We start from the raw sequence: 230686 nt of genomic DNA on the forward strand, positions 1-230686 counted from the left end.
GCCTTATCAGCGGCTATATCCTCGGCAGTTGTTCCAAGCGATATTCACAAGCTTTTGGTCGAGCATGCCTCAGCCTACGAGATTAGTCGTAGGGATTCGGCGGCCGCTCGTGGGCCGACGCTGAACACTACCCGGTCCGATCCGCGGTGTCAACCCGCTCGTCCCGTCCTGGTCTCCGGGGCTTGCGGCCCCGGTGTGACCCGGTGTTCCTGGCGACTTGGAGAACTTTACATGCCCCGAAACCGGTCCCGACAGGGGGGTCACTTAACGGTATCGGCGCAGGTCAGAGTGCTTACGAAGAGCTACGACGGCCAAGTCGGCAGATAGCGCGGCGGGACACGGGCCGGCGCGGCCCGTGCGAAGTCCGCCGCGAGCGCCAGCATCCGGCCGTCGGACCACCGCGCACCCATGAACGAGATACCCACCGGGAGCGGTCCGGCAAACCCCGCCGGCACGGTCACGTCCGGATAGCCCGCGACGGCGGCCGGGGTCGAGGACGGGATCACGTCGTCGTCCCCCGTCGCGCAGTCGGTCTTCCACGCCGGCGGGTTGGTCGGCGAGACGATCGCGTCCAGGTGGTACTTCGCCAGCGTCTCGTCCAGTGACCGGCGCGCGAGGTCCGACAGCTCGGCGCGCCCGGCCAGGTACCCCGGATCGGTCGGCGGCGGCGCGGCCAGCGCCTGCTCGAACAGCTCCTGGCCGGCGAAGCAGGTCTGCTCCAGCGGGTCGGCGCGGTTGTAGGCGATCAGCTCGGCCAGGTTCCGCGGCCCCTGCGGGCGGGTCGCCAGGTAGGCGTCGATGTCCCGGTGGAACCCCGTGAGCAGCGCCGGGACCCCCGCCCCGCCGAGCCGGTCCTGGTCCGGCGGGGTCACCCCGACGACCGTCGCCCCCGCCTTGACCAGGGAGTTCCGGGCGGACGTCATGACCGCGTCCGTCGAGGGGCCGAGCACCGGCAGCCGCCACAGGCCGATCCGGGCACCGCGCAGCACGCCCGGCCGGAGCAGCTTCGCGTAGTCCGTCGGCTGGGTCCGCGGATAGGTCAGGGTCGCGGGATCCGACGGGTCGCGGCCTTGGAGGACCGACAGCGTGAGGGCGACGTCGACGACGTTGCGGGCGATCGGGCCGGCGGTGTCCTGCTCGGCGGAGATCGGCACGACGCCGGTGCGGCTGACCAGGCCGAGGCTCGGTTTGTGGCCGACGGTGGCGGTCATCCCGGCCGGGCAGACGATCGAGCCGTCGGTCTCGCTGCCGATCGCGACCTGGGCCAGCGACGCGGCGACGCCGGCCGCGGAGCCGGCGGACGACCCGCACGGGTTGCGGTCCAGCACGTACGGGTTGTTCGTCTGGCCGCCGACGCCCGACCAGCCCGACGTCGGCTTCGCGGCGCGGAAGTTCGCCCACTCGGACAGGTTCGCCTTGCCGAGGATGACCGCCCCCGCGTTCCGGAGCCGGGTGATCAGCGTGGCGTCCTTCGCCGGGTAGCTGCGCAGGGCCCGCGACCCGGCCGTCGTGTGCTGGTCGCGCGTGTCGACGTTGTCCTTGACCAGCACGGGGATGCCGTCGAGCGGCCCGCGCAGGCGGTGCGCGCGACGTCGGGCGTCACTCTCGAGAGCCTGCCCGAGCGCCGCGGGGTTCAGCGCGAGCACGGCGTTGACCTTGCCGTCGACCTGGTGGATCCGGTCGAGGTAGAGCCGGGTCAGCCCGGCCGCGCTGAGCCGGCCGGACGCCATCCGCGCCTGCAGCGCCGGGATGTCAGCCGAATCCAGGTCAAACCGCGAAGAGGACGCGGACGCCGCGGGCGCGGCAGGGACGAGTACGAGTGCGGCGGCCAGGATCGCGAGGAACACCGGCCGCCGCCCCATCAGAGCACCGGCAACAGGGTGCGGAGTTCGTACGGGGTGACGGCGCTCCGGTAGTTGTCCCACTCGGAGCGCTTGTTCCGGAGGAAGAAGTCGTAGACGTGCTCACCGAGTGCTTCCGGCAGGAGCTCGGACTTCTCCATCTCGGCCAGGGCTTCCCCCAGGTTCTGGGGCAACTGCGCGTAACCGGCGGCGCGCCGCTCGGAGTCCGACAGCTGCCAGATGTTGTCCTCGGCAGGTGGCGGCAGCTCGTACCCCTTCTCGATCCCCTTCAGCCCGGCGGCCAGGATCACCGAGTACGCGAGGTACGGGTTGCACGCGGAGTCCAGCGTACGGATTTCCACCCGTCGGGATGACGCCTTTCCGGGTGAATACATCGGCACCCGGACGAGCGCCGAGCGGTTCGCCCGGCCCCACGAAACCGTCGTCGGCGCCTCGCTTCCGCTGATCAGGCGCTTGTAGGAGTTCACCCACTGGTTGGTGACGGCGGAGATCTCCTTGGCGTGGTGCAGCAGCCCGGCGACGAACGCCTTGCCGGTCTCCGACAGCTCGTGCGGGTCCTCGGCGTCGTAGAAGGCGTTGCGATCACCCTCGAAGAGGCTGATGTGGGTGTGCATCCCGGAGCCGGGCTGGTCCGTGAACGGCTTGGGCATGAACGTCGCGCGCACGCCCTGCGTCAGCGCGACCTCCTTGACGACGTAACGGAACGTCATCACGTTGTCGGCCATGGTCAGGGCGTCGGCGTAGCGGAGGTCGATCTCCTGCTGGCCGGGCGCGCCCTCGTGGTGGCTGAACTCGACGGAGATGCCCATCGCCTCGAGGGTCTCGATGGCGTGGCGCCGGAAGTGCGTCGCCGTGGCGTGGCTGGCCTGGTCGAAGTACCCGCCGTTGTCCGCGGGCTCCGGCTCGCTGCCGTCGTCCGGCAGGTTCGCGAGGAGGAAGAACTCGATCTCCGGGTGCACGTAGCAGGTGAAACCCGCTTCGGCGGCCTTCGAGAGCTGGCGGCGCAGCACGTGGCGCGGGTCGGCCCACGACGGCGAGCCGTCCGGCATCGCGATGTCGCAGAACATCCGGGCCGAGTACGGGCTGCCGTCCGGGGTCTCCCAGGGCAGCACCTGGAAGGTGGCCGGGTCCGGCTTGGCGACCATGTCGGATTCGTAGACGCGCGCGAACCCTTCGATGGCCGAGCCGTCGAAGCCGATCCCCTCGGTGAAAGCGCCCTCGAGCTCGGCCGGCGCGACCGCGACGGACTTGAGGAACCCCAGCACATCGGTGAACCAGAGACGGACGAAACGGATGTCGCGCTCCTCGAGCGTGCGGAGCACGAATTCCTGCTGGCGATCCATGGCCGCACCCTAACGACAGCGTGTTAACGGGATGTTTCACGACGCGCCGAGGGTGACGAAGGTCAGTTCGCCGGCACCGGAACGGGCTTCTTCGCGCGCTTGATGGCCACCGAAGCGACGGACGCGATCACCGCCAGGACGGCCGCGGAGTACCAGGCCAGGGTGTAGTTCCCGAGCTGGTCGCGGACCAGGCCGGCGGCCGACGCGGCGAACGCGGCCCCCAGCTGGTGGCAGGCGAAGACCCAGCCGAACACGATCGGGCCAGCTTCCCCGAAGGCGCGGACACACAGCGCGACGGTCGGCGGGACCGTGGCCACCCAGTCGAGACCGTAGAACAGGATGAACGCCCACATGCTCGGCTGCACGGAGTCGGTGAACAGCTGCGGGAGCAGGGCGAGCGAGAGCCCGCGCAGCGCGTAGTAGACGCCGAGCAGGATCCGCGGGTCGACGCGGTCGGTGAGCCAGCCGGAGAAGATCGTGCCGACGACGTCGAAGACGCCGACCAGGGCCAGCAGGCCGGCCGCGGTCGTCTGCGGCATGCCGTGGTCGTGGGCGGCCGGGACGAAGTGGGTGCCGACCAGGCCGTTCGTCGTCGCGCCGCAGATCGCGAAGCCGACCGCGAGCAGCCAGAACGTCCGGGTGCGGGCCGCCGTCTTGAGGACGGACAGGGCGCGGCGGGCGGAGCCGGTCTTCGGGGCGGGGCGGGCGACCTCGGCGTCGGCGGGCGCGCCGTAGGCCGTGGTGCCGACGTCGGCGGGGTGGTCGCGGATGAGCAGCAGGACCACCGGGACGACGGCGAGCGCCGCGATCGCGATCACCAGCGACGCGGTGCGCCAGCCGGAGCCGACCGCCAGGTGCGCGATCAGCGGCAGGAAGATCAGCTGGCCGGTGGCACCGGCTGCGGTCAGGACGCCGGTGACGACACCGCGGCTGCGGACGAACCACCGGGCCGCGACGGTCGCCGCGAAGCTCATCGCCATCGAGCCGGTGCCCGCGCCGATCAGCACGCCCCAGCAGAGGATCAGCTGCCAGCTCGCGGTCATGAAGACCGTGCCGGCCGCGCCGACGGCGATGACGAACAACGCCGTCGCCGAAACCCGGCGGATGCCGAACCGCTCCATCAGGGCGGCCGCGAACGGTGCGAAGAGGCCGTAAAGGACGAGGTTGACCGAGACGGCGGAGCTGATCGTGGCCGTCGACCAGCCGAACTCCTCGTGCAGCGGGTCGATGAGGACACCGGGGGCCGACCGGAAGCCGGCGGAGGCGAGCAGCGCGACGAACGCGGCACCGGCTATCAGCCAGGCGCGGTGCAGCTTCGGGGCGGGGCGGCTCTCGACAGTCACCCCAGCAGTCTCATCGCGCGCGCGGCCCGGCGGAAGTGGCCTGAAGGACATCCGCCGCAAGGATCAGGCCACCGCTAGGCTTTGACGATGTCCCGCATCACCCTGCTGCTGGTGGTCCTCCTGACGGCCGGGTGCGCCGGTTCACCCGACACGCGCGGGCCGTTCCCCGCGGGCGCCGAGCTGGTCCGCGACGCGGCGGCGTCGTTCGCCGCGGTCCGGACCGTGCACTTCGCGGCCGGGGTCAACGGCGTGCTGCCGGACTTCCCGCTCCGGCAGATCGAGGGCGACGCGACCCTCGACGACGGCGGGTCTGCGACCGGCACGGCCGACATCCAGGACGGCGACGGGCACGTCAAAGCCCCCTTCGACGTACAGGGCGAGCAGGTCAAGGGGCAGGGATCGCTGCCCGAGGCGTACGCGGTCGCCGCGTTCTTAGGGCCGAAAGCCGGGCTGAAGCGGCTGCTCGACGGCGTCACCGACGCGAAGACCGAGGGCAAGGAGAACGTCGACGGCGTGGCCGCGCTGCGCGTCGGCGGCCGGGTGCCGGCGGCGGTCGCCCACAGCGTGCTGCCGCAGGTGACCGCCGACGTCGTCGTCAAGGTGTGGGTCTCGGCCGACGGTCCCCGGCGCTTCGTCCGGCTGTGGACGCAGATCCCGCCGGCCGGCGACCACCTCAGCCCGGTGATGATCGAGCTGTCCCTGACGCCCCAGGCGTGATCACTGCCCCGTGCAGCGGGTGCCCTCCGCCGGGATCGTGCCGTCCACCAGGTAGGCCGTGCCCGCCTGGTCCACGCAGGAAATGCCCTGCAGGAAGACGGTGTGCTGGGTGCCCTCGAAGGTGAGCAGCGCGCCCTTCAGGCCCTTCGCGAGGTTGACGCCGGCCTGGTACGGCGTGGCCGGGTCGTTCGTCGTCGAGATGACCAGCGTCTTCGCCAGGCCTTCGACGTTCGGCACGTGCGGCTGCGAGGTGTTCGGGACCGGCCAGAACGCGCAGGCGTCGCGAGCCGCGCTCGCCGGGCGGCCGTCGTCGAGGAACGGCGCGACCTGCACGTACTCCTCCTGCGCCTTGAGGATGACGGCCGGGTCGGTGACGCGCGGGTCGTCGACGCAGCGGATCGCGGTGAAGGCGTCCTGGGTGGTGCCGTACTTGCCGTTGGAGTCACGCTCGTTGTAGATGTCGGCGAGCTTCTCGAGCGTCGCGCCGCGCTGCTGCTTCAGCTCGTTGAGGCCGGTGTTCAGCGCGTCCCAGAGACTCTCCTGGTAGAGCGCCTGGATGACGCCCGTGGTCGCGTCCTCGTAGGAGAGCTTGCGGCCGTCGCCGACCGGCACCGGGAAGTCGATCAGCGGCCGGACGAGGTCCTGGAACACCTTGACCGCGGCGGCGGGGTCCTGGCCGAGGGCGCAGTCCTGCTGGGCGGTGCACGACTTCGCGAACTGCGTGAACGCCGTCCCGAAGCCCTGGCCCTGGGCGACCAGCGACTCGACGGCGTCCTGCTCCGGGTCGACCGCGCCGTCGAGGATCATCGCGCGGACGTTCTTCGGGAACGCCTCGGCGTAGGTCGACCCGATCCGGGTGCCGTAGGAGTAGCCGAGGTAGGTCAGCTTCTCGTCGCCGAGGACCGAGCGCAGGACGTCGAGGTCCTTCACGACGTCGCGGGTGCCGACGTTGGCGAGCAGCCCGGTGCCGTCGTCGGTGCGCTGGGCGCACTTCGCGGCGAAGTCCTTTTCCTGCGCTTCCTGCTTCAGCACCCCCTGCGGCGAGCCGTCGGTCTCGCTGTCGTCGGCGCGGTCGGCGTCGCGCTCGGAGTCGGTCAGGCAGCGGATGATCGGCTGGCTCGCGCCGATCCCCCGCGGGTCGAAGCCGACCAGGTCGAAGCGCTTGCCGAGGTCCGTGTTCGCCGTCGGCTTGATCAGCCCGGCGGCGGCCACCATGCCGGAGGCGCCCGGTCCGCCCGGGTTGACCACCAGCGACCCGATCCGGTCGCCGCCGGTCGCCTTGTGCCGCAGCAGGCCGAGCGTGATGGTCGTTCCGTCCGGTTTGGTGTAGTCCAGTGGCACGGTCAGCCGCGCGCACTGGATGTCCTTCGCCTGGAACGCCGACCTCGCGTCCTCCGACGTCGCGTAAGGTGCGCAGTCGGCCCAGGTCAGGCTCTGGCCGTAGAACCGCTCCAGCCCCGCGGGCACCGGCCCGGACGGCGGGTGCGACTCGGTCGTCGGCGACGGCGGCGTGGTCTTGCCGGTGGACGTGCAGGCGGTCAGCGAGGCCGCGAGCAGCACGGAAGCCGCGATCGCGGTGATCGTGCGACTACAGGACCTGGCGCTGGGATGAAGGAACACGGTTGGATCGTCCCATCCGGCCGCGGAACTCGAACGCACCACCGCCACGTTGGGTGGGGCAGGCCGGTCGAGCGAGAGAGAACGGGAGACCAGGGGTGGCAGCACTGATCAGCCGGGTGGGCAAACGGCTCCGCCGGATCATCCAGCGGCCGGGCAGCGTCGAGCTGACCCGCTACGAAGCACTGCTGCCCGCAGTCGAGAAGCTCGAACCCGAGCTCGAGAAGCTCTCCGACGAGGAGCTGACCGAGCGGGCCGGGAAGCTTCGCGAGACGCTGACGGACACCGCGTTCGGCGACAATCACCTGATCGAGGTGTGCGCGCTCGGTCGTGAGGCCGCTCGGCGGGCACTGGGCGAGCGCGCGTTCGACGTCCAGGTCCTCGGCACGATGGGCCTGCTCAGCAAGCACGTCGTGCAGATGGAGACCGGTGAGGGCAAGACGCTCGCCGGCGCGCTGGCCGCGGCCGGGTACGCGCTGCGCGGCAAGCGCGCGCACGTCGTCACGGTCAACGACTACCTGGCGCGACGCGACGCCGAGTGGATGGGCCCGGTGTACGCGCTGCTCGGCGTGTCGGTCGGCTGGGTCGAGCCGTCGCACTCCCAGGCGGAGCGCAAGGAGGCCTACGCCAAGGACGTCACGTACGGCGCCGTCGCCGAAATCGGCTTCGACGTGCTGCGCGACCGCCTGGTCACGAACGTCGACGACCTGGTCCAGCCGGCCCCCGAGGTCGCGATCGTCGACGAGGCGGACTCCGTGCTGGTCGACGAGGCCCGCGTCCCGCTGGTGATGGCCGGCTCGATCGACCACACCGACGCCGACGAAGAGGTCGCGAAGGTCGTCCGGCGGCTGCGGCTCAACCTGCACTACGAGACCGACAGCGAAGGCCGCAACGCCTGGCTGACCGACGCCGGCGCGTCCGTCGTCGCGAAGTCGCTCGGCCTGGAGGTCGACGACCTCTACGGCGACACGGCTTCGGACCGGCTCCCCGCGGTGAACGTCGCGCTGCACGCGCACGCGCTGCTCACCCGGGACGTCGACTACCTCGTCCGCGACGGCAAGGTCCAGCTGATCAACGCCGCCCGCGGCCGCGTCGCCGAGCTGCAGCGCTGGCCGGACGGCCTCCAGGCCGCCGTCGAAGCGAAGGAGCAGGTCACCGCGACCGACCGCGGCGAGATCCTGGACTCGATCACCGTCCAGGCGCTGCTGGCGCGCTACCCCGAGGTCGCGGGCATGACCGGTACCGCGGTCGCGGTCGCCGAGCAGCTGCGCGAGTTCTACGAGCTCGAGGTCGCGGTCATCCCGCCGAACACCCCGAACGTCCGCGAGGACCTGGAGGACCGGGTCTTCGCGTCGCCGTCGCAGAAGCTGCGGGCGATCGAGGAGGAGATCCGCACGGTCCACGAGACCGGGCGGCCGATCCTCGTCGGCACCCAGGACGTCGCCGAGTCGGAGGAGCTGGCCGAGAAGCTGGCGAAGGTCGACCTCGAGTGCGTCGTGCTCAACGCGCGCAACGACGCCGAAGAGGCGTCGATCATCGCCGAGGCCGGCAAGAAGGGCGCGGTCACCGTGTCCACCCAGATGGCCGGTCGCGGTACCGACATCCGGCTGGGCGGCACCGACGGCGCGACCCGTGAAGAGGTCGTCGAGCTGGGCGGGCTGCACGTGATCGGCACCGCGCGGTACCCGTCGAGCCGGCTCGACGGCCAGCTGCGCGGCCGCTCCGGCCGCCAGGGTGACCCGGGCAGTGCGATCTTCTTCGCGAGCCTGAACGACGAGCTCGTGCTGTCGAACGCGCCGGACGTGCCCGAGGGCATCACCGACGACGAAGAGACCGGCGAGATCACCGACAACGCGGCGCTGCGGCAGCTCAACCACGCCCAGCGCGTCGCCGAGGGTGTCGACCTGGAGATCCACCGCAACACCTGGCGCTACACGCGGCTGATCGAGCGGCAGCGGCGCGACCTGCTGACCCACCGCGACAAGGTGCTTCGCGAGGCGTACGCGGCGGAGAAGCTGGAGAAGGCGCACCCGGAGAAGTTCGGCGAGCTGAAGGAGAAGCTGGGCGACGACCAGGAGAAGCTGGAGCAGCTGTGCCGTGAAGTGCTGCTGTTCCACGTCGACCAGCTCTGGTCGGACCACCTCGCGTACCTGACCGACGTCCGCGAGAGCATCCACCTGCGGGCGCTGGCGCGCGAGACGCCGCTCGACGAGTTCCACCGCGCGGCGATCCCGGAGTTCCACAAGATCATCGCCGAGGCGGACTCGCGCGCGGCGAAGACGCTCGAAGAGGCCGAGCTGACCGACGACGGCATCGACCTCGGCGACGCGGGCGTCCGGCGGGCGAACACGACGTGGACCTACCTGGTGCACGACAACCCGTTCGACTCCGACTTCGAGCAGACCATCAAGAAGGTCCGGAGCATGATCAAGCGGAAGTAGCGTTCGGCAGACGAAGAAAACCCCCGCCCGGTTCGGCCGAGCGGGGGTTTTTTCGGTTGCCGCAAGCGGCAGAATCGGCGCCATGCGCAAGATCCCGACGCTGTTCCGTCGCGACCCCGAAGACCTTCGCCGCGTCACCCGCGAAGTGCACCCCGAGTGCCAGTGGGTGCTCGACGGCGAGGGCATACCCACCCGCAAGTACGACGGCACCTGCGTCCGGCTCGACGAGTCCGGCGTGTGGTGGGCGCGGCGCGAGGTGAAGGCGGGGAAGAGCGCGCCTGCCGGGTTCGAGGCCGTGCAGACCGACCCGGAGACGGGGAAGACCGTCGGCTGGGAACCGGTCGAGCAGTCTTCGTTCGCGACGTTCTTCGAGGAAGCGCACGAGCGGCTTCTCGGTGCGGCGCCCGGCACGTACGAGCTGTGCGGCCCGAAGATCAACGGCGACCCGGAGAAGCTCGGCACGCACCGGCTGGTCCCGCACGCGACCGCGCAGGAGTTCGCCGGCGTCCCGCGCGACTTCGACGGGCTGATGGCGTGGCTGCTCGCGCACCCGGAGTTCGAGGGCGTCGTGTGGCACCGCCGGGACGGGCGGATGGCGAAGCTCAAGCACCGGGACGCCGTCGCGTCGACCTAGGGTGGCATTTCGCCCACATTCGCTCGGCTGGGCGGGTGGCGGTGCGCCAGAATGGCGGCATGCCGCAACTGCGCATCGCGCTCGCCCAGGTCAACCCCACCGTCGGTGACCTCGACGGCAACGCCGACCTGCACGTCGCCTGGACGCGCCGGGCCGCCGAAGCCGGCGCCCACGTCGTCGTCTTCCCCGAGATGTCCCTGACCGGCTACCCGGTCGAGGACCTCTCCCTGCGCCGCACCTTCGCCGAGGCCTCCCGGTTGGGCGTCGAGGCGCTGGCGCGCCGGCTGGACGACGCCGGCTGCGGCGAAGTGCTGACCTACATCGGGTACCTCGACCTCGACGAGGCCGGCCCGCGCGACGCGGCGGCGGCGCTCTACCGCGGCGAGGTCGTCGCGCGGCAGTTCAAGCACCACCTCCCCAACTACGGCGTGTTCGACGAGCACCGCTGGTTCAAGCCGGGCACCACGCTCGACGTCGTCCGGTTCCACGGGCTCGACATCGGCATGGTCATCTGCGAGGACATCTGGCAGGACGGCGGGCCGATCTCGGCGCTGGGCCGGGCCGGGGTCGACCTCGTCGTGGCGCCGAACGCGTCGCCGTACGAGCGGTCCAAGGACGAGCAGCGGCTGCCGCTCGTCGCCCGCCGCGCCGCCGAAGCCGGCGCGCCGCTGATCTACACCAACCAGGTCGGCGGCCAGGACGACCTCGTCTTCGACGGCGACTCGCTCGTCGTCGGCGCGGACGGCTCGGTGGTGGCGCGGGCGCCGCAGTTCGTCGAGCACCTGCTCGTGCTCGACATGGACCTCACCGCGGGCGGCCACGCCGGCGACGGTGACCTCGAGGGCCTGCACGTCCGGCGGCGGGTGCTGAGCTCGGAACCGCTGCCGTCCTACGAGCCGACGGCGTCACCGGTGATCAGTGAACCGCTCGCGGACGAGGCCGAAGTGTGGTCGGCGCTGGTCGTCGGGCTGCGGGACTACGTGCACAAGAACGGCTTCACGTCGGTGACGTTCGGCTTCTCCGGCGGCATCGACTCGGCGGTGTGCGCGGCGCTGGCCGCGGACGCGCTCGGCGGCGACAACGTCTACGGCGTCTCGATGCCGTCGAAGTACTCCTCGGGCCACTCGAAGGACGACGCGGCCGACCTCGCGCAGCGGATCGGCGCGCACTACCGAGTGGAGCCGGTCGAGGACATGGTCCGCGTCTACGTCGACCAGCTCTCCCTGACGGGCCTGGCCGAGGAGAACATCCAGGCGCGCACCCGCGGCATGCTCCTGATGGCACTGTCCAACCTGGACGGTCACCTGGTCCTCGCCACCGGCAACAAGACCGAGCTGGCCGTCGGGTACTCGACGATCTACGGCGACGCGGTCGGCGCGTTCGCCCCGATCAAGGACGTCTTCAAGACGCACGTCTGGCAGCTGGCGCGCTGGCGCAACGAATCGGCGGTCGAGCGGGGCGAGACGCCGCCGATCCCGGAGAACTCCATTTCCAAGCCGCCGTCGGCCGAGCTGCGGCCGGGGCAGATGGACTCCGACTCGCTGCCGGACTACGCGCTGCTCGACGACATCCTCGACGACTACGTCGAGGGCGACCGCGGGTACGCCGACCTCGTCGAGGCCGGCTTCGCGCCGGAGACGATCGACCGCGTGGTGCGGATGGTCGACAAGGCCGAGTACAAGCGGCGCCAGTACCCGCCGGGCACGAAGATCACGCTCAAGGCGTTCGGCCGCGACCGGCGGCTGCCGATGACCAACGCGTGGCGTGAGGGCAAGGCTTAGCTCAGCGCTACCTGGCGTCCTTCCGGGGTGCGGAGGGCGGCGGTCAGGCCCGCGCGGTCGGCGCGTCGGACCAGGAGCTCCAGGCCCAGCGCGTCCGTCACGGCGAGGACCGAGTCCGGGTCGGGGTGGGTGCCCGTCACCATGAGCAGGGGCAGGGACGGCAGGCCGCGGGTCGTCGGGTGCGGCGTGCTGCCCCAGTCGATGAGGAACGGCGTGAGGGTGCCCGGGAGGCTCGTCGGGGTCAGCCGCCAGCGCAGCAGCTCGCCCTGGGCGGTCTCGCGGGACATCTCGACGGCGTCACCCGGGTCGAAACCGTGGGCGCGGGCGTTCTTGATCGTGGCGTCGATGTCCGTCGTGCGCACCGCCCAGGCCACCAGAGCCGGCCCGGTCAGGTCGTCGATGCCGAACGGCCTCTTCTGCGCGGGTTCCGGCTGGGCCGGGTCGGGGCCGATCACCTCCAGGTAGGCACCGGCGCCGAGGTCGGCGAGGTGGTTGGCCGTGCCCACGCCGACGTGACTGCCGCCGGGCGCGGGGGTGACCCCGGTGAGTTCCTTGACGCGCGCGACGGCCTCGGCGAGGTCCGGTCCGGCGTAGACGAGGTGGTCCAGCACCGGCCCATCATCCCGTGGCCGGGCCGCGCCCGTCAGCCTCCCTTCGGTTCTAGGCTGGTCGCATGACAGTGGGGTTCACGGTCTTCGACACGGCGATCGGGGCGTGCGGGCTCGCGTGGCGGGACGACGTCGTGATCGGGACGTCGCTGCCGGAGGGCAGTGCCGCGCGCACCCGCGCCTGGCTGGCTCAGCGGTTCCCGGACGCCGTCGAAGGTCCGCCGCCTGCCCTTGTACAGGCGGCGGTCGACGGGATCGTCGCGCTGCTGGCCGGCGAGCGTCGCGACCTGGCCGAGGTCGAGCTGGACCTGGCCGCGGTGCCCGAGTTCAACCGGCGCGCGTACGAGGTCGCGCGCACCATCCCGCCGGGCAAGACCCTGACCTACGGCGACATCGCGCACCGTCTCGGGATGCCCGGGTCGGCGCAGGCCGTCGGGCAGGCGATGGGGCACAACCCGTTCCCGATCGTGGTGCCGTGCCACCGGGTCCTGGCGGCCGGTGGTCGCGACGGCGGGTTCTCGGCGCGTGGCGGGGTCGCGACGAAACGCCGGATGCTCGTGATCGAGGGCGCGCTGGCGGACGAGCCGACGTTGTTCTGAGGCTCGCCCGCCGCCGTGCCGCACCGTTCCGTGTGTGGCGCGCCGACACGCGTGATCAGAACGCCGACACGTGATTGCCGAGCCGACACGCGTGATTGAAGGGTCGACACACGTACTCCGGCGGCCGACTCGCGTACCCAGGCAGACGACACGCGTACCTGAGGGGCCGGCTGGCGTACCTGTGCGGACGACACGCGTACTCAGGTGGACGACTCGCGTACCTGGACGGACGACACGCGTACCCAGGTGGACGACACGCGACCTGGAGGTCGGCTCGCGTACCTGAGTGTGGACGACACGCGGTCTGGGGGGGGACGACTCGCCTGGCCGGGTGGGCGGCTTGCCTGGGTGGAGGGGGTCAGGCTGGGTGGGGGGTGGGTTTCCAGGGTTTCATCCAGGGGGTTTCCGGCCAGTTCTCGGCCGCGGCCATCAGCGGGAAAGCGGTGGCGCCGTCGACGTGCTCGCGGATGATGTCCGCGTGGCCGGCGTGGCGGGCCGTCTCCTCGATCAGGTGCAGCAGGACCCAGCGGATCGACCAGGCCTCGACGTCGTCGGGGTACCAGGGGACGCCCTTCGGCACCGGGACCGGGCGGCCCAGGTCGTCGATCCGGCCGATCACCTCCGCCGTGCGGGCGGCGACCTCGTCGTAGCGCTCCAGGACGCTCTGCAGCGTCTCCTCCGGGCCCAGCCGGTACGCCTCTTCGTAATCCTGCCTCGCCTCCCCGAACGGCTTCTGGGGCAGCTGCAGGGCGGTGTCGATCCAGCCGTCCTCGGTGAAGGCGACGTGCTTGATCAAGCCGCCCACCGACAAGCTGCTCTTCGTCGGCGCGTAGCGCGCCTGCTCGTCCGTCAGGCCGTGTGCGGCCAGCTTGAGCACGTAACGCTGTTGCTCGAGGAAGCGCAGCAGGCCCTCACGCTCGTCGGCCACCGGGGGCACGTTTCCCGCCATGTCGGTCTCTCCTCCGGGAGTCGGGAACCAGATACTCCCATCCGGCACCGACAATTTCGAAAGAGAAACTAGACCCGGGGAGCGTGCCGCGGCGCCGGCTTGACGAACGCGTACACGCCGCCCGCGCCGAACAGCACCGCGCGCACCACCAGCTGGAGCCGGCTGAACACGCCTTCGAACTCGCCCAGCTGCCGGGCGAGCACCACCGCCAGCCAGGTCGCCATCACCACCACGAGACCGGCGACGGCCAGCCGGCGCCAGCCCGGCGGCCACCACAGGGCCAAGCTGATGACCCCGACGAGAAGCACCGTGCTCAGCAGGGACGAGATCGCGCCACTGCGCTCCGGGTAGGCGGCCTGGACCACGACGACGGCCCCGAACACGCTCACCGAGATCGAGCTCAGCCGCGCCTGCCACTGGACCGGGCCGAGCCGGTGCAGCGGCGGCCCGGCGAGCAGGAACGCGACGCCCGAGATCGCGAGCAGGATCCGGAACACGGGCGGGCCGGCGAGCAGCGCCTCGGCCGGGTCCCGCACCGGCGACACCCCCGTCGGCACGAAGAACTCGAGCAGCCAACCCGAATAGGCGAGCACGGCCATCCCCATGAGGAGAGCCGAGGCGATTCGAGCCGTGCGCACGTGGCACACATTAAGGGAACGCCTGCCATCGCGCGGGTCCGGCGTGACCGGGGCGACCCAGTCGTTATGCCTGCGGACGGACGAACGGGAACAGCACCGTCTGGCGGATCGACGCTCCCGTCAACATCATGAGCAGGCGGTCCACGCCCAGGCCGAGGCCTCCGGTCGGCGGCATTCCGTGTTCCAGGGCCAGCAAAAAGTCCTCGTCGAGCTCCATCGCTTCGACGTCACCACTGGCCGCGCGCAAGGACTGCGCCTCCAGCCGGCGCCGCTGCTCGATCGGGTCCGTCAGCTCGGTGTAGGCCGTGCCGACCTCCGAACCGAACGCGATCAGGTCCCACCGTTCGGCCAGCAACGGGTCGGTCCGGTGCTGGCGGGTGAGCGGCGAGACGTCCGTCGGGTAGTCCGTGTAGAACGTCGGCAGCACGGTCGAACCCTCGACGAGGTGCTCGTGGGCCTTCAGCACGAGATCGCCGTGGCTCGGGTCCTCCCCGACCGGCACGCCGGCCGCGAGGCAGAACCGGCGCAGGTCCGCCACGGACGTGCCCGAGTCGACGTGCTCCCCCAGTGCCGCCGAGACGGCCTCGTGGACCGGGATCACCGGCCAGTCACCGGAGATGTCGAACTCGACGAGCTTGCCGTTCGCGTCGGGCCGCCGCACGACCTGAGCGCCGTACGCGGCTTCGGCCGCGTGCTGGATGAGGCCGGTGACCAGGTTGCGCATGGTGTCGTAGTCCGCGTACGCCTGGTACGCCTCGAGCATCGTGAACTCGGGGTTGTGGGTCGCGTCGACGCCCTCGTTGCGGAAGTTGCGGTTGAGCTCGAAGACGCGCTCGACGCCGGCCACGCACAGCCGCTTGAGGTACAGCTCGGGCGCGATCCGCAGGTACATCCGCATGTCGTAGGCGTTGATGTGGGTGACGAACGGCCGGGCGTTGGCGCCGCCGTGGACCGTCTGCAGCATCGGCGTCTCGACCTCGAGGTAGTCGGCCTGGTGCAGCCGCTCCCGCACCGCGCGGACCACTGTGGACCGCAGCCGGAGCATGTTCGTCGAGTCCGGGTTGACCGCCAGGTCGAGGTAGCGCTGCCGCACCCGCGTCTCCGGGTCGGTCAGGCCCTTCCGCTTGTCCGGCAGGGGGTGCAGGCACTTCGCGGTGACCGTCCACTCGTCGACGAGCACCGAGAGCTCGCCGCGCTTCGACGTGACGACCTGGCCGCTGACGCCGACGTGGTCACCGAGGTCGACGCCGGTCCGCCAGCCCGTGAGGTCCAGCTCGGCCGCGTCCAGCATCAGCTGGATCTCGCCGCTGAAGTCCTTGACGCGCGCGAAGCACAGGCCGCCGAGGGTGCGCATGGCCAGCACGCGCCCGGCGATCCGGACCCGGTGCCCGGTGGCGCTGTCCGGTTCGAGCGCGCCGAACTTCGCCACGACGTCGCCGATGTGGTCGTCCCGGCGGAAGCCGACCGGGTACGGGTCGATCCCGGCTTCGCGCAGCTTGCCGAGCTTCGCGACGCGGACGCGCACCTGCTCGGGCCGCCGCACGACCTTCGTCGCCGGCACGGCGGCCGACTCCTCGATCTCCTTGACGCGGGCGACGAAACCGTCGGTGACCGTCTCCAGCCGCAGCGAGCGCGACCGTCCGGTCGGGACGAACCCTTCGAGCGCGCCCGCGACGATGCCGACCCGCGGCAGCCGCCGGGCCGAGGAGTAGCAGAGGAACCGCGGCTCCCACTCCGGGCCGTACTTGGCGTTGGACCGGTACAGCGACTCCAGCTGGAAGAACCGCGACGCCACGCTCAGGACCCCGCGCCAGGCGCGCAGCACCGGGCCCGCGCCGATCCGCTCCCCCTCGGAGAAGACCGCGCGGAACATGGCGAAGTTGAGCGAGATCCGCTGCGCGCCCAGGACCTGCCCGGCCGCGACGACCTCGGCGATCATGTACTCGTTGAGGCCGTTTTCGGCGTCGCGGTCGCGGCGCATGAGGTCCAGCGAGAGCCCCCGGCGTCCCCACGGGACGAACGACAGCAGCCCGCGCAGCTCGCCGGCGGCGTCGTAGGCCTCGACCATCACGCTGCGGCCGTCGCTCGGGTCACCGAGGCGCCCCAGCGCCATCGAGAACCCGCGTTCGGTCTCGGCGCCGCGCCAGGCCTGCGCCCGGGCCAGGAGCTCGACCATCTCGTCGTCGGGGATTTCGCCGTGGCGGCGCACGCGCGAGGTGTAGCCCGCGCGCTCGATGCGCTTGACGGCCTGGCGGACCGACCGCCGCTCCGGCCCGGCGAGGCTGAACTCGCGGACGTCGAGCACCGCCTCGTCGCCGATCTCCAGCGCCCGCATGCCCGCGCCCGTGTAGGCCTTGGCGCCGCGTTCGCTGGCCCCGAGCACGCCCGGCGTCCAGCCGTAGGTGCGGGTCTCGTCGAGCCACGCGCGCACCGCGTCCGGCCACGCCTCGGGGTCGCCGATCGGGTCCGCGCTGGCGACGCTGGTGCCGCCGAGGACGCGGTAGGTCACCGCGGCCCGGCCGTTCGGCGCGAAGACCACGCTCTTGTCGCGCCGGGTGGCGAAGTAGCCGAGGGAGTCGTCCTCGCCGTGCTCGGCGAGCAGCTCCCGCACGCGCAGTTCCTCCTGGTCGGTGCGCAGCCGGCGGCTGCGGACCCCGCGGAAGAGCATGTACAGCGCGGCCGTGGCGACGAGGGTCGCGCTCAGGTCGAGGAAGACGTCCAGCCAGGCCGGCCCCTCGCCGACGCCGATCTTGCGCAGCTGCAGGTTCTCACCGGTGGCGTGGTTGACGACCCAGGCGAAGCGCTCCCACGAGTCGCCGAGGTGGCCGGGGAACGCCTCGGTCAGCAGCCAGCCGACCAGGATGACCACGGCGAACCCGCCGAACAGCATGGTCAGGCCGTCACGCCAGGCGCTCGGCGCGAGCCGGGCCGGGAAGGCCGGGCGCAGCGCGAGCAGGAACACGATCAGCCCGATCGAGAGCACGTCGGCCGCGGTGAGGACCCACAGCTGCGCCGGGATGTGCCGGATCTGCTTCGGCCCGAGCGTCAGCAGGTCGGGTGACCAGAACAGGGTCGCCTGCAGGGCCAGGGTGAGCAGCAGGCCGCCGACCTGGAACAACACGAGCGTGTACAGCGCCGCCTTCTTGCGGCGGCGCAGCGCCCCGCCCAGCACGACCAGCAGCAGCACCATCACCAGGCTCGCGCTGGTGGGCACGCTCAGGGCCGAAAAGCCCATGTCGAGGCCGTTCATCAGGCGCCCGCTCGGGCCGCCGGTCAGCAGCAGGAGCACCGAGAACACCGCGGCCAGCTGCACCACGGTGGCGACGATGCCGCCGCTCTTCGCCTTCCAGGCGGGGATGCGCGTGCGCGCGGTGGTGCCCATCGTCGCCGTTGTCGCCTTTCGCGGCCGTTCGGTCGCCATGCTCTTCATGACCTCTTCTTGACGTCAGTGAACACAGGTTGGTTGTCCCCCGACATCAACCTGAAGGCTGACGCCGTCTCGTTCCGCCGCACGACGGTGTGAAGCTGGTCGCACGGAGTCGAGGTCGGTGCGGGTGCGTGTCACGCTTTGAGACGCCTGTTGAGACGCATCTGCTCCACGACCCGGGGACCTCACCCAGGCCCCGAGGGAAGGACGGTCGACGACGATGTCAGCCACCGGAAAGACCCCCTCCGACGAGGTGGCCGCGCCCTACGGCACCGGATCCGCCGCCCCCGCGGCGCCGAGTCCGGGCCGGAAGGTCCGCGTGCACCACCTGCGTGAGCTCAAGGAACGCGGCGAGCCGTGGCCCATGCTCACCGCGTACGACATGTACACCGCCGCGCTGTTCGACGAGGCCGGGATCCCGGTGCTGCTCGTCGGCGACTCCGCGGCCAACAACGTCTTCGGCTACGACACCTCGCTGCCGGTGACCGTCGACGAGCTGCTGCCGCTGGTGCGGGCGGTGACGAGGTCGGTCAAGCGCGCCCTCGTGGTCGCCGACCTGCCGTTCGGCTCCTACCAGCTCTCGCCGCAGCAGGCGCTCGAGACGTCGGTGCGGTTCATGAAGGAGGGCCGCGCGCACGCCGTCAAGCTGGAGGGCGGGCGCCGGTTCGCCGCGCACGTCGAGGCGCTGACGTCGGCGGGCGTGCCGGTCATGGGTCACATCGGGTTCACCCCGCAGAGTGAACACAACCTCGGTGGTTACCGGGTGCAGGGGCGCGGCGAAGCGGCGGACGTGCTGCTCGCCGACGCGCTGGCGCTGCAGGAGGCCGGGGCGTTCGCGGTGGTGATGGAGATGGTGCCCGCCGAAGCCGCCAAGCGCGTCACGGCGGAGCTGCAGATCCCCACCGTCGGCATCGGCGCCGGGCCGGACTGCGACGCGCAGGTGCTCGTCTGGCAGGACATGGCCGGGCTGCGGCGCGGCAAGGCACCGCGGTTCGTCAAGCGGTACGCCGACGTTGCGACGGTGCTGCAGGACGCGGCGACGGCGTTCGCCGAGGACGTCCGCCGCGGTGAGTTCCCGGCGCCCGAGCACGAGTTCCACGACTAACCCCGGCCCCTGAACCGCTCGGCGAGAGCCGGGTCGTTCTCCCACCAGAGCCCCGACGTCGATGCGGCGCCCGAGGCGGCTTCCTCGTCCAGCTGGACGTCGATCTGCTTCGCGCGCCGCTCGTCGTCGCGGGCCCAGCGGACGAACAGCGCGACGACGAACGGCAGCCCGGCGACGTCACCGCCGATCCACAGCACGCCGGCGCCGACGATCTGGTCGGTGCGCGGGTCCGGGCCCCGGCCGGGGTGCGCGGCCGCGTAGTGCGCCGGGGCGAGCAGCGGGCCGAGCCACAGGACCAGGCCGAGCGCGCCGTCGAAGACGACCTCGGTGAAGGCGATCCACACCGACACCAGGTGCGGGTCGGTGCGCGGGGTCGGGTCGAGCCCCAGGCGCGTCCAGAAGTAGACGAACCCGGACAGGACGAGCGCCGCCCGGGCCAGCCCGTCGACCACCGGTTCCCGGAGCGTGAGGTCGAAGAGCGGGGTCAGGTAGAGCGCCAGGACCGGCACGACCAGGGCGAGCGTGATCACCGGCGGGAAGGTCAGCGCCCGGGCCACCGGGCCGCGGCCGTGCCGCCGGAGCCAGCGGGCCGGGGTGACGTCGAGCAGCAACCGGATCGGGGCGCCCAGGGCCAGCAGCAGCGGCGTGATCATCAGCAGCGTGACGGTCTGGACCGCGCGGACCCAGAAGAACGTCCGGTCGTAGACGGCCAGCGGCGAGCAGGTGACGACGAGGATGGTCGCGAGCCCGGTCAGGAACGCCGTCGTGCGGCCCGGCGGCCACCGGCGGTGGCGCGTCGCCCGGAGGTAGAGCCCGCCGAGCACGAGCACCACGAGCACCGCGGGAACGTCGAAGGTCAAGGGCATGTCAGACCGCGAAGAAGATCAGGCTGGCGATTCCGGCGACCACGCAGTAAATCGCGAACGGGGTCAGCGTGCGCGTTTCGAAGTAGCCCGTGAGGAAACGGACGGAAATGTACGAAGCGACCCCGGCGATGACGCTGCCGACGAGCGCCGGGCCGAGCGAAGCGTGGTTCTCGGGGGCGAACAGCGTCGGCATCTTGAGCACGCCGGCGGCCAGGATCACCGGTGTGGCAAGGAGGAACGCGAACCGCGCGGCGTCCTCGTGACCCAGCCCGCGGCGCAGGCCGGCGACCATCGTGATGCCGGAACGGCTGATGCCGGGCAGCAACGCGAAGATCTGCGCCGCACCGATCAGGACGGCTTCACCGACGCGCAGTTTCGCCAATCGGACGTCGGTCGCCTCCTCGACGGTGACGGCCCGCATCACGAGCGTTTCTTCGGCCGAGAAGTCCACTGTGTCGTCGTTCTCTTCGGGACGCCGGTGCGAGAACTTCTCGGCGGCGTAGAGGACACCGCCGTTGAGCGCCAGGAAGATCGCCGCCGGCACCGGCTTGCCGAGGACGTCACGCAGCAGTCCTTCGAAGAGCAGGCCGGCCAGCCCGACCGGGATCGTGGCGAGCACGAGCAGCCACGCGAGCCGCTGGTCCGGCGTGCGGACCTCGCGGTCGCGGACCGACGTCCAGAGGCCGCGGATGATCCGCACCCAGTCCTTGCGGAAGAACAGGACCAGCGCGAGCGCAGTCGCCACGTGCATGGCCACGAGCACCGCGAGGTAGGGCGAACCCTTGCCGATGCTCAGGTCCTGCTGCCACTGGCCGCCGAGCCAGGCGGGCAACAGGATGCTGTGGCCGAGACTGGACACCGGAAACAATTCCGACACCCCTTGCAAGGCGCCGACGACAATCGCCTCGACATAGGTCACCGCGGACATTCCGTGCCTTTCCGTACAGCGATTCCTCGACCCCGACACCGGAACGTACCGGCACTTTCGTTAACGGCGGGCAAGGGGACCCCCGGCGCTCAGCGTGCTCTCAGCGGGTGTTCACGTACATGAACACTAATCATGTCCTTGACTGGTGTTCGGATCGTGGCTTACCGTTTAGCCCGTCGCCGCCACGACGGAGTTCGAACCCTCGACGAGGAGGATGGGAATGCGTGAGCGGGAACCGACTTCCACCACCGCACTCCGCCGCCCTCCAGGGTTCGCGTCAGCGACGAGCTGACGCGTCAGAGACTGGGGGCCCGCTCAGCCCGGCGGCGGGGGCGGGCCCCCACTTTTCTTGGTCGCTGTCCCGTTCAGGGAACAACCCGGGTACCGGGACAGCGGCCAGGTTCCGTCCGGCAAAGTGTCGGGCATGGACGAGCTGTACCCGCCACTGCCCGCGCGGGCCGAAGGATTCCTCGACGTCGGCGACGGGCACCGGATCCGGTGCCAGGAAGCCGGGAACCCGGACGGGAAGCCGGTCGTGGTGCTCCACGGCGGGCCGGGCAGCGGGATCGCGCCGATGGCGCGGCGGCACTTCGATCCCGAGGCTTACCGGATCGTCCTGTTCGACCAGCGCGGGGCCGGGCAGTCCACGCCGGGCGCCGGCGATCTTGCCGCCAACACGTTGTGGCACCTGGTTTCCGACATGGAGGCCCTGCGCGAGCGGCTCGGCATCAACCGGTGGCAGGTCTTCGGCGGCTCGTGGGGCGCGACGCTGGCCCTCGCCTACGCCGAGACGCACCCTTCGCGGGTCAGCGAAATCATCCTGCGCGGCGTCTTCACCGTGCGGCAGAGCGAGCTGGACTGGATCTACCGCGGCGGCGCGGCCAACCTGTTCCCGCGCGAATGGGAGGCCTTCCTGGCCCCCATCCCGGCGGACCGGCGCGACGACCCCCTGTCCGCCTACGCCGAGCTGCTCGCCGACGCCCGGGTCCGCGACGCCGCGGCGGTCGCGTGGAGCAGGTGGGAAGGCGCGACGGTTTCCCTGTACCCGCAGGAATCCTTCGTTCAGCAGTACGCCGAACCGGCGTTCGCCCTGACCTTCGCCCGGCTCGCGGTGCACTACTTCACCCACGGCGCCTGGCTGGAGGACGGCCAGCTGATCCGCGACGCGGGCAAGCTGGCCGGGATCCCGGGCGTGATCGTGCAGGGCCGGTACGACGCGGTGTGCCCGCCGACGACGGCGTACGAGCTGCACCAGGCGTGGCCGGGCTCAGAGCTGAAGCTGATCGAGGGCGCCGGGCACGCGGTGACCGACCCGGGCGTCCTGGCCGCGCTGCGGGCCGCGACGGACGCGTTCCGGCCCTGACTCCGGGGACCGGTCCCCGGGGTCACGGCGGATCATCCCGGAGGTGCGGACGGTGCGGCTCCTCCTGGCGACCCTCGGGGTGATCGGCCTGCTCGCGCTGTTCGTCGCCGGCGGCACGGGCGTGGTGCTCGGGATCGTCGAGCAGGCGGAAGCCGGCAACGTCTACGACGTCGGCTTCGCCAAGGACGGCGACAGCTGTTCCGGCAGCGGCGTCTACTTCGCCGAGTTCGACGGCGCGCCGCTGGCCTGCGGACCCGTCGCCGGGCGGCCGCTGTCCGTGCACCCGGTGTTCCCCGGTTTCAGCCCCGAACAGAACACGGCCGTCGAGGACCTCGCCCACGAGCTCGGCGGGGACGGCCCGGGCCTGACGGCCGACGACGAGCAGCGGATCCAGGACGAGGTCGACCGGATCGCCGCGAGCCTGCCCGAAGGCAGCCGTCCCCGGCACGGCCGGGCGGTCCTCTTCGACTCGTGGTGGGGCGCCGACCTCGCCTGGAGCTCGGGTGCCGTCGGACTGGCGGCGGGAGCCGGGTTCTTCCTGGTCATCCGCCGGTTGTGGCTAGAGCCGCCCGCCTGAGGCGGTGTCGCCCGACAGGCGCTGGGCCAGGTACACCGGCACCGTCGACGCCACGATCAAGACCGCGGCCACCACGTTCACGATCGGGGCCTGGTTGGGGCGGAACAGGTTGTTGTAGATCCAGATCGGCAGCGTCTCCATGCCCGTGCCCAGGGTGAACGTCGTCACGATGATCTCGTCGAACGACAGCGCGAACGCCAGCAGGCCGCCCGCCAGCAGGGCCGAGCGCAGCATCGGGAACGTCACCAGCCGGAACGTCGTGAAGCCCGTCGCGCCCAGGTCCATCGACGCTTCCTCCAGGCTGCCGCCCATCCGCCGCAGCCGCGCGACGACGTTGTTGAACACCACCACGATGCAGAACGTCGCGTGCGCGATGATCGCCGTCAGCAGGCCGAGGTTGATGCCGAGGATCGTCCGGAACGCGTTGTTCAGCGCGATGCCCGTGACGATCCCCGGCAGCGCGATCGGCAGGATGATCAGCAGCGACACGGGGTTGCGGCCGAAGAACCGGTAGCGCTGCAACGCGAACGCCGCCATCGTGCCGAGGACCAGGGCGATCGCCGTCGCCGCCAGGCCCGCCTGGACGCTCGTCCACAGCGCGTTCAGCGCACCTTCGTTCGAGACCGCGCGGCTCCACCATTCGAGGGTGAAGCTCGACGGCGGCCAGCCGAACGTCGTGTCCGCGTTGAACGAGTTCAACAGCACCACCAGCAGCGGGAAGTAGATCACCGCCAAGCCGAGGCCCAGCGCCGTCCACAAGAGCACCCGAGACGTCCGCACGCAGGCTCCTAGAGGTTGTCCAGCGCGCCGGTGCGGCGCACCGCGGCCAGGTAGACGAGCATGATCACCACGGGCACGGTCGCCACCGTCGCCGCGAACGGCAGGTTGTTCGCCGCGCCGATGTTGTCGTAGACGACGTTGCCGAGCATCTGCGACGTGCCGCCGACGATCTTCACCGCGATGTAGTCGCCCAGCGACAGCGAGAACGTGAAGATCGAGCCCGCCACGATCGCCGGGAACGTCAGCGGCAGGATCACCGACCGGAACGTCCGGAACGAGCGCGCGCCGAGGTCGCCCGAAGCGTCCACAAGGGAGTCCGGCAGCCGCTCGAGGCCCGCGTAGATCGGCAGGATCATGTACGGCAGCCACAGGTACGACAGCGTGATGATCGTCGCGGTGACGCCGTAACCGGGCGAAAGCCAGCTCAGGGCGCCGTTGCCCGACAGCATCGACCGCCACGCGTACGCCTTCACCAGGTAGCTCGCCCACAACGGCGTCATCACCGCGATCACCAGGATCCGCTGCGCCCGCGGGGACGCCAGCTTGGCCATCGCGAACGCCATCGGGAACGCGACGACGGCGTCGATCACGGTGACGAGCGCCGCGATCCCGACCGTGCGGAAGGTGATCGTGCGGTAGACCGCGTCGCTGAACAACGTCGTGAAGTTGTCCAGCGACCACTCGATGACGACCTGGCCGGTGAACGCGTCGGTGTGCCAGAACGCCGTCACGAACAGCGCGGCGAGCGCGCCCAGGTAGGCCAGGCCGAGCCAGAGCAGCGGGGCCGAGAGCAGGAAACCCAAGCGCAGCCTGGGCTTCCTGTAGAAGAAGGCCGAGAGCGCGGTCATGTCAGCCCTTGATCTCGGTCCAGGCCTTGGTCCACTCGCCGTAGTCCTTGCACTTGACGTCCGTGCGGCCGTCGAGGCACTGCGGGATCGGCGTGGTCCAGTACGCGATCTTCGAGGCGTACGTCGAATCGCTGGCGTGGTAGGTGTCGCAGAGCGTCTTGTCCGTCATCTCCGCGCACGCCTTGGTGTTCGCCGGCGCCTCGCCGAAGTACTCGGCGACCTGGGCGTTCACCTTCGGGCTGACGATGTAGTCGAGCCACTTGTACGCGCACGTCTTGTGCGCCGACTTCGCGGCGACCATCCAGGTGTCCGACCAGCCCGTCGCGCCTTCGCTCGGCACGGCCGACTCCAGCGGCGCGCCCTCGCCCTTGGTCAGGTTGACCGTGACCTGCCAGGCGGTGCCGACGACGGCGTCGCCGTTCTTCAGCGCCTGCGACTCCTTGAGGTAGTCCGACCAGTACTCCGACACCAGCGGACGCTGCTGCTTCAGCAGGTTGACCGCGGCGGTGAACTGCTTGTCGTCCAGCGCGTACGGGTTCTTGATGCCCAGGTCCGGCTGGTGCGCCTGCAGGTACAGGGCGGCGTCGGCGATGTAGATCGGCGAGTCGTAGGCGATGACCTTGCCCTTGTACGGCGAGTTCGCGTCGAACATCACCGACCACGACGCCGGCGCAGGCGTCACCTTGTCGGTGCGCCAGGTCAGCAGGTTCGCGCCCCAGCCGTGCGGGATGCCGTACGAGACCCCGCCGACGCTGTTCCAGGACTTGTCCTTGAGGAACGGCTGGACGTCGGCGTAGTTCGGCACGAGCGCGGTGTTCACCGGCTCGACGTCACCCGAGGCCACCAGCCGCAGCGACGCGTCCCCGGACGCCGAGACGACGTCGTACTGGCCGGTCTTCATCAGCGTGACGGCCTCGTCGGACGTCCCGAACGGCTTGACGTTGACCTTGCACCCGGTCTGCTGCTCGAACGGCGTGACCCAGTTGACCTTCGGGTCGTTGGAGCCGTTCTCGGCGTACCCGGGCCAGGCCAGCACGTTCAGCTGGCCCTCCGGCTGCCCGAGCGCCTTCAGCGCCTCCAGCTTCGGCGGGGTGAACCCCTGCGCGCCGGGCGGCGCGGACGAATTCGTGCCCGACGTGCCACATGCAGCCAACAGCAGGCTGGCGCCGAGGAGCCCGGCAAGCCGCGTTTTCCTGTTCTTCATGGCAAACCCTTCACTGACCTGGGACCTGGAAGCTGTGTTCGTGGCGCCAGCTGAGCCGGACTCGGCCAGCCGCCAGGGCGCCGTCGGTGTTCTGCCGGACGACCGAAAGCTGGCCGCCGGCGTCGAGCGCGACGGCGTAGCGCACGGTCGCGCCCGCGTAGACGACGTCGGTGACCGTGCCGGTCGCGCTGGTCTCCCCCGCCGCCGCGGGCTCGGACAGCTCGTCGTCGATGCGGATCTTCTCCGGCCGGATGCTGAACAGCCCGGGACGGCCGATCACCGACTCGGCGCCGCGGCCGCCCAGCAGGTTCGACGTCCCGACGAAACCGGCGACGAACGCGCTCGCGGGCCGTTCGTAGATCTCTTCGGGCGGGCCGACCTGCTCGATCTTGCCGTCGTTGAAGACCGCGATCCGGTCGCTCATGGTGAGCGCCTCGTCCTGGTCGTGGGTGACGAAGACGAACGTGATGCCGACGTCGCGCTGGATCTGCTTGAGCTCCAGCTGCATCGCCAGCCGCAGCTTGAGGTCGAGCGCGCCGAGCGGCTCGTCGAGCAGCAGCACCTTGGGCCGGTTGACCAGGGCGCGGGCGAGCGCGACGCGCTGGCGCTGCCCGCCGGAGAGCTGCGACGGCTTGCGGGAGCCGTAGTCGTCCAGCCGCACGGTCTTGAGGGCCTCGAGCGCGCGCTCACGGCGTTGCTGCTTCGGGACGCGCTTCACGCGCAGGCCGTACTCAACGTTCTGCTGCACGCTCATGTGCGGGAACAGCGCGTAGTCCTGGAACACCGTGTTGACGTCCCGCTCGAAGGGCGCCAGCCTGCTCACGTCGCGGCCGTCCAGCTCGATCGTGCCCTCGGTGGGCAGCTCGAACCCGGCGATCAGGCGCAGCACGGTCGTCTTGCCGGAGCCGGACGGGCCGAGCATCGAGAAGAACTCGCCGGGCGGGATGTCGAGGTCGACGCCGTCGACCGCGTGGACGTCGCCGAAGTGCTTGCGCAGCCCGGAAAGCCGGACGGCGGGGCGGTCGTCGTCGCTGACCGCCGCGGGTTCCGCGGGGGCTTCGGAAGGGGCTTGGTTGGGTGCTTGGTTGGGCATCGCCAGCCTCACAGAGCGCTCATGACGTGCTTGATCCGGGTGTAGTCCTCGAGGCCGTACAGCGAGAGGTCCTTGCCGTAGCCGGACTTCTTGAACCCGCCGTGCGGCATCTCGGCCACCAGCGGGATGTGCGTGTTGATCCAGACGCAGCCGAAGTCGAGCTTCGCGGCCAGGCGCATCGCGCGCTGGTGGTCGCGGGTCCAGACCGACGACGCGAGCGCGTACTGGACGCCGTTCGCGGCCTTCAGCGCCTCGGCCTCGTCGGCGAACCGCTGGACGGTGATGACCGGGCCGAAGATCTCGTTCTGGCTGATTTCGTCGTCCTGCTTGACGCCGGAGACGACCGTGGCCTCGTAGAAGTAGCCCTCGTCGCCGGCTCTGCGTCCTCCACAGTGGACAGTCGCGTGCTCCGGCAGCCGGTCGATGAACCCGGACACCTTCTCCAGCTGGGCCGCGTTGTTGAGCGGCCCGTACGCGACGTCTTCGTCGTCCGGCTTGCCGGTCTTCGTGGCCTCGGCCTGCCGGGCCAGCGCGCCGACGAACTCGTCGTGCACCTCGTCGGCGACCAGCACCCGGGTGGCGGCCGTGCAGTCCTGGCCGGCGTTGAAGTAGCCCGCCACGGCGATGGCCTCGGCGGCGGCTTCGAGGTCGGCGTCACCGAAGACGATGACCGGCGCCTTGCCACCCAGCTCCAGGTGCACGCGCTTGACATCGGCGGACGCGCTGCGAGCGACCTCGATGCCGGCGCGGACCGAGCCGGTGATCGACACCATGGCCGGGATGTCGTGCTCGACCAGCGCGCGGCCGGTGTCGCGGTCGCCGCACACGACGTTGAACACGCCCGGCGGCAGGAACTCCCCGGCGATCTCGGCGAGCAGCAGCGTCGACGCCGGGGTGGTGTCGGACGGCTTGAGCACGACCGTGTTGCCCGCGGCCAGCGCCGGCGCGATCTTCCAGATCGCCATCAGCAGCGGGTAGTTCCACGGCGTGACCTGGGCGCAGACGCCGACGGGCTCGCGCCGGACGAACGACGTGTGGCCTTCCATGTACTCGCCCGCTGAACGCCCTTCGAGCACGCGCGCGGCCCCGGCGAAGAACCGGACCTGGTCCAAGACCATCGGGATCTCTTCGGCCAGGGTCAGCGCGATCGGCTTGCCGGTGTTCGCGGACTCGACGCGCACGACCTCGTCGGCGCGGGCTTCGAGCGCGTCGGCGATCTTCAGCAGCGCGAGCTGGCGCTGGGCGGGGGTCGTCGCGCGCCAGGTCTCGAACGCGGCGGCCGCGACCTGCAGCGCGTTGTCGACGTCCTCGGGTCCGGCGATCGGCGCGGTGCAGTAGGGGCGCCCGGTGACCGGGTCGGTGATCTCCGCCGTCCGGCCCGACTTGGACTCGACGTACGCGCCGCCGACGTAGTGCTTCAGCTCTTGCACGATGACTCCCTCGGAGGTTCGCGGAGCTAAAACATATAAGTCCATATGTAATAGGACAAGTGGATCAGGCAAGATTGGTGCGAACGGGTTCTCCGACGGCGAAGGGTCACGATGCGCAAGGGCATGTCGCACAGCGCGCGGTCCGCCATGTTCGCCCCGCTCGGCCAGGTCGGGCGGGCGGAAGCGGTGGCGGCGCGGCTCGTCGACGCCATCACCCTCGGCCTGCTCGCCGACGAGGAGCAGCTGCCCAGCGAGGCCGACCTGGCCGCGCAGTTCGGCGTCTCCACCGTGACGGTCCGGGAAGCGCTCGTGGCGCTGCGGCAGCAGGGCCTGGTCGAGACGCGGCGCGGGCGCAGCGGCGGCAGCTTCGTCCGCACGCCGGCCAACCCGCCCTCGGACGTCTGGCGCGAACGGCTGCGGGAGGTGTCGCTGTCCGACCTGCGCGACGTCGGCGACCACTACCTCGCGATCGCCGGGGCCGCCGCCAAGCTCGCCGCCGAGCGCAGCTCCCCCGAGGACGTCGAACGGCTACGGCTGGCCACCGAGGACCTCCGCACGGCGCGCGGCATCGACTTCACGCGAGCGGAGCGGCAGTTCCACCTGGAGATCGCGGCGGCCGCCCAGTCGCCGCGGCTGACGCACGAAGAGGTCCACCTGCAGGCCGAGCTGGGCGGGCTGCTGTGGCTGCCGCTCGGCACCCATCCGTACGAGGAGCACACGGCGATCACCGCGGCGATCGCGTCCGCCGACGGCGACCTGGCCCGCAAGCTCACCGAGGAGCACCTGCTGGGCGCGCTCGACCGGCTCGCGGACGTGCACCTCGACCTGCTCGCCCCCTAAACTCGGCATACTCCGCGCATCGAGGTGAGCACCGTGAACGACACCCGCACGCTGGCCGGCGACGAGGTCGTCGAGCACGTTTCCGCGTTGGTGGAAGAGGTTTTCGACCGGCTGAAGCCGCTGCTCGCGGCCGCCGAGTCGGTGCTGGCCGACACCCCGTCCGCCGCGGCGCTGCACCGCATCCGCCCGGCCGTCACCGAGGCCCTCGGCGGCTTGATCGTCGGCGCGGGGTTCGTCAGCGCGCCGCGGGTGCTCGAGGACTCGGAATTCGGCTTCGAGTGGTGGACCGCCGGTTCGCCGCCCGCGCAGCTGTTCATCAGCCTCGACCCGGGCAGCGAGAACTTCCTCGACTACACGCGCCAATCGTGGTTCACGGTCCCGCGCGACACCGGGCGCCGGCACATCAACGGCCCGTACGTCGATTACCTGTGCACCGACGAGTACACGCTGACGTTCACGATCCCGGTGTTTTCCTCCGGCGCCTTCGCGGGCGTGGTCGGAGCGGACGTGTACGTGCGCGAGTTCGAGCGCGCGGTGCGGCCGCGGTTGCGTTCGCTGGGCCGCGGCGCGGCATTGCTGAACGCGCAGGGGCGGGTGATCGTGTCCAACAGCGTCCGGCAGGCGACGGGGTCCCTGGTGCGCGAGGTGGACGTCCCGGCTTGGTGGTCCTCGGGCGCGGAGCCGGGTCCAGTGCTGCGGCGGTGCGGGGACTCGCCGATCGTGCTGGTGCGCTAGGCCTGGAGCGCGACCCAGAGTTCGGCTCGCACTCCCGGTGAGTCGAAGTCGCGGCCGAGCAGTTCCTCCGCCTTGCGGATGCGATTGCGCAGCGTGTGGCGGTGTACGCCGAGGCGGGCGGCCGCGGTGTCCCAGTGGCCGTGGTGCTCCAGCCAGCAGCGCAACGACGTCTCCAGGTCGCCGCGGCCGGTCTCGTCGTGCGACCGCAGCGGGGCCAGCAGGCCGTGGGCAAACGCTTGCGCCACCACCGGATCGATGAGGGAGAGCAGGCCGCGGCCGGTGTGCTCGGCCGCCGACAGCAGGATCTTGTCCTCGGCTTCCGCCGCCCGGGCCGCCAGCTCCGCCTGTTCCAGGCCGGCCGCGAAGTCCGCCGCGGCCACCGGCCCGGCGACACCACCGTGCAGGCCGCCGATCCGCAGCGCCGCCTCGGCCACCACGTCGACCGCCGTGCCCGCACCGAAGGCGACCACCAGCGAGTCCCAGCGAGCCGCGAACAGCGGCTCGCCTTCCAGCGCTTCCAGGAGTTTGCGCCGCGACGCGGCCGCCCCGGCGAACACCAGCACCGACCACGGCGCCACCGGCGGCTCGGCGCCCGTCGTGGCCAGCACCCGCAACGCCAGCTCGTCCTGCCCGCCGGCGAGCAGCTCCAGCAACCCCGACCGCAGCGCCTGCCGCGCCGAGGCCTGCGCGCGATCCTGTTCCAGCGCAAGGGAAAGCACCGACACCGCGGTGTTCACGATGTGCCGCCCGGCCGTGTCGAGCGAGGCCGGAGTACCGACGGCGAGTACCCGGCGCACGCTGGTGTCGAGCGTCTGGAGCACGACCTCGTCCTCCCCCACCGACACCACGCGCGTTCCCGCGCGAAGGCGCTCCAGCTCTTCGCGCAGTGAAGCGCCGTACGCCCGCGCGCTCGCCGGAGCGGCTTCGGTGACGGTGGTGCGGTCGAAGAGCAGGACCCAGCCGTCGACCAGCTTGGCCAGTTTGCGCAGCACCCCCGCCGGGCCGCCCTTGCCGACGGCCGTGCGGGTCAGTTCCTGCTGGGCCTGGCCGATGCGGACCGTCGTGGCGTACTCGTCGGCCGCCACCGCCCGCGACACCGCGCGGGTGATCGCGATGAACGGCGTCTCGCGCGGCACCTCCAGCACCGGCAGCCCCACTTCGGCGGCCGTGGCGACCAGCGTGGCCGGCACCTCGTCGTGGCTCAGCCCGACGCCGAACCCGAGCCCCGCCACCCCGGCGTCCACCAGGCGATGCACATAACCCGGGGAGGTCTCCTCGTCCAAGGCCAAGCCCGTCGTGAGCAGCAACTCGCCGCCTTCGAGGAATGCCTGCGGGTCGGTCAGCTCCGTCGGGTGCACCCAGCCGATCGGGCGATCCAGCGACGCGTCGCCGGTCAGCACGCGCAGGCCGAGCGGGCGGTCGGCGGCCAGTCCTCGCAGCGTGAGTGCCATAACGGCCAATTCTACGCCTTGAAATTGCCAGAACGGCCAGCTGACTCCAGCTGCGCCGCAGCTCATCCTGAGGACGTCCACCCACCTCCGGAGGAGCACGCCGTGACCGCAAGCACCACCGCCGAGCCGCAGGCCCCGGCACCCCGGCAGCGCCGGCTGCGCACCGAGATCCCCGGCCCGCTCTCGCGCGAGCTGCAGGAGCGGCGCGCCAACGCGGTCGCCGCCGGGGTCAGCTCGGTGCTGCCCGTCTACGTCACCTCCGCCAGTGGCGGCCTGGTCACCGACGCCGACGGCAACGTCCTGATCGACTTCGGCTCCGGCATCGCGGTGACCAGCGTCGGGCACTCCGCGCCGGCCGTCGTCGACCGCGTCCGCACGCAGGCCGAGCTGTTCACCCACACGTGCTTCATGGTGACGCCGTACGAGGGTTACGTCGAGGTGTGCGAAGCCCTGGCCGAGCTGACGCCCGGTGACCACGCGAAGAAGTCGGTGCTGTTCAACTCCGGTGCGGAAGCCGTCGAGAACGCCGTGAAGATCGCGCGCGTGGCGACCGGGCGCCAGGCCGTCGTCGTGTTCGACCACGCTTACCACGGCCGCACCAACCTCACCATGGGCATGACCGCGAAGTCGGTGCCCTACAAGCACGGCTTCGGCCCGTTCGCGCCCGAGGTCTACCGCGTGCCGGGCTCGTACCCGTACCGAGACGGGCTTTCCGGCTCCGACGCGGCCGCGCTGGCCATCGACCGGATCGAGAAGCAGATCGGCGGCGACCAGGTGGCGGCCGTGGTGCTCGAGCCGATCCAGGGCGAGGGCGGGTTCATCGAGCCCGCGCGCGGGTTCCTGCCCGCGCTTTCGGCCTGGTGCCGCGAGAACGGCGTCGTGTTCGTCGCCGACGAGGTGCAGACCGGCTTCTGCCGCACCGGTTCCTGGTTCGCGTCGAGCGACGAGGACGTCGTCCCGGACCTGGTCGCGACGGCCAAGGGCATCGCGGGCGGCCTCCCCCTCGCGGCGGTCACCGGCCGCGCCGAGCTGCTCGACGCCGTCCCGCCCGGCGGCCTCGGCGGCACGTACGGCGGCAACCCGATCGCCTGCGCCGCCGCGCTCGGCTCGATCGAGACGATGAAGGCCGAGAACCTGGCGGCGTCGGCGAAGCGCATCGAAGGGGTCGTCCTGCCGCGGCTGCGCGCGCTGGCCGACGAGACCGGCGTGATCGGCGACGTCCGCGGCCGCGGCGCGATGCTGGCCGCCGAGTTCGTGCGACCGGGCACGACCGAACCGGACGCCGACCTCACCAAGCGCGTCGCGGCGGCCTGTCACCGGGCCGGCGTCATCGTGCTGACCTGCGGCACCTACGGCAACGTCGTCCGCCTGCTGCCGCCGCTGTCCCTGTCCACCGACCTGCTCGACGAGGGCCTCGCGGTCCTCGAGCACGCTGTCCGCACGGAGGCTCGCTCGTGACTTTCCCCTTCTGGGTCGCCGGAAAGCCGGTGACCGGCGGCGCCACGGCTGACGTCCGCCACTCGTTCGACGGCTCTCTCGCCGGTGCGCACTTCGTACCGTCCACTTCGGACGTCGAGGCCGCGGTCCAGGCCGCGCACGACGTCCGCGACGAGTTCGCGACGCTGCCCGCGCACGTCCGTGCGGGGGCGCTGGACCACGTGTCCCGGGCGTTGGGTGAGCGGTCCGAGGAGATCGCGCAGCTGATCACGGCCGAGTCCGGCAAGCCGCTGAAGTGGGCGCGCGGCGAGGTCGGGCGCGCGGTTTCGACGTTCCGCTGGGCCGCCGAGGAGGCCCGCCGCTTCTCGGGCGAGCTGCAGCGCCTCGACACCGACCCGGGCGGCACCGGTCGCTTGGCGCTGGTCCGGCGCGTGCCGCGCGGACCGGTGCTGGGCATCACGCCGTTCAACTTCCCGCTGAACCTGGTGGCGCACAAGGTGGCCCCGGCGATCGCGGTGGGCGCGCCGATCGTGCTGAAGCCCGCGCCCGCGACGCCGCTGACGGCGTTGCTGCTGGGCGAGATCCTGGCCGAGACGGATCTTCCGGCGGGCTCGTGGTCGATCCTGCCGGTGGACAACGAGACGTCGTCGAGGCTGGTCCAGGACCCGCGGCTGCCGGTGGTGTCGTTCACCGGCTCGGTCCCGGTCGGCTGGAGCATCCGCGACAGCGTGCCGCGCAAGCACGTCGCGCTGGAGCTGGGCGGCAACGGCGCGGTCCTCGTCTGTCCCGATTGGACGGACCTCGACTTCGCGGCGCAGCGCATCGCGACGTTCGCGATGTACCAGGCCGGGCAGTCGTGCATCTCGGTGCAGCGGGTGTACGCGCACGACTCCGTGTTCGATGCGTTGGTCGAGAAGGTCCTTTCCCAGGTCAGCGCTCTGCGCACGGGCGACCCGCGCGCGGAGGGCGTGGACGTCGGCCCGATGATCAACGAGGACGCGGCCGCGCGGGTTTCCTCGTGGGTCTCCTCGGCGGTTTCCGCTGGTGGACAGCTTTTGACCGGCGGCGGCCGGTCGGGCGCGACCTTCGAGCCGACGGTGCTGGCGGACGTCCCGGAGGACGCGTCGGTGATGGCCGACGAGGTCTTCGGCCCGGTGGTCTCCCTGATCCGCGTTTCGTCGGTGGAGGAGGGGGTGGCGCGGATCAACGCGTCCCGCTTCGGGCTGCAGGCGGGGGTGTTCACGCGAGACCTCCCGACGGCGTTCTCGGTGTCTGCTTCACTCCAGGTCGGCGGGGTTCTGGTGGGCGACGTCCCGAGCTTCCGCGCGGACCAGATGCCGTACGGCGGGGTGAAGGATTCGGGCGTGGGCCGCGAGGGCCCGGCGTCGGCGATGGCGGACTTCACCGAGGAGCGGGTAACGGTCCTGACCGGCCTGACGCTGTAAGCAGGTGTGAGACCGCTGATCCTGCTCGACGTGGACGGCCCGCTGAGCCCGTGGGCCGCACCGCGCCACGCGAAGCCCGCCGGCTACGTCGAGCACCAGCTGAAGGTGTCCCGCTGGGGCCGCCGCAAGCTGAAGATGTGGCTCAACCCCGGCCACGGCCCCGCGCTGCTCGCCCTGGCCGGTTCCGCGGACGCGGAACTGGTCTGGGCGACCACGTGGGAGCACCAGGCGAACACCCTGATGGGCCCGGCGATCGGCTTGCCGCGCCTGCGGGTGGTGGAGTTCCCGGGCGAACCGGCGGAGTGGAAGTTCCCCGCGGTGGCCCGCTTCGCCGCGGGCCGCCCACTGGCCTGGTTTGACGACGACTTCGACACGTTCCCCCAGGCCCGCCGAGGGTTCGTCGCCCGCCGCGGCGACCTGTCGACCGAGCTGATCGCCGTCAACCCGCGTACGGGCCTCACCACCGAGCACTTCGACGCGCTCGAGTCCTGGTTGCGCGGGCTGAAAACCGATCGTCCCGATGTAGGTTCGCCGGAATCATGACTTTGACGCGCAAGGGTTCGCGGCCCATCACGGTCGGCGGTGTCGAGTACCGGTGGGCCATCCGCCCGAAGCCCACCTACTCGCAGGGGCTCGGCGCGACGATGACCTACGCCATCGAACTCGCTGAGCGGCCCGGGCCCGTGCTCGTCGTGGACACCGGGCGGCCGCGCCCGGACAACTGGCTGGACCAGACCACCGAACCGGTGACCCCGGCCGAAGTCGCCGACGGCATTCGCGCCGCGCTGGCCCGGGGCTTCGACTTCACATAGCTGACAGAGCGTCCGTCAGGGCGGCGTGCGCGTCCACGAGCGAAGGGCCGTACCAGGTGATGTGCCGCCCCGAGACCAGGACGTACCGCTCGTCCGGGAAGTGCTCCGGGCCGTCCTCCTCGGTGAACAGGTACGGCTCGTCCGGCAGCACCAGCAGGTCCGCGTCCGCCGCGAAGTGGGCCCGCAGCTCCTCGACGTCCGGCCTCGGGTAGCGCTCCTCCGAAGCCGCGTAGACGTTCGCGACGCCGACCCGGCGCAGGACGTCACCAGCGAACGTCTCGCGACCCAGCACGATCCACGGCTTGCGCCACACGGGAACCACCGCGTGGAACCGCACCGGACGGACCTCGCGCCAGATCTCCTCGGCCTCGACCAGCCAGTCCGGCTCCGGCAGCTCGTACGCCTGGGTCAGGATCCGCCGCAGGGAACCCAGCGCGGCCGGGACCGAAGCCGACGCCGCCATCACCCACACCGGGATTCCGTTGGCGCGCAACCGTTCGACGTCCTCCGGGCGGTTTTCCTCCGAGTTGGCCAGCACCAGGTCCGGCGCCAGCTCCAGGATCCGGTCCACCTTCGGGTACTTCGAACCGCCCACCCGCGGGACGTCCAGCGCGGCCGGGTGGGTGCAGTAGTCGGTCGCGCCGGCCAGCCGTCCGGGCGCGCTGACCTCGACGGCTTCGGTCAGCGACGGCACGAGCGACACCACCCGGGACACGGAACCGTCCAAGGGCACCGGCTCACCGAGATCGTCGACGAGGTGCGTCATGCGCGTTCGAACGACACCTTCCGCTTCTCGACGTCCACCGCGGTCAGCCGGACGCCGATCCGCTCCCCCGCGGTGAGCTTCTCCCCCGAGCACTTCGCCATCACCGTCGGGTCCTCGACGAGGATCTCCGCCTTGTTCTCGTCCGCGCGCAGCACCACCGCGCTGAACTCGCCGCCGACGTGCTCGGCCAGCACCCACGCCTCGACCTGGTCGATGCACGCCCGCTCGACCTTCGCCGCGAGGGTGTCCGACGCCGTCATCCGCTCCGGGACGTCCGCCAGCGCCGCCCGCACCCACGCCGGGACGTCGCGATCGGCCGACACCGCGAGGCAGATCTCCGTCGCGAACCGGTCGACCAGCCGCCGGATCGGCGCCGTCACGTGCGCGTACGCGCCGCCGATACCCGCGTGCGTGGTCAACGCGGGCAGGCCGCCGTCGAACGCCGTGTAACCGGCGCCGCGCAGCAAGCGCGTCGTGTCGGCGTAGATCGCCATCGCCGCGGGCTGCCGGGGATCCAGCCGGGACAGGAACTCCGAGACGGTGTCGGCCGCCGGCCAGGCGATGCCGACCGCTTCGGCGGAGCGGCGCAGCCAGTCGACGGCCTCGGGCTCCGGGTCGGGCAGCGTGCGCAGGACGCCGATCTTCGCGTCGATCATGATCTGCGCTGCGGCCATGCCGGTGAGCAGCGAAATCTCGGCGTTCCAGGCGTCGACGGCGGTACGCGGGCGGCGCGCCAGCACCCAGCCGCCGTCCGGGTCGCCGCTGATCTCCTGCTCGGGCAGCTGCAGCTCGACGGCGCCGCGGCGGACGGCCAGCTCGCGCCGCCGCCGTCCCAGCTCGGGCAACGCGGCCACCGACGGGTGCGGGTCACCGGCTTCGAGAGCGGCCTGGACCGTCTCGTAGTCGAACTGCTCGGTGGACCGGACCAGCGCGCGGCGCACGCGGGTCGCCGTCGGCTCGCCCGCTTCGTCGGTCTCGATGGTCCAGAGCACCGCGGGCCGGATCTCGCCGGGCAGCAGGCTCGCCGCGCCCTCGGACAGCACCGGCGGGTGCAGCGGGACGTTGCCGTCGGGCAGGTAGAGCGTCTGCCCGCGGCGCCGGGATTCGCGGTCGAGCGCGCCGTCGGGCGGGACGAACGCGGCCAGGTCGGCGATCGCGTAGTGCACCCGGAAGCCGTGCGCGGTCCGCTCGACGACCATCGCCTGGTCCAGGTCCTTGGAGCCAGGCGGGTCGATCGTGACGAACGGCAGGTCCGTCGCGTCCTCCCGGGTCCCGGCCGCGGCCAGGGGATCCAGGACCGCGGCTTCCGCCTCGGCGAGCACCTCGGGCCCGAAGGACTCCGGCAGCGAAAACTCGGCACGCAGGGGGCCGAAGTCCCCGCCCGCCGTATGTGTCCTGATCACGAGGGGAGGCACCCCCCAACCCTAACCCGCGAACGGCCCGGGAAACGGCACTGTGATCGCCCGATCGGGCTTGGGCCGGTCGGGTGTACGTTGACTCCGCAATAATGAAAACCGTCTTCATTCCCAAGAAGGGATCCGACCGTGAAGATCGCGTTCGTCGGCAAGGGCGGCAGCGGCAAGACCACGCTGTCGTCGCTGTTCGTCGCGTACCTCGCCGGCGCCGGCCGCCCGGTGCTGGCCATCGACGCCGACATCAACCAGCACCTCGCGGTGGCGCTCGGCGCGACCGAGGAGGAGGCACTCGCCTGGCCGACGCTCGGCGACAACATGGCCCTGATCAAGGACCACCTGCGCGGCGACAACCCGCGGATCCCGGACGCGGCGTCGATGATCAAGACGACGCCGCCGGGCCGGGGTTCGCGGCTGGTCCGGCCGTTCGAGGACAACCCGATCTTCGCCGCCTGCTTCCGGCAGCTGGGCGGGGTCCGGCTGGGCGTCACCGGCCAGTTCGACGAGGACGACCTCGGCGTCAAGTGCTACCACTCGAAGGTCGGCGCGGCGGAGCTGCTGCTGAACCACATGGTCGACGTCGACGGCGAATACGTCGTGATGGACATGACCGCGGGCGCCGACGCGTTCGCGTCGGGGCTGTTCACGCGGTTCGACGTGACGTTCCTGGTGTGCGAGCCGACGGTGCGCAGCGTGGGCGTGTACCGCCAGTACGCGGACTACGCGCGCGACTTCGGCGTGCGGCTCGTGGTCGTCGGCAACAAGGTCACCGACGACGAGGACGTCGAGTTCCTGCGGGAGCAGGTCGGCGAGGCGCTGCTGGGGTGGATGTCGGCGTCGCGGCACGTCCGTGCGGCCGAGCGCGGCGCGGCCCGGCCGATCTCCGAGCTGGAGCCGGCCAACCTTTCGACGCTGCGAGCGATGCACGCGGCGGTCGACGCCGAGCAGCGCGACTGGGCGCGCTACCAGCGTCAAGCCGTCGAATTCCACCTGCGCAACGCCCAGGCGTGGGCCGGCGCCGAGCTGGCCTCCCAGGTGGACCCGGAGTTCGTGCTGGGTCCGCAGGTGGTGGTCTAGTCGTCTTCGGCGTCGGCCTGCCGGGTCCGTTCCTTGGCGATGTCAAGGGCGCGACGGGCCGTGGCCTCGTCGGGGTACGGCCCGAGCAGATCGATGCCGCGGGCGCGTTCGAGGTGCTCGACCTGGTTGGTGCGGGTGTTGTAGTACCACCCCGGGTCCGGATTCGCGTCTTTCGCCATACCCCAAGCCTGGCATCCCCGGACGAGTCTGTCAGCGCTTGTACCGGTAGGGGATCTCGGTCGGCTGCCCGGTGGGCCCGAACTCCTGCGGCTCCTCGGGTTCGGCGGGCTGATCGGTGAACTCGTCGAACCACCCACGCGAGGGCATGGCGATGCCTCGTGGAGGGGTATCGGCGTCCTCGTTGGCGGACTGCCCGCTGGGTTGCGGGAGCGGTTCCCGCCCAGGGAAAACGGGCGGCACAGCCGGATTCGGCGACTGGGGCGCGGAGTTCGGCCCGGGGAAAACGGGCCGGACGGGCGCGGCGTGCCTGGTTGGGAAGGACTGGGGGGTCGACTCAGGGCCGGGGAAGACGGGTTTGGGGGGTTGGGTGCGGGCTGGGCCGTTGGCTGGGTTGCTGGTGGGGGCCCAGTGCTGGGGCGGCTGACCGGGCTGACCGGGCTGACCTGCCTGGCTGGGTTGGCCTGACTGGCTGGGTTGGCCTGGCTGCTGCGGGGTTGGGCCGGTATATGGCGCAGCTGGGCTGGGCTGCTGGCCGACCTGCGGCGTGACTGAGCCGCGCTGCGGCATGGCCTGGCCGGTCTGTGCCGCGGCTGGGCCAGACTGCTGGCCGGATTGCGGCGTGATCTGGCCTGCCTGCGGCGCGGTTGGGCCGGACTGTGGCACGGCCGGGCTGAACTGTGGCGCAGTTGGGCCGGTCTGCTGGCCGGGCTGCGGTGCTGCCGCACCTGGCTGCTGCCCGAACTGCGGCACAGCCGGGCCGGACTGCGGTGCGGTCGCGCCGGGCTGCTGGCCGACCTGCGGCATAGCTGAGCTTGGCTGCTGGCCAGTCTGAGACGCAGCCGAACCTGGTAACTGCCCGGGCTGCGGCGCAATTGGACCGGAATGCTGGCTGGGCTGCGGCATGATCGGACCAGGCTGTTGGCCGATCTGCGGCGTGACTGAACTTGGCTGCCGGTCAGGTTCCGCTGCTGCCGCGGCTGGCTGCTGGCCGAACTGCGGCGCAGCCGGGCCTGGCTGTGGCGCGATCGGGCCCGGTTGTGGCGTGGTCAGGCTTGGCTGCTGCACGACCTGCGATTCCGGCGGCGTCACGGGCGAGCCGGACTGACCGGCCCCCGGCGGCGCGACCGGGCCTGGCTGGGTTTGACCAGCCGACGGTCCCGAAGGCGGCGCAACAGTGCCCGGTTGCGAGAGAGGCCCCGGCTGAGACGGCTCAGACGATGCCGCGACGGGCGACATGGGGTGCTGGCCAGGCGGCACCGAAGGCTCGCCCGGACCGTCCTGCGCCATGGCGGGCCGACCAGGCTGCGATCCAGCCGGATCAGCGGGCGTATGCGAAGCAGGCGGCGCACCGGAGTGCGAGGCGTCCTCTTCCTCAGAATCGACCTCAGCCGGCTCGTGGGAAGGCGAACCACCCTCGACGGCAGGTGCTGGCTCGGCCGACTCGCTGTTGGGCGAACCGCCTTCCGCGGCGGGCACCGTTCCAGCCGACTCGTCCGCGTGCGGCGCAGGCGCCGACTCGTCGGTCGGCGAACCGCCTTCGGCGACTGGTGCCGTCTCCTCAGGCTCGCTGGAGGGCGAGGCAGGCGTACCGCCCTGCCCGGCAGATACCGGCTCGGAGTGCGAGTCGCCCTCCGCGGTAGGCCGTGCCTCGTGGGCGTGTGAGGTGGCTGACTCGCCATCCTTGTCGGGCGCTGAATTGTCAGCCAAGTCGTTCTCTGCGAGTTCGCTGGAGTTCTCGGGCACGGAATCGTCGTGCTGCGGACCAGTCTCAGTGGCGTCGGGCTCCAGCTCTGCGGACTGATCACCCTGGTCGGACAGCTCGATCGGCGACTCGGTAGCAGGCCGTGGGTTGGACCACTCCGCCGAAAGCGGCGACTCTTCAGGGGCCGCCGGGGGTGCGTGTCGCGGGATGCTCGCTGATGCCTCGGCTGCGGGGGCCGTCGTCTCCGGCGCCGCGTGGCGGGCCGACTGCTGTGGTGCCTTGACCGGGCCTGGGAGGTCCGCCTCGGCGGCCACCGACCACTCCGGCTCCGGGGCGCGGTGTTCCCAGCTGGGCGGCGGTTCCGGACGGTGCTGGTTCGGCGCCGCCTCCTCCGGGCGGCTCCACGCCAGGCCACCGGCGGGCGCTCCCGGCCGCGAATCGACGGCCGCTGCGGGCGGCTCGACCTCAGCCGGCGCCTCCGAGCGGGAATCGACAAAATCGCCCGACGGCTCGGCCTCGGCAGCGCCTAGGCGCGACGGCTCTCCCCCAGACTCCGAGTCGACGAACCCACCAGTCGGCTCGACCTCAGGCCTCGACTCCGCAAATCCAACCGGCGACTCAGCCCCGGGCCGCACGCCGGCAAATCCACCAGCAGACTCAGCCCCGGGCCGCACGTCGACAAATCCACCAGCGGGCTCGGCCGCAGGCCGCGACTCAACGAACCCACCAGCGGGCTCCGCCCCAGGCCGCGCATCCACGAATCCACCTGACGCTTCAGGTCCAGGCCGCGACTCCGCGAACCCACCCGGCGACCCAGCCCCGGGCCGCCCATCAGCGAATCCACCAGCAGACTCCGCCTCAGGCCGCGGATCAGCAAAACCACCAGCAGGAGCAGCCGTAGACCGCGACTCAACGAACCCACCAGCGGGCTCAGCCGCAGGGTGCGCATCCACGAATCCGCCTGGCGGTTCACTTCCGGGCCGCGAGTCGGCGAACCCACCTGGCGACTCAGCCCCGGGCCGCACGCCAGCAAATCCACCGGCAGGCTCAACAAACCCACCCGCGGGCTCAGCCCCAGGCCGCGACTCAACAAACCCGTCAGCAGACTCCGCCACAGGCCGCGACTCGACAAACGCTGCGAACGGCTCGCCCCCACCCGAAACCCCCGGAGCCACGGACGAGGCCGGCGGAGGCCCGCCCTGAACAGGCTGCGCCGGAGGCGGCGCATGCGGCACCGTCCGCCAGACCGGTGCCGGGCCGATGTTCATCGGGGCCGGCGCCTGGCCCGGGGGTGGGGGTGCTCCCGGCGGCGGGGCCTGGGGGCGTGCCGCCGGTTTCGGGATCGGGTCGAGGCTTGATACCAGGACCGTCGTGTTCGCCGGGTCGTCCACCTTGCGGCCGCTGCGCTCGCGGTAGACCATCTCGCCGTCGGCGTCCATCTCCACCAGGTAGCCCGCCTCCGCGAGCTGCTCCTCGTCGAGATCCTCCAGACGCTCGTAGCGGGACGGCACCACGCGGTAGATCGGCCACGCCAGCCTCGCGTTCTCGGCGTGGAACTGGGCCAGCAGCGCCGCCATCTGCTGCTGCCACGGCAGGGACATCCCCTCGGCCAGCGACCTGGGCAACACCACGTAACCGGCGTCGACGCCGGGGTAACCGACGCTCAGCTGGTCGGCCAGGGGCGTGCTGGACGCGGGGCGAGCCGACTGCCTCGGGGGCTGGGGCGCGCCGAACAGCGCCGCCGGATCCTGGGGACCGCCGGGCTTGCCTCGCTTGCCGAATTTCCGTCCCACGTGCTCATCCTCTGCCAGTACGCGGCCGCCTGCTCGTGGAAGCTCCGCGACGTCGGGTGAATCGGTTCCGTTGTCGGCCAATCCGCCGGCCCGCTCGTGTCAAGGGGGCTTTAACCCATGCTAAACGCCGGGCCGGACCGCCTGCGGCACCACTTCGGCCTCATCGAACGAGAACGCCCGTGTGTGCACCGGAACACCGGTCTGCTGCGCCTCGACGACCTTCCCGTCCCCCAGGTACATCATCACGTGGTGGATGGTCTCCGGGTTCGACGGGTCGGTGGCGAGGAACAGCAGGTCACCCGGCTGCGCCTCCCGCACCGGCAGCATCGCGCCCGCGTGGTACTGGTCCTGTGAGACGCGCGGCAGGATGATGCCGGCCGACTCGTAGGCCCGCAGCATCAGGCCCGAGCAGTCGTACGAGTCGGGCCCTGTGGCGCCCCACACATACGGCTTCCCCTGCTCGCCGAGCGCGAAACTGATCGCCTTCGCGGCGGCCTGGCTCGGCGGCAGCAGCTGGCCCAGCCCGGTGCCGCAGGCGACGACGTCGACGACCTGGCCGACGTTCTCCACCAGCGTCGCCGCCATCGGCTCCCACTTGTGGTAGCGGTCCGGGAACCCCGAACGCTCGACGGCCTGCGCGGCGTCGCCCGGGCGCTTGTTCTCCCAGTCCGGCACCGCCAGCAGCACGTCGTAGAACTTGTTGACCTCGTACGTCGGGTCCGTGACCTGCGCGTACGTGCCCCAGCCCATCGACGGGCGCATCTGGAAGATGCCGAGGGAGTCGCGGTCGCCGTAGGTCAGGTTGTGCAGCCCCGACTCGGTCATGCCGGCCTGGATCGCGACCTGCCAGGCGCGCGGTGCGAGCGTCCGCTGCTTGCCGATCGAGATGATCAGCGCGACGATCCCCTTCTGCTCGTCGTCCAGCTTCGACGCGTCGACCGTGCCGCGCTCGCCCTCGCCGGGCTGGGTCGGCCCGACCGAGGCGTCGCAGCTCCTCAGCGACACGCCGCGGGCCTGGGCCTGCTGGTTGTCGACGACGACCTTGGCGGCGATGGCGGTGATGATCAGGGCGCCGATCGCGACGAACACGATCAGCCCCAGCCACAACCCCAGCCGCCGCATGCGTCAGCTCGCCTGGTCGTAGTCGGCGACCCGCCAGCCGGCGTTGGTGCTCACCACCGTGATGCTGAGCTTCGGGCCGTCGGTGGGGATCGTCAGCTGCACCGAGCTGGTGTAGGACGTGCCGACCGTCGGCTCACCGGTCACCTTCGTGGCGGGGACGTTCGCCGGGTCGACCGACGACATCACCGGCAGGTACTCCTCCGTCGTGTACGGCTTCAGCTTCTCCAGCCACTGCGCGGACGTGATGCCCTGCGGGTGGTCCACCCACGCCGCGGCCCACTCCTTCGCGACGCGGATGGCGTCACCGTTCGGCGCCGCCGTGGTCGGGGTGGCCAGCGGTGTGGAAAGCCTCGTCGGCAGGTTCGACGTCGGCACCGGCGCGGCGACCCCTGACGGCGTCGGCGCGGTGACCGAGGTGGTCGTGGTCCCGGTCGCCGGCGACGCCTTGGCCTGCTGCTTGCCCATCACCTTCGGCAGGACGATGCCGAGCGCGGTGACCAGGATGGCCAGGAACACCAGCGTCCCGACCAGGTGCCGCGGCGAGCGCAGCGGCCAGCCCCACAGGCGGCGGTAGACCGCGGCGCGGCCGCGGTTGGTCCGGATCGGCATCGGTCACCGCCCCATGACGCTGTCGGTGTCCCGCGGTTCCTCGCGGACTTCGATGCCCCGCGACGGCCGGTACAGGACGAAGACCGGCTTGCCGGCGACGACTTCGGGGTCGACGCGGCGCGGCTGCGCCCGCACGCCCGGCGTCCGCGGCGCGTCCGGCGGGACGTAGTCACTGAACCCGGTCTCCGGCGTGCGGAGGTCGGACGGCACGACGACCGGTTCGGGCTCGTCGCTCCAGCGCCGGTCGGCCACCGGGGAGGTGTCGACGCGCCGGCTCTCCTGGCCCCGCACCGTCGGGTGACCACCGGCGCCGACGACGACGTACTCGCCGGGGTCACCGCCGGCCGGGTTGTACTGGCCGAACACCGGAGCGCCGGGACGTCCGCCCGCGGGCAGCGCGCCGGCCCGGCCGCCGTTGACGGCCCCCGGCCAGGCACCCGACCACGCGGCGGCCGGACGGGACGCGCCCGAGCCGTTGTCGAGGCGCTGGGCGTTGGCGAAGATCGTCGCCTCCGGCCGGAACCGGCCACCGCCGACGGTCGCGCCCATCGGGCCACGCTGCTCGCCGTCGACGACGTCGTCGGTGTCGCGCACGTTCTGCCAGAACTCGTCCTGCGGGGTGGGGCCGCTGCGGTTGCGCCGGAAGCGGGAGAAGACCCCGCCGCCGGGCGACGGCACCGCGGCGCCGACCATGCTGACCGACATCTCGACCATCTGCCACAGCCGCCGCACCGGACGCCCGACCATGAACAGCAGCACGGTGATCAGCCCGGCGAGCACCATCTGCGTGAGCATGTTGAGCGAGTTCGAGGCGTCGAAGATCGCCTGCAGCAGCAGCGCGTGCACGCCGGCGAGCACCGAGAGCACCACGAGGTTGAACGCGACCCCGCCGGCGACCTTCAGCACGCGGCGCAGGATGTCCTGGTGCAGCAGCGCGACGAGCCCGATCAGCGGCGCGGTGAGCGCGAAGAGCCGGATCAGGACCTGCGCGAGCAGCACGGACGCCTTGGCGAGCAGCTGGAAGAGCGAGTAGACGATGGCCTGGCCGAGGGACAGGAACCCGGCCCCGGTGCGGCCGCCGGCCTCACCGGTGAAGTACCCGGTGGCCGGGCCGAGCTTGGTGGAGATGTCCTTGTAGGAGTTCTTCTTGCCGTCGATGACACCCTGGTTGCCGTCGTCGCCGTTGCGCAGCTGGCCCCACGTGAACGCCTGCGCGTCCAGCAGCGGGCGGCCGAACTGGTCGGCCTGCGGCGCGGTCGGTGAGCCGAACTCCCCGCGCAGCCAGTTCTTGTAGACGATCTCGTTGTGCAGGTTCGTCGGCAGCACGTGCCGGATGACCCGGTTGTCGGAGTCGTCGACGAACCCCGCCTGGATGTTCGTGGTCGTCTGCACGATCGCTTTGTCGATCGGGTCGAAGTACCGCAGCATCGCCAGCGACGACGCGGCCAGCCAGATCCCGGCCATCGCGTACAACGCGCGCTTGCTGACCGCGGCGAGGTCGCCGCGCCAGATGTTGCGGAACATCATGATCGACAGGATCAGCGCGACCAGGCCGAACAACTGGGCGTAGATGTTGTTGTAGACCTTCTCCGCGCCCGACTTCACCGCGCTGTACAAGGGATTGAGCAGGCCGCCCTCGAGCACGGTGTAGTGCAGCGAGTTCGTCGCGCCGACGATGTTCTTGCCCAGGTTGAACAGCTGGTTGCCGCCCCAGGTGTCGAGCGTCGAGCCGGCCGGGGTGATGCTCAGCCCGGAGCAGTTCGTCTCGAAGGTGTTCCAGACTAACCCGGCGTAGCTGTAGTCGACGTACGGGCTGCCCGCCTCGCCGTGGCCTTCGGCCGGGTCGATGGCGCCGACCATGCCCGCGCCGGGACGTTCGGGGTTCGGTGCCTCACCGCACGCGGCCGCGCTCGCCGCCGGCGCGGTCGCGATGGCCTGCAGGCCGAGGACCAGCATGACGGCGAACATCGTCGCCTTGCGGCTCGGGGTGCGCCTGCCGGGTCGTCGCGGACCGTCCTTGATCCGGCGCTTGAGGGCGTTCCATCCGGCTGCCAACGTCAGCAGCACCGCCAGCGTCAGCAAGGTACTCATGCGGCGTCCCGGCCGGTGCCGCCCTTCCCGCCCGTGCGGGCGTGCTGCTGCCCGCCGTGGCCGTTCTGGCCTGGTCCCGTTCCGTTCGGGGGTTGCTGGACGTCTCCTTGGACCTCGCCGGTCTCCGACGCCAAGGGGTCCGGGGCGCCCAGGAGGTTTTCGTCGGCCAGGCCGACCTCCAGCTCGGCCGCCAGCTCGAAGTCCTGCTCCAGCTCGATGTCGTCCTCCGGCGGGGATGCGACGAACGGCTTCTCCTCCGAAGGGTTCTTCGGCAGGGCCAGCTCCGTGCCCGGGCGCGGCTTGGCCGCGTCCTTCGAGCCCGGGGTCGTGTCCATCACCCGGCGCAGGTGGTCCAGGTGCGGGCCGGAGAAGTCGACGCGGATGCGCTCCACGCCGCCGGCGCCGTCGCCGAAGATGAACTGGCGAGGCTCGATGTCGCGCTCCAGGCCGCGCTGGGCGGCGCCCGGGCGGCGGCCCAGGGCCGCGACCACCTGCTCGTAACCGACGCCCACCGGCACCTTCAGCAGGCGCAGCGCGTCGGCCTGGGCGTCGTCGTCGTCGAGGCGGCCGACGAACACCGAGTCCAGCAGGGTCACGAAACCCTGGATCTTCAGGAAGTCCGCCGGGATCTGCGAGGACAGCAGCACGCGGACGTTCCACTTGCGCGAGTCACGCGCGAAGCGGTTCATCAGCACGCGCCCGGTCGGCACCTCGGACAGGAAGAACGCCTCGTCGATCCAGACGCCCTTGCGCATCTCCTTCGGCTTCTCGTACACCGATCGCTGGGTCAGCCACGCCGCCAGGTTCAGCATCTCGACGCCGAGGGACTCCGCGTCCGTCCAGTACTCGCGCGGGACGCCGTCCTTCGGCAGGGTCAGGCCCGCCATGGTCAGCACGGTCAGCCGGTCGTCACGGGTTTCGGCGTACGGGTCGGCGTCGGACTCCGGGATGAGCAGCGCCATCCGCTCGCGCATCTCGTCGAGGAAGTCCGCGACGACGCCCGCGTGCTCGTGGTGCTCGCTGGAATCGCGCCGCAGGGCGTCGATCACCTGGCCGGGGTCGGCGTCGAAGCGACCGCCGACGGTCCGGACCGCGCGCAGCAGCACGATCCGGGTCTGCGCCATCCGCGACACCTCGTACGGCAGCACGCCGGTGAGGACGTCCAGCACGAGACGCCGTCGGGTAGCGCCGGCCAGGGCCTTCTCCCGGCGCCAGGAGCGCTCGGGGTCGTCCTCGTCCATGAAGTGCTCGATCAGCGGCTCGGCGACCACCCGGTACGGGTTGAGGATGCCGGGCTGGGCGTTGAGCAGGTTGATCGGCCGCGCGTACGGCCGCAGCTCCGGCAGGTCGCACAGGCGTGACAGCGGGCCCGACGGGTCCAGCAGCGTCCAGCTCGCCCCGGCCCGCAGCGTCTTGTAGACGATGCCGCCGCCGAGGAACGACTTGCCGGCACCCAGGCCGGCGACCATCGCGGTCAGGCCGGAGCCGTCGCGGATCTCCTGGGCCATCCACGGGTCCCAGGCCACCGGGCGCCGGGTCGCCGTGCAGGTCTCGCCGAGCAGGATGCCGCGCCGGTCGCCGACCTCCGCGGTCGCCGTCGGCACCGCCGAGGCGCCCCAGACGACCGAGCCGCGGCGCATGTACGCGGCCGACGCCAGCGGCTCACCCGGGATGAACTCCCGCGCGAGCGCGTACTGGGCCTCCGGGTGCTCGATGGCGATCTTCGGCTTGTACAGGTCGAGCAGCTGCTGGGCCAGGCGCAGCGCGTCGCGCTCGGTCGGGCCGGACACCGCCAGCCGCCACCAGCTGCGCACGCGGGTGGCGAGCGCGGTGAAGCCCGACGTCATCTCGTCGTCGATCTCCAGCACCCGCCCGGCCTGGCGCGACAGCGACTGCGGCGGCTCCAGCTCGTGCTCGTCGGTGTAGTGCTTGACCTGCGAACGCACCTTGTTCATCTGGCGCTGCAGCTCGCTGGCGACCTCTTCGGGACGCCGGACGTAGATCCGCGCCGACACCTCGACCGCCGCGGGCAGCCGGTCGGCGTGCTGGATCCACGGGTCGTCGACCTCGGGGATCTGCAGGCCGTGCATCTGCCCCACCGTCAAGATCGCCAGGTGCCGCGAGACGCCGGCGTTGGAGCCGGTGCGGCCGCGGACGGTCACGGTCGGCGCGTACGGGTCGGCGTAGTAGTCGGCGGCGTCGGTGAAGCTGGCCAGGTCCTCGGGCTCCCAGGCCGCACCGGGCACCGCGGGCATGTTCCGCGGCGCGGGCAGGCCGAGCGAGCACGAGCGGTGCATCAGCCAGGACATCTCCTCGGCGTGCACCGGACGGCCTTCGAGCCCGGCGCTGCCGATGACCTGGTCGAGGTGCTCGACCTCGGAGTCCAGCGCGGCCAGCTCGGCGTCGACGGCCTCGGGCAGGATCTTGCGCAGCACCGGCGCGGCCCGCTCGACCGCGCGGTCGACCATCCGGCGGGTCTGCACCTGGACACCCAGGTAGACCTCTTTTTCGGCCATCGAGCGGCCCATCAGCTGCTGCTGCTCGCCGATCAGGTAGTCGTCGAAGGACAGCGCGCCCGGGACGTCGTTGGGGCGGCCGTGGGCGTTGTAGACGTGCGCCTCGGCCCACATCCGGATCGGGTACGGCCGGTTCGTCACACGCAGGTGCAGCCAGCGGCCCTGCAGCTCGGCGTACTGCCCGGCGATGGCCGCGACGAGGTCGCGGCGCTGCGAGTCGGAGCGGAACGACCAGCGCTGCGGCGCCAGCCGGTACCAGGCGTAGACCTCGTACCCGGTGCGGACCAGGTGCCCGTCGATGCTGCGCACCGCGATCGACGGGGTGTACGCGGGGATCGCCTGCTCACCGGGCAGGCGACGGCCCTTGGTGCTGCCACCGCCCGAACCGTTCCGCGCCGCGCGGACCTGCTCGGGCGGTTGCCACGCGCCAGAGTGAGCGTCCCGACCTTTACCTCGGCTACCGCCGCGACCGAACAACGACTACCTCCCGGCCCGGGCCGCACTGCGGCTCGGGCGCGCTCGTGGTGCTCCCTGGACGACGGCACCCGGCGCTGAGCCGTGGTGCCGGTACTGCCGTCTCCGACGGTGCTTCGGCAACGGGCGCTCCGCCCGTACCCGGACGCGACTGGCGCTGACGGCGCCACCCGTGCCCGTGGTCAGCTCCCTCGGCGTGTTGAGCTCGCGCCCGGCCATCGCGACCACGGTGCCGAGCGGCCGCTCGTGGCTGATCTTGGCCGTCAGCAGCCGGGTCACCACGATGGTCGCGATGAACGCCCACGCCGTCGAGAAGAACCCGAAGCTCCACCCGGCCCAGCGTTCGACGCCGAGCACCAGGAAGAACACCGGGATGCCGATGAGCCACGCGACGTAGCGGGCCCTCCAGGGAAAAGTCGCTTTCGGCGGGCCGAGCCAGACGGCGTCGACCCGGTAGACCTCGTCATCAGTCCTGATCCGCACGTGGACCCCGTCTCAGCCGGTGAACAGGCCGGCGATCCACTGGCCCACGTTGACGCCGGCGCCGCTGACCGCGAGCCCGATGATGGCGAGCGCGATGACCACGCCCGCCAGCCGGCGCATGACGCCGGCGTTGTCGCCCTTGCCGCCGCCGAGCCACAGGAGCAGGAGTGCGACGGCCAGCAGCACCAGGGGGATGACGTTGTCGAGCAGCCACTGGCGCACGTTTCCGGTGCCCAGCTCGCCGGCGGCCAGCGTGTCGAGGGTGGTCAAGGTCATCATCGCGTTACTCCCGGTGCGCGGTGGGGGCCGCGCGGTTCTGGCTCAGGCAGTGCTTCGAACAACATCATGGCGGCTACGAGGGGTAGCGGTCAAAGCGCGCTGAGTAGGTACCGGCTCGCTGCTCAACCGGGACGGCGCGCTTGTTACCCGAAATCTCCACGCCCACCATCATCGCGGCAAGGGTCCTCCGGTCAAAGCCCGGCCGCCCATCGTTTTCGTCGCAGTGCCGAACTCACTCTCTTGGCAGAGAATTGCTCACTTTGCGTACCCGGCTTGTGACCATCGCCGGGCCGGAAACAGTGTGACACGACCCGAACGGCGGCCTTGCGGGAGTCCACACTGTGACGCCCAGTGGACCGTTCGGCCGAGTACCCGATCTTCACGAACGCGAACGTCCGTCACTAGGTGTTCAAGACCTCACACAAGTTTCACTACATAGCGTGATCTTGCTCCATTCAGACGCGTACCCGCCTGACGCATCCGGCCGCAGTAGGCACGACGGCCGGACGCAGGACGAGCTTCACCGGCGGACGGGACTCGGAACTCCGGCGATCAGGCCGGCCGGCCTTCCCGGTCGAGCGTCACTCCGGGTGCCCACCGAAAGTCGGCGCAGCATCCTCAGGCGCGCCGCCGGGCGAACACTCCGTCCGGGAAGGCACCCGCCGCGACGGCCTGCCGCGTGAGGTCGCGGCACAGCGCTTCGAGCCGGGCCGTCTTCTCCGGGCCGAGGTGGTCCCACGGGCCGGTCGCGGCGGCCTCCGTGGCGACTTCGATCCGGTCGCGCAGCGCGACGCCCGCCTCGGTCAGCTCGCCTTCGGCGTCGAGGATGCCGCGGTCCGCCAGGCCGGCCTTCGCGGCGGCCCACTGCTCGTCGCTCCAGCCGCGGGTGAGCTTGGCCGCGTCGGTCGTGAAGCCGTGGCCGGTGGCGACGTGCGTGACGACGGCCTCGACGCCGCTGAGGCCGTTGAGCACGAGCGCGGCGACGTGGCCGTCACCGCGGTACTCGCGCACCAGTGTGAGGGCGTGCCAGAGGGCCAGGTGCGGCTGCTCGGGCCAGGGCAGCGCGGTGTGCGCGGCGTAGAGCGGGCGGCCTTCGGCGGTGCACCCGGCGGAGGCCTCACGGGCGAGTTCGGCGGCCTCGGCGACCTCTTCGCCCTTGAGGGTGTCGTCGCCGAGGAGCCGGGTGAGCACCTTGTCGACGCCGTCGAGGCGGGCTTCGAGGACCTGTTCGGGCGTGGCCAGCGTCCAGGCCCGCGGGATCACCCGCGCGACGACCTCGGGGTTGAAGTTGTAGAACGTGGCCGCGACGACCTCGGGGCCGACCGGGCCCATGGCGGCGGAGCGGCCGGCGAAGTAGGGCATCCGCCCCGGTCGCAGCCCGATCCCGGTGAGGGCGGCGTCGACTTCGGGGGCGAAGTAGGCCAGCGCGTGCAAGGAGTCGAAAGCCGACTTGAACTGCTTCTCGTTTCCCGCCATGCGGGCACCCTACCCCCGGGTAACCACTTGGCACGAGCCTCGAAGGTGCGGACGAGCTGGCATGTAAGCCGGATCCTGTTCCCCGGTCGCCTTGCGGCTCCGGGGCGGCGGCCATCCATCTCGGCCTGCCGTCGCCGGCAGGCTCCAGCGGCCTACCCGCAGACTCGGACGGGCCGTCCTCGAACGCCTGCGCAGGAGCTCGTGAGCTCCCTCTTGGCCTTGCTCCGGGTGGGGTTTACCTAGCCGTCCCGGTCGCCCGGGACGCTGGTGGTCTCTTACACCACCGTTTCACCCTTACCCCGGTCCACATGAAGCACGGACCGGGGCGGTCTGTTTTCTGTGGCACTTTCCCGCGAGTCACCCCGGGTTGCCGTTAGCAACCACCCAGCCCTGTGGAGTCCGGACTTTCCTCGAGCCGGGTCGCCCCGGCCCGCGACCGCCCTGCCAGCTCGTCCGCGCGGAGAAGCGTACCCGCGCGGCTCTCACCACCCCGCGACGGCACTGCGGTGGTCGTACGCGCCACCGTGACGCGGGCGGACGATCTCGGGCGCGGGACGGGGTTCGGCCCCGTGCGCCTGCTGCCGGGCGAGCTCGGCCGTCCAGTGCACGACGGCGGCGGGGCTGTCGAGGCCGATCAGCCCGACGAGCACGCCGTCCCGGACGAACCCGGTGATCGGGCGGGTGCCGGGGGCCGGGGACTCCAGCAGCACGGTGTCGGTGCCGAGCATCGGGCGGCCGGCGACCTGGATCCGGACGCCGTGCTGCTCGGACCAGTAGCGCGGCACCGGCGTGAAGGCCGGCGAGCCCTGCGGCCCGGCGAGCAGGTTCGCGGCGGCCGCGCGGCTCATCTCGACCGCGTTGAGCCAGTGCTGGTCGCGCTGCGGCACCGGGCCGAAGCGCAGGTTGGGCCAGCGGGCGACGTCCCCGGCGGCGACGATCGTGCTCGAGCCGACGACGTGGCACGTCGGCCCGCAGACGACGCCGTCGTCGAGCGGGAGCTTGGCGCCGCGCAGCCAGGACACCGCCGGGACGCTGCCGACGGCGACCACGACGGCGGCGACGTCGATGGCCCGGCCGTCGGCGAACTCGATGCCGACGCCGGCGGGCGCCGGACGCCAGCGCCGGATCGTCGTGCCGAGCTCGAGGCGGACGCCGCGGGCGGTGTGCAGCGCGGTGAGCCACTCGCCGATGTCGGGGCCGAGGACGTCAGCCAGCAGCGCGCGGGGCCGTCCGAACAGGACGACGTCGCGGCCCATCTCCCGGAGGCTGGACGCGACTTCGCAGCCGATGAGGCCGTCGCCGACGACGGCGACCGGGCCGGGGCTGGTGAGCAGGGCGCGCTGCAGCGCGATCGTGTCGGACAGGGTCCGGACGACGACGACCCGCGGGTGGCCGTGCGGCGCGCCCGGCAGGCGGCGGGGTTCGACGCCGGTGGCGATGACCAGCCCGTCGTAGCGGAGCTCCTCGTCGGCGAGGTGGACGACCTGGCGGTTCGGCGACAGGCCCGTGACGGCGGTGGCGAACCGCCACTCGGCGTCCACCTCCAGCGGGTCGGCCAGCAGCGTGTCGGCGCGGCTGACGGCGCCGGTGAGCAGGCTCTTGGACAGCGCCGGGCGGTGGTAGGCGATGTCGGGCTCGGCGCCGATGACGACGACCTCGCCGTCGAACCCGAGTTCGCGCACCCGCTCCGCGGCACGCAAGCCGGCGAGGCCGGCTCCGGCGATGACGATCCGTTCGGTCATCGGGTGGCTCCCAACAGGTGGATGGCTCGCATGGGACAGGCGCGTGCGGCGGCCCGGACGTGGGGTGTCAGCCGGGCCTCCGGCCGTTTCTCGTACTCCAGCTGCCCGTCGTGGCCGAGCCGGAAGACCTGGGGTGCCTCCGACTGGCAGACGCCGTAGGCGTGGCAGCGGTGGCTGTCGACGGTGATCCGCATGACGGCGTCGTCGTCCACGTCCACGTCGGAGGGCGTCGGCGCGATCAGCCCGGCGCGGACGAGCGCCGCCGCGGGCAGCACGCGCAGCATCGACAGCACGACCGGCGGGACGCTCGCGGTGATCCCCGCGAGCCAGACGATCGCGAGGTGCCCGCTGGAGACCGCGCCGAGCCAGGCGTGCACCGCGAGCAGGCCGATCGCCAGGTAGCCGAACTGGTGGAAGCGCAGCCACCGGCCCTCACGCGCGCCACGGCGCAGCCCGGCCGTCACCGAGACCGCGACGACCAGCTCGAAGCCGGCGATGCCGAGCGCGTGCCGCGTGGTGCCGTCGTAGAACGGCAGGAGCAGGTCGGCGAAGCCGAACGCGTCGTCGTCGAGGAAGAGGAACGTCAGCCCGTGCAGGGTGCCGGTGGCGAGGGTGAACGCGGCGAGCACGACGTGGCCGGAGCGCACGGCGTCCTGGCCGCTGAACCGGCGTACCCAGCCCGCGGCGGCCAGGACGCCCCAGCACAGGGTGAGGCACATGCAGAGGTAGGTGAGGCGGCCGGACAACGCGGCGGCCTCGGCGATCCCGGCGTCGTGCGGCGACGACGCGGTGTTCAGCGCGGCTGACAAGGACATGGAGCGGCTTACCTCCGGGGGCGCGGCGGGGTCGTGGCGGGAGATCCGAGGAGGCGGAGCAGGCCGAAGGTGCCCACGGTGGCGAGGGCGACGAGCACCGCGCCGAGCGCGAGGTCGCCGCCGCCGAGCGTGTCGTCCTCGGTGGCGGGGACGAGCAGGGACGTCGTCTCGGCGAGCCCGGTGCTCTCGAGCAGCGTCAGGTGCCCGAGCGTGGTGTCGACGGCGGTCTGGGCGAACGCGCGGACGTCGTCGTCGCGGGTGCCGGCGCGGACGTCGGAGGCGAGGGCGAAGAGGTCGCCGTACTCGGCGCGCAGGCGGTTGACGTAGGCGCGGTCGAACTCGTCGCCGGAGTCCGCGGCGATCTCGTCCGCCCACGCGCGCTCCTGGTCCGTCGGCTCGGCGGGCAGGGTCACGGCGACCCGGTCCGCAGCCGCGCGGAGGGCAACGTCGAGGCGGGCCTGGTCGTCGGCGATGAGGCCGGCGACGTCGCGCACCCGGCGGTTGCCGGCACGCTCGGCGGCCAGCGTGCTGGCCGGCCCGGCCCACAGCGAGTGCTGCTTGAGCCGGGTCATCAGGGTGCGGTCGGTCTGCTGCAGCTCCCCCGCGGCGGCCGGCAGCGCGGCGCCGAGCACCAGCGCGGCCGTGGCCGCGAACAGCGCCACGAATCGGAGCGGCATTCCGTGTCCCTTCGCGAAGAGGTCCTTACCGGGAGCTACGCGCAAAAGGCGTTGCGTGGTTCTCCTCGTCACCTTTTAGAGACTGTGACGTGCATCACAAGACAGTTTTTGAACCGGCCGCGAGCACTCGCCGTAGCGACCGGGATCCAATTAGACGGGGAAACTGATGCATATGGCCTATTAAGTGCTTGTGCGCTACGCTCTGCTGGCGCATAAGTCCGCCAGTCAGGTGAGGTTGCGAAGATTCATGGAAGCACTGGGCAGAACCACCGTGGCCGACCCAACGGAAGATCTGATCCCGTTGCTGTACAAGAACTTCCGCACGACCCTGTTCAGCCAGGTGTTGTCCCTCACCAACTACGACCGGCAGTGGACCGAGGATGTGGTGCAGGAGACCATGATCCGCGCCTGGCAGCACTCCGACACCCTCGAACGCGAGCCCGGAATGCTGCGAGGCTGGCTGCTCACGGTGGCCCGCCGGATCGTCATCGACGGCTGGCGAAATCGCCGGGTCCGCCCGCAGGAGGTCGCTCTGGAGATCCCGGACAACACCGAATCAGCCGACCGCGCCGACAGTTCGTTAGCTGCACTAACGATTTCACGGGCCATGTCGGAACTGGACGAGAAATATCGCTCGGTGATCACCGAGACATACCTCGCCGGAAACACCGTTCGCCAGGCGGCGACAATTCTCGGAATTCCGGAGGGAACCGTGAAATCGCGGTTGTACACGGCGATGCGGCAATTGCGGAAGGCGCTCGGGGAAGTGACGGTGCGATGAAGGAGGGGAACGAGCTGCACGAGGACGCCGCGGCCTACGGGCTCGGCGTCCTCGACGATCCGGGGGAGTTCGAGGCGCACCTGAGCGGCTGTGCCCGCTGCCGGGTCCGCGTCGCCGAGTTCCGCTCGGTGACCGGCGCGCTGGCGCAGGCGGTCCGGCTCGGCTACCTGCCGCCGGGCGACGGCACGGCCCCGCGCCGGAAGTCGTGCCTGTTCGGCGGGCGGCGGCCCGGCTCGGCGACCGGCACGCTGCTACTGGTGGCGCTGGCCATCGGCGTCACGGCGCTGTGCGCGCCGGGCCCGGCCTGCGGGAAGGACCGGTCCGCAACCGCTGCGTCCATGGTCTCCCCTGCTCAGGTCGTGGCCGGCACCGGCGCCCACCTGCGGGATCTCCCGAGGTCGGCCGGTTTCCAGTAGTCTGCCCGAACCCAACATGAAAGTCCTTACGGTGGATACCGAAGTAAATCCCGAGAACCCCGTCAGCGGGGCTTCGGTACCGAAGCGTCCCGCCCCGCGGCTCCCCGGCCGCGAGCCCGAGCTCAGCCGCCTGACCAGGCTTTTCCCGGTCGCCCTCGGCGGCACGGCGGCCAGCGCGGTGCTGGTCGGCGAGTTCGGCATGGGCAAGAGCGCCACGCTCCGCACCGCCGCGGCCCTGGCCGCGGACGCCGGCTTCGCCGTCGCGATCGCCACCGGGTCGCGGCTCGAGAGCCACCTGCCCGGCGGGCTGGCCCGGCAGCTGGCCGACGCGCTGGACGACCTCACCGCCGACCCGGCGTCACCCCGCCCGCGAACCGCGCACCCGGCCGAGCAGTGCGGACCGGCCGGCGAGAGCGAAGCCCTCGAGCGCTTCTTCCACCTCGTGCGCCGCGCGGCCGAGCAGGGCCCGCTGTTCCTCGGCATCGACAACGTGCACCTGTCCGACGCCTGGTCGATGCGCTGCCTCGCCTACATCCGGCACCGCATGCTCGACCTGCCGGTGTTGATCATACTCACCGCCCTCATCGGCCACCCGCCGCACCGCGAGGTGGCGATGCTGGAGATGGCGGGCTGCACCCCGGCCACGATCACCCTGAACGGCCTCGGCGACGCCGCCGCGGCGGAGATCCTGGGCCTCGCCCCCGGCGAGCTGGCGTCCACCTGCCGCGAGGCCACCGGCGGCAACCCGTACCTGCTGCACGCGCTGCGGCCGCGGCTGCTGCCCGGCGCGGACCCGCACGCGCTCGGCTCGTCACTGATCGGCCAGGTGCTCCACACCCGGATGCACGAGTTCCCGCACGCCCCGGCAATCCTGCAGGCCGCCGCCATCCTCGGCCAGGACGCGGGCTTCGACCTGCTGGCCCAGCTCGCCGGCATCGACGAGCTCGACGCGCTGCAGGCGATCGACACCATGGTCCGGCTGCACGTGCTCGACAACAGCAACCAGCCGTCGCTGTCCTACCCGTTCGTCCGCAACTCCGTGCTCAAGGACATGCCGCAGACGACCCGGGCGGTCAGCCACGCCCGGGCCGCGAAGCTGCTGGCGGAGACCGGCGCGCCGATCGAGCGCGTCGCCGCGCACCTGCTGGACGCCACCGCGGTCCGGATCCCCTGGGGCGTCGACGTGCTGCGCCTCGGCGCGCGCAACGCCCTGTTCGCCGGCGAGGCCGACCTGGCCGCGCGGTACCTGCGGCGGGCCCTCGACGAGCGGCTGAGCTCCGGGCGGCGGGTGGCCGTGCTGCTGCAGCTGGCGCACGCCGAGTTCCAGCTCGACCCGCCGGCCGCCGCCGTGCGGGTGCGCGAGGCCGTCGACAACATCGGCCGCCGGGAAACCGCCGCGTTCATCGCCACCGCGATGCTGCTGTCGCTCTGCGGCGGCCAGGACGCCCGGCTGGCGATCAGCGCGGCCGGCCAGATCGCGGCGCGGCTCGACGCCGGCGGCCCGGACGCCGTCTGGCCGCTGCTGTGCATGACCTACCTGGCCGAGGCCGGCAGCAGGCTCGGCCCGCCGCCGGAGTTCCGCGACTTCGAGGAGCAGTGGGCGCCGCTGACCGACCCGGCCGCGCGCCGGAGCCGCTCGGCACTGCTGGCGCTCGACGCGGTCCGCAGCGGCGAGTCGGCCCAGGACGCCGTCACGCACTTCGCCGACGCGCTGAGCCACGTCTCGGCCCCGGCCGAAGACGGCACGCCCCAGAGGCTGGGCGGCGGTGACGGCGACCTGTTCGAGCAGCACTACTTCTTCACGCTGGCGACCGCGGTGCTCGCGGACGAGCCGGTGCACGTCGACCGGCTGTGCCGGGTCCTCGACGTCGAGCGCGAGCCGTGGGACGTGCACATCCCGCAGGGCGCGCTGCCGACCCTGGCCCGCGGGATCGCGCTGCAGGCCAGCGGCGACCTGCAGCGGGCGAGCGTCCACTTCGAGTCGCTGCTGCGCCGGTTCGACGAGCGCGGCGCGACGACGACCTGCCCGGTCGGCGTGCTGTGCGCGGCGAAGCTCGTCGAATGCTGGGTCGACCTGGGCCGGTTCGAGGCGGCGACGTCGCTGCTGGACCGGATGGACTTCGTCGCCAGCCAGGGCCTGTTCACCCACACCTACCTGCTGTACGCGCGCGGCCGCCTGCGCGTCGCCACCGGCTACACCCGGTTCGGCTTCGAGGACCTGCTCAGCTGCGGACGACGGCTCGCGCACCACGGCATGCGGTTCCCCGGGTTCGTCCCGTGGCGCGCGCACGCGGCCCGCGCGGCCCTCGCCCTCGGCCAGGCCGACGACGCGGCCCGGCTGGCGGAAGAGGACATGTCCGCGTCGACCCGCTGGGGCGCGGCGCGGCCGCTCGGCACGGCCCTCACGACCTTGGGCCTCGTCCGCGAGGACGACGAATCCGAGCGGGCGCTGACCAAGGCGATCACCGCGCTGCGCTCGTCGCCGGCCCGGCTGCAGCTGGCGACGGCGCTGACCGAGCTGGGCGCGCTCCAGTCGCGGCACGGTCAGTCCGAAAAGGCCATCGAGACGCTGCGCGAAGCGGTCGAGCTGAGCGAACACTGCGGCGCGCGCCCGCTGGCCCGCCGCGCGGCGGAGGAGCTGCGGTCGTCGCGGCGCGCGCTGACGCCGGCCAAGGACAACGAGCACGGCCTCACGCGGCAGGAGAACCGCATCGCGGTGATGGCCGCGCAGGGGCTGACCAACCGCGAGATCGCGACGGCGCTGCACCTCACCCGCCGCACGGTCGAGCTGCACCTGTCCGGTGCGTACCGCAAGCTCGGCATCCCCGGCCGGGCGGAACTCGGTGGTGCGCTGGCGAAGTCCCAGCGCGTGGACACGCGTTGACCCCCTGCGACGTCGTTGCTCTACTCGGGCCATGGCTTCGCTCGAAGAACCCCTGAAATTCGCCTACTGGGTCCCGAACGTGAGCGGTGGGCTCGTCACGAGCGACATCGAGCAGCGCACCGACTGGGGCTACGAATACAACCGCGAACTGGCCGTGCTCGCCGAGGACAACGGGGTTCGAGTACGCCCTCTCCCAGGTCCGCTACACGGCCAGCTACGGCGCGTCCTACCAGCACGAGTCCACCGGGTTCAGCCTGGCGCTGCTGCTCGCGACGCAGCGGCTGAAGGTGATCGCGGCCGTGCACCCCGGCCTGTGGCACCCCGGTGTGCTGGCGAAGTTCATCGCCAGCGCCGACGTCATCTCCGGCGGCCGTGCCGCGGTGAACGTCGTCAGCGGCTGGTTCAAGGACGAGTTCACCGGGCTCGGCGAAGCCTGGCTGGAGCACGACGAGCGCTACCGGCGTTCGGAGGAGTTCATCCGCGTGCTGCGGGAGCTCTGGACGAACGACCACGCCGAGTTCCGCGGCGACTTCTACCGGATCCACGACTTCGACATCAAGCCGAAGCCGGTCGCCGCGCCGCACCCGGAGATCTTCCAGGGCGGCAACTCCACGGCGGCGCGCAAGCTCGCCGGGCGCGTCTCGGACTGGTACTTCAGCAACGGCAAGGACTTCGACGGCTTCAGCGAGCAGGTCGCCGAAGTGAACGGCTACGCGGCCGAGAACGACCACACCGTCCGATTCGGACTGAACGGCTTCCTCATCGCCCGGGAGACCGAGAGCGAGGCGAAGGCCGTGCTGCGCGAGATCGTCGAGAAGGCCAACAAGGACGCCGTCGAGGGCTTCCGCAACGCCGTCAAGCAGGCCGGGAAGTCCACTTCGGACAGCAAGGGCATGTGGGCGGACTCGGAGTTCGAGGACCTCGTGCAGTACAACGACGGCTTCCGCACCCGGCTGATCGGCACGCCGGAGCAGATCGCCGACCGCGCCATCGAGTACAAGCGGCGCGGGGCGAACCTGCTGCTGCTCGGCTTCCTGCACTACCTGGAGGACGTCGAGCACTTCGGGAAGCACGTGCTGCCGGTGATCCGGGAGAAGGAACGCGAGCTCGCCCGGGGTGCCGCGACCCCGGAACCCCTGGGCGTCTGAACGTCCCGAAGGAGGCTCCGGCTAGCGTGAGCCGGTGAACTTCTGGGCGGGTGCCGCGAGCCTCGTGCTCCTGATCGGGGTGCTGGTCTTCGCGATCGTCCGCCCGCGCGGCTGGCCGGAGGCCGTCGCCGCGGTGCCGGCGGCGGGGCTGGCGCTGCTGCTCGGGCTCGTGCGCCCGGCCGCGGCCGGGCACCGGGCCGTCGAGATCCTGCCGACGCTCGGCTTCCTGGCCGCGATCCTCCTGCTGTCCTTTTTGGCCAGTGTGGACGGCGTGTTCGACTGGCTCGGCAACCGCCTGGCCGAGGCCTGCCACGGCAAGCCGAAGCGGCTGCTGGTGCTGACGTTCGCCGCGGCGGCGGGCGTCACGGCCGTGCTCAGCCTGGACGCCACGGTCGTGCTGCTCACCCCGGTGGTGCTCGCGACGGCGTCGAGCCTGAAGATGCCCGCGCGGCCGCACGCCTACGCCTGCGTGCACCTGGCGAACTCGGCCTCGACGCTGCTGCCGGTGTCCAATTTGACCAATCTGCTGGCCTTCGCCGCGTCCGGGCTGACGTTCGCCGGGTTCACGGCGTTGATGGCGCTGCCGTGGCTGGTCACGATCGGCATCGAACTGCTCGTCTTCCTGCGGTTCTTCGCCACTGATCTCCGGCCGCAGGAGACGGCGGAGCCGCGGCAGCACCTGGAGACGCCGACGTTCGCGCTGGTCGTCCTGGCGGCCACGCTGGCCGGGTTCGGGCTGGGCCCGCTGGCCCACGTCGAGCCGGTCTGGATCGCCGCGGCCGCGGCCCTGGTCCTGGGCGTGCGGGCGCTGGTCCAGGGCAAGATCAAGCCGTGGCAGCTGGTCAGCGAGGCGGCGCCGCAGCTGTGCCTGTTCGTGCTGGGCCTGGCGGTCGTGGTCGAGGCGGTCTCGGAGCACCTGCTCGGCGGCCTGCTGCGTGACCTGCTCCCGACGTCGACGGGCCTGGTGGACCTCCTGCTGGCGGCCGGCGTGGCGGCCCTGCTGGCCAACCTGGTCAACAACCTCCCGGCGACGCTGATCCTGCTGTCGGTCCTGGGCACCCACCCGGCGCCGGGCGTGCTGCTGGCGGTGCTGCTGGGCGTCAACATCGGCCCGAACGCGAGCTACCTGGGCTCGCTGGCGACCCTGCTGTGGCGCCGAGCCCTCCCGCGGCACCCGTCGGCGCGCACGTTCCACACGCTGGGGGCGCTGACGACCCCGCTGTGCCTGGCCGCGGCGACGGTGGCCCTGTGGCTGGGCCTCACCGTCGCCAGCTGACCCGTCATTGGCGCGAGACGTCGCGCCAGTCCTGACGATCCAGGACATCCCGGTACTGCCTCAGGATGCGGTCGCGTTGGCCGGGGGTACAACCGTTCCGCTCGGGCGCCCGCGCCTCCAAGCAGCCGGCGATGATCTCGGCGGTGCGGTACCTGTCCGCTGCCGGGCTCTGCCGCGCGAGGTGTGCCGCGTGTGCGGTTAGCACAGCGGACGCCGGCGGATAGGTCTCCAGGCTCATGCCCATGCCTTCGCAATCGGCCATGGTCCTCAGCAGCAGACCGGTGTGGTCGACCAGGTCGTCGTCCGGGTCACCGGCGGCTTCGTGCAGGTGAGCCGCAGTGGCGACCTCTCCTGCGAAGTAGCCGTTGAGGAAGTCACCGTCACAAGCATGGCGAAGCAGCCAGGGACGGGAAACGGAGGTCACTCGCCGGCAGAGAGCTTGCACGACGTAGACCCGTCCCCAGCCGCCGACGCGCTGGGCCAGCCAGAGCAGGGCCTCCTCACCGCCGCTACGACGCCTGAGCGCGTCGGCGGCCAGCGACCCGAACCGGTCCGACAGCAACCCGATGGTCTGGATCAACGGGATGTCCTGCTCGACCGGGTCGGTGGCCAGCAGGGCCAGTCCGATCGTGGCCGAGCAGCGGTCGGTGCTGTGCCGCACCAGCCATCGGCCGGTGTGCCGAACTCGCTGCCGGTCCGCCCGCAGGGCGGCCGCGGCGATGTGCTCGTTGCGGTGGATCGGGACGTCGACGGCGTGGAACGCGTCGACGAGATCACTGGGCGGGGCGGCGGGGTCGCCGAAGTACCGGTCGAGGACACGTGCGGCTTCGGCACCTTGAAGGCGCCGATCCCGCACGGCCGGTGGACGGTGCCGCCGGTGGGGACCGTCGTCCGGATACGGCTCGCCGTCCCACGGCAAGGGCGCGTCGGGCGCCGCCTGGTGCAGCCGCAGAGCGTGCCGGAACAACGTGGTTCGCGGCGCGCTCACCGGCGGGCGGAGGGCTCGATTCTCTCGGTCATGACCACCATGATCACCGGCCGGAGCCCGTCCGGGCAAGCAGGTTACGGGCTAGTTGCCCGGCATCCGCAGGGTCTGTCCCGGCTTCATCGTGGCGCCGCAGTCGTCCAGCGGGCCGCCGAAGCGGTCCGCGGCCACGGCCGGGATCGTCACCTTCGCGTAGTCCTGCGCGGCCTTCAGCTTGGCCGGGTCGGTCACGGCGTCCTTGCGGACCCAGTCGCCGTTGCGCAGGCCTTCGATCGGCGACGAGTAGATCAGCACGTAGTCGCGGTCCAGGCGGGGGTCCAGCGCGATGCCGTTGCCCGCGGCCCACGGGCCCCACGAGTGGATGAACGTCGGCTTGACCGTGTCGAAGACGTAGTTGCGCAGGCCGGCCAGGTCGTTGTCGTGGACCAGGTCGGCGATCGGCTTGTTGACCAGGCCGGCCATGTCCACCAGCTCGAGCCGGCTGGTCATCGACGAGCCGCCGAGGTCCGGCAGCAGCAGCGACGCCTTCTGCAGGCCCAGGATGTCGGCGTAGGTGTTGAACCCGCGGCCGAAGCGGTCCGCGACCAGGCACGCCGTGATGTTCGGGTTCTTCGCGAACTTGTCCGCGGCCTGCGCGAAGCCGACGGCCGACGGGACGAACGCCCCCACCAGCACCACGACGATCCCGATCCGCAGCAGCGCCCGGCGGTGCTTGAGCAGCTCACCGGCCGAGAGCGTGCCGGCGATGACCGCCAGCGGCCAGATCGGGCTGGCGAACCGGTGCTGGTACATCCAGTCGGCGACCATCACGCCGTACGCGACGATCCCCAGCCCCAGCGGCACCAGGAGCGCAACCAGCGAACGCCGCCACGGCGCCTTGACCAGCGCGAACACGATCACGAGCAGCAGCAGGACCACACCGGCCCAGCCCGCGTACCCGGCCAGCTCGAAGGGCCGCTTCAGAGCGTCGAAGCCCGGCAGGCCCTGCTGCTTGGCGACCGACGGGTTGGCCAGCAGCCGCCCGAACTCGGAGTGCCGCCAGACGACGTACGCGCCGAACGGGACGGCGAACGCCGCCACCGACAGCAGCGCCAGCCGGAAGCTCTTCCAGAACAGGCCCGAGCGCAGCAGGAACAGCGCGGCCAGCGGGTACGCGCCCGCGTAGATCAGCCCTTCGGGCCGGGTCAGCGCGGCGAACGCGACCATGACGCCCGCCCAGAGCGCGACCTTCGGCGTCAGCAGCTTGTCGCGCTTGACCGCGACGAACAGCGTCACGCCCAGCGTGACCACGGCGAACGCGAACAGCGAGTTCTCCAGGCCGGACACGACCCAGATGACGAACGACGGGATCGTCGCCAGCGTCAGGCCGGCGACCAGGGTGACCAGCCACGCGAAGCGCGTGAAGATCTGCTTCGCGGCGATGTAGCACGCCGTCAGGATGCCGCCGGTGAACAGCAGGCCCAGCAGCTTCGGGAACAGCACGTAGTCGGGCAGGCCGAACAGCTGGCCGTGGTCGAAGAGGCCGACGAGCTTGCCGACGCCGAGCAGCACCATCCACGTCGGGTCGGAGAAGCCCTCGACCGGCGGGGCGCCCGGCTGCAGCACCGGGCCGAGGCCGTCGGCGAAGCTGCGGGCGTAGGAGAACGTGATGGCGGCGTCGTCGACGATCCAGTGGCCGTAGCGGGTGGCGTGCGCCGCGACGGCGGCCACCCCGGCGAGCACGGCCAGCACCGGCGCCAGCCGCGCACCCCAGCTCCGGCTGGTGGTGGCGGGCGCGGGGTCCTCGGGGACGTCGCTCTGGGAGGTCTCGCTGAGTGCGCTAGCCGTCATTTCCTCGTCACTGTTCCGCCCGCAGGCCTCTGCCGGTGGGATACGCACGAGCTGGCGCCCCATGAAGCGCGCCCGAGGCCGGACCCGCCACCGCGGCGTCGCGGTCGAGACACTGTAGCCAATACCCCATCGGGGGTCGGCCACGCGTCGCCGTTGAGCGTGATCCACCCCACATTTGTCCGGCCTCAGCTCAGGTGCGACGTGTCGTTCACCAGCCGGACCGACGCGTTGCCGTCCGGGTAGAACTCCACGATCGACAGCGACGCCAGGTCCAGGTGCAGCCGGAACAGCAGCGACGGCCCGGCGTCCAGGCCCATCCGCAGCAGCGTCTTGATCGGCGTCACGTGGCTGACCAGCACCAGCGTCCGGCCGCCGTGCTCGGCGATCAGCTCGTCGCGGGCCTTGCGGACGCGCCGGTGGACGACGTCGAAGCTCTCGCCGTCAGGCGGCGGGACCGAGCTGTCGCCCAGCCAGGAGCGGTGCAGTTCGGGGTCGCGGTCGGCCGCCTCGGCGAACGTCAGCCCCTCCCAGTCGCCGAAGTCGGTCTCGATGAGGCCGGGGTGGGTCTCGACGCGGCCGCCGAGCGCGTCGGCGACGGCCTGCGCGGTCTGCTTCGTGCGCGTCAGCGGCGAGGAGATGATCGGGACGGCCTCGCCGTCGACGATCAGACCGTCGGTCGTCGCCAAGCGCTTCGCCGCCGCGGCGGCCTGCGATCGGCCCAGCTCCGTCAGCGGAACGTCGCCGCGACCGGAGTAGCGGCGCAGCGCCGACATCTCCGTCTGGCCGTGGCGCAGCAGGAGCAGCCGGGTCGGCGTGCCGCGCGCGCCGGTCCAGGCCACCGTCGCGCGGTCGGGCTTCCGGGTCGGCAGCTTCGGCGCGGGCTTTCCCGCGGCAGGCTTGCCGGTGGCCGTGTCCATGGCCTCGTTGGCCAGCCGGTCCGCGTGGGAGTTCTCCGCGCGCGGGATCCACTGGTAGCTGACGCGCGAGAAGCCCGCGGCCAGCTGCTTGGCCTGCTCGGCGAGCGGCTGCATGTCCGGGTGCTTGATCTTCCAGCGCCCGGACATCTGCTCCACCACGAGCTTCGAGTCCATTCGTACGTCCACAATGGACGCTCCGAGCTCGGCCGCGGCGGCCAGCCCGGCGATCAGGCCGCGGTACTCGGCGACGTTGTTGGTGACGACGCCGAGGCCTTCCTTGCGCTCGGCCAGCACCTCGTCGGTCGCGGCGTCCTTGACGACCGCGCCGTACCCGGCGGGCCCGGGGTTGCCCCGGGAACCGCCGTCGGCCTCGATGACGACGTGCTCGGTCACAGGCCGGACTCCACGGTCCTGACCAGGATCGCGCCGCAGTTCTCGCACTGCACGACGTCGTCCTCGGGGCCGCCCTTGATCTCGTTGACGGTGTTGCGGTCCAGCTCCAGCTGGCAGGCACCGCACCGGCGGGCGCGCAGCAGCGCGGCGCCGATGCCCTTGTGCTCGCGGACGCGCTCGTACAGCTTGAGCAGCGGCTCCGGGAACCGCGGCAGCAGCTTCGCGCGGTCTTCCTCGCGGCGGGCGAGGGTGGTGTCGAGGTCCTTGAACGCTTCGTCGCGGCGGATGACCGCGGCCGCGACCTCGGCGTCGGCCTTGTCGACCTCGGCGCCGGTGCGCTGGGCGTCGAGCCCCAGTGCCTCGCGCTGCTCCATCAGCTCCAGCAGGTCGTCCTCCAGCGCGCTCTGCCGGCGCTGCAGCGTCTGCAGCTCGTGCTCGATGTCGGTCATCTGCTTGGAGTTCACGGAACCCGACGCCAGGAGCTTGCGGTCGCGGTCCTCGCGAGCGCGCACCGACTCGATCTCCTTCTCCTGGCGGGCGACCTCGCGGTCCAGGTCGGACGCGGCGGTCTCCACGGACACGAGGGCGTCGCGGCGGTCGCGGGCCGTCTTCTCGCCGGCGTCGATCTCGGCCAGTTCGGGCAGGGTGCGGCGGCGGTGCGCGGTGCGCGAGAGCTCGGCGTCCACCTTGGCGAGCTCGAGCAACTGGCGCTGCACGGCGGGTTCGGCCTTCACGGTGCTCCTCTTAATTCGATGTGCGCTCGGCGCGGACGTTCCACGGGTCGGTGCACCGCGTGGAGACGCAGATGTCGACGTTACCCGCAAACGCTCGCGCCACGACCGCCGAGGCTTGCCCGCACCAGGGCCATTCGCTGGCCCAGTGGGTCAGCCCGACCAGCGCGGGCGCCGTGCCCGGGCGGGCCAGGTGCTCACCCGCGGGGTGATGCCGCAGGTCGGCGGTGACGTAGGCGTCGACACCGGCTTCCGTGGCCCGCTCGAGGTAGGAGTCGCCGGCCCCGCCGGAGACGGCGACGGTGCGGATCGGGCGGTCGGCGTCACCCGCGCCGAGCACACCCGGGACGGTCGCGGGCAGGGCGTCGGCGACGCGCTGGACGAAGGCACCGAAGGGTTCCGGCTCCGGCAGCTCGCCGATCCGGCCAATCCCCGTGACGCCGTCCGGCTTCGGGTCGAGGGGCCCGGTGACGCGGAGGCCGATCGCCTCGGCGAGCGCGTCCGAGACGCCGGGGTCGGCGGAGTCGGCGTTGGTGTGCGCGCAGTAGAGCGCGATGCCCGCGCGGATCATCCGGTGCACCAACGCGCCCTTCGCCGTGTCGGCGGGGACGCCGTGCACACCGCGCAGCAGCAACGGGTGGTGCGCGACGATCAGCTGCGCACCGACCTCGACGGCTTCGTCGAGCGTTTCGGTGCCGGGGTCGACGCAGAAGAGCACGCGCGTCACGGACTCGGCCGGATCGCCGCAGACGAGACCGACGGCGTCCCACGACTCGGCGAGCGCCGGTGGGTACGCCTGCTCCAGCACGGTGATGACTTCGGAGAGGGCGGGCATCCGGGGATCTTCGCACGGAGCGTTTCCGGCCGTGAAACGTCGGCCCTGGCTCGTCACGGTGGTCCTCTTGGCCTCCGCGGCGGTGCTGGCCGCGCCGTGTGCGCGGCTCGCGGACCAGATCTACGACCATCGCGGCGCGGGCCCCGGGGCTCGGCCTCAACCAGGCGGACGCGGTGCGGTTCCGCGCCCAGGTCGAGGCGAGCAAGGTGGTCCAGCGCGGCGGTACGCCCGCCGGGCCGCGCTGGGCGACGCGGTCTCGGCGGACCTGCCTGTCGCGTGAGGGGCGCCCCGGCGGCGGGTCAACGCCGCCGCGGGCGCCGTACGGGGGTCAGTTGCAGTTGCCGCAGCAGCCGCAGCCCTGCCCGGTGCACTTCGAGCAACACCCGTGCATGATCGCTCTCCTTCCGGTTCGCGTCCTCGCGCGATCGACGCTAGGTGCCTGGTGAGGGCCGGTGGTACCGCCGAGCGGTGAGCAGACCAGGTGAACCCGCACCGCCGGTGGTTACGCTCGCCGCATGCTTCAGATCGTCGTTGTCTGCTCCGGCAACATCTGCCGCTCCCCCATGGCCGAGCTCGTCCTGCGGAAGGAGCTCGACGACGCCGGGCTCGACGGGGCCGTCCGGCTGTCCAGTGCCGGGACCGGCGGCTGGCACGAAGGGGAACCCGCCGACAAGCGCGCCCGGGCGACGCTCAAGGCCCACGGTTACCCCACCCAGCACGTCGCCTCCGAGGTGACCGAAGACGACCTCGAGGCCGATCTCCTCCTGGCCGCCGACCAGGGGCACGCCGAGTTCCTGCGGGCCCGCGTCGACGATCCGGCGAAGGTGCGGCTGCTGCGGTCGTTCGACCCGTCGGCTCCGGACGGCGCCGAGGTGCCGGACCCGTACTACGGCGGCGACGACGGTTTCGAGGACGTCCTCGGCATGATCGAACGCGCCGTGCCCGGTTTGCTGGATTGGGTGCGTTCGCACCCCTGACACGTCACATTCGGCGAGGTCGGCGGGCGGGCCGGACCGGGCACGGCCTACCGTGGAGGGGTGCGGTTGCGGTTCCTGCTCCGGCCCGGGTGGCTGGCTCTGACGGTGGTGGTCTTCGCCTTCGCCGTCTGCTGCTTCACGCTCCTTTCGCCGTGGCAGTTCGGCCGCAACACCGAGCGCGAGCAGCAGAACTCCTCGCTCGAGACGTCGTTCACGGCCGCGCCGGTGCCACTCTCGCAGCTGCTGCCGCCGGGCTCCGTGCCCGACCAGCACACCGAGTGGCACCTCGTGTCGATCACCGGCCGGTACCTCCCGGACAAGGAGGTCGTCGCGCGGCTGCGGACCGTGCAGGGTGAGGGCGCCTTCGAGGTGCTGACGCCGCTGCGGACGACCGACGGCACGGTCGTGCTGATCGACCGCGGGTTCGTCAAGCTCGACAGCAAGTCCGGCGTGCTGCCGTTCGCGACGGCGCCGGGCGGAACCGTGCAGCTCACCGCGCGGGTGCGCAGCGACGAGACCGACCCGAAGAACCGCGACGCGTTCGCCGACGCGTCGACCGGCGGGCGGCTGCAGAGCTACGTCGTCGACTCGCGGGTCGTAGCGCGGGCGGGCCGGATCGACATCCGGCCCGGGTACTTCCAGCTCGACACCGATCAGCCCGGCGTGCTGGGCGCGCTGCCGCTGCCGCAGACCGACTCGGGGCCGTTCTTCTCCTACGCGCTGCAGTGGATCGCGTTCGGCGCGATGGCGGTGCTCGGCTGGTTGTACTTCACCGTGCGCGAGCTGAAGCCGGGCGGCGCGCTGACCGAGTCGAAGCAGCCGGGCGAGCGGACGCGGCGGAAGTCCGTCTCGGAGATCCTGGCCGAGGACGAGGCCGAGTACGCCGAAAGTGGCCCTTCGAAGTAAGCCGGAAATGGACCTGTGGTGAGGCCACTTGTGGTCTTCATACTGGGTTCATGCTGATCCACCCCTGGGACGCCGCGAAGGACGACGCCGAGTGGCGGGACTGGCTGGCCGGCCACGACTTCGGCCAGCTCATCGCCGGCGGCACCGGCCGCGACCTGCCGATGGTCACGCCCGCGCACTTCGCCTACGACGGCGACCGCACGATCGTCACGCACCTGGCCCGCCCCAACCCGATCTGGCCGCTGCTGGAGGAGCACCCGCGCGCGCTGCTGACGGTGGTCGACGACTACACGTACATCCGCGCGGACTGGAACACGGCGCCCGGCGCGGATCCGGCCCGCGGCGTGCCGACGTCGTACTACGCGACGGTCCAGCTGGAGGGCGACGTCCGCCTGGTCGACGACCCGGCGGAGAAGGCAGCGCTGCTGGACAAGCAGTTGCGGCACTTCGAGACGGACGGCGCCCGTGCCGAGGTGAGCGCGACGGACGCCCCCGACCGGCGGCTGCTGCCAGGCATCCGCGGGATCGAGTTCACGATCACGGGCGTCCGCGCGAAGTTCAAGTTCGGCGGCAACCGGACGGAAGAGGAGCGGGAGCGCATCGGCACCCAGTTGGCAGAGCGCGACGGGCGGCTTGACGCGGAGGCCTTGGCCCAGCTGCGGCGCCGCGGCTGAGTCAGCGCGAGCGGCGCCAGAAACCCGCGACCACCGCGAGCAGCACCGACGTCACCCCGGCCAGCCAGCCGACCACACGGGACAGTTCCACCGCGCGTGTCACGTGGCCCGCGTCCGGGTTGCGGCCGACGCCCAGCACCGGCAGTTCCTCGACCCCGTGCGGGTACACCGTCCGGCCGCCGACGCGGATTTCCAGCGCTCCCGCGAACGCCGCCTCCACGCGGCCCGCGTTCGGGCTCGGGTGGGCGATCGTGTCGCGGCGCCACGCGCGCCACGCGCCGCCCGCCGAGCCGCCGACCACCGGGGCCGCCAGCACCGTCAGGCCCGCCGCGACGCGGGTCGGGACCAGGTGGACGAGCTCGTCGAGCCGGTCGATCGCCCAGTGACCGGGGCGGCCGCGGCGCGTGCGGCGCAGCAGGCTGACCGCCCGCGCGCCCAGCAAGCCCGGCACACCCGCCACCGCGCCCCACACCAGCGGCGCGACGACGGCGTCGGAAGTGTTCTCCGCCAACGTTTCCACCGACGCCCGCGACAGCGCGACCGGGCCCAGCCCATCGGCGACACGGGGGTCCAATTCGGACAGTGTCGAGCGCGCCGGCTCGAAGCGGCACTCCTCGAGGTCGCGCGCGAGCTCGGTGCCCTGCAGCGCCAGCCCGGCCGCGCCGAGCACGGCCCAGGTCGTCACGGCGGTCGCGGTCGCCTGCACCACCGGACGCCCCCGTCCGGCACGTTCGAGCAGCAGGCCACCCAGCACCGCGACCCCGGCAACGGCGGCTCCCGGAGCGGGCCCGAACCGGCGGAAAGCCGTCACCGGCGGACGCCGCCGCGGATCGCCGAGGGCGCCGTCGGCCGCCACGCCCAACACCAGTCCGATCGCGCGCGCCGCGCTCACCCGTGCCCCCCCGGCATAAGAAAAGTCCACTTCGGGGAGAGGCTACTCGCCCCTGCCAGGCCGTCGTGCGGCCTACTCCACCGGGGCCCGCGACCGCTCAGCCGCAGATCGAGCCGGGCCACGACGCCGACGCACACCAGCCCACTCCACCAGCGCAGCGGCCGCCCTGATCGACCCCGGTTCGCGTCCCTGGCCGGTCCAACGACGCCGGGCCAACGCCGACGCACCCCGACCTACCCCACCGGCGCTGCAACCGCCCTCGCCCAATCGACCCTGACTCACGCCCCGGGCTAGTCCACCGACGCCGACATATCCGGGCCCACTCCGCCAGCGCAGCGACCGCCCTCGCCCGACGACCCCAACTCGCGCCCGGGCCCATCCACCGACGCCAGGCCACGACGCCGACGCACCCCGGCCTACCCCACCGGCGCCGCAACGGCCCTCGCCCGACCGACCACAATTCGCATCCCGGGCCCATCCATCGGCGCCGGGCCACGAAGCCGACGCAAACTGGCCTACCCAACCAGCGCCGCGGCCGCCGTCGCCCAATCGACCCCAACTCGCATCCCGGGCCCATCCACCGACACCGGGCCACGGGCCGACCCACCCCGGCCTACCCCACCAGCGCCGCAACCGCCTTCACCCGCCCGGCCCGCGCCCCTGGCCAGTCCACCGACGCCAGGCCACGACGCCAACGCAACCCGGCCCGTCGCGGACCGCCTGACCGACCGGCTCGCGTCTTGGGCTACTCCACCAGGGCCGCGATCTCCTCCCGCGCCTGGATGACGATGTCCCGCATCGCGCGCTCAGCCCTATCCGCGTCGGCCGCTGCGACCGCGGCTGCCACCTCCAGGTGCAGGGCCACCGCCTCCGGCTGGGGCTCCGGGGGCATCAGCCCGTGGCCCGTGCGGCCGGTCAGTACCTCCGCGACGACCTCGGACAGCTGCGCGAACATCGGGTTGCCGGACGCGCTCAGCAGCAGGTCGTGGAACGCGATGTCGAACTCGAGGAACGTCGGGAGGTCGCGCGCTCGGGCCGTCCGCGCCAGGCGCTCGCCCAGGGCGCCGAGGCGGCCGCGCTCCTCCGGCGTCGCTCGCAGGGCGGCGTAGCGCGCCGCGCACGGCTCGATCGCCGAGCGCAGCTCGTTCAGGATGGCCAGGGCCGCCGGGCGGGCCGGGCCGTCGAGCTGCCAGCGGATGAGCTTCGGGTCGTAGTGGTTCCACTCCCCCGGCTCCCGCACCGTCACCCCGACGCGCCGCTTGCTGCTGGTCAGGCGCATCGTCTCGAGCACTCGGACCACTTCACGCGCTACCGTCCGCGAAGCGCCGAAACGCTCCTGCAGCTCTTCGGACCGCAACACCGTCCCCGGCGGCAGCGAACCGTTCGCGATCGCCGCGCCGAGCGCGTCCAGGACCTGGTCGTGCCTGTCGTTCCCCACTCAGCCAACCTAGCGAACTGACTCGATTAAGTAGCACTTAATCTTGAATAAGTAGTACTTTTGAGCTTCACAACGAAGTGGGAGGTGACGATGACCGTCATCGTGGTGATGGGCGTGTCGGGCTCCGGGAAGACGACGGTCGGCACGGAACTCGCGGACGCGCTGGGCGTCGAGTACGCCGAGGCGGACACGTTCCACCCGCAGGCCAACATCGACAAGATGACCGCGGGGATCGCGCTGACCGACGCGGACCGCGCCCCCTGGCTCGAGGCCATCGCCGGCTGGATCCGCGCGCACCAGGAGTCCGGCGGCGTCGTGACGTCGTCCGCGCTGAAACGCCGGTACCGCGACGTCCTGCGCACCGGCGGCAAGGTCTGGTTCGCCCACCTGCACGGCGATCGCGAGGTGCTCGCCGAGCGCATGAAGACGCGCAAGGGCCACTTCATGCCGGTCTCCCTGCTGGACTCGCAGCTCGCCGACCTGGAACCCCTCGAACCGGACGAGCCCGGCGCGATCTTCGACATCCGCGAAACCCCCGACGAAATCACCGAAGCTGCCCTGACCGCCGTCCGGGAGCGCGCATGAACTTCGTCCTCGCGGCCGCCTGGACCGGCCACGACACCCGCCTGATCGCCGCGACGGTCGTCGCCATCGCGGTGATCGTCGTGCTGATCACCAAGGTGAAGCTGCACCCGTTCCTGGCGCTGGTGCTGGGCTCGATCACGCTCGGCCTGACCGCCGGCATGCCCGTCGACAAGCTGCTCAAGAGCTTCTCGAGCGGCGTCGGCAGCACGGTCGCCTCGGTCGGCATCCTGATCGCGCTCGGCGCGATGCTCGGCAAGCTGCTCGCGGACTCGGGTGGCGCCGACCAGATCGTCGACACCGTGCTCGGCAAGGCGCGCGGGGCCGCCCTGCCGTGGGCGATGGCCCTGGTCGCGGCGCTGATCGGGCTGCCGATGTTCTTCGAGATCGGGCTCGTCATGCTGATCCCGGTGGTGCTGCTGGCGGCCAAGCGCACCGGGAAACCGTTGATGCTGCTGGGCATTCCCGCCGTCGCCGGGCTGTCGGTGCTGCACGGCCTGGTCCCGCCGCACCCCGGCCCGCTCGCCGCGGCGGGCGCGCTGAACGCGAACGTCGGGATCACGCTGGCGTTCGGGCTGCTGGTCGGCATCCCAACGCTGGTGATCGCGGGCCCGCTGTTCGGCAAGCTCGCCGCCCGGCTGGTCCCGGACGCCGCGCCGCCCGAGCGGCTGATCCCGGAGCGGGCGGACCCGGACAAGCCGCGGCCGAGTTTCGCGGCGACGCTCACGACGGTCCTGCTGCCGGTCGTCCTCATGCTCGCGAAGGCGCTGTCGGACATCTTGCTGGGCAAGGAAAACCAGGCGCGACGCGTGCTGGACTTCATCGGCGACCCGCTGATCGCGCTGCTCGCGGCGGTGCTGGTGGGCATGGTCCTGCTGGGCCGCCCGGCCGGGCTGGACCGCGCTCGGCTGTCCACTGTGGTCGGTGAGTCGCTGGGACCGATCGCGGGCATCATGCTGATCGTCGGCGCCGGCGGCGGCTTCAAGCAGACCCTGGTCGACGCCGGGGTCGGCGACGTCATCACGGGCCTGGCGAAGGACGCGAACCTGTCGCCGCTGCTGCTGGGCTGGCTGGTCGCGGTGGCGATCCGCCTGGCGACGGGCTCGGCGACGGTGGCCACGGTCTCGGCGGCGGGCATCGTCGCCCCGCTGGCCGCGACGATGGACCCGTCGCACAGCGCCCTGCTGGTCCTGGCGATCGGCGCCGGGTCGCTGTTCTTCTCGCACGTGAACGACGCCGGGTTCTGGCTGGTCAAGGAGTACTTCGGGCTGTCGGTCGGCCAGACGCTGAAGACCTGGTCGGTGATGGAGACGCTGATCTCGGTGGTGGCGATCGCGCTGATCCTGCCGCTCTCGCTGGTGGTGTAGCTCGCGCTTCGGAAGGCCGCCATCCCGCGCCGGGGTGGCGGCCTTCGGCGTTCGCGGGGGTTGGGCGCGAACGGCCCGTCGGCACCACCATCGGCACCAACGGGCCACTCGCGACGCCCGCGGCCGGGGCGCGAACGGACCACTCGCGCCGCGATCGACACGAGCGGACCGTTCGCGCCGCCCGCCGTCCTGCACCCCGCACCCCGCGCCCGATGGACCGACAGCGCCGCCAGGCCCACCGTTGACACGTGACCTTTTGGTCACCTATTCTTCCCGGGTGCCCGACGACGACCTGGTGTTCAAGGCGCTGGCGGATCCGACCCGCCGGTTCCTGCTCGACCTGCTCTTCGAACGCGACGGGCGCACGCTCACCGAACTCGAGACGCAGGTCGACATGAGCCGCTTCGGCGTCATGAAGCACCTGAAACTGCTGGAAGAGGCCGGATTGGTCGTCGCGCGCAAGGAAGGGCGGGAGAAGCTGCACTTCCTGAACCCCGTGCCGATCCGGCAGATCCACGACCGGTGGATCGACAAGTACACCGAGCGCCACGTGACCGCGCTGCTCGACCTCAAGAACGAACTGGAAGGCGACGAGCCATGACGAACACCGTGCAGGTCAACCGCATCTACATCAAGGCGACCCCGGAGCGGATCTGGGAAGCCATCACCAAACCCGAGTGGACGCAGAAGTACGGCTACACCGGCCTCGTCGACTTCGACCTGAAGCCGGGGGGAAAACACCGCACCCACCCGACGCAGGAGTACATCGACGGGGGCTACACCGGGGACCTGATCGACGGCGAGGTCCTCGAAGCCGACCCGCCGCGCAAGCTCGTCATCACCTGGAAGCTGCTGATGGACCCGGCCATGGCCGACGAGCCGTACACGACCGTCACCTACGACATCGAGGCGACGCAGACCGCCGGCACCCGGCTCACCGTCACCCACGACGTCACCGGCGCGCCGCTCACCGGGGCGATGGTCGGCGGGGAGCACGAGGACATCAACGCCGAACCCGGCGAGAGCGCGGGCGGGGGTTGGGCGTGGATCCTGTCGGACCTCAAGTCCCTGCTGGAGACCGGCGACGTCATCGTTTCGGCCTGAGAAGGTCCGGCGGGCCCGGCTCGCGCCGCTTCGGGCCGGGCCCGCCGGGGTCTACGCGCGCTGGGTCGCGGCCTTCAGCGCAGCCTTGGCGGACGCCGGGGCGTCCAGGGTGTCCAGCCCGAACAGGGCCGCCCCGACCACGGGGTTGACGTCGACGACGCGGACCACCGCGCGCGGGGCGACCTTCAGGCACCGCTTCTCGATCTCGGCGATCACGGCGGCACCGATGCCCGTCAGCACGCCGCCGCCGAGGACGATCTCCGGCGCTTCCTCGGTCAGGTCGAGGTTCCGCAGGATCACCGCCGCGAACACGCTGACCTCCTCGACGAACCGGGTGACGATGTCCGCCGCCACCTCGTCGCCGGTCGCCGCGACCTCGAACAGCAGCGGGCAGAGCCCGTGGATCGAGGCGGCGGGGATCTCTTCGAAGTGCAGCCCCTGGACGACGTCCAGCAGCGTCGGCCGGTCGAAGAAGCCGGCCACGGCCGCCTGCAGCGCGGTGCGCGGGCCGCGGCCGTCCTCGGCGCGCACCGCCCACCACAGGGCTTCCTCGCCGAGGCGGTAACCGCCGCCCCAGTCGCCGGAGATCTTGCCCAGCGCGGGAAAGCGGTGCACGCGGCCGTCCGGGCCGACGCCGGCGCCGTTGATCCCGGCGCCGCACACCACCGCCACGCCGACCCCCGCGCTGCCCGCCCGGAGCAGCGCGAGGGTGTCGTTGCCGACGGTCAGCGTGTCGCTCCAGCCGCGGGCCGCCAGCGCCGCGTGCAGCGCCTCCTCCTCACGCGGGAAGTCGAGCCCGGCGAGGTAGGCCGACGTGTGCACCGCGAACGGCTTCTCCCCGTAGTCCGGGAAAGCCTCCAGCACCAAGGCTTCCAGCGCCGCGACGCAGGCCGCGACGCCGACGTTCTGCGGCGAGGCTCCCGGCCCGCGCGACTTCCCGAGCACGACGCCCTCGTGCGACACCACGAGGACCTCGGTCTTGCTGTTCCCTCCGTCGATGGCGATGACAGCCGGCTTCATCCGCGCGCCCAGGGCAAGTACTCACGGTTGATCTGCACGAGGGAATCGGCGAGCGTGTCGGCCTTGGTGTACTGGCCGACCAGCGGGTGCGCGAGCAGCGCGTCGGCCACGCGGTCACGGCCGCCCTTGACCGCCGCCTCCAGCGCCAGGAACTCGTACGCCGTCGTCGCCGCGATGAGACCGGAGAACTGCGGTTCCACGGGCGACTGCGGGATCGGCGTCGCTCCGGCAGAGTCCACAGTGGACCGCGTTTCGATGACGGCGTCGTCCGGCAGGAACGGGAACGTGCCGTCGTTGCGGACGTTCACCACGTGCTCCTCGGCCGGCCCGCCCGCGGTCAGCGCGTGCACCAGCTGCACGGCGGCCTCGGAGTAGTACGCGCCGCCGCGCTTCTCCAGCGACTCCGGCTTCGTGTTCTGCTCCGGGTCGAGGTAGATCTTGAGCAGCTCCTCCTCGACGTCGCTGACGACCTCCGCCCGCGGCCGCTCGGTGCGCTGCTTGGCGACCTGCTCGTCGTGCGCGTAGAAGTACTTCAGGTAGTACGACGGCACGACGTTCATCCGCCGCAACCACTTCTCCGGCACACTGACCTCATTGGACAGATAACCCAGGTGCTGGTCCAGCAGTTCCGGCAGCCGGTCGACGCCGTCGACGAGCGCACCGCGCTCCCAGCTCAGGTGGTTGAGTCCGGTGTGGACGAGCTTGACGTCGTCGGCGCCGACCCCCAGCAGCTTCCCGAACTGCCGCTGCAGGTTGATCGCGACGTTGCACAACCCGACCGCGCGGTGGCCCTCGTTGAGCAGGGCGCGCGTGACGATGCCGACCGGGTTGGTGAAGTTGACGATCCACGTGTCGTCACCGGCGATCTTGCGGACGCGCTCGGCGATGTCGAGCACCACCGGCACCGTGCGCAGCGCCTTCGCGAGGCCGCCCGCGCCGGTCGTCTCCTGGCCGACGCAGCCGCATTCGTGCGGGAAGGTCTCGTCGGAGCGCCGCGCCCGCTGGCCGCCGACCCGCAGCTGGATCAGCACCGCCGACGCGCCGTCGACGCCCTCTTCGAGCGACTGCGTGGTCCGGACCCGTGCGGGGTGGCCGGCGTGGTCGAGCAGCCGCTGGCTGAACCCGCCGACGGCCTCGACGCGGTAGGCGTCCGGGTCCACCAGCACGATCTCGTCGACGTCCAAAGTGGACCGCCGACCGGCGATCCCGTCGATCAGCTCCGGCGTGTAGGTGGACCCGCCACCGACGACTGCCAGCTTCATCCCTTGACTCCCGTGAATGTGATGCCCTTGACGAACGACTTCTGCGCGAAGATGAACAGGATGATCACGGGCGCCATGATCAGCGCGGTCGCCGCCATCGTCATGTTCCACTCGACGTGGTGCATGCCGCGGAAGGACGCGATCGCCAGCGAAAGCGGCCAGTGGTCCTGGTTCTCGCCGGTGTAGAGCAGCGGCCCGAAGTAGTCGTTCCAGGTGAACAGGAAGCAGAACATCGCGGTGGCCGCGATTCCGGGCTTCGCCATCGGGATCAGCACCCGGTACATCGCCTGGAACTCGTTGCAGCCGTCGATCTTCGCCGCTTCGAGGTAGTCCTTCGGAATGGTGAGGAAGAACTGCCGGAGCAGGAAGATCGAGAACGCGTCGAAGAAGAAGTACGGCGTGATCAGCGGCACGAGCGTGCCGGTGAGGCCGAGCCGCACCCACAGGTCGTACAGCGGCACGACCGTGACCTGCGGCGGCAGCATCATCGCGGCCACCGTGAGCATGAAGAACAGGTTCTGCCCGCGCCACCGCAGTTTCGCCAGCGCGTACGCCGCCGGGATCGCCGAAAGCAGCGCGCCGATCGTCGCCAGCGCCGAATAGAGCAGGCTGTTGCCGAAGTACTCCAGCAGCGGCGCCTTCTTGAACACCGTCACGAAGTTCTCGAAGTGCCATTCGGTCGGCCACAGGCTCGCCGTCATCGCCTGGTCGTCCGCCATCACCGCGGTGAGGAAGACGAACAGCAGCGGCAGCATGAAGATCACGCCGAGCGCGATCCCGGTCGCGTGCAACGCGATCCAGGACAGGCGCTTGTCCCAGCTCCGCTTGAACCGCACCTTCGGGTCCACGCCCGCCGGCCTCTGCGGCGCTTCCGCCAACGCGGTCATGCGCCCTCCTCCTGGTGCTGGGACTTACGCAGCTGCCGCACCAAGATCCAGGTGAAGCCGGCCGAGACGATGAACAGCAGCACCGCCATCGCGGCCGCGTAACCCATGTTGAAGTAGCGGAAACCCTGGACGTACAGCCAGATCGGGTACGTCAGCGTCGAGTTCTCGGGTGCGCCGATGAGCTTCGAGTTGCCGGCGACGTCGGCGGTGCCCGCCGAGGCGGACGCCGCGACTATCGCCTGGGTGAAGAACTGCAGCGCGTAGATGATCGAGTTGACCACGCCGAACAGCAGCACCGGCGAAATCGACGGCAGCGTGACGTGCCAGAACTTGCGGACGGCGCCGGCGCCGTCGAGTTCGGCCGCTTCGTACTGCTCGGTCGGGACGTCGAGCAGGGCGGCCAGGATGATGATCATCAGCTCGCCGGAGCCCCACAGCGCGAGCAGCGTCAGCGCGGGCTTCGACATGGCCGGGCTGTTGAACCACAGGCCGCCGTCGATGCCGATGAGCCGCAGGAACCGGTTCACCGGGCCGAATTCGGGGTTGAACACGAAGACGAACGCGAGCGTCGCCGCCGCGGGCGGGGCCAGCGTCGGGAGGTAGCACAGCGTCCGGACCAGGCCGACACCCGACTTCAGCCGGGAGATCACCGACGCGATGCCGAGCGAGAACGCCACCCGGCAGACGGTCAGGACGACCACCAGCCACAGCGTGTTGTACGCGGCCGTGCCGACGAGCGGCTCGGTGGTGAACATCCGGACGTAGTTGTCGAACCCGATGAACTGCGGCGGGTTGATCAGGTCGTACTTGGTGAAGGAGTAGTAGACCGTGGCGATCAGCGGGTAACCGAAGAAGACCAGGAACCCGATGAGCGCCGGGAGCATGAAGAACAGAGCGGTCCGGCGGCGCTTGCCGGCCCGGCGGGCCCCCGCCCGCGCCTTTGAAGGCGCGGACGAGGTTCCGTCGGTTTTCGCGGCGAGGGTGGAGGTCATCCGCCCGCGCCCTTCTGCTTCAGTTCGTCGTCGATCTGCGCGTCCACCTTCTTCAGGCCTTCGGTCAGATCGGGGATCGAGCCGGCCTGCCACTTCTCGGCGAAGTCGTTGACCGCCTTGAGGTGCGCGTCACCGATCGGGGTGGTCTGGTTCGACACGAGCTTGCCGCTGTCGTACATGTCGAGGAACGTCTTGAACTGCGGCTGCAGGTCGAGGCGCGGCGACGTCAGCGAGGCCTTCGTGCTGGGCACGTTCTTCAGGCCGTTGGCCATGTCCACCAGGGTGTCGGTGTCCAATGTGGCCTGCTTGATCAGCTCCCACGCGGCGCCGGGGTTCTTGGCGCCCTTGGGGATCGCGATGATCGTGCCGGTGGTGAAGGCACTGCCGTACTTGTCGGCCATGGTGCTGAGCACCGGGGCGGGCGCGGTGGCGTAGTTCAGCGTCGGCGCCTGGTCCTTGATGAACGCGGTGCGGAACTCACCGTCGTAGATCATGGCCAGCTTGCCCTTCTGGAAGCCGTTGTCCGCGGAGTACTCGTCCCCGAGGCCGGCCTTGAACTTCTCGACCTTGTCGTGGCCGCCGAGGGCGTCGATCAGCTTCTGCTGGAACTCGAACATCGCCTTCCAGCCGGGGTTGCTGGCGAGGTCCGACTTGCCGTCCGGGCCGATGAACGGCGCACCGAAGTTCGGCGCCCAGTACTGGGCCTGGTTGCCGTAGAACGGCATCGACGGCAGGAAGCCGGCGACCTTGATCGAGCCGTCCGCGTTGTACTCGGTCAGCTTCTTGGCGTCTTCGAGCCACTCGTCGGTGGTCTTCGGCGGCGACGTGATGCCCTTCGCCGCGAACATGTCCTTGTTGTAGTAGAGCCCGTAGACGTCGGCGAGCATCGGCATCGCGCACCGCTTGCCCTGGTACTCGGTGTAGTTGCGGACCGCGTCGGGGATCTGGCTGAGGTCGATCTTGTCGCGCTCGATGTAGGGCTTCAGGTCCTGGAAGCTGCCGTTGGAGCACCAGGCGCCGAGGTTGTCGGTGTAGAACGAGATCGCGACGTCGGGCGGGTTGCCACCGCGGATCGACTGCGTGAGCTTGTCGTCGTCCTGGTTGCCCTCGTGCTTGATCTCGATGTTCGGGTACTTCGCCTTGAGCTTGTTCAGGCCCGCGGTGACCACGCCGTACTCGCGGTCGGTGAACTTGCTGTAGACGGTGATCGTGATCTTGTCGTCCTTGCCGGGCGCGGCGGCCGCGTCACCGCCGCCACTGGGCGCGGCGGCGCCGGAACAGGCGCTGGTCAGCAGGACGGACGCCGCGGCCACGGCGATTAACGCTGCGCCGCGACGGGTCCGGTTGGTAGGGCGCATGGCCCTCCTCCTCATCGGTTGGGCTACTCGGTTGGGGACGGGGCGGGACGGGTGTTCGGGACCGCCGCTTTACCGGGCGAGGGTCCGACCGCGGGTCGGCGCGACCCGAGGAGCGTGGGGGTGACGACGCCGAAGACGTCCTCACGGGTTTTGGCGAGCGCGGACTGCAGCGCGCCCGCGCGGACGGCGTTGCCCTGCACGGACGCGCAGCCGACCGGGGTGCGCGGCAGGACGAGGTCGTGCAGCCGGCCCTGGACGAGCCCGGCGAAGTTCTCGCCGCCCGCGCGGCTGGTGTCCCCGCAGAGCAGGACGAGCTGCGGGTCGGCGACCGCGACGAGGTTCGCGATGCCGCCGGCGACGCGCCTCGCGAGGTCGTCGAGGAAGGGGTGCTGTGCGCCTGCTTGCTCGACGGCGTCCCAGGCGGTGCCGGCTTGGATGCCGTAGGCGGCGGCGAGGCGGCAGATCGCGGGCGAGTCGACGAGGTTGCCGAACCGGGCGCCGGCCTCGGGCCAGACGTCGCCGGTGTCGACGGTCGCCGGGTCGGGCACGCGCATCCAGTCGATCTCGCCCCCGCCGCCGGTGGCGCCGCGCAGCAGCCGCCGTCCGATGACGACCGCGCCGCCGACGCCTTCGGACAGCCACACCATGACGAAGTCGTCGACGTCCTGCGCCTTCCCGGCGCTCATCTCCTCGACGGCGACGAGGTTGACGTCGTTCTCGATCAGGACGTCGACCCCGAGCTCGTCGCTGAGCTTCTGCGGGACGTCGAAGCCGAGCCAGCCGGGGATGTGCGGGGCGGAGGAGAGCAGGCCGGTGCGCGGGTCGAAGGCGCCCTGGGCGCCGATGACGACGTGGGCGAGCTCCTCGCGGGTGATCCCGGCGGCCTCGGCGACGTGGCTCAGGGCCTCACCGAAGGTCCCGACGACGTCGGCGCCCTCGTGGACGGGCAGCGCGACCTGGTGCTCGGCGAGGACCGTCCCGGCGACGTCGGCGACGACGAAGTCCGCGACGTGCGGGGTGAGATCGACGGCGGCGACGTAGGCGAGCCCGCCGTTGGCCGACCAGAGCTGGGCGCGCGGGCCGCGTCCGCCACCCCGTACGCCGGCCTTGACGACCAGGTTGTCCAGCTCGAGGCGGGTGATGAGCTGCGCGGTGGCGGGCTTGGACAGGCCGATGGCGAGCTCGAGCTCGGCGCGCGTCAGCGGGCCCTCCCGGAGGAGGACCTCGATGGCCGCGCGATCGTTGATCTCGCGCAGCATCCGCGGGCTACCGGCTCGCACTTGTCGTCGCTCCCGACTTAATTAGGATACTTTACAGACGGTTTCCGGGGACTGTAGTGAGCCGAGCCACAGCCGTCAACGGGCTCCGGAAACGGCCAGGTAACGCTTGAAGGCCTGCTGGGCCACGTGGCGGAAACACCGGTGAACGAGTTCCGCCGGGTGCAGTGGGCTTGGTCAGCGGATTTCCGGTTGCGCGAGCGGGGATGCTGATCCTGTGGACGTCTTCGCGCAGCGGGTGCGGACCACCTGGACCAAGCGGTCCCGGGGTGGCCCGGCGGCTTCCGTGCGCAATCGCGTGCCGGAGGCCTTCCCCTGGCCCGGCGAGGCCCCGCTCCACGAGGTGGATGTCGACGAGTCGACCGGTTTCGAGCCGCGCTTCAAGGTCCTCGACACGCTGGACGGCGTGACACTCCGGGAAGCCGGCGGTTCGCTGACGGTGCGGGTCGAGCTGGCGCGCATGAGCTGGCCGCGCCGGGAGTGGCGGCCGGAGCCGGTCCGCCTGTGGCCGGGCGAATGGCTGCGCTGGCAGATCAACTACCGCTTCGGCTCGCCGTGTGCGTGCGGTGACCAGTGGAGCTACCGGCTGGAGACGCTGAACTTGGCTTTCGGCGCCGTCCCCGACTTCGCCGGCGAGCCGGACCGCAGGGTGATCGAGCGAGGTGACCTGCGATGACGCCGCCCGAGGACGTGCTCGGGTACCCCGTCCCGATCGCGCGCTTCGTCGCGCGGACGGACCTTGCCGTCGTCGCGTTGCAGCACGTGGTCGCGTATCCGGACGGCTGCGCTCTGCATCTGCACCTGAACGTCCGGCGCGGGTCGCTGGACCGGTCCACCTGGGACGGCATCGGCGAAAGCCACGCCGGCGGGTTTCCCGGCCCGACCGGCGACGGCCTGCGGTTCCGGGTTGACCGCGGCACCCTGACCGAGCTTGGCGGCGGCGCGAGCTACGACGACCGCCGCTATCGGGGCGACCGGCAGCTCTGGCTGAGCCCGCTGCCGGCCGGTCCCGTCGAGTTCTCCGTCGAGTGGCGGAAGGCCGGTCTCGACCGCACCGCCACCACACTGGACGGCCGGGCCATCACCGAGGCGGCGAAGCAGGCCCAGCCGTACTGGCCGTGACTACTCCTCCGCGTCCGCCCAGGCCTTGAGCATCACGCGGGCGATGGAGGAGTTGCCCGGCAGGAGGATCTCCGATGCCCCGTCCGCGATCGGCGTCGGGGTCTGCGAGCTGTTCTCGAACGCCGCGCGCACCTCCGCGCGGGAGACCCACAGCGCTTCCTCGATCTCGCCGTCCGCCGGGACCAGCGGCAGCGTGCGGTCCGCCCGGGCCGTGAAGCCCAGCATGATCGAACGCGGGAACGGCCACGGCTGGCTGCCCAGGTACCGCACGTCCGACACCAGGGCGCCGACCTCTTCGCGGATCTCGCGGAGCACGCACGCCTCCAGCGACTCCCCCGCCTCGACGAACCCCGCCAGCACCGAATAGCGCCCCGCCGGCCAGATCGGCTGGCGGGCCAGCAGGACGTGGGAGCCGTTGGTCCCCTCCAGCGAGTGGACCAGGCAGATCACCGCCGGGTCGGTGCGCGGGTACTCCTCGCGGCCGTCGTTCGTGCACTTGCTCGCCCAGCCGAACTGGATCAGCTCGGTCGGGTGGCCGCAGCGGGTGCAGAACTTGGCCTGGCGACGCCAGTTGCGCAACGCCTGAGCCGTCGTGAAAAGGCCGGCTGACGTGTCGTCCAGCCGGTCGCCGTACCCGCGCAGCTCGACCCAGATCTCGCCGTCGACGCGCGGGACCTCTTCGACGAAGCCCCAGCTGCCGGCCATCTTGACCGTGTCGGTCTCGCCCGACGGGCCGCCCGGGAGCGACCAGTAGTCGGTGTCCTCCCACTCGCCGAGGAAGACCGCGTCTTCGGGCGGCGAAGCGCCGAAGTCGACGGCCTTGCGGAACGCCAGCACCGACGATCCCTCGACGACCGGGGTGCGCCCGGTGTCGTCCAGCAGGACGACCCGGGCGTCAGCCCACCGGCTCAGCAGTCGTGCGGGGTTGGTGCGCAAGCCTTCCTGACGGTCCACAGTGGACCGGGACAGGGTCGGCAGGGCATCCAGGGTGAACGGGACGGACATCAGGCGGGCTCGCCCACTTCGACGTCACCGAGCGCCAGCAGCTTGCGTTCCAGCACCGCGGCATCGCCGACGACCACGCCGGTGAACCGCTTGGGAGCGAAGTATTTCAGCGCCGCGTCGGCCACCTCTTCGGCGGTGACGGCGGCGACCCGCGCCGGGTGCTCGTTCAGCCACTCCAGGCTCAGCCCGGTCGAGGCCAGCGCCAGCACCTGCCCGGCCAGCCCGGCCTGCGACGACGTCGAGGTCAGCAGCGAGCCGATCGCGTACTGCCGAACCGACTCCAGCTCGTCGCCCGTCGGCGGGACCTGGCCGAGGCGGCCCAGCTCGTAGCGGGTCTCCAGCAGCGCCGGGGCGGTCGCGTCGGTCGCGGTGTCCGCGTCGACGTTGACCACCGCGGTGTCGTCGGTGAACTCGAAACCGGAGTGCGCGGAGTAGGTGTACCCCTTGTTCTCGCGGATGTTCTCGACCAGCCGTGACGAGAAGTACCCGCCGTAGGCCAGGTTCGCCAGCTGCAGCGCCGCGTAGCCCGGGTCGGTGCGCGGCACGGTCTGCGCGGACAGCCGGATCTGCGACTGCACGGCCCCGGCGCGCGGCACCAGCAGCACGCTCGGGCCGGTCAGGTCCGGCAACGCGGGCAGCCGGACGGCGGAGCGGTCCGACGCCCAGGCGCCGAGCACCTTCTCCAGCTCGCCGATGACCCCGCCCGGGTCGATGTCGCCGACCAGCACCAGCACCGAACCGCGGGCCTGCACGGACGCCTGGTGCAGCGCGCGGACCTGCTCCGGGGTGACCACCGCGACGTCTTCGGCGCGAGGCACCTCGCGCGTGGCCGGGTGGTCGCCGTAGCGGTGCTTCTGCAGCGCTTCGCGGGCGATCGTGCGCGGCTGCGTGCGGGAGACGGCGATCCGCTCGACCAGCCGCTCCTTCTCCCGGGCGATCTCCTCGTCGGCGTACGTCGCGCCGGTGAGGGCGTCGGCGAGCACGTCGAGGAACGTCGGCAGCTCGGCGGCGAGCGCGGAACCGGTCAGCACCAGGCGTTCCGGGTCGACGCCGACGCCGATGTCCCCGCCGATCAGCGCCAGCTCGGTGTCGATGTCGATGCGGTTGCGGCGCGCGGTGCCGGTGAGGATCGTCTCGGCGAGCACCTCGGCGGTCGCCGGGTGCAGCGCGTCGTCACCCGCGAACGGGATCCACAGCCGGGCCTCGACCATCGGCACGGTCGCCTTGCGGACGGCCAGCACCCGCAGTCCGTTCGACAGCGTGGTGTCCACATGGGACAGGTCGCCGGCGACGCGCTGCTCGCCCAGCGGGGGCAGCGGACGCGGCCCCTGCGCGGTGCGGCCGATCTCCTCGGCGCTGCGGTGCGTTGCAGAAGTCACTTCTCGTTGGTCCCTTCCGAAGCGGGCTTGACCACCAGGACGGCACGCGCGTCGGGACGCAGCGCCTTCGCCGCCGCCGAAACGGCTTCCGAGGTGACGGCGGACATCCGGTCCGCGAGCTGGTACACGAGCGACGCGTCGCCGTAGAGCAGTTCGAACGAGCCGAGCGCGAGGGTCCGGGAGACCAGGCGGTCGTGCTCGGAGTGCAGGCTCGCCGTCCAGCGGGCGGTGACCTTGCGCAGCTCCTCGTCGCTCGGCGGGCTGTCGGCGAGCTTCTGCAGCTCTTCGTCCAGCGCCGCGAGCACGCGCTCGCGCGTCACCTCGTGCGGGTGGATCAGGGTGATGGTGAACGTGTCCGGGTCGCGGGCCTCGAACGGGCCGAACAGCCCGGCGCCGGCGCCGATGTCGACGACCAGCGGCTCCTTGTGCACCAGCCGCTGCTGCAGCCGGGAGCCGTCGCCGTCGGTCAGCACGCCGGCGAGCACGAGGTAGGCGAGGTAACCGTCGACGTCGTTGATCGGGTCGGGCATCCGGTAGCCGACGGCGAGCGCGGGCAGCGGGGCGTGCGGGTCGACGTTCTCCCCGCGCAGCTCGGTGGTCGGCAGCGGCTCGGCGAACGACGGCCGCTGCGGCGCGGGCCGGTGCGGGACGTCGCCGAAGTGCTTCTCGATCAGGTCCTTGGCGTTGGCGATCTCGAAGTCGCCCGCCACGGTGAGCACGGCGTTGGCCGGCGAGTAGTAGGTGTCGAAGAACGCGGCGCAGTCTTCGACCGTGGCGCTCTCGAGGTCCTCGAAGCCGCCGTAACCGTTGTGCGCGTTGGGGAACGTCGAGTACAGCACCGGCGGCAGCGTGATCCACGGGAACCCGCCGTAAGGCCGGTTCAGCACGTTGAGCCGGATCTCCTCCTTGACGACGTCGATCTGGTTCGCCAGGTTCTCGGCGGTCAGCTTCGGCGCGCGCATCCGGTCGGCCTCGAGGAACAGCGCGCGCTCCAGCGCGGCGCTCGGCAGCACCTCGAAGTAGTCGGTGTAGTCCGGATGGGTGGACCCGTTGAAGGTGCCGCCGCTGGACTGGACGTGCCGGAAGTGGGCGAGTTTCTCCAGGCTCTCGGAGCCCTGGAACATCAGGTGCTCGAAGAGGTGCGCGAAACCGGTGCGTCCCTCCGGCTCGGAGCGGAAACCCACGTCGTAGTGCACGCTGACGCCGACCACCGGCGCGGTCGCGTCGGGTGCGAGGACCACGCGCAAACCGTTGTCTAGGGTGTATCGGACGAGCTCGGGATCGGCCATGGCCCCACCCTACGACGACTGGCCCATTCCCCGCGTCCCGCCTCGTGAGTGAGAAACGGTGTTCTAACCCTGTTTCCCACTCACGAGGCTTCGAAGGCGGCCACGGCGGGCCGCCGCGAACGCTCCGGCCAGGTTGATCGCGAAGGATCCGGCCTGGTCAGGGGTGATGTCGCCGTCGTGCCAGTAGACCGTCGGCGGGTGTTTGAGGCCGTCGAACGCGGCCACCCACGGCCCCAGTTCGCCCAGAGCGAGCGCGTACGGCAGGCCGCGTGAGAACACCAGTTCCCGTTGCGGCTTGCCGAGGTCCTCGGCCTTCACGGCAGCCAGTTCCGCGGCGACCCCGCGCAGCCGCCGGGCGACGTCGAGGCCGGCTCGCCGGCGCGCGGGCAGCGCCGCCGACACCACCGCGGCGGCCGCCCCGGCCAGCGCGAGGATGACGCCGAGCTGGGCGTACCCGGCGGTCAGCGCCAGCAGGACGGTCAGGAACACGCCGTAGAAGACGACCCGGATCCCGGCGCGGCGGAGCCGGGCGGGCCGCGGCGCGAGCCAGCCGCGGCGGACGGCGTCGGCGTGCAACTGTCCCGGTGCGATGTCGACGTGGTCGCGCCGCAGTTCGGCAAGGGTCACCGAATCCTCCGGCAGGACCGCCTCGAACACCGCCCGCTCGAAGGACGTCAGGTGCTCGTCGGGCGGGTTGCGGCGGGTCAGCCGGGAGCCGTCGCTGACCCAGAGGTAGTTGCGGACGGCCAGGTCGAGCACGGTCGCGGCCAGGTCCGCCGGCCCGGCGCGGCCGTGCAGCAGCACGCCGACGTGGCCCGGCAGCACCCCTTCCGGTGACGCGAACTCGCCGCTCGGCGAGACCAGCTCGGCCTTCGGCGGCTCCGGCGTCCCGGCGTCCCGGCGGCGCGCGAACAGCACGAACGCGGCCGCGGCCAGCAGCAGCGCGCCGAACCCCGCCCAGGCCCAGCCGACCGGGGCGGTGACGACGAACGCGCCCGCGAGCGTCTTGGACGGCACCAGCCGCGCGTTGGCCGGGACGGTGCCCGCGGGCAGCTCGACGGTGGCCGTCATCCGCTGGCCCGCGAGGAGGTTCTGCTGGCTGAACCGGGTCAGGCCGGCGTGGTCGATCTGCGCGGCACCGCACTGGAAGTCCGAATCGGCCGGTCCGGCGAGGCAGTCCACGGCCGTCGGGATCTTCGGCGCGGCGAAGGACGCGCGGAGGAACTTGAGGTCGGTGCTCCAGCCCCCGGCCAGCTCCCAGGTGACCCGGTCGCCGTCGACCGCACCGTCCACTGTGTACCGGACGATCGACGTGCCGGACGTCAGGTGGATGGTGAACGCGTCCTTGTCGACCGACGCCGTGCCGCTGCCTTCGAGCACGACGTCGCGGACGCCGTAGACGCGGTCGCGGTGGTGCGGCGCCGCGACCCGCAGCGCGACCCGGCGGTCCATCGTGACGCCGCCCGGCACGGACACCGCTTCGGCGACCGACAGCGAGCCGTCACGCTGCACCTTGAGCTGGATCTCGGCGCTCTGCGGCAGCGCGGGCAACGACGGCTGGTCCACCGGAGCCGCGGCCAACAGGAGCGTCAGCACCGCCGCCGCGAGCACGTCAGCGCGGTGACGTGGTGCGGCCGGACTCGGTGAGCAGCCCGTCGAGCGCGGTGAGGAACGACGGGAAGTGCGCGCCGAACCGGCGCAGGTCGCTGTCGGCCTCCATGCCGCCGTACCAGTAGAGCCCGGCCGTGCCGTCCGACGCCGGGTTGAGCGCGGCGAAGGTGCCCAGCCAGCGTTCGGTGTCGCCCAGCACCACCGCGTACGGCAGCGACCGGGAGAACACCATCTCGCGGTCGCCCGGCGGGATGTCCTCGGCCTTGGCGTGGTGCAGGTAGTGCAGCAGGCCGCGGACCTGGCCGACGAGCACCCGGCCGCGCGCGGTGCGCGAGGGCAGCAGCACGGCCGCGGCGGCGACGCCGAGCCCGGCCAGCGCGAGCGCGACACCGAGCAGCGCGTCCCCGACGGTGAACGTGAGGACCGCCGTGACGACCAGCCCGAGCGCGAAGATCCCGGCGCCGAGCCAGGTCAGGCGGCCGCGCGCGGTGTCCGGGCGGCGGGAGAACCAGCGCTTGGTGACGACGTCGGCGTACATCGCGTCGCTGATCCGGCGCAGGTCGAGGCCGCCGCGGGCGCGCAGCTGCGACACGAGCACGGCGTCGGTGCCCTCGGGGAGGAGCGTTTCGTAGACGGCGCGCTCGAAGTCGTGGAGGTGCTCGTCGGGCGGGTTGCGGCGGGCGAGCTGCCAGTCGGGCCCGGGTACCTCCGCGAGCCACAGGTAGTTGCGGACGGCCAGGTCGACCACCGTGGCGCTGATGTCGACGACGTCGACGGTCTCGTCGATGACCGTGCCGACCTGCCCGGGCAGCACGCCGTCCGGGGAGGCGAAGTAGACGCGTTCGCCGTCGCGCAGCAGCACCTCGACCGGGCCGGTGGCGGCGGTGAGCGCGCCCGCGTCCTGCCGGCGGCGGCGCACCACGAAGACCGCGGCGGCGATCAGGAGCACCAGGAGGACGGCGAAGACGACTCCGGTCAGCGGCGTCATGGCGAAGGCGTTGGCGAGCAGGCCGATGTCGGCGAACTTCGCGGTGGCCGGCGTGGTGCCGGCGGGCAGGCCGACCAGGAGGTCGACGCGGTCGCCCGGCGGGACGTCGTTCTGCTCCAGGCGCACGACGCCGGTGTGGTCGAGCTCGGCGAGGGTGCAGCGCTGGCTGGAGCCGATCGGGCCGGCAAAACAGTCCACAGGGGACAGATCGGGCGACGGTGCGATGAACGACGCGGTGAGCTTGGCGACCGGGCCGTCGAAGCCGCTCGCGGCCTGCCAGCGCGCCTGCTGCCGACCGGCCTGGTCGGCGACGACGCCGTCGACGAGGTAGGTGACGGTCGAGCTGCCGCCGGTGAAGGTGAGGATGAGCTGGTCGCCGGTGACCTGGCTGGTGGCGGCCCCCTCGGTCTTGACGTCGCGGACGGCGAAGACGCGGTCCTGGTCGTCACCGGCCGAAACCCGCAGCGGGACGCGGGAAACGAGCTGCTGCCCGCCGGGGACGGTGACCTTCTCGGTGACGGAGAGGGAGCCGTCACGCAGGAGCTTGAGCGCGACGTCGGCGCTGGTGCCGCCGGCGGGCGGCTGGCCCGGCACGATGCTGCCGAGCAGCTGCGGCTTCTTGACCTGCTCGCTCGGCTGGGCGGGCAGCGGCGGCCCGGCGGTGGGCCCGTCGGCGGCCGCGGCCGTGCCCGCGGTCAGCATCCCGGCCGCGGCGACCACAGCGGCGAGTTTCCTCAACACAGCACCACACCCTAGAGCACTGGATCTATGCTGACGGCCGGAACGGCGAGATCAGCGCAGGTACGCCGCTTCCGACGGGGATAGTCCACGGGGGGTTCCGCAAAGATGTCTCAGCCGCCGCAGGGTCCACACGACCCGCGACGTCCGATGCCGCCTCCGGGGGCTCGGCCGCCCCTCCCACCGCCGGGGGCGCGGCCGTTGCCACCGCCGGCGAACCGGCCGTTGCCACAGGGACAGCCGGGGCGGGGGCAGGGACCTGTCGGACCTCCGCCACGGAGGCCACAGCAAGCCGCCGGAGCGCCGCAGGGGCCTACCGGTCCGCTGCAGCAAAACCCGTACGCGCCGCGGAATCCGCAGGCTCCCGCCGGGCCGCCGCCGGGTTCGCGGGGGCCGCAGCAGCCCGGGCGTCCGCCGCAGAGCCCGCAAGGTCCGCAGGGCACCCAGGGGTTCCCCGCGCCGGGACCGCCGTCCGGGCCCTATCCCCAGCCCGGCTTCGGTGCCCAGTTCCGTCCGCCGCCCAGTGGGGCTCCGTTGCCGCCGCCCGTGACGGCTCCTGCGCCCGTTTTCGCTCCCGGTTATGCCGGGCCGCCGCCTGCCATGACCTTCGGGCCGCGGTTCGCGCCCGGGTACCGGCCCTACGTCGCCAAGAAGTCCAACACCGGCCTGATCGTGGCCGTGTCGATCATCGGGATCGTGGCCGTCGTGGGCGGGCTGATCGCGGCCGTCGCGCTGACCGGCGGGAACTCGCGCCACGTCGCCGACGCCGGCTACTCCAGCACCTACCCGACCGACACCGAGTCGGCCACGACCAGCGAGGAAACGACCGCAACGACGTCGTCCTCCGAAGAGACGACCACGCGCGAGACCACGTCCGGGCGCGAGACGCCGACGTCCCAGACGCCGTCCGGGCCCCACTCGGTCGCGAAGACCGGCGACAACCCGCTGTTCGCCAGCCCGGCCTTCGGCCTGCAGAACGTCCCGTGCTCGCTGAGCCGCTGGGCGACCGACCAGGCCAGCGTCACGCGGTTCTTCCAGTCCGGCATCACCTGCCTCGACGCGATGTGGTCGAAGGCGCTGGGCGGCGCCGACCTGCCGTTCGAGTCGCCGAACCTGGCCGTGCCGCGGTCGCTCTCGGAGTCGTCGACGCCGTGCGGCAGCGGCGGCACGACCACCGGCGTCACGCCGTTCTACTGCCCGTCGAACAACACGATCTACATGCCGATGGACCGCATCGAGATCGACGTCTGGGGCAACCACCCCGGCCCCTACCTGTCGATCCTCGCCCACGAATACGGCCACCACGTGCAGAACATGGCCGGTATCTCCGACGCCTACGGCGAGCAGCGCTACGACGCGGGCGCCGACTCGGCCGTCGGCCTCGAACTGTCACGCCGCATGGAGCTCGAGGCGCAGTGCTTCTCGGGGATGTTCCTGGGTTCGGCGTCGGTGTCGGGCGGCTCGGTCGACAAGAACATCTACAACGAGGCTTGGAACGCCCAGGACCGCGGCGACGACTACGCCCGCAACGGCAAGCGCGACCACGGCAGCGCCAAGCACAACATCTCCTGGTGGCAGCACGGCGCGACGACCAACCGCAGCCAGCAGTGCAACACGTGGACGGCGTCCGCGGGAGACGTCTCGTAACGCCCCAATGTGGCGTTGGGTGCATCTGACGCACCCAATGTGGCGTTCGGTGCGTCCAGCGCACCCAACGCCACATTGGGGCGCTCGGGGTCGGGCGGGGCAGGTCAGCTCGGCGGCGTGAACGGGTTTTCGACCGGCGGTACCGGTGTGCCGCGTGGCGGGGTCGGCTCGGCGGAGCCCGCGTATTCGGCCGGTTGCGCCGGGAACGGCTGCGAGGGTCCGGCATTCGGCTGCGACGGAAAGGGCTGCGACGGAACGGGCTGCGACGGCGCCTGCCCGGGGTAGGCCTGCGGCTGCGCCGGGAACGGCTGCGACGGCGCCTGCCCCGGGTAGGCCTGCGGAGGCGCCGCATACGCCTGCGCCGGGTAAGCCTGACCCGGGTAACCCTGCGCCGCAAACGCTTGCGCCTGCTGGGTCTGCGCCGTCGCGTAGGCCTGGAACGCGCGGGCGTGGTCGCGGTTCCGCCGTTCCGCCAGCACCGCGGCCAGGAACGCCCACGGCGGCACCCCGGGCGGCACCGCCGCCCCCAGCGCGTTGCCTACCTGCTGCGCGAGCCCCCAGCCGAGCGCGTGCGACGCCTCCGGGCGCAGCTCGTTGAAGCGCGCGAGGAACTGGCGGCTCGCCAGCGCGAGGTCGTCCGGCAGCCGGGTCAGGTCGAGGTGGGACGCCCAGCCCTCCAGGCCCGGCGGCATGCCGATCGCCGGGTAGCCGGCGCTTTCCGGGACGCGCTCGCGGACCACGAGCGTCCCGGCGAGGAAGTCGCCGACGCGGCGGCCGTCGGACGAGCACAGCGACACGATCACCGCGACCGCGCCGAACAGCCCGAGCGTCCAGAAGTCCACGACGAAACCGGCGAGCCCGCGGGTCAGCGCGTGGCGGAAGCGGATCGGGCCGCCGTCGACGCGCACCACGCGCAGCCCCAGCGCCATCTTGCCCAGCGACCGGCCCCGCGAGAGCGTCTCGAACAGCACCGGGTAGCCGACCATCACCAGCACCAGGAACACGAGGAAGAGGGTCAGCGCGAGCGAGCCGTCGTCCGGCGGGACGGTCAGCGTCAGCACGAAGAGCGCGCCGAGCAGGAGGGCGAACTGGACGACGACGTCGAGCGCCATCGCGAGGGCCCGGCTGGCGAGCTTGGCGACGCGCAGGTCCAGGACGACGGCTTCGCCGGTGACCAGCTCGGATTCCTCGTGCACGGGAACCAGCCTATCGACGGATAGGGTGGCCTGGTGGATCTGGACGTCTTCGTGGTGGCTCACTCGGCCGAGTGGCAGCGGCTCGGCGAGCTGACCCGCCGCGGCGGCAAGCTCACCGGCGCGGAAGCCGACGAGCTGGTGACGCTCTACCAGCGGACGGCGACGCACCTGTCGATCGTCCGGTCGGTCGCGCCCGACCCGGCGCTGATCGGCAGGCTGTCCGGGCTGGTCGCGCGCGGCCGCTCGGCGATCTCGGGGTCGCACAACCCGGCGTGGCGCGAGGTCGCGCTGTTCTTCACGCGCCGGTTCCCCGCCGCGGTCTACCTGTCGCGGCGGTGGTGGATCCCGGCGATGGTGGCCTCGATCGCGGTGATCGTGGTGATCGCCGTGTGGGTCTCGGGTGATCCGCACGTGCGCGCCTCGATCGCGACGCCGGACGAGCTGAACCAGCTGACCAAGCCGGGCGGCGACGCCGAGAGCTACTACTCGACCGGGCCGGCGACGACGTTCGCCGCGCGCGTCTGGACGAACAACGCCTGGGTGGCGGCGACCTGCCTGTTCCTCGGGATCGCGCTGGGCCTGCCGGTGATCGGCGCGCTCTGGATGAACGCGCTCAACGCGGGCCTGATCATCGGCGCGATGAGCGCGGCCGGCCGCGCCGACGTGATGATCGGCCTGCTGCTCCCGCACGGCCTCCTGGAGCTGACCGCGGTGTTCGTCGCGGCGGGCACCGGCCTGAAGCTCGGCTGGACGGTGATCGACCCCGGCCGCCGCTCGCGCACGGCCGCGCTGGCCGAGCAGGGCCGGTCGGTCGTCGTGATGGCGCTCGGGCTGGCGTGCGTGCTGCTGGTGACGGGCGTCATCGAGGCGTTCGTGACCCCGTCGGGCTGGCCGACGTGGGTGCGCGTCGGGATCGGCGTCCTGGCCGAGGTGCTGTTCCTGGTCTACGTCTTCACCCTCGGCCGCCGAGCGGCCCGCGAAGGCGAGGTCGGCGACCTCGAGGCGCGGGACATCGGCGACGCGCTGCCCGAATCAGCATAGGCACGAACCCTCGAAGGCGATGGACGATCCGTCGTCCAGGCTCGCGGTTCCGACGAACCGGGCCTCGAACTCACCCTGCTCGGTCAACGTCAGTTTCGGGCTCGACGCCGAGCCGTCGGCGCCCGTCTTCGCCGTCGCCATGTCGCTGCCGCCTTCGAAGACCAGGAGGTTCTTCGGGCGGGCGGCGCGGACGTAGAAGCTCACCGGGACGTCCGCCGCCGGCTGGCCGTTTTCGCCGATCACCCGGACGACGAACGGCGCGCCCGGATCCTTCGTCGCCAGGCGCTGGCCGTTGCCGGACAGGATGGCGAGCGTGCGGCCGCCCGCGGCCCAGGTGTTGGAAATCCCGTTCAGGGAACAGACTTCCTGGTACAGCCGGGCTCCCGCGACCGCGCCTTCCGCGGTGAGGCAGCGCGCGGTGGCGACGTTCGCGATCTCGACCAGCCCCGGCAGGCCGGCGACCCGCCGCCAGGCCTGGTGCTTGTCCTTGTCGTCACAGGCGGCGAGCTTCACCGCGACGCCGTCGACCGGGCTGGCCGCGGTCAGGCACTGTCCACTAGGGACACTCGTGAAGTGCTGGGACGTCTTGTCGTACTTCCATTTCGCGTTCGGGTCCTTGGCGTCGGCGAGAACGGGCTTGCCGTCGACGGCGGCGAGCGAGAGCGTGCCCCCGCCGTCGGCGAGGTAGACGGGCGCGCCGTCGTCGGCCGACGCGACCGCCGGAACCGACACCGAGACCAGGACCAGGCACCCCACGAAAAGCTTTCGCATCCTTCGGGCTTAACAGTCCGGCGGGCCCCGCACCACCGCAGCCACTCGCCCGAGGGACGCCGTGATCAGAACGCCGACACACGTGATTGAAGGGTCGACTCGCGTGATTGAGAGGTCGACACGGCGAAAGTCCCTGCGCGGCACCGTGTCGACTCTCCAGTCACGCGTGTCGACTCCGCAATCACGCGTGTCGACCCGGCAATCACAGGCAAGCGGTGTACCGGAACGGCGAACTCGCGTACGCAGGTGGACGACACGCGTACCTGGACGGACGACACGGCGATACTGGGACTCGCCCGGCGTGTCGTCCGTTGGCGTACGCGTGTCGTACGGCTGGGTACGCGTGTCGTCCCGCTGGGTACGGGACTAGAGCCGGCCGGCGGCTTTCAGGGCCAGGTAGCGGTCTGCCAAGGCCGGTGGCAGCTCCTCCGGGACCGCGTCGACGACGCTCACCCCGTGGCGCGCCAGGCGTTCCGTCATCCGGCTGCGCTCCGCCAGCGTGCGGGACGCCGCCGCCGCGTCGTACACCGCTTCCGCGTCGCCGCGGCCCGCGAGCATCTCCGCCACCCGGGGGTCCGCGACCGACGCGATCACCAGCTCGTGCCGCGACGTCAGCGAGCTCAGCACCGGGAACAAGCCCTCCTCCAGCGGTGCCGCGTCCAGGCCCGTCAGCAGCACGACCAGCGCGCGACGCCGGGTCCGCCGCAGCACCTCCGCGACCATGCCCCGCGCATCCGTCTCGATCAGGGACGGCTCCAGCGGTGCCATCGCGTTGACCAGCGACGTCAGCAACGCCGCCCCGGTCGAGCCCTGGACCGCCGCGCGCAAACGACGGTCGTAGGCCAGCAGGTCGACGCGGTCGCCCGCCCGGGTCGCCAGGGCGGCCAGCAGCAGCGCCGCGTCCATCGCCGCGTCCAGGCGCGGGGCGTTGCCGACCCGGCCCGCCGAGACGCGGCCCGTGTCGAGCACCAGCACCACGTGCCGGTCGCGTTCCGGGCGCCAGGTCCGGACCATCACGTCGGCCGCGCGGGCCGTCGCGCGCCAGTCGATCGAACGGACGTCGTCGCCGATGACGTACTCGCGCAGCGAGTCGAACTCCGTGCCCTGGCCGCGGATCAGCACGGCGTTGCGGCCGTCGAGCTGCTGCAGCCGCGCGAGCCGCGACGGCAGGTGCTTGCGGCTGTGGAACGGCGGCAGCACGCGGACCGTCCACGGCACCGCGTGCGAACCCTGCCGCGCCGCGAGCCCCAGCGGCCCCACCGAACGGACCGTCACCCGCGCCGCCGTCCGGTCACCGCGCCGCGAAGGACGCAACGCCGTCACCAAGGCCCGCCGCTCCCCCGCCGGGACGCGCACCGCGTGCCGGTCGGCCGCACCCGCCGACGGCGGCCACGCGTCGCGCAGCTGCCCGCGGACCGCGCGGCCGCCGGGGTTGGTCACCACCAGCGTCACTTCGCACGGCTCCCCGAGCCGCACCGACGTGTCGCCGGAGCGCGTGAACTCGAGCGGCCGGACGCTCCCGGCCAGCACCAGATCCACGACCACCAGCACGAGCAGCACCCCGCCGACGGCCAGCAGGCCGGCGCGCGACGGCAGGAGCAGCCCGACCACCAGCGCGCCGAACAGCGCCAGCAGCCCGAGCCTTCCGGTGACGGCCATGTCAGCGCGGCACGGGCACGGTGGCGAGCACCCGGTCCAGCACGCCGTCCGCGGTGACGCCTTCCAGCTCGGCCTCGGGCCGGACGTCCAGGCGGTGGCGCAGCGCGGGCCGGGCCAGCGCCTTGACGTCGTCCGGGGTCGCGTAGTCGCGCCCGGCGAGCCACGCCCAGGCCCGCGCAACGGCCAGCAGCGCCGTCGCCCCACGCGGGGAGACGCCGATGCGCACCGACGGCAGCTGCCGCGTCGCCCGGCAGAGGTCGACGACGTAGCCGATCACCTCGGGCCCGATCGTCACCTTCGCCACCGCTTCGCGCGCGACAGCGAGTTCTGCCGCTCCCGCCACCGGCTTGAGGCCCGCCGCCGCCAGGTTGCGCGGGTCGAAGCCCTGCGCGTGCCGCCAGAGGATGCCGATCTCGTCCTCGCGCGACGGCGTCGGCATGGTCAGCTTGAGCAGGAACCGGTCCAGCTGCGCCTCCGGCAGCGGGTAGGTGCCCTCGTACTCCACGGGGTTCTGGGTGGCGATCACGATGAACGGGTCGGGCAGCGGCCGCGACTTGCCGTCGAGCGAGACCTGCCGCTCCTCCATCGCCTCCAGCAGCGACGACTGCGTCTTCGGCGGCGTCCGGTTGATCTCGTCGGCGAGCAGCAGGTTCGTGAACACCGGGCCCTCACGGAAGGAGAACTCGCCGCTGTGCGCGTCGTAGACGATCGAACCGGTGACGTCGCCGGGCATCAGGTCCGGCGTGAACTGCACGCGCGTGGTCTCCAGGTCCAGCGCGGCCGCGAGCGCGCGCACCAGCAGCGTCTTCGCGACGCCGGGGACACCTTCGAGCAGCACGTGCCCCCGGCAGAGCAGGGCCAGGATCAGCCCGGTGACGGCGGCGTCGTTGCCGACGACGGCCTTCGCGACTTCCGCGCGCAGCGCGATCAGCGCGTCGCGGGCCCCGGTCGTGCCTTCGGTACCGCTGGTCAAGATCGCTCCACCTCTCGTTCCACCCTGTCCAGTTCGCCGGCCAGCCGCACCAGCGCGGGATCGCCGGTCACCGGCGGCCCGTACAGCACGGCCCCGACGTCGTTCGCGGGCCGGCCGACGCGCTCGCTCACCGACGTCACCAGCGCCGCCGCGTCGGCGTCGCGCGGCAGGCCCAGCGTGGTCCGCAACCGGGTCCGCGCCGCCTCCCGCAGTGTTTCGCCCGCGTGGTCGGCCGCCTTCGCGCGCCGGTACAGCCGGGCGCGGCCCTCGGCGGTTTCGGCCGCGCGGACGACGATCGGCAGCGGCTCGGTGACGACCGGGCCGAGCCGCCGGGCCCGCCACAGCGCCAGCAGCGCGACGGCGATGCCGACCTGCGCGGCGCCGAAGTACCAGCCGTCCGGGATCAGCTCGAAGATCGACTTCCGCGAGTCGTCCAGCGCCGGGTCGGACGCCGAGGGCAGGTACCAGACCAGCTTCGGGTGCTGCCCGAGCAGGTGCAGGCCCAGCGCCGCGTTGCCCTGCTCGGCGAGCTTGCCGTTGGTCAGCGGCGACGACGAGCCGAGCAGCGTCGTCGTGCCGCCGTCGTCGGCGAGTTGCAGCAGCGTGCCACCGCCGTCCTCGCCGGGGTAGCACGAGCGCGCGCCGGGGGCGGCGTACCCGATCCCGCCGAGCGTGACGTCGCCGGCCGCGACGGCGGCGGCGACCGTGCACTGCGGGCTCAGCGTGTCGACGGCGCTCTGGCCGACCGGCCGGACCAGCGGCAGGGAGTCCTTCAGCGTCGGGGCGCCGGGCGTCACGAGGACGACGTCCGCGGCCCGCCGCCGCAGCGCGTCGAAGCGCTTCGCCGGCACCAGGTCCGGCTGCGTGACGAGCAACGTCGAGTTCTCGCCGAGCGCGTCGTCCGCTTCGCCGATCGTGTGCACGGTCCGGACGTCGACGCCCTGGTCCGCCAGGAGTTTCGCGAGCGCGTGCGCGCCGCCGGGTTCGTAGGAGCCGGGTTCGAGCGCGCCGAACGTCTGGTCGCCGCGGCCGAGCAGGAGCAGCGCGGCGGCGGCGACCACCAGCGCGAGCAGGGCCAGCGGCAGGCGGGAGCCACGCCAGATCCGGCGCACGTCCGGCGAAACGGAGGTGGTCACGAGGCCGCCATCACCACCGGCCGTTCGCGGCGGCAGCGGTCGTCCAGCTCGGTCAGCGTGCGGTAGGCCGCTTCGGTGCCTTCACGGCCGCCGTAGTGGACGTCGTCGAACAGGCGCGCGCCCTGGCGCAGCTCGTTCGCGACGTTCGGCAGCAGCACCCCGGCCTCCGCGGCGGCCTCGTCGGCCGTCCGGCCCGAGCGGGCGTCCAGCAGGGCGCGTTCCTCCAGCGCCCGCACGAGCGCGCGGAAGGCGTCGCGGACGGCGTCGTCGTACCGTCCGGCGGCCGCGGCGGCCGCGGCGGACCGGCGGTAGTCGGCGGCGTTCTGCCGTTTCCCCTCGAAGACGAGCCGGTCGGCACGGGCCGCGCGGGCGATCTTGCCGGTGCGCAGGCGGATCACGACGACGAGCACGATCAGCACCACGAGGATCAGCAGCACGCCGAAGATCCCACCGGGGACCGCCGAGGACAGGCCGTTCAGCAGCTTGTCCAGCTGCTCGCCGACCCACTGGGCGGCTTCCTGCAGCACGCCCGGCTTGGCCTGCTGGTACTTCTGGTCGGTCAGCTCGTCCTGCGCGGCGCGCCGCGCGGTGTCCCGGTCGATGTCGACCGGGACGTCGGCGAGCAGCAGGGTCACCACGCCTGCGGCGGCGTCACCCCGGCGGCGCGGGCCAGCTCGATGTCCATGCCCTCGCGGCGCATCCGCTGGTCCAGGTAGACGATCACGGTGACCAGCGCGACGAACGGCGTCGCGATGGTGCCGGAGATGATCTGGCCGACCCCCTGCAGCAGCAGCTCGCCGGTACCGGGCACGACCGGCTGCGCCGACGGGTTCAGCACCTGGCTGAACACGCCGCTGCCGAGGCTGAACGGCACCTGGATGATGCTGTTGAACAGGTACTCGATGATCCCGGCCAGCAGCAGGATGCCGAACACCCGCCAGAACGAGCCCTTGACCAGCCGGACCGACCGGGAGAACGCCTGCTTGAACGTGCCGTGTTCCAGCACCAGCGCGGCGCTGGCCAGCGCCCAGAACACGTAGGCGGCCACGCCGGGGACGATGCAGAGCATCAAGCCGATGGTCGAGACGATCGAGTAGACGAGCCCGACGCCGAGCAGCGGCAGCAGCCGGGGCCGGACCTCGGCCCACGCGAGCGAGAACGTCACCTCACGGCCCAGCGCGGCGCGGCCCATCACGGCGGCCAGCAGGCCGTTCACGACGGTCAGCAGCAGCGTCGTGAGCAACGCCGTCGGCAGCGCGACGATCGCCAGGTCCCCGAAGGTGCCGAACAGGGCGTCACGCGCCTCCGCCTCGGTGGAGCCCGGGCCGATCCTGGCCAGGCCCTGCAGGTCGCTGTAGACGAGCCGCTGGATCAGGAACGAGAGCGCGGCCGAGATCACCGCCATCACGGCCCCGATGCCCAGGATGACCAGCGGGTACCGGCGGATCGCGGTGATCGAGCCGTCGAGGATGTCGCCGACGTTGAGCGGGCGCAGCGCGATCACGCCGGGTTTGCCCAGGCCGTGCGGGCCGAAGCCCCGCTGCTGCGGGTACGGCGCGTACTGCTGCTGCGGCGCGCCGTAGGACATCGGCGGCGGGGCCTGCGGCTGCCAGCCGGGAGGCGGGGCCTGAGCGCCACGGGGGTCCGGTGCCTGCCAGCCGGTCGGCGGCGTCGGCGGTGACTGATCGTGACTTTCCGGCGGCCTCACCTCACCCGATCCAGGGGTGGGAGCCTGGGGGATACCCCGGCTCGGTGTCGGCGTGTCGGCGCCCTCTTCGCCGGGCGCGCCACCGGTCTCTGTCATCGAAGCCCCTCGCCTGCGGTACCTGCTTGCGGACACTCTCTCAGAGCGGGTTGCACCCGGCCAGACCTGGGGTGACGTCCGCACACCGCGACAGTGCGCACACGGACGGGTGCGAGAGGCCCCGTTCCCCCGGTAGGCTGAACGCCGGGATCGGGTACCCCCGGTCCGTACCGAGACCCTTCGGGACTGCCTAGATGACGCAACCGCCCCACGGCCAGGTCCCGCCCCGCGGAACCGTCCAGCCGCCGCCGGTGCCGGATGCGCAACCGGCTCCCCCGTGGCTGGGTCATCCCCACACCGTCTCCGCGCCCCGGCGCCGCTCCCCCGCGGCGATCATCGGGGTGTGCCTCGGCGCCGTGGCCGTGCTGGTGCTCGGGCTGGTCGCGATCGTGGCGCTCAACCGCCAGGACACCCCGCTCGCGAACCCGAACTACCGCGACAACCCGTCGTCCCAGGACACCCCTTCGCAGCTGCCCGGGGGTGCGGGCGCCCCGGCGTCGGCGTCGCCCGGCCCGTCGACCGAGCTGTCGACGCCCAGCGCGACCGGCCCGCAGAAGATCCTCAAGCTGGCCGACCACCCGATCCTGCAGGACCCGAACGCCGGGCTGCAGAACCGCGTCTGCACGCTCCCGGCGTGGCAGAGCACGCAGGCGGGCGCCGAAGCGTTCTTCACGGCCGCCAGCAAGTGCCTGGACGCCGCGTGGGGCCCGTTCCTCACCGCCTACGGCCTGCCGTTCACCCCGCCGGCGCTGCACTTCCCGACCGGCGCGAGCTTCGAGACCGAGTGCGGCACCATCCAGGTCGGCATCGCGACCGCCGCGTACTACTGCGAGAACAACCTGTACGTGCCCTTCCGCGGCCTGCAGACCGACCAGTACGGCAACAACCCCGGCGTCTACCTGGCCCTGTTCGCCCACGAGTACGGCCACCACGTCCAGGAGGTCGCCGGGCTGATGGACGCGGCCTGGCAGAAGATCTACGAGGCCGGCCAGAACAGCCCGGCCGGGCTCGAGATGTCGCGGCGCAAGGAGCTGCAGGCCCAGTGCTTCTCGGGGATGTTCCTCGGCGCGCACGTCGACCAGGGCGGCACGATCAGCCGCGACATGTACAACAAGGCCTGGAACGACCAGGAGACCCGCGGCGACAACACCTCCCGCAGCCACGACCACGGCACCAACGCGCACTACGCGTCGTGGTGGCGGGCGGGCGCGACGAGCAACCGGATCGCCGACTGCAACACCTTCGCGGCGCCGTCGTCCGAAGTCAGCTGACCTTCGCCGGTTTGGCGGCCTTCGGTTTCGGCCGCGGCTTCGGCGGCAGACGCAGCCAGGTGTAGACGGAGATCCCGCCGGCGAAGCAGGCGAACACCAGCAGCGCGAGCCCGATCGGGCGCCGCGCGTCCGACGCGCCGGCCGACGTGTCCGCCACCCGGACGGTGACCGTGCCCGTCTCCGGCAGCTCGTCCGGGACGCCGACGTCGACGTGCTCGTTCTGGCCGTGACCGCAGCCGTTGAGGGTGCCTTCGTGGGTCTTCCCGCCGACGGTGAACCGCACGGTCTCCACGGGGTCCAGCCGGTCGCACGGCGCGGGCTTGGTGACCTCGGCCGACACCGGCACACCGGCGTCGTCGTTGCTGATCCCGAGCAGCCCGGGCCCGGCGAGCCAGGCCAGCACTACGACGAGCACGCCCGCCGCGGCCGGGATCGCCACCGTGGGCCACTTCAGGGCGAGGGGTCGCGGGGGCACCCGGTCATGGTTCCAGATCCGCCGGGCAAAACCCAGGCGCCCCGGGTCCGCCGCTCCCCGAACCGGACCTACCGCTCGATCTTCTCCGTCTGCGTGACCTTCTTGACGTACAGCAGCTTGTCGCCCGGCTCGATGGCGTCGGCTTGCGGCGCGTCGACGCGGTAGAGGACGCCGTCGCGGACCAGGCCGAGCACGAGGTCGGACAGGTGCCGCGGCGACCCGCCCTCCTCCGACGGCTCGACCGGCCGCTCGGCGATCGCCAGGCCGGACTCGGGCGTGAGCAGGTCCTCCATGATGTCCACGACCAGCGGCGTCGAGGTCGCCATGCCGAGCAGCCGCCCGGCCGTCTCGCTGGAGACGACGACCTGGTCCGCCCCGGACTGCTTGAGCAGGTGGACGTTCTCCGCCTCCCGCACCGACGCGACGATGTGCGCCTTGGGCGCCAGCTCGCGGGCGGTGAGCGTGACGAGCACCGCCGTGTCGTCCCGGTTCGGGGCGACGACCACCGCGCGCGCGTGCTGCACCGCGGCGACGCGCAGGACGTCGGAGCGGGTGGCCGAGCCGTGCACGGCGACGAGGCCGAGCGCGCTCGCGGCGTCGAGGGCCTGCTGGTCGGTGTCGACCACGACGATCTGGCCTGGCTCGACGCTCTCGTCGCCGAGCAGCGCGTTGACGGCGGACCGGCCCTTGGTGCCGAACCCGACGACGACCGTGTGGTCGCGCACCTTCGTCCTCCACTTCTGGATCTTGAACGCCTGCCGGGAGCGCTCGGTGAGCACTTCCAGGGTGGTCCCGACCAGGACGATGAGGAAGAGCACCCGCAGCGGGGTGATCACCAGCACGTTCACCAGCCGGGCGGACGACGTGGCCGGCGCGATGTCGCCGTAACCGGTGGTCGAGAGCGAGACGGTCGCGTAGTAGAGGCTGTCGAGCAGGGACAGGCCGTCGCCGTTCGCGTCGCGGTAGCCGTCGCGGTCGATGTAGACGAGGACCACCGTGGCCAGCAGGGCGAGTGTCGCGCCGATGATCCGCTTCGAGATGGCCCGCAGCGGGCTGACCGTCAGCTCGGGCATCCGCAGGACGCCGACGAGCTCGTGGTCGGGCCGGTCGGTGAGACTGCCGAGCGGCAGCCGCCTCAGAGCCTTCATGCACCGGCTCCCGCAGGCAGGTGTCGGACGTCACTCACGCCCGGAGGATAGCCGAACCGGGTCACCGGCCGCCGCGTGGAACGATGAGATCATGGCAACCTCGCAACGGCCCGCGCACGTCCTGGCAGGTGCGCTGGGCTTCATGGGCGTCCTCCACTTCGTGGCTCCGAAGCCGTTCGACGGCCTGATCCCGCGCTCGCTCCCGGGCTCACGGCGCGCCTGGACGTACGGCTCGGGCGTCGCCGAGCTGACGGTGGCGGCCGCCGTCGCCACCCCGCGCACCCGCCGCCTCGGCGGTCTGGCCGCGGCGCTGCTGTTCCTGGGCGTCTTCCCGGGCAACGTGAAAATGGCGGTCGACGCGTCCTCGGCCCCGCTGCCGCAGCGCCTGATCGCGTTCGGCCGGCTCCCGCTGCAGTGGCCGATGATCGCCTGGGCCCTGAAAGTCCGCGACGCGGCCTGATCCGTACCTTCGGGTACGCGAGCCGACCGTCCGGGTACGTGGATCACGCCTCGGGGAGGTCGCGGAGCAGGCGGCGGATGCCTTCGGCGTCCAGGAGGTCGGCCGGGCGGATCGTGTGGTTCGCGCGGACGTAGTGGAACGCAGCGCGGACCTGCTCCACCGGGACGTTCTTCAGCGCCGCCCAGGCCATCCGGTAGGCCGCGAGCTGGACCGACAGCACTTGACGGCGGGACTCCGGCGGGACCGAGCCCGTCTTCCAGTCCACCACTTCCCAATAACCGTCGGGATTCCAGAAGACGGCGTCCATCCGGCCGCGCAGGGTGATGCCCTCGACGTCCGCGGAGAACGTGATCTCGACGGCGTGCGGGACGCGCGAGGCCCACTCGCTCTTGTCGAACTGGGTCTGCAGCTCTTCGAGACCGGGGTCCGGGATCTCGGCGAAGTCGGCGGCGCCCGGGAGGTCGTCGATCTCGATGAGCTGGTCGCCGCCGAACCGGCGTTCCAGCCAGCTGTGGAACTCCGTGCCGCGGCGGGCGAAACTGTTGGGTGCCATCGGGAGCGGGCGCCGCAGGTCGGTCGCGAGCCGGTCGGCGTCGTCGGCCAGCGCGACCAGCTGGCTCACCGAAAGCCGTGACGGCAACGGAACCCGCTTGACCTGGTCGTCCTTGCGCGCCCACTCCTCGAGCAGGACGTCGGTGTCGGTGAGCCACCCGTCGGGATCGTCCTCTTCGGACGCTTCCTCGTCCGGAGCCGCGGAAAGCTCCTCGAAGACCAGCTCCACCCCACCCTGGACGCCGGTGCGGCGGTCGGCGAGCGGGTCGACCGGCCAGCGGGCCGTCCGCGAGTCCGACACCAGCGGGTTCTCGTCGTCGGACGTCGGTTCCGGCGCCCAGTCGGCCAGCTGCCCGACGCCCGTCTCGCGCAGGACGTCGGCGATCTCCGTCAGGAACTCGGACGGCCCCTTCGCCCGGCTGCTGCTTTCGTTCCACCAGTGCCCGGAGACGATCAGCGCGTGCTCCGACCGGGTCAGCGCGACGTAGCAGAGCCGCCGTTCCTCCGACTGCTCCCGCTCGACGAACCCCGCCTCGTGCAGCTCGAGTCCTTCTTGGACTTCCTTGCGGTCGTACCCGTCCGCGATGCGCAGCTCCGGCAGGTCCTGGGCGTCACCGCGCAGCTTGGCGGGCAGCGACGTCGCGGTCCGCAGCCACGACGACGACCGCCGTCGCCCGGGGAAGACGTCCTGCACCAGGTGCGGCACGGCGACGACCTCCCATTCGAGGCCCTTCGCGGAGTGCACGGTGAGCACCTGCACCCGGTCCGGCACCACCTCGACCTCGCCCGGGGTGAGCCCGTCTTCGGCGTGCGCCGCGGTGTTCAGGTAGTCCACAAAGGACAGCAGGGTCGCGGTGGGCGCCGTCTCGGCGTAGTCGGTGACGACCTCCGCGAACGCGTCCAGGTGCGCGCGCCCCGCGGATCCCGGTCGCGCCAACGACTCCACGTCCAGGAGCAGCGTGCGCTCGACGTCGGCGACCAGCTCCGGCAGCGACTGGTCCAGCCGCCGCCGCAACGCCGCCAGCTCCCAGCCGATCCGCCGGATCCGCCGGTAGCCCTCCTCGGAATACCGCTCCGGCGCGCCCGGTTCGTCGATCGCGTCGATCAGCCCGGCCTGCTCGACGCGCTCCACGACCAGCTCCGGGCCGTCGGGCTTCTCGGGGCTGGACAGCTCCCCCGCGCGCCGCCACAACGCGGCGACGTCGGCGGCCGCCAGGCGCCAGCGCGCGCCGGTCAGCAACCGCGCCGCCGCGCTCCCGGAGAGCGGGTCGGCGAGCACGCGCAACGTCGAGACGAGGTCCGCGACCTCGGGTTCGTCCAACAGCCCGCCCAGGCCGACGACCTCGACCGGCAGCCCACGGGCCCGCAGCTCCGCGGCGATCGGCGCCATGTCGGCACGGCGGCGCACCAGCACCGCCGCGGTCGGCGGCTTGCCGGTCTGCTCCTGCACGGCGTACCAGCGCCGGGCGAGCCCGTCGGCCACCCAGTCGCGCTCGGCGCGGATGTCCGGCAGCAGCGCGCACGCGATGTCCGCCGGCCCGGCGCCTTCCCGCGCCCGCAGCCGTTCGACGCCGAGGCCGCGCGCACGCAGCGGCTCGGCGATCGCGTTGGCGAGGTCGAGGATCTCCGGCGGGTTGCGGAAACTCGTCAGCAGCCCGAAATCACGGGCGGGCACGAGCCTTTCGCCGTCGTGGCGCGGGAAGTCCGTGGTGAACCGCGGCAGGTTGGCCGCGCTGGCGCCGCGCCAGCCGTAGATCGCCTGCGCCGGGTCACCGACCGCGGTGACCGGCATCGGCGGGTTCTCGACGCCGCCGAACAGCGCCCGCAGCAGCACGCGCTGGGCGTGCCCCGTGTCCTGGTACTCGTCGAGCAGCACCGCGCCGAAGCGCTCCCGCTCGCCGCGCACGACCGACGGGTACCCGCTCGCCAGCTGCGCGGCCAGCGACATCTGGTCGGCGAAGTCCAGCGCGCCCTCGTTGCGCTTGCGCCGGTGGTAGGCCTCGACGAGCGGCAGCAGCGCGAGCCGGAAGTGCTGCGCCGCCATGATTTCGGTCAGTTTCTGCGGCAGCGCGGCCCGCTGTCCCTTGGCGCGCGGCGCGTTCTCGATGACCCGGCACATCCACGACGTGTACTCGGCCAGTTCCTCCGTGGACACCAGGTGTTCGCCGAGTTCCCCGGCGAGAGCCAGCACGTCCGCCGTCACGGTCGGCGGGACGCGGTCGGTGTCCAGCTCGTTGTCCCATGTGGACACGACGCGGTGGGCGAGCTGCCACGACGACGTCTCCGACAGCAGCCGGACGCCGGGCTGCACCGGCAACCGGAGACCGTGCTCGGAAAGAAGGCGCCCGGCGTAGGCGTGGTAGGTGAGGACGGTCGGCTCCCCGGCGACCACAGTGGACCGAAGACCGCCGGACGGGTCGAGCCGGTCGAGCAGCCCGGACCCGGCGAGCCGCCGCAGCCGCGCGCGGACGCGTTCGCCGAGCTGGCGCGCGGCCTTGCGGGTGAAGGTGAGGCCGAGGACGCGGTCCGGGCTGACGATCCCGTTGGCGACGAGCCAGACCACGCGCGCGGCCATGGTCTCGGTCTTCCCGGCACCGGCACCCGCCACCACGAGCGACGGCTCCACAGGCGCAGCGATCACCGTGGCCTGCTCGGGAGTGGGCCGGTGCAGGCCAAGGGCGTCGGCAAGCTCAGCAGGCTCGACAGGATTGGCAATGACAAGCGGACTCACGCAGGCACCTCACGAACCGGCGCGGCACTTTCACGTGAAAGTGCCACTCTGCGCGACAAAGCGGCACTTTCACGTGAAAGTGCCGGTGCGGTGGTCGAGGCGGTCACGGGCCCGGCACCTGCCGGCCTTCGGGGCGCAGCGGGCAGCAGCCCCGCGCCGGGCAGCGGTCGCAGTCCACGTTCTCCTGCGCCTGGTAGTCCGGCCCAGCCGCCGATGCCGCCGCACCGCGGACCAGGTCCAGCCACTGTTTGCCGCCCGTCTCGTCCATCGGTGGCTGGGACCGCTCCGTCGAGCCGGTCTTGTTGTTCGCCTTGGCCACGTACACCAGCCGCGCCCCGCCGGGCGCGTTGCGGCCTTCGATCGCGCCCAGCAGCACCGCCAGCTGGTACGCCGCCAGCTGCGGGTGCGCCTCGGCGTCGGCCCCGGACACCGGGACCTTGCCGGTCTTGATGTCGACGATCACCGGCCGTCCCTCGGAGTCCAGCTCGACCCGGTCGACCCGGCCGCGCAGCAGCACCCGGACCTCGTCCTCGCCGCCGGCCGGCAGCTCGACCTCGATGTCCTGCTCGACCCCGGCTTCCTTCAGCTCCGCCCGGCTGCGCTCCAGCCAGGTCACGAAGTTCTGCAGCATCCCCTCGACCCGGCGGCGTTCCCGCTTCGAGAACCACGGCGCCCCGGCGTCGACGCGCACCCACGCGTCGTCCAGCGCGGCCTGCAGCTCGGCGTCGGTGCTCCCGGACGCGACGGCCTGCGCGAGCCCGTGCACCAGCGTCCCGGTGACGGCGGCCAGCTGCGCCGGGTCGCTGCCGCCGTGACGCTCGATCATCCACCGCAGCGGGCACTTCGTCAGGATTTCCACTGTGGACGGTGAGATCCGGATCAGGTCACCCGGCGGGTGCACCGGTTCGTCGGTGGACGCGGGAAGCAGGCCGTACCACGTCGACGGGTGCGCGCCGGGCACCTTGGCGTCGGCCAGGCGCGCGAGCTGCTTGGCCGCCCGGCGGCGGCGCGCGGGGTCGGCCTTGTCGTCGCAGACGACCTCGCGCAGCTCCCCCACCAGCTCGGCGAGCACCAGCGACCGGCCGGGCGGCTTCATCCGGGAGTCGAGGCCACCGTCGTCGGCGCCGTTCTCCTCCAGGTCGTCGAGGAAGCGGGACGGCTGCTCGTCCTCCCCCAGCACCGCGGTGACCAGCAACGTCTGCTTCGCACGGCTCATCGCGAGATAGAACAGCCGCCGTTCCTCGGCGAGGATCGGCGCCGTCGCGGAGACGGCGTCATCGTCCACACCGGACATCAGGTCCTTGAGCCGTTCCACGCCCAGCACGGATCCGCGCAGCCGCAGGTCCGGCCACGCGCCTTCCTGGACCCCGGCGACGGCGACGACCGTCCACTCGCGACCGGCGGCGGAGTGCGCGGTGAGCAGCGAGACGCCGTCGGCCGGGACGGCGGCCGGAGCGAGCGTGTCCCCCGCGATCTGCTGCGCCCCCAGGTAATCCGCGAAGGACGCGACGCTGGATCGCGGCAGGCGGTCCACATACCGGCCGGCCGCGTCGAACAGCGCGACGACGGCGTCGAGGTCGCGGTCGGCCTGCGCACCCAGCGAACCGCCGCGCTCGGTCTGCTTCAGCAGCTTCTCCTGGAGGCCGCTTTCGTTCCACAGCTCCCACAGCACCTGCTCGACGCCGTCCCCGCGGGCGACGGCCTGGTGCGTGACGCGCAGCAGGCCACCGACCCGCCGTACCGGCTCGGCCTCGGCGTCGGCCAGCCCGACGAGGATGTCCCCGCCGCGCAACGCTTCCACGAGCAGGTCGTCACTCGACCGCTGCCCGCCGCCGGCCAGCTCAAGCCGTCGCAGACCGCGGCGCAACCGGCGCAGCGCCAGCGGATCCGCGCCGCCGAGGGACGACGAGAGCAGCATCTCAGCGAGGTCGATGTCGAGCAGGTCCGGCGAAGGCGCCAGCTTCAGCACGGCCAGCAGCGGCCGAACGGCCGGTTGCCGCGCCAGCGGCAGTTCCTCGGTGGCCGACCCGATCGGGACGCCCGCCGCGCGCAAAGCGCGTTGCAGCACCAGGAAGGTCCGCGCCGGCGACCGGACGAGCACGGCGATCTCCGACCAGGGAACGCCGTCGACGAGGTGCGCGCGGCGGAGCTGGTCGGCGATCCAGCTGGCCTCGGCGGCGGGCGTCGGCATCACGCGCACGCGGACGTTGCCGCCGGTGGCGCCCGTGGGCGCGACGATCTTGCGGTGCTGCGAAAGCCCGGGCAGCGTCGCGCCGATCTTCGCGACCGCCACCCGCACCGCCGGGGCCAGCCGGTGGGACGTCGTGAGCGTGATCGTGCGGCTGCCGTCCGGGTCGGCGTCGGCGAACAGGCTCGCGTCGGCGCCGCGGAAGGAATAGACGTTCTGGTCGGGGTCGCCGGCCACGACGAACTCGGCCGCGGTGTGCCCGATCATCCGGACCAGGCTGGTCTGCAGCGGGTCGAGGTGGTGGGCGTCGTCGACGAACAGGTGCCGCACGCGCGTGCGCTCCCGTTCGCGCAGCTCGTCGTCGTCCTCCAGCGCGAGCAGTGCGGAGGTGACCAGCTCGGCGGCGTCGAGCGCGGGCGCGCTCGCCACGCCCAGCGCGTTGCCTCCCGCCCCCTGCAGCTGCGTGACCTCCTCGTACTGCGCCCAGAAGTGCCCGGCGGCGACCCACTCCTCGCGGCCGCGGCGGCGGCCCAGCTCGGCGAGGTCCGCCGGCCCGAGGCCGCGCTCGGCCGCGCGCATCAGCAGGTCGCGCAGCTCCTCGGCGAAGCCGGGCACCATCAGCGCCGGGCGCAGCTGCTCCGGCCACTCCTCGGCGCCTTCGTCGAGGTCACCGGCGAGCAGCTCGCGGACGACGACGTCCTGTTCGGCCCCGGCGAGCAGCCGCGGCGGCGGGAGCTCCTCGCCCATCGCTTCGAGCCGCAGCAGCGAATACGCGTACGAGTGGACGGTCCGGACGAGCGGCTCGCGGACGGTCCGGGGCAGCGGCCGCGCCAGGTCGGGGTCGGCGGTGAGGCTGCGGGTGATGTCGGCACGCAGCGCGTCCGCGGCCTTGCGGGACGTGGTCAGCACCAGCACGCTCTCCGGGTCGGCACCCTCGGCGATCCGGCGGGTCGCGGCCGACGCCAGCAGCGTCGTCTTCCCGGTGCCGGGACCGCCGAGCACACGCAGGAAACCGGCGGGTGCGGAGAGTACCCGGCGAGCGCCGGAATCCCAGGTGAACGTGGGTGTGTCGAGGATCGGCGTGCGCACCAGCCGCGCGTTCGCCGGTCCTGTTCGCCTCCCGTTCACCCCGCGATGGAACCACGTCCGGAGTAACGGGTGCGGCACCGGCACACCCAATCGACGGGCGCGTTCGGTAAAGGTCACCGCCTGTGCGACGGGCGGCATCGGAAAGTGTCGTACCCGTGCGGCAGAGTGGGGGCATGGACGACGTTCTGCACGAGCGGGTGCGGGAGATCATCGAGTCGGTGCCGGCCGGCACGGTCGCGACGTACGGCGACATCGCGGCGCTCTCCGGCGCGCCCTCGCCGCGGATGGTCGGCGCGATCCTCGCCGAGGACGGGCACGACCTGCCGTGGCACCGGATCCTGCGCGCGAACGGGACACCCGCGCCGCACCTGGTCCACGACCAGCTGGAGCGGCTGCGCGCGGAGGGCGTGCTGGCCGACGGCGAGCGCGTCAACCTGCGGAAGTACCGCTGGAAACCGGAAGGTGAGGAGGATCCCGGGCCGGAAGGGCTGTTCTGATTCTCGTCGATTAGGTTAGCCTCGCCTAATGACGACGCAGGTGGAGCGACCGGCACTGACCTACCACCGGGCCCGCGTGACGGTGGTCCGGCCGGTCACGCCGCACATGGTGCGCGTGACGTTCACCGCGGCGACCTTCGCCGACGTGCCCGCCGGGGCGCCGGACCAGTACGTCAAGATCTTCTTCCCGCGGCCCGGCCAGGAGACGCCGGTACTGCCGGAGACCGGGTCCGACGTGCTGTCGTGGTACCGCACGTACCTGGCGATGCCGGACGACGTCCGCCCGCCGATGCGCACGTACACCGTGCGCGCGCACCGGCCGCGCTTCGCGGAGGTCGACGTCGACTTCGTGCTGCACGGCGACACCGGCCCGGCTTCGACGTGGGCCGCCCGGGTCGCACCGGGCGACCGCGTGGCCCTCCTCGGGCCGCACGGCCTCTACGACGTCCCGGACGGCACCGGCTGGCAGCTGCTGGCCGGCGACGAAACGGCGTTGCCCGCCATCGGCGCGATCATCGAGCAACTCCCAGCGGGCGCGCGGCTTTCGGCGTACATCGAGGTCTCGGCGCGCGAAGAGCGTCAGACGTTCGAGACGCGCGGAGTGGTCGAAGTCCACTGGCTGCTTCGCGGCGCGCGCCCGCACGGAGAGGCGCTGCTGGAGGCGGTCCGCGCGGCGAACTTCCCGGGCGGGACACCGTACGCGTGGGTGTCGGGCGAAGCGGGCGTGGTCAAGCAGGTGCGGCGTCACCTCGTGCGCGAGCGGGACGTCGACAAGCAGCGGATCTGCTTCACGGGCTATTGGCGGCTCGGAATGAGCGAGGAAGCGGCGAGCCGGGAGTCCCTGCGCGCGGCGGAAGCGGGCGAGGTCCCCGAGGACTGACCGCAAGTGCAACCCTGGGGTTGCATCACACTCCGGCATGTGCAACTCTGGGATTGCACATGAGCCGAAGGAGTGCACCGATGATCAGTGACAGCATCGAACGCGAGATCGTGATCGCCGCCCAGCCGGCCAAGGTCTGGCCGCTGGTGGCCGAGCCCGGCTTCTGGGCGACCGACGACGAAACCATCCAGGGCACCATGGCCGAGGAGGGCCAGACCCTGGTCGTCACGCACTCGGAACACGGCGAGTTCCCGCTGCGCGTGGAGAAGGTCGACCCGCCGAACTACCTCAGCTACCGCTGGGTCAGCGCGTTCCCGGGCGAAGAGCTGCGCGAGGACAACTCGACGCTCGTGGAGTTCTGGCTGACGCCCGAGGGCGACGGCACCCGCCTGCGCGTCGTCGAGAGCGGCTTCGCCGGCCTGCCGACGTCCGACGACAACCGCCGCAACGTGATCAAGGACCACACCGCCGGCTGGGAGCAGTGCTTCACCGCCCTCGCCGCGCGCGCCGAGTGATGGATCACGACGTCGTCGACGGCGTCCTGGCCGCACTGGCCGATCCGACCCGTCGTCAGCTGCTGGACCTGCTCGCCTCCCACGGCCAGGCCACCGCGACGACCCTCGCCGGCGGCCTCCCCGTGTCGCGCCAGGCGATCGTCAAGCACCTCACCGTCCTCGACTCGGCCGGGCTGGTCGGCAGCGTGAAGATCGGCCGCGAAGTCCGCTACGCCGTGCGTTCCGAAGCCCTCGACACGACGGCCCGCTGGATGGCCTCGCTCGCGGCCGACTGGGACCGCCGCCTCGCCCGGATCAAGCGCCTCGCGGAGGCCGCCGAGCAGGACTGAACCCCCGTTTGGAGAACCCGATGTCCGTTGTTGCGCTACCCCCTGCCCATTTCACGCCGAGACAGCGCGCGGTACTGGCCGTGCTGCTCGGCGCCGGCTTCCTCCTGTCGATCGACTTCTCGATCCTGAACGTCGCGTTGCCGCAGGTCGGCGCCGGTGTCGGGCTCGACCTGACGTCGTTGCCGTGGGTCAGCACGGCGTTTGTCCTGCCCGCGGCCGGCTTCACGCTGGTGTGCGGCCGCCTCGCGGACCTGTTCGGGCGACGCCGGATGTTCCGGTCCGGCATGGCCCTGCTGGCCGCCGCGTCGCTGCTGGGCGGCGTCGCCACGACCCCGGAACTGCTGCTGACGGCCCGGGCGTTGCAGGGCTTCGCCACCGCGATGACGCTGCCCGCGGCCCTGTCCCTGCTGACCACGACGTTCGCCGAAGGCCGGGCGCGCGACCGCGTCCTCGGCCTCAACGGCGCCCTGCTCTCCGGCGGCTTCACCGTCGGCGCCCTGGTCGGCGGCGCCCTCGTCGGCCTGCTGAGCTGGCGCGCGGCGTTCTTCATGAACGTCCCGGTGGCCGTCGCCATCCTGGTCGCGACGCCGTTCCTCGTCACCGAATCGACGGTCCCCGGCCGCGCGCGCCCGGACCTGCCCGGGGCGCTGACGGTCAGCGGTGGCCTGCTGGCGCTCGTCTACGCCGTCATCGACAAGAGCGTGCTCGCGGCGGTGGCCGGCATCGTGCTGCTGACGGCGTTCTGGCTGATCGAACGCCGCTCGCCCGCGCCGCTGGTGCCGCCGCGGATCCTGGCCCGCCGCACCGTGAAGTGGGGCAACTTCGCCGGTCTCGTGCTGTTCGCGATGGAACCCGCGGTGATCTTCCTGACGACCCTCTACCTGCAGCGGATCCTGGGGCTTTCGCCGTGGGCGACCGGCCTGGTCTTCGGCGTGCCGGGACTGGCTTCCGTCGCCGCGGGCGTGCTCGCCGGGCGGGTCATCGGCCGTTTCGGCAGCCGCGTCCTGCTGGCCGCCGGGCTGACCGTCCAGGCACTGGCGACGCTGCCGCTGCTGTTCCTCGGACCCGGCCGGGGCGCGCTGCTGATCCTGCTGCCGGCCCTGTTCGTCGGGTTCTTCGGGCACGTCGCCGCGATCGTGGCGTACACCGTGACCGCGACGTCCGGGCTGCCCGACGAGGAGCAGGGCCTGGCCACCGGGCTGACGTCGATGACCCAGCAGGTCGGCATCACCGTCGGCATCCCGGTCCTGAGCGCCGTCGCCGCGACGCAGGCCGTCGAACTCACCGGAATCCACCTCGCGCTGGGCGTGGCCGTCGCCATCACGCTGGCCGGCGTCGTTCTGCTCACCACCAAACTGAAGGAGTCGTGATGGACATCGTCGACCGCGCAACGTTCCAGGCCGAGCTGGATGTCTTGCGCACCAGGGAAAAGGCCCACACGCACGAAGGCGACGCGATCGCCGCGGCCCGCCGCCGCTTGCCGGTGGTCGAGGTGGACGCCGGCCTCGAGCTACTCGGCCCGGACGGGCCGGTCACCCTGCTCGACGCGTTCGAAGGACGGCGTCAGCTCATCGCCTACTACTTCATGTGGAACCCCGGGCGTCCCGCGCAGGAGCAGTGCGAGGGCTGCACGTTCTACACCAACCAGGTCGCCGAGCTGGCCAACCTGCACTCGCGCGACATCACGTTCGCGGTCTTCTCCCAGGGCCGCAACGTCTCGACCCCACCGGCCGACGCGCAGACGTCCTACGACGAAGCCTTGCGCTACCGCGACTTCATGGACTGGCGGATGCCCTGGTACTCGGCGCAGCCGTCGCTCGACACGCTGCTCGTGGGGCGCGAGACCGGCCTGTTCCACCTGGTCTGCTACCTGCGTGACGGCGACAGCGTCTTCGAGACGTACTGGACGAAACGCCGTGGGGTGGAGGCGATGGACACCAGTTATGCGCTGATGGACCTGACGATCTACGGCCGCCAAGAGGAGTGGGAAGACTCGCCGGACGGCTGGCCGATTGCGCCCGCTTCGGCGAACCGACACCCCGCCACACCCAGGGGGGCGTGCCCTGCTCCAGTCTATCGGCCCACCCCTCCTCGGATGGGTGACGCGGCAAATCTGTGGATGGCCGGACGTGATGTGGACAACTCGAGCCGGAAGCCGCCCAGTCGCTTGACAGCTACACCTTGAGGGTCGTGACCAGCAGTTTCACCAGCGCTCCCAAGCGTTGTCGGTCCGGTTGCCGCGTGCGCACCCCGGCTTCTTCGAGGGGCGCCGCCGTCACCGGGCCGACGCACGCGCACACCACCGGGCCGCGCAACGCCGTCAGCAGCTCGTCGTAACGGCCGTGGTCGCGGGCCAGCGTCAGGAAGTTCGCCGCGGCGGGGGCGCTGGTGAACGCGAGCGCGTCCAGGTCACCGGCGATCGCCGCGTCGATCAGGCCGTGCACCGGGGTCACGTCCGGCGGCGAGTACCAGCGGTACGGCTGCACCGCGACCAGCCGCGCGCCCGCCCGTTCCAGCGTCGACGTGTGCTCCGGCAACGGCGTCCCGTGCAGCTGGACGGCTACGCGCTCGCCCTCGATGCCCGCTTCGGCGAGGGCACCGAACAACTCGGCGTTGGACTCCGAAGCGGCCGAAAAGGACTCCTGCAGTCCGGCACCGCGAAGGGCACCCACGGCCTTCGGGCCGCGCGCGTAGATCCGGGACTCCCCCAGCGCCGTCAGCAGGCGGTCGCGCAGGCCCCAGCCGTCGGCCGCGGCCAGCCAGCCGCGGAAGCCCGCGCCGGTCGTGATCGCCGTGAAGCCGACGGGCGAGGTCAGCAGCTCCTCGGTGCCCGCGCGCAGCTCGGGGTCGGCGTCCAGGGGAATGATCGTGATCGTCGGGGCGTGGCGGACGTCGGCGCCGTAGCGTTCGAGCGCGGCGATGAAGTCGTCGGCCCGCCGTTCGGCCGTGACGCCGATCGCGACCCCGCTCAGCTCACCCATAGATCGCGCCCATCCCCTCGATCGCCTCCGCCAGCTGCGCCCGCAGGTCCGCGGGCTCGAGGACCTCCAGGTGCGGCCCGAAGCGCAGCAGCTCGCCGATGGCCGGCTCGCCCGGCTCCACCGGCAGCTCCATGGTGAGCCAGCCGTCCGCGTCCGGCTCGTTCGGGCAGTCGCGCAGCGCCCGGGCCCCGACGGAACCCGCGTAGAACGGTACGAGAGCCTGCGCCCGCGGCGACAGCCGCACCACGGCCACGCGCGGGTACATCCGGCGTTCGAACTGCTCGGACCACTCCTGCCAGTAGGTCGCGAGGTCGAACCCGGCGGGCCGCTCGAACTCCTCGCCGAGGTCGGTCAGCTCCTGGATCCGCGAGATCCGGTACGTCCGGTCGGTGCCGTCGCAGCGCCCGGCGAGGTACCAGTTGCCGGCCTTGAGGATCAGGCCCAGCGGCTCGACGTCCCGTTCGACGATCCGCTGGCCCCAGCGTTCGTAGCGGATCCGGATCCGGTGCGACGACCACACCGCGTCGGCGACCGCGGACAGCGTCGGCAGGCTTTCGATGCCCCGGTGCCAGCCCGGGACGTCCAGGTAGAAGCGCTCGGCGACGCGTCCGGCGCGGTCGCGCAGCTCCTGCGGCAGCGCGGCGTACAGCTTGAGCTGGGCGGCCGCGAGCACGGTGCCGAGGCCCAGCTCGGCCGCGGCCACCGGCAGCCCGGCCAGCGACAGCGACTGCGCCTCCTCCTCGGTCATCCCGGTGAGCCGCGTGCGGTAGCCGTCGACCAGGCGATAGCCGCCGGTCCGGCCGCGGTCGGCGTACACCGGGACGCCGGACGCCGAGAGCGCGTCGATGTCCCGGTAGACCGTGCGGACCGAGACCTCCAGCTCCTCGGCCAGCTCCTCCGCCGTCATCCGGCCGCGGTTCTGCAGCAGCAGGAGGACGGACAGGAGACGGCTGGCGCGCATGAATCTCAGTATGACCGAAATACCTGACACAAGCTGACAGGTATCCCTGACAGAGTGGCTCTCATGAACGCATTCACCATGAAGAACTGGGAAGAGAACGTCGTCAGCGGCACCGAGGGCGGACCGCGGGTGGCCTACGCGCACGCGTCGATGGCGTACGAGGGTGTCATCGAGGGTGAATCGGTCTGCGACCTGCTGCTCTACTACGCGGGCGAGGGCTACGACAGCGGCACGACGACGTCGCCGAGCCTCGAGCGCTTCGACGGCAAGGTCGACGGTCGTGAAGGGACGTTCATCGTGCGGCACGAGTTCACGTTCGACGCCCAGGGCATCGCCTCGACGTTCACCGTGGTCCCCGGCTCGGGCACCGGCGCGCTGGCCGGGCTCACCGGATCCGGCACTGTCGGTGGCGCGATGGGCGAGGAGAAAATGGGGTACACCTTCGAGTACACGATCTAGGAGTCGCAGGTGGACCGTCGTCAGGTACTCGCCTACCGCATCGCCGAGCACGGGCTGCACCGGTCCACGCGCGACGTGGCCGATCTCGCCGTCGTCCGGGCCGGGCTGCAGGACAGCATGCGCGACACGGCGCTACTGGCCGCGGTGGCCCGGGCGTCCTCGGTGTCCCCGGAGTCCCTTGTGGACGACGAGCGCCTGGTGCTGGCCTGGACGTTGCGCGGCGCGCCGCACTACCACCGGCGTTCCGACCTGGCCGAGGTGACCCGCGCCCTGATCCCGCTGGACGACGCGGACGCGCTGGCCCGGATGCTGTGGCAGCGCAAGGAACTGGCGGCGACGGGCCTGGCGGCGGCCGAAGTGGTCTTCACCGCGGCGACCGCCCTGCGGAAGGTCGTCACGTCGGAGATGACCAAGGGCGCGGTCTCGACGGCGGTGACGAAGCTCGTCCCGCCGGAATTCTCCCGCTGGTGCCGCGGCTGCAACGCGACGCACATCCACGAGCAGCTGATGCGCATCGCCGCGCCCTTGGGTGGTATCCGCCTGGTCGCGGGCGCGACCCCGGCCACGCTGGCCCCCCTCGAAGGCCGCGGCCGCATGCGCACGAAGCCGGACGCCCCGGCGGCGACGTCGGTGGTCGAGTCGTACCTGCGCCTGAACGGCCCGGCGTCCCCGGGCGACGCGGCGGAGTTCGTCGGAACTGCGCGGGCGGTGGTGGACCGGACCTGGCCCGCGGACCTGGCGGAAGTTCGCGTGGACGGCAAGGTCCGCTACCTGCCCGCCGCGTGCCTGCCTTCCCTGGAGAACCCACCGGAGCCCGACGTGGTGCGGCTGCTGCCGCCATGGGACCCGTTCATCCAGGCGCGCGACAAGGCCCTGCTGGTCCCGGACCCGGCGCGGCGCAAGGAGGTCTGGAAGATGCTGGGCAACCCGGGCGTCCTCCTGGCGGAAGGCGACATAGCGGGCACGTGGCGCACCAAGGCGAGCGGCACGAAGCTGGTGTTCACCCTGACACCGTTCGGCCCACTTCGCCCGGCTTCCCGCGAGGCGGCCGAGGCGGAAGCAGCACTGGTGGCGAAGGCGCGGGGCTTCGCGAAACACGACGTCACCTGGTCCGTGTCGTGAGTGTTTAGGAGGGTTCTAACCCTCCTAAACACTCACGACCCTCAGGCGTCCACCGCCAGGCGGTAGCCGCGCTTCACCACCGTCTGGACCACCCGGCCGCCGCCCAGCGAGGTTCGCAGGCGGCCGATCGCCGTCTCCACCGCGTGCTCCTCCCCTCCACCAGGCAGGGCCGCGATCAGCTCGCGCCGGGAAATTACCCGGCCTGGGGAGGCCGCCAGAGCGCGCAGCAGGGCCATCGGCGCGGGGGCGACCTCGCACCACTCGCCGTCCACGATGGCGGCCTCGCCGCGGAGTTCCAGGCAGCGACCGCCCGCCTGTAGCCGTGGGGAACGTGCCACCAGCGTCTCGGCGAGTGTCCGGGCCAGAGCGCCGATCCGCGCCCGGTGCGGCTGGACCGTCGGGACGCCCAGCGCCGCCAGTGGGCCCGCCGTGATCGGGCCGACGCACGCCACCACCACCGGGGCCGAAAGCGCCGAGATCAAACCGGGAAGGCGGCCCGTGCGGCGGGCCAGCGCGAGCAAGGACGCCACCGCGGGCGCGCTCGTGAACGGCAGTGCGTGGATCGAGCCCTCCAGCACCCCGTCCAGCAGGCGGTCCACCGGGCCCGGGTCGACCGGGCCGACCCAGCGGTACACCGAGATCTCGATGACCTCCGCCCCGGCCGCACGCAGCGTGTCGACGAAGTACGGCAGCGGCTCGCCGTGCAGCTGGACCGCGATGCGCATCCCGTCGACCCCGGTCGCCAGCAGATGCTGCAGCAGCTCGGCGTTGCTCTCCGACGCCGGCGAGTAGTCCTCCGAAAGCCCGGCCGCGCGGATCGCCCCCGTCACCTTCGGGCCGCGCGCCAGCAGCGAAGACGTCGACAGCCGCGAAACCAGCGCCTCCCCCAGCCCCCAGCCCTCGGCCGCCTCCAGCCAGCCGCGGAAGCCGATGCCGGTCGTCGCGACCACCGCGTCGATCGGCGAATCCAGCAGCCGGGACGTCGCCGCGTGCAGCTCGGTGTCGTCGGTCAGCGGCACGATCCGGATCGCCGGGCCGTACCGGACGCCCGCCCCCTTGCGCACCAGCAGCGCGCCCAGCTCGTCGGCCCGGCGCGCCGCGGTGATGCCGATGACGAAACCGGCCAGCGGGAGCACTTCCGTCACGGCGACTCCACTTCGACCACGCCCTCTCGCACGCGCACCTCGTACACCGGAACCGAGACACCCTCGGCGTCCAGACACTGTCCACTGTGGAGCGCAAACCGTTCCTTGTAGACCGGCGACGCGACCACCGCGACACCAACGGCGTCCCCGACGATCCCGCGCGAAAGCACCGCCGCGCCGCTGCACGGGTCCCAATTGGACAGTGCGTACCACCGCTCACCCGGTAGCCGGAAGATCGCCACCTGGACGCCGTCGAGCAGGGCCGCGACGCCCGAGTACTCCGGCACCGCGTCCACGCCGCACACCGCCGTCCACGTCCGTTCGAGAGACGTCGTCATCGCCGCACCTCCGGTACTCCCAGCATCACGGGCACCTTCTGCTCCCGCTCGGACCGGAACGAGATCGCCGGGTCCGGGGTGCCCGGCGCGTTGACGAACGACGTGAACCGGGCCAGCTTCTCCGGGTCCTCCAGCACACCACGCCACTCGTCGGCGTAGTTGTCGACGTGCTTGGCCATCGCCGTGTCGAGGTCCTCGCAGATGCCGAGCGAGTCGTCGACGATCACCGCGCGCAGGTGGTCGAGGCCGCCGTCCAGCTCCTCGATCCACGGCGCCGTCCGCTGCAGCCGGTCGGCGGTGCGCACGTAGAACATCAGGAACCGGTCGATGGTCCGGATCAACGTCACAGTGTCCACATCGGACACCAGCAGTTCGGCGTGCCGTGGCGTGGTGCCGCCGTTGCCGCCGACGTAGAGGTTCCAGCCGTTGTCCGTGGCGATGATCCCGAAGTCCTTGCTCCGCGCCTCGGCGCACTCGCGGGCGCACCCGGACACCGCCGACTTCAGCTTGTGCGGCGACCGCAGCCCGCGGTACCGCAGCTCCAGCTCGATCGCCAGCCCGACGCTGTCCTGCACGCCGTAGCGGCACCACGTCGACCCGACGCACGACTTGACCGTCCGCAGCGCCTTGCCGTACGCGTGCCCGGACTCGAAGCCGGCGTCCACGAGACGACGCCAGATCAGCGGCAGCTGGTCCACCGTGGCGCCGAACAGGTCGATCCGCTGCCCGCCGGTGATCTTGGTGTACAGCCCGAACTCCTGCGCCACCTGGCCGATCACGATCAGCTTCTCGGGCGTGATCTCGCCGCCGGGGATCCGCGGGACGACCGAGTACGTGCCGTTGCGCTGGAGGTTCGCCAGGTACCGGTCGTTGGTGTCCTGCAACGTCATCTGCTCACCACCGAGCACGTGCCCGGTGCCCAGCGTGGCGAGGATCGACGCGACCGCGGGCTTGCACACCGCGCAGCCGGTGCCCGTGCCGTAGCGGGCAATAACCTCGCTGAACGTCGAGATCCGCGTGGCCCGGACGATCTCGAACAGCTCCGTCCGCGACTGTCCGAAGTGCTCGCACAGCGCCTTCGACTGCTCGACGCCTTCCGCGGTCAGCAGCCGGCCGAGCAGTGGGACGCAGGAGCCGCACGACGTCCCGGCGCGGGTGCACGCCTTGAGCTTGCCGACGGTGTCGCAACCGTCCTCGTGGATCGCCCGTGTGATCGCGCCCTTGGAAACCGCGTTGCACGAACAGATCTGCGCCGCGTCGGGCAGCGCGTCGACGCCGACCGCCGTGCCACCACCCGCCGGAGCGAGGATCGCCGAAGGCTCGGCGGGAAGCGGACGTCCGACGAGCGCCCGCAGCGTGTTGTATTCCGCCGCGTCGCCGACCAGGACGCCGCCGAGCAACGTCTTCCCGTCGTCGGTGACCACGAGCTTCTTGTAAGTCCCGGCGACCGCGTCGTTGACGGCGACCTCGAGCGCACCCTCGGTGGCCGCGTGCGCGTCGCCGAAGGAGGCGACGTCGACGCCCATCAGCTTCAGCTTCGTGGACGTGTCGGGCTCGGGGAACGTCCCGGCGCCGCCGGTCAGCTGGGCCGCGACGATCTCGGCCATCGCGTACCCGGGCGCCACGATGCCGTAGACGCGCCCCTCGACCGCGGCGCACTCACCGATCGCGTACACCGATGGATCGCTGGTGCGACAGGAGGAATCGACGAGAACCCCGCCACGCGGACCGACGTCCAAACCGGACTGCCGCGCGAGGTCGTCCCGCGGCCGGACCCCGGCGGAGAACACGACCAGGTCGACGTCCAGCTCGGTGCCGTTGCCCAGCCGGGCCACCAACCGTGAACCGTCGGCCTCGATCGCGTCGGTCGACGTTCCCGTGTGGACGGTCACGTCCAGATCGGAGATGAGCCGCCACAGCAGCGACCCGCCACCCTCGTCGACCTGAAGCGGCATCAGCCGCGGCGCCATCTCGACAACGTGCGGCGAGAGTCCCATGTCCCGCAACGCCTTAGCCGCTTCCAAGCCGAGCAGGCCACCGCCGATGACAACGGCCGCCCGCCGTCCCCGGCCGGGCCGCTGGGCCGCCGCGCGGATCGCGTCGAGGTCCTCGATGGTCCGGTAGACGAAACAGCCGGGCAGGTCGTGCCCAGGCACCGGTGGCACGAACGGCCGCGACCCGGTGGCCAGGACCAGCGCGTCGTACGAGACCGTGGAACCGGAGCCGGTGGTGACCGTGCGAGCAGCTCGGTCGACCGACGCGACCAGCTCGCCGAGGCGAAGGTCCACAAGGGAGTCGCCCGCGTAGTCCGAGCCGGGAAGCGCCAGTGACGCCGGATCCCAGCCGTCCACATAGGACGTCAGGGCCACCCGGTCGTACGCCGGGCGCGGCTCCTCGGCGAGGACGACGATCCGCCAGCTGCCGGAGCGGTCGGCGGTCCGCACCGCCTCCACGAGCCGGTGCGCGACCATGCCGTGTCCGGCGACGACCAGGGTGGGCATCTCAGACCTCCGCTCCCGCGAGCGCCAGACCGCGCTCACTCGGCTGTTCGGCGGGCTTGCGCAGGTAAACCGCCCAGGTGAGGGCGAAGCACAGCCCGTAGAAGACCAGGAACCCGATGAACGCGGGCACGCCGCTCTTCGTGTCGGCGAACGACTGCCGGAAGGCCAGGTTGATGAACAGCCCGCCCTCCGCGCCGATCGCGCCGGCCAGGCCGATCAGCGCACCGGACAGCCGTCGCGCCTTGAGGAGTTCGGCCGCCTCTTCGGCACCGTTCGCGATCGCCGTGCGGGCCTTCGCGCGGAAGATCGCCGGGATCATCTTGTACGTCGAGCCGTTGCCGACACCGGTGAGGACAAAGAGGACGATGAACGCGACCGTGAAGAGCGTCAGGGACTTCGACGTCGAGGCGAGGATCAGCACCACCGTGGCCAGCGCCATCCCGACGAACGTCGCGAAGGTGACCTTGCCGCCGCCGATCCGGTCGGACAGCCAGCCACCGGCCGGCCGCGCGAGCGAACCGAGCAGCGGGCCGAGGAACGTCACCGCGGCCGCCTGCAGCGGCGTCCGGCCGAACTGGTTCTGCAGCACCAGCCCGAACGCGAAGCTGTACCCGATGAACGAGCCGAACGTGCCGACGTACAGGAACGACATCACCCAGGTGTGCGGGTCCTTGACGACCTGGCCCATCGCCTTGGTGTCGCCGCGGACGGTCGCGAGGTTGTCCATGTAAAGGTACGCGCACACGGCGGCGATCACGATCAGCGGGACGTAGACGCACAGCACGATCCGCGGCGCGGTTGCCCCCGCCGTGCCGATCACGAGCAGCCCGACGAGCTGGATCGCCGCGACGCCGAGGTTGCCGCCGCCCGCGTTGAGGCCGAGCGCCCAGCCCTTGTGCTTCTCCGGGTAGAACGTGTTGATGTTCGTCATCGACGACGCGAAGTTGCCGCCGCCGACCCCGCCGAGCGCCGCGACCAGCAGGAACGTGCCGAGTGACGTGCCGGGGTGCAGCACCACCGCGGCCAGGATCGTCGGGATCAGCAACAGAAGGGCGCTGACGACCGTCCAATTGCGACCGCCGAACTTGGCCACGGCGAACGTGTACGGCAGCCGCATCAGGCCGCCGATCAACGTCGGCGTCGAAACGAGCAGGAACTTGTCGGCGGCGTCGAAGCCGTAGTCCTTGCCCATGAACAGGACGATGACCGACCACAGTGTCCAGACGGAGAACCCGATGTGCTCGGCCAGCACGGAGAACCACAGGTTGCGGCGGGCGACCTTCTTGCCGGTCTCCTCCCAGAACGTCTCGTCTTCCGGTTCCCAGTGTTCGATCCAGTGCTTCCCCTGATGGGCCATCGAAGTCTCCTCGTTCGAAATCGGTGAGGTCATTGAGCGGCGAGCCAGTTCGCGACGGCCCCGACGGTGTCGGTGCACCCGCCGCAGCCCGTGGTGGCCCGCGTGGCCCGCGCCAGTGCGGGGGTATCGGTGGCGCCGGCCTTCCAGGCGTCGATCAGCCGGGCCTTGGTGACGGTGTTGCAGCGGCAGATCACCGACGTCGCCGGGAGATCGGCCGGACTGGCCGCCGCCGCGGCACCGCTGGGCAGCGCCCGGCCGAGCAGCACCGCGAGCCGGTCGTCCGGCAACGGCGTCCCGCGGTCGTGGAACTGCGTGATCGACGCGGCCGCGTCGGGCAGGCCGAGCAGGATCGCCCCGGTGACGCGGTTTTCGCGGACGACGAGCTTGCCGTACCGCCCGCCGGCCGGGTCGGTGAACGTCAGCACCTCGGCGTCGTCGTCGATGGCCTCGACGTGGGTCTCGCCCAGCGCGGCGAGGTCGATGCCACGCGCCTTGAGCCGGGTGACGGCCGTCGTGCCGCGGTAGCGCGCGGCGGCGTTCGTGCCGGTCAGGACGTCGGCGAGCACCTCGGCCTGTTCCCACGCGGGCTGGATCAGCCCGGCCGGAGCGCCGGGGTGGCGGGCGCAGTCGCCGAGCGCGTGGATCCGGCCATCGCTGGTCCGCAGCGCGTCGTCCACCAGGATCCCGCGGTCGACGGCCAGCCCGGCGTCCTCGGCGAGGCTCGTCTCGGCGCGGACCCCGGCGGCGACCACCACGAGATCGGCCGGGACGAAGCTGCCGTCGTCGAGCTTGAGGCCGTCACCGGGCAGGTAGCGGGCGGCGGTGGCGCCGAACCGGAAGGTGACGCCCATCGCGGTCAGCTGCCGGGCCAGCACGTGCCCGGCGGCCGGGTCGAGCTGACGTTCCATGACGTGGCGGTGCGGGTGCACGACCGTCACCTGGTTGCCACGCCCGGCCAGGCCGCGGGCGGCTTCGAGGCCGAGCAGGCCGCCACCGAGGACCGCGACCGGCGCGCCGAAACGAGCGGCGTCGAGGATCTTGGCGCAGTCGTCGAGCGTCCTGAAGGTGACGATACCGGGCCCGAAGCCTTCCACCGGCGGGATCCACGGGTTGGCGCCGGTGGCGAGCACCAGGGCGTCGTAGTCCACTGTGGATCCGTCGCCGAGCTCGACACGGCGCTTCCCGCGGTCGATCCGCACGGCTTCCGTGCCGAGGCGGAGGTCGACGTTCACCCGCGCGGCCCACTCGTCGTCGTGCAGCCGGACGCTCTCCGGGCTCATCCCGCCGGCGACGACGGCCGAGAGCAGCACCCGGTTGTAGGCCGCGTGCTTCTCGGCGCCGAGCACGGTCAGCCGGACGCGCTCGGCGGCCGGGTCACGGCGGCGGATCTCGTCGGCCAGCCGGGCCCCGGCCATGCCGTACCCGACGATGACGACGTCACGAGCACTCATGCCGCACCGTCCACAGCGGACAGGGCGACCGCGCACACCTTGAACTCGGGCATCCGGCTGACCGGGTCGAGCGCGGGGTTGGTGAACAGGTTGGCGCGCTGCGCGCCCGGGAAGTGGAACGGCACGAAGACGAGGTCGGGCCGCAACGACTGGGCGAACCGCACCAGCGCCGTCATCTCGCCGCGACGGGACCGGATCCGCGCCTGGTCACCCTCTTCGAGCCCGGCGCGTTTCGCGGTGTCCGGGTGGATCTCGACGAACGCCTCGGGTACGACGTCGTTCAGCTCGCCGATCAGCCGCGTCTGCGCGCCCGACTGGTAGTGCTGCAGCACGCGGCCGGTGGTGGCCTGCAGCGGGAACTCGTCGTCCGGCAGCTCCGCCGGTCCGGTGTGCTCGACGGGCACGAACCGCGCGCGGCCGTCCGGGTGGGCGAAGCCGTCGAGGAACATCCGCGGGGTGCCGGGGTGGTCGCCGGACGGCACCGGCCAGTGCAGAGCCTCCCCCGCGCACAGCCGGTCGTAGCTCACGCCGGAGTAGTCGGCGATGCCGCCCTTGGACGCGATCCGCAGCTCCTCGAACACCGTCTCGGGGTCGGCCGGGAAACGCTCGTGGCCGAGCCTCACGGCGAGTCCGTTGAGGACGTCCAGATCGGACTTCACGCCCGGCGGCGGGTCGATCGCTTTGCGCCGCAGCAGGATCCGGCCTTCGAGGTTGGTGAGCGTGCCGTCCTCCTCGGCCCACTGCGTGACCGGGAGGACGACGTCGGCCAGCGCCGCCGTCTCCGACAGGACGAAGTCCGCGACCACCAGGAGATCCAAAGCGGACAGTCGATCTTGGACCCGCTGGGAGCGCGGCGCCGAGACGACCACGTTGCTGCCGAACACCATCAACGCCTTCGGCCCGCCCTCCTGGCCGAGGGCTTCGAGCAGTTCGGTGGCGCTTCGACCGGGTCCGGGCAGTGAATCCGGGTCGACACCCCAGACCCCCGCGACGTACTCGCGGGCGGCCGGGTCGTCGAGCTTGCGGTAACCGGGCAGCTGGTCGGCCTTCTGGCCGTGCTCACGGCCGCCCTGGCCGTTGCCCTGGCCGGTGAGGCAGCCGTAGCCGGAGCCCGGGCGGCCGGGCAGGCCCAGGGAGAGCGCGAGGTTGATCCAGCCGCCGACGGTCGCGGTGCCGGTGGCGTGCTGCTCGGTGCCGCGGGCGGTGAGGACGTAGGCGTTGCGCGCGTTGGCGAGCTTCGCGGCGGCCAGGCGCATGTCGGCGGCCGAGACGCCGGTGACGCGCTCGGCGCGTTCCGGCCACCAGGACGCGGCGATCCGCCACATCGCCGCGAAGCCGGTGGTGCGCTCGTCCACATAGGACTGGTTCAGGTGCCCGTCGGCGACCACGGCGTGCAGGATCCCGAGCGCCAGTGCGAGATCGGTGCCGGGCGCGGGGGCGAGGTGCAGGCTCGCCAGCTCGGCGGTCGCCGTCCGGCGCGGGTCGACGACGATCAGGTCGGCCCCGCGCAGGTGCTGGGTGAACGGCGGCATCGTCTCCGCCGGGTTGGCTCCGGCGAGCAGCACGACGTCGGCGTCGGCCAGATCCGTTACGGGGAAGGGCATCCCGCGGTCGGCGCCGAAGGCCCTGGTGCCCGCGGCGGCGGCCGAGGACATGCAGAACCGGCCGTTGTAGTCGATCTGCGAGGTGCCGAGCGCGACGCGGGCGAACTTGCCGAGCAGGTAGGCCTTTTCGTTGGTCAGCCCGCCGCCGCCGAAGATCGCGACCGCGTCGGGGCCGTGTGCGGCCTGGAGTTCCGTTAGCTTGCGCGCGACGAAGTCGAGGGCGAAGTCCCAGCTGACCGGCTCAAGGAGGCCGTTGAAGCGGATCATCGGGGTGGTCAGCCGCTTCGGCGACGTCAGCAGCGCGCCGGACGTCCAGCCCTTCTGGCACAGGCCGCCGGCGTTGACCGGGAAGTCCCGCGGCGTGACGCGGACGCCGTCGAGGTGCATGCCGCACTGCAGGGCGCAGTACGGGCAGTGCGTGTCGACCTGCGGCACGGGTACCTCCGGCGTCGTTCGGATGACCCGACGCTAAGGAGGCCGTGTTACTCGGAATCGACCGAATGTTTCCGGCAGTTGACATTGCGGCACGACTCACGCGCCCCCGGCGGTGAGGTGCGTGACCGCCGCCACTCCCGGCGTGCGGTGTTCAGCGCACGCCCCAGCCGTCCTGTTCGTGGAACCGGCGCTCGAACCACCACGGCGACCGGCTGAGCGGATCGGGCGGCGTGCGGCACACGAACCGGCGGTCCGCCCGGGAGAGCACCGCTCTCACCAGCGCGCGCTCCCGGCGTGGCAGCTCGTCGAGCAGCCGAGCCAGGTCGGCTCGCGCGCCCACCGGGTCGCACCCGGGACAGGGGCACACGGCCGATACCGACAGCACGTCCGGCGAGCGGGTGCCGCGATCCCAGGCGAGCAGTAGTCCAGCGATGCGCCCTGGGCCGAACCCGGCGTCCACCTCGGCGAACGCGAGGTCACGCGCGGCGCGGCGGGAAAGGTGTGGAACACGAACCGGCGGCGTGGCCGCCTCGATGCGATGAGCCCGGCGCAGGCTCGAAGGCCGGCTACGCGGCATGGCCCTTTCGAAGAGCGATCATGCGTCCCAGGTTAGAGCACGCCGCTGACCTCGCGGGCCGCCACGCGAAGGCCGTCCAGTGCGGCGCGCGTCGACCTCGGGTTCAGGGCGTTCGACGCCAGCCGGAACAGGACCGCGCGCAGCAGCAGCTGGGGCCACTCCGGCAGGTGCGCCCAGCGTTCGAGCAGCTCGCGGGTCGCACCGCCCCAGGCCAGGGCGTCGACCGCGACGATCGCCGCGCCGTACTCACCCGGGCGGTAGTACGGGACGAAGTCGACCAGGCCCGGCGTCGCGTCGCCGTCGAACAGCAGGCCGGCCAGCAGCTCGCCGTGCGCGACCTGGGACGGCAGCTTGATCGGCCGGCGCGCGCCGGCCAGGACCTCGAACCAGCGGCCGCCCTTCGTCTCGTCGAGCGGGACCTCGAGCTCCTCCCAGGCGATCCGGTCGGCGACGGCGTCGACGTCCTTGCGCCCGGCGATGAAGTCCGGCCGGGGCAGCCCGACGGTGGCCCGGTGCAGCTTCACCGCGGCCAGCACCGCCGCGTCTCCGCGGTGCTCGGCCGTGCCGGCCACGAACCGCGACGCCGTCCAGCCGCCGACGATCCAGCGGCCGTCGGTCGACCGCACCGGCTTCGCGACCCGCAGGCCCGGCTCGTCGACGTAGTCGAGGGCGCGGGCGGTCCACAGGGTCCTGGCCTTGTCGGTGACCTGCTTGAGCACGAGGTCGCCGCAGCGCCACGCCGCCGAGTCCGGCATCGGCTCGCCGCTGTCGGCGAGCCCGCCGAAGGCCGAGCAGACGTGGCCGGGAGGGCGTTCGAGGGTTGAGCGCACGAGAACCGACGGTACCCGGCCGGGTGCTCCACGAACGAGAAGACGCGCTGGTCACACAGTGTTTTACGACTCGGACGAAATGCCGTGAGGGGCACCCTCATGGCGCTAAAGGCCACCAGGGTGCCCCTCACGGGACAACGACTGTCAGTAGGTCGGCAGGCTCGGGTCGATCTGCTTGGCCCAGGCCAGCACGCCGCCGCCGAGGTGCGTCGCGTCCTTGAAGCCGGCCGCGTGCAGGGCCGCGAGGGCCTCCGCCGAGCGGGCACCCGACTTGCAGTGCAGGACGATCGGCTTGTCCTGCGGCAGCTCCGCCAGCGCCTCGCCCGAGAGGATGCGGTCCTTCGGGATCAGCGTCGCGCCCTTGATGTTGACGATCTCGTACTCGTGCGGCTCGCGGACGTCGATCAGCGCGAAGTTCTCGCCGCTGTCGAACTTGGCCTTGAGCTCCGCCGGCGTGATGGTGCTGCCGGACGCGGCCTGAGCAGCCTCGTCGGAGACCACTCCGCAGAACGCCTCGTAGTCGATCAGCTCGGTGATCTTCGGAGTCTCCGGGTCCTTGCGGATCTTGACCTCGCGGTACTTCATCTCCAGCGCGTCGTAGCTGATGAGACGCCCGAGTAGCGTCTCGCCGATGCCGGTGATGAGCTTGATCGCCTCGGTCACCATGATCGAGCCGATGGACGCGCACAGCACGCCCAGCACGCCACCCTCGGCGCAGGAGGGGACCATGCCCGGGGGCGGCGGCTCCGGGTAGAGGTCGCGGTAGTTGAGGCCCTTGCCGTTCGGCGCGTCCTCCCAGAAGACGCTGACCTGGCCTTCGAACCGGAAGATCGAGCCCCAGACGTAGGGCTTGCCCAGCAGCACCGCGGCGTCGTTGACCAGGTAGCGCGTGGCGAAGTTGTCCGTGCCGTCGACGATGAGGTCGTACTGCTCGAAGATCTCCAGCGCGTTCGAGGAGTCCAGCCGGTCGGTGTGCAGGTGCACCTTGACCAGCGGGTTGATCTCGGCGATCGACTCCTGCGCGGACGCGGCCTTGAGCTTGCCGACGTCGGACTGGCCGTGGATGACCTGGCGCTGCAGGTTCGACTCGTCGACGACGTCGAAGTCGACGATGCCGAGCGTGCCGACGCCGGCCGCGGCCAGGTACAGCAGCGCGGGGCTGCCGAGGCCGCCGGCGCCGATGACCAGGACCTTCGCGTTCTTCAGCCGCTTCTGCCCGTTCACCCCGACGTCCGGGATGATCAGGTGACGGCTGTACCGGGCCACCTCTTCCTTGGTGAGCTCGGCAGCCGGCTCGACGAGCGGCGGCAGTGCTGACATCGGGTCCTCCATCTCGCGCGGATCGCGTCCATCCCAGTATGACCAACGCGCGCAGGCAAACGGACCTTCCCGAGGTCCAGATGCTGGGACTAGGACTTCGGTGAGGGGTTCGGCCAGGAGTTGGGCACGCAGACGCGGCCGTCCTTGGCCACCTTGCCCTTGTCGCCGCCGGGGATGTCGTTGAGCATCGAGACGTAGTCGTCGGCGACGCCGAAGGACTGCTGCATCATCACCGGCGCGGCCTGGCCGTTGCCGGGGCAGCCGACGTGCTGGTTGCCCAGTGCGTGCCCGACCTCGTGGTTGATGGCGTACTGCCGGTACCCGGTCATGTCGGCGCCGAACGCCTTCGCGCCCCGCACCCAGCGGGCCAGGTTGATCAGCACCCGGCCCATGCTCTTGCGGTAGCAGGACGCCTCGAAGGTGATCTGGAAGCCGCAGGCGTCCGCGCGGTGCGTGGTCTCCGGCGTGGTGAGGCTCACCTTGAACGTCGGGTTGGGGAAGTTGGCGTCGACGCGCTGCAGCGCGATCTTGCCGTCCCACGTCCAGCTCTTGGGATCGGACAGGGTGCCCTGCACGGCCGTGGCGAACGCGTCGTCGCCGGCGTAGCTCGCCGGGTCGATGCCGTCCTCGACGTCCACGGTGTAGGTGTAGAGCTTCCCGTTGCCCACCTTCGGGCCGTTGCCCGGCACGGTGTGCCACGTGCCGGCGCCGGCCTGGGTGAACGGGCTGCCGTTCGGCAGGTCGGCGGTCGGCACCTGGAGGTCGACCGGCGTGGCCGGGTTCTCGGGGATGCCCTGGCCGTCGTCGCCGTCGATGGAACCGCCGGAGGTGTCCCCGCCCGCCGACTCGACGCTGGGCCCGGAGCCCTGCTCGGCGATCGGCTCGGCCGGGCTGTTCGCGGTGTTGACCACGACGAGCACGGTCAGCACGACGAGGATCGGCAGCGCGTAGACGCGCCAGCCGTAGGTCCCGGTGAGCTTGGCGAAGGTGGTCTTCGGGGGCTCTTCGGCCTTCTTGGTCTCCTGGGCTTCCTTGTGCGGCTTCCAGGAGGCGCTCAGCGGCTCGGCGGAGGTCCGGCGCCCGCCCGGGCGGTAGCGGTCCTCGCTGACGCGCTGGGCCGGCGCCTTCGACGGGCGGTACTGCCCGGTGCGCGGGGAGTCTTCGGGATCGGGGGCGCCTTGCGCGGGCCGGCGGGCCGACGCGCGGTGGGGAGCCCGCCGATCTTCGCCTCGCTCGTCCTGCTTCACCCGGTCCACCGCACCAGGGTGCCACAGCGCCGGAGCGGCACCCTCGGCGACTGGCGGATCACGAACGATCAGTTGTCGCCCGATCGGGCTACCAATTCCCGGCTTCGACGTGCTCCCACATGCCGAGGACGGCCTTCGCGACGGCGATCGGCCGCTCCATCTGCGCCACGTGGCCGGTGCGCGGGAGCACGAGCAGCCGGGCCCGCGGGATCGCGCGTGCGGTGCGCATGGCGCGCCGCACGGAGATGACCCGGTCCTCGCGGCCCCAGACGACCAGCGTCGGCGCCTTGACCAACGGCGCCAGCGACCACAGCGACGCCTTCCCGACCGCCGACCACGCCCGGAAGATGCCGAAGGTGCTGCGCGCCATCGCGGGCGCGGCCCAGGCGAAGCCCGCGCGGGCGCCGTGTTCCTCGGTCAGCTCGTCGAGCCGGCTCTCCGGGAACTTCGACGGGTCCGCGAAGCACAGCTTGATGACCTGGGCGGCGCGTTCCCGCGGGCCCATCGCGGCGAGCTGGGCGCGCACCCGCGCGCCGACCAGCGGCAGGTAGGCCAGCGCCATCCGCGGGTCCGACAGCCGCCGCGGGTCGGGGCGGCGGTCGGGCATCGCGGGCGAGATGAGCGTCAGCGTCTTGACGAGCTCCGGGTGCCGCGCGGCCAGGATCAGCGCGATGGCACCGCCCATGGAGTTGCCGAGCAGGTGGACCGGCGCGCCGACCTCCCGGACGTGCCGCGCGACGACGTCGGCGTGCGCTTCCAGGCTGAAGTCGAACCCGGCTTCGGGCTCGGACCAGCCGAAGCCGGGCAGGTCCGGCGCGGTGCCGCCGGCGACCGGCGCGAGCAGCGCGGCCAGGTCGGTCCAGTTCGTCGACGAGCCGCCGAGGCCGTGCAGGTAGACCGCCGGAACGCCGTCCGGGCCCGGGGTGCGGCGGACCTGGAGCCGGGCGGTGCCGACCTCTTCGAAGGTCGCCGGCCACGGCGGCAGCACCGGCTCGATCGACGGCAAAGCCCTGGTCGAGAGGGGCACGTGGGTCACCGGCGGGCGGGCCGGGCCGACGTCGCCGGGGCGGTGGGCGGAGGTCTTCACGGCTCCAGGATGCCCGACACTTGGCACAGCGGGCGTACCGGCGAGTAATCTTCAGGGCGACTTCACGCGGTGGCGACCCCGCCCGTCGAAGGGGCTGAAGACGGGAGGAAGAGCATGACGGAGATGACGCGGTTGCAGCAACGAGGGGTGCGCTTGCCCCGGACGGAGCGCCGGGCCCAGCTCCTCGCCGCGGCGCAGCGGGTCTTCGCCGAGAACGGCTACCACGCCGCCGCCATGGACGAGATCGCCGAGGTCGCGGGCGTCAGCAAGCCGGTGCTCTACCAGCACTTCCCCGGCAAGCTCGACCTGTACATCGCGCTGCTCGAGAGCCACGTCGACGAGCTGGTCAAGCGCGTGCAGAACGCGCTGGACTCGACGACGGAGAACAAGCAGCGCGTCCCGGCCACGGTCGGCGCGTTCTTCGACTTCGTCAGCAACGACGCGGGCGCGTTCCGCATGGTGTTCGAGTCCGACCTGCGCGGCGAGCCGGCGGTCCAGGAAGCGGTGGACCGCGCGACCTCGGCGAGCGTGGACGCGATCACGGACACGATCACGGCGGACGCCGGCCTCGACGAGGACAAGGCGCGGCTCCTGGCGGTCGGGCTGGTCGGGATGAGCCAGGTCAGCGCCCGGTTCTGGCTGCAGCACCACCAGTCGATGAGCCGCGAGGAAGCAGTGGCCCTGACGGCGAACCTGGCCTGGCGCGGCATCGGCGGCGGCTTCCCGCTGAAAGACTCGTAACGCCCGCTGCCAAAGGCGGCACTTTCACGTGAAAGTGCCGCCTTTGGCAGTGACTGTCAGTTCGTGACGGCCGTGCGGACCAGGGCCGAGATGCGGCGCGCCACCTCGTAGGGGCGTTCCTGCGGCAGCATGTGGCCGGCGCCCGGGTAGCGGACGAACTCCGCGTGCGGCAGCTCGTCCGCGATCACCTTCGCGTGCGCCAGCGGGCAGAGCCGGTCCTTCTCCCCCGCCAGCACCACCGACGGGACGTCGCAGAGCGCGCCCAGGCCGCCGATGCCGCGGTGCGACGCGATGGCGTCCAGGAACAGCCCGGCGCTCGCCGGGTGCGCGCACAGCAGCTGCTCGACGACGCTGTCCACCTGGGCGCGGCCCGGCCGGTCGCCGAAGACCAGGCGGCGCGACCCGGATCGGACCATGCCCGGGCGCAGGCGCAGCGTGTCCGACCGCAGGCCCGCCAGCAGGCGGGCCAGCCGCGGCTCGAAGCGCGTGACGCCCCGGCCGACCAGGCCCGGGAACCCGAGCGTCAGCCGGTCCATGTCGCCCGACGACGTCGCGACGAACGCCGCCCCCGCGAGCCGCTCCCTGACGAGCGCGGGGTGCCGTTCGGCGAGCACCATCAGCGTCATTCCGCCCATCGAGTGACCGGCGAGCACGAGCGGCCCGTTCGGGACGCGGTCGGCGATCAGCTCGGCCAGGTCGTCCGCGAGACGGGCGATCGACGCCGAGCCGGGACGCGCGTGCGCCGAGCCGCCGTGGCCGCGCAGGTCGTAACGCAGCACCCGTACGCCGGGATCCAGGTGTGGCAGCACGAAGTCCCACGTCCGGTGGTCCTGCGTCCAGCCGTGCACCAGCACCAGCGTCACGGCGGAGTCGGCGGGCCCGGACAGCTCGACGTGCAGCGCGGCGCCGTCGCTCGCGACGAACCGGTGCGCGAGCGACGGGTCGCGCAGCCGCGACGCGGTGGTCACCGGCCCGCCGGGAGCAGGAAGGACTTGCGCCAGAAGAACTTCCCGGGCAGGCCGACCAGACCCGACTCCTCGAGGAACGGCATGATCTTCTCCCCGGCCCAGGCGATCGTGCCCTGCCAGTGCGGGTTGTTCAGGGCCGCTTCGACGCCGTCACGCGGCCGGATGCCGACCACCTTGTAGACGTTCGGGTTGATGAACGCCCGCGTCACGAAGTACGAGATGAGCGCGATGATGAACTGCTGGTAGGCGATCTCGGCCTTGGACAGCTTCGCCATGCCGCGCGTGACCTCTTCGCGGGCGAAGGTGACGTGCCGCGCCTCCTCCAGCACGTGGATCCGGTTGACCATCCGGACCAGCGGCTGGACGCCGTCGTCGTTCATCTGCTCGCGCTGCAGCCGGTCGAGCACCTCCTCGGCGACCAGGATCGCGCCGTAGCGCGCCGGGCCGTAGGAGATCGTCGGCATCAGTTTCGCGAGGCGTCGCAGCCACGGCACCGGGCCGTAGGCGGGGCAGCCGATCCGCGACGCCATCCGCGCGAACATCGTCGAGTGCCGGCATTCGTCGGCGATCTCGGTGAGCGCGAACTGCGCGTGCGCGGACGTCGGGTCCTGCTCGTAGACCTCCTTGAGCAGCATCTGCATCAGGAGGATTTCGAACCACAGCCCGGTGGTCGCGACGCTGGCGACCTCGTGTTTCCCGAGCTCGATGCGCTGCTCGGGCGTCAGCTTGTCCCAGAGCGGGGTGCCGTAGAGCGACGAACGCTCGTCGAGGATGAACCGCTTGCCCTCGACCAGCGGCGCGGTCCAGTCGATGTCGACGTCGGGGTCGTAGAACTTGTTCGCCGACGACTTGAGCAGCCGCTCCGCGGTCTTTTCGCGATCCGGTTCCTTCAGCGTCCGCGTCATTGCCGACCACCCCTTCCGAAACATGTAACTTGCGGTAACAGTTACCTTTGGTAGCATCCCTCTCGTGATCGAACGTGTCAAGCGCTCCGGCAAGCAGTCCAAGCCCTCGTCGCGCGACGGCGAAGCGACCGGCGACGCCCGCCGCGACCGCTGGCGCAAGCACCGGATCGCGCGGCGCAAGGAGTTCGTCGAGGCCGCCCTGCGCGCGCTCGACACGCACGGCCCGGACCTCGGCATGGAGGACGTCGCCGCCGAGGCGGGTGTCACGAAACCCGTGCTGTACCGGCACTTCGACGACAAGGCCGACCTCTACGTCGCCCTCGGCCAGCGCGGCACGGAGATCCTCTTCGAGCGGCTGATCCCGGCGATCAACGCCGAGCTCGCGCCGGTGCCGCGGATCCGGATGGCGCTCGACGCGTTCTTCACCGTGATCGAGGAGCACCCGAACCTCTACCGGCTGCTGGCGCACGGCCGGCCGGAGAAGCCGGTCAGCTCGGACGTCGTGGCCGAGGACAAGGAACTGATCGCGACGGCGCTGACCGCGCTGCTCGGCGACTACATGCGGATGTTCAACATGGACTCCGGCGCGGCCGAGCCGTGGGCGCACGGCATCGTCGGCATGGTCCAGAACACCGGCGAGTGGTGGCTGGACCGCCGGTCGATGGGCCGCGACGCCGTCGTCGAGTACCTGACGCAGATCATCTGGGCGGCCATCGACGGGCTGACCCGCCAGAACGGCGTGGTCATCGACCCGAACCTGCCGCTCGAGGCGAACAAGGTGGTCCAGCTGGGCCGCACGGACCCCGTGGAGGAAACGTCATGAGCGACCACGACGAAGACGGCTACAGCGGCGAAGCGACCCTGGTGGTCGACGGCGTCTCGCTGACGGCCCAGGTGGAGCTGCGCGGCTACTTCCAGCCGATCGACGGCTTCTACCGCTGGTACGGCCGGGTGGCGGTGCACGACGAGCTGGCGCGCCTGGCCGGCGGCAAGAAGAAGGCGGTTTCGATCCAGGCGGGCCCGCACACCGCGACGGGCGAACTGTCGGACCCGGACCCGTGGGGCCGCTACCGCATCACGGGCACGAGCACCCCGCCGTTCCACGTGCCGACCACGCTGGAAGAACTCAACGCCTGAAGGTCCGTGAAGGCCACTTTCCGGGACTCTACGTCCCTCAAGGTGGCCTTCACGTCTTTCGCTGCCGCCCGCGACGGCGCTCGCCCCGGAGAAGGCGCCGTCGCGGGCGGAGCGGCAGGAACCGGCTCGGCCACCCGCGCGGTGGCCGTGCCGGGATTGGCTCAGTTCGCGACGCGCGGGGCCGGCAGGTCGCGGCCCGGCAGCCAGCCGTTGGCGATGTCCGTGGCGCGCCAGCCACGCACGCTCAGGCGGACGGCCGCGACCGGGGCGTCCAGGAACGGCGCGGCCTCCGGGACCTTCGCGACCAGCTGCTCGCGCACCCGCGTGTCCTGCTCGCCCGCCACGATCTCCGCCAGCGCCTGCGCCTGGAGGAACGGCTGCATCGGCGAGCCGGTCGACACGACCAGCGAGACCACCGGGTTCTCCTGGATCGCCGCGAGCGTCCGGCCGCGCCGCTCCAGCACGAGGTTCAGCGTGAACGGGTCGCTCTCGGCGAAGTACACGCCGCCGACCCAGGACCCGTCGCTGCCCGAGGTGGCGAGGAACAGCGACTTGTGCGTCGACAGGGTGTTCCGCACGAGATCCGCCACGGCGGTCGCCGTGGGTTCGACAGTGGTCATCTACCGCTCCGAGAGAGTGCCCGTCCGGGCCCCGCGGCGCCGGATCGCCAGCCGAAGCTAGAGGGCGAAACCCCGACACACCAACAAGAACTCACCGATCCGGTGAACCTGGGGCAGGACCGTTCCGGCCACGGCTGGAGCCGCGTCATCGCCCGTTCGAGCGGGGCCGCGCCCGATCCGGCGACGGCAGGCCACCGACGCGATGAGCGCGACCGCCGAGAAGGCCACGAAACGGGTGAGGGGCGACCACGTCCGGGCGCCGTCCCGAAGACCCGGTCAGGCGGACGGCCGGTCCGCTCCGGGGAGCGAGACCGGCCGTGGCCTGGTGTCAACGGCTCCGAATCGAGCCGTCAGTGTGCTGTCAGTCGCCGACGCCGAAGCCGACCTTGCGGACGTCCGACGGCGCGATCTCGACGTAGGCGATGCGGTCGGAGGGCACGATGTACTTCCGGCCCTTCTCGTCGCTGAGGCGGAAGAGCCCGTCACCGGCCGTCAGGGCCTCGGCGACCAGCTTCTCCACCTCTTCGGGAGACTGGCCACTGGACACCACCAGCTCGCGCGGGGTGTCCTTGATGCCGATCTTGACCTCCACGTGGGACCTCCGCTGGAAATTCGTAAGGGATGTGCTCGGCAAGGCTAACCGAACCGGGTCGTTGCGGTGCCGCATGTCCGCGCCCGGCCACTTCGTCGTGTCTCGGTACTCCATCGGGATCAGCCCAGGCCGAGCGCCTGCATGCGCTTCGTGTGCCCCTGTTGCAACCGCCGGAACAGTGCCGCAATTCCGGAGAGGTCGCCCGATCCGCCGATGATGAGCTCGGCCAGGCCGTCGCGCTCGGCGACGACGTACTGGGCCTGCGTGAGGGCTTCGCCGAGCAGGCGGCGCCCCCACAGCGCGAGCTTGTCGCGGGTCTTGGGGTCGACTTCGATCCCGGCAGCCACCTCGCGCTCGGCGAAGGCGGAGTGCCCGGTGTCGGCCAGCACGGTGAGCACCAGGTCCTTGGTCTCGGGGTCCAGCCAGCTGGCCATCTCCCGGTAGAGGTCGGCGGCGAGCCCGTCGCCGACGTAGGCCTTGACCAGCGACTCCAGCCACGACTTCGGCGGGGTGGAGGCGTGCCAGTCGTCGATGTGCTTCGGGAACGGCGCCATCGCGTCCTCGATCGCGACGCCGTGCGCGGCCAGGTGCGCGGACAACAGGCCGTAGTGACCGATCTCGGCGGCCGCCATGGCCGCCAGCGCGGCCCGCCCGGCCAGCGTGGGGGCGCTGCGCGCGTCCTCCGCCAGCCGGTCGAACGCGGACAGCTCGAGGTAGGCGATCACACCCAGAAGGTCGACGACGCCTTCGGTGATCTCTTTCGGGTCGGTCACGGCAGCAGGGTATCGCCGAAGCACCCGGGCGTGTCGGGACGAGACCGATCCCACTGCCTCCGGCGTGCCGGGTACTGTTGAAAAACTGCTGACCAGGTACACTGCCTTTGATTAGAGCTTCCGTACGCCATACCGGCGGTCGGGAAACAGGCTGGCCAGGAGGCTGGCCGACGTACTGCAATGTGCGTGCACGCCTCTTCCGGCATTCCCGGGACGGACCGGTTCCGCGCTTCACATCAGCGCTGGGAACCAGGGTTTACTCCCGGTCGAGTGTCGAAACGGGACTCAGGGTTGTGCGCGCTGGTCACGAGAGAGGCGATCACCCTGACCGCAGAAAACCCCACAACCGAACAGAACTCCCCCGCCGTCGCGCTGGAACACAGCGAGACCGGCCCGGCCGCGCTCGACACGTCGCACCCGCTGCAGGCGGGCGTCGAGGTCGAGCCCGAGGCCCCGACCTTCGCGTCGTTCGGCGTCAAGCCGGAGATCATCAAGGCCCTCGCCGAGGTCGGCATCGAGCGGACCTTCGCGATCCAGGAACTCACCCTGCCGCTGGCGATGGCCGGCGACGACCTCATCGGCCAGGCCCGCACCGGCATGGGCAAGACGCTGGGCTTCGGCGTCCCGCTGCTGCACCGCGTCGAGGTGCCGGGCGACGGCACCCCGCAGGTGCTCGTCGTGGTCCCGACCCGCGAGCTGTGCATCCAGGTCGCCAACGACCTCAAGGGCGCCGGCAAGCACCTCGGCATCCGCACCCTGGCCATCTACGGCGGCCGCCCCTACGAGCCGCAGATCGAGGCGCTCCGCAAGGGCATCGACGTCGTGATCGGCACCCCGGGCCGCCTCCTCGACCTCGCGGAGCAGCAGCACCTGGTGCTCGGCAAGGTTCGCGGCCTGGTGCTCGACGAGGCCGACGAGATGCTCGACCTGGGCTTCCTGCCCGACATCGAGCGCATCCTGCGGATGGTGCCGGACGAGCGCCAGACGATGCTGTTCTCGGCCACCATGCCGGGGCCGATCATCACGCTGGCCCGCACGTTCCTCAACCAGCCGACGCACATCCGCGCCGAGGAGAACGACGCGAGCGCGATCCACGAGCGCACCACGCAGTTCGTCTACCGGGCGCACTCGATGGACAAGCCCGAGGTCATCGCCCGCATCCTCCAGGCGTCCGACCGCGGCCTCACGATGATCTTCAGCCGCACCAAGCGCACCGCGCAGAAGGTGGCCGACGACCTGGTCGAGCGCGGGTTCGCCGCGGCGGCCGTGCACGGTGACCTGGGCCAGGGCGCCCGCGAGCAGGCCCTGCGCGCGTTCCGCTCCGGCAAGGTCGACGTGCTGGTCGCGACCGACGTCGCCGCCCGCGGCATCGACATCGACGACGTCACGCACGTGATCAACTACCAGTGCCCGGACGACGAGAAGACCTACGTCCACCGCATCGGCCGCACCGGCCGCGCGGGCCGCACCGGTGTCGCCGTCACGCTCGTCGACTGGGACGAGATGCCGCGCTGGAAGCTCATCTCGGACACCCTGGGCCTCGACAAGCCGGAGCCGGTGGAGACGTACTCGTCTTCGAAGCACCTGTACGAGGACCTGGGCATCCCGGAGGGCACCACCGGGCGGCTGCCGCTGGCCAAGCGCACCCGCGCGGGCCTGGGCGCCGAGGTCGAAGAGGACCTGGGCGGCAAGCGCCGTGGCCGTGGCGCCCAGGGCCGTGGCAACACCGCGGCCGGTGGCCCCGAGTCGCCGTCGTCCGAGGAAGCGCCGCGCAAGCGCAACCGCACCCCGCGCAAGCGGACCCGCGGCGGCTCGCGTGCGGCCGAGGCGATCGAAGCCGCCGACAACGCGGCCGCCCCGTCCGAAGACGGCGCTGCCGAAGGCCGCACCCGGACCCGCCGCCGCACCCGCGGCACGGCTCCGGAGACGGCCGGCCCGGTGGAGAAGGAGTCCGGCGAGAACGCCGAACGCCCGGCTCGGCGGCGCCGCCGTCGCCGCCCGGCCGCGACTTCTGATACACCTGCGTCGGCAGACTGAGGCTTTAGCGCGGGGAGCGGGTAAGTGAGCGACGAGGACAAGGCTGCTTCTCCCTTGCCCGAAGAAGAGCCTTCGGAAGCCGCTTACGGCTCCGAAGACGTCCTTGACGACGTCGAACCCGCTCCGCCCGAGCCGCGGGTCAAGGCACGCCGTTCGCCTTGGAACCGCGGCCGGGACCGCGTGCTCGCCGCGGTGATCGCGGTGCTGGTCGTCGCGGTCGCGCTGGTCATCGGCACGACCAGCGACAGCGCGGCGACCGACCGGACCGAGGCGGACCCGCCGCCGCCGCTGCCCGCGGCGCCGAACGCGGTGCCCGGCTCGCTGGCCGAGATCTGGAGCGCCCGCAGCGGCGCGACGCCGGTCCCGGTGTCCAGCGGCGATTCCGTCGTCACGGCGGACGGCGGCGAGGTCGCCTCGCGCGATCCGCTGACCGGGCAGATCCGCTGGCACTACACGCGTGATCTGCCGTTGTGCACCATGAACGAGACGTGGGGGCGGGTCAACGCCGTCTACCACAAGACGGAGAACTGCAGCGAGGTCACGCAGCTCGACCCGGGCACCGGCCGGATCACCGCCCAGCGCAACGGCAACGCCGAGCTGGGCACCCAGCTGGTCAGCGACGGCTCGCACGTGACCACCACCGGCAAGAAGCTGCTCGACACCTGGCGCGACGACCTGGTGCAGAGCGCCGAGTACGGCCAGGTCCCGGCGCTGGTCAACGCGGGCAAGCAGCCGCGCACCGGCTGCACGTACGGCACGGTCGCGGCGGCGTCGGGCAAGGTCGGCGTCATCGAGCGCTGCCCGGGCGACCCGGCGGACCGCCTGACCGTCTACAAGGCGGCGCCGGAGAAGGACGACGAGCCCCAGGTGGCGTTCAGCTCCGTGCTGGCCGGCAAGCGGGCGCGCGTGATCGCGATGTCGGGCGACCTGACGGCGGTGGTCCTGCCGGACCAGAAGCTCCTGGTGGTCTTCAACGGCGACGGTTCCCAGCGCACGGCCTACCCCCTGGACGTCCCGGCGGCCGACCTCGCCGCCGACCCCCCGAGCGGCACCGAAGCGACCACCCAGACCGCGGCGGGCGTGTACTGGTTCAGCGGCTCGAAGGTGGTGGCCATGTCCCGCGACGACCTCTCGCCGCGCTGGACCCTGAGCAGCGCAATGGGCCCGGGCGTGACGTTCGCGAGCCAGCTGGTGGTCCCCATCAAGGGCGGCCTGGCGGTACTGAACGAAAACGACGGCTCCACGATCCGCACGGTGGGCGTGGACCGCCGCGGCTACACGGGCCCGGTCCGGCTGGGCACAGCCGGCCCAGTCCTGCTGGAAGAACGCGGCACCACCCTAACCGCCCTGAAGTAACCCAGCCCCCAAGTCGACTCCATCACACGTGTCGACCCTTCAATCACGCGAGTCGACTCCCCCATCACGAGTCGACTCCCCAATCACGCGAGTTGGCTCTCCAATCACACGTGTCGACCCGCCAACCACGCGAGTCGACTCCCCCATCACACGAGTCGCCCTCCCGGTCCCACGAGTTGGCTCCCCAGCCACTCGTGTCGACCCGCCAAACACACGTGTCGACTGCCCAATCACACGAGATGCCCCTTCAGACACGCGAGATGCCCTCTGGATCACGCGTGATGCCTCTCCAATCACGTGAGATGCCCGCCTGATCACATGGGTTTCGCGTGTTCAGGCACGGAACTCGCTTGATCCAGGTCGTGACCGGCGTGATTGGGGCCGGAACTCGCGGGTTCCGGGGCTGATCGCGCAAGATCCGGAGCCGATCAGGCGAGTTTTGGGGCCGGTCACGCGAGGTCCGGCTGGTCACGCCAGTTCCGGAGCTAATCACGCGAGATCCGAAGCTGGTCACGCCAGTTCCGGCCGGTCACGCGAATTTCGGGGCCGGTCACGCCAGTTCTGGACCTGGTCACACGAGTTTCACGGCCGGTCACGCAAGATCCGAGCTGGTCACGCCATTTCCGGCGCTAGTCACGCGAGATCCGAGGCTGGTCACGCGAGTTGCGGCCTGATCACGCGAGAACCGGGGCTGGTCACGCGAGATTCAGTGCCGGTCACGCCAGTTCCGGCGCTGGTCACACCCTTGCGGGCGTGAACACGCGAGATCTGGGACTGATCACGCGAGTTGGGGGGCGAGATCCTGGCTGATAAGCGAGATCCGCAGCCGGTCATGCGAGTTTCGGGGCTGGTCACGCAGGCTGCGGGCGGGTTCGTCAGGTGAGCCAGAAGAGGGTCAGCGCGGAGACCACGAACAGGACCACCGCGATCCCCGCGCCAGCGGCGGGGAGGCCGTTGCGGCGGTCGGCGACTCGCTGGGCCAGCAGTGCCAGTGCCGCGGCGATCGGGTGGCCGATCAGCAGTACCGGGCCGGGGCCGGGGGCGTCCGTGTACAGGCAGACTCCCGCTACCACCAGCACTCCGATGGCCAGGACCGTGAGGCCCGCGGCCAGTGAGCCGGTGAAGCCGCGCCACCAGCGGCCGCCCTGTTTGGCCGGTTTGCCTGCCGCTTGCTCGACGGTTTCCGGCGAAGCAGCTTCATCCGAGCTGGCTGTGGCAGCTTTCTCGTCGGCGCCGGCGCCTCGCTCGTCCGCGCCAGGCTCGGGGACGGGCGCCGCGCCAGCTGCGCTGGGCTCCGCCTCCGGTGCCGCCTCCGCTGCGACCGGCTGAGGCGCCGTTGGGTCGGTGTTCGGCCTTGGGGTCGGCAGTGGGACCGTTGCCAGTTCCTCGGTTTCCGGTGCGGCCACTTTCTCTCCTGTTCAGGGCGCGAGCAGGTCCCACGGCTGCGCCTGCGGGGCTGCTTCCTGGCCCACCGCGCAGCTCGGCCTGAAGTCGCACCAAGCGCAGCGCCGGTCTGGGCGGGCCGGGAACACCACGTTCTCGTCGCCGCCCGCGTCCAGGGTATCCGTGGCCAGCCTCAGGTCACCGGCGGTCTCTTCGGCGCGTTGCAGGTGCCGTTGCAGGCTCTCCGGGGTGTGCTCGGCCGCGGCGATCGTGCCGGTCGGGAGGTGGTGCAGCTCGACCGTGGTGCACGGCGTGCGCAGCGTGCGCGACGACGCCACCGCGTACAGCGCCAGCGCCTGCGACGCCCGCGCCTCGAACTCGTCCGGCGGGCGGCGGCCCGTTTTGTAGTCGACGATCACCAGCTCGCCGTCACGCTGGTCGATGCGGTCCGTACGGCCTTCGATGATCATCGACGGACGCTCCCCCGGCGTCGCGCTGACCGGCGCCGACACCCAGCGCTCGAGCCCGACCGGGTCGTGGGTGACGTCGTTGTCCTCGACGTACTCCGCCACCCAGCCCTTCGCCCGCGCCCGGTAGCGCGCGGCCTGCTCGGCGTCCTCGAAACCGGCGTCCTTCCAGTGCTCGGCGACGAGCGCGACGGCCCGCTGCGGCACCCGCTTGGCCGCCGGCAGGTCGAACAGCGCCCGCAACGCGTTGTGCACCACCGCGCCGAGCGTGCTGTGCGCCCACGGCCCGGTGCGCTGCGGGGTCGGCCGCGTCAGGTACGACAAGCGGTACCGGCGCGGGCAGTCGTCGAAGGTGGCCAGCCGCGCCGGCGACACCTTCGTCAGCCGCACCGGTTGCGCGACACCGAAATCGAAGCCCATCTGCTCCTTCACGGTTCCCCACGCTACGCACCACCACCGACACTTTCCGCGCGGGGCGGGCCGCCCCGCGCGGAAAGCACCGCTACTTCACGACGAGCACCGTGTGGGTGCCGCCGCTCACCTGCAGAGTCGTGCTCCGCACGGGATGCCCGTCCAGCAGCACGACACGACCGGCCGGCACCACCAGCGAGCCGGACGTCCCTCGCGGCGCCGTCACCGTCAGCGAGAACACCGGACCGACCTGGGTCCACGACGCCGACAGCGCGCCCTTCGGCGTCGGCACCGCGCCGCGCGCCCAGGCGACGTTGCCCGGCTTCGGCGCCACCTGCCACGTCGCGAAGCCGGGTGACGTCGGCGAGACGCCCAGCAGCTCGTTCGTCAGCGCCGGCACGACGCCGGTCGACCAGCCGTGCGCCGCCGACGTGTAGCCCTGCTCGTAGTGCGAACCGCCGTCGCCGATGCCCTCCCAGTCCGTGATGCCCGGGTCGTGGCTGGTCATCCAGCCGTACATCCGCTTGATCTGGTCGATCGCGGACGCCGCCTGGCCCGTCTGGAACCGCGCCACCAGCTCCGGGTACGACGTGAACGCGTAGACGCGCTTGGTGCCGTCCGAGACCAGGGTGTCGTTGTCCATGAACGGGTTCCCGTACGGCAGGGCCCCGGCGGCCAGCCGCGCCAACGAAGACGAAGACTGCGCCGGCGACGCGATCCCGGCGACGATCGCCTGGCTGTTGCCGTCCTGGCCGTGCCGCACCGCGCCCGTCGCCGAGTCGAGGTACGCCCCCGCCGCCGGGTCCCACAGGTACTGGTTCACCGCCGCCGCGACGCCGGACGCCCGCGAGAGCCAGCGATCCGCGTCAGCGGCGTGCCCGGTCGCCCGAGCGAGCCCGGCTGCGCCTTGAAGCGCGCGGACGTACAACGCGTTGTAGTACGTCACTTCGCCGGTCCGCGGGAGGAACGCGTAGTCGCCGTAGCCGCCGGTCCCGTTGAGGCCCTTCGAGAGCAACCCGTGCGCGTCGGTGACCGACGGGTACCACGCGTCGAGCGTCTTGACGAGGTTCGCGTAGTACGAAGACGCGTACCCGGTGTCGCCCGTGTAGAGCACGTAGTCCCAGCTCGCGGTCACCCACCAGAGCGGGTAGTCGAACAGCGGGAGCGTGTAGTCGTTGATCGACGCGGGCGGGATCCAGCCGTCCGCGCGCTGGTGGTCGGCCAGGTCGGCGAGCACGTTGCGGGCCGCCGTGCCGTCCTGGTGCGTCAGGTACTGGGTCAGCCCGGAGATCGCGACGTCGCCGACGTACGGGTCCCGGTCGCGCTTCGCGCCGTCGTGCAGCACGACCTTCCCGTCGAGCGACGGCGAAAACGCGCCACGAGGGTCCACATCGGACTCGCGGAACGTGTCCATGCCCAGCTCGTTGGTGTAGGAAGCGTTGTACCAGTAGCGGTTCAGGGCGTCGTCGGACGACTCGAACCAGCCCTTGTAGGTGCTCGGCGTGCCGAGGAACGGCGTGAAGTCGAGCGAGACGCCGGTGATCCGCACCTCGCCGGACGCCTGGGTCAGCGGCGCGTCCGACGCGAGCGCGTCGAGGCTGATCCGCAGGTAGCGGAAGCCGCGCAGGCCGTCCGCGCACACCTGCGTGCCGCTCTGGCAGCCCTTCGTGTCCCGCCAGACGGTCGGCTGCACCGGCACGGCGATCTGGTCGCTGCCCGGGCCGCCGGAGAAGTCCGACCGCGAGAAGTCGGAGCGTTCTCCCAGGTACTGCTGGGTTTCCGAGGTCGACACGCGGATTCCGGGGTGGTTCGCCGACGCGCCGGCGAAGGAGATCTTCGGGTACCCCGAGACGACCTTGCCGAAGTCGAGCACCGCGACCGGCGTCGGCGGGTCGGCGACCAGGCCCGGCCACACCTCGGTGACCCGGCTGAACTCGCCCGACGGCGTCGCCTGGTCCTTCGTCACGGTGATCCGGACCTGCGTGGTCGTCACCGCGCGGTCGAACGCCACCGTGCGCTGCACGTCGGTGTTGCCGGTGACGGTGGCCGCGGTGCGCCACGCGCCGCCGTCCAGCACCTCGACCGTGTAGTCCTGCGGCACACCGTCCACACTGGACAGCACGGTGACGCCGGGGAGCGCGACGGGCGCGCCCGAGGTGATGGTCAGGACGTCCGGGTAGGCGCCGATCGTGTCGTCGTTCCAGAACGTGTCGGTGTTGCCGTCGACGGCGTTGCCGGGGTCGTACGTGCGCGGCTGGCCGTTGCCGCCGTTGTTCGGGGCGTGGAACGACGACGCGGCCGCGGTCGTCCCGCCCGGCCAGGCCGGCTTCGGCGGCGGCGCCTGTCGCTTGAGCGTCGTGACGCCGCGGCCGAGCAGGCCGTTCGGGTTGGTGACGTCGCCGGTGGTCGACAGCACGCGCACCGGACGGACGTCCCGGCTCGCGGGTGCGACGACGTACTTCTGCCAGCTCGGCGCGGCCACGGCGGTCGCCGCGGGCACCGCCGCCACGCCGCTCGCCACCAGCACCGTGACCGGCAGGACTGCTCTGAGCCACTTCATCGAGGCCTCCGCAAGGCGCTTGAATCGTTTCAACCGCTGAGTTGAGATTCAGGCTGCGGGAGGCGCGCCAACGATGTCAACGCACCGGCCGGATCCTGTCCGGCAGGACAACCCGAGTGGCGGGGGTCAGCTGCCGCCGGCGATGAAGCCGCGCACGGAGTTCGCGACGAGCTCGACGGCGATCGCCGCGAGCAGCAGGCCGGCCACCTTGGCCAGCAGCGTGATGCCGCTTTCCTTGATCAGCCGGATGACGACGCCGGAGTAGCGCATGCAGATGTAGATCACGAAGTGCGTCGTGACGATGGCCAGGGCCAGGGCGATGTACGCGCCGACGTGGCCGTCGGCCTGCCGGACGAACACGATGGTCGCGGCGATCGCGCCCGGCCCGGCCAGCAGCGGCGTGCCGAGCGGCACGAGCGCGACGTTGACGTCTTCGGTGGCCGCCTCCTGCTCGTGGCCCCCGCCGGTCAGCAGCTGCAGCGCGATGAGCAGGAGCAGCAGGCCGCCCGCGCCCTGCAGGGCCGGGATGCCGATGCCGAGGTAGGCCAGGATCGCCTGGCCGGCGACGGCGAAGAGGCTGATCACGAGCAGTGACACCAGGACGGCCTGCCGGGCGGCGCGGGCGCGCGTCGCGAGCGGCTTGCGGCCGACCAGGCTCAGGAACACCGGCACCGTGCCGGGCGGGTCCATGATGACGATCAGGGTGATCGTCGCGCTCATGAAGAGCTTGGCGTCGAAGAAGTCGGCGATCGCCATTTCAGCCCTTCACGACCTGGAAACCGGTCGCGCGCGCCATCAGCTCGTCCAGCTGCCCCGGGTCGGTGGTGCACTCGCCGAGGGCGATGGTCTTGTTCGTGCCGTGGTAGTCGCTCGAGCCGGTGACCAGCAGGCCGAGCTCGCCGGCGAGCGCGCGGGTGCGGGCGCGGGTGGCCGGGTCGTGGTTCGGGTGGTCGGCCTCGACGCCGGTGAGCCCGTGCGCGGCCAGCCCGGCGAGGGTGTCCTCGCTGATCGTGGCGCCGCGGCTGAAGGCGAAGGGGTGCGCGATGACCGTGACGCCGCCGGCCGCGGCGATCATGTCGATCGCCTCTTCGACCGGGGTGTCGCGGCGGGCGACGTAGTACCCGCGGCGGGGGTTCAGGTAGTCGGCGAAGGCCTCGTCGACGGACTTGACCAGCCCGGCCCGGACCAGCGCCTGGGCCAGGTGCGGGCGCCCGGGCGGCGAGTCCTCGGGCAGCAGGCCGAAGATCTCGTCGGCGTCGATCGGCAGGCCGTCGGCCGCCATCCGCTCGGCCATCTTGCGCAGCCGCGTCCGGCGTTCGATCCGCAGGCGGGTCTGCTCGGCGACGACGGCCTCGGAGGTCGGGTCGAAGAGGTAGGCCAGCAGGTGGACGCTGATCTGGCGGCCGGTCTCGGGGTTGATCGAGACGGTGGACAGCTCGGCGCCGGGCACCAGCGTCAGGCCGGGCGGGATGGCCGCGGTGGCCGGGGCCCAGCCCGCGGTGGTGTCGTGGTCGGTGATCGCGACGACGTCGAGCCCGGCTCTCGCGGCCGCGGCGACGAGCCCGGCCGGCGAGTCGGTGCCGTCGGAAGCGGTGGAATGGGCGTGCAGGTCGATGCGCATCGTGACCATTGTCGACGATGCGCTACGTCACACGTGCGCCGGGATGAGTCAGCCGACCGGCTTCTTGCCCCGGGCGGCCCGCTGGGCCTTGATCATCGAGAAGCGCTCGGCCTGCTTCTGCTTGTCGCCGAAGACCAGCTCGGAGATCGTGTCGTAGAACTCCTCCGGCCGCGGCAGGAAGTCGATCTTGTTGAGCGCCTGGATCTGACCGGCGGACTCGACCACCATCGTGCCGTAGCCCATCATGCGGCCGGTCGCCGTGCGCACGTAGCTGAGGTCGGTGACCTTGCTGATCGGCATCATCAGCACCTTGGTCGTGAACACCCCGGTGGTCATGACGAACCGCTTGTCCGTGACCACCAGCCGCTCGACCCACCACTCCATCACCACGTAGGCGAACCGCAGCACGACGAGCAGCGCGACGTACCAGAGGATGTTCTGGCCGATGTACAGCGCAGGTGGCAGCAGGTAGGACACCAGGACGCAGATGGCGAGCAGAGCCGCCGCCTCGAAGGTGTCCCACAGCAGCACCGCCCAGTGGCGGCGGATCCGGATGACCCGCCGCTCGGTGTCGAGGAGGTACTCGTCGGGGTCGCGTGGCGCGAACATGGTTCGAGGGTAGCCCCCTGTCAGCCCTTGAACACGTTACTGACGAAGGTGATCACCGATTCGGCCGAGCTGCGCAGGAAGTCGACGATGTTGCCGACAAGGCCCGCGGCCTGACCGGGCTGGGCAATGACGAAGAACAGCACCAACGCGATACCGGCGAGGCCCGCAATCTTCTTCACGTTCACCGCGATCAAATCCCGTCTCTTACGGTGACACCGGACAAGAGGTAAATCCTGACTTTTTACGTTGTACCGCACTGAAGGGGCGCGAGGGAGGAAAGTCCCGCGCTTGGGTCAGTACGCGGTCCAGAGTGTACCGCACGGCTACTCTCCGTGTACAGGACATCGGTTTTCAAGTCGGTCACGTCTACCCTTCGGGATATGGAGGGCTCCATCGACACCACGGTCCGCTGCGTCGGCGGGATCGCGTACGACGACCAGGGCCGATTACTGCTCATCCGGCGGGCCAATGACCCCGGTTCGGGGCAATGGTCGCTGCCGGGCGGACGAGTCGAACCCGGCGAATCGGACGAAACGGCCGTGATCCGCGAGATGCGGGAGGAAACGGGTCTCGACGTGATTCCGGGCACAGTGATCGGCACCGTGACCCGCGGCCGCTACGAAATCCACGACTACGCCTGCCGCGTCACGGGCGGCGTGCTCACCGCGGGTGACGACGCCACGGACGCCCGCTGGTCCGATGCGGCAGACCTTTCGGACATGGACGCGACCGGCCGGCTCGTTGATCTCCTGTACGTGACGCTGCGCGATTGGAACGCCCTGCCGCGGGCCTGAGCCCGCGGCATCGGGGTGGTTTCGGGGACTGCTAGACCGGCAGCCAGGTCATCCGCTGCCCGTGGGGCGCCGTGCGGGCCAGTGCGTGCGCCTCCGGCTTCCCGTCGTCCCAGCGGACCACGCCCAGCGTGGCCAAACCGTCACCGACCAGGTCGCCTCGGCCGGGCAGCACACCCTCGAGCGCCGCGCCGTAGAACTCCTCCGAGACCCACCACACCGGCCGCGAGGCCGCCAGGGCCGCCAGCGCGTCGACGAACGCCGCGCGCTTGTCGGCCCCGAAGTAGGCCAGGACGTGGCTCGTCAGCACGACCAGGGGCGTCTCTGACGGCAGCGTCGCGGCCGCCGCGGCCAGGTCGTCCACACCGTCCCCGGTGATCAGCGGGGGCCGGTGCTTGGCCTGCTCGGCCGCCGCCGTGCGCAGCAGCCGGATGCGGTCCGGCTGGTCGGCCCAGACGCACGCCTCCAGCCAGGCCAGCTCGTCCTCGTCCGAGACGTCGACCGGGGCCCGGTCCAGCCCGGCGCGCGCGACCACCGCGAGCTTCTTCGGCAGCTTGGGCGCCACCGCGCCCGGGGCCAGGTCGAGCGCGCAGTGCAGGCCGACCGCGGCCTTGGCCGGGCCCGCCGTCAGCTGCTCGCCGCCGTCGCACTGGTAGCGGTAGCCGAAGCGGTCCAGGCCCAGCAGCAGGCCGGCGCTGCAGCCGACCTCCAGCAGCGAGACCTTCCCGCCCGCCTCCTTCGCCGCCCGGGCGACGGCCGGGTACAGCAGCGCGGCGCGGCGGACCTCGTTCGTCTGGGTGTAGCGCGACGCGATCAGCGCGCGGGCCTTGTCCGCCCGTTCCAGCAGGAACGACCGGAACAGCGGCCAGGTTTCCGAGTCGACGCCGTCGAACCCGCCCAGGGACGGGTAGTACCGCGACAGCGGGTGGATCGGGTCGGCCTGGACGAGCCGGTGCGCGGTCGCCATCAGCAGCGTCGCGCGCGCCTCACCGTCGCGGGCGGCGCTCAGCAGCCCCGCGACGTCGTCGTCCTCGGCCGCCTGCGTCGCGAGGTGGTCGTACAGCGGCGAAACCCCGCGCGCCTCGACTTCCGCGAACGTGCGCAATACGCCCTTGATCCGGTCCAAGTCCATCAGCGCGTCCCGATCACTCGTGCGGGGTCGGCCGGCCCGGCTGTTCCCCGCCCCGAGTCTCCCCGTAGGAGCGCTTCGGGACCATCACCTTCCGCCGGAAGGTGCACACGATCAGGCCGTCCTGCTTGTACCCGCGGGTCTCGACGTACACGACACCGCGGTCGTCCTTCGACTTCGACGGCGTCTTGTCCAGCACCTCGGTCTCGCCGTAGATGGTGTCGCCGTGGAAAGTGGGCTTGACGTGCTTGAGGGACTCGACCTCGAGGTTCGCGATGGCCTTGCCCGAGACGTCCGGCACGGACATGCCCAGCAGCAGCGAGTAGACGTAGTTGCCGACGACGACGTTCTTGCCGAAGTCGGTCGTCTCTTCGGCGTAGTGCGCGTCGAGGTGCAGCGGGTGGTGGTTCATGGTGATCAGGCAGAACAGGTGGTCGTCGTACTCGGTGACCGTTTTGCCCGGCCAGTGCTTGTAGACCGCACCGACCTCGAACTCCTCGTAGTACCGCCCGAACTGCACTCGTCTCTCCTGTTCCGCGTAACACCGCGTGAGCCTGGTACGACACGCATTCGTAGTGAGGAGTACCCTCAACCATTGGTTGTCGCTCGTCAACGCGAGCCCTGCCACTCTGTACCCGGCCGAAGGAGGTGAGGAACTCGATGAGTAGTGGCGATAGTCCGCTCCCTAGTAGTCCCAGCGTTCCCACCTCACCCGCCGGCCGGCTCATCTCTCGGTAGGCCCCTTCCCGGGAACGCTGGTGTCGCCGGGCGGACGCGTTCCGCCCCTGGTCAGTCGTCTCGCACGACCACGCACGACGCCCAGGAGATCCCATGCCTGCCATTCCCTCGCTCGGCGGCCTTCGTGGCCGCGGCAACAGCCGGGCCAAGGCCGTCCCCGTCCGGCCGATCCCGGTGCCGCTGTCCGCCTACGTCGTGGACTGCGCGGTGTACGTCGGCGGCAAGCGCCTGCCCGGCCGCTGGACGCACATCGAGGCGATCAAGGAGGTCCGCAAGCGCCACGAGGGGTTCGTCTGGATCGGGCTCCACGAGCCCGACGCGAACCAGATCCAGGGCATCGCGGAGACGTTCGGGCTGCACGAGCTGGCCGTGGAAGACGCGCTCGAAGCGCACCAGCGGCCGAAGCTGGAGCGCTACGACGACACGCTCTTCCTGGTGGTCAAGACCGTCCGGTACGTCGAGCACGAGTCGCCGACCACGGCGAACGAGATCGTCGAGACCGGCGAGCTGATGGTGTTCCTCGGCCGCGACTTCGTGATCACCGTCCGGCACGGCAACCACTCCGGACTGGCCCGGCTGCGCCGCGAGCTGGACGACGACCCGGAGCGGCTGCAGCTCGGCCCGGCCGCGGTCGTGCACGCCATCTCCGACCACGTCGTCGACCACTACCTCGACGTCACGGGCCGGATCGAGAACGACATCGACGTGATGGAGGCGCAGGTCTTCGCGCCGCGGTCGCAGGTCAGCGCCGAGCAGATCTACCTGATGAAGCGGGAGGTCCTGGAGCTGCGCCGCGCGGTGATGCCGCTCGCGACGCCGGTCCAGCGGCTGGCCGAGGGCTACACGCGGCTGGTGCCCGACGAGGTCCGCTCCTACTTCCGCGACGTCGCCGACCACCTCACGACCGTGTCGGAGCGGGTGGCGGCGTTCGACGAGCTGCTGTCCACCCTGGTCGACGCGACCGTCGCGAAGATCTCGCTGCAGCAGAACACCGACATGCGCAAGATCACGTCGTGGGCGGCGATCATCACGGTGCCGACGATGATCGCCGGGATCTACGGCATGAACTTCGACTACCTGCCCGAACTGCACTGGAAGTTCGGGTACCCGCTGGTGATCACCGTGATCCTGGCGATCTGCCTGTTGCTGTACCGAATATTCCGGAAGAACGGCTGGCTCTAGGTCCCCTTTTTCCCCACCGCCGGAATCGGAGAATTCGTGATGCCTCGCATGCTGTCCAACCTCAAGGCCTGGGCCCTCGCCCTCAGCCTGCTGTGGATCTTCGTCATCACTTTCGTCATCGTCGCCGACCCCGGGTTCGCGCACGGCATGAAGTGAGGCCCGGGCGTCGTACCCTGGGTCCGTGACGAAAGCGCTGGTGGTCGCCGACGAGGTGGACGAGCGGTTGTGGACCGACGCGGTCCGCACCCGCCCCGTCGACCTCGTCATCGGCGCCGGCGACCTCCCCTACGACTACCTGGCGTTCCTCGCCAGCGCCCTGGACGCGCCGTGCGTGTTCGTGCCCGGCAACCACGACCCGGACCTGAGCGGCTACACCCGCTACGGCGGACTGTCCATGAAGGACGGTTTCCCGACGGTCTGGCCGGGCCCGGCGGGCGGCGTCAACGCCGACGGCCGGGTGGTCGACGTCGCCGGGATCCGGTTCGCCGGGCTCGGCGGCTCGATCCGCTACAACGACGGGCCGAACCAGTGGACGCAGGCCCAGCAGGGACGCCGGGCCCGCGCGCTGGAGCGGCGCGCCCGCCGTCGGCACCGCCGCGACGGCCGTGACGTCGACATCCTGCTGACGCACTCACCGCCGCTGGACCTCGGCGACCGCGAAGACCCGCCGCACCGCGGGTTCTCCTGCCTGCACCGGACGATCGAGCGCCTGCGCCCGAAGTGGCTGCTGCACGGGCACATCCACCCCCACGGCGAGCCGGTGCCCGACCGGGTCGTCGGGGCCACGCGGATCCGCAACGTGGTGGGCCACCGGATCATGGAGTTATCGTGAAAGAGACGGGATTCCCGCGCGCGGACGCCGAAAACGACTTCCTGCGCGCCCGGCGTCAGCAGGTGCTTTCGCGCCTTTCGACGTGGCTGCGCCGCGAGCCCGACGACGTCAACATCATGCTGCCGTTCCACGAGGTGGTGGAGGCGCTCGGCTACCAGGGCGAGAGCCGGATCGGCCTGCGGGTGATCAAGCTGGACTCGATCGCCGGCACGGTCGACCGCAGCCGCGACTTCGACCGCCGCTTCCGCCCGACGTCCGGCCGCGTCCGCGAACGCTGGGAACGGCTGGCCCTGGCCGCACGCCGCGGCGAGGACATCCCGCCGATCGAGGTCTACCGCGTCGGCGAGCTGCACTTCATCATCGACGGCCACCACCGGGTCTCGGTCGCCCACGCGCAGGGACTGTCCACAATAGAGGCATCGGTGACGGTGGTCCGCACCAAACTCGACCCGAGCGGCATCCGCCACCGCGGCGACCTGATCGTCAAGGACTACCGCAGGCTGTTCCTGGAGCGCGTCCCCCTGACCGGCCACGCCCGCGCGTCGGTGATCGTCACGGACCCGTGGGACTACGCGAAACTGGGCGAGCACGTGGAAGCGTGGGGCTTCCGGCTGATGCAGGACGAGGGCAAGTTCTGCGACCGCGTGAGCATCGCCCACCGCTGGTTCGAGGAGGAGTTCGTCCCGGTGGTGGGAATGCTGCGGCAGGCGGGGATGGTCGGTGATCGGACGGACGCCGAGGCGTACATGTGGGTGGCGGCGGAGCGGTACCGCCTGATCCGGACCCATCGGTGGGACGACGAAGTGATCGAGCAGCTGCGGAGCCAGCGGAGCTAGGAGGGGGCAGGGTGTTCGGCCGGAAGAAGAAGCCCAGCGGTGTGAACGACCTCAACGACCTGATGGCGCGGCTCAGGCCGGACCTGAGCCGGGAATCGCTCGGCGTCGGGCCCGGCTTCCCGGGCGTCGCCCCGAACCCGCTCCTGAGCGGTGACGCGCGGAAGCGCAATGCGGAATTGCGCACGGGGGCGCTTGCGCTCGGTGTTCTCGTCGACTGGCGGGAGGTCAACAGCAATCCACGCGTGGTCCTGATGTTCGACGTGGAGACCGTCGGCGGCCTCTCGTTCCGCGGTATCGCCGACGAAGACCTCACGATCACCGAGCTCACTCGACTCGCTCCGGGAAAGACGTTTCCGGTGCGCTACCGGCCGACTGTCATGGACCACTACGTCTCCCTCGCCCGGGATGCGGACCCCGCCCGTGTGCAGCAGATCTCTGACGAGATCGCGAGCCGCAAGCGGACCTGACCCGAAGGGCCCTGGCGGCTCAGCCCATCGGGAAGGTGCGCCCCATCCAGACCTCTGCCTCCGAGCTGGTCTGGTACTCCGGCTGGTAACTCCCCGACGCGACCACCACCCCCAGCCCGTACAGCAGCTCCGCCTGGGTCTGGGAGACCACGCCGTACGCGCCGACCTTCACGCCCATCTCCTCTGCGCGTTCCACCAGCTGGCGGACGTTGCGGCGGGCCCACGCCGGGGCGTCGTCCGCGGCCAGGACGTCGACTATCGGGCCGCGCAGCATCACCGCCGGGGCCGGGATCTCGTGGGCCGGGATCAGTTCCAGCTCCGGGAGGCCCGTGATGTTCAGGACGAACAGCACCCCGAGGCGGGCCAGGTGGCCCAGGGAGTCGATCAGGTCGCCGCGGTCGTCGATCAGGGATTCCGCGTCCGCGCACAGCATCAGGTGCTTGGGCTCGAGACCCGCGCGGTCCAGCTCCGCGCGGACCATGGCGACCAGGTCGGCGTCGATCGCCATGCGGCGGGGCAGGGTCAGGCACACCATGGGTGCGCCGTCGCCGAACCTGGACTGCCAGCTCGCCTTCGTCTCCAGCGCCCTCCTCAGCAGGTGCTTGCCGAGCGGCACCGTCATCCCGGTCGTCTCCGCCAGCGCGTAGAACTCCTCCGCCCGCAGCCGGCCGCGGGTCGGGTGGTTCCACAGCAGGGCCGCGTTGAGCGACGTCACGATCTGGGCGTCCGGCAGCACCACGTGCGGCTGGTAGACGACGGTGATCTGCCCCAGCTCCAGCGCGCCGGCGATGGCCGCGGCGAGGCGGTAGCGGTCGCGGTCGCCGCGGCCCGACTGCGGGTCGAACACCACCCACTGCGCCTTGCCGAGCTCCTTCGCGCGGTGCAGCGACACTTCCGCGGAACGGATCAGCTCGCCGTGCTCGGCTCCCGGCACCTCCGCGACGACGATGCCCGCGCTGGCGCTCACGCCGACCCCGACCCCCTGGGCGTAGACGGGTTTCGCCAGTTCGCCGATGGTCTGCTCGACCAGCTTCACCACCGCCGACGGCTCGAGCTCGCCGCGCAGCGCCACGGCGAACCCGTCGCCGAAGAGCCGGGCCACGAAACCCTTGGCGGGGGCGAAAACCGCGCGCAGCGTGCCCGCGACGCCGCGCAGCACCTTGTCGGCGACCTCGGTGCCGAGGCCGTCGTTGACGACCTTGAAACCGTCGATGTCCAGGAACACCAACCCGATCCGCCCCTGGTCGCGGTCGGCGAGCATCCCCTCGAGCCGGGAGCGGAAGTGCGCGCTGTTGGGCAGGCCGGTCAGCGGGTCGTGCAGGCTCTGGTGCTGGATGGTCTCCTGCAGCCGCCGCAGTTCGTGCGTGTCCTCGAACATCAGGATCGGGTACCGGGAACGCTCGCCCGGCAACGTCGTCGCCGTCAGCCGGACGAGCCGGGAGGCGTCGGGCCGGGAGCGGATCGCGAGCCGGTCCAGCACGCGGTCACCGGCCTCGAGGGCCGCGGCCAGTGCCGACCGGTCCCGCGCGGTCGCCCCCAGCTCCTCGGCGCGCGTGCCGAGGAGCTCGTCTTCGTCGCCGATCCGCGCCAGCTTCAGGAAAGCCGGGTTGGCCGCCCCGATCATTCCCTTGGGGTCTACGAGAACCACGCCGGACGGGCACTTTTCGTAGAAGGTGGCGAATCGGGCTTCGCCGCCGCGCGAGGCCAGTACCTCCCGCGCGAATTCGACGGCCATCGACTCCCGGTCGGCGGCTCCGGCCTCCGCTACCGCGGCGGCCAGCCGCCGGGCGGCGTCCACGAGATCCGGCGCCACCTCTGGCTCCCGCAAGGTCCACCCCTTAACACTCGATCGGGTTTTCCACCGCACCACGCGAACACTTCGGTGTCTACCACCCGATCGGGTACCTCGGTCCAAAGTGGATCTTCAGCCGAGACCCGGCGTGAGCGCCAGCCCCCTGACCTGCGCGGCGTTCAGCGCCGGTTCCGGCCGCTGCACCGGAACCCGCACACCCCGCTGCACCAGCACGCCGCTGTTGTTCGCCGAGAACTCGATGTTCGTCCCCGCGACGAGCAGCGACGCGCGGTACGTCAGCACGCCGTTCGCGCTTTCGGTCACCTTCCGCAGGCCGCCTTCCTTCAGCTGCTCGACTTCGCAGCTCACCTGGTCCGGGACGGCGGTACCGCAGCGCGCCATCCCGAAACCGCCGTCGCCGAGCAGCGCCGTGAAGTAGACCGAACCCGAACCACGCTCGTCGGTGACCCGGACGCCCATGTGGAACAGGGCTTCCCGCGGCGCGTCCCCCACCGCGTCGGCGACCAGGTGGAACGGGTCCGCCGGCGGGGTTTCCCCCGGGATCGTCAGCCGTTCCACCTTCGCGCCCGACGGCAGCATCGAGCGCACCGCGTTGCCGACGACGCAGCTCAGCCGGTCGACGATCTGCTCCCGCGTCTCCCCCGCCGACGCCGACGGGCAGGCGGGTCCGGCGATCTCTCCCTGACGGGGCAACGCGATCACGGCCGCGCCGAGCGCCAGCAGCACCACCAGCACGCCCGCGGACGCCGCCAGCAGCCGGGTGCGCCGGGAGCGGCGGCCCTTCGCCAGGATCGTGTCCCCGTCGAGGCCGATCGGGGGTTCGCCTTCGGTCACGTACGCCGTGAGCGCGGACCGGACGTCGAGGTCCTCCATCACCACTCCTCCGTCGTCGTCGGCGCGGGGAGGGCGGCACGCAGCGCCTCGACTCCGCGGGCGGTCTGGCTCTTCACGGTGCCTTCGGCGACGCCGAGCAGCGCCGCGACCTCGGCCACCGGCAGGTCTTCGAGGAACCGCAGCACGACCATCGCGCGCTGTCTCGGCGTCAGCCCGGTCAGGGCGCGCTCGAGGTCGACGCGGTCGTGGCTGTCGTGGTCCGGGGACGACGCCCGATCGGGTGGATCGGACGTCACGTGCTCACGGACGGCTTTCTTGCGCCCGGCGAGGAACGCGTTCAGCAGGATGCGACGCGCGTAGGCGTCGACGGTGTCCGGCCGGACCCGGCGCCACCGCCGGTACAGCTGGACGAACATGGCTTGCACGAGGTCTTCGGCGCCGTGCCAGTCCCCGCAGAGCGCGAACGCCACCCGCCGGAACCGCTGCACCCGCGCCCCGAAGTACTCGCTGAAGTCGAGGTCTCTCGAAGCCCCCATCCGGCCCTCCTTCGCACATTCTCACCCTTACTAGTGCGCGGAGGGCCGGATCGGTTCAAGCGGGCTTTACATGTGGACGACGCCCGGTGCCGCCTCACCCTTCGGAGCGCCCGAGCGCAGCAGCAGGCCGCTGAGCACCGCGCCGACCGCGAAGATGACGCCGGCCCACGTGAAGGCCGTCGTGTAGCTCTCGATCGAGGCTTCGGCCACCAGCTGCGGCGACGGCACCTTGTTCGCGAGGTACGACGTCGCCGCGTTGCCGGCCAGCGTCGACAGCAGCGCCGTGCCGATCGAGCCACCGACCTGCTGCATCGTGTTGACCGCCGCCGAGGCGACCCCGGCGTCGTGCGCCTCGACGCCGAACGTCGCGACGCTCATCGCCGGCGCCATCGCCAGTCCGATGCCGAAGCCCATCACCAGCAGCGGGCCGAGGACACCGGAGGCGTAGGTGCTGTCCAGGCCGATGTTGCTCAGCCAGAACAGGCCGACCGCGGCGATCGCCATGCCCGTGGGCACCAGCGGCCGCGGGCCGAAGCGCGGCAGCAGCACGGCCGTCGCCGTCGTGGCGGCCAGCATCAGCGTCGCCACCATCGGCAGGAAGCCGACACCGCTCTGGATCGGCGTGAACTTCAGGTTCTGCTGCACGTAGAACGTCAGGAACAGGAAGATCGCGAACATGCCGATGGCCAGCAGGAACATCGCCAGGTACGAGCCGCCGCGGTTGCGGTCGAGCAGCACGCGCAGCGGCAGCAGCGGGTGCGAGACGCGCTGCTGCAGCCACACGAAGACGCCCAGCAGCACCACACCGGCCGCGAGGAAGCCCCACACCGAGGCCGACGACCAGGAGTCCGACTCGGCGTTCGCGAAGCCGTAGACCAGGGCGAAGAGACCGGCGGACGCGGTGATCGTGCCCGGCAGGTCGAGCTTCGGGCGCGGGCCGGCGTCACGCTGGTTGCGCAGCAGGATCGAGCTGCCGACGAACGCGACGACGGCGAAGATGATGTTGACGAACATGCACCAGCGCCAGTCGAGGTACTCGGTCAGCACGCCGCCGAGCAGCAGCCCGACCGCCGCGCCGCCACCGCCGATGGCCCCGAACACGCCGAACGCGCGGCCGCGTTCCTTCGGGTCGGTGAACGTCGTGGTCAGCAGCGAAAGCGCGGCCGGCGCGAGCAGCGCGCCGAACACACCCTGTGCCGCACGCGCGATCAGCAGCATCTCGATGTTGCTCGCCGCTCCCCCGAGCGCGGACACCGCGGCGAAGCCGGCCAGGCCGGCGAGGAGCGTGTTCTTGCGGCCGAAGAGGTCCGCGAGCCGCCCGCCGAGCAGCAGCAGGCTGCCGAACGCGAGCGCGTACGCGGTGACGACCCACTGCCGCGCGTCGTTGGAAAAGCCCAGGTCGAGCTGGGCCGAGGGCAGCGCGATGTTCACGACGGTCGCGTCGAGGACGACCATCAGCTGCGCCAGGCCGATCATCACCAGGATCAGCCACCGTCTGGCGTGGTGGGGGTTCTCGGCGGCGCGCGCGTCCCCCGACGGCGCGACGACGAGCGTGGACTCGGTCATGGGTGTCCTCACTGAAAGTGATCAGGAAGCTATGTGGAGTAGGTATCTCCCCTTACGTGGCCCAAGGTACACAAGAACCGGAGAAGGTGCCTCTACTTGATTGGTAGGATGGGACGCATGACACGGGACGCGAGTCCCGCCGCACCGGCGCGGCCGCTGCGGCGTGACGCCGAATTGAACCGCCGCCGCATCCTCCAGGCCGCCCGCGAGGTGTTCGGCCGGCGCGGCCTCGAAGCCACCCTGGACGACATCGCGCACCACGCCGGTCTCGGCGTCGGCACGGTCTACCGGCGCTTCCCCAGCAAGGAACACCTGGTCGAGGCGATGTTCGCCGAGCGCATGGAGGAAATCGGCGACCTCGCCGCGGAGGCGCTGCTGGCCGAAGACCCGTGGCAGGCGTTCGTCGACTTCACGTGGAAGGCGGCCGAACTGCATTCGACGGACCGCGGCCTGCGCGAGATCATGCTGTCGAACAAGTTCGGCCACGAGCACGTCGCGGACGCGAAAGCACGCATGGTGCCGTTGATCACACAGCTCGTCGAGCGGGCCAAGGCGGCGGGCGGCCTGCGGGCCGACTTCGCCCCCACGGACCTCCCGCTGCTGCACATGATGGTCGGCTCGGTCGTCGAGTTCACGTGCGCGGTGGACCCCACCCTGTGGCGGCGCTGCCTGGGAATGCTGCTCGACGGCCTCCGCGCCGAGCCCGGCAAGGCCACGGAGCTGCCGCACCCGCCGCTGGACGAGCGGGAGATCGACGAAGCGATGTGCTCCTGGCGGCCCTGAGAAAGCCGGATAGCGCACCAAAAAGCCAGGCGGGCGTCGAAATCCCCGCCTGGCTCGGCTTTCCCGCGTCCGTCACTCGGACGGGACGACCGCCCACAGGATGAGGTAGGCCACGAACTGCGGGCCGGGCAGCAGGCACGACAGCACGGCCAGCAGCCGTACCGTGCCGGTCTTCATGCCCCACCTCTGCGCGAGGGCCGCGCAGACGCCGCCGATCATGCGACCGTGGTGCGGGCGGCTCAGCCGTCGGGTGACCGGTGCGCTCATCGTCTTTCCCTTTCCTCGAACTTCCTGTTGTTCCCACTTCACCATCGGAGTACCCGCTTCCGCATCACTCGCGCGGACCACAAACTCCCTTAGGGGACGGCGAAGGCGAAAGTTGTTCGGAGACCGGCTAAACCGCCGCCGGTGCGCCGGAAGATCCGGCGACCTGCGCGTTTGTCGCGCGGCTTGCGGAAAATAGTGAGAGATGTCCCCGTCAGGGCTGGTTTTTCGCGCCGATGTGGTGATACTTGCACCCCGTGTACCCGCGCCTGAAGTCCTTGGTCGTCGCGATGCTCTGCGCCCTGCTCACGGCGGGCTGCGCGGGCACCGAGGCGGCGCCCGCCCCCGCCGACCAGTCCGGGCCCTCGCCGCTGACGGCGTCCGCCGCGCTCGGCGACTACGCCACCGTCGACTACTGCAGCCTGCTCGACGCGGCCGCGGTCGCCCCCGGCGCGACCGCCGTCCCGACGTTCGAGAACTGCCAGGCCGTCCTCGGACCGCGCACAGTCCTCGTCGGGCCGCTGGCGTCCGACGACGACCCGAACATCAAGCCGTACGACTACCTCGGGCCGATGCCCGACGGGGTCGCGGTGCAGCAGTCGACGTTCGACGACCAGAGCGCCTGCCGCCGCGCGATCACGTTCGCCGACGGCACCCGGCTCGAGCTGTCGGTGACCGACAGCGACGCCGGCGACCCGGCGTCGCGGTGCAAGACCGCGGACGCGGCGGTCGGCTCGGCGCTGGCCACGATCACGGCGGGCAAGGTCGGGCGGCTGAGCTTCCCGGAGCGGTCGTGGGGCGGCATCGCGCCGTGCGCGCTGCTCGACACCCACGACGTCGACGCCGCGGCGGGCGCCGACTCCCGGCCCACGGCCGGCCTGACCGGGCACGCCTGCATCCGCGGCAACGTGGGCCTCAAGCTGACGGTGGAGACGGCGTCCCCGGCCGGCCCGGCCGAGACGCTCGGCGGCCGCGAGGCCCGGGTCCGGACCGAGGGCGCGTTCTGCCTGGTCGACACCACCCAGCCCGCGCCGGGCCTGCCCGGACGGCGCGAACTGGCGGAGATCAGCGTGGTGGAGACGGCGGGCACGGCCGGCGACGGCACGTGCGCCCTGGCCCGCTCGGCCGCGACGTCGATCCTGCCGCGGCTGCCGAAGGCCTGAAAGCCGTGAAGGCCTCCTTGAGAGACATGGAGTCCCTCAAGGAGGCCTTCACAGACCTGCCTAGTCCTCGTAGGTGAGGTTCTTGCCGTTGGACGGGTCGAACAGCTTGACCTTGTCCGCGTCGAACCAGACCTCGAGGTCGGAGTTCTCCTTCGCCGCCGACTCCGCCGAGAGGCGGGCCACGATCTGGGACTCCGAACCCGGGACGTCGGCCGAGCCGCTGTCCGCCGCCAGTTCCGCGAGCTCCGCGGACGTGGCGGTCTCGCCTTCGACGGTGAAGTGGGCGAACTTCTCCGAGCCCATCGACTCGAGGACGTCGATGTGCGCGGTGAAGGTGCCGCCGCCCGTCTTCTGGCCGGCTTCGACCAGCGCCGCGTCCTCGAAGTGCTCCGGCCGGATGCCGACGAGCACCTCGCGGGGCGCGTCCGCCTTCTCCACCAGGCGGCGGATCCGGTCGGTGAGCGGCGTGACGCCCAGCGGCGTGCGCAGCTCGTTGTTCTCCAGCGTGGCCGGCACGAAGTTCATCGACGGGGAGCCGATGAACCCCGCTACGAACAGGTTCGCCGGGTTGTCGTAGAGGAACTGCGGTGCGCCGATCTGCTGCACGTAACCGCCGCGCAGCACCACGACCCGGTCGCCGAGGGTCATGGCCTCGGTCTGGTCGTGCGTGACGTAGAGCGTCGTCGTGCCGAGCTGCTTCTGGATCTTCGACACCGACGTCCGCATCTGGCCGCGGAGCTTGGCGTCCAGGTTGGACAGTGGCTCGTCCATCAGGAACGCCTTGGGGTTGCGGACGATCGCCCGGCCCATCGCGACGCGCTGGCGCTGGCCACCGGAGAGGTTGGCCGGCTTGCGGTCCAGGTGCGCGTTCAGGTCGAGGATCGTCGCCGCTTCCTCCACCTTCGCCCGCACGGTCTTGTCGTCCACCTTGGCCAGCCGCAGCGGGAAGGCCATGTTCTCGCGGACGCTCATGTGCGGGTACAGCGCGTAGGACTGGAACACCATCGCGATGTCCCGGTCCTTCGGGGCCTTCTCGTTGACGCGCTTGCCGTCGATGCGCAGCTCACCGGCGGAGATGTCCTCCAGCCCCGCCACCATGTTCAGCGTGGTGGACTTCCCGCAGCCCGACGGGCCGACCAGGATGATGAACTCGCCGTCGGCGATGGTGATGTCCACTTCGGACACCGCGAGCGCGCCGTCGGGGTACTTCTTCGACACCTTGTCGAGGACGATTTCTGCCATGACTACCCCTTCACCGCACCGGAGGTCAGCCCCGCCACGATGCGACGCTGGAAGAACAACACGAACACAATGATCGGGATGGTGATGACGACCGCGGCCGCGCTCACCTGCCCGGTCGGGTCCTCGAACTGCGAGGACCCGGTGAAGAACGACAGCGCCGCCGGCACCGTGCGCGACGCCGTGGTCGACGTCAGTGAGATGGCGAACAGGAAGTCGTTCCAGCAGAAGATGAACACCAGGATCGCGGTGGTGAACACACCCGGCGCGGCCAGCGGCGCGATCACCTTCCGGAACGCCTGGGCCGGCGTCGCGCCGTCCATCTTCGCCGCCTTTTCCAGCTCCCACGGGATTTCCCGGAAGAACGCCGACAGCGTGTAGATCGACAGCGGCAGCGCGAACGTGATGTAGGGCAGGATCAGCCCCGGCCACGTGTCGAACAGCGCCAGGTTCCGCTCGATGTTGAACAGCGGCGTCACCAGCGACACCTGCGGGAACATCGCGATCAGCAGCGAGAGCCCGACCAGCAGCTGCTTGCCGGGGAACTCGAGCCGGGCGATGGCGTAGGCGGCCATCGTGCCCAGCACCACGGCGATCACCGTGGAGATGATCGCGATGCCGATCGAGTTGACCAGTGCCAGCAGGAACTCCGACGTCTGGAAGATGTCCGCGTAGTTCTGCCAGGTCCACGACTGCGGGATGAAGTACCCGTCGGTCAGCGTGTCCTTGGTCTTGAACGAGAGCGAAACCACCCAGAGCACCGGCACCAGCGCGAACACCAGCACGAGGATGTCGACGAGGCCCCAGCGAACTTTGCGGCCCGTCGTGACGGTTCCCATCACCATCAGCGCTTACCCCCCGTGTCCGAACCCGGTGCGGCCGTGCCGAACACCTTGATGAAGATGAACGCGATGATCGCCACCGTGATGAAGATCAGCACGGCCATCGTCGACCCGATCCCGAGGTTGAGGCCCTTGACCAGGTTGTCGTAGGTCTGCATGGACACCGAGCCGGTGTCCTGCGCGCCGCCGGTGAGGACGTAGATGTTGTCGAAGATCCGGAACGCGTCGAGCGTGCGGAACAGCAGCGCCACCAGGATCGCCGGCTTCATCACCGGCAGCATCACCTTGGTGAACCGCTGCCAGCCGTTCGCGCCGTCCATCGCGGCCGCCTTGAGCAGGTCGTCCGGCACGAGCGCCAGGCCGGCCATCAGCAGCAGCGCCATGAACGGCGTGGTCTTCCACACCTCGGCGCCGATGATGATGAACAGCGACGGCCACTGCTCGGTGAGCGGCGCGCCGTCCGAGGCGAGCCAGTTCGCCAGGTAGCCGGTCTTCGGCGTCCACGCGTAGTACCACGAGAACGCCGCGACGACCGTGACGATGCCGTACGGGATCAGCGCGACCGTCCGGACGAGACCGCGCCCGACGAGCGTCCGGTGCATGACCAGTGCCAGCGCCATGCCGAGGACGAACTCGATCGCCACGGACACGACGGTCAGGAACATGGTCGTCCCGAACGCCGTCCACCAGTACGAATTGGACAGCACGGCGCCGTAGTTGTCGAAGCCGACGAACTGCTGCTGCGCCGGGAACCGCAGGTCGTACCGCTGCAGCGACAGCCAGATCGAGTAGACGATCGGGTAGCCGGTCACGAGGATCATCACGACGAACGCGGGCGCGCACAGCCAGAGCCCGAGCTTCCGCTCGGCCTTCTTGCCCTCGGAGAGAGCGGGTTTGCCCTTCTTGTGGGACGTCGCCCCTTCGGCGACGGTGGCCCCGGCGGTGTCGGCCGGGGTCGAGTCCTGAACGGTCACGGGATCACTCCCTTCGACTGGAGCGCGTCGCTGAGCTGCTCACGCAGCTTGTCCGCGGTGGCCTTCGGGTCGATTTCGGCCGGCGGCGAAAGGATCTTCGACATCACGGTCGACATGTTCTGGTAGGCCGGGGTCAGGGGCCGCACCGCGGCTTCCTTCAGCGCGTCCAGGATGGAGTCGCGCATCGGGTACTTGGTCGCCATGTTCGGGTTGTCGTCGCCCGCCGGCTTGGACGGGTCGAGCGGCGTGTCGTTGTGGTACACCGATTCGATGGTCGGCGGCACGCCGTCGTTGATCGCCGAGAACTTCTGGTTCTCGGGACTGCGCAGGCACAGCGCGGCTTCGTACGCCTCGGGCTTGTGCTGTGACAGCGAACTGACAGCGAGGTCGTACCCGCCGATCGTGGTCTTGGCCGGGGTGCCGGCGACCGCCTGCGGGTAGACCGCCCACTTGAAGTGCGAGACGTCCGACGCCTTGTCCTTCGCGTAGGAGGCGTAGACGAACGGCCAGTTCAGCTCGAACGCGGCGTCACCGCGCTGGAACGTCTGGCGGACGTCGTCCTCCTTCGAGTTGGTCAGCGACGCGTCGGTGATCCCCGAATCGGTGATCTGCTTGAGCAGGGCGAGCGCTTTCACGGCGCCGTCGTCCATCACCACGGACTTGCCGTCGTCGGACAGGATGTGCCCGCCCATCGACTCGACCAGGGTGTTGTAGAAGACGACGAGGCCCTCGTACTGCGCGCCGGTGAAGACGATGCTGTACGGCTTGCCCTGCGCCTTCAGGTCCTTCGACTTCTGGATCATCTCGTCCCACGTCTTGGGCGGGGTCGGGGTGATCCGGTCGTCGTACCAGAGCAGCTGGATGTTCGTGTTCTTCGGGGCCGCGTAGAGCTTCCCGTTGTAGGTCGCGGTGTCCAGCGGTCCCTGCAGGACGCCTTCGGAGGCCGCGGCCTTGTTCTGGTCCTTCCATTCTTCGACCCAGCCGGCTTCGGCGAACTCCGAAACCCAGGTCACGTCGAGCCCCAGGACGTCCATCGCGGTGTCGCCCGCCGCCAGCCGCCGCGCCATCTGCAGGCGCTGGTCGTCCGAGCCGCGCTGGAGTTTGTTGTAGACGATCTCGTAGCGGCCGTTCGCCGCCTTGTTGCAGTTGTCCACGACCTTCTGGAAGCTGTCCTCAGGTGCGTAGTACACGTTGATCTTCAGACCACCGCCCGAGCCGCAGCCGGCCACGAGACCGGTCAGCAGTGCCCCTGCCCCCAGCAGGGCGGCGGTACGGCCGGGCGATCGCCCCCGTTTGCCCGCGCCGATCCTCTTCCCCATCAGGCCTCCTCACCCGCGTGCACGCCGGTTACCGCGGTACCCGGTGGGCACCGCGACGCGATGAGGCGAACCGCGCCAGCACCCCGACGTGCTAGTGCTCGGGCCGCCACGCTGGTTGGGCGGGGCCGCCCGACTGGTGTCGGACAACTTATGCCGGGCGATCACACCCCGCAAGCAGTATCGGTAACGATTCAGGCCACTGCATGCCGAACTGTGATTATCCCCTGATATTGACGGGAAAACTCACGACGGCGGTTTCAGCGCCAGCTTCGCCAGCAGTTCCCGGCCCTGTTCGGCCGAGCGCGGCTGGCACAGGACGTCGTACCGGCCGGCGACGAGCTGGCTCGCCGACGAGAAGTCCCGCCGTCCACGGGACATGCTGTGGCCGATGGCGGCGAACATCAACCCCGACAGCACCCCCAGCACGATCCCGGTGAGCACCTGCAGCACGAAAGCCTGGTTGGCGAACAGGCTGAGCAGCAGCCCGGCGAACGAGCCGAACCAGGCACCGGACACCGCGCCGACGGCCAGGACGCGCCCCCACGTCAGCCTCCCGATCACGCGCTCGACGAGCATCAGGTCGACGCCGACGATCGTCACGTCGCTGACCGTGAACTCGCTGCCCGCGAGGAATTCGACGGCCTGCTTCGCTTCGCGGTAGGTCGCGTAGGACCCGATCGGCCAGCCGGTGGGCGGCGTCGGCAACCGCGGCAGGTTGCCGGGAGCCCGGCCCCCGCCAAAGGGACTACTCACCATCATCACCTGCGCCCTCGTGGGTCCTGGGCGTCCATCTTGTCAAGAACGCCCGGACCGTGCGAGCCGCTTACCCCGAAAGGCCGGACGCCGAATTGTCGCTGTATCGACAATTCGGCACCGGACCTCAGGAGCGGGACTTGTACTCGCGCAGCAGGCCGCGGCTGATGATCGTCTTCTGGATCTCGCTCGTGCCCTCGCCGATCAGCAGGAACGGCGCCTCGCGCATCAGGCGCTCGATCTCGTACTCCTTGGAGTAGCCGTAACCGCCGTGGATCCGGAACGAGTCCTGCGTGACCTCGGCGCAGTACTCCGACGCGATCAGCTTGGCCATGCCGGCCTCGACGTCGTTGCGCTCGCCCGAGTCCTTCAGCCGGGCCGCGTTCACCATCATCAGGTGGGCCGCCTCGACCTTGGTCGCCATCTCGGCCAGCTTGAACGCCACGGCCTGGTGCTCGGCGATCGCCTTGCCGAACGTCTTGCGCTGCTGGGCGTACTCCACCGCCAGCTCGAACGCCCGGATCGCGATGCCGCACGCCCGCGCCGCGACGTTCACGCGGCCGACCTCGACACCGTCCATCATGTACGAGAAGCCCTTGCCCGGCGCCTCGCCGAGGACCATGTCCGCGCCGATCTCGTAGCCGTCGAACACCGCCTCGGTGGTGTCGACGCCCTTGTAGCCCATCTTGTCGATCTTGCCGGGGATGGTCAGGCCCGGCGCCACCTCGCCGAAGCCCTCGGGCTTCTCGACGAGGAACGTCGTCAGGTTCTGGTGGGGCTTCTCGGCGCCTTCGTCGGTCTTGACGAGCAGGGCGATCAGGTTCGACGAGCCGCCGTTCGTCAGCCACATCTTCGAGCCGTCGATGACGTACCCGTCGCCGGTCTTCTTCGCGCGCGTCTTGATCGCGGCGACGTCGGAGCCGAGGTCCGGTTCGGACATCGAGAAGGACCCGCGGACCTCGCCGGTCGCCATCCGCGGCAGGAAGTGCCGCTTCTGCGCCTCGGTGCCGTGGCGGGCGATCATGTGCGCCACGATGAAGTGCGTGTTGATCACGCCGGACACGCTCATCCAGCCCCGCGCGATCTCCTCGACGACCAGCGCGTAGGTCAGCAGCGACTCGCCGAGCCCGCCGTACTCCTCCGGGATGGTGATCCCGAACAGGCCCATCTCCTTCATGCCCTCGACGATGTCGGCCGGGTAGGTGTCGGCGTGCTCGAGCTCCTGCGCGTGCGGGATGACCTCCTTGTCCACGAACGAGCGGACGGTCGCGAGGATCTCCGACTGCACGTCGGACAGGCCGGCGGTCTGGGCGAGACGGGCCATCACGGCTCCCTTTCCGGATACGACGCCGCTCCCGGCGCTGGGTTACCGGTGAGTATGACCCGAAACGGGCGACCCTGCTATGAGGGCGCTCACGCCCGCGGGGTTCTGCACCGTAAAGTGCGTCGAAAGGGGAGGAACCATGACTTATCCGCAGGACCCGAACGACCCGTACGGCCGGCAGCAGCCCCAGTCCGGTGGCTTCCAGCAGCCGCAGTCCGGTGGCTACCAGCAGCCGGGTTACGGCCAGCAGTACCCCGGCAGCTACCCGCAGCCCGGCTACGGCCAGCAGTACCCCGGCATGGGGATGCCGAAGGAGGGCCCCGGGCTCGCCATCGGCGGGCTGATCTGCTCGATCGCCGGCCTCTTCCTGTGCTTCCTGATCAGCGTCGCGGGCATCATCATGGGCCACATCGCCTACAACAAGGCGAAGGCCGGCCAGGCGGAGGGCCAGGGCGTCGCGATGGCGGCGTTCATCGTCGGCTACGTCGCGATCGCGCTCAACATCCTCATCGTCATCTTCTTCTTCGGCGTCGGCGTCACCGGCGGGTTCCTCCACCGTTAGGTTTGAGGTCCTGCACGCACCGAGGGGGCTCTTGATGACCGACCCGTCCGGCGACAAGGACAAGCCGTCCACGTCGTACGACCCGCCGTCGACCACCGAGCTGTCGTCGTACGACCCGGCGTCCTACGAGCCGCCCGCGACCGCGGACCCGACCTTCGACAGCCCGGTCCCGGACAGCACGGCCGCCGACACGACCGTCGCCGACACGACGACGGCGCCGGATTCGGCACCGGCGGCTTCGGCGGACCCGGGGCTCCCGCCCGGCGCGTACGAGACGCCCGCGGCGCACATCCCGGGCACGCCGTACGCGGCCCCGGGCTACCCGCAGCCGTCCTACCCCCAGCCCTACGTGCAGCAGCCGTACCCGCCGGCCTACGGCGCGCCGTACGCCCCGCCCGCGCCCTACGCCCGGCCGCCGTACGGGCCGCCGCCGCGCACGCAGGACAACGCGCTGGCCATCGGCGCCCTGGTCTGCTCGATCCTCGGCTTCTGCTCCGGCATCACGGCGATCGCCGGGCTGGTGATGGGCCACATCGCGCTGAGCCGCACCAACCGCGGCGAAGGCGGCGGCCGCGGCATCGCCACGGGCGCCGTCATCGTCGGCTACGTCGTCATCGCGCTGTGGATCGGCTTCTTCACGACCTTCGTCATCCTGGGCGTGAACGGCCAGTTCGACAGCTAGTCCGCCGTCGGCAGGGCCGCGTCGCCGGGGGTGCGCGGCGACGGCGTCCCGTGCCCGTTCGCCTCCGGCTTCGCTTCCACCGCTTCGGGTTCCGGCGCCGGAGCCACGGGCGCCGCCGGGGCCGCTGGGGCCGCCGCCGGCTTCGGCGTGTGCGCGTCGAGGAAGCGCAGCAGCTCCACCGGGAACGGCAGGATCAGCGTCGAGTTCTTCTCGGACGACACCTGGACCACCGTCTCCAGCAGGCGCAGCTGCATCGCCGACGGCGTGTCGGCCATCGTCGCCGCGGCCTGCGCGAGCTTGTGCGACGCCTGCAGCTCACCGTCGGCGGAGATGACGCGCGCCCGGCGCTCCCGCTCCGCCTCGGCCTGCCGGGACATCGAGCGCTTCATCGCCTCGGGCAGCGCGACGTCCTTGATCTCGACCTTGTCGATGTGGATGCCCCAGTCCAGCGCCGGGCTGTCGATCATCAGCTCGAGGCCCTCGTTGAGGTGCTCGCGGTTCGAAAGCAGGTCGTCGAGCTCGCTCTTGCCGATGATCGAGCGCAGGGACGTCTGCGCGACCTGGCCGACCGCGGCCCGGTAGTCCTGCACGTTCACCGCGGCGACGACGGGGTCGATCACCTTGAAGTAGACGACCGCGTCGACCCGGACCGTGACGTTGTCGCGGGTGATGCCGTCCTGTGCGGGCACCGGCATGGTCACGATCTGCATGTTGACCTTCTGCATCCGGTCCACGAACGGGACCAGCAGCTTCAGGCCGGGCTCCTGCACCCGGGACCGCACCCGGCCGAACCGGAAGATGAGCCCGCGTTCGTACTGCTTGACGACGCGCACGCCGGCCGCGAGCCAGGCTCCGCCCACGAGGACGACGGCGCTGACGATCTCCACCACCATGGCTGCTCCCGGGGTTGGGTTTTCCCCTGAAAACCCAGCGTACGCCCGTCGGCACCAGGGCGAAACGCGCTGGACGCGGCGGCCAGACTGGGGTGGTGAACGATCTCCGCGTGCCCCCGGTCTTCGCCGCCCGGGCGCCCCGCGTGCTCGGCCCCGGGGCGCTCCCCTGGCTCGCCGCCCTGCCGGCCCTCGCCGCCGGGTACGCCCGGAAGTGGGGGCTGACGTTCGAAGGCGAGGCGATGCACGGTTACGTCGGTGTGGTGCAGCCCGCGCGCCTGCCCGACGGCACGCCGGTGGTGCTGAAACTCGGCTGGCGCGACGAAGAGTCCGCCGACGAGCCGCTCGCACTGTCCACATGGGCCGGTCGGGGTGCCGTGCTGCTGCTGGATTCCGCGCCCGGGGACGGCGTTCTGCTGCTGGAGCGGCTCGACGCCGGGCGCACCCTCGACGACCTCCCGCTGCCCGAGGCGATCCCGGTCCTGGGGGAGCTGGCGCGGCGCCTCGCCGTGCCCGCGCCGCCGGAGCTGTCCCGAAGTGTGCGCGAGGAGGCGTCGAGGCTGGTCGAGGAACTCCCGCGGCGCTGGGCCGAGCTGGGTGAGCCGTTCGACCGGCGGCTCGTCGACGACGCCGTCGCCCTCTGCCGCGAACTCGGGCCGTCCTCGGGCGCCCTGCTGGTGAACGAGGACCTGCACTTCCAGAACGTGCTCGCCGGGCGGCGCGAGCCGTGGCTGGTCATCGACCCCAAGCCGCTGGCCGGTGACCTCGAGTACGGCGTGATCCCGTTGTTCTGGAACCGCTTCACCGAGTCCACACTGGACGAACGACTGGCGCTGATCGTCGCTTCACAGGAACTGGACGCCGAGAAGGCGCGGGCCTGGACGCTGGTGCGGGCCGTGCAGAACTGGATCTGGATGGCCGAGGAGTTCGCCGAGACCGGCGAAGACAGCGACGACCCGGCGTTCATCACAGTGCCGGAAATCGCCCAGTGGGCAGCCAGCCGATAGGGTCGGCGGCATGGCGGCGGTCAACAGGGTTTTCGCAGCTCAGCTGTCGGGTTTGCCGGTCTTCGGCCCGGACGGCGAGTCCATCGGCCGGGTCCGCGACCTCGTCGCCGGGCTGCGCCTCGACACGCAGCCGCCGCGGATCCTCGGCGTGGTCGTCGAGCTGACCACCCGGCGGCGGGTGTTCGTGCCGATGCTGCGGGTCACCGCGATCGAGCCGAGCGCCGTCACGCTGGCCACCGGCTCGGTCAACATGCGCCAGTTCAACCAGCGGCCCAACGAGGTCCTGGTGCTCGGCCAGCTGCTCGACGCGCACGCGACGCTGGCCGGCTCGGACACCCGCGTCACCGTCGTCGACGCCGGGATGGAGCCGACCCGCACCCGCGACTGGGTGCTGGCGAAGCTCGCCATCCGGGAGCGGCGGATCGGGCTGGGCCGCCGCCGCTCGGCGATGCAGGTGCTGGCGTGGTCGGAGGTGGCCGGGCTCAGCCTGACCGACATCACCGGCCAGCAGCAGGGCGCCGGGCAGCTGCTCATGCTGTTCGACACCATGCGCTCGGTCGACGTCGCCGCGACGATCCGCGACCTGCCGCTCAAGCGCCGGCACGAAGTCGCCGACGCGATGGACGACGAGCGCCTCGCCGACGTCCTCGAAGAGCTGCCCGACGACGACCAGAAGGAGCTGCTGTCCTACCTCGCCGAGGAGCGCGCGGCCGACATCCTCGAGGCGATGAGCCCGGACGACGCCGCCGACCTGCTGGCCGAGCTGGCCCCGGCCGAGCAGAGCCGGCTGCTGGAGCTGATGGAGCCGGAGGAGTCCGCGCCGGTCAGGCGGCTGCTGGCCTACTCGTCCGACACCGCGGGCGGCCTGATGACCCCCGAGCCGGTGGTCCTCACCCCCGACACCACGATCGCCGAGGCGCTGGCGCACATCCGCAACGCCGAGCTGCCGCCGGCGCTGGCCAGCATGGTGTTCGTCTGCCGCCCGCCGACCGCGACGCCGACCGGGCGCTTCGTCGGCGTCGTCCACTTCCAGCGGCTGCTGCGAGAACCGCCGGCCGAGCTGGTGGCCAGCGCCGTCGACACCGGGCTGGCGGCGCTGCGGCCGAACGCGACCCTGCCTGAGGTCACGCGCTACTTCGCGGCCTACAACCTGACCTGCGGACCGGTCGTCGACACCGAGGACCACCTGATCGGCGCGGTGACCGTGGACGACGTGCTCGACCACCTGCTGCCCGAGGACTGGCGCGAGACCGGGCTGCACGACACGACCGGCGAGACCGGCGAACAACTGGAGGCCGAGCGTGCCTGAACTGACGTCCGGACGGCGGCTGGACCAGCCCCGCAGCCAGAACCGGTTCAAGCTGAACATCGACCCGGACACCTTCGGCAGGCTGACCGAGCGCGTCGCCCGGTTCCTCGGCACCGGCAAGTACCTGTTCTGGCAGACGCTGCTGGTGATCGTCTGGATCGCGATGAACCTCACCGCCGTGTCGCTGCAGTGGGACCCGTACCCGTTCATCCTGCTCAACCTGGCCTTTTCGACGCAGGCGGCGTACGCGGCGCCGCTGATCCTGCTCGCGCAGAACCGGCAGGACGACCGCGACCGCGTCTCGCTGGAGGAGGACCGGAACCGGGCCCTGCAGACGAAGGCCGACACGGAGTACCTGGCCCGGGAGCTGGCGGCGCTGCGGCTGGCGGTCGGCGAGGTGGCGACCCGGGACTACCTGCGCAGCGAGCTGGACCGGCTGCGGGAGGACCTGTCGGTGAAGCCACGCAAGGCCAAGGCCGACCGCACTCCTACCGGCTCGTAACATGGACGGGGTGACCAGCACTCAGCAGCTCCCCAGCGTCGACGACGTCCGCAGCGCGCTGAAGAGCGTGCAAGATCCCGAGATCCACAAACCCATCACGGACCTGGGGATGGTGAAGGACGTCGTCGTCGGCGACGACGGCGTGGTCACCGTCGGGATCTACCTGACCGTGGCCGGCTGCCCGCTGAAGGCGACGCTGACCAACGACACTAAGGAAGCCGTTTCGAAGCTCCCCGGCGTCGCCGACGTCCGGGTCGAGCTCGACGTGATGAACGACGAGCAGCGCACCGAGCTGCGGAAGTCGCTGCGCGGCGAGGCCAGCGAGCCGGTCATCCCGTTCGCGCAGCCGGGCTCGATGACGCGGGTGTACTGCGTCGCGTCCGGCAAGGGCGGCGTCGGCAAGTCGTCGGTCACGGTGAACCTGGCCGCGGCGATGGCCCAGCGCGGGCTCTCGGTCGGCGTCGTCGACGCGGACATCTACGGCCACTCGATCCCCCGCATGCTGGGCACCCGCGAGAAGCCGACCAAGGTCGACACGATGATCATGCCGCCGCAGGCGCACGGCGTGAAGGTGATCTCGATCGGCATGTTCACCCCGGGCAACACCCCGGTGGTGTGGCGCGGCCCGATGCTGCACCGCGCGCTGCAGCAGTTCCTGGCGGACGTGTTCTGGGGCGACCTGGACATCCTGCTGCTGGACCTGCCGCCGGGCACCGGCGACATCGCGATCTCGGTGGCCCAGCTGATCCCGAACGCGGAGATCCTGGTGGTCACGACGCCCCAGCAGGCGGCGGCCGAGGTGGCCGAGCGCGCGGGCGCGATCGCGCTGCAGACGCGCCAGCGCGTCGCGGGCGTCATCGAGAACATGTCGTGGCTGGAACAGGCCGACGGCTCCCGCCTGGAGATCTTCGGCGCGGGCGGCGGCCAGTCGGTGGCGGACTCGCTGACGAAGTCGATCGGCTCGGACGTCCCGCTGCTGGGCCAGGTCCCGCTGGACCCGCGCCTGCGCGAGCAGGGCGACTCGGGCACTCCGCTGGTGCTGTCGGACCCGGAAGCGCCCGCGTCGCAGGTGTTGAAGGAAGCGGCGAAGAAGCTGACGGTCCGGGCGCGCGGGCTGGCCGGGATGATGCTGAACGTGACGCCTGCGGGGCGCTGAAGCTGCCTCTTGATCGAACGTCGAAGGCCACCCCCGCGGGGTGGCCTTTGGTGTCTCGGTCGATCGGCGAGCTTGACCGGTTCCCGTTTGGATGGACATCCCGCGGCGTGGCCTTCAGTGCCTCGGTCGATCGGCGGACTTCACCGGTTCCCGTTTCGAAGGGCATCCCGCGGCGTGGCCTTCAGTGCCTCGGTCGATCGGCGAGCTTCACCGGTTCCGGTTTCGAGGGCCGCTTCCCGCGGGGCGGCCTTCGGTGTCTCGATCGGCGGGCTTCACCGGTTCCGGTTCGAAGGACATCCCGCGAGGTGGCCTTCGGTGCCTCGGTCAATCGGCGGACTTCACCGGTTCCCGTTTCGAAGGACATCCCGCGGCGTGGCCTTCGATGCCTCGGTCAATCGGCGAGCTTCACCGGTTCCCGTTTCGAAGGACATCCCGCAGGGTGACCTTCGGTACCTCGGTCGATCGGCGAGCTTCTACGGTTCCGGTTTCGAGGGCCACTTCCCGCGGGGCGCCTTCGTTGTCTCGATCGACCGGCGGGCTTCGCCGGTTCCCGTCTCGAAGGACATCCCGCAGGGTGACCTTCGGTATCTCGGTCAATCGGCGGACTTCACCGGTTCCGATTTCGAAGGCCACGTCCCGTCGCGGGGCGCGGCCTTCGGTGTGCTCGGGGTTGGGGCGCCGCCCCCCGGTTTCCACGCTACCGGGCGGCACCGACGGTTTCGGGCGCGCTCAAGCGGGTGCGGTGCGGTTGTCCACAGGCCGGTCGGGTTACGTGGCGTCCGGGTCGATCGGGGGGCGCTCGCCGGGCTTCAGGGGCTCCGGCTGGGCCGGGGCCGGGGTGTAGCCGTTCGAGCCGTTCGTGGTCCCGTTGGTCCCGCCGTTGGTGATGCCCTTGAGGCCGAGCGGGTCGCTGTCACCGTCGAAGAGGTGCTGCGTCACCACGCGCTTCGGGTCGAAGTTGCGCAGCCCGCGCAGGTCCTCCAGCGGCTTGCGGAGCTGGTCGAACTCGGGGCCCATCTCCTCGCGGAGCTGCTCCTTGGCGCCGGTCGCGAAGTCACGGACCTTCTTCACGCTCTTCGCGAGCCACGACGCCGCCTCGGGCAGCCGCTCCGGGCCGAGGATGAAAAGACCGGCGATGATGAGGACGAGGATCTCCCCCCATCCGACACTGTCGAACACCCGTCAACCTCCGCTCGGAACCTACCCGCCCAGGGTACTCGTGGTCGGCCGCGCTCCGGCAGGCCGAACGTCCGAACTCAGTCGGAAGCCAGGGTTACGTCGACGACGAAGCTCGCGCCGTCGCGCGCCAGCGACACCGGGACCACCTCGCCGACGTCGTGCGCGCGCACCGCGACCGTCAGTTCCGCGGAGTCGCGGACCAGGCGGTTGCCGATCTTCGTGATCACGTCGCCCTCCTTGATGCCCGCGTTCGCCGCCGGGCCGCCGGGCGCGACGTTCTTGACCTGCGCGCCCATCGTGGACGAGCCGGCGACCGTCGAGGAGGCGTTGATGCCGATGTCGGCGTGCTGGACCTTGCCGTCCTTGATCAGCGCCTTCGCGATCTTGATCGCGTAGTCGCTCGGGATGGCGAAGCCGATGCCGATGCTGCCGCCGTCGGCGCTGGACGAGCGGATCGACGAGTTGATGCCGACGAGCGCGCCGGTGGAGTCGACCAGCGCGCCGCCCGAGTTGCCGTGGTTGATCGCGGCGTCGGTCTGGATGGCCTCGTAGGTGACCGGCGCGGCGCCGTTGTCCCCACCGGCGGTGATCGGCCGGTTCAGCGCGCTGACGATGCCGGCGGTCACCGAGTTCTGCAGCGCCAGCGGCGAGCCGATCGCCATCACGGTGTCGCCGACCTGCAGGTCCGAGGACTTGCCGATCTGCAGCACGGTCGGGTTGGTGACGTTGACCTTCACCACGGCGAGGTCGGTCTTCGGGTCGGTGCCGACGAGCTTGGCGTCGGTGCGGGTGCCGTCGATGAAGATCGCGGTGATCTTGACGCTGGGGTCCGCCGCGGCGGAGCTGATCACGTGGTCGTTGGTGAGGATGTACCCCTGCGGGTCGATCATCACGCCGGAGCCCTGTTCGCCGGACTCGGCGCCGGGCTTGAACACCTCGAGCGAGACGACGGCCGGCGAGACGCGCTTGGCGATCTCGGCGACCGAACCGGCCGGGCGCTCCTTGGCGGCCTCGGCTTCGGAGATCGTCGCGGACCCGGTCAGCTCGGTGCCGGTGTCGGCGGCCCACCAGCCGACCAGGCCACCGGCGGCGCCGATGAGCAGCGCCACGACGCCGAGCATGACCAGCGCCTTCGGCTTGACGCGGCGGCCGAACAGCACCTCGGGCAGGCTGAGCAGCGCCCCGGGCGGGCGCCGGGCGGGCTTTTCCTCGTCTTCGGCGGGCATCGCGGGCCCGGCGAGCACGGCCCCGGCCCCCGGATCACGCCACGGGTCACCCGACCCGGTCCACAACGGCGGTTCGCTTTGAGGCGCGTCCCCGACGGCCTCCTTCGGCCGTTCCAGCAGCACACCCTCGGCCCCGGGCGGCCGGCTGAAGGCCTCGGCGAGCGACTCGGGCGCGGGCGGCGTGAGCTTGACACCGTTGGCCTTGTTGGGTGCGTAGAGCTTGTCGAACGCCCCGTCGACGCCCTGCGGCCGGCCGAACACCGCGGCCTGCCCCGGATCGACGGCCGGCCGCGCGAGCGGCCGCGGACCCAGCCGGTCGGCATCCTGCGCGCCGGGCTGCTCGGGATTCACGTTCGGCTCGGTCATCATTCCCCGGTGCTGAAGATCAGGTGGCTGGGCGTGACGATACCCAAGCCCAGTGCTCCGAGTCTGCCGGTACGACGGTGAAGTGGCTGTTTCTTGGCCGGCCACTCGCGCACGGCGCGGTCCGCGGATGCACTGAAGGCCACCACGAACTCGTGGTGACCTTCAGGGTGTCAAGCGGGTCAGTGGATGCCGGCCGGTACCGCGACCGTCGGGCTCGACGGTGTCGACGTCACCGATGGCGCCGGGCGGGGTGCCTGCTGGGGCACCGCCATCTGGGCCGGGAGCAGGTTGCCGTTCGGCGGGACCCGGCCGCCGGTGTCCGGGGTGCCGTCGCCGCTGTCCGCGGTGGTTCCGACCAGTGCGAGCGCGCTCAGCACCAGCCCGGAGACGACCACGCCCGCGCCCTGCGCCGCGCGGCGCTTGAAGCGGCCGCCGCCCAGGACGTTCGGGGACTGGCCGAGCGGGGCCGACGAGCCGAGCGGGGCCACGCCGCCCAGGACGCCATGGTCGCGCAGGCCGGCGACCCGGTCGGGACGCTGGACCGCGACGAGCTGGCCGTCCGCGGTGATCGCCAGGTTGTCGGGGCTGCTGGGCAGTTCCGTGTGCTCCGGGATGGACCGGAGGCTCGCCAGGAACCCGGCCGACATCGACGGCGCGCCCGCGCCGCGGATGGCGGCGACGGCCTGCCGCTGCGCCTGGACGTCGCCGGCGCAGGAAGCGCAGCGCGTGATGTGCGACGCCGCGCGATCACGCGCGCCGTGGGAGAGCTCGCCGTCCACGAACGCCACCACGGCGTCCGGCAGCAGGTGCGACTCGGGGAGTGCCCAGCCTCGCGGTGCGGTCATACCGACACCTTCGCAGACTCCGGGGCGTGACTGCGCCGGCGCTCCAGCGAAGCGCGCAGCGCCTGACGGCCGCGGTGGATCCGGCTGCGCACGGTGCCCAGCTTCACACCCAGTGTTGCGCCGATCTCCTCGTACGAAAGGCCCTCGACGTCGCACAGCACGACGGCGGCGCGGAACTCCGGCGGCAGCTCGTCGAGCGCGGCCTGCAGGTCCGGGTCCAGGTGGGTGTCGGAGAAGACCTGCTCGGGGCTCGGGTCGTCGCCCACGATGCGGTCGGTGTCCTCGGGCAGGCCTTCCATCCGCACGCGGGAGCGGCGGCGGGCCATGTCGAGGAAGAGGTTGGTGGTGATGCGGTGCAGCCAGCCCTCGAACGTGCCGGGCTTGTAGGACGCCAGCGACCGGAAGACCCGGATGAAGGTCTCCTGGGTGAGGTCCTCGGCGTCGTGCGTGTTGCCGGTGAGGCGGTAGGCGAGCCGGTAGACCCGGTCGCTGTGCTCGCGGACGACCTCGTCCCAGGACGGTGGCGTCCAGGCCGCCTCGTCCAGGGACACGGGCTCAGCCGCGTCGGCGTCGTTATCGGCAACGGCGTTCTGCATCGTGGGAGCAGGCACCTCCATCTGCGTTTCTCCTGTCTGCTCCACCCAACGCGGGTCGGCGGCACGGTGTTCCCGTGCGTCTGGATTCGAGTCTGTCGGGGTTCCTTATGGTTCTAGTGAGACTGGACTGAGAACAGGCTGAGAAGTTCTTCCCGGGTGCTTACCAGGGAGCCTGCGAGGATTTATCGACAACCAGCGCTAACCTCCGTGCGTGAACACGCCCACCCCTGCGGCCGCACCGGTCGACTCCGGGTTCGTCGACGGGTACCTGCCCGACGACGAGGTGCTGTCTTCGGCGCGGGCACGGGCCGAGGACCTGGGCTGCATCCCGCTCAGCGCGGGCGCCGGCGCGACCCTCCGGTTCCTGGCCGCCACGCTGCGGGCGAAGGCCGTCGTCGAGGTCGGCACGGGCGCCGGGGTCAGCGGGCTGAGCCTGCTGCGCGGGATGGCCCCCGACGGCATCCTGACCTCGATCGACCTCGAACCGGAGTACCAGCGCGCCGCACGCGCGACGTTCCGCGAGGCCGGCTTCGCCCCGGGCCGGACCCGGCTGATCGTCGGGCGGGCGCTGGACGTGCTGCAGCGGCTGACGCCGGGTGGCTACGACCTGGTCTTCGTCGACTCGGCGCACATCGAGTACCCGGGCTGCTACGAGCTGGGCGTCTCGCTGCTGCGCCGCGGCGGGATCATCGCGTTCCACAACGTCCTGGCCGGCGGCCGCGTGATCGACCCGTCCCGCCGCGACCCGGAGACCCTGGCCCTGCGCGAGGTCGCGCGCGCGTTCCGCGAGGACGAACGCCTGGTCCCGGCCCTGCTCCCGGTGGGCGGCGGGCTCCTGGTGGCCGCGGCGATCTGAGCACCTGTCCACAAGCCGGCCCGCCTGTGGACAACTCGCTGGTCACGGCTGGTTTGCCGGTGGCCGCCGGTAGACTGGAACGGGGACGCCCCCCCCCCCCCCCCCCCGGGTGGGGTGGGGGTGTGTGGTTACCCCAGGAGCGGCTCAGCTCCGGACCAGCTCGCGCCGCTCGGCTCGGACCCGGGTGCCGGCGCCCACCGCGGCCGCCGCCAGCAGGAGCCAGACCGCCACCAGGGCGATCAGCCAGCCCCAGCCCGTGTGGCCGTAGACGTACGCGCCGGCTGCGCCGCCGACGCTGCTGCCCAGGTAGTACGTCGCCGTGTACATGCCACCGACCTGGCCTCGGGCGTCCTCGGGGGCGTCGGCGGCCGCCCAGCCGTTGGCGACCGCGTGCGCGGCGAAGAACGCGCAGGTCAGCACCAGGAACCCGGCGATGACCAGCGGCAGCGAGTCCGGCAGGGTGAGCGCCGCACCGGCGGCCATCAGCAGCAGGGAGCCGATCACCGCGCGACGACGGCCGACGCGCGCCACCAGCCGTCCGGCCGCCGCCGAGGAGACCGAGCCGGTCGCGTAGGCCAGGAACACCAGCGACGCGATCGCCGGCGACAGGTTCAGCGGGTCGCCGGTCAGCCGGAACCCGGCCGCGTTGTAGAGCGCGACGAACGAGCCCATCGCGAGCAGCGCCACGGCGTACTGCGCCAGCAGCACCCGGCGGCTCACCGCCGTCAGCAGGCCCGCCGCGACCGCCTTGAGCTGCACCTTCCCGCGCGCCGTGCCGGGCGGCAGCGTCACGACGGTGATCGCGGCGCACACCGCGCCGATGCCCGCGACGACGTAGAGCGCGCCGCGCCAGCCGAGCGGCCCGGCGGAGAAGCCGGCCGACAGCCGCCCGAGCATGCCGCCGACGGTGTTGCCCGCGATCATCGCGCCGACGGCGGCGGCGACGCCCGCGCGGCCGAGCCGTTCGGCCAGGTAGGCGGCGGCGACCCCGGGGAAGCCGGCGATCGCGACGCCCTGCAGGGCGCGCAGCACCAGCAGCGCCGGGTACGTCGGCATCAGCGGCAGGAGCAGCCCGAACACGACCGACGCGACCACCGACGTCACGATCACCGGCCGCCGCCCGACCACCTCGGACAGCGCGGCGATCGGCAGGACCGCGATCGCGAGCGCGCCGGTCGCGACGCTCACCGCGAGCGCCGCGCCGCCGGGATCGAGGTGGTACTGCGCGGCGAGCTGCGGCAGCACCGGCTGCGGGGCGTAGAGCAGGGCGAAGGAGGAGATCCCGGCCGCGGCGACGGCGGTCTTGACTCGGCGGGTGGTGGTCACCATCCGAAAGTAAGCAGCGCTAACCAATACGTCTAATACCGCCATGGACCATAATCCATCCGATGACGCATGACTCGCTGTCCGCGCAGCTCGCGCCGCACCTGCGGCTGCTCGTCGCGCTGCGGACTACGGGGAACGTCACACGCGCGGCCGAGCTGCTGGGCGTCCCGCAGCCGACGGTGAGCCGCCGGATCGCGGCGCTGGCCGACGCGCTGGGCGCACCCCTGACCGTCCCCGACGGCCGGGGCATCCGGCTCACCCGCGCGGCGGAGCTGCTGGCCGAGGCAGCCGAACGGGCCCTGGCGGCGGTCGACACCGGCGTCCGGCTGGCGCGCGAGGAGGTGGCGCCGGAGTCGGGGCACGTCGTGCTGGGGTTCCTGCACCTGCTCGGACGGTCGCTGGTGCCGTCGCTGCTGCGCGGCTACCGGGCGCGGTATCCGAAGGTGCGGTTCACGCTGGTCCAGGGCTCGCGGCAGGACATGCTCGACCGGCTGGCGGGCGGCGAGCTGGACCTGGCACTGCTGGCGCCGCTGCCTTCAGACGCGCCTTCGCTGGTCTCGGCGGGGCTGGCCGAGGAGGAGATCCTGCTGTCGGTCCCGACGGGCCACCGCCTCGCCGGGCGGCGGCAGGTGCGGATGACCGAGCTGGCCGAGGAGGAGTTCGTGCTGCTGGAGCCGGGCTACGGCGTCCGCACGCTGACGGACGAGCTGTGCGCGGCGGCCGGCTTCACGCCCCGCATCGCGTTCGAGGGCCAGGAGTCCGACACGGTCCGCGGCCTGGTCGCGGCGGGACTCGGCGTAGCGCTGCTGCCACGGTTCGGCCCGGGCACGCCGGCCGGGGTGGCGGAGGTCCCGCTGGACCCACCGGCGTCCCGGACGATCGGCTTGGTCTGGCGCGCGGGCGAGCCTGCGACCCCGGCGGTGACGGCCTTCCGGGACCACGTGCTGGCTACGGCGCACCAAAGCCGTGAGCTGTCGGCGGCCCTCCAGCATCCCGAATAATCGACGAGCGAACTGCTACTCCGGCAGTGACACCAGGGTCACGTGCTGGCGACAGCGCACCAAAAGCCGTCGGCGGCGGGGCGCAAGTGAGCAGGCCGCCGCGGGAAACTCCCCCGCCCTTCCCTGGGGGGCGTCCCCGAGTCCAGTCTATCGGCGACCACCGACGAAACCCGCCGGAAGCCGCCGCGCGCGACGAGTTGTCCACAACTCGCGCCGCCTGTGGACAAGGCGCCGCCTGTAGGCAAGGCCCGCCGCGAAACAGCCCAGCCCAGGCATGTCCGCCACCGCGTCGCGACACGGCCCGACCCAGCTCGACCAGAGCGCGTCAGGCTTCCGAAGCGCGGCTCAGCCGAGTGAAGCCGCCAGCTCCACCATCGTCCGGGCCGCGAAGCCCGTCGCGCCCGGGACCACCTCGTCGTAGTTCTTCTCGGACCTGGCCGGGCCCGCGATGTCCAGGTGGGCCCACGGGAGGCCCTCGGTGAACTCGCGCAGGAACAGCGCCGCCGTGATGCTGCCTGGGCCGGCCGGGGTCTGGCGGACGTCGCCGAATTCGCCGCGGACGTTCTCCGCGTAGTCCTCCACCAGCGGCATGCGCCACCACGCCTCGCCCACCCGCGCGCCCGCCGCGACGACCGACGACGCCAGCGCGTCGTCCGAGGCGAAGAAGCCGCCCGTGCGCAGGCCGAGGGACACCTTCATCGCGCCGGTCAGCGTCGCCGCGTCGACGATCAGGTCCGGGCCGTACTTCTTGATGCCGTACGCCAGCGCGTCGGCCAGGACCATACGGCCCTCGGCGTCGGTGTTGCCGACCTCGGTCGTGCGGCCGCCGTAGTGGCGGACGATGTCGCCGGGCCGGTACGCCGAACCGGACACGTGATTCTCCGCCGCCGGCACCAGCGCGGTCACCCGCACCGGCAGCCCGAGCGCGGCGATCGCGCGGGTCGCGGCGATCACCGCGGCGCCGCCCGCCATGTCGGTGCGCATCAGGTGCATGCCGTCGGCCGGCTTGATCGACAGGCCGCCCGTGTCGAACGTGATGCCCTTGCCCACCAGCAGCAGGTGCTTCGAAGCGCCCGACGGCTTGTACGTCATCTCGATCAACCGCGGCGGCCGCGACGAACCGCCGCCGACGGCCAGCACCCCGCCGAAGCCCTGCTCCGCCAGCCACTTCTCGTCCCGGACCGCCACCTCGACGCCGGGGCCGGCCACCTTCGCCGCGGTCTCCGCGAGCCACGCCGGGGACTTGACGTTCGACGGCGTGTTCGCGAGGTCGCGGGTCAGCGCCGTCGCGGCGGCCAGTGCGCTCGCACGCGCGACGGCCTCGGTGAAGTCCGCCACGGCGCGGTCGTGCGTCACCAGCCGCAGCGTCCGCACGGACGGCTTCGGGTCCTCAATGGACACCTTGAAGCGGTAGCCGCCCAGCAGCAGCCCCAGTGCCAGCTCCGTGACGTGCTCCCCGGATGCCTCCTCGGGCAGCACGAGCTGCGCCGCGCGAAACGCCTTCCCGCCGTTCTCGACGTCCTCGGCCAGGCCGGCGTTCACCGCGCGGACCAGAGCCGCGCCCGTCTTCCGGTACTGCCTCGGCTCGCCGTCGCCGAGCCCCGCGACCCAGCGGGGACCGTCGCCGGTGACCGTCTGCACGTCGCCCGCCTTGCCGGTGATCCGGACACCGCCGATCTCCAACGGCTCGGCTTCGACGTCCTCGGCCGGCGCGGTGACCAGCCGGACCGTCGGGGTCCCGCGGCGCAGGTCGCCCGCGACCTCGATGTCGAGCAGGTTCGTCGGAACGGGGGGTAGCGGATTACGCACAGTGAGCAACCTTCGGGCGCAGAGGAACCGCGACCCCGGCCTCCGAAGGGAGACCGGGGTGCGACGGAAGGACGGTTTTCGGGGGCCGGCTCAGCCAGTGACCTCCTGCAACGCGGCGCCGAGGTCTTTCGCTTCCTCCGCGGAGAGTTCGACGACGAGTCGCCCGCCACCCTCGAGCGGTACGCGCATCACGAGGCCCCGCCCCTCCTTAGTCACTTCGAGGGGACCATCTCCGGTCCGGGGCTTCATGGCCGCCATAGCGTGCTCCCTCCGTCTCAACCGGCGCGCCCGGGTCGCGCTCGCGTGAAAGCCAGCCGGGTCTTACCGTCCATTGTCCCCTATCAGCGGCTCGGCGCATCAGCGGACCGATCTTTTGCCGCCGTATCGGTGCTGGTATGCGGCCCGCGAGGGGTGTGAGACTCTCGGACGACCGATGTTTCAGCGCAAGGAGAAGACGTGACCACATCCGACGTCCTGCTGACCGCCGACGCCGACGGGGTGCGCACCCTCACCCTCAACCGGCCGCAGGCGTACAACTCGCTGACCGTCGAGCTGAAGGAAGCACTGCTCGCGGCCCTGCGCGGGGCAGCGGACGACGAGAGCGTCCGTGCCGTCGTGCTGACCGGTTCCGGCAAGGCGTTCTGCGCCGGCCAGGATTTGAAGGAGCACGTGGGACTGCTGCAAGCGGGTGACCCGGCCCCGCTACACACGGTGAAGGAGCACTACAACCCGATCGTCCAGGCGATCGTGGCCATGGAGAAGCCGGTCATCGCGGCCGTCAACGGCACCGCGGCCGGGGCCGGCGCGGCCTTCGCCTACGCCAGCGACCTGCGGATCGCCGCCGAGTCGTCGTCGTTCCTGATGGCCTTCGCCAACGTCGGGCTGGGCCCGGACTCGGGTGCGTCGTGGACGCTGCAGCGGCTGGTCGGCTACGGCCGCGCCGCCGAGCTGATGCTGCTGGCCCGCACCGTCGACTCGGCGGAGGCGCAGCGGCTGGGCCTGGTCGCCGAGGTCGTGCCGGACGAGGAGCTGGCGGGGCGCGCCCAGAAGGTCGCGGCGAAGCTCGCGGCCGGGCCGACCGTGGCGTACGCGAAGATCAAGAGCGTGCTCAACCTGGCCGCGCAGTCGACGTTCGAGGAGGCGCTGGCCGCCGAGGACGCCGCCCAGGCCGCGCTCGGCGCGACCGCCGACCACAGCGAGGCCGTCGAGGCCTTCGTCGGCAAGCGCAAGCCGAACTTCCAGGGCAAGTAGGCAGTCGTGAGTGAGTAACAGTGTTCTAACACTGTTACTCACTCACGAGGCGCGGAAGCAGCCTTTGACGTGGTCGTCGACCATGCCGGTGGCCTGCATCAGCGCGTAGCACGTCGTCGGGCCGAGGAACGCGAAGCCGCGCTTCTTCAGCTCCTTCGCCATCGCCTTCGACTCGTCGGTGATGGCCGGGACGTCCGCCATCGTCCGAGGCCGCTGGTGCGACGCGGGCGCGAACGACCACAGCAGGTCGTCCAGCGGGACGTCGAGCGCCGCGATCGCCTGGGCGTTGTTGATGGCGGCCAGGATCTTCGCCCGGTTCCGCACGATCCCGGCGTCCTGCATCAGCCGCTCGATGTCGGCGTCGCCGAACTTCGCCACCTTCGCGGGCTTGAACTGCTTGAACGCCTTCCGGAAGTTCTCGCGCTTGCGCAGGATCGTGATCCACGAGAGTCCCGATTGGAACGACTCGAGGCACAGCCGCTCGTACAGCGCGTCCTGCCCGTGGAGCGGCGTGCCCCACTCTTCGTCGTGGTAGGCCACGTAGTCCGGGGTCGAATTGCCCCAGCTGCACCGCGCGACGCCGTCGGTGCCGATCAGCTCAGTCATCCCCGCCCACCGAATAGTCCTCCGCGAACCGCGCGAACCGCCGCAGCGACTGGCGCACCCCCAGCGCGAACGCCGGCCGCACGACCGGCCAGCCGAGCCGGCCCAGCGGCCCGAACGGCAGCCGCAGGTGCTCGGCCCAGACGAACGTCGAGCGCGTCGCGTCCTTCGGGATCACCTGGAACACCCCGGTGCCCTGGACGACGCCGCCGACGTGCCGGACCGCGCACCGCACCGGCGGCTCCCAGCTGGTGATCTCCATCCTGTCCGTGAAGCCGATCCCGGCGAGCCCGGTGAACGCCGAGATCCGCGAGCCGACACTGCGGCCGTTGCCTTCGGTCACCTCGACGTCGGTGCCGAGCATCCACTCGCCCTGGCGCGTCCAGTCCGTGAGCGCGAGCCAGGTCGTCCCGGCCGGCGCGCGCACGTCGACGGACAGCACCAGGTCCGTCACTGGGCGGCCTCGGGCGAGCTCTCCCGCTCGTGCTCGCGCTGCTCCAGCTCGGCCACCCGGGTGCGCAGTTCGTCGATTTCGACGCCGAGGCGGCGCAGCACCCAGTCCACTTCGGACATCTTGTAACCGCGCAGCACCAGCTGGAAGCGCACGTCCTCCAGGTCGTCGCCGGTGATGTCCTCGGCGGGCAGGCGCGTGGGCGAGCTGCCCGGCGGCAGCGGGGCGAGCTCCTCACCCCGGCCGAACACGACCGCGGCCAGGAGGAACACCACGGCGGCCACCAGCAGCATGACTACGAGGTAGATCAGCGCGGTCGTCACGCGACGATCGTGGCATACCCGCCCCACGACCGTCTCGCGAGCACGACGAGCCGCAGCGAAAGGAGCACCCAGGCGATCATCAACACCGCACACGGGACGCTCAGGAACAGCCGGGAGACGTCGACGAAGCCGGTCGAGCCGATCAGCAGGCCGACCGACGCGAGGTTGATCCCGACGGCCAGCGCGATCAGGATCCCGCTGAACCGGGCCAGCCGGACGGCGTCCATGCGGCGGCTGAGCCAGCGGGCGCCGAGCAGCGCGAGCAGGCCGATGACCGGCACGACGAACACCGCGCCGTGGGTCGTGTGCGCGACGACCCGGTACCACTCCGGCGTCGACGTCGGCAGCTGCGTCCAGGCGCCGTAGGTGAGGATCCGGGCGTAGTCCCAGGACGCCTGCATCAGCGGCACGCCGATGACGAGCTTCCACAGCGTCCGGACGCCGCTGAGCATGCCGAGCTCGGCCTGGTAGTCGCGGGCGACGACGGCCGCGGGCCCGAAGTCGGCGACGGCACGGCGTTCGGCGTCTTCGTCGCTCCAGCCGCCGGCGCGGTAGGCGTCGGCGGCGTCGTGGAGGCCGTCACGCGCCTCGTCCAGCAGATCGGCCTTGAACTTGCCGCAGCCGTGCAGCCGCCGGTCGAGATCGCCCAGGTACTCGTCGATCATGCGCCCAGCACTCCCCCGATGACCGTGGTGAACTCCCGCCACTCGGTGCGTTCGGCGGCCAGGGCCTGCTCGCCGGAGCGGGTGAGGTGGTAGGTGCGCCGCTTGCGCCCGGACACGACGTCCCACTCGCTGGTCAGCCAGCCGGCCCGCTCGAGCCGGCGCAGCGCCGGGTAGACCGTGCCGGTGGGCAGGTCGAGCGCGCCGTCGCTGCGCAGCTGCAGCGCCTCGATGATCGCGTAGCCGTGCAGTTTCCGGCCGTCGAGCACGGCCAGCAGCAGCGCGTCGAGGTGCCCGCGCAGGGTGTCCGCCTTCATGAGTACGCAGTCTACACGTCGACTGGCTACATGTAGACAGGCTATGTGTAGCCTGTCTACATGAACGCTCTCCCGGTCGCGAGACTCCAGTTCGCGACGACGACTTCGTTCCACTTCCTGTTCGTGCTGCTCACCCTGGGGTTGGTCACGCTGGTGGCCGTGATGCAGACGCGCTCGGCCCTCGGCGGAAAGCCCGAGCTGGAGCGGATGACCCGCTTCTGGGGCCGCCTGTACGTGATCAACTACGCGCTGGGGATCGTCACCGGCATCGTGATGGAGTTCCAGTTCGGGCTGACCTGGACCGGTCTTTCCGCGTTCGCCGGGGACGTCTTCGGCGCGCCGCTGGCCATCGAGACGCTCGTCGCGTTCTTCCTCGAGTCGACGTTCCTCGGCCTGTGGATCTTCGGCTTCGGACGCATGAACAAGTGGCTGCACCTGGCGCTGATCTGGCTGGTCACGCTGACCGCGTACGCGTCGGCGCTGTTCATCATGCTGGCCAACTCGTTCCTGCAGAACCCGGTCGGCAGCCACCTCGAAGGCGGCACGCTGCACCTCGACGACTTCGGCGCGCTCTTCACGAACCCGGCACTGGTCGCGTCGCTGCCGCACGTCGTCAGCGCCGCGATCCTGACCGGCGGCTTCTTCGTGGTCGGCGTCAGCGCGTACCACTTCCTCAAGCGCACCACCGAGATCGAGTTCTTCCGCCGCTCGATGCGGATCGGCGTCGTCGCGGCGCTGCTCGGCGCGATCCTCGTGGTCAACCAGGGCTTCGCGCAGTTCGGCGAGCTGGCGATGTACCAGCCGGACAAGCTGAAGGACGGCGGTGTCGGGCTGCCGCTGGGCATGATGATCGGCCTCGGGTTCGTCATGTTGCTGTGCGCGCTGCTCGGCTGCGTGCTGCTGGTCCGGAACTGGGTCACCAAGGCCCGGTTCCTGCACTACCTGATGGTCGCGGCGATCCCGTTGCCGTTCGCGGCCGCGATCCTCGGCTGGCTGGTGCGGGAGATCGGCCGCCAGCCGTGGCTGGTCTGGGGGAAGCTGCGCACCGCCGACGCGATCGCGGACGTCCCGGCCGGCCAGATCCTGTTCTCGTTCATCGCTTTCTCACTGCTGTTCGCCGCGCTCGGCGTGGCCGACTGGGTGTTGCTGGCGCGGGTCGCCAAGCGCGGCCCGGAACCGGCCGAACGCGACGTCGCCGAACTGCCCGTCCTGAGCGGAGTCTGACCGATGGTGACCTTCTGGTGGGGTGTGCTGGGCCTGCTGACCTGCGGCTACTTCGCGCTGGCGGGCTACGACTACGGCGTCGGGATGCTGCTGCCCGCGTTCGACGCCGACGAGCGGCGACGGCGGCAGACGCTCGGCGCGCTCGGGCCGTTCTTCCTGGCCAACGAGGTGTGGCTGGTGGCCGCGGTGGGCGTGCTGTTCGGCGCGTTCCCGCACCTGGAGGGCAGGGTGTTCGCCGGGGCGTACGTCCTGGTCGTGACGCTGCTGCTCGGCCTGGTCACGTTCACCGCGTCGATGCAGCTGCGCAGCCGCCGCCCCGGCGCGCCGCGCGGTGCCTGGACCGCGGGCATCGTCGGCGGCGCGCTGGTGACGGCGGTGTCGTGGGGCCTGTTCCTCGGCAACCTGGTGACCGGGCTGCCGCTGACCGCCGGCGGCTCGCCGTCCGGTGCCGTGCTCGCGCTGTTCAACCCGTACGCCGTGGTGTGGGGTCTCGGGTTCGTCGCGCTGTTCTGCTTGCAGGGCGCGGTGTTCCTGGCCGTGCGGGCGCCGGCCGCGCTGACCGGGCGCGCGGTGCGGCTGGCGCGCGCGTTCCTCCCGCCGGCCGTGGGCTTCCTCGTCGTCGCCACCGGGTGGGGCCTTTTCGCCCTGCACGGGGTGACGGCTCTGGGTGCCGGGGTGGTCGTGCTGGCCTTCCTCGCGCTGGGTTCGGTGTGGCTGGGTCTCGCGCTCAAGCGTCACCGGGTGGCGCTGCTCGCGTCGATGGTGCTTTCGGCGTGTCCCGCGCTGCTGATCGGCACGCTGCGGTTCCCGGCGATCCTCGTGGCGGACTCGGGTTACGCGCTCACGACGGATCAGGCGGCGACGTCGTCCGGCACGTTCGCGGTGCTGACGTGGTTCGCGCCGCCCGCCGTCGTGCTGCTGCTCGTGGTGCAGTGGCTGACCTGGCGCGCGCACCGCGCCCCCGTCGACCAGCGTTCGCTGCTGCACTTCTAGGGGGACGTCGTGCCTGCTCTGCCCGGACTCCGGCGGTACCTGGTGCTGCTGACGTTGCTCGGCGTGCTTTCGGCGTTCGCCGTCCTGATCCAGGCCGAAGGTCTCGCCACGCTGCTCACCGGCGGCGGTCTATCTTTCTTCTTGATCCTGGCGATCGCCTGCCGGGTAATGCTTTCCCTGTCTGTCGATGTCCTCAGTGGACGGTTTGCCTCATCGGTGAAGGCGGGCCTGCGGCGCCGGTTGCTCGGCTCGTCGTCCGAGTGGGCCGGTGTCGTCGCGACGCAGGTGACCCGCGGGGTCGACGCGGCCGACAGCTACCTGACGGGCTACCTGCCGACGCTCGTCGTGTCGGTGGTGGTGCCGGTCGCGGTGATCGTCCGCCTGTTCACGACGGATCTGGTGTCGGCGCTGGTCGTGACCGCGACGCTGCCGCTGATCCCGGTGTTCGCGATCCTCGTCGGGAAGCACACGGCGGCGCGCACGCAGTGGGACCTGCTCAAGAAGCTGGGCGGGCACTTCCTCGACGTCGTCCGCGGGCTCGAAACGCTGAAGGTGTTCGGGCGGGCGTCGGCGCAGGTGTCGACGGTCCGTTCGATGGCTTCCGCGCATGCGGACGCGACGATGAAGACGTTGCGGGTGGCGTTCCTGTCGGCGCTGGTGCTGGAGCTGGTGGCGACGATGTCGGTGGCGCTGGTGGCGGTCCCGATCGGTTTCCGGCTCCTGTCGGGCGGCTTGGACGCGCGGACGGCGCTGCTGATTCTGGTGCTGGCCCCGGAGGCGTACCTGCCGCTGCGGGCGGCGGGCGCGAAGTTCCACGCGGCGGCGGAAGGGTTGACGGCGTTGCGGGAAGCGCTTGCGGTTCCGGTGGTTTCTGTTCGCTCGGGGACTGCTGTCCGGCGCCGGGGTGCGCCTTCGCTGGTCTTCGAGCGGGTGTCGGTCTCTTTCGGCGACGTCGTCGCCCTGTCCGATGTGGACTTGTCGGTGCCCGCCGGTTCGCGGCTGGCGCTGGTCGGGCCGAGCGGGTCCGGGAAGAGCACGCTGCTGGCGGTGCTGCTGGGCTTCGTGACGCCGACGTCGGGCCGGGTCCTGGCCGACGGGGTGGACGTCCGTGCGCTGGATCCCGCCGACTGGCTGGCGGACATCGCGTGGGTCCCGCAGCGGCCGACGTTGTTCCGGGGCTCGCTGGCTTCGAACATCGGGCTGGGTCTCCCTTCGGCGGACGTCTTCGGCGCGGCCCGGGCGGCGGCTCTGGACCAAGTGGCGGCGGGCTTGCCCGACGGCTACGCGTCCCGGGTGGGCGAACTGGGCGAGGGATTGTCGGCGGGCCAGCGCCAGCGGGTGGGCCTGGCCCGGGCGCTGGCCCGGACATCGGCGGGCCTGGTCCTGCTGGACGAGCCGACGGCCCGCCTGGACACCCGCACGGAGGAGGCAGTGCTGTCCGGCACCCGCCGGCTACTGCCGAACCGCACGGCGCTACTGGTGGCCCACCGCCCGGCGATGGTCGCGCTGGCTTCGCGGGTGGTGGAGCTGCGTTCCGGACGGGTCTGCTCGGGGGTGGCGGCGTGAGGGTGTCAAGTTCGGTATCCACAGGTTTGCAGTTGTCCACAGATTGCCGCGCGCCCCGTTTTCGCAGGCCGGGGGCGGTAGGCTGGGTTCGGGGACGCCCCCCGGGAAGGGCGGGGGCTGTCTTGGGGCTGTGGGTGGTGTCCACAAAGGATGCTCGTCGGCTCGTCCGGGCCGCTCTGCTCGGCGCTGGGGCCGAACTTGCCGGTCTTGCGCTCATGGCCACCGCCGCCTGGCTGCTTCTCCGCGCCGCTGAGCGGCCGCCGCTTGGGGCTCTCACCGTGGCGATCGTTGCCGTGCGGACTCTTGCTCTTCTGCGCGGTGGGCTGCGGTACGCCGAACGGCTTGCCGGGCATGAAGTCGTCCTGCGGTGGCTCGGTTCGCTGCGTACCCGCGTCTACCAGGCCCTTGCGCCCGGGGCGCGGTACTCCGGTGGGGATCTCGTCACGCGGCTTGTGTCCGATGTGGACGCTTTGCAGGACGCTGTCCTCCGGTGGCTTCTCCCCGCGGCCGTTGCCGGGATCGTCGGGCTTACCGCCGTCGGGGTGGTTGCGACGGCGTCTGCGCCTGCCGCCGGAGCGCTGGCCGCGGGGCTGTTCCTCGCCGGGGTGGTGCTGCCGTGGTTGGCCATCCGGAGCAGCGAAAACCAAGCCGCCGAAAACGCCCCGAAACGGGCGGAACTCGCCGAACGCGCCGTCGAACTCGTCACCGGGCACAGGGAACTTGTCGCGGCGGGCGCGCGCGACGAGAAACGAGCCGCCGCGGATGAAGTCGTCGAGCAGCTTAGGGAACCGGCTGTGAAGACCGCCCTGCTCAAAGCCGCCGGGATTCTCGTGCAGCTCGTCACCACCATCGCCGTGAGCCTGCTCTGCGGCGCCGACGCCTCCGTCCCCTGGACCGCCGCCCTCACCCTCGGTGCCATGACGACCTTCGAAAGCGTCCTTCCGCTGATCACGGCCGCTCGCCGGGTGCCCGAGATCCGCGCGTCGGCCGCCCGTGTCAAGGCCGTACTCACCACGCCGCCGGAAACCCCCGGCACTCGCACCGCGCAGCACGCGCACTTCAGGCTGGAGAAAGCCGGCCTCCGCCACCCGGGACGCGCTCCCGCCCTGCGCGACGTCGATCTTGACCTCGCGCCCGGCAAGCGCGTCGGGATTCTCGGCCCCAGCGGCGCCGGGAAGACCACGTTGCTGCGCCTGCTCCTCGGCCTGGAGACCCCGACGTCCGGCCGTGTCACCCTCGACGGCCATCCGCTCGCCGAGTACGCCGATCTGTCGAAAACCGTCTCCGGCGCGCTCGCCGACGCGCACGTCTTCCACACGACCGTCCGCGAGAACCTGCTGCTCGCGAAGCCGGACGCGACCCAGGAAGAACTGGAAGCGGCCTGCGCAACCTCCGGCTTCGACCTGGACCTCGACCGTGACACCGGGCCGGACGGCGACGCGCTCTCCGGCGGGCAGCGGCAACGGCTGGTCCTGGCCCGCGCCGTCCTGGCCGCGCCGAAAGTCCTGGTCCTCGACGAGCCCGTCGAAGGCCTCGACCCTGCCCACGGCGACGCGATCCTGAAGCGCGTCCTCGAGAAGGTCCAGGGCAGCGTCGTCCTCGTGACGCACCGTCCTGAGCACCTCGAGGGCTTCGACGAGGTCGTCACCCTCGAGGACGGGCGAGCACTTCCCGCATCGGGGGCCGGTCGGCGACCAGGACGTCCGTGACGTCCGGCAGCCACTCCTCGTCGACCTGCACGAACTGCGTCAGCGGGGCGTCCGCGGCGGGGACGCCGCACCGCGCGAGGGCGGTGCCGAGGATCTGCCGCGACATCACGCCCAGCTGCGGCAGCGAGCGGTTGCGGTGCTTGCGGACGCCGAGGTTGACCTGCGCGAGCCCGTCGAGGCCGTAGCGCGCCTCGGCGTCGAGCAGCAGCCCGATCTCGACGCCGTAGCCGGCCGCGAACGGCACCGCTTCGAGGAACTCGCGGGTGCCCGCGTACTCACCGCCGAGGGGCTGGATCAGGCCGCCGAGCGCCGGGCGCAGCGCCGAGAGGACCGGACGCGCGAGCAGCTCGGTGACGCGGCCGCCGCCGCTGCTCTCCAGCCGCAGCGGACGGCGGTAGAAGCCCTTGACCAGGTGCACGCCCGGCGCCGTCAGCAGCGGGCCGAGCAGGGACGGCACGAACGCCGGGTCCGGGTCGACGAGGTCGGAGTCGAGGAACACGACGACGTCACCGCTGGTCGCGGCCAGGGACCGCCACAGCACCTCGCCCTTCCCGGGCACCGGCGGCAGGTCGGGCAGCACGTCCTCGCGGCGGACGACCCGCGCGCCGGCGGCCTCGGCCGTTTGAACGGTCGCGTCCGTGGAACCCGAATCCACCACGACCAGCTCGTCGACGACACCGCCGAGCAGCGGCCGGACCGACGCGACGACGTCACCCACGGTCCGCTCTTCGTCCAGTGCCGGTAGCACGACGGAAACCGTCCGGTCACCCTTCGCGTTCAGGATGTCCCCGGGTGTCCAACCGGGGTCCTGCCACGTACGCCGCTCGAACCAACTCACGAGTAACGATCGTGCCATGCTGGAGTCACCGCATCCGAGGAGGAGGACCACTTGATCGCCCTGCTTGTCCGCTTCGTGCTGGGCCCGCTGGCCCGGGCGCTGTACCGGCCCGAGGTGCGCGGCGTGGAGAACGTGCCCGCCACGGGCCCGGTGCTCCTGGCGGCCAACCACCGGGCCGCGCTCGACACCGGCGTGATCACGTTCGCGACGCCGCGGCAGGTCAAGTTCCTCGGCAAGGCCGAGTACTTCGTCGGCAAGACCCTGAAGGGCCGGCTGATGGCCGGGTTCCTCGGCGGGCTGGGCTACATCCCGGTCGAGCGCGGCAACGCCCAGGCGGGGCTCGCCGCGCTCGAGGCGGCGCGCAAGGTCCTCGACGCGGGCGGCGTCTTCGCGATCTACCCCGAGGGCACGCGCTCGCTGGACGGCCGGCTGCACCGCGGCCACACGGGCGTCGGAGCGCTGGCCCTGGCGACGGGCGCGAAGGTGGTGCCGGTCGCGCTGACCGGCACCGAAAACCTCCAGCCCGAGGGCGCGCGCATCCCCCGCCTGGCCAAGATCAGCATCACGTTCGGCAAGCCGCTCGACTTTTCCCGCTACGAAGGCCAGGACTACGCGCCGGCGATCCGCCGCTCGGTCACCGACGAGGTGATGTACGCGATCCTGGAGCTGTCGGGGCAGGAGTACGTGGACACGTACCACAAGCGGCCCAGCGAGGGCGTCGCCTGAGCCGGCGAGCCCTCCCTACGGAACCAGCCAGCTGAGCGAACTGGTGAGCTTGGCGAAGTTGTACTTCGGCGCCAGCGGACCCCGCCAGCCGCTCTTGATGAGCAGGTAGCGGCCGTGGATGTCGTCGTACTCGATGTTCTCGTAGAGACCCCACAGGCTGCCTGTGTTGTTGTAGGCGTACTGGAACTTGTCGTTGAACACGTAGCCGTTGATCGCCTTGGTCAGGTCCGGCGATCCCTGCTGGAAGCGGGCCCAGTGCCCGGTAGCGTCGGCGTTCTCCCAGGCGCAGAACCACCCCGCCGGGCAGTCTTCCCAAGAACTGACGGTCGAGATTCCGGTGGTCGCGGCCGAGGCGGGCGCCACGGTCATGGCCATCGCAGCCACCGGCACCGTGACGACGGCCAGCACCCACCGGCCGATCCGGCTCGATCGCGTGGTCGACTCGAACATGGTCGTACCTCCCCCTCGGCGAACCCGTTCGGCTGAGCGGGCTGTCGGCCGACCCACGCGCGACGCCACCCTGTGGTTTAGCCCCTACCAGGGCACCGGGCCTTCGTCGTCGACGAAGGTGCCCGTCGGGCCGTCCTTCGGGATCGTCGCCATCCGGACCGCCGACTCGGCGCCCTGGGCCGGCGTCCGCGGGCCCGAGTGGTGGTTCAGGTCGGTCGCGCAGTGACCGGGGCAGACGGCGTTGACCAGGATCCCCTCCGGTCGCAGGTCCCTGGCGTACTGGAGCGTCAACGACGTCAAGGCGGTCTTCGACGGCGTGTACCCCGCCGAGATCGGCAGCTCGCCGGCCGGGTCGGCGTTGCGGGCCAGCGACGCGCCGGCGCTGGAGACGTTGACGATGCGCGGCGCCGCGGATCGGCGCAGCAGCGGCAGCAGGGCGTTCGTGACCGTGACGACGCCGAAGAGGTTCGTCTCGAAGATCGCGCGGAGGACGTCGAGGTCGGCGGTGCTGGGGCGCTGGCTCGCCAGGTCGGAACCCGGGGGCATGGCAACGGCCGCGTTGTTGACCAGGACGTCGAGCCGGCCGTGGCGGGCGTCGATCGTGGACGCGGCCGAGGCGACCGAAGCCGGGTCGGTCACGTCGAGCACCACCGACGAACCGCCGATCTCCGCTGCCGCCTTCTCACCGGCCGAAGCGCTGCGGGCGCCGATGACGACCGTGTGGCCGAGCGCGGCGAGCCGGCCCGCGATCTCGCGGCCGATGCCCTTGTTCGCGCCGGTGACCAGAGTGATTTCGTTCATGACACCAGCACACCAGCGCCCGGCCGCTTCGAGCCAACACCGAAGCCGCATCGGCCGATACCCTGCAGGTATGCAGCAACCGGAAACGCGGGAGCTCGCCTACTTCGTGGCCGTCGCCGAGGAACGGCACTTCGGCCGCGCGGCCCAGCGGCTCGGCATGGCGCAACCGCCGTTGTCGCGCGCCATCCAGCAGCTCGAACGGCGGCTGGGCGTGGTGCTGCTGGAACGCACCAGCCGCGGGGTGAACCTGACCGCCGCCGGCGCGGTTTTCCTTGCGGAGAGCCGCAAAGCGCTCGACGCCGTCGCCGCCGCGGTGCGCCGGGCGCAGCGGGCGGGCGAAGACGTCCCGAAGCTGCTCGTGGCGACAAAACCCGACGGTGACGCCGGCCTGCTCGAACGGATCCTGCCCCGGTACCGGCAGGACCCGGACGCCATCGAGGTCGAGGTGGTCGTCTGCGGGATCGGCGAGCAGACGCCGATGCTGCGCGACGGGCGCGTCGACCTCGCGTTCGTGCACCCGGCGCACGACGACCTCGCCGGGTTCGACACCGAGGTGCTGCTGACCCAGGACCAGGTGGCGGTCCTGCACCGCGGCCACCGCCTGGCCGGGCGCAGCGCCCTGGTGCTCGCCGACCTCGACGGCGAGCCACTCCCCCGCTGGCCGGGGACGGACAAGAAGACGAGCGGCCCCGAGGTGCGGGACTCCGGGCAGCTGATGCAGCTGATCGCCGTGGGTCAGGCGGTCGCCGTGCTCCCGGCGTCGGTTCAGCGCCACGCCTGGGCGGACGTCGTGTGCGTGCCGGTGCTCGACGCGCCCCGGACGTCGGTGCTGCTCGCCTGGCCCGACCGGACGCGGTCGCGGGCCGTGGCGGCGTTCGTCCGGGCGAGCACCGACGCGGTCACATCCCCGGCGGTCCCGCGGCCCACTTCGGCGGGGCCGGCGGCTCGTACGTCTCGAACCGGTCCAGCAGCGCCGCCGGGTCGGAGTCCGTCAGCAGAAGCCGCCGGTAGTCCGCCTTGACGAAGCCCTCCGTCACCATGTGGTCGGCGAAGGTCAGCAGCGGGCCGTAGTAGCCGTCGACGTCGACCAGGCCGATCGGCTTGCCGTGCAGGCCGAGCTGGGCCCACGTCCAGACCTCGAACAGCTCCTCGAGCGTGCCGGCGCCGCCGGGCAGGGCCAGGAAGCCGTCCGACAGGGCCGCCATCTTGGCCTTGCGCTCGTGCATGTCCTTGACGACGTGCAGTTCGCTCAGTCCGGCGTGCGAGATCTCGACGGACGAGAGCGCCTCCGGGATCACGCCGATCACCTCGCCGCCCGCGGCCAGCGCCGCGTCGGCGACGACGCCCATGGTGCCGACGCTCGCGCCGCCGTAGACCAGCCCGATGCCGCGCTGGGCCAGCAGCTTCCCGAGCTCGGCCGCCTGCTCGGCGTAGCGCGGCGAGAAGCCCATCGACGAGCCGCAGAAGACACAGATCCGCCGCATCAGTGCGTGTCCTCCCATGCCTGGTAGGAGTCCTGCACCACGCGGACGGCGTCGTCGATGTCGTCGGTGACGTGCAGCAGGTCCAGGTCGTGCGGGCTGACCTTGCCCTCGGCCTGCACGGTCTTGGCGATCCAGTCGTAGAGCCCGCCCCAGTACTCGCTGCCGAACAGCACCACCGGGAACTTCGTGACCTTCTTCGTCTGCACCAGCGTCAGCGCCTCGAACAGCTCGTCGAGCGTGCCGAAGCCGCCGGGCAGGCAGATGAAGGCCTGGGAATACTTGATGAACATCGTCTTGCGGGCGAAGAAGTAGCGGAAGTTGACGCCGAGATCGACCCACGGGTTCAGGCCCTGCTCGAACGGCAGCTCGATGCCGAGCCCGACGGAGAAGCCGCCGGCCTCGGCCGCGCCGCGGTTGACGGCCTCCATCGCGCCCGGGCCGCCACCGGTCATCACGGCGAACCCGGCGTTGGCCAGAGCCGCGCCGATCTTGCGGCCGAGCTCGTACTCCGGGTGGTCGCGCTTGGTGCGGGCCGAGCCGAACACCGTGACCGCGCGCGGGACCTCGGCGAGCGCGCCGAACCCTTCGACGAACTCGGCCTGGATCCGCAGCACCCGCCACGGGTCGGTGTGCACCCAGTCGCTGGGCCCGCGCGAGTCGAGCAGCCGCTGGTCGGTCGTGCTGCCCTGGTCACGACGGTCGCCACGCAGGACCACGGGGCCCTTCTGGCGCTCGACCGGACGCTCGGGGTACTGGCCGTCGGGGAATTCAGACTGTTCGCTCACTCAGCCATGCTACGACCTGCCCGCCAGCGAGAATGCGAGCAGCGCCGTGGAGGTGAAGTCGATGGCCGGCTCGTTACTGGGCCATGAACTCAGGTCGTCGGCGTAACGGGATCCCTGTCCGTCGAAGGATTCATACGGACGGGTGCATTCCTTCGCGCCGGCGGGGAACGGCAGATCGGCGAAGTTGTCGGCGCCGTTGGGTCCATTCACGACCGCGCCGTAGAGCACTTTCGAAGGTCCGGCGAGGTTCGCGGCCTGGTGGTGCGGGCACTGCGGGAACGTGCTGCCGACGCCGACCACGAGCGACACGCCCCAGGCGTTGGCCCCGAGGGTGAAGTCCCGTTGCCGCGCGCCGAACGCGGCGTAACGGGTGTCGCCGGTGACGCGCTGGTAGAGCCGGGCGGTCGCGGCGAAGCCGAAGCTCTTGCTGGCGGCATCGAAGTCGGTGACGTCGACGGCCGTCCCGAATGGACTCTTCTTCGCGCTTTCCACCCCGGCGTCGAGCTGGCGGCGCAGGTCCGCGGCCAGTTCCCGGACGCCGAGCGCGGCGCCGGGGACACCGGCGCGCAGCAGCCCGGCGAGGTCGGCGTGGGCGAGCGCGCTGGTGTCGTAGAGGTTCAGCGTGCTCTTGTCGTCACTGGCGATGTAGGTCTTCGCCCACTTCGCGGCGTCGCGGGCCCAGCCGTTCGCGCGCGGGTCGTTCAGCTTGCGGGCCGCGAGCGCGAGCTGCGTCGCGCCGAGTTCGAGGTCGTCTTCCCAGGACGACTCGGGGTAGTAGGCGTGCGGGAACGCCGTCACCAGCTCACCGACGTCCGACGTCTTGGCCTGCGCGAACACCGCCGCGGCCTCGCTCAGGTAGTGGCGGGCCAGGCGCGGGTCGCGGTGGGCCTGGACCTGCGCGCCGAGGGCGAACGCGGCGGCGACGCGGCCGGCGAGGTTGGGGCTGAGCGGGGCGCCGGCGGGCGCGGCGGGGAACACCGGGCGGTACTTGACGAAGTAGGCGGGGTCGCCGGGCCCGACGTCGAGGGCGTCGTCGTCCTGCGGGTTGCGCCAGACGTCGTGGTCGCCGAGGAAGCCGAACTCCTCGCTGCCGGTGCCGATGCCGACCTGGGCGTAGAGGGTCCTGGTCCGGCCGTCCCACATCTTGTCGAGCCAGTCGAGGCCGAAGCGGACTTCCTTCGCCAGCACCGGGTCGGGGTCGTCGCGGAGCACGACACCCAGCTCGGCCAGGGAGTACGCCGTGTTGGAGGTGAACTTCACGAAGTCGCCTGCGTCGACCCAGCCGCCCTCGACGTCGACCTGGCCGCCGAGCGGCTTCAGCGGTTCGACGATTTCGTCGCCACCCTCGCCGGCGAACTTCGGCTCGGCGTGGACGGTGCCGCGGTGGTCGGCCAGGTGCGAGGGCTTGCGGTCGAGACGTCCGGGGACGACGTCGTGGCCGTCGCGCTGGGCCTGGAAGAAAGCGGTGGTGGCGCTGACGAGCGGGCGGAACAGGCGGCGCGCGGTGTCGATCCGGAACGGCGGTGACGTCGCGCCCGCGGCCTTGACCCGGTACGTGCCCGGCCGATCCACAGTGGACAGATCGAGGTCGAACACCTTGGTGTACTTCGCGTTCCACGCACCGAGGCTGGCGCCGGTGCGACCCTGGCGGACCGTGCGGCCGTGGTCGTCGACGACTTCGAACGTTCCCTGCGTGCCGCCGAGCAGGTACGCGTGCTTCGCCTCGCCGAGGGCGTACCCGACCTGGTCGACGCGCACTTCCGCCGGGGTCGCGGCCTCGGCCGGAGTGGCGGCGAGAGGAGCGGCGAGGGCGACCGCCGTCACCAGGGGCAGCAGGCGCATGTCCGACCTCCGCTTTGTTAGGAAAGTTTCCTATCTAGACGCTAGCCCGACGCGGCGCCGAGCGTCAATATGTCCGTTTCCGCGTTCGCGGTGGCGATGACCTACCGTGGGACGATGACCAGCGCCCCCGCCGAACCGCTCGGCACGCGGATCCGGCGGCTGCGCGCCGATCGCGGCTGGACGCAGCGCGAGCTGGCCGAGCCCGGGTACGACCGGGGCTTCCTGGCGAAGGTCGAGACCGGCAGCCGGCCGCCGTCGGAGGAGATGCTGGCCTACCTGGCCGACCGGCTCGGCCTGACCGTCGACGAGCTGCGGTTCGGACGTCCCCCGGGCGTCGCCGCGCAGCTGCGTGACGCGCTGGACGAGGGCTACCGCGACCTGGAGCAGGGCCGGGTCGCCGCCGCGTCGGAGCGGTTCGCGTCCGTGGCAAAGCAGGCCGAGGGGTACCACCTCGACGACGTCGAGTGCTACGCACGGTTCTGCCAGGCCGAGGTGAAGTGGCAGCTCTTCGACGTCGAGGGCGCGCAGGCGGCGCTGGAGCACGCCGAGGAGCTGGCGGACGCGGCGGCGCCGTGGCTGCGGGCGATGATCGTGCACCGCTGGTCGGGCTGCCGGTACCTGAAGGGCGACGCGGGGGCGGCGCTGGCCCGCGTCGAAGAGGCGCTCGGTGTCCTGGAAGGCGACCCGGACGCCGAGTTGTGCCTGCTCAGCGCGTTGATCCACCCGCTGATGGAGATGGGCGGCCTGCACCGGGCCCAGCGGGCGGCGCTCGCCGGGCGGCGGCTGATCCGGTCGGCCACGCGGCCGGACTTCGTGGCGCGGTTCCACCGGCAGGCGTCCCAGGTGTGGCAGGCGATCGGCGAGAGCGAGCGGGCGGAGCAGGACCTGATCGAGGCGTCGCGGCTGTTCGCGTCGGTCGGTTTCGACCGCGACGCGGCCCGCTGCCGCTGGGCCCGCGGCTACCTGCTGCGCCGCCTGGGCCGGCTGGCAGAGGCGCGCGCGGAGCTGACGGAGGCCCGCGACCAGCTCGCGGCGATCGGCTCGGAGGAGGGCGTCGCGGGCGCGACGATCGAGCTGGCCGAGGTCCGCCTGCGCCAGGGCGCCGCTTCGGAAGCGGCTTCGCTGGTCAACTCGGTGCTCCCGCTGCTCACGCAGGACGTCGAAACCCTCGGCGAGGCGACGGGCCTGCTGGGCCAGATCGCCCAGGCCCAAAACGACCCCGTTTCCGCCACACGCCTCCTCCGCGAGGCCCTGGAAATCCAGACCCGAGCGTCGCTGCACGGCGCGGCGGTTTCGACGTCCCTCCGGCTCGGAGACGTCCTACGACAACGTGGTCATCTCGACGAAGCCATCGCGGCCTACCGCCGTGGTCTGGACTCCGCCGAAGTCACCGACCCCTGATCCCCCGGCAGCCGTGTCGACCCTCCAATCACGCGTGATGCCCCTTCAATCACGCGAGATGCCTCCCCAATCACGCGAGATGCCCGCCTGATCACACGCGATGCCTCCCCGATCACGCGAGATGCCGCTCGAGCACGCGACTTCCGCCTCTGATCACGCGAGTTGCGGCTCCCGTCACGCGAGTCCCGCGCTCGATCACGCGAGTTACGACTCCGGTCACGCCCCTCCCCCGGGGCCGGTCGACCGGCTTGGCGTGATCAGGCACGTATCCCGCGTGATCGGAGCCGCAACTCGCGTGCCCAGGGACGGAACTCGCGTGATCGGAGGGGTATCTCGCGTGATTGAGCGGGCATCTCGCGTGATTGAAGGGGCATCACCCGTGATCGGGGAGGCATCACGCGTGATCTGGAGGTCGACACGCGTGATTGCGGGGTCGACACGCGTGATTGGGCGTCGACACGCGTGATTGGGGGGTCGATACGGCGGGTGGTGTGGACCAGTCGGGGTGGCGGTCCGGGATTCGGGGCCGGCGGGCCAAGTTCCTACGAAAGTTAGTGAATTGGTTCAGACCAGTTGGCAACATCGCTGCCGCCTGGGGGTTTGCGCGGAACCGGGTGATCTTCGGGGTGGGGCGCTGGGCCGTTCGGCCCATTGACCCGCAGGCCGCCGGAACCTTTACTCGGATGCGTCCGGCGCCATAACACCAGTTATTCCGGCGGACACATCGCGACCCGGCCGGGCGCACGGTCTCCCCGAGTCCCACCGGAAAGGTTCCCCATGAGATCCCCACGAGGGCTGGCGGCGATCGCCGGCCTGACCCTGACCTTCGCGCTGCCGGCGATCCCGGCCGCCGCGGCCCCAGCCACCGTCCAGAGCCCCGAGGCGCTCGCCGCCGTCGCCGCCGACCAGGCCGCGCTCAACGGCGTCGACCAGCTCGCCAAGGGGCCCGCCGAAGCGTTCGTCCGCACCGGCGTCACCCCCGGTGGTGGCGGCCTCTTCTACGCCTCCTACCAGCGCACTTACCACGGCCTGCCGGTCGTCGGGGGTGACGCGGTCGTCGTCGCCGACGGGGCCGGGCGCGTCCGCGGCACCGACGCCGCCCGGACCGCACCGATCACCGTCCGGACGCAAGCCGCGCTGAGCAGTGACAAGGCCGCCGGCATCGCCAGGACCAAGGTGTCCACGGTGGACAGGACGACCACCCCGAAGCTGGTCGTCCTCGCCGGGGACGCGCCGAAGCTGGCGTACGAGGTCGTCGTCAGCGGGCACAACAACACGACCCCCACCAACCTGCACGTCTTCGTCGACGCCGCCACCGGCGCCGTCCTCGACACCCGCGACGACGTCCGCACCCTCGCCGAGCCGGGCAAGAGCGCAAAAACAACCACCGCCGCCGTCGCGGGCACCGGCAACTCCTACTACGCCGGCCAGGTCTCCATCGACACCAGCGGCTCCGGCAGCTCCTACTCGATGACCGACCCGGGCCGCCGCGGCATCGCCTGCGGCCGCGAGGGCGGCGCCATCTTCACGAAGAGCACGAACACCTGGGGCAACGGCTCCGGCACCGACCTCGAAACCGGCTGCGTCGACACGCTCTACAGCGTCCAGTCCGAGTGGAAGATGCTGGGCGACTGGCTCGGCCGCAACGGCATCGACGGCGCCGGCGGCGGCTTCCGCGCGAGCGTCGGCCTCAACGACGTCAACGCCTACTGGGACGGCTCCTCGACACACTTCGGCCACTCCCAGGACAACCAGCGCCAGGCCACGCCGATGGACGTCGTGGGCCACGAGTTCGGCCACGCGATCTTCCAGACCACGCCGGGCGGCGCGGGCTCGGGCAACGAGAACGGCGGCATGAACGAGTCCACCGGTGACATCTTCGGCGCGCTCACCGAGGCCTACGCCAACAACCCGAAGGACACGCCGGACTTCACCGTCGGCGAGGGCGTGAACCTCGTCGGTCAGGGCCCGATCCGCTACATGTACAACCCGTCGCTGGTCGGCGACCCGAACTGCTACTCGTCGTCGATCCCCAGCACCGAGGTGCACGCCGCCGCGGGCCCGCAGAACCACTGGTTCTACCTGCTGTCCCAGGGCAGCAACGCATCCCCGGCCAGCCCGACGTGCAACGGCTCCACCGTCACCGGCATCGGCATCCAGAAGGCCGGCAAGATCTTCTACAACGCGCTGTTGAAGAAGACGTCCTCCTGGAACCACAAGGCCGCCCGCAAGGCCACGCTCGAAGCCGTGATCGCGCTCTACCCGGGCAGCTGCACCGAGTTCAACGCCACCAAGGCCGCCTGGGACGCCGTGAGTGTCACGGCCGCCAGCGGAGAGCCGACCTGCAACGGCACCCCGCCGGCCGGCAACGACTACTCGCTGACGCTCTCCCCGACGTCCGCGTCCGTCCAACCCGGACAGTCCGCGACGACCACGGTGACCACCCGGGTCACCGCGGGCAGCGCGCAGACCGTGCAGCTGCTCGCCACCGGGCTCCCGGACGGCGCCAAGGCGACGTTCAGCCCGGCGAGCGTCCAGTCCGGCGGGACCGCGACGCTGACCATCACCACGGCGGCGACCACGCCGAACGGCACCAGCCAGGTGACGGTCACCGGTGACGGCACCGACGCCGACCACACCGCGCAGTTCTCCCTCACGGTCGGCACCGGCACCCCGCCGTCCGGCTGCGGCGGCCTCGCCGAGTGGGACTCCGCGAAGGCGTACGTGCCCAACGACGTCGTGAGCCACAACAGTCACAAGTGGACGTCCACGTGGTACTCGACCGGTGCCGAGCCGGGCGCGCCCGGCTCGTGGGCGGTCTGGGCCGACGCCGGCGCCTGCTGATACCCGTCGCGCGGTGGCGGGTGACTCCCCCGCCACCGCGCGGCTTCCGGTCGTACCCTGTATCAGTGGAAAGGCAGACTGCGTGAGCGTGAGCGGCGAGACCGTCGGCGAGCGCCTGCGTGAACTGCGCACGGAGCGCGGCCTCACCCAGCGCGAACTCGCCGGACCGCAGTACTCCGCGGCGTACGTCTCGTCGGTCGAGACGGGCGCGCGGACACCGTCGGGTGACGCGCTGCGGTTCTTCGCGCAGCAGCTCGGGATCGAGCCCGACGAGCTCCTCGGCGGCAGCTCACCCCGCGAGCTGATCGAGCTCGACATCGAGCTGATCGAGACGGCGGAACGGTTCCTGCTCGGCGACGCCCGGCGCGCGACCCCGCGGATGCAGCGGATACGGCGTCGCGCCGAACGCCTCGAACGGCCCCGGCAGGCGGGCATCGCGCTGTTGTGGCTGGCCGGCTACTCGACCGGCGAGACGCGCACGAGGTACGTCGCGGAGGCCGAAACCGCTTTGGCGGGCGAACCGCCGCCGATGCGGGCGATGGTGGTGCCGCTGCGCGCGGCCGTGCTCAGCGGCTGGGGCGAGGCGCAGTATTCCTTGCACCTGCTGGAAACCTGTCACGCGGAACTGCTGCGCGACGGTTATCCGCAGCCGTCGATGCTGCTGACGCTGCGGGCGTGCCTGGCCGAGCGGCACCTGCGTCAGGGCGACCTGGAACGGGCCGCCGAGTACGCCGACGCGGCGCTGCGGCTCACCCGCGGCGGGCCGTCGGTGCTGGCCGAGCTGACCCGCAGCCACGTCGAGGTGTGCCGCAGCCACCTGGCGGCCGACCGGTTCGCCGACGCGGCCGCGTCCGTCGCCGCGGCCTACGACCTGATGCAGGAGCGGGCGCTGCACCCGGCGATGGCGCACTGCCTGCTGGCCAGGGCGCGCGTCCGCGGCCGCCGGGGTGACGTCGAGGGCGCGCTGGCCGACCTCGGCGCGGCGCGCGAGACGGCGTGGCCGGACGACGTCCCGGCGATCACGGTCGAGCTGGCCGGGGAGTACCTGGCGGCGGGCCGGCTGGAGACGGCGGCCGCCCTGCTCGACCAGATCCGCCCGGCCGTCGTGGCCGGCACGGCGCTGGCCGCGGAGCTGCGGTTGCAGCTGGGTTCCCTGGCCCGCGCCCGCGGCGACGCACGACGCGCGGCCGAGGACCTGCGAGCCGCGGTCGAGCTGGCCACCGGGCTCGGCGCGCGCGGGGTGCTGGTGCGCGCGCTGCGTCCGCTGAGCGAACTCCTCGGCGAGACCGGACGCCAGGAAGAGGCAGCGGACGTGCTGCGCAACGGCCTGATCGCCCTCGGCGCGGAAGCCGAGTGAGCACGATTCCTGAGCAGTACTAACGATTCTCGGTGATCGAGACCGTCCGGCGTTCGGATGGTGTCGGGGACAATCCCTACGAAAGTCGTTCCGGTGCGGAACGCCCGATGAATCCCCAGCACGGGCGGGGTTTGTACGAATTGACCGCCAAATCCGGAACGCGCCGTTGGTCCGTTCGGCGCATTGACGCCCCGATGCGCTGATCCTTTACTCGGATGCGTCCGGACGCATACCTGCAGTTAGCACCCCGGACACGTTCCCTTTCCCCGCACCGCACCCCATCGTCCTGCCTTCGTGGAAGGAAGACCTCGATGACCCATCGTGGGTTCAGAACGGGCTTGGCGGCCGCCGCCGGGCTCGCCATGACGCTCGCCCTGCCGGTGACCCCGGCGAACGCGGCGCAGCCAGCACAACCCGCCGCTCCCGAAGCGGCCGCCGCCCGCGCCGCCGACCAGGCCGCCGCCAGCGGGCTCGACGCCCTCAAGCGCGGGCCGGCCGAGGCGTTCCAGCGGGTCGGCCTGACCGCCGGGGGCGGTGGCCTCTTCTACGGCGCCTACCAGCGGACCTACCAGGGCCTGCGGGTCGTGGGCGGGGACGCGGTGGTCGTCGCCGACGGGGCCGGCCGGGTCCGCGGCACCAGCGCCGCCGAGACCGCGCCGATCGCCGTCGGGACGCAGGCCGCGCTCGACGCCGCCAAGGCCGCCACCACCGCGCGCGCCCAACTGCCCACTGTGGACAGTGTGAGCACGCCGGAGAAGGTCGTGCTGGCCGGGGCGACGCCGAAGCTGGCCTACGAGGTCGTCGTCGCCGGGCGCACCGCGTCCGCGCCGAGCAACCTGCACGTCTTCGTCGACGCCGCCACCGGCGCGATCCTCGACAAGCGGGACGACGTCAAGACGTTCGCTTCGGGCGTCAAAGGCCAGGCGCAGCCCAGCACGGTGAACGTCGCCGGCACGGGCAACAGCTACTACGTCGGCAACGTCTCGATCGACACCACGCAGTCCGGCAGCACCTACACGATGCGCGACCCGGGCCGCACCGGCATCAGCTGCGGCCGCGAGGGCGGTTCCGTCTACAGCGGCCCCGACAACGCGTGGGGCAACGGCACCGGCACCGACCTCGAGACCGGCTGCGTCGACGTGCTCTACAGCGTCCAGACCGAGTGGAAGATGCTGTCGGAGTGGCTGGGCCGCAACGGCATCAACGGCAGCGGCACCGGCTACCCGGCGTCCGTCGGGCTCGCCGACGTCAACGCCTACTGGAACGGCTCCTCGACGCACTTCGGGCACTCGCAGGACAACCAGCGCCAGGCCACCTCGATGGACGTCGTCGGCCACGAGTTCGGTCACGGCGTCTTCCAGTTCACCCCGGGCGGTGCCGGTTCCGGCAACGAGAACGGCGGGATGAACGAGTCGACCGGTGACATCTTCGGCGCGCTGACCGAGGCGTACGCCAACAACCCGAAGGACGTCCCGGACTACCAGGTCGGCGAGGGTGTCAACCTGGTCGGCCAGGGCCCGATCCGCTACATGTACCAGCCGTCGCTGGTCGGCGACCCGAACTGCTACTCGTCGTCGATCCCGAGCACCGAGGTGCACGCGGCGGCCGGCCCGCAGAACCACTGGTTCTACCTGCTCGCCGAGGGTTCCGCGCCCGGTGGCGGCAAGCCGAACAGCCCGACCTGCAACAGCTCGTCGGTCACCGGCATCGGCATCCAGAAGGCCGGCAAGATCTTCTACAACGGCCTGCTGAAGAAGACCTCGTCGTGGAACCACAAGGCCGCCCGCAAGGCGACCCTCGAAGCCGCGATCGCGCTGTACCCGGGCAGCTGCACCGAGTTCAACGCCACCAAGGCCGCCTGGGACGCCGTTTCGGTGACCGCCGCGTCCGGTGAGCCGGCCTCGTGCACCGGCGGTGGGCCGGACTTCTCCGTCGCGCTGAACCCGGCTTCGGGTTCCGTGCAGCCGGGCGGCTCGGCCACCACGACCGTCAGCACCGCGCTCACCTCCGGCTCGGCGCAGTCGATCACGCTGTCCGCTTCGGGCCTCCCGGCCGGCGCGACGGCGACGTTCAGCCCGGCCACCGTCCAGTCGGGCGGCTCGTCGACGCTGACCATCGCGACGACGTCGTCGACCCCGACCGGCACCTTCCCGGTCACCATCACCGCGGACGGGGCCAGCACCGACCACACGGCGTCGTTCTCGCTCACCGTCGGGACCACCGGGTCGTGCGCGCCGGTGACCAACGGGACCCGGCTGAACATCCCGGACTACCCGGGTGCCGCGGTCAGCAGCACCAACACCGTGGCCGGCTGCGCGCGCAACGCGTCGTCGACCACCAAGGTCGAGGTGCACATCACCCACACCTACAGCGGTGACCTGGTGCTCGACCTCATCGCGCCGGACGGCTCGTCCTACCGGCTGAAGAACTCCAGCTCCTCTTCGACGCCGAACATCAACACGACCTACACCGTCAACGCCTCTTCGGAGGCCGGGAACGGTGCGTGGAAGCTCCAGATCCGCGACGTCGGCCCGGCCGACACCGGTTACCTGTCCTCCTGGACGTTGACCGTCTGATCCCTCCCCAGGGCGGCACTTTCTCGTGAAAGTGCCGCCCTGGGGCGTTCTCCCAACCCCCACAGAAGGAATTCACCGCCATGAAGTGGAAGACGAAGCTCGGCGCCGGGGTCACCGCCCTGGCCGCCGTGTTAGGGGTCGTGACAGCGCCTGCGGCCACAGCTGCGCCGGTCACGACGCTCGCCGCGCCGGACATCTCGCTGGCCAACATCAAGACCCACCTCAACCAGCTGCAGACCATCGCCAACAACAACGGCGGCACGCGCTCGGCGCGCGGCGGCGGTTACGCGGCGTCGGTGTCCTATGTGGAGAACCTGCTGAAGAACGCGGGCTTCACCACGACCCGGCAGACCTGCACCAGCTGCCTCGGGCAGTCGCAGAACCTGATCGCGGAGTGGCCGCAGGGTGACGCGAGCCAGGTCATCATGCTCGGCGCGCACCTCGACAGCGTCAGCGCCGGGCCCGGCATCAACGACAACGGCTCCGGCAGCGCGTCGATCCTCGAGACCGCGCTGACGCTGGCCCGCACCAACCCGGCGATGGCCAAGCGCGTCCGCTTCGCCTGGTGGGCCGACGAGGAGTCCGGCCTGGTCGGCTCGAAGTACTACGTCAACAACCTGCCCAGCGCCGAGCGCACGAAGATCAAGACCTACCTCAACTTCGACATGATCGGCTCCAAGAACTGGGGCTACTTCGTCTACGACGACGTCGCTTCGGTCAAGGCGATCTTCGACGAGTACTTCTCCTCGATCGGCATCCAGACCGAGGGTGACAGCGAGGGTGACGGCCGGTCCGACCACGCGTCGTTCAAGAGTGCGGGCATCCCGGTCGGCGGCCTGGCCACCGGCGCCGGCGACATCAAGAGCTCGGCGCAGGCCCAGAAGTGGGGCGGCACCGCGGGTGCGGCGTTCGACAACTGCTACCACCGCGCCTGCGACACGACGGCGAACATCCCGGACACCCCGCTGGAGAAGAACTCCGACGCCATCGGGTACGCGCTGTGGAAGCTGGCCGTCGCCACGACCCAGGGCAACGACTTCTCGGTGAGCGTGAACCCGGCGGCCGGGACCGTCCAACCCGGACAGTCGCTGCAGGTCGCGGTGAGCACCGCGACGACGTCCGGCTCGGCCCAGTCGATCACGCTGTCGGCGTCCGGCCTGCCCGCGGGCGCGACGGCGTCGTTCAGCCCGGCCACGGTGCAGTCGGGCGGTTCCTCGACGCTGACCATCACGACGTCGTCGAGCACCCCGACCGGCACGTTCCCGGTCACCGTGACCGCGGACGGCGCCAGCGCCGACCACACGGCGGCGTTCTCACTGGGGGTCGGCAGCACGTCGTCGTGCGCGCCGGTGACCAACGGGACCCGGCTGAACATCCCGGACTACCCGGGTGCCGCGGTGAGCAGCACCGCGACCGTCGGCGGCTGCGCGCGCAACGCGTCCGGCACCACCAAGGTCGAGGTGCACATCACCCACACCTACCGCGGTGACCTGGTCATCGACCTGATCGCGCCCGACGGGTCGTCCTACCGGCTGAAGAGCTCCAGCAGCGACTCGACGGCGAACCTCGACACCACCTACACCGTGAACGCCTCGTCCGAGGCCGCGAACGGCGCGTGGAAGCTGCAGCTGCGTGACGTCGGCCCGGCCGACACCGGTTACCTGTCCTCCTGGACGCTGACCGTCTGACCCACGACCGGGGCGCTCCGCACCGGAGCGCCCCGGTTGTCTAGACCACCCGTTCGTAGGTAGTCAGCGCTTTCCCGGTGTCCCTATCGTGGACGAACACGCCGCGTTCGCTTCAACGAAGATGGGAGCCGGTATGTCCGGTCGGAGAACCCGCTTTTTCGGAACCCTTCTGGCGGCGGCGCTGGCTGTCCCGCTGCTCGTGTCGGCCCCCGCGCAGGGGGCGGTGCAGGCCGACACGTGCGCGGTGAAGTCCCGGCCCGCCGGCAAGGTCCTGCAGGGCTACTGGGAGAACTGGGACGGCGCCGCGAACGGCGTCCACCCCGGACTGGGCTGGGTGCCCATCACCGACAGCCGCATCGCGCAGCACGGGTACAACGTCATCAACGCCGCCTTCCCGGTGATCCGCTCCGACGGCACGGTGCTTTGGGAGAACGGGATGGACGCCGGGGTCAAGGTGTCCACGCCCGCCGAGATGTGCGCGGCGAAGGCCGCGGGCTCGACGCTCCTGATGTCGATCGGCGGCGCGGCCGCCGGGATCGACCTCTCGTCGTCCGCCGTGGCGGACAAGTTCGTCGCCACGATCGTGCCGATCCTGAAGGCGTACAACTTCGACGGCATTGACATCGACATCGAGACCGGCCTCACCGGCAGCGGGAACATCAAGACGCTCTCGGCGTCACAGTCGAACCTGATCCGGATCATCGACGGCGTGCTCGCGAAGATGCCGTCGAACTTCGGGCTGACGATGGCGCCGGAAACCGCTTACGTGACCGGCGGCAGCATCACGTACGGCTCGATCTGGGGCGCGTACCTGCCGATCGTCAAGAAGTACGCGGACAACGGCCGGCTGTGGTGGCTGAACATGCAGTACTACAACGGCTCGATGTACGGCTGCTCCGGCGACTCGTACCAGGCCGGGACGGTGCAGGGCTTCACCGCGCAGACGAACTGCCTCAACCAGGGCCTGGTCGTCCAGGGCACGACGATCAAGGTGCCTTACGACAAGCAGGTCCCGGGCCTGCCCGCCCAGCCGGGCGCGGGCGGCGGCTACATGTCGACGAGCCTGGTTTCCCAGGCGTGGCGCGCGATCCCGTCACTCAAGGGCTTGATGACGTGGTCCCTGAACTGGGACGGCTCGAAGTCCTGGACGTTCGGCAACAACGTCAAGTCCCTGCAGGGCCGCTGATCCAAGGTCCGTGAAGGCCACATCGAGGGACGTAGAGTCCCTCAATGTGGCCTTCACGGACTTACGACGTGCCTTCGGGGATGGGGTCGTTGTACTCGCCCGAGGGGCCGGCGTAGGAGCGGCCGTCCGGGAACGGCCACGGGTTCGGGACGCAGCCGTGCAGGCCGAGCGTCTGCTGCTCCATCACCGGCGCCGGCTTTCCGGCGCCGGGGCAGAGCTCGTGGCCGTGGCCCAGCCGGTGCCCGGTCTCGTGCGTGACCATGTACTGGCGGTACAGCGCGAGCGGCGCGCCGTAGTTCGGGACGGCGTTGGCCCAGCGGGCGACGTTGAGCACGACGTTGCTGCCGTTGCGGCACGAGGTGTAGCTGTCCGGCGTGCCGCCGCAGAGCTTGTCGCGGCTCGCCGGGGTGGCCAGGTAGATCGTGAAGTCGGCGCTGTCGTCCGGGCCGACCTGCTGCAGCCGCCACTCGCCGCCGCCGGTCCAGCCGCGCGGGTCGCCGAGGATGGTCCGGATGTCCTTGGCGAACTCGGCGGGCCCGACGCCGTCGATGTCGGTCTCCAGCGCGATCCGGTACCGCATGAGCCGGCCCTGGGTGCCGGCCACCTGGTCGCTGCCCGGGGTGAACATCCACTGCCCCGAGCCGGTCTGCGGGAAGGTGATCAGGACGGTCTGCGCCTGAGTCGGCGGCTGCTGCGCCTGCACCGGCTGTTCAGCGGGCGGCGGCGGCACGGACGTCGCGTCCCCGATGGCCACGACCACGGGCCCGGCCGCGGGCGCGGCGACGGGCTGGCCTTCACAGGCGGTCACGGCGCCGACGACCGCCAGGGCGAGCACGGCGCCGACCGCGGCCCGTCTCGCGGCGGTTTTCGGCATGGTTCCTCCCCAACAGGCGGCTTCACCAGTGGATACGGCTCGCGGACGGGAAAGGTTGCAAGCCCGCGCGACTCTAGGGCTTCACCGCAGTTCAGGGCCTTCCGGTGTGACGCCCGACACTCAGCCCAGGAACTTGCGCAGCACGTCCGTCACCTGGCGGATCTCCGCCGTGCGGACGTTCTCCTGCTGGGTGTGCGCCAGGGTCGGGTTGCCCGGGCCGAAGTTGACCGCCGGCATGCCCAAGGCCGCGAAGCGCGCGACGTCCGTCCAGCCCAGCTTCGCCGCCGCCCGGCCGCCCGCCGCGGCCACCAGTTCCGCCGCCGCCGGGGCCGAGAGGCCCGGCAGGGCGCCCGGGGAAAGGTCCACAACGGACAGTTCGTAGCCGTCGAAGACCTCGCGCAGGTGCTGTTCCGCCGCCGCCGGGTCGCGGTCCGGGGCGAAGCGGTGGTTCACCGTCAGCACCGCCGCATCCGGGACGACGTTGCCGGCCACCCCGCCGCTGACCGACGTCGCCTGCAGGCCCTCGCGGTAGGTCAGGCCGTCGATGTCGACGATCCGCGGCTCGTACTCCGCCAGCCGCCGCAGCGGGTCGGCCAGCGCGTGGATCGCGTTCTCGCCCATCCAGGCCCGCGCGGTGTGCGCGCGCTTGCCGGCGAACCGCAGCTCGACGCGCATGGTGCCCTGGCAGCCGGCCTCGATGTCGCCGTTCGACGGCTCGCCGACGATCGCCAGGTCACCGGCCAGCCACTCCGGCAGCTCGCGCTCGATCCGGCCGAGGCCGTTCTTGACCGCTTCGACCTCTTCGTTGTCGTAGAAGACGAACGTGATGTCGTGCTTCGGCTCCGGCAGGGTCGCGGCGAGGTGCAGGAACACCGCGTCGCCGCTCTTCATGTCGACCGTGCCGAGGCCGTACAGGATCTCGTCGTCACCCGTGCCCTCACGCCGTGACGGCCGGTTGCCGTTCTCCGGCACCGTGTCCAGGTGCCCGGCGAGCACGACCCGCGACCCGCGGCCGAGGTGGGTCCGCGCCAGGACGGCGTCCCCGTTGCGGACGACCTCGAGGTGCGGCGCCTGCTTCTCCAGCGCCTCCTGGACCAGCGTCGCGAGCTCGGCTTCGCTGCCCGAGACGCTGAAGACGTCCACCAGGGCGGCGGTGAGGTCGACGGGGTCGGCGTGCAGGTCGAGGCTCATGACCGGCACGCTACCGGCAGGGCTACCGTGGGTGCGTGGTTAGGTTCCCGGTCGCCGTGGGCGGCGCGTTGCTGGTCCTGCTCCTGTCCGGCTGCGGCACCGAGGCCGGACCGACGCCCAAGCAGGGCGGCGAACCCGGGCCGGACGCGCTCCCGACGAAGCTCGACGCGCTGACCGCCGACCAGTGCTTCGCGAGCCCGCAGCGGCAGCTGCCGAAGGGCTGCGAGAAGTACGTCACCGAACTCGGCAGCATCCCCGGTTCGGCCCGCAAGCGCGCGGGCGACAAGGACCCGCAGCTGGTCACCGAGGCGGCCGGGCTCGAACGGGCCATCGGGGCGTTCCGCGGCGCGGGCTGCACCACGGTCGCGGACCCGGGCGGGGCCTGCACGCAGGCGCTCGTCGACATCGCCGCGGCCCTCGGCGGGCTGAAGAAGCAGGTCGACGCCCGGCCCACGGCGGGTTGACCCAGGTCACTCCACTACGGTTGGGGCCGTGAGCGAGCAGACCCCGAACCCCGAAACGACCGGCGCCACCGGCGTCGGGCTGGCCACCGTCGCTACCGACGGGACGGTCCTCGACACCTGGTTCCCGCAGCCCAAGCTGACCGGCGGCGGCACCGCCGGCACCGAGCGGCTCAGCGCGGAAGAGGCCACCGAGCTGCTCGGCGAGGCCGCCGCGGGCCTGCTGGGCCCGGACACCGACCGCGGGGTCGAGGTCGTCGCCGTCCGCACGACGATCGGCAAGCTGGCCGACGCGCCCGTGGACACCCACGACGTCTACCTGCGGCTGCACCTGCTCTCGCACCGGCTGGTCCGCCCGCACGGCCAGAACCTCGACGGCCTGTTCGGCCTGCTGGCGAACGTCGTGTGGACCAACCACGGCCCGTGCCCGGTCGAGGGCTTCGAGGCGACCCGGCTGCGGCTGCGGGCGCGCGGCGCGGTCACCGTCTACAGCGTCGACAAGTTCCCGCGGATGGTCGACTACGTCATGCCCGCCGGCGTCCGGATCGGCGACGCGGACCGCGTCCGCCTCGGCGCCCACCTGGCGAGCGGCACGACCGTGATGCACGAGGGCTTCGTGAACTTCAACGCCGGCACGCTCGGCGCGTCCATGGTCGAGGGCCGGATCTCGGCCGGCGTGGTGGTCGGCGACGGCTCCGACGTCGGCGGCGGCGCGTCGATCATGGGGACGCTCTCGGGCGGCGGCAAGGAGACGATCTCGCTGGGCGAGCGCTGCCTGATCGGCGCGAACGGCGGCGTCGGCATCTCGCTGGGTGACGACACGGTCGTCGAGGCCGGGCTCTACGTCACGGCGGGCACCAAGGTCGTCGTGGAGGGCAAGGTCGTCAAGGCCCGCGAGCTCAACGGCATCTCGGGCGCGGTCTTCCGCCGCAACTCGGGCACCGGCGCGGTCGAGGTCGTGGCGCGGGCGGGCTCCGGCGTCGAGCTGAACGCGATGCTGCACGCCAACTGAGACCGTCGCAGCTCGGTTTGTTCACCTACCATTCATGTGGTGACCACCGAATCGTTGCCCCTGACCCCGGCCGAGCTCGGGCTGCCGGACGCGCCGATCGAGGCTGGGCCGGCCGATCCGGCGGGCCACCACGTGCGGGCCAAGCTCGACCGGGAGATCCGGGCGCTGCTCGCGCACGAGCCGGGCACGCGCTCCGGGGCCGACCCCGAGGACCTGCACCAGATGCGCGTCGCCCTGCGGCGGATGCGCAGCGTGCTGAAGCTCTCGGGTGAGCTGGTCGGCGACGGCGCCGAGCCGGTGCGGGCCGAGCTGGGCTGGCTCGGCCAGTCACTCGGCGAGGTGCGCGACCACGACGTCCTCATCGGGCACCTGCGCGAGGTCATCGCCGATTTCGAGGTCCGCGACCAGCCCGCCGGCCGGCAGCTGGTGTCCCGGTTCGTCTCCGAGCGCGCGACGGCGAAGCGGCGGCTGACCCGGGCCCTGTCCAGCGCCCGGTACTCGACACTGCTGCGCGAGGTCAGCCTGCTGACGCGCGCGGCGCCGTCCACTGTGGACGTTCCGCAGCGCGACCTGATCGCCGCGCTGGCCAAGCCGCACCGCAAGCTCACCAAGGCCGTGCGCGCCCTGCCCGCCGACCCGCCGGACGACGACCTGCACGCCCTGCGCATCCACGGCAAGAAGCTGCGGTACGCCGCCGAGCTGGCCCAGACGTCGGCGAAGAAGAAGCAGGCCGCGCGGATCAAGCAGCTGCTGAAGGCCACGAAGGACTTCCAGACGGTGCTGGGCGACCACCAGGACGCGGTGCTGGCGGCCGAGCGGATGCGCACGGTCCTGGACACGGGCGACAGCGCGGTCGGCTTCGTCGCAGGCCGCATCGCCGAGCGCGAGCTGACCCGCCGGGCCGAGGCGCGAGCAACGTGGCGAGCCTCCTGGGAAGCCGTCGACGCTGCTGCCCAGGCCCTGCACGCCTGAGCCGGGTCACGCCTACCAGCGCGACTCACGACCGAGCCGCGTGACCGCCGCTATCGCGATCCGCCCCCGAACGGACTTCCCACCCGCCCGGCACCGAGGTCGGCCGCACCGCCGAGCGCGAGCCGACCCGCTGGGCCGAGACGGGGCAAGCATCCTGCGAAGCCGTCGACACCACGGCCCTGCACTCCTGGTCCGCGTCACGCCTTACAGCGCGACTCACGACCGAGCCGCGTGACCGCCACCTGCCCTACCGCGATCCGCCCCAGAACGGGCCTCCCCCACACGCCCCGCGCCAAGACCGGTCGTCGCACCGCCGAGCGCGGACCGGCCCGCCGAACCAACCCCCAGGCGACGTGGTGAGCCTCCTGGGAAGCCGTCGACGCCGCTGCCAAGGCCCTGCACGCCTGAGCCGCGTCACGTCTCACTGAAAGGCGACCAGTGCGACTCGCGACCGAGCCGCGTGGCTGCCGCCCGCCCGTCGCGATCTGCTCCCGAACGGACCTCACCCGCCCCCGCCGAGGCTCTGCACGCCTGACCCGCCGCTTTCGCCGGGAAAGATGCGGCTTCAGGGCCCCGGTACGCATCTTTCCTAGGGAAAGTGACGTCTCCGGGCCGGACGAGCGGTGGAAAAGGGGCGCTTTCGTCAGGAGATCGACCAGACGTAGTTGTCCGGGCGGATCAGCACCTTGCGGCCGCCATCGGCGTCGTATGCCGCGTACGCGTGGCCGCCCTCGTCGACCAGGTCCGGGCCCGTTGCCGTGCTACCCGCGGGCAGGATGCGATAGCCCTCGGAGGGGCCGTCGCCGAAGACCAGTTCCGTTGCGTGCGGGCCCCGGAACAGCTCGAACAGGCGGACGCGCTTGCCGTTGGCGTCGGTCAGTGGGGCGTCCGGGGCGCGGTCGCCCGGCTGCAGCGCGCCCGTGCCGGCCGGGGAGAGCGGGCCGCCGCGGTAGGTGATGTCCAGCTGCTGGGTGTCCTCGCCGCGCTTGTGGGCGTCCTCGTCGCCGTCCTTGTACTTCTGCAGCAGGCCCGTCGAGACTCCCAGGACCCGGGCCGCGACCGTCCGGCGCTCCTCTTCGTAGCTGTCGAGCAGCTCCGGCGAGCCGTCGGCGAGCTTCCAGCCCAGGTTGTAGCCGTCCTGGACGCCGGTGTTGAGGCCCTGGCCGCCGGTCGGGGGGTGGACGTGCGCCGCGTCGCCGGCCAGGAACACCCGGCCCTCGCGAAACCGGGCGGCCAGGCGGACGTTCGGCCGCCAGACCGTCGACCACGCCAGGTCGGACAGCTTGACCGTGCCGCCCGTCAGCTCGTCGAGCCGGGCCTGGACCGCGGGCAGCGCCGTCTCCACCTCCACATCACCGTCGCCGAGCGGCGAGCCGAACTGGAAGTGCGGGGTGCCCGGCAGCGGGCTGAACATCATGCCGCTCATCGGGTTCTCCGGCGCCGCGAACCAGTGGCCGTAGCCGCGGTCGAGGCCCTCGGCCTGGACGTCGCCGAGCAGCATCCGGATCGATTCGTCGGTGGTGCCCTCGAACGCGATCCCCAGCGCCTTCCGCACGAAGCTCTTACCGCCGTCGGCGCCGACCAGGTAGGCCGCGCGCACGGTCTCCCCCGTGCTCAGCGTGGCCGTGACGCCGTCGTCGTCCTGCTCGAAGCCCGTCAGCGCCGTGGCCAGCTCGACGCGCACGCCGAACTCGGCCAGCCGGTCACGCAGGATGCCCTCGGTCTGCGACTGGCCGAGGAACCAGCCGGTCGGGTACGGCTTCGACGGCGTCGGCTCGACCGGGTCGAACATCATGCGCTCGCCGACCACCTCGCCGCCGAGGTGGATCTGCATCGGCACCGGCGCGGCCCCGGCGGCCAGCACCGAGTCGAGCACCCCGAGGTCCTCGAAGACCTCCAGCGTGCGCGGCTGGATGCCGTCTCCGCGCGAGCCCACGAAGTACGTCTCGGCCTTGTCGATGATCCGGACGGCGACGTCGCGCCGCGCCAGTTCGATGCCCAGTGTCAGCCCGGTCGGGCCCGCCCCCGCGATCAGCACCGTGGTGTCCATGTCGTCCTCCCAGTGAATAACAATTCAGTGAATCTGGATTCAGAATGACACTGCTAGCGTCCTGCGTCAAGGGAGGTGCCGGGTGAACCGCAAGGAGAAGGCCGCCGAGACCGAGGTCGCGCTGAAGGCCGCCGCTCGGCGCGTGTTCGCGCGGAAGGGCTACCTGAACACCAAGATCACGGACATCACGGCGGAGGCCGGGCGCGCCGCGGGGTCGTTCTACAACCACTTCGCGAGCAAGGAAGAGCTGCTCGAGGCGCTCCTGGCCGACCTGGGCGCCGAGGGTGACGAGAACGCGGCCGGCGAGGACCACCTGTCGGACTTCAGCGACCCGGCGGCCGTGCGCTGGCACGTCACGCAGTACTGGGAGTTCTACAAGAAGCACGCGGCGACGATGCGCGCGCTGAACCAGGCGGCGATGGTGAACGACGACTTCGCCCGGACGCTGGCCGGCTTCGGCGCGTCCCAGGCGGCCGACATCGCCGGGCACCTCGACCGGGTCACCGCGGCCGGGATGCGGCTGCCGGCGAGCACGGACCTGTCGATCGTGATGATGTACCAGCTCGTCGACAACTTCGCGCAGATGTGGCTGCTCGACCCGGAACCGGCGCACTGGACGCCGCCGACCGACGAAGAGGCGGTCGAGGCGCTCACCCGATTCGTCTACCGGGGTTTCACCGGCCGCGACTACTAGGCGCTCAGCCGCTCCACGGCCGCGTCGATGCGCTCGTCCGTCGCCGTCAGCGCGATGCGGACGTGCTTGCCGCCCGTGGGGCCGTAGAACGTGCCCGGCGCGACCAGGATGCCGCGGTCGGCGAGCCACGCCACGGTCTGGTGGGCGTCCTCGTCACGGGTGGACCAGAGGTACAGGCCGGCTTCGGAGTGGTCGATGCGGAACCCGTTGTCCTCCAGCGCCTTCCGCAGCGCGAGCCGGCGGCGGGCGTACCGCTCGCGCTGGGCCCCGAGCGCCTCGTCGTCGGTCAGGGCGGCGACCATGGCCTCCTGGACCGGGCGCGGCACGATCATGCCCGCGTGCTTGCGGATCTCCAGCAGCTGCGCGATCAGGCGCGGGTCACCGGTCAGGAACCCGGCGCGGTAGCTGGCCAGGTTTGCCGACTTCGACAGCGAGTGCACCGCGATCAGGCCTTCGGTGCTGCCGCCGGAGACGTCCGGGTGCAGCACCGACAGCGGGTCGGTCTCCCAGCCGAGCGCCAGGTAGCACTCGTCGGAGACCACGACGACGTCGCGCTCGCGCGCCCACTCGACGACCTTGCGCAGGTGCTCGACGGGCAGCACCTTGCCCGTCGGGTTGGACGGCGAGTTGATCCAGATCATCGCCGGCTTCTGCGGGCCCAGGGCCGTCAAGCCGTCGGACCGCAGGATCGACGCGCCCGCGAGCAGCACCCCGACCTCGTAGGTCGGGTAGGCCAGCTCCGGGATGACGACGACGTCACCCTCGCCGAAACCGAGCAGCCGCGGCAGCCAGGCGACGGCCTCCTTGGACCCGATCGTCGGCAGCACGGCGTCCGGCTCGATGCCGGTGACCCCGTGCCGACGGCCGAGCGCGGCGATGGCGGCCGCGCGCAGGGCCGGGATGCCGTGGGTCGTCGGGTACCCGGGGATCTCCGAGACCGACGCCAGCGCGTCGCGGATGCCCGCCGGGACCGGGTCGACGGGCGTGCCGATGGAGAGGTCGACCACCCCGCCGGGATGCGCCTGGGCCGTGGCCTTGACCTCGGCGAGCGAATCCCAGGGGAAGTCGGGCAGCGCGACGCGGCTCATTCGCCCTGTGGGGGCAGTGCCTTGATGAAGCCCGGGTCGTGGGCCGTCTTGCCGACCTTCGACGCCCCGCCGGGCGAGCCCAGCTCGTCGAAGAAGTCGACGTTGGCCTTGGTGTAGTCCGACCAGGTGTCCGGGACGTCGTCCTCGTAATAGATGGCTTCGACCGGGCAGACCGGTTCACAGGCGCCGCAGTCGACGCACTCGTCCGGGTGGATGTACAGCATCCGCTCGCCCTCGTAGATGCAGTCCACGGGGCACTCGTCGATACACGCCTTGTCGAGCACGTCGACGCAGGGCTCGGCGATCACGTAGGTCACTGCGCACTCCTGCTTTTCTCTGCCAACAGCCAGTCGCCGCCGACATTACGCGGCACGGGCACCGGTCGGGATGGTGAGGCAACCCTTAGCCATACTCGGGGTATGGCGGAGATCAACGGTCGCGGCGTCGCTTGGGCGGCACGGCGCGGGCATCGCCGGTGATCACGAACTTGGGCTTGGCCGGTACGCCCTCTTCGTCCGGCTTCGCCCCGACAGCGCGGTTGAAGCCTTCGGAGATGTCGTCGACCAGCTCTTCCTTGTGCCGTTCGTCCTTGCGCTGGACGCCCATCGCACCGGCCTCCTTCGGAAATCGGTTCGCCGCCTCAGGGACAATCTAGCCGTGAACGCTGCCGAAATGCTCGAGATCCGCTGCAGCCGGGCTTGGCCGCCGCTGGCCGAGGAGCCGCTGGGCGACTGGGTCCTGCGCTGGGCGGACGGCTTCACCGGCCGCGCGAACAGCGCGCTCGCGGTCGGGGACGCCGGGAGACCGGTCCCCGGGGCGCTGCGGGCGGTGTGTGACTTCGCCCACGATCGGGGGATCCAGCCGATGGTGCAGGTGCTGCGCGACAGCCCGAACGAGCGCGCGATCGTCGCCGAGGGCTGGGTCCAGGCGACCCGCCACCGCCGTGGGCACGAGGTCGTCGTGCTCACCGCCTCGCTGGCCGCCGCGCCCGCCGTCGACGGCGTCACGGTGCACGACGAGCCGCCGGACGGCTGGTGGGAGCTCACGCTCGGTCCCGGCGAGGACACCGAGGCCGCGCGGCTCGTGCTGACCGGCGGGAAGGTCGGCTACGGGGTCGCGACGCTCGAGGGCGCCACCGCCGGCGTCGTCCGCGGGGCGCTGGTCGACGGCTGGCTGCACGTCGGGCGGCTCGAGGTCGCCCCGGCCTTCCGGCGCCGCGGGCTGGCGTCGGCGCTGATGGCCGCCCTCGGCACGTGGGGCGTGGAACAGGGAGCCGGCCGCGCGGTGTTGCAGGTCGCGGAGGCCAACTCGGGCGCGCTCGCGCTCTACACGGGGCTCGGGTACGCCCCGCACCACCGATACCGGTACTGGGTGCCCGAACCCGGTACGCGCTTCGGGGGAGAGGAGGATTCGACGTCGTGAAGATCGTGGTGATGGTCGGCGGAGTGGGCGGAGCCCGCTTCCTGCTGGGTTTGAAGGCGGCGCTGGGCATGGCGCCGGAGGGTGCGAGCGAGTCGCCGCACGAGGTGACGGCGCTGGTCAACACCGGCGACGACGTCTGGATGCACGGCCTGCGGATCTGCCCTGACCTGGACACGTGCATGTACACCCTGGGCGGCGGGATCGACAAGGAACGCGGCTGGGGGCACTCGGGCGAGACCTGGGTGGTCAAGGAGGAGCTGGCGGCCTACGGCGCCGACCCGGACTGGTTCGGGCTCGGCGACAAGGACATCGCCACCCACCTGATCCGGTCCCGGATGCTGCGCGCGGGCTACCCGCTGTCCGCGGTGACCGAGGCCCTGTGCGACCGCTGGCAGCCCGGCGTCCGGCTGCTGCCGATGTCCGACGACCGCGTCGAGACGCACGTCGTGATCGACGACCCGGAGCAGGACGGCCAGCAGAAGGCCATCCACTTCCAGGAGTGGTGGGTGCGCTACCGCGCCGAGCCGAAGGCGCACTCGATCGTCGCCGTCGGCAACGACGAGGCCAAGCCCGCGCCCGGGGTGCTCGAAGCCATCGCCGGCGCCGACGCCGTGCTGTTCGCGCCGTCGAACCCGGTGGTGTCGGTCGGCACCACGCTCGGTGTGCCGGGGATCCGGGACGCGCTGCGCAAGACGTCGGCCGGCGTCGTCGGGGTGTCCCCGATCATCGGCGGGAAGGCGCTGCGCGGGATGGCCGACGCGTGCCTGACCGCGATCGGCGTCGAGACGTCGGCCGAGGCGGTGGGCCGGCACTACGGCTCGCGCAAGGACGACGGCGTGCTCGACGGCTGGCTGATCGCCGAGGGCGAGACGGCCGACGTGCCGGGCGTGACCGTCCGCGACGTGCCACTGCTGATGTCCGATGTGGACGCGACCGCGGCGATGGCCCGCGCGGCGCTCGAACTCGCTGGAGCCCCCGTTGAGTGATCACGCTTCCGCCAAGCTGGAGATCCTGCCCGTCACCGGGCTGCCGGAGTTCCGCCCGGGTGACGACCTGACCGGCGCGATCGTCACCGCCGCACCGTGGCTGCGCTCGGGTGACGTCGTGGTCGTGACCAGCAAGATCGTCTCGAAGGCCGAGGGCAGGCTCGTCCGCGTGCCGACCGACCCCGAGGCCCGGGACGCCGCGCGCCGCGACCTCGTCAAGCAGGAGGCCGTGCGAATCGTCGCGCGGATCGCGCGCACGGTCATCACCCAGAACCGGCTGGGCATCGTCCAGGCGGCGTCCGGGATCGACGCGTCCAATGTGGCCGGTGACGAGGTCGCGCTGCTGCCGGCCGACCCCGACGCGTCGGCGCTGGCCCTGCGCAACGGCCTGCGGGAGCGGCTCGGCGTCGAGGTCGCCGTGGTCGTCACCGACACCATGGGCCGCGCCTGGCGGGTCGGGCAGACCGACAACGCGATCGGCGCGTCCGGGCTGCGCGTGCTGCACGCCTACCGGGGGACGATCGACGGTCAGGGCAACGAACTGGCCGTCACCGAGGTCGCGATCGCCGACGAGCTGGCCTCGGCCGCCGACCTCGTCAAGGGCAAGCTGGGCGGGACGCCGGTCGCCGTCGTCCGCGGGCTCGTCCTGGAGGACGACGGCTCGAACGCCCGGACGCTCATCCGTCCCCTCGAAGAGGACCTCTTCCGGCTGGGCGCCAACGAAGCGATCGCGCAGGGCCGCCGGGAGGCCGTGCCGGTGCGGCGGTCGGTCCGGCAGTTCAGCGACGCTCCCGTGTCGCCCATCTCGATGCGGCGGGCCGTCGGCTCGGCGCTCACCGCGCCCGCGCCGCACCACACGCACCCGGTGCGGTTCGTCTGGCTGCGCGACGGCGCGAAGCGCAAGGAACTGCTCGACGCGATGCGCGAATCGTGGCAGGCCGACCTCAACGGCGACGAATTCACCCCGGAGCAGGTCGCGAAGCGGCTCAGCCGCGGCGACATCCTTTACCGGGCCCCGGAAATCGTCATCCCGTTCCTCGTGCCGGACGGCGCGCACACCTACCCCGACGCGCGCCGCAACGACTGCGAGAAGACGATGTTCACCGTCGCCGGCGGGGCCGCGGTGCAGGGCCTGCTGGTCGCGCTGGCGGCCGAAGGCCTCGGCTCGTGCTGGATCGGCTCGACGATCTTCGCCGCCGACATCGTCCGCGACGTCCTCGGCCTGGACGAGCGCTGGCAGCCGCTGGGCTCGGTCGCGATCGGCATCCCGCTCACCGAGCCGGAGCCGCGGGTCTCGGCCACGCCGGGTGAAGGGCTGCTGGAGCTGTGAGCCTGCACGCGGACGCCGTCACGACGCTGGGTTCGTGGCGGCCTGCTCTGGCGTCCCAGGAGTCCCTGCGGCAGGCGTTCCTCGGGTTCCTCGCGGCCCGTGAGGATTCCTGCCGCCGCTCGTGCGAGGCCGGGCACCTGACGGCGTCGGCGGTGCTGCTGGACCACACCGGCACGCAGGTGCTGCTCACGCTGCACCCGCGCGTCGGCCGCTGGCTGCAGCTGGGCGGGCACTGCGAGCCGTCCGACGTGTCGCTGGCCGGGGCCGCGTTGCGGGAGGCGTCCGAGGAGTCCGGCATCGCCGGCCTGCGGATCGGGGACGCGCCGGTGCACCTGGACGTCCACCCGATCACCTGCTCCCTCGGCCTGCCGACGCGGCATTTCGACGTCCGGTACGCGGTGCACGCCCCGCCGGGCGCTTCGCCGGTGCGCAGCAGCGAGTCCGACGACCTGCGGTGGTGGCCGGTGGACGCGCTCCCCGCCGGGTCGGAAGATCTCGCCGATCTGGTGAAAGCGGCCGTTCCTGTCGGTGCCGGGCACTAGCCTGGGCGCGGGAGAGGGAGGACCACATGGCTACGCAGTTCCCCGAGCGGGTGCACATCCACACCGGCGGCGGCAGCGGCAGCGGGGCGTTCGGCTACGTCGTCGTCGGCCTGCTGATCCTCGCGGTCATCGTGTTCGTGATCGTGGTGGCGGTGCGGGTGTCGAAGATGCGCCGCGAAGAGGCGCTGAAGAACGGCGGCGGGCAGTTCCCGGGGGCGAACTTCCCGCCGCAGCAGGGGTTCCCGCCGCAGGGTGGTTTCGCTCCGCCGCCGTCGCAGGGGTTCCCGCAGCCGGGTGACTTCGCTCCCCCGCCGTCGCAAGGGTTCCCGCAGCCGCAGCCCGGTTCGCAGGGATTTCCGCAGCCGGGTTTCGCGCCGGGACCGCAGCCCTCACAAGGTTTTCCGCAGCAGGCCGGCTTCGCTCAACCGCCTTCTCAGGGATTCCCGCAGCAGCCGGGCAGCTCCACTCCGCCGCCGTCGCAAGGGTTTCCGCAGCAGCCGGGCGGCTTCGCTTCGCCGCCGTCGCAGGGATTTCCGCAGCAGCAGCCGGGCTTTGTGCCGGTGCCACCCGGGCCGTCGTCGCCGGGTCATCACCCGCCGCAGCAGCCGCCGCCTGGTCCGGGAGCGGGGCCGCAGAGCTGGTGAAGACGATCGTCCCCTTCGACAGCTCGTCCTCGGTGCCGCCGTTCGAGCAGGTTCGCTCCGGGCTCGCGGCGCGGATCAACGACCGCTCGCTGGCCGTCGGCACGAAGCTGCCCACGGTGCGGCAGCTGGCCGCCGACCTCGGCGTGGCGCCGAACACCGTCGCGCGGGCCTACCGTGAACTGGAAGAGGCCGGGCTGATCGAAACGGGGCCGCGCAGGCAGCTTCGTGGGCGCCTCCGGTGACCAGACGCGCCGCCGGGCCCAGGAAGCGGCCGCCGGGTACGCCGCGCTCACCCGAAAACTGGGACTGTCCGACGCCGAAGCGCTGTCGATCGTCCGCGCCGCACTCGACGAGGGGAAAGGCCGACCGTGAGCCTGCTGATGCTGCTGATCGTGCTGGTGGTGCTCGGTGGCCTGGTGACCGTCGTGGTCCTCGTGGTCAAGGCGGCCAAGCCGACCCAGCCGCCATACCCGCAGCAATACCCGGGTTACCCGCCCCAACAGGGCTACCCGGGCTACCCGCAGCAACCCGGCTATCCGCCGCAGCAGCCCGGTTACCCACTCCAGCAGGGCTATCCCGGCCAGCAGCAGCCCAGTTACCCGCCCCAACAGGGCTACCCCGGCCAACAGCCCAGCTATCCGCCCCAGCAAGGCGGCTATCCCCCGCACCAGTAGCCAAGTCCGTGAATGTCGCATTGAGAGACTTAGAGTCTCTCAATGCGACATTCACGGCTTTAGAACCTCACATGGCGCGGTAGTCGCGCAGCTCGATGCGGGGGCCGAAGCGGGGGCGCTTGTGGCCCGCCGCCTCCAGGTAGCGGACCGCGCGCTGCCGTTGCGGTGCGTACGGCACCAGCAGCTCCGCCATCCCCTCGTCGTCGAGCTTCGCGCCCAGCAGCGCGTTGCCCACCATCGACGGGATGTTGTAGTCCCCGAAGCTCACCGCGTCCGGGTCGCCCCAGGCGCGCTGGGCGATCTCCGCGGCCGTCCAGACGCCGATGCCGGGCACGTGCCGCAGCAGCATCCGGCCCTCGCGCCCGCCCAGCTCGACCGCGCGTTCCAGCTGGTGGGCGACGCGCGCGGCGTTGATCAGGGTCGTCCGGCGCTTGATGTCGACGCCCGCGCCGTGCCAGTGCCAGTCCGGCAACGAGCGCAGCGCCACCGGTGTCGGCGGCACGCGCAGGCGTTCCGGCGCCGGCCCGGGCGCCCGCGCACCGAACCGGCGGCACAGCTCGGCCCACGACCGGATCGCCTCCTTGCCGGTCACCTTCTGCTCCAGCACGGCCAGCACCAGCCAGTCCCAGACCACGCCGGTCGAACCCAGCCGCAGGCCGGGGTTCTCCCGCCGGGCCCGCGCGACGACGTCGTGGTGCGCGACGAACCCGGAGTCGTCGTCGTTCGCACCGAGCAGCGCCGGGACGCCGGTGAGCAGCCGATCCTTGCCGTCACCCCAGGCCGCGGCCTCGATCCGGCCGTCGGTGAGCTTGCGCAGGGCGAGCGTGCCGGGACCGTCGGGCGTGTTCGACGCCAGCCAGGTGATGCCCCGCTCGTCGGTGAAGATGTTGAGCGACCCGCGCCCGCGCGTCAGCGGACCCAGGACCCGGCCCAGGTCGACCTCGAACGCCGGACGCCAGAACATCGGCTACGCGTCGCTCGAGAAGCGGACGGAACCGTCCGGCAGCACGGTGTCGGGCCAGATCCGGGCGCCGTCGAGCAGCTCGCACCCGGCGCCGACGGACGCGCCGTCCCCCAGCACCACCCCGCGCAGCACCGCGCCGGCGCCGACGCGCGCGCCGTGCCCCAGCACCGAGTTCTCGACGATCGCGCCCTCGGAGACGGCCGCGCCGTCGAACAGGACCGAGCCGTCGATCTTCGCGCCCGAGCCGACGACGGCGGCGACGCCGATGGTCGAACCACCGGACAGCTCGGCGTCCTCGGCCACGGAAGCGCCGTCCAGCACCAGGAACTCGCCGGCGCGACCCGGCAGCGCCGACGTCGGCGCGATGCCCCGGACCAAGTCGGCCGAGCCGCGCACGAACGCCTCGGGCGTGCCGACGTCCAGCCAGTAGGACGCGTCGACAAAACCGTGGAGATGCGCGCCTTTTTCGAGGAGCGCGGGGAAAGTCTCACGCTCTACTGAAACCCGGCGCCCGGTGGGGATCGACTCGATCACCTGGCGGCGGAATACGTAACACCCGGCGTTGACCTGGTCGGTCGTCGGGTACGGCGTCTTCTCAAGAAAGGCCTGCACGCGGCCGGTTTCGTCGGTGGGCACCGATCCGAACCGGCTCGGGTCCGGCACGCGCTGCAGGTGCAGCGTGACATCGGCACCGGAATCATAGTGCACCCCCAGCTGAGCGCTTAGATCCGCTCCGGAGATGATGTCGCCGTTGAAGACGATCACGTGCTCGGCACGCAGCCTGTCGTAGACGTTCCGGATAGCGCCCCCGGTGTCCAGTGGCTCATCTTCGACGACGTACTCCAACTCCAGCCCAAGCGCCTTGCCGTCGCCGAAGTACTCCTCGAACACCTCCGCCCGGTAGCTCGTGCCCAGCACAACGTGCTTGATCCCGGCCTCACTGATGCGCGAGAACAGGTGGCTCAGGTAGGGTGTCCCGGCTGTCGGGAGCATCGGCTTCGGCGCCGAAAGGGTGAGCGGGCGCAAGCGCGCGCCCCTGCCCCCGACCAGCACGACGGCGTCGACCTCGACCTCGGACGTCACGAAAATCTCCTCTTGTATCACGCACCGCTGAGCGACTGGCCACGGGAAACCCTGACGGAGGTCGCCCAGAGGGCCTACCCTAGACAGCAAACAGTCGGGCCCTTTCCCCAGAGGGCCCCGGGTCAGTCGGGAGGCCGAGGGGATGGACCCCCGCGATCGGGCGGACGCCCTGCTCGCACGAGCCCAGGCGCGTGGTGTGTTCGTGGTGACACCGGACAGTGCCATTTCGCCGATGGACGCCTCGAACACGCAGCAGATACCGCGTGCCGCCATCGACGGCCTCGACAGAAGCCAGGACCCGGACACGACCACGCAGCTACCGGCGTCGCTGATCGAGGAGAACGACCACCCGCTGGCCGGCAAGTCGCCGACCCGGCGGCTGGAGGTCTCCGGCGCTTCGGGCGTCGCGAGCGGGCGCCGCCAGCAGGTGACCGCGCCGCTGAGCACGCCGTCGCCGACGACGCCGATGAAGACACCGGCGAAGACCCCGGTGACGACGCCGCTGGCCCGCCGGCCCCAGGCCGAGCCGATCACGAGCCCGCTGAAGGAGCCCGATCCGGAGGACACCGGCCTGGTGCCGACGGTGACGCAGAACAACGGCAAGTCCGACCTTTCGCGCCGGCTCGACGGGATCTAGCGGGTCTCGAGCTTCAGCCGGAGCTTGAGACCGAGCTTCACAGCGGCCAGGACCGGCTTCCAGGCGAGGCTCTGGTGGCGGTCGGCGAGGTAGCGGTAGGCGCTGTCGTGGTGCGCCTTCAGCATCTTCTCCGACGCCTGCGACGTCGAGTGCCCGCCTTCGTGCGTCACGCTCGAGGCCGGCACGTAGACGTTCTGCCAGCCCGCCTTCGCCAGCCTGTCGCCGAGGTCGACGTCCTCGAAGTACATGAAGTAGCGCGTGTCGAAGCCGCTGACGGAGTCGAACGCCTCCCGGCGGAACAGCTGGCACGAGCCGGACAGCCAGCCCGCGACGCGCTCGACCGGCGTGCCGGTCTCCTGCCGGTACTGCCTGGTCCACGGGTTGGCCGGCCACACCTTGGCGAACGCGGCGTGCCCGATGCCGCGGCCGAAGGACGGCAGCAGCCGCGCCGACGGGTAGACGGTGCCGTCGACGTCGTGGATCAGCGGCCCGAACGCACCCCCGCGCGGCCACCGCTGAGCGGCGTCGAGCAGCGCGTCGAGCGAACCGGGCTCCCATTCGAGGTCGGGGTTGACGACGACGACCCAGCCGTACCGGTCGTCGAGCTCGGCGACCCCGCGGTTCGCGGCGGTCCCGTAGCCGACGTTGTCCCCGATGCTGAGCAGCTGCACGTTCGCCCGCGGCCGCGTGATCTCGTCGAGGGCACCGTCGACGGAAGCGTTGTCCGCGACGACCACCTTGACCTCGCGCTCGGTGGCCTTCTCGAGGGTCTCGAGGAACCGCTCGAGGGTGTCCTCGGAGAAGTAGGTCACGGTCACGACGCCGACGTCATCGCCATAGCGGGAGTCCTCAGTCACCCGGCCATTGTCCACGCGTCACCGAGCGTGAATCGGGTGCCCCGGGCCAGGAGCAAGCTGGAAGAAGCCTCGGCGGTGATTCCGGAGCCGACACGCGTGATCAGAAGGTCGACACGCGTGATTGAAGGGTCGACACGCGTGGCCGCGGCCGTGTCGTCGCTCCGATCACGGGTGTCGACCCTCTAGTCACGAGGTCAGCGGGTGCGGAGGTGGCGGGACCAGGCCTTGGCGTACGCCTCCCGGTGCCGTTCCGCAGCGGGTCCTCAAGCAGTCACCTGAAGCCCGCCCACTTGACGTCGACCCGGCGCGCGTGAGCTGCACTTCAAGAAGGAGAAGGAACCTCGCCGCCGGATGCTCATCGACCGGATCGCGGCGTCGCCGGTCTCCGCTCGGCTTTACCTCGCCGAGTGCGCACCCAAGACCGAAGAAGCCGCTCGGCAGCGGTGCATCGAACGCCTGGCGGAGGATCTGCTCGGGCTGCGAGCACACCGGCTGGTCCTGGACTCCCGCGATCACCGCGACGGTCACGACCGCCGGACCTTTCAGCTGGCGCCCGGAGTCCGTTGCTGTGGATCTCCGACGCGGTGGCATGGTGCTTCGGCGCGGGTGGTGACTGGCGGCGCCGGGCGAGCCGATTGATCACCGAAGTCCTCACCGTCTGAGAGCAGCGAACCCGCCGAAGGCGGTCAGCGGGTGCGGAGGTGGCGGGACCAGGCCTTGGCGTACGCCTCCCGGTGCCGTTCCGCGGTTGTCGCCCACGAGAACTCCTTCGCCCGCTGCTGCGCCGCCGTGGCCAGCTCGGACCTGCGGCCGGGGTCGGCCAGCAGCTCCGCGATCGCCGCCGCGACGTCGCCTGCTCCTACTCCGCAGTACGCCACCGCGTCGCCGCCCACCTCCGGGAGGGACAGCCTGCGGGTGGTCAGCACGCACGCTCCGCACGCCATCGCCTCCAGGACCGGGAGGCCGAAACCCTCGCCGAGCGACGGGTAAGCCACCAGCGAAGACCCGCCCAGGAAGCCCGCCAGCGTGCCGAACGGCAGGTAGCCCGCCCGGATCACGCGCAGGCGGTGCGGGACCGCGTCCAGCGCGCGCTCCACCTGCGTGTCCCAGCCCGGCTGGCCGGCGAGGACCAGCGCCGGGGCATCGGCCCGGCCGGCAACCGCGCGGGCGAAACCGCGGATCAACGCCGGGACGTTCTTGCGCGGCTCCAACGCCCCCAGGAACGCCACGTACGGCGTCCGGCCCAGGCCGACGGCCGCGCGCGCGGCCGTGACCTCCGCCGGGGACGGCGGGTGGAAACGCTCCGTGTCGACGCCGTGGTGGATGACCTCCACCGACGCGTGCCGCACCGGGCTGACGCGGGCCAGCTCCGCGGCCGTCGCCGCCGACGGGACCACGCACACCGTCGCGCGCCGCAGGGCCGTGGCCGTCCACGCGCGGAAGAAGCGGGCCTTCACCGACGAGTGCAGGACGGCGTCGGTGAAGAACGTCGCGTCGTGCAGCGTGACGACCGAAGCGGCCGACGTCGCCAGCGGCATCGTGTAGTGGGGCGAGTGGACGACGTCCGCGCCGAGGCGGCGGACCAGCCGCGGCAGGGTCGCCTGCTCCCAGGTCAGCCGGGCGGTGCGGGTGGTCGTCGACGGCGACGCGGGCACGATGCGTGACCCCGGCGCCAGCCGATCGTAAAGCTGCAGGTCCCGCGGCTGGCAGACGACGGTGATGCGCGCCCCGTCCGCGTCCAGCGCGGCGACGAGCGAGTCCACGTAGCGGCCGACCCCGCCGCGGTCCGCGGGCACCGCGGTCGCGTCGATCAGGACCCGGGGATCATCGCTCACCCCCGTAGGGTACGGCGGCGACGCAGCGTCATAGTGGGGAACTGGCAAACCCGTCAGTCGCGTGCTCGCCGGTGGATCGCCCAAACGGCTTCCGCGGCGCGACGCCAGGTGAACGCCTTGGCCCGCTCGCGTCCCGACCGGGTGAGCTCCGCTGCTCGCTCGGGTGACCCGAGCACTTCACGCAGCGCTTTCGCCAACGCGGCGGCGTCCCCGCGCGGCACCGTGACGCCCGCGCCGCCCGCCACCTCGACCAGCGCCGGCACGTCCGTGTGCACCACCGGGACGCCGGCCGCCATCGCCTCCAGCAGCCCCAGGCCGAAGCCCTCGGCGAGGCTCGGCACGGCCAGCACGCTCGCCCGCCGCAGCACGGTCGCCAGCTCGGCGTCCGGCACCCTCCCGAGCACGCGCAGCCGGCCGGCGGGCAGCCCGCGCTCGGCGGCCAGCGCGACCGGGTCGACACCGCCCCAGCCCGGCTGCCCGGCGAGCACCAGCACCGTGTCGTCCAGCGCGGCGACGGCGTCGATCAGCAGGTCGATGCCCTTGCGCGGCTCGATCGTGCCCACCGCCAGCACGTACCGCGAAGGCAGGTCCACCTCGGCCGAATCCCGGGACACGCGCACGCCGTGCGGGATCACGCGCACCGGGACGTCGACGTCGACCAGCACCGCCAGCTCGTCGGCGACCGCCCGCGTCGGCACGACCAGCCCGGACGCGCGGCGCGCGGCCCGCGCGATCATCGACCGGTGCCAGCTGACACCACGCGCGGTCAGCGTCTCGGGGTGGGTCCAGGGCACGGTGTCGTGCACGGTCACGCTCAGCGTCCGCCCGGCCGGGGCGCGCGGCGGCGCGAACGGCGTCGGCGCGTGCACCGCGTCGCCGCCCGGCCACCAGGGAATGCCCAGCTGCCAGACGCCGATCAGCGCCCGCGGCGGGAGCCGCAGCACGCGCGGGCCCTCGACGCCGTCGAGCTCGGCCGCGCCGACGTCGGCGTGCCGCGCGACGACGCTGGACACCGTCCAGCCCGGCGGGGCGGTCTTCGCGAGCGCGGGCAGCAGCTCGGCCGTGTAGCGCCCGGTGCCACCGGGCACGGGCGCGAGGAGCTGCTCGGCGAGCACGACCAGTTCGGGCACGCGGCTATTGTGCGGGACGTGACGCCGAATCCCGCCACCACGGTGGTAGTCGTGACCTGGCGGGGTGCCGGGCACGTCGCCGCCTGCCTCGACGCGCTCGCCGCGCAGACGCGTCCACATCGGACGCTCGTGGTGGACAACGCCTCGGACGACGGCACCGCCGCGCTGCTCGCGGCGCACCCGAGCAAGCCGCGGGTCCTCCGGCTCCCCCGCAACACCGGTTACGCGGGCGCGCTCGCCGTCGCCGTGAAGGAGCTCGAGACGCCGTTGATGGCGTGGCTCAACGACGACGCCGAACCCGAGCCCGGCTGGCTGGAAATCCTGGAGGACACCCTCGAGAAGTCGCCCCTGGCGGCCGCGGCGACGTCGCTGCTCGTGCTGCCCGGCGGCCCGGTGCAGTCCGCCGGGGTGCGGCTGACCGCCGACGGCCACGGCGCCGACCTCACCGAGCCCGGGGGCGAGGTCTTCGGCTTCTGCGGCGGCGCGGCGCTGCTGCGCGTCGAGGCCCTGCGCGCCGTCGGCGGCGTCCCGGCGGAGTTCTTCTGTTATTACGAGGACACCGACACGGCGTGGCGGCTGCGGCTGGCCGGGTGGGACGTCGTCGCGGCGCCGGACGCCCGGGTCCGGCACGCCCACGGCGTCAGCAGCAAGCCCGGTTCGGTGCCGTTCCACCGCTGGAACGAGCGCAACCGCCTGCTCACGCTGCTGCGCTGCGCCCCCCGCGAGGTCGCGCTGAACCAGCTGGTCCGCTTCGCCGTGTTGACAGCGGTACTGCCGCTGCGGCCGGGCCGCCCGGCCGCGGCGAACTTCCGGTTCGGCCTGCGCTGCCGGGTCCTGGCCGAGGTCGGCGCGCGGTTACCGGCGACGCTGCTGGCCCGGCGCCGGATCGGCCGCCTCGCAGCGCTGGGCCGAGGCGCGGTCTGGGAGGCATGGGCCGGCCTTTAAGCTGGGCCCAATCCGACGAAGGAGCTGGCTTTGGCGCAGGGGGAACAGCAACCGCTCGTCTCGGTGATCCTGGTGAACTACCACGGCGCCGACGACACGATCACCTGCCTGCGCGCGCTGGCCGAGCACGACTACCCCGCACTCGAGCTGATCTGCGTCGAGAACACCCCCGGCAGCGCCGACGCCGCGCGCATCCGCGAGGCCGTCCCCGGCGCGCGGGTGATCGAGGCCGGGCGCAACACCGGGTTCGCCGGCGGCTGCAACCTCGGCGCCCGCCACGCCAAGGGCACGGTCGTCGCCTTCCTCAACAACGACGCGCGCCCGGCGCCCGGCTGGGTGTCCGCCGCCGTCGCCGAACTGCGCGCGCAGCCGCGCGTCGCCGCGGTGGCCAGCAAGGTCCTCGACTGGGACGG

Annotated in this window: 211 protein-coding genes, 1 other RNA gene and 3 pseudogenes (1 of these 215 cut by a window edge); 88 read left to right on the top strand and 127 right to left on the bottom strand. The window is 71.5% G+C overall.

Annotated elements, in window-relative coordinates; all coding sequences use genetic code 11:
* Positions 1-302: 302 nt before the first annotated feature.
* From VA596_RS39280 to VA596_RS39290, 3 genes are all read right to left on the bottom strand, one after another.
* On the bottom strand, positions 303-1862 hold the full coding sequence (locus VA596_RS39280; RefSeq protein ID WP_323334308.1) for an amidase: 1560 nt from the start codon (positions 1860-1862) through the stop codon (positions 303-305).
* Positions 1862-3205 (bottom strand): type I glutamate--ammonia ligase, encoded by a 1344-nt coding sequence (gene glnA, locus VA596_RS39285; protein ID WP_323334309.1) that lies wholly within the window; start codon positions 3203-3205, stop codon positions 1862-1864. Before glnA ends, VA596_RS39280 begins: the two co-directional genes overlap by 1 nt.
* A gap of 62 nt (positions 3206-3267) precedes the next feature.
* The gene (locus VA596_RS39290; protein WP_323334311.1) at positions 3268-4548 is read right to left on the bottom strand and encodes an MFS transporter; all 1281 of its coding nucleotides are present in this window, start codon (positions 4546-4548) and stop codon (positions 3268-3270) included.
* Between the two features lie 87 nt (positions 4549-4635).
* On the opposite strand from VA596_RS39290, the gene VA596_RS39295 reads away from it, so the two are divergent.
* A complete protein-coding gene (locus VA596_RS39295; protein ID WP_323334312.1) occupies positions 4636-5265 on the top strand; it encodes an LppX_LprAFG lipoprotein in 630 nt (209 codons plus the stop codon).
* Here the strand turns inward: VA596_RS39295 and VA596_RS39300 are convergent, their stop codons facing one another.
* Positions 5266-6825 carry an alpha/beta hydrolase gene (locus VA596_RS39300; protein ID WP_323334807.1) on the bottom strand — a complete coding sequence of 520 codons (1560 nt, stop codon included), beginning with the start codon at positions 6823-6825 and terminating at the stop codon, positions 5266-5268.
* 155 nt (positions 6826-6980) lie between these two features.
* Here VA596_RS39300 and secA2 point away from each other — a divergent pair, with 155 nt between their 5' ends.
* From secA2 to VA596_RS39315, 3 genes are all read left to right on the top strand, one after another.
* On the top strand, positions 6981-9323 hold the full coding sequence (gene secA2 / locus VA596_RS39305) for an accessory Sec system translocase SecA2 (protein WP_323334313.1): 2343 nt from the start codon (positions 6981-6983) through the stop codon (positions 9321-9323).
* A gap of 82 nt (positions 9324-9405) precedes the next feature.
* On the top strand, positions 9406-9957 hold the full coding sequence (locus VA596_RS39310) for an RNA ligase 1 family protein (protein ID WP_323334314.1): 552 nt from the start codon (positions 9406-9408) through the stop codon (positions 9955-9957).
* A gap of 59 nt (positions 9958-10016) precedes the next feature.
* The gene (locus tag VA596_RS39315; RefSeq protein ID WP_323334315.1) at positions 10017-11738 is read left to right on the top strand and encodes an NAD+ synthase; all 1722 of its coding nucleotides are present in this window, start codon (positions 10017-10019) and stop codon (positions 11736-11738) included.
* Here the strand turns inward: VA596_RS39315 and VA596_RS39320 are convergent.
* Positions 11735-12349: a VOC family protein gene (locus tag VA596_RS39320; protein ID WP_323334317.1), complete on the bottom strand. Its 615-nt coding sequence runs from the start codon at positions 12347-12349 to the stop codon at positions 11735-11737. The two genes, VA596_RS39315 and VA596_RS39320, sit on opposite strands and share 4 nt — an antisense overlap.
* Before the next feature lie 62 nt (positions 12350-12411).
* Here VA596_RS39320 and VA596_RS39325 point away from each other — a divergent pair, with 62 nt between their 5' ends.
* The gene (locus VA596_RS39325; RefSeq protein ID WP_323334318.1) at positions 12412-12945 is read left to right on the top strand and encodes a methylated-DNA--[protein]-cysteine S-methyltransferase; all 534 of its coding nucleotides are present in this window, start codon (positions 12412-12414) and stop codon (positions 12943-12945) included.
* Positions 12946-13303: 358 nt separating this feature from the next.
* Here VA596_RS39325 and VA596_RS39330 read toward each other — a convergent pair whose 3' ends face one another.
* The 3 genes from VA596_RS39330 to lysX form a co-directional block, all read right to left on the bottom strand.
* Positions 13304-13894, bottom strand: coding sequence for a DinB family protein (locus tag VA596_RS39330; RefSeq protein ID WP_323334320.1), 591 nt, complete (start codon positions 13892-13894; stop codon positions 13304-13306).
* 68 nt (positions 13895-13962) lie between these two features.
* Positions 13963-14532, bottom strand: a complete 570-nt coding sequence (locus tag VA596_RS39335; protein ID WP_323334321.1) for a hypothetical protein — start codon at positions 14530-14532, stop codon at positions 13963-13965.
* A gap of 64 nt (positions 14533-14596) precedes the next feature.
* Positions 14597-17914 (bottom strand): bifunctional lysylphosphatidylglycerol synthetase/lysine--tRNA ligase LysX, encoded by a 3318-nt coding sequence (gene lysX, locus VA596_RS39340; RefSeq protein ID WP_323334809.1) that lies wholly within the window; start codon positions 17912-17914, stop codon positions 14597-14599.
* A gap of 265 nt (positions 17915-18179) precedes the next feature.
* Between lysX and panB the strand changes: the two genes are divergently transcribed.
* On the top strand, positions 18180-19064 hold the full coding sequence (gene panB / locus VA596_RS39345) for a 3-methyl-2-oxobutanoate hydroxymethyltransferase (protein ID WP_323334324.1): 885 nt from the start codon (positions 18180-18182) through the stop codon (positions 19062-19064).
* Here the strand turns inward: panB and VA596_RS39350 are convergent.
* Together VA596_RS39350 and VA596_RS39355 are read right to left on the bottom strand one after the other, a co-directional pair.
* The gene (locus VA596_RS39350) at positions 19061-19930 is read right to left on the bottom strand and encodes a cytochrome c oxidase assembly protein (RefSeq protein ID WP_323334326.1); all 870 of its coding nucleotides are present in this window, start codon (positions 19928-19930) and stop codon (positions 19061-19063) included. The genes panB and VA596_RS39350 overlap by 4 nt on opposite strands.
* Position 19931: 1 nt before the next feature.
* A complete protein-coding gene (locus VA596_RS39355) occupies positions 19932-20858 on the bottom strand; it encodes an undecaprenyl-diphosphate phosphatase (RefSeq protein WP_323334328.1) in 927 nt (308 codons plus the stop codon).
* A 424-nt stretch (positions 20859-21282) separates the two neighbouring features.
* Between VA596_RS39355 and pip the strand changes: the two genes are divergently transcribed.
* Together pip and VA596_RS39365 are read left to right on the top strand one after the other, a co-directional pair.
* Positions 21283-22221: a prolyl aminopeptidase gene (gene pip, locus VA596_RS39360; protein WP_323334330.1), complete on the top strand. Its 939-nt coding sequence runs from the start codon at positions 21283-21285 to the stop codon at positions 22219-22221.
* Between the two features lie 52 nt (positions 22222-22273).
* Entirely contained in the window at positions 22274-22798 is a 525-nt protein-coding gene (locus VA596_RS39365) for a hypothetical protein (protein ID WP_323334332.1), read from the top strand.
* Here VA596_RS39365 and VA596_RS39370 read toward each other — a convergent pair.
* From VA596_RS39370 to VA596_RS39390, 5 genes are read right to left on the bottom strand one after another with little or no spacing between them, the layout of a single operon-like run.
* Entirely contained in the window at positions 22781-23578 is a 798-nt protein-coding gene (locus VA596_RS39370) for an ABC transporter permease (RefSeq protein ID WP_323334334.1), read from the bottom strand. The two genes, VA596_RS39365 and VA596_RS39370, sit on opposite strands and share 18 nt — an antisense overlap.
* 8 nt (positions 23579-23586) lie before the next feature.
* Entirely contained in the window at positions 23587-24426 is an 840-nt protein-coding gene (locus VA596_RS39375) for an ABC transporter permease (RefSeq protein ID WP_323334336.1), read from the bottom strand.
* A 1-nt stretch (position 24427) separates the two neighbouring features.
* The gene (locus tag VA596_RS39380; protein ID WP_323334338.1) at positions 24428-25630 is read right to left on the bottom strand and encodes an ABC transporter substrate-binding protein; all 1203 of its coding nucleotides are present in this window, start codon (positions 25628-25630) and stop codon (positions 24428-24430) included.
* 10 nt (positions 25631-25640) lie between these two features.
* The gene (locus VA596_RS39385) at positions 25641-26723 is read right to left on the bottom strand and encodes an ABC transporter ATP-binding protein (protein WP_323334340.1); all 1083 of its coding nucleotides are present in this window, start codon (positions 26721-26723) and stop codon (positions 25641-25643) included.
* 8 nt (positions 26724-26731) lie between these two features.
* Positions 26732-28153 carry a gamma-aminobutyraldehyde dehydrogenase gene (locus VA596_RS39390; protein ID WP_323334341.1) on the bottom strand — a complete coding sequence of 474 codons (1422 nt, stop codon included), beginning with the start codon at positions 28151-28153 and terminating at the stop codon, positions 26732-26734.
* 111 nt (positions 28154-28264) lie between these two features.
* Here VA596_RS39390 and VA596_RS39395 point away from each other — a divergent pair, with 111 nt between their 5' ends.
* Together VA596_RS39395 and VA596_RS39400 are read left to right on the top strand one after the other, a co-directional pair.
* Positions 28265-28993, top strand: a complete 729-nt coding sequence (locus VA596_RS39395) for a FadR/GntR family transcriptional regulator (protein ID WP_323334342.1) — start codon at positions 28265-28267, stop codon at positions 28991-28993.
* Positions 28994-29026: 33 nt separating this feature from the next.
* Positions 29027-29728, top strand: a complete 702-nt coding sequence (locus VA596_RS39400; RefSeq protein WP_323334344.1) for a cache domain-containing protein — start codon at positions 29027-29029, stop codon at positions 29726-29728.
* Here VA596_RS39400 and VA596_RS39405 read toward each other — a convergent pair.
* Positions 29725-31179, bottom strand: coding sequence for a PucR family transcriptional regulator (locus VA596_RS39405; protein ID WP_323334346.1), 1455 nt, complete (start codon positions 31177-31179; stop codon positions 29725-29727). The genes VA596_RS39400 and VA596_RS39405 overlap by 4 nt on opposite strands.
* Positions 31180-31281: 102 nt before the next feature.
* On the opposite strand from VA596_RS39405, the gene gabT reads away from it, so the two are divergent.
* Genes gabT through VA596_RS39425 form a run of 4 tightly spaced genes read left to right on the top strand, consistent with a single transcriptional unit; the run spans position 31282 to position 34873 of the window.
* Positions 31282-32637, top strand: coding sequence for a 4-aminobutyrate--2-oxoglutarate transaminase (gene gabT, locus VA596_RS39410; RefSeq protein WP_323334347.1), 1356 nt, complete (start codon positions 31282-31284; stop codon positions 32635-32637).
* Positions 32634-34061: an aldehyde dehydrogenase family protein gene (locus VA596_RS39415; RefSeq protein WP_323334348.1), complete on the top strand. Its 1428-nt coding sequence runs from the start codon at positions 32634-32636 to the stop codon at positions 34059-34061. The genes gabT and VA596_RS39415 overlap by 4 nt, the downstream gene beginning before the upstream one ends.
* Before the next feature lie 6 nt (positions 34062-34067).
* Complete coding sequence (locus VA596_RS39420) at positions 34068-34604, top strand: HAD domain-containing protein (RefSeq protein WP_323334349.1); 537 nt, start codon at positions 34068-34070, stop codon at positions 34602-34604.
* Positions 34601-34873 carry a hypothetical protein gene (locus VA596_RS39425; protein WP_323334350.1) on the top strand — a complete coding sequence of 91 codons (273 nt, stop codon included), beginning with the start codon at positions 34601-34603 and terminating at the stop codon, positions 34871-34873. Before VA596_RS39420 ends, VA596_RS39425 begins: the two co-directional genes overlap by 4 nt.
* Here the strand turns inward: VA596_RS39425 and VA596_RS39430 are convergent.
* Together VA596_RS39430 and VA596_RS39435 are read right to left on the bottom strand one after the other, a co-directional pair.
* Complete coding sequence (locus VA596_RS39430) at positions 34866-35639, bottom strand: helical backbone metal receptor (RefSeq protein WP_323334351.1); 774 nt, start codon at positions 35637-35639, stop codon at positions 34866-34868. The two genes, VA596_RS39425 and VA596_RS39430, sit on opposite strands and share 8 nt — an antisense overlap.
* Positions 35636-37042, bottom strand: a complete 1407-nt coding sequence (locus VA596_RS39435) for an RNB domain-containing ribonuclease (RefSeq protein ID WP_323334352.1) — start codon at positions 37040-37042, stop codon at positions 35636-35638. Before VA596_RS39435 ends, VA596_RS39430 begins: the two co-directional genes overlap by 4 nt.
* A 141-nt stretch (positions 37043-37183) precedes the next feature.
* Here VA596_RS39435 and VA596_RS39440 point away from each other — a divergent pair, with 141 nt between their 5' ends.
* Positions 37184-38128 carry an ATP-binding protein gene (locus tag VA596_RS39440; protein WP_323334353.1) on the top strand — a complete coding sequence of 315 codons (945 nt, stop codon included), beginning with the start codon at positions 37184-37186 and terminating at the stop codon, positions 38126-38128.
* Here the strand turns inward: VA596_RS39440 and VA596_RS39445 are convergent.
* The 12 genes from VA596_RS39445 to VA596_RS39505 form a co-directional block, all read right to left on the bottom strand.
* Positions 38125-38307, bottom strand: coding sequence for a hypothetical protein (locus VA596_RS39445; RefSeq protein WP_323334355.1), 183 nt, complete (start codon positions 38305-38307; stop codon positions 38125-38127). The genes VA596_RS39440 and VA596_RS39445 overlap by 4 nt on opposite strands.
* 3616 nt (positions 38308-41923) lie before the next feature.
* Positions 41924-42925, bottom strand: coding sequence for a C40 family peptidase (locus VA596_RS39455; RefSeq protein WP_323334356.1), 1002 nt, complete (start codon positions 42923-42925; stop codon positions 41924-41926).
* A gap of 3 nt (positions 42926-42928) precedes the next feature.
* Entirely contained in the window at positions 42929-43534 is a 606-nt protein-coding gene (locus VA596_RS39460; protein ID WP_323334357.1) for a hypothetical protein, read from the bottom strand.
* A gap of 3 nt (positions 43535-43537) precedes the next feature.
* Positions 43538-45625 (bottom strand): magnesium transporter, encoded by a 2088-nt coding sequence (locus tag VA596_RS39465; RefSeq protein WP_323334358.1) that lies wholly within the window; start codon positions 45623-45625, stop codon positions 43538-43540.
* Entirely contained in the window at positions 45622-48618 is a 2997-nt protein-coding gene (locus VA596_RS39470) for an ATP-binding protein (protein ID WP_323334360.1), read from the bottom strand. The genes VA596_RS39465 and VA596_RS39470 overlap by 4 nt, the downstream gene beginning before the upstream one ends.
* 3 nt (positions 48619-48621) lie before the next feature.
* Positions 48622-49098 carry a hypothetical protein gene (locus VA596_RS39475; protein WP_323334362.1) on the bottom strand — a complete coding sequence of 159 codons (477 nt, stop codon included), beginning with the start codon at positions 49096-49098 and terminating at the stop codon, positions 48622-48624.
* Positions 49099-49110: 12 nt separating this feature from the next.
* Positions 49111-49377: a hypothetical protein gene (locus tag VA596_RS39480; protein WP_004562703.1), complete on the bottom strand. Its 267-nt coding sequence runs from the start codon at positions 49375-49377 to the stop codon at positions 49111-49113.
* Positions 49378-49995: 618 nt separating this feature from the next.
* A complete protein-coding gene (locus tag VA596_RS39485) occupies positions 49996-50853 on the bottom strand; it encodes an SCO6745 family protein (protein WP_323334366.1) in 858 nt (285 codons plus the stop codon).
* A 48-nt stretch (positions 50854-50901) separates the two neighbouring features.
* Positions 50902-51305, bottom strand: an RNA gene (rnpB, locus tag VA596_RS39490) — RNase P RNA component class A.
* A gap of 30 nt (positions 51306-51335) precedes the next feature.
* Entirely contained in the window at positions 51336-52595 is a 1260-nt protein-coding gene (locus tag VA596_RS39495; protein ID WP_323334367.1) for an NAD(P)/FAD-dependent oxidoreductase, read from the bottom strand.
* Positions 52592-53410, bottom strand: coding sequence for a 4Fe-4S domain-containing protein (locus VA596_RS39500; protein WP_323334369.1), 819 nt, complete (start codon positions 53408-53410; stop codon positions 52592-52594). The genes VA596_RS39495 and VA596_RS39500 overlap by 4 nt, the downstream gene beginning before the upstream one ends.
* 8 nt (positions 53411-53418) lie before the next feature.
* On the bottom strand, positions 53419-54087 hold the full coding sequence (locus tag VA596_RS39505; protein ID WP_323334371.1) for a DUF4142 domain-containing protein: 669 nt from the start codon (positions 54085-54087) through the stop codon (positions 53419-53421).
* A gap of 247 nt (positions 54088-54334) precedes the next feature.
* On the opposite strand from VA596_RS39505, the gene VA596_RS39510 reads away from it, so the two are divergent.
* The 5 genes and pseudogenes from VA596_RS39510 to VA596_RS39530 all read left to right on the top strand — a co-directional run bounded on the left by VA596_RS39510 (position 54335) and on the right by VA596_RS39530 (position 60592).
* Positions 54335-54868, top strand: coding sequence for a sigma-70 family RNA polymerase sigma factor (locus VA596_RS39510; RefSeq protein WP_323334373.1), 534 nt, complete (start codon positions 54335-54337; stop codon positions 54866-54868).
* Positions 54865-55284, top strand: coding sequence for a hypothetical protein (locus tag VA596_RS39515; RefSeq protein ID WP_323334374.1), 420 nt, complete (start codon positions 54865-54867; stop codon positions 55282-55284). The genes VA596_RS39510 and VA596_RS39515 overlap by 4 nt, the downstream gene beginning before the upstream one ends.
* A 31-nt stretch (positions 55285-55315) precedes the next feature.
* On the top strand, positions 55316-58168 hold the full coding sequence (locus tag VA596_RS39520) for a helix-turn-helix transcriptional regulator (RefSeq protein ID WP_323334375.1): 2853 nt from the start codon (positions 55316-55318) through the stop codon (positions 58166-58168).
* A 31-nt stretch (positions 58169-58199) separates the two neighbouring features.
* A pseudogene (sfnG, locus tag VA596_RS39525) lies at positions 58200-59316 on the top strand (dimethylsulfone monooxygenase SfnG).
* A 34-nt stretch (positions 59317-59350) separates the two neighbouring features.
* On the top strand, positions 59351-60592 hold the full coding sequence (locus VA596_RS39530; RefSeq protein WP_323334376.1) for an SLC13 family permease: 1242 nt from the start codon (positions 59351-59353) through the stop codon (positions 60590-60592).
* Between the two features lie 4 nt (positions 60593-60596).
* Here the strand turns inward: VA596_RS39530 and VA596_RS39535 are convergent, their stop codons facing one another.
* From VA596_RS39535 to VA596_RS39555, 5 genes are all read right to left on the bottom strand, one after another.
* Complete coding sequence (locus VA596_RS39535) at positions 60597-61580, bottom strand: hypothetical protein (RefSeq protein ID WP_323334377.1); 984 nt, start codon at positions 61578-61580, stop codon at positions 60597-60599.
* Positions 61581-61661: 81 nt separating this feature from the next.
* Positions 61662-63407 carry a glycosyltransferase family protein gene (locus VA596_RS39540; protein ID WP_323334378.1) on the bottom strand — a complete coding sequence of 582 codons (1746 nt, stop codon included), beginning with the start codon at positions 63405-63407 and terminating at the stop codon, positions 61662-61664.
* Between the two features lie 185 nt (positions 63408-63592).
* Positions 63593-64717: a bifunctional RNase H/acid phosphatase gene (locus VA596_RS39545; RefSeq protein WP_323334380.1), complete on the bottom strand. Its 1125-nt coding sequence runs from the start codon at positions 64715-64717 to the stop codon at positions 63593-63595.
* On the bottom strand, positions 64714-65451 hold the full coding sequence (locus VA596_RS39550; RefSeq protein WP_323334382.1) for a zinc ribbon domain-containing protein: 738 nt from the start codon (positions 65449-65451) through the stop codon (positions 64714-64716). The genes VA596_RS39545 and VA596_RS39550 overlap by 4 nt, the downstream gene beginning before the upstream one ends.
* Positions 65452-65461: 10 nt before the next feature.
* On the bottom strand, positions 65462-66283 hold the full coding sequence (locus VA596_RS39555; protein ID WP_323334384.1) for a Nif3-like dinuclear metal center hexameric protein: 822 nt from the start codon (positions 66281-66283) through the stop codon (positions 65462-65464).
* 515 nt (positions 66284-66798) lie between these two features.
* Here VA596_RS39555 and VA596_RS39560 point away from each other — a divergent pair.
* Genes VA596_RS39560 through VA596_RS39570 form a run of 3 tightly spaced genes read left to right on the top strand, consistent with a single transcriptional unit; the run spans position 66799 to position 68840 of the window.
* Complete coding sequence (locus VA596_RS39560; RefSeq protein WP_323334385.1) at positions 66799-67260, top strand: low molecular weight protein-tyrosine-phosphatase; 462 nt, start codon at positions 66799-66801, stop codon at positions 67258-67260.
* Between the two features lie 60 nt (positions 67261-67320).
* Positions 67321-68166 carry an SURF1 family cytochrome oxidase biogenesis protein gene (locus VA596_RS39565; RefSeq protein WP_323334388.1) on the top strand — a complete coding sequence of 282 codons (846 nt, stop codon included), beginning with the start codon at positions 67321-67323 and terminating at the stop codon, positions 68164-68166.
* 50 nt (positions 68167-68216) lie between these two features.
* Complete coding sequence (locus tag VA596_RS39570) at positions 68217-68840, top strand: FMN-binding negative transcriptional regulator (protein WP_323334390.1); 624 nt, start codon at positions 68217-68219, stop codon at positions 68838-68840.
* Position 68841: 1 nt separating this feature from the next.
* Here the strand turns inward: VA596_RS39570 and VA596_RS39575 are convergent, their stop codons facing one another.
* The gene (locus VA596_RS39575) at positions 68842-69732 is read right to left on the bottom strand and encodes a cobalamin biosynthesis protein CobD/CbiB (RefSeq protein WP_323334391.1); all 891 of its coding nucleotides are present in this window, start codon (positions 69730-69732) and stop codon (positions 68842-68844) included.
* A 745-nt stretch (positions 69733-70477) separates the two neighbouring features.
* A complete protein-coding gene (locus VA596_RS39580) occupies positions 70478-71170 on the bottom strand; it encodes a FadR/GntR family transcriptional regulator (protein ID WP_323334392.1) in 693 nt (230 codons plus the stop codon).
* Between the two features lie 90 nt (positions 71171-71260).
* Between VA596_RS39580 and VA596_RS39585 the strand changes: the two genes are divergently transcribed.
* The 4 genes from VA596_RS39585 (at position 71261) to VA596_RS39600 (ending at position 74223) form a co-directional block, all read left to right on the top strand.
* Complete coding sequence (locus tag VA596_RS39585) at positions 71261-71755, top strand: gluconokinase (protein ID WP_323334394.1); 495 nt, start codon at positions 71261-71263, stop codon at positions 71753-71755.
* The gene (locus tag VA596_RS39590) at positions 71752-73119 is read left to right on the top strand and encodes a GntT/GntP/DsdX family permease (RefSeq protein ID WP_323334396.1); all 1368 of its coding nucleotides are present in this window, start codon (positions 71752-71754) and stop codon (positions 73117-73119) included. Before VA596_RS39585 ends, VA596_RS39590 begins: the two co-directional genes overlap by 4 nt.
* Positions 73120-73396: 277 nt before the next feature.
* Complete coding sequence (locus tag VA596_RS39595) at positions 73397-73720, top strand: ArsR/SmtB family transcription factor (RefSeq protein ID WP_323334397.1); 324 nt, start codon at positions 73397-73399, stop codon at positions 73718-73720.
* The gene (locus VA596_RS39600) at positions 73717-74223 is read left to right on the top strand and encodes an SRPBCC family protein (RefSeq protein WP_323334399.1); all 507 of its coding nucleotides are present in this window, start codon (positions 73717-73719) and stop codon (positions 74221-74223) included. Before VA596_RS39595 ends, VA596_RS39600 begins: the two co-directional genes overlap by 4 nt.
* A gap of 51 nt (positions 74224-74274) precedes the next feature.
* Here the strand turns inward: VA596_RS39600 and VA596_RS39605 are convergent, their stop codons facing one another.
* Genes VA596_RS39605 through VA596_RS39630 form a run of 6 tightly spaced genes read right to left on the bottom strand, consistent with a single transcriptional unit; the run spans position 74275 to position 81001 of the window.
* Positions 74275-75243 (bottom strand): N-acetylglucosamine kinase, encoded by a 969-nt coding sequence (locus VA596_RS39605; protein WP_323334400.1) that lies wholly within the window; start codon positions 75241-75243, stop codon positions 74275-74277.
* Positions 75240-76505: a 6-phospho-beta-glucosidase gene (locus tag VA596_RS39610; RefSeq protein ID WP_323334401.1), complete on the bottom strand. Its 1266-nt coding sequence runs from the start codon at positions 76503-76505 to the stop codon at positions 75240-75242. Before VA596_RS39610 ends, VA596_RS39605 begins: the two co-directional genes overlap by 4 nt.
* Positions 76502-77392, bottom strand: a complete 891-nt coding sequence (locus VA596_RS39615; RefSeq protein WP_323334403.1) for a carbohydrate ABC transporter permease — start codon at positions 77390-77392, stop codon at positions 76502-76504. The genes VA596_RS39610 and VA596_RS39615 overlap by 4 nt, the downstream gene beginning before the upstream one ends.
* Positions 77389-78384, bottom strand: a complete 996-nt coding sequence (locus VA596_RS39620) for a carbohydrate ABC transporter permease (protein ID WP_323334405.1) — start codon at positions 78382-78384, stop codon at positions 77389-77391. The genes VA596_RS39615 and VA596_RS39620 overlap by 4 nt, the downstream gene beginning before the upstream one ends.
* Positions 78381-79742, bottom strand: coding sequence for an extracellular solute-binding protein (locus tag VA596_RS39625; RefSeq protein WP_323334407.1), 1362 nt, complete (start codon positions 79740-79742; stop codon positions 78381-78383). Before VA596_RS39625 ends, VA596_RS39620 begins: the two co-directional genes overlap by 4 nt.
* A 23-nt stretch (positions 79743-79765) precedes the next feature.
* Positions 79766-81001, bottom strand: coding sequence for an ROK family transcriptional regulator (locus VA596_RS39630; protein ID WP_323334811.1), 1236 nt, complete (start codon positions 80999-81001; stop codon positions 79766-79768).
* Between the two features lie 235 nt (positions 81002-81236).
* On the opposite strand from VA596_RS39630, the gene VA596_RS39635 reads away from it, so the two are divergent.
* Both VA596_RS39635 and VA596_RS39640 read left to right on the top strand, forming a co-directional pair.
* On the top strand, positions 81237-81695 hold the full coding sequence (locus tag VA596_RS39635) for a hypothetical protein (protein WP_323334409.1): 459 nt from the start codon (positions 81237-81239) through the stop codon (positions 81693-81695).
* Entirely contained in the window at positions 81692-82141 is a 450-nt protein-coding gene (locus tag VA596_RS39640) for a hypothetical protein (RefSeq protein ID WP_323334410.1), read from the top strand. Before VA596_RS39635 ends, VA596_RS39640 begins: the two co-directional genes overlap by 4 nt.
* On the opposite strand, the gene nudC is transcribed toward VA596_RS39640, so the two are convergent.
* The 5 genes from nudC to VA596_RS39665 all read right to left on the bottom strand — a co-directional run bounded on the left by nudC (position 82142) and on the right by VA596_RS39665 (position 89115).
* On the bottom strand, positions 82142-83146 hold the full coding sequence (nudC, locus tag VA596_RS39645) for an NAD(+) diphosphatase (protein WP_323334411.1): 1005 nt from the start codon (positions 83144-83146) through the stop codon (positions 82142-82144).
* Positions 83146-84525, bottom strand: coding sequence for a M16 family metallopeptidase (locus VA596_RS39650; protein ID WP_323334413.1), 1380 nt, complete (start codon positions 84523-84525; stop codon positions 83146-83148). Before VA596_RS39650 ends, nudC begins: the two co-directional genes overlap by 1 nt.
* Positions 84522-85814, bottom strand: a complete 1293-nt coding sequence (locus VA596_RS39655) for a M16 family metallopeptidase (RefSeq protein ID WP_323334415.1) — start codon at positions 85812-85814, stop codon at positions 84522-84524. The genes VA596_RS39650 and VA596_RS39655 overlap by 4 nt, the downstream gene beginning before the upstream one ends.
* Before the next feature lie 63 nt (positions 85815-85877).
* On the bottom strand, positions 85878-87425 hold the full coding sequence (locus tag VA596_RS39660; RefSeq protein ID WP_323334417.1) for a DUF2207 family protein: 1548 nt from the start codon (positions 87423-87425) through the stop codon (positions 85878-85880).
* A 1-nt stretch (position 87426) separates the two neighbouring features.
* Positions 87427-89115, bottom strand: a complete 1689-nt coding sequence (locus VA596_RS39665; RefSeq protein WP_323334813.1) for a DUF2207 family protein — start codon at positions 89113-89115, stop codon at positions 87427-87429.
* Between the two features lie 636 nt (positions 89116-89751).
* Here VA596_RS39665 and VA596_RS39670 point away from each other — a divergent pair.
* Complete coding sequence (locus VA596_RS39670; RefSeq protein ID WP_323334419.1) at positions 89752-90798, top strand: neutral zinc metallopeptidase; 1047 nt, start codon at positions 89752-89754, stop codon at positions 90796-90798.
* Between the two features lie 104 nt (positions 90799-90902).
* On the opposite strand, the gene VA596_RS39675 is transcribed toward VA596_RS39670, so the two are convergent.
* Positions 90903-91994: an RDD family protein gene (locus tag VA596_RS39675; protein WP_323334421.1), complete on the bottom strand. Its 1092-nt coding sequence runs from the start codon at positions 91992-91994 to the stop codon at positions 90903-90905.
* A 33-nt stretch (positions 91995-92027) separates the two neighbouring features.
* Between VA596_RS39675 and VA596_RS39680 the strand changes: the two genes are divergently transcribed.
* Positions 92028-93035, top strand: a complete 1008-nt coding sequence (locus tag VA596_RS39680; protein WP_323334423.1) for a stage II sporulation protein M — start codon at positions 92028-92030, stop codon at positions 93033-93035.
* Here VA596_RS39680 and VA596_RS39685 read toward each other — a convergent pair.
* The 6 genes from VA596_RS39685 to VA596_RS39710 all read right to left on the bottom strand — a co-directional run bounded on the left by VA596_RS39685 (position 93027) and on the right by VA596_RS39710 (position 99378).
* A complete protein-coding gene (locus VA596_RS39685; protein ID WP_323334425.1) occupies positions 93027-93806 on the bottom strand; it encodes an RICIN domain-containing protein in 780 nt (259 codons plus the stop codon). The genes VA596_RS39680 and VA596_RS39685 overlap by 9 nt on opposite strands.
* Positions 93807-94172: 366 nt before the next feature.
* Positions 94173-95465: a DUF58 domain-containing protein gene (locus VA596_RS39690; RefSeq protein WP_323334426.1), complete on the bottom strand. Its 1293-nt coding sequence runs from the start codon at positions 95463-95465 to the stop codon at positions 94173-94175.
* Between the two features lies 1 nt (position 95466).
* Complete coding sequence (locus VA596_RS39695) at positions 95467-96438, bottom strand: AAA family ATPase (RefSeq protein WP_323334428.1); 972 nt, start codon at positions 96436-96438, stop codon at positions 95467-95469.
* On the bottom strand, positions 96435-97574 hold the full coding sequence (locus VA596_RS39700; protein ID WP_323334429.1) for a DUF4350 domain-containing protein: 1140 nt from the start codon (positions 97572-97574) through the stop codon (positions 96435-96437). The genes VA596_RS39695 and VA596_RS39700 overlap by 4 nt, the downstream gene beginning before the upstream one ends.
* Entirely contained in the window at positions 97571-98212 is a 642-nt protein-coding gene (locus tag VA596_RS39705; RefSeq protein WP_323334430.1) for a DUF4129 domain-containing protein, read from the bottom strand. The genes VA596_RS39700 and VA596_RS39705 overlap by 4 nt, the downstream gene beginning before the upstream one ends.
* Positions 98206-99378 carry a hypothetical protein gene (locus VA596_RS39710; protein WP_323334432.1) on the bottom strand — a complete coding sequence of 391 codons (1173 nt, stop codon included), beginning with the start codon at positions 99376-99378 and terminating at the stop codon, positions 98206-98208. Before VA596_RS39710 ends, VA596_RS39705 begins: the two co-directional genes overlap by 7 nt.
* Before the next feature lie 251 nt (positions 99379-99629).
* On the opposite strand from VA596_RS39710, the gene VA596_RS39715 reads away from it, so the two are divergent.
* A complete protein-coding gene (locus VA596_RS39715) occupies positions 99630-100649 on the top strand; it encodes a neutral zinc metallopeptidase (protein ID WP_323334815.1) in 1020 nt (339 codons plus the stop codon).
* Here VA596_RS39715 and VA596_RS39720 read toward each other — a convergent pair.
* A complete protein-coding gene (locus VA596_RS39720; protein ID WP_323334817.1) occupies positions 100642-101088 on the bottom strand; it encodes a hypothetical protein in 447 nt (148 codons plus the stop codon). The two genes, VA596_RS39715 and VA596_RS39720, sit on opposite strands and share 8 nt — an antisense overlap.
* 104 nt (positions 101089-101192) lie before the next feature.
* Entirely contained in the window at positions 101193-102272 is a 1080-nt protein-coding gene (locus tag VA596_RS39725; protein WP_323334434.1) for a potassium channel family protein, read from the bottom strand.
* 91 nt (positions 102273-102363) lie between these two features.
* Here VA596_RS39725 and VA596_RS39730 point away from each other — a divergent pair, with 91 nt between their 5' ends.
* Positions 102364-102732 carry a DoxX family protein gene (locus tag VA596_RS39730; protein WP_323334436.1) on the top strand — a complete coding sequence of 123 codons (369 nt, stop codon included), beginning with the start codon at positions 102364-102366 and terminating at the stop codon, positions 102730-102732.
* A 43-nt stretch (positions 102733-102775) separates the two neighbouring features.
* Here the strand turns inward: VA596_RS39730 and VA596_RS39735 are convergent, their stop codons facing one another.
* Positions 102776-106015: an ATP-dependent helicase gene (locus VA596_RS39735; protein WP_323334437.1), complete on the bottom strand. Its 3240-nt coding sequence runs from the start codon at positions 106013-106015 to the stop codon at positions 102776-102778.
* A gap of 103 nt (positions 106016-106118) precedes the next feature.
* The gene (locus VA596_RS39740; protein WP_323334819.1) at positions 106119-109292 is read right to left on the bottom strand and encodes an ATP-dependent helicase; all 3174 of its coding nucleotides are present in this window, start codon (positions 109290-109292) and stop codon (positions 106119-106121) included.
* A 173-nt stretch (positions 109293-109465) separates the two neighbouring features.
* Here VA596_RS39740 and VA596_RS39745 point away from each other — a divergent pair, with 173 nt between their 5' ends.
* From VA596_RS39745 to VA596_RS39770, 6 genes are all read left to right on the top strand, one after another.
* Positions 109466-109789, top strand: a complete 324-nt coding sequence (locus VA596_RS39745; RefSeq protein WP_323334438.1) for an MGMT family protein — start codon at positions 109466-109468, stop codon at positions 109787-109789.
* A gap of 28 nt (positions 109790-109817) precedes the next feature.
* Complete coding sequence (locus VA596_RS39750) at positions 109818-110669, top strand: siderophore-interacting protein (RefSeq protein ID WP_323334440.1); 852 nt, start codon at positions 109818-109820, stop codon at positions 110667-110669.
* Between the two features lie 80 nt (positions 110670-110749).
* Positions 110750-111184, top strand: a complete 435-nt coding sequence (locus VA596_RS39755; protein ID WP_323334442.1) for an SRPBCC domain-containing protein — start codon at positions 110750-110752, stop codon at positions 111182-111184.
* The gene (locus tag VA596_RS39760; protein WP_323334443.1) at positions 111184-111513 is read left to right on the top strand and encodes an ArsR/SmtB family transcription factor; all 330 of its coding nucleotides are present in this window, start codon (positions 111184-111186) and stop codon (positions 111511-111513) included. Before VA596_RS39755 ends, VA596_RS39760 begins: the two co-directional genes overlap by 1 nt.
* Before the next feature lie 20 nt (positions 111514-111533).
* Entirely contained in the window at positions 111534-112883 is a 1350-nt protein-coding gene (locus VA596_RS39765) for an MFS transporter (protein ID WP_323334446.1), read from the top strand.
* Positions 112883-113698, top strand: coding sequence for a DUF899 family protein (locus VA596_RS39770; RefSeq protein ID WP_323334448.1), 816 nt, complete (start codon positions 112883-112885; stop codon positions 113696-113698). The genes VA596_RS39765 and VA596_RS39770 overlap by 1 nt, the downstream gene beginning before the upstream one ends.
* Here the strand turns inward: VA596_RS39770 and VA596_RS39775 are convergent.
* Together VA596_RS39775 and VA596_RS39780 are read right to left on the bottom strand one after the other, a co-directional pair.
* Positions 113688-114494, bottom strand: a complete 807-nt coding sequence (locus VA596_RS39775) for a uroporphyrinogen-III synthase (protein WP_323334449.1) — start codon at positions 114492-114494, stop codon at positions 113688-113690. The two genes, VA596_RS39770 and VA596_RS39775, sit on opposite strands and share 11 nt — an antisense overlap.
* Positions 114487-115455 carry a helix-turn-helix transcriptional regulator gene (locus tag VA596_RS39780; protein ID WP_323334452.1) on the bottom strand — a complete coding sequence of 323 codons (969 nt, stop codon included), beginning with the start codon at positions 115453-115455 and terminating at the stop codon, positions 114487-114489. The genes VA596_RS39775 and VA596_RS39780 overlap by 8 nt, the downstream gene beginning before the upstream one ends.
* Before the next feature lie 63 nt (positions 115456-115518).
* Here VA596_RS39780 and VA596_RS39785 point away from each other — a divergent pair, with 63 nt between their 5' ends.
* Together VA596_RS39785 and VA596_RS39790 are read left to right on the top strand one after the other, a co-directional pair.
* The gene (locus tag VA596_RS39785; protein ID WP_323334454.1) at positions 115519-115914 is read left to right on the top strand and encodes a DUF3224 domain-containing protein; all 396 of its coding nucleotides are present in this window, start codon (positions 115519-115521) and stop codon (positions 115912-115914) included.
* Positions 115915-115923: 9 nt separating this feature from the next.
* Positions 115924-117036, top strand: coding sequence for a DNA glycosylase AlkZ-like family protein (locus VA596_RS39790; RefSeq protein ID WP_323334456.1), 1113 nt, complete (start codon positions 115924-115926; stop codon positions 117034-117036).
* 41 nt (positions 117037-117077) lie between these two features.
* Here VA596_RS39790 and VA596_RS39795 read toward each other — a convergent pair whose 3' ends face one another.
* The 11 genes from VA596_RS39795 to VA596_RS39845 all read right to left on the bottom strand — a co-directional run bounded on the left by VA596_RS39795 (position 117078) and on the right by VA596_RS39845 (position 130838).
* Positions 117078-118181: a uroporphyrinogen-III synthase gene (locus tag VA596_RS39795; RefSeq protein WP_323334458.1), complete on the bottom strand. Its 1104-nt coding sequence runs from the start codon at positions 118179-118181 to the stop codon at positions 117078-117080.
* Positions 118178-118519, bottom strand: coding sequence for a nitrite reductase small subunit NirD (gene nirD / locus VA596_RS39800; RefSeq protein ID WP_323334460.1), 342 nt, complete (start codon positions 118517-118519; stop codon positions 118178-118180). Before nirD ends, VA596_RS39795 begins: the two co-directional genes overlap by 4 nt.
* Entirely contained in the window at positions 118516-121020 is a 2505-nt protein-coding gene (gene nirB / locus VA596_RS39805; RefSeq protein ID WP_323334461.1) for a nitrite reductase large subunit NirB, read from the bottom strand. Before nirB ends, nirD begins: the two co-directional genes overlap by 4 nt.
* Position 121021: 1 nt before the next feature.
* Positions 121022-122377, bottom strand: coding sequence for a nitrate/nitrite transporter (locus VA596_RS39810; protein ID WP_323334463.1), 1356 nt, complete (start codon positions 122375-122377; stop codon positions 121022-121024).
* A 29-nt stretch (positions 122378-122406) separates the two neighbouring features.
* Positions 122407-123828 (bottom strand): FAD-dependent oxidoreductase, encoded by a 1422-nt coding sequence (locus VA596_RS39815; protein WP_323334464.1) that lies wholly within the window; start codon positions 123826-123828, stop codon positions 122407-122409.
* A complete protein-coding gene (locus VA596_RS39820) occupies positions 123825-125867 on the bottom strand; it encodes a molybdopterin oxidoreductase family protein (RefSeq protein ID WP_323334466.1) in 2043 nt (680 codons plus the stop codon). Before VA596_RS39820 ends, VA596_RS39815 begins: the two co-directional genes overlap by 4 nt.
* A 151-nt stretch (positions 125868-126018) precedes the next feature.
* Positions 126019-126207: a hypothetical protein gene (locus tag VA596_RS39825; RefSeq protein WP_323334468.1), complete on the bottom strand. Its 189-nt coding sequence runs from the start codon at positions 126205-126207 to the stop codon at positions 126019-126021.
* Positions 126208-126476: 269 nt separating this feature from the next.
* The gene (locus VA596_RS39830) at positions 126477-127274 is read right to left on the bottom strand and encodes a TIGR02569 family protein (protein WP_323334470.1); all 798 of its coding nucleotides are present in this window, start codon (positions 127272-127274) and stop codon (positions 126477-126479) included.
* Between the two features lie 144 nt (positions 127275-127418).
* Positions 127419-128594 carry an adenylyltransferase/sulfurtransferase MoeZ gene (gene moeZ, locus VA596_RS39835; protein WP_323334472.1) on the bottom strand — a complete coding sequence of 392 codons (1176 nt, stop codon included), beginning with the start codon at positions 128592-128594 and terminating at the stop codon, positions 127419-127421.
* Positions 128595-128683: 89 nt separating this feature from the next.
* Positions 128684-129850: a DUF3152 domain-containing protein gene (locus VA596_RS39840; protein ID WP_323334474.1), complete on the bottom strand. Its 1167-nt coding sequence runs from the start codon at positions 129848-129850 to the stop codon at positions 128684-128686.
* Between the two features lie 79 nt (positions 129851-129929).
* Positions 129930-130838 (bottom strand): alpha/beta fold hydrolase, encoded by a 909-nt coding sequence (locus VA596_RS39845; protein ID WP_323334821.1) that lies wholly within the window; start codon positions 130836-130838, stop codon positions 129930-129932.
* 204 nt (positions 130839-131042) lie between these two features.
* On the opposite strand from VA596_RS39845, the gene VA596_RS39850 reads away from it, so the two are divergent.
* Complete coding sequence (locus VA596_RS39850; protein ID WP_323334475.1) at positions 131043-131669, top strand: TetR/AcrR family transcriptional regulator; 627 nt, start codon at positions 131043-131045, stop codon at positions 131667-131669.
* A 56-nt stretch (positions 131670-131725) separates the two neighbouring features.
* On the opposite strand, the gene VA596_RS39855 is transcribed toward VA596_RS39850, so the two are convergent.
* Positions 131726-132637: an alpha/beta fold hydrolase gene (locus tag VA596_RS39855; RefSeq protein ID WP_323334476.1), complete on the bottom strand. Its 912-nt coding sequence runs from the start codon at positions 132635-132637 to the stop codon at positions 131726-131728.
* Positions 132634-133542 (bottom strand): AurF N-oxygenase family protein, encoded by a 909-nt coding sequence (locus VA596_RS39860; protein ID WP_323334477.1) that lies wholly within the window; start codon positions 133540-133542, stop codon positions 132634-132636. Before VA596_RS39860 ends, VA596_RS39855 begins: the two co-directional genes overlap by 4 nt.
* Positions 133543-133597: 55 nt before the next feature.
* Between VA596_RS39860 and VA596_RS39865 the strand changes: the two genes are divergently transcribed.
* A complete protein-coding gene (locus VA596_RS39865; RefSeq protein WP_323334823.1) occupies positions 133598-134365 on the top strand; it encodes a TetR/AcrR family transcriptional regulator in 768 nt (255 codons plus the stop codon).
* Positions 134362-134679 carry a DUF4873 domain-containing protein gene (locus VA596_RS39870; RefSeq protein ID WP_323334479.1) on the top strand — a complete coding sequence of 106 codons (318 nt, stop codon included), beginning with the start codon at positions 134362-134364 and terminating at the stop codon, positions 134677-134679. The genes VA596_RS39865 and VA596_RS39870 overlap by 4 nt, the downstream gene beginning before the upstream one ends.
* Positions 134680-134840: 161 nt before the next feature.
* Here VA596_RS39870 and VA596_RS39875 read toward each other — a convergent pair whose 3' ends face one another.
* From VA596_RS39875 to VA596_RS39885, 3 genes are all read right to left on the bottom strand, one after another.
* Positions 134841-135299: a pyridoxamine 5'-phosphate oxidase family protein gene (locus VA596_RS39875; protein WP_323334481.1), complete on the bottom strand. Its 459-nt coding sequence runs from the start codon at positions 135297-135299 to the stop codon at positions 134841-134843.
* Between the two features lie 361 nt (positions 135300-135660).
* Positions 135661-135891 carry a DUF3107 domain-containing protein gene (locus VA596_RS39880; protein WP_086863970.1) on the bottom strand — a complete coding sequence of 77 codons (231 nt, stop codon included), beginning with the start codon at positions 135889-135891 and terminating at the stop codon, positions 135661-135663.
* 119 nt (positions 135892-136010) lie between these two features.
* On the bottom strand, positions 136011-136664 hold the full coding sequence (locus tag VA596_RS39885) for a ferritin-like fold-containing protein (RefSeq protein WP_323334484.1): 654 nt from the start codon (positions 136662-136664) through the stop codon (positions 136011-136013).
* A 420-nt stretch (positions 136665-137084) separates the two neighbouring features.
* On the opposite strand from VA596_RS39885, the gene VA596_RS39890 reads away from it, so the two are divergent.
* Positions 137085-138701, top strand: coding sequence for a DEAD/DEAH box helicase (locus VA596_RS39890; protein WP_323334825.1), 1617 nt, complete (start codon positions 137085-137087; stop codon positions 138699-138701).
* Positions 138702-138725: 24 nt separating this feature from the next.
* Positions 138726-140057 carry an Rv3212 family protein gene (locus tag VA596_RS39895; protein WP_323334486.1) on the top strand — a complete coding sequence of 444 codons (1332 nt, stop codon included), beginning with the start codon at positions 138726-138728 and terminating at the stop codon, positions 140055-140057.
* A gap of 875 nt (positions 140058-140932) precedes the next feature.
* Here VA596_RS39895 and VA596_RS39900 read toward each other — a convergent pair.
* The 7 genes from VA596_RS39900 to VA596_RS39930 form a co-directional block, all read right to left on the bottom strand.
* On the bottom strand, positions 140933-141463 hold the full coding sequence (locus VA596_RS39900; protein WP_323334488.1) for a hypothetical protein: 531 nt from the start codon (positions 141461-141463) through the stop codon (positions 140933-140935).
* A gap of 12 nt (positions 141464-141475) precedes the next feature.
* Complete coding sequence (locus VA596_RS39905) at positions 141476-142327, bottom strand: RecB family exonuclease (protein WP_323334827.1); 852 nt, start codon at positions 142325-142327, stop codon at positions 141476-141478.
* Between the two features lie 82 nt (positions 142328-142409).
* Positions 142410-144878, bottom strand: a complete 2469-nt coding sequence (locus VA596_RS39910; protein WP_323334490.1) for an alpha-L-rhamnosidase-related protein — start codon at positions 144876-144878, stop codon at positions 142410-142412.
* A gap of 126 nt (positions 144879-145004) precedes the next feature.
* Positions 145005-145634: a MarC family protein gene (locus VA596_RS39915; protein ID WP_323334491.1), complete on the bottom strand. Its 630-nt coding sequence runs from the start codon at positions 145632-145634 to the stop codon at positions 145005-145007.
* A gap of 1 nt (position 145635) precedes the next feature.
* A complete protein-coding gene (locus VA596_RS39920) occupies positions 145636-146508 on the bottom strand; it encodes a PHP domain-containing protein (protein WP_323334492.1) in 873 nt (290 codons plus the stop codon).
* A gap of 39 nt (positions 146509-146547) precedes the next feature.
* Entirely contained in the window at positions 146548-147108 is a 561-nt protein-coding gene (locus tag VA596_RS39925; protein ID WP_125307077.1) for a PH domain-containing protein, read from the bottom strand.
* A gap of 20 nt (positions 147109-147128) precedes the next feature.
* Positions 147129-147293, bottom strand: a complete 165-nt coding sequence (locus VA596_RS39930; RefSeq protein ID WP_167379843.1) for a hypothetical protein — start codon at positions 147291-147293, stop codon at positions 147129-147131.
* Between the two features lie 195 nt (positions 147294-147488).
* Between VA596_RS39930 and VA596_RS39935 the strand changes: the two genes are divergently transcribed.
* Complete coding sequence (locus VA596_RS39935) at positions 147489-147902, top strand: NUDIX hydrolase (protein WP_323334495.1); 414 nt, start codon at positions 147489-147491, stop codon at positions 147900-147902.
* A 31-nt stretch (positions 147903-147933) separates the two neighbouring features.
* Here VA596_RS39935 and VA596_RS39940 read toward each other — a convergent pair whose 3' ends face one another.
* Positions 147934-149031: a DUF2332 domain-containing protein gene (locus VA596_RS39940; RefSeq protein ID WP_323334497.1), complete on the bottom strand. Its 1098-nt coding sequence runs from the start codon at positions 149029-149031 to the stop codon at positions 147934-147936.
* A gap of 13 nt (positions 149032-149044) precedes the next feature.
* Complete coding sequence (locus tag VA596_RS39945) at positions 149045-149548, bottom strand: MaoC family dehydratase (protein ID WP_323334499.1); 504 nt, start codon at positions 149546-149548, stop codon at positions 149045-149047.
* Between the two features lie 311 nt (positions 149549-149859).
* On the opposite strand from VA596_RS39945, the gene corA reads away from it, so the two are divergent.
* The 4 genes from corA to VA596_RS39965 all read left to right on the top strand — a co-directional run bounded on the left by corA (position 149860) and on the right by VA596_RS39965 (position 153083).
* Positions 149860-150948, top strand: coding sequence for a magnesium/cobalt transporter CorA (gene corA / locus VA596_RS39950; RefSeq protein ID WP_323334501.1), 1089 nt, complete (start codon positions 149860-149862; stop codon positions 150946-150948).
* Between the two features lie 181 nt (positions 150949-151129).
* Complete coding sequence (locus VA596_RS39955) at positions 151130-151780, top strand: metallophosphoesterase family protein (RefSeq protein ID WP_323334503.1); 651 nt, start codon at positions 151130-151132, stop codon at positions 151778-151780.
* Positions 151777-152616, top strand: coding sequence for a chromosome partitioning protein ParB (locus VA596_RS39960; RefSeq protein ID WP_323334505.1), 840 nt, complete (start codon positions 151777-151779; stop codon positions 152614-152616). Before VA596_RS39955 ends, VA596_RS39960 begins: the two co-directional genes overlap by 4 nt.
* Positions 152617-152627: 11 nt before the next feature.
* Complete coding sequence (locus VA596_RS39965; protein ID WP_323334507.1) at positions 152628-153083, top strand: hypothetical protein; 456 nt, start codon at positions 152628-152630, stop codon at positions 153081-153083.
* 19 nt (positions 153084-153102) lie between these two features.
* Here the strand turns inward: VA596_RS39965 and VA596_RS39970 are convergent, their stop codons facing one another.
* The 4 genes from VA596_RS39970 to VA596_RS39985 form a co-directional block, all read right to left on the bottom strand.
* Positions 153103-154911, bottom strand: coding sequence for a diguanylate cyclase domain-containing protein (locus VA596_RS39970; RefSeq protein WP_323334509.1), 1809 nt, complete (start codon positions 154909-154911; stop codon positions 153103-153105).
* 96 nt (positions 154912-155007) lie between these two features.
* The gene (locus VA596_RS39975) at positions 155008-155769 is read right to left on the bottom strand and encodes a hypothetical protein (protein ID WP_323334511.1); all 762 of its coding nucleotides are present in this window, start codon (positions 155767-155769) and stop codon (positions 155008-155010) included.
* Positions 155769-156266: a SigE family RNA polymerase sigma factor gene (locus VA596_RS39980; protein ID WP_323334512.1), complete on the bottom strand. Its 498-nt coding sequence runs from the start codon at positions 156264-156266 to the stop codon at positions 155769-155771. The genes VA596_RS39975 and VA596_RS39980 overlap by 1 nt, the downstream gene beginning before the upstream one ends.
* Positions 156267-156332: 66 nt before the next feature.
* Positions 156333-157832 (bottom strand): MFS transporter, encoded by a 1500-nt coding sequence (locus VA596_RS39985; protein WP_323334514.1) that lies wholly within the window; start codon positions 157830-157832, stop codon positions 156333-156335.
* Positions 157833-157949: 117 nt separating this feature from the next.
* Between VA596_RS39985 and VA596_RS39990 the strand changes: the two genes are divergently transcribed.
* Entirely contained in the window at positions 157950-158615 is a 666-nt protein-coding gene (locus VA596_RS39990) for a TetR/AcrR family transcriptional regulator (RefSeq protein WP_323334516.1), read from the top strand.
* A 72-nt stretch (positions 158616-158687) separates the two neighbouring features.
* Here VA596_RS39990 and VA596_RS39995 read toward each other — a convergent pair whose 3' ends face one another.
* Entirely contained in the window at positions 158688-158882 is a 195-nt protein-coding gene (locus tag VA596_RS39995; RefSeq protein WP_323334518.1) for a PspC domain-containing protein, read from the bottom strand.
* 254 nt (positions 158883-159136) lie between these two features.
* Here VA596_RS39995 and VA596_RS40000 point away from each other — a divergent pair, with 254 nt between their 5' ends.
* On the top strand, positions 159137-160042 hold the full coding sequence (locus tag VA596_RS40000) for a hypothetical protein (RefSeq protein WP_410171962.1): 906 nt from the start codon (positions 159137-159139) through the stop codon (positions 160040-160042).
* A gap of 60 nt (positions 160043-160102) precedes the next feature.
* Here VA596_RS40000 and VA596_RS40005 read toward each other — a convergent pair whose 3' ends face one another.
* The 6 genes from VA596_RS40005 to VA596_RS40030 form a co-directional block, all read right to left on the bottom strand.
* Positions 160103-161284 (bottom strand): ABC transporter ATP-binding protein, encoded by a 1182-nt coding sequence (locus tag VA596_RS40005; protein WP_323334520.1) that lies wholly within the window; start codon positions 161282-161284, stop codon positions 160103-160105.
* A 2-nt stretch (positions 161285-161286) separates the two neighbouring features.
* On the bottom strand, positions 161287-162126 hold the full coding sequence (locus VA596_RS40010; RefSeq protein WP_323334521.1) for a carbohydrate ABC transporter permease: 840 nt from the start codon (positions 162124-162126) through the stop codon (positions 161287-161289).
* The gene (locus VA596_RS40015) at positions 162126-163097 is read right to left on the bottom strand and encodes a carbohydrate ABC transporter permease (protein WP_323334522.1); all 972 of its coding nucleotides are present in this window, start codon (positions 163095-163097) and stop codon (positions 162126-162128) included. The genes VA596_RS40010 and VA596_RS40015 overlap by 1 nt, the downstream gene beginning before the upstream one ends.
* Positions 163094-164416 carry an ABC transporter substrate-binding protein gene (locus VA596_RS40020; protein ID WP_323334524.1) on the bottom strand — a complete coding sequence of 441 codons (1323 nt, stop codon included), beginning with the start codon at positions 164414-164416 and terminating at the stop codon, positions 163094-163096. Before VA596_RS40020 ends, VA596_RS40015 begins: the two co-directional genes overlap by 4 nt.
* A gap of 243 nt (positions 164417-164659) precedes the next feature.
* On the bottom strand, positions 164660-165175 hold the full coding sequence (locus VA596_RS40025) for a general stress protein (RefSeq protein ID WP_323334525.1): 516 nt from the start codon (positions 165173-165175) through the stop codon (positions 164660-164662).
* Between the two features lie 121 nt (positions 165176-165296).
* Positions 165297-166493 carry an acyl-CoA dehydrogenase family protein gene (locus VA596_RS40030; RefSeq protein ID WP_323334526.1) on the bottom strand — a complete coding sequence of 399 codons (1197 nt, stop codon included), beginning with the start codon at positions 166491-166493 and terminating at the stop codon, positions 165297-165299.
* 139 nt (positions 166494-166632) lie between these two features.
* Between VA596_RS40030 and VA596_RS40035 the strand changes: the two genes are divergently transcribed.
* The gene (locus tag VA596_RS40035; RefSeq protein ID WP_323334528.1) at positions 166633-167055 is read left to right on the top strand and encodes a DUF4190 domain-containing protein; all 423 of its coding nucleotides are present in this window, start codon (positions 166633-166635) and stop codon (positions 167053-167055) included.
* A gap of 34 nt (positions 167056-167089) precedes the next feature.
* Positions 167090-167737 carry a DUF4190 domain-containing protein gene (locus VA596_RS40040; RefSeq protein WP_323334530.1) on the top strand — a complete coding sequence of 216 codons (648 nt, stop codon included), beginning with the start codon at positions 167090-167092 and terminating at the stop codon, positions 167735-167737.
* Here the strand turns inward: VA596_RS40040 and VA596_RS40045 are convergent.
* Entirely contained in the window at positions 167734-168630 is an 897-nt protein-coding gene (locus VA596_RS40045; RefSeq protein ID WP_323334532.1) for a slipin family protein, read from the bottom strand. The genes VA596_RS40040 and VA596_RS40045 overlap by 4 nt on opposite strands.
* Positions 168631-168722: 92 nt before the next feature.
* On the opposite strand from VA596_RS40045, the gene VA596_RS40050 reads away from it, so the two are divergent.
* Genes VA596_RS40050 through VA596_RS40065 form a run of 4 tightly spaced genes read left to right on the top strand, consistent with a single transcriptional unit; the run spans position 168723 to position 172601 of the window.
* The gene (locus tag VA596_RS40050; RefSeq protein ID WP_323334533.1) at positions 168723-169634 is read left to right on the top strand and encodes an aminoglycoside phosphotransferase family protein; all 912 of its coding nucleotides are present in this window, start codon (positions 168723-168725) and stop codon (positions 169632-169634) included.
* Between the two features lie 10 nt (positions 169635-169644).
* The gene (locus VA596_RS40055) at positions 169645-170943 is read left to right on the top strand and encodes a magnesium transporter MgtE N-terminal domain-containing protein (RefSeq protein ID WP_323334535.1); all 1299 of its coding nucleotides are present in this window, start codon (positions 169645-169647) and stop codon (positions 170941-170943) included.
* The gene (locus tag VA596_RS40060) at positions 170936-171445 is read left to right on the top strand and encodes a DUF1003 domain-containing protein (protein ID WP_323334537.1); all 510 of its coding nucleotides are present in this window, start codon (positions 170936-170938) and stop codon (positions 171443-171445) included. Before VA596_RS40055 ends, VA596_RS40060 begins: the two co-directional genes overlap by 8 nt.
* A 10-nt stretch (positions 171446-171455) precedes the next feature.
* Entirely contained in the window at positions 171456-172601 is a 1146-nt protein-coding gene (locus VA596_RS40065) for an Mrp/NBP35 family ATP-binding protein (RefSeq protein WP_323334539.1), read from the top strand.
* Between the two features lie 768 nt (positions 172602-173369).
* Here VA596_RS40065 and tatB read toward each other — a convergent pair.
* The 4 genes from tatB to sigE form a co-directional block, all read right to left on the bottom strand.
* Complete coding sequence (gene tatB / locus VA596_RS40070) at positions 173370-173780, bottom strand: Sec-independent protein translocase protein TatB (protein ID WP_323334540.1); 411 nt, start codon at positions 173778-173780, stop codon at positions 173370-173372.
* 77 nt (positions 173781-173857) lie between these two features.
* Positions 173858-175375, bottom strand: coding sequence for a S1C family serine protease (locus VA596_RS40075; RefSeq protein ID WP_323334541.1), 1518 nt, complete (start codon positions 175373-175375; stop codon positions 173858-173860).
* 176 nt (positions 175376-175551) lie between these two features.
* Complete coding sequence (locus tag VA596_RS40080; protein WP_323334543.1) at positions 175552-176217, bottom strand: anti-sigma factor family protein; 666 nt, start codon at positions 176215-176217, stop codon at positions 175552-175554.
* Complete coding sequence (gene sigE, locus VA596_RS40085) at positions 176214-176813, bottom strand: RNA polymerase sigma factor SigE (protein ID WP_410171965.1); 600 nt, start codon at positions 176811-176813, stop codon at positions 176214-176216. The genes VA596_RS40080 and sigE overlap by 4 nt, the downstream gene beginning before the upstream one ends.
* A gap of 211 nt (positions 176814-177024) precedes the next feature.
* On the opposite strand from sigE, the gene VA596_RS40090 reads away from it, so the two are divergent.
* Complete coding sequence (locus VA596_RS40090; protein ID WP_323334547.1) at positions 177025-177669, top strand: O-methyltransferase; 645 nt, start codon at positions 177025-177027, stop codon at positions 177667-177669.
* 144 nt (positions 177670-177813) lie between these two features.
* Here VA596_RS40090 and VA596_RS40095 read toward each other — a convergent pair whose 3' ends face one another.
* Positions 177814-178998: an MFS transporter gene (locus VA596_RS40095; RefSeq protein ID WP_323334548.1), complete on the bottom strand. Its 1185-nt coding sequence runs from the start codon at positions 178996-178998 to the stop codon at positions 177814-177816.
* A gap of 59 nt (positions 178999-179057) precedes the next feature.
* On the opposite strand from VA596_RS40095, the gene VA596_RS40100 reads away from it, so the two are divergent.
* The gene (locus VA596_RS40100; RefSeq protein WP_323334550.1) at positions 179058-179996 is read left to right on the top strand and encodes a LysR family transcriptional regulator; all 939 of its coding nucleotides are present in this window, start codon (positions 179058-179060) and stop codon (positions 179994-179996) included.
* A gap of 345 nt (positions 179997-180341) precedes the next feature.
* Here VA596_RS40100 and VA596_RS40105 read toward each other — a convergent pair whose 3' ends face one another.
* On the bottom strand, positions 180342-181805 hold the full coding sequence (locus tag VA596_RS40105) for a leucyl aminopeptidase family protein (protein WP_323334552.1): 1464 nt from the start codon (positions 181803-181805) through the stop codon (positions 180342-180344).
* A gap of 90 nt (positions 181806-181895) precedes the next feature.
* Complete coding sequence (locus VA596_RS40110) at positions 181896-182063, bottom strand: DUF3117 domain-containing protein (RefSeq protein ID WP_005155393.1); 168 nt, start codon at positions 182061-182063, stop codon at positions 181896-181898.
* Positions 182064-182261: 198 nt separating this feature from the next.
* Between VA596_RS40110 and VA596_RS40115 the strand changes: the two genes are divergently transcribed.
* Positions 182262-183056, top strand: a complete 795-nt coding sequence (locus tag VA596_RS40115; RefSeq protein WP_323334556.1) for an enoyl-CoA hydratase-related protein — start codon at positions 182262-182264, stop codon at positions 183054-183056.
* Between the two features lie 42 nt (positions 183057-183098).
* On the opposite strand, the gene VA596_RS40120 is transcribed toward VA596_RS40115, so the two are convergent.
* From VA596_RS40120 to VA596_RS40140, 5 genes are read right to left on the bottom strand one after another with little or no spacing between them, the layout of a single operon-like run.
* Complete coding sequence (locus tag VA596_RS40120; RefSeq protein ID WP_323334557.1) at positions 183099-183662, bottom strand: DNA-3-methyladenine glycosylase I; 564 nt, start codon at positions 183660-183662, stop codon at positions 183099-183101.
* Complete coding sequence (locus VA596_RS40125; protein ID WP_323334559.1) at positions 183655-184113, bottom strand: SRPBCC family protein; 459 nt, start codon at positions 184111-184113, stop codon at positions 183655-183657. The genes VA596_RS40120 and VA596_RS40125 overlap by 8 nt, the downstream gene beginning before the upstream one ends.
* On the bottom strand, positions 184110-184433 hold the full coding sequence (locus VA596_RS40130) for a DivIVA domain-containing protein (protein ID WP_323334561.1): 324 nt from the start codon (positions 184431-184433) through the stop codon (positions 184110-184112). The genes VA596_RS40125 and VA596_RS40130 overlap by 4 nt, the downstream gene beginning before the upstream one ends.
* Complete coding sequence (locus VA596_RS40135; protein ID WP_323334563.1) at positions 184430-185098, bottom strand: permease prefix domain 1-containing protein; 669 nt, start codon at positions 185096-185098, stop codon at positions 184430-184432. Before VA596_RS40135 ends, VA596_RS40130 begins: the two co-directional genes overlap by 4 nt.
* The gene (locus tag VA596_RS40140) at positions 185095-185412 is read right to left on the bottom strand and encodes a helix-turn-helix transcriptional regulator (RefSeq protein ID WP_323334564.1); all 318 of its coding nucleotides are present in this window, start codon (positions 185410-185412) and stop codon (positions 185095-185097) included. Before VA596_RS40140 ends, VA596_RS40135 begins: the two co-directional genes overlap by 4 nt.
* Before the next feature lie 60 nt (positions 185413-185472).
* Here VA596_RS40140 and VA596_RS40145 point away from each other — a divergent pair, with 60 nt between their 5' ends.
* The 4 genes from VA596_RS40145 to cydC all read left to right on the top strand — a co-directional run bounded on the left by VA596_RS40145 (position 185473) and on the right by cydC (position 190904).
* Complete coding sequence (locus tag VA596_RS40145) at positions 185473-186636, top strand: cytochrome ubiquinol oxidase subunit I (protein WP_323334566.1); 1164 nt, start codon at positions 185473-185475, stop codon at positions 186634-186636.
* A 3-nt stretch (positions 186637-186639) separates the two neighbouring features.
* Positions 186640-187629 (top strand): cytochrome d ubiquinol oxidase subunit II, encoded by a 990-nt coding sequence (locus tag VA596_RS40150; protein ID WP_323334568.1) that lies wholly within the window; start codon positions 186640-186642, stop codon positions 187627-187629.
* A 9-nt stretch (positions 187630-187638) separates the two neighbouring features.
* The gene (gene cydD, locus VA596_RS40155) at positions 187639-189195 is read left to right on the top strand and encodes a thiol reductant ABC exporter subunit CydD (RefSeq protein WP_323334570.1); all 1557 of its coding nucleotides are present in this window, start codon (positions 187639-187641) and stop codon (positions 189193-189195) included.
* Between the two features lie 137 nt (positions 189196-189332).
* A complete protein-coding gene (gene cydC, locus VA596_RS40160; protein ID WP_458364031.1) occupies positions 189333-190904 on the top strand; it encodes a thiol reductant ABC exporter subunit CydC in 1572 nt (523 codons plus the stop codon).
* On the opposite strand, the gene VA596_RS40165 is transcribed toward cydC, so the two are convergent.
* Positions 190840-191742 carry a glucosyl-3-phosphoglycerate synthase gene (locus VA596_RS40165; RefSeq protein WP_323334572.1) on the bottom strand — a complete coding sequence of 301 codons (903 nt, stop codon included), beginning with the start codon at positions 191740-191742 and terminating at the stop codon, positions 190840-190842. The two genes, cydC and VA596_RS40165, sit on opposite strands and share 65 nt — an antisense overlap.
* Positions 191743-191793: 51 nt before the next feature.
* Between VA596_RS40165 and VA596_RS40170 the strand changes: the two genes are divergently transcribed.
* Positions 191794-192468: a lysophospholipid acyltransferase family protein gene (locus tag VA596_RS40170; RefSeq protein ID WP_323334574.1), complete on the top strand. Its 675-nt coding sequence runs from the start codon at positions 191794-191796 to the stop codon at positions 192466-192468.
* A 15-nt stretch (positions 192469-192483) separates the two neighbouring features.
* On the opposite strand, the gene VA596_RS40175 is transcribed toward VA596_RS40170, so the two are convergent.
* Complete coding sequence (locus VA596_RS40175) at positions 192484-192918, bottom strand: peptidase inhibitor family I36 protein (protein WP_323334575.1); 435 nt, start codon at positions 192916-192918, stop codon at positions 192484-192486.
* A gap of 84 nt (positions 192919-193002) precedes the next feature.
* Entirely contained in the window at positions 193003-193719 is a 717-nt protein-coding gene (locus VA596_RS40180; RefSeq protein ID WP_323334577.1) for an SDR family oxidoreductase, read from the bottom strand.
* A gap of 70 nt (positions 193720-193789) precedes the next feature.
* On the opposite strand from VA596_RS40180, the pseudogene VA596_RS40185 reads away from it, so the two are divergent.
* A pseudogene (locus VA596_RS40185) lies at positions 193790-194602 on the top strand (LysR family transcriptional regulator); the annotation flags it as partial.
* A 16-nt stretch (positions 194603-194618) separates the two neighbouring features.
* Here VA596_RS40185 and VA596_RS40190 read toward each other — a convergent pair.
* The 3 genes from VA596_RS40190 to VA596_RS40200 are packed head-to-tail and all read right to left on the bottom strand — an operon-like array spanning position 194619 to position 197830.
* Positions 194619-195203 (bottom strand): LOG family protein, encoded by a 585-nt coding sequence (locus VA596_RS40190; RefSeq protein ID WP_323334579.1) that lies wholly within the window; start codon positions 195201-195203, stop codon positions 194619-194621.
* Positions 195203-195988, bottom strand: a complete 786-nt coding sequence (locus VA596_RS40195; RefSeq protein WP_323334581.1) for an LOG family protein — start codon at positions 195986-195988, stop codon at positions 195203-195205. The genes VA596_RS40190 and VA596_RS40195 overlap by 1 nt, the downstream gene beginning before the upstream one ends.
* Positions 195989-195997: 9 nt before the next feature.
* A complete protein-coding gene (locus VA596_RS40200; protein WP_323334582.1) occupies positions 195998-197830 on the bottom strand; it encodes a glycoside hydrolase family 9 protein in 1833 nt (610 codons plus the stop codon).
* A 114-nt stretch (positions 197831-197944) separates the two neighbouring features.
* Here VA596_RS40200 and VA596_RS40205 point away from each other — a divergent pair, with 114 nt between their 5' ends.
* From VA596_RS40205 to VA596_RS40230, 6 genes are all read left to right on the top strand, one after another.
* Complete coding sequence (locus VA596_RS40205; RefSeq protein ID WP_323334584.1) at positions 197945-199231, top strand: helix-turn-helix domain-containing protein; 1287 nt, start codon at positions 197945-197947, stop codon at positions 199229-199231.
* A 777-nt stretch (positions 199232-200008) separates the two neighbouring features.
* On the top strand, positions 200009-202075 hold the full coding sequence (locus VA596_RS40210) for a M4 family metallopeptidase (RefSeq protein WP_323334586.1): 2067 nt from the start codon (positions 200009-200011) through the stop codon (positions 202073-202075).
* Positions 202076-202163: 88 nt separating this feature from the next.
* Positions 202164-203432 carry a helix-turn-helix domain-containing protein gene (locus tag VA596_RS40215; protein ID WP_323334588.1) on the top strand — a complete coding sequence of 423 codons (1269 nt, stop codon included), beginning with the start codon at positions 202164-202166 and terminating at the stop codon, positions 203430-203432.
* A 311-nt stretch (positions 203433-203743) separates the two neighbouring features.
* On the top strand, positions 203744-206008 hold the full coding sequence (locus VA596_RS40220; protein WP_323334590.1) for a M4 family metallopeptidase: 2265 nt from the start codon (positions 203744-203746) through the stop codon (positions 206006-206008).
* 80 nt (positions 206009-206088) lie between these two features.
* Complete coding sequence (locus VA596_RS40225) at positions 206089-207696, top strand: M28 family peptidase (protein WP_323334592.1); 1608 nt, start codon at positions 206089-206091, stop codon at positions 207694-207696.
* Between the two features lie 133 nt (positions 207697-207829).
* Positions 207830-208882: a chitinase gene (locus VA596_RS40230; protein ID WP_323334593.1), complete on the top strand. Its 1053-nt coding sequence runs from the start codon at positions 207830-207832 to the stop codon at positions 208880-208882.
* A gap of 61 nt (positions 208883-208943) precedes the next feature.
* On the opposite strand, the gene VA596_RS40235 is transcribed toward VA596_RS40230, so the two are convergent.
* Both VA596_RS40235 and dapE read right to left on the bottom strand, forming a co-directional pair.
* Positions 208944-209756, bottom strand: coding sequence for a DUF3152 domain-containing protein (locus VA596_RS40235; protein WP_323334595.1), 813 nt, complete (start codon positions 209754-209756; stop codon positions 208944-208946).
* Between the two features lie 120 nt (positions 209757-209876).
* Positions 209877-210947, bottom strand: coding sequence for a succinyl-diaminopimelate desuccinylase (gene dapE, locus VA596_RS40240; protein ID WP_323334597.1), 1071 nt, complete (start codon positions 210945-210947; stop codon positions 209877-209879).
* 56 nt (positions 210948-211003) lie between these two features.
* Between dapE and VA596_RS40245 the strand changes: the two genes are divergently transcribed.
* The 3 genes from VA596_RS40245 to VA596_RS40255 are packed head-to-tail and all read left to right on the top strand — an operon-like array spanning position 211004 to position 213392.
* A complete protein-coding gene (locus tag VA596_RS40245) occupies positions 211004-211411 on the top strand; it encodes a hypothetical protein (RefSeq protein ID WP_323334833.1) in 408 nt (135 codons plus the stop codon).
* A 28-nt stretch (positions 211412-211439) separates the two neighbouring features.
* Entirely contained in the window at positions 211440-212420 is a 981-nt protein-coding gene (gene dapD / locus VA596_RS40250) for a 2,3,4,5-tetrahydropyridine-2,6-dicarboxylate N-succinyltransferase (RefSeq protein ID WP_323334599.1), read from the top strand.
* A 39-nt stretch (positions 212421-212459) separates the two neighbouring features.
* Complete coding sequence (locus VA596_RS40255; protein ID WP_323334601.1) at positions 212460-213392, top strand: CHAD domain-containing protein; 933 nt, start codon at positions 212460-212462, stop codon at positions 213390-213392.
* A gap of 643 nt (positions 213393-214035) precedes the next feature.
* Here the strand turns inward: VA596_RS40255 and VA596_RS40260 are convergent.
* On the bottom strand, positions 214036-215442 hold the full coding sequence (locus tag VA596_RS40260; protein ID WP_323334603.1) for an FAD-dependent monooxygenase: 1407 nt from the start codon (positions 215440-215442) through the stop codon (positions 214036-214038).
* 82 nt (positions 215443-215524) lie between these two features.
* Here VA596_RS40260 and VA596_RS40265 point away from each other — a divergent pair, with 82 nt between their 5' ends.
* Positions 215525-216136, top strand: coding sequence for a TetR/AcrR family transcriptional regulator (locus VA596_RS40265; RefSeq protein ID WP_323334605.1), 612 nt, complete (start codon positions 215525-215527; stop codon positions 216134-216136).
* On the opposite strand, the gene dapC is transcribed toward VA596_RS40265, so the two are convergent.
* From dapC to VA596_RS40280, 3 genes are all read right to left on the bottom strand, one after another.
* On the bottom strand, positions 216133-217224 hold the full coding sequence (gene dapC, locus VA596_RS40270) for a succinyldiaminopimelate transaminase (RefSeq protein ID WP_323334607.1): 1092 nt from the start codon (positions 217222-217224) through the stop codon (positions 216133-216135). The two genes, VA596_RS40265 and dapC, sit on opposite strands and share 4 nt — an antisense overlap.
* The gene (fdxA, locus tag VA596_RS40275) at positions 217221-217541 is read right to left on the bottom strand and encodes a ferredoxin (protein ID WP_323334609.1); all 321 of its coding nucleotides are present in this window, start codon (positions 217539-217541) and stop codon (positions 217221-217223) included. Before fdxA ends, dapC begins: the two co-directional genes overlap by 4 nt.
* A 112-nt stretch (positions 217542-217653) precedes the next feature.
* Positions 217654-217830 carry a hypothetical protein gene (locus VA596_RS40280; protein ID WP_323334610.1) on the bottom strand — a complete coding sequence of 59 codons (177 nt, stop codon included), beginning with the start codon at positions 217828-217830 and terminating at the stop codon, positions 217654-217656.
* Between the two features lie 51 nt (positions 217831-217881).
* On the opposite strand from VA596_RS40280, the gene VA596_RS40285 reads away from it, so the two are divergent.
* The 7 genes and pseudogenes from VA596_RS40285 to VA596_RS40315 all read left to right on the top strand — a co-directional run bounded on the left by VA596_RS40285 (position 217882) and on the right by VA596_RS40315 (position 222822).
* On the top strand, positions 217882-218646 hold the full coding sequence (locus tag VA596_RS40285; protein ID WP_323334612.1) for a GNAT family N-acetyltransferase: 765 nt from the start codon (positions 217882-217884) through the stop codon (positions 218644-218646).
* Complete coding sequence (cofD, locus tag VA596_RS40290) at positions 218643-219632, top strand: 2-phospho-L-lactate transferase (RefSeq protein WP_323334614.1); 990 nt, start codon at positions 218643-218645, stop codon at positions 219630-219632. The genes VA596_RS40285 and cofD overlap by 4 nt, the downstream gene beginning before the upstream one ends.
* A complete protein-coding gene (locus VA596_RS40295) occupies positions 219568-220962 on the top strand; it encodes a coenzyme F420-0:L-glutamate ligase (protein ID WP_323334616.1) in 1395 nt (464 codons plus the stop codon). The genes cofD and VA596_RS40295 overlap by 65 nt, the downstream gene beginning before the upstream one ends.
* A complete protein-coding gene (locus VA596_RS40300; RefSeq protein WP_323334618.1) occupies positions 220959-221504 on the top strand; it encodes an NUDIX hydrolase in 546 nt (181 codons plus the stop codon). The genes VA596_RS40295 and VA596_RS40300 overlap by 4 nt, the downstream gene beginning before the upstream one ends.
* Positions 221505-221530: 26 nt before the next feature.
* The gene (locus VA596_RS40305; protein ID WP_323334620.1) at positions 221531-222148 is read left to right on the top strand and encodes a hypothetical protein; all 618 of its coding nucleotides are present in this window, start codon (positions 221531-221533) and stop codon (positions 222146-222148) included.
* Between the two features lie 5 nt (positions 222149-222153).
* Positions 222154-222520: pseudogene (locus tag VA596_RS40310) on the top strand (GntR family transcriptional regulator).
* On the top strand, positions 222517-222822 hold the full coding sequence (locus VA596_RS40315; RefSeq protein ID WP_323334622.1) for a hypothetical protein: 306 nt from the start codon (positions 222517-222519) through the stop codon (positions 222820-222822). Before VA596_RS40310 ends, VA596_RS40315 begins: the two are co-directional and overlap by 4 nt.
* 67 nt (positions 222823-222889) lie before the next feature.
* On the opposite strand, the gene VA596_RS40320 is transcribed toward VA596_RS40315, so the two are convergent.
* Both VA596_RS40320 and manB read right to left on the bottom strand, forming a co-directional pair.
* On the bottom strand, positions 222890-223786 hold the full coding sequence (locus VA596_RS40320; protein WP_323334625.1) for a DNA-3-methyladenine glycosylase family protein: 897 nt from the start codon (positions 223784-223786) through the stop codon (positions 222890-222892).
* Between the two features lie 3 nt (positions 223787-223789).
* A complete protein-coding gene (gene manB / locus VA596_RS40325; RefSeq protein ID WP_323334626.1) occupies positions 223790-224869 on the bottom strand; it encodes a mannose-1-phosphate guanylyltransferase in 1080 nt (359 codons plus the stop codon).
* 142 nt (positions 224870-225011) lie between these two features.
* Between manB and VA596_RS40330 the strand changes: the two genes are divergently transcribed.
* Positions 225012-225506 carry a hypothetical protein gene (locus VA596_RS40330; protein WP_323334628.1) on the top strand — a complete coding sequence of 165 codons (495 nt, stop codon included), beginning with the start codon at positions 225012-225014 and terminating at the stop codon, positions 225504-225506.
* Here the strand turns inward: VA596_RS40330 and VA596_RS40335 are convergent.
* The 3 genes from VA596_RS40335 to VA596_RS40345 all read right to left on the bottom strand — a co-directional run bounded on the left by VA596_RS40335 (position 225503) and on the right by VA596_RS40345 (position 229328).
* The gene (locus VA596_RS40335) at positions 225503-226363 is read right to left on the bottom strand and encodes a glycosyltransferase family 2 protein (RefSeq protein WP_323334629.1); all 861 of its coding nucleotides are present in this window, start codon (positions 226361-226363) and stop codon (positions 225503-225505) included. The genes VA596_RS40330 and VA596_RS40335 overlap by 4 nt on opposite strands.
* A gap of 686 nt (positions 226364-227049) precedes the next feature.
* Positions 227050-228198, bottom strand: a complete 1149-nt coding sequence (locus tag VA596_RS40340; RefSeq protein ID WP_323334630.1) for a glycosyltransferase family 4 protein — start codon at positions 228196-228198, stop codon at positions 227050-227052.
* Positions 228199-228251: 53 nt separating this feature from the next.
* Positions 228252-229328 (bottom strand): glycosyltransferase family 4 protein, encoded by a 1077-nt coding sequence (locus VA596_RS40345; RefSeq protein ID WP_323334631.1) that lies wholly within the window; start codon positions 229326-229328, stop codon positions 228252-228254.
* 9 nt (positions 229329-229337) lie between these two features.
* Between VA596_RS40345 and VA596_RS40350 the strand changes: the two genes are divergently transcribed.
* Both VA596_RS40350 and VA596_RS40355 read left to right on the top strand, forming a co-directional pair.
* Positions 229338-230273, top strand: a complete 936-nt coding sequence (locus VA596_RS40350; RefSeq protein ID WP_323334633.1) for a glycosyltransferase family 2 protein — start codon at positions 229338-229340, stop codon at positions 230271-230273.
* A 30-nt stretch (positions 230274-230303) separates the two neighbouring features.
* A protein-coding gene (locus VA596_RS40355; RefSeq protein WP_323334635.1) for a glycosyltransferase crosses the window boundary here: on the top strand, positions 230304-230686 show its beginning. The gene runs 2137 nt beyond the window's last position; only the first 383 of its 2520 coding nucleotides appear in the window; its start codon is at positions 230304-230306; the stop codon falls past the right edge of the window.

The organism is Amycolatopsis heterodermiae, assembly GCF_034929455.1.
Taxonomy (GTDB): domain Bacteria; phylum Actinomycetota; class Actinomycetes; order Mycobacteriales; family Pseudonocardiaceae; genus Amycolatopsis; species Amycolatopsis heterodermiae.

Excerpts from the sequence above, each read along its gene's own strand:
- VA596_RS40005 (WP_323334520.1), bottom strand. The coding sequence starts at position 161,284 with ATGGCAGAAATCGTCCTCGACAAGGTGTCGAAGAAGTACCCCGACGGC.
- VA596_RS40200 (WP_323334582.1), bottom strand. The coding sequence starts at position 197,830 with ATGCGCCTGCTGCCCCTGGTGACGGCGGTCGCCCTCGCCGCTCCTCTC.
- VA596_RS40145 (WP_323334566.1), top strand. The coding sequence starts at position 185,473 with ATGAACGCTCTCCCGGTCGCGAGACTCCAGTTCGCGACGACGACTTCG.
- VA596_RS39875 (WP_323334481.1), bottom strand. The coding sequence starts at position 135,299 with ATGACCACTGTCGAACCCACGGCGACCGCCGTGGCGGATCTCGTGCGG.
- VA596_RS39685 (WP_323334425.1), bottom strand. The coding sequence starts at position 93,806 with ATGCGAAAGCTTTTCGTGGGGTGCCTGGTCCTGGTCTCGGTGTCGGTT.
- VA596_RS39995 (WP_323334518.1), bottom strand. The coding sequence starts at position 158,882 with ATGAGCGCACCGGTCACCCGACGGCTGAGCCGCCCGCACCACGGTCGC.
- dapE (WP_323334597.1), bottom strand. The coding sequence starts at position 210,947 with ATGAGCCTCGACCTGCACGCCGACCCCGTCGACCTCACCGCCGCCCTG.
- VA596_RS39920 (WP_323334492.1), bottom strand. The coding sequence starts at position 146,508 with ATGGTCACGATGCGCATCGACCTGCACGCCCATTCCACCGCTTCCGAC.
- VA596_RS39590 (WP_323334396.1), top strand. The coding sequence starts at position 71,752 with ATGAACTTCGTCCTCGCGGCCGCCTGGACCGGCCACGACACCCGCCTG.
- VA596_RS39480 (WP_004562703.1), bottom strand. The coding sequence starts at position 49,377 with ATGATGACCTTGACCACCCTCGACACGCTGGCCGCCGGCGAGCTGGGC.
- VA596_RS39775 (WP_323334449.1), bottom strand. The coding sequence starts at position 114,494 with ATGGGTGAGCTGAGCGGGGTCGCGATCGGCGTCACGGCCGAACGGCGG.
- VA596_RS40175 (WP_323334575.1), bottom strand. The coding sequence starts at position 192,918 with ATGTTCGAGTCGACCACGCGATCGAGCCGGATCGGCCGGTGGGTGCTG.
- VA596_RS39600 (WP_323334399.1), top strand. The coding sequence starts at position 73,717 with ATGACGAACACCGTGCAGGTCAACCGCATCTACATCAAGGCGACCCCG.
- VA596_RS39770 (WP_323334448.1), top strand. The coding sequence starts at position 112,883 with ATGGACATCGTCGACCGCGCAACGTTCCAGGCCGAGCTGGATGTCTTG.
- VA596_RS39625 (WP_323334407.1), bottom strand. The coding sequence starts at position 79,742 with ATGCGCCCTACCAACCGGACCCGTCGCGGCGCAGCGTTAATCGCCGTG.
- VA596_RS39510 (WP_323334373.1), top strand. The coding sequence starts at position 54,335 with ATGGAAGCACTGGGCAGAACCACCGTGGCCGACCCAACGGAAGATCTG.
- VA596_RS40280 (WP_323334610.1), bottom strand. The coding sequence starts at position 217,830 with ATGGGCGTCCAGCGCAAGGACGAACGGCACAAGGAAGAGCTGGTCGAC.
- VA596_RS39430 (WP_323334351.1), bottom strand. The coding sequence starts at position 35,639 with ATGACGCACCTCGTCGACGATCTCGGTGAGCCGGTGCCCTTGGACGGT.
- VA596_RS39295 (WP_323334312.1), top strand. The coding sequence starts at position 4,636 with ATGTCCCGCATCACCCTGCTGCTGGTGGTCCTCCTGACGGCCGGGTGC.
- VA596_RS39455 (WP_323334356.1), bottom strand. The coding sequence starts at position 42,925 with ATGCGGCGGCTGGGGTTGTGGCTGGGGCTGATCGTGTTCGTCGCGATC.
- VA596_RS40075 (WP_323334541.1), bottom strand. The coding sequence starts at position 175,375 with ATGATGACCGAGCCGAACGTGAATCCCGAGCAGCCCGGCGCGCAGGAT.
- VA596_RS40320 (WP_323334625.1), bottom strand. The coding sequence starts at position 223,786 with ATGTTCTGGCGTCCGGCGTTCGAGGTCGACCTGGGCCGGGTCCTGGGT.
- VA596_RS40235 (WP_323334595.1), bottom strand. The coding sequence starts at position 209,756 with ATGCCGAAAACCGCCGCGAGACGGGCCGCGGTCGGCGCCGTGCTCGCC.
- VA596_RS40010 (WP_323334521.1), bottom strand. The coding sequence starts at position 162,126 with ATGGTGATGGGAACCGTCACGACGGGCCGCAAAGTTCGCTGGGGCCTC.
- VA596_RS39710 (WP_323334432.1), bottom strand. The coding sequence starts at position 99,378 with ATGACAGAGACCGGTGGCGCGCCCGGCGAAGAGGGCGCCGACACGCCG.
- VA596_RS39380 (WP_323334338.1), bottom strand. The coding sequence starts at position 25,630 with ATGAAGAACAGGAAAACGCGGCTTGCCGGGCTCCTCGGCGCCAGCCTG.
- VA596_RS39555 (WP_323334384.1), bottom strand. The coding sequence starts at position 66,283 with ATGCCCGCCCTCTCCGAAGTCATCACCGTGCTGGAGCAGGCGTACCCA.
- VA596_RS40030 (WP_323334526.1), bottom strand. The coding sequence starts at position 166,493 with ATGGCCCGTCTCGCCCAGACCGCCGGCCTGTCCGACGTGCAGTCGGAG.
- VA596_RS39940 (WP_323334497.1), bottom strand. The coding sequence starts at position 149,031 with ATGGACTTGGACCGGATCAAGGGCGTATTGCGCACGTTCGCGGAAGTC.
- VA596_RS39585 (WP_323334394.1), top strand. The coding sequence starts at position 71,261 with ATGACCGTCATCGTGGTGATGGGCGTGTCGGGCTCCGGGAAGACGACG.
- VA596_RS39315 (WP_323334315.1), top strand. The coding sequence starts at position 10,017 with ATGCCGCAACTGCGCATCGCGCTCGCCCAGGTCAACCCCACCGTCGGT.
- VA596_RS39385 (WP_323334340.1), bottom strand. The coding sequence starts at position 26,723 with ATGCCCAACCAAGCACCCAACCAAGCCCCTTCCGAAGCCCCCGCGGAA.
- VA596_RS39670 (WP_323334419.1), top strand. The coding sequence starts at position 89,752 with ATGACCTTCGGGCCGCGGTTCGCGCCCGGGTACCGGCCCTACGTCGCC.
- VA596_RS39810 (WP_323334463.1), bottom strand. The coding sequence starts at position 122,377 with ATGGCCCATCAGGGGAAGCACTGGATCGAACACTGGGAACCGGAAGAC.
- VA596_RS40150 (WP_323334568.1), top strand. The coding sequence starts at position 186,640 with ATGGTGACCTTCTGGTGGGGTGTGCTGGGCCTGCTGACCTGCGGCTAC.
- VA596_RS40020 (WP_323334524.1), bottom strand. The coding sequence starts at position 164,416 with ATGGGGAAGAGGATCGGCGCGGGCAAACGGGGGCGATCGCCCGGCCGT.
- VA596_RS39355 (WP_323334328.1), bottom strand. The coding sequence starts at position 20,858 with ATGTCCGCGGTGACCTATGTCGAGGCGATTGTCGTCGGCGCCTTGCAA.
- VA596_RS39725 (WP_323334434.1), bottom strand. The coding sequence starts at position 102,272 with ATGAAGGCTCTGAGGCGGCTGCCGCTCGGCAGTCTCACCGACCGGCCC.
- VA596_RS39280 (WP_323334308.1), bottom strand. The coding sequence starts at position 1,862 with ATGGGGCGGCGGCCGGTGTTCCTCGCGATCCTGGCCGCCGCACTCGTA.
- VA596_RS39310 (WP_323334314.1), top strand. The coding sequence starts at position 9,406 with ATGCGCAAGATCCCGACGCTGTTCCGTCGCGACCCCGAAGACCTTCGC.
- VA596_RS39350 (WP_323334326.1), bottom strand. The coding sequence starts at position 19,930 with ATGCCCTTGACCTTCGACGTTCCCGCGGTGCTCGTGGTGCTCGTGCTC.
- VA596_RS39505 (WP_323334371.1), bottom strand. The coding sequence starts at position 54,087 with ATGCCGCTCCGATTCGTGGCGCTGTTCGCGGCCACGGCCGCGCTGGTG.
- VA596_RS39515 (WP_323334374.1), top strand. The coding sequence starts at position 54,865 with ATGAAGGAGGGGAACGAGCTGCACGAGGACGCCGCGGCCTACGGGCTC.
- VA596_RS39485 (WP_323334366.1), bottom strand. The coding sequence starts at position 50,853 with ATGGCGGGAAACGAGAAGCAGTTCAAGTCGGCTTTCGACTCCTTGCAC.
- VA596_RS39325 (WP_323334318.1), top strand. The coding sequence starts at position 12,412 with ATGACAGTGGGGTTCACGGTCTTCGACACGGCGATCGGGGCGTGCGGG.
- sigE (WP_410171965.1), bottom strand. The coding sequence starts at position 176,813 with ATGCAGAACGCCGTTGCCGATAACGACGCCGACGCGGCTGAGCCCGTG.
- VA596_RS40120 (WP_323334557.1), bottom strand. The coding sequence starts at position 183,662 with ATGACTGAGCTGATCGGCACCGACGGCGTCGCGCGGTGCAGCTGGGGC.
- VA596_RS39330 (WP_323334320.1), bottom strand. The coding sequence starts at position 13,894 with ATGGCGGGAAACGTGCCCCCGGTGGCCGACGAGCGTGAGGGCCTGCTG.
- VA596_RS39935 (WP_323334495.1), top strand. The coding sequence starts at position 147,489 with ATGGAGGGCTCCATCGACACCACGGTCCGCTGCGTCGGCGGGATCGCG.
- VA596_RS40220 (WP_323334590.1), top strand. The coding sequence starts at position 203,744 with ATGACCCATCGTGGGTTCAGAACGGGCTTGGCGGCCGCCGCCGGGCTC.
- VA596_RS39665 (WP_323334813.1), bottom strand. The coding sequence starts at position 89,115 with ATGCTGACCGCGGGCACGGCCGCGGCCGCCGACGGGCCCACCGCCGGG.
- VA596_RS39990 (WP_323334516.1), top strand. The coding sequence starts at position 157,950 with ATGACACGGGACGCGAGTCCCGCCGCACCGGCGCGGCCGCTGCGGCGT.
- VA596_RS40330 (WP_323334628.1), top strand. The coding sequence starts at position 225,012 with ATGGACCCCCGCGATCGGGCGGACGCCCTGCTCGCACGAGCCCAGGCG.
- VA596_RS39730 (WP_323334436.1), top strand. The coding sequence starts at position 102,364 with ATGGCAACCTCGCAACGGCCCGCGCACGTCCTGGCAGGTGCGCTGGGC.
- VA596_RS39690 (WP_323334426.1), bottom strand. The coding sequence starts at position 95,465 with ATGGCCGTCACCGGAAGGCTCGGGCTGCTGGCGCTGTTCGGCGCGCTG.
- VA596_RS40110 (WP_005155393.1), bottom strand. The coding sequence starts at position 182,063 with ATGGCGGCCATGAAGCCCCGGACCGGAGATGGTCCCCTCGAAGTGACT.
- VA596_RS39910 (WP_323334490.1), bottom strand. The coding sequence starts at position 144,878 with ATGAAGTGGCTCAGAGCAGTCCTGCCGGTCACGGTGCTGGTGGCGAGC.
- VA596_RS39915 (WP_323334491.1), bottom strand. The coding sequence starts at position 145,634 with ATGGCGATCGCCGACTTCTTCGACGCCAAGCTCTTCATGAGCGCGACG.
- VA596_RS39570 (WP_323334390.1), top strand. The coding sequence starts at position 68,217 with ATGCTGATCCACCCCTGGGACGCCGCGAAGGACGACGCCGAGTGGCGG.
- VA596_RS40135 (WP_323334563.1), bottom strand. The coding sequence starts at position 185,098 with ATGATCGACGAGTACCTGGGCGATCTCGACCGGCGGCTGCACGGCTGC.
- VA596_RS39780 (WP_323334452.1), bottom strand. The coding sequence starts at position 115,455 with ATGCGCGCCAGCCGTCTCCTGTCCGTCCTCCTGCTGCTGCAGAACCGC.
- VA596_RS40260 (WP_323334603.1), bottom strand. The coding sequence starts at position 215,442 with ATGGACACCACGGTGCTGATCGCGGGGGCGGGCCCGACCGGGCTGACA.
- VA596_RS39870 (WP_323334479.1), top strand. The coding sequence starts at position 134,362 with ATGAGCGACCACGACGAAGACGGCTACAGCGGCGAAGCGACCCTGGTG.
- VA596_RS40295 (WP_323334616.1), top strand. The coding sequence starts at position 219,568 with ATGTGGACGCGACCGCGGCGATGGCCCGCGCGGCGCTCGAACTCGCTG.
- VA596_RS39540 (WP_323334378.1), bottom strand. The coding sequence starts at position 63,407 with ATGACGGCTAGCGCACTCAGCGAGACCTCCCAGAGCGACGTCCCCGAG.
- VA596_RS40225 (WP_323334592.1), top strand. The coding sequence starts at position 206,089 with ATGAAGTGGAAGACGAAGCTCGGCGCCGGGGTCACCGCCCTGGCCGCC.
- VA596_RS39465 (WP_323334358.1), bottom strand. The coding sequence starts at position 45,625 with ATGAGTACCTTGCTGACGCTGGCGGTGCTGCTGACGTTGGCAGCCGGA.
- pip (WP_323334330.1), top strand. The coding sequence starts at position 21,283 with ATGGACGAGCTGTACCCGCCACTGCCCGCGCGGGCCGAAGGATTCCTC.
- VA596_RS39745 (WP_323334438.1), top strand. The coding sequence starts at position 109,466 with ATGGACGACGTTCTGCACGAGCGGGTGCGGGAGATCATCGAGTCGGTG.
- nudC (WP_323334411.1), bottom strand. The coding sequence starts at position 83,146 with ATGTCCGTCCCGTTCACCCTGGATGCCCTGCCGACCCTGTCCCGGTCC.
- nirB (WP_323334461.1), bottom strand. The coding sequence starts at position 121,020 with ATGCCCACCCTGGTCGTCGCCGGACACGGCATGGTCGCGCACCGGCTC.
- VA596_RS39610 (WP_323334401.1), bottom strand. The coding sequence starts at position 76,505 with ATGAAGCTGGCAGTCGTCGGTGGCGGGTCCACCTACACGCCGGAGCTG.
- nirD (WP_323334460.1), bottom strand. The coding sequence starts at position 118,519 with ATGACGACGTCTCTCGAACGGACGTGGACGGCGGTGTGCGGCGTGGAC.
- VA596_RS39850 (WP_323334475.1), top strand. The coding sequence starts at position 131,043 with ATGACGGAGATGACGCGGTTGCAGCAACGAGGGGTGCGCTTGCCCCGG.
- VA596_RS39620 (WP_323334405.1), bottom strand. The coding sequence starts at position 78,384 with ATGACCTCCACCCTCGCCGCGAAAACCGACGGAACCTCGTCCGCGCCT.
- VA596_RS39750 (WP_323334440.1), top strand. The coding sequence starts at position 109,818 with ATGACGACGCAGGTGGAGCGACCGGCACTGACCTACCACCGGGCCCGC.
- VA596_RS40095 (WP_323334548.1), bottom strand. The coding sequence starts at position 178,998 with ATGGTGACCACCACCCGCCGAGTCAAGACCGCCGTCGCCGCGGCCGGG.
- VA596_RS39860 (WP_323334477.1), bottom strand. The coding sequence starts at position 133,542 with ATGACGCGGACGCTGAAGGAACCGGATCGCGAAAAGACCGCGGAGCGG.
- VA596_RS39395 (WP_323334342.1), top strand. The coding sequence starts at position 28,265 with ATGCGCAAGGGCATGTCGCACAGCGCGCGGTCCGCCATGTTCGCCCCG.
- VA596_RS39640 (WP_323334410.1), top strand. The coding sequence starts at position 81,692 with ATGACGCCGCCCGAGGACGTGCTCGGGTACCCCGTCCCGATCGCGCGC.
- VA596_RS40190 (WP_323334579.1), bottom strand. The coding sequence starts at position 195,203 with ATGCGGCGGATCTGTGTCTTCTGCGGCTCGTCGATGGGCTTCTCGCCG.
- VA596_RS39405 (WP_323334346.1), bottom strand. The coding sequence starts at position 31,179 with ATGGCACTCACGCTGCGAGGACTGGCCGCCGACCGCCCGCTCGGCCTG.
- VA596_RS40080 (WP_323334543.1), bottom strand. The coding sequence starts at position 176,217 with ATGACCGCACCGCGAGGCTGGGCACTCCCCGAGTCGCACCTGCTGCCG.
- panB (WP_323334324.1), top strand. The coding sequence starts at position 18,180 with ATGTCAGCCACCGGAAAGACCCCCTCCGACGAGGTGGCCGCGCCCTAC.
- VA596_RS39445 (WP_323334355.1), bottom strand. The coding sequence starts at position 38,307 with ATGGCGAAAGACGCGAATCCGGACCCGGGGTGGTACTACAACACCCGC.
- VA596_RS39975 (WP_323334511.1), bottom strand. The coding sequence starts at position 155,769 with ATGGAGGACCTCGACGTCCGGTCCGCGCTCACGGCGTACGTGACCGAA.
- VA596_RS39615 (WP_323334403.1), bottom strand. The coding sequence starts at position 77,392 with ATGACCGCGTTGGCGGAAGCGCCGCAGAGGCCGGCGGGCGTGGACCCG.
- VA596_RS40040 (WP_323334530.1), top strand. The coding sequence starts at position 167,090 with ATGACCGACCCGTCCGGCGACAAGGACAAGCCGTCCACGTCGTACGAC.
- VA596_RS39495 (WP_323334367.1), bottom strand. The coding sequence starts at position 52,595 with ATGACCGAACGGATCGTCATCGCCGGAGCCGGCCTCGCCGGCTTGCGT.
- VA596_RS40100 (WP_323334550.1), top strand. The coding sequence starts at position 179,058 with ATGACGCATGACTCGCTGTCCGCGCAGCTCGCGCCGCACCTGCGGCTG.
- VA596_RS40055 (WP_323334535.1), top strand. The coding sequence starts at position 169,645 with ATGGCGGCGGTCAACAGGGTTTTCGCAGCTCAGCTGTCGGGTTTGCCG.
- VA596_RS39655 (WP_323334415.1), bottom strand. The coding sequence starts at position 85,814 with ATGGCCGATCCCGAGCTCGTCCGATACACCCTAGACAACGGTTTGCGC.
- lysX (WP_323334809.1), bottom strand. The coding sequence starts at position 17,914 with ATGGGCACCACCGCGCGCACGCGCATCCCCGCCTGGAAGGCGAAGAGC.
- VA596_RS40045 (WP_323334532.1), bottom strand. The coding sequence starts at position 168,630 with ATGGTGGTGGAGATCGTCAGCGCCGTCGTCCTCGTGGGCGGAGCCTGG.
- VA596_RS39560 (WP_323334385.1), top strand. The coding sequence starts at position 66,799 with ATGCTTCAGATCGTCGTTGTCTGCTCCGGCAACATCTGCCGCTCCCCC.
- VA596_RS40205 (WP_323334584.1), top strand. The coding sequence starts at position 197,945 with ATGACCAGCGCCCCCGCCGAACCGCTCGGCACGCGGATCCGGCGGCTG.
- VA596_RS40180 (WP_323334577.1), bottom strand. The coding sequence starts at position 193,719 with ATGAACGAAATCACTCTGGTCACCGGCGCGAACAAGGGCATCGGCCGC.
- VA596_RS39755 (WP_323334442.1), top strand. The coding sequence starts at position 110,750 with ATGATCAGTGACAGCATCGAACGCGAGATCGTGATCGCCGCCCAGCCG.
- VA596_RS40230 (WP_323334593.1), top strand. The coding sequence starts at position 207,830 with ATGTCCGGTCGGAGAACCCGCTTTTTCGGAACCCTTCTGGCGGCGGCG.
- VA596_RS39425 (WP_323334350.1), top strand. The coding sequence starts at position 34,601 with ATGACTTTGACGCGCAAGGGTTCGCGGCCCATCACGGTCGGCGGTGTC.
- VA596_RS39500 (WP_323334369.1), bottom strand. The coding sequence starts at position 53,410 with ATGTCCTTGTCAGCCGCGCTGAACACCGCGTCGTCGCCGCACGACGCC.
- VA596_RS39815 (WP_323334464.1), bottom strand. The coding sequence starts at position 123,828 with ATGAGTGCTCGTGACGTCGTCATCGTCGGGTACGGCATGGCCGGGGCC.
- VA596_RS39460 (WP_323334357.1), bottom strand. The coding sequence starts at position 43,534 with ATGCCGATCCGGACCAACCGCGGCCGCGCCGCGGTCTACCGCCGCCTG.
- VA596_RS40140 (WP_323334564.1), bottom strand. The coding sequence starts at position 185,412 with ATGAAGGCGGACACCCTGCGCGGGCACCTCGACGCGCTGCTGCTGGCC.
- VA596_RS39925 (WP_125307077.1), bottom strand. The coding sequence starts at position 147,108 with ATGTTCGCGCCACGCGACCCCGACGAGTACCTCCTCGACACCGAGCGG.
- VA596_RS39985 (WP_323334514.1), bottom strand. The coding sequence starts at position 157,832 with ATGACCGAGTCCACGCTCGTCGTCGCGCCGTCGGGGGACGCGCGCGCC.
- VA596_RS40035 (WP_323334528.1), top strand. The coding sequence starts at position 166,633 with ATGACTTATCCGCAGGACCCGAACGACCCGTACGGCCGGCAGCAGCCC.
- VA596_RS39905 (WP_323334827.1), bottom strand. The coding sequence starts at position 142,327 with ATGGGCTTCGATTTCGGTGTCGCGCAACCGGTGCGGCTGACGAAGGTG.
- VA596_RS39785 (WP_323334454.1), top strand. The coding sequence starts at position 115,519 with ATGAACGCATTCACCATGAAGAACTGGGAAGAGAACGTCGTCAGCGGC.
- VA596_RS40025 (WP_323334525.1), bottom strand. The coding sequence starts at position 165,175 with ATGATGGTGAGTAGTCCCTTTGGCGGGGGCCGGGCTCCCGGCAACCTG.
- moeZ (WP_323334472.1), bottom strand. The coding sequence starts at position 128,594 with ATGTCAGCACTGCCGCCGCTCGTCGAGCCGGCTGCCGAGCTCACCAAG.
- VA596_RS39375 (WP_323334336.1), bottom strand. The coding sequence starts at position 24,426 with ATGACCGCGCTCTCGGCCTTCTTCTACAGGAAGCCCAGGCTGCGCTTG.
- VA596_RS40305 (WP_323334620.1), top strand. The coding sequence starts at position 221,531 with ATGGCTACGCAGTTCCCCGAGCGGGTGCACATCCACACCGGCGGCGGC.
- VA596_RS39765 (WP_323334446.1), top strand. The coding sequence starts at position 111,534 with ATGTCCGTTGTTGCGCTACCCCCTGCCCATTTCACGCCGAGACAGCGC.
- corA (WP_323334501.1), top strand. The coding sequence starts at position 149,860 with ATGCCTGCCATTCCCTCGCTCGGCGGCCTTCGTGGCCGCGGCAACAGC.
- VA596_RS40210 (WP_323334586.1), top strand. The coding sequence starts at position 200,009 with ATGAGATCCCCACGAGGGCTGGCGGCGATCGCCGGCCTGACCCTGACC.
- VA596_RS39760 (WP_323334443.1), top strand. The coding sequence starts at position 111,184 with ATGGATCACGACGTCGTCGACGGCGTCCTGGCCGCACTGGCCGATCCG.
- VA596_RS39605 (WP_323334400.1), bottom strand. The coding sequence starts at position 75,243 with ATGAAGCCGGCTGTCATCGCCATCGACGGAGGGAACAGCAAGACCGAG.
- glnA (WP_323334309.1), bottom strand. The coding sequence starts at position 3,205 with ATGGATCGCCAGCAGGAATTCGTGCTCCGCACGCTCGAGGAGCGCGAC.
- dapC (WP_323334607.1), bottom strand. The coding sequence starts at position 217,224 with ATGAGCCGCGTCGCGCTGCCCGACTTCCCCTGGGATTCGCTCGCCGAG.
- VA596_RS39980 (WP_323334512.1), bottom strand. The coding sequence starts at position 156,266 with ATGGGGGCTTCGAGAGACCTCGACTTCAGCGAGTACTTCGGGGCGCGG.
- VA596_RS39630 (WP_323334811.1), bottom strand. The coding sequence starts at position 81,001 with ATGCTGCGCGAGATCAACGATCGCGCGGCCATCGAGGTCCTCCTCCGG.